This window comes from Streptomyces sp. NPDC040610 (genome assembly GCF_055594065.1).
Window position 1 is genome coordinate 459,695 of sequence record NZ_JBVIXA010000002.1, and the last position, 230,686, is coordinate 690,380.

The window sequence follows — 230,686 nt, forward strand, 5'->3', positions numbered from 1 at the left end:
CTCGCCGCAGACTCTCTCCCCCCCCCCCCACCCCCCCCCCCATCCCCCTCCCCCCCCCCCCCCCCCCCCCCCCCCCCCCCCCCCCCCCCCCCCCCCCCCCCCCGGGCCCGGTGGCTCCTGTCAGGGGGTGACGGCCCCGTCAGTTGGTGATCGTCACGCAGGGCAGGCCCACGCTCGACCCACCCCGGAAGCCCTCCGCGCAGAGCCGGGTGCCCGCCGGGAAGTGGCGCTGGGGGTAGGCCTGGTCGCGGTACGTCCTGAACTTGGCGACGTCCTCCACCTTGGTGCGCGCGGACCAGCCGTTGGTGGTCCACACGCGCGCCGAGATGCGGTTGGGCTGGTTGGTGTTGGTGACCGACACCTCGACCCGGCCGAGGTAGGTGCCCGAGTCGTACGTCTCGATGCAGACGGAGTGGTTGCACCACTTGCCGTCGGCCACGGCCGAGGGCCCCGCGACGATGACGCAGCCGAGCGCGGCGACCACGGCGGCGACCCCGGCGGCGACCTTCTTGGTGAGCTTGTACATGCTGAGCACTCCTTCGAGCGTTTCCCTCACGGCCCCGCGACGAGGCACTGGGAGCTGACGATGCGGATCCTCCGGACGGGCCATGACCGGTCCGATGTCGCCGGACAGGGACGGCCCAGGCGGACCAACGCGGGGCAAGATCATGAGTTACGCCGGTGACCCCCTCCCGGAAACGCGGCGGAGCCCGGTCGACCGAGGTCGACCGGGCTCCGCTTCATGTCGTCAGGAGGTCAGGGGCCGTGCCCCGGCCCTCCCTCGGCTCGAGGTCTAGCGACCCCAGGTGCCCTGGTTCACCGCGCAGTTCCAGCCGTTGCCGCGGACGCTGAACTTCACCTTGTAGGACCTGGTGTTCAGGAGCCGCGTGCGCACCTGGACGCCGAGGCTGGCCTTCTTCTTCAGGGTCTTGGTGTGGACGGAAACGGTCCGCGACGTCTTGCGGGTGACCTTGCCGCCCTTCGCCTTGGCGCTGCCGAAGCGAATGTTCTTCACGTTGGTCACCGTGAAGGTGACCTTCTTGAAGCTCTTGGTGCTCTTGTTCTTCAGGCCGAAGTACAGGCCGTTGCCGGTGACCCAGCCGTTCGAGTTGGTGTAGAACCTCGACGTGTAGACGATGTCGATCGGGCAGCCGGCGCTCCGCGGCGCGACCTTGGACGCGGTCGGAGCGGCCTTCGGCCCCTCGGACGCGGACGCGGCACCGGCCAGACCGAGCTGAGCGGCGGTGATGGCCCCGGCGGTGGCCAGGACGGCGGCGGACGTGCGCATGCGGTTCACTACGGAATTACCTCTTCCCCCTGTGGCCCCTTGTGGGACCAACTGACAGCACAATGCAATGTGTTCGCGCCGGACGATTCACGTCCCTGCGGCGCGCCCCGTATTCCTAGCACGAGGACGCCACAGGAGAACAAGTCAGCCGACGTCTCACCACGGCACCGTGACAGAAGCCGGACAATCGTAAGGCATTCCGAGGTGTACTCCGGAACGGGTTCCGAAGGGGCCCTTTCCGGGGTGATTCCGGTGAACTTCCGAAGTCGACTTCCTTGGGCCTTTCACTGCCCGGTCCTGCCGTTCCCCGTTCGGACGCGTTCGCAGAATGCGATTGCAGTGGCTAATTCTCGCCCCTCCCGTGGGCGTCGGGCGTGGCTTGACTGCGTCGTCACGGGGGCCATGGCGGCGGGTGCAATGGACGGTGCACGGGAACGGACCTGTCCGCGCGGGCCCCCGCGGCCCGCACCTGTCCGGAGGAGACCGCCTTGGCAACGAACCCGACCACGAACACACCCGGCGCGACCGGCGCTTCGCACCCCACCCCCGACGACGTCGGGGCGATGTACGACCAGTTCGGCGACCTGCTCGCCATGACGCTCGGGTCGACGGCCGTGCACATCGGCATGTTCGTGCCGCACGGCGAGCCCGCACCCGTCACCTCGCTCGTCGGCCTCGCCGACCTCGCGCAGGACCGGCAGACCGAGTTCCTCATCGACACGCTCCACGGCGCCGTCGGCCGCGTACCGGACCCGCACTTCCTGGACATCGGCTGCGGCACCGGCGGCCCCGCCCTGCGACTCGCCGAGCGCACCAGCGGCCGGGTCTCCGGCATCACCGTCAGCAAGACCCAGCTGGCCCGGTGCGAGGACCGGCGCCGGGGGCACCGCGCGGGCGAGCGCGTCGACTTCGCGTACGGCAACGCCATGGAGCTCAGCCACCCCGACGCCTCCTTCGACGGCGCCTGGTCGATCGACTGCGTGCCCCATCTGTCCGACCGGCCCGCCGCCCTGCGCGAGGCGCTGCGCGTGCTCAGGCCCGGCGGGCACCTGCTCTTCACGGAGTTCGCACTGCGCGGCACCCCCACCGAGGAGCAGTCGTCGGCGTACACGCGCCTGTGGACCTGTCCGCCGCTGCGCCCCTTCTCCACCCTCGTCGGCGAGATCGAGGCGACCGGCTTCCGGGTCGTGCGGGCGCAGGACATGACGGCCAACGCCGTGCTGTGCTCCGAGCTGATGTCGACCCTGTACCAGGACCGGCGTACGGAGATCGAGGAGCGCTTCGGCAAGGAGGCCCTGACCCACACCGACCCGCTGATGGCGCCCTACCGTTCCTTCTGCCGGAACCATTTGGACTACTACTTGATGCTGCTGCGCAAGCCGCAGGCGTAGCGGGTCACAGGGCTGGGGACTCACGTCGTCCACGGCGTACGGCACCCGGGCTACCCGCAGGCGTCCACCACCTCGTCGAACGTCTCCAGGAGGCCGAGGAACGCTTCCCTCCCCCAGGCGCCCACCGCCAGCGCGGCCGCCAGGACCGCGGCGCCGTGCGCGCACGCCGCGCCGTCCCGCCCCCGGTCCCGCAGCCCGGTGTCGTCGCCGTCGGCCCAGGCCCGCACCGCCTGGGACACGGCGAGTTCGTGGTGGGGCGGCCCGGCGGCGGCGATGGCGTCGGCCGCGCGGACGACGTCCGACGGGGTGAGGGTGCGCGGGGCCGACAGGACGATGCCGACGACCAGGCGCAGGATGTCCCCGGTGACGGAGGGCAGTTGGCGGACCGCGGCGGGGTCCGCTCCGTCGAGGGCGGCGGCGACCCCGGCGGGGTCCTCGCGCGCGTAGGCCCGGACGAGCGCGAGCCCGCGCCGCGCGGCCTCCCGGCCGGACGGGGCACCGGGCAGGGCCGCCGCCTCGCCCGTGCCCTCCGGATCTGCTGCCGACAGCGCCCCGTGCGGGTCCAGCTGTGAGCGGTACGACGCCATGCCCAATCCCCTTCCACAGGACGTACTCCGATCCTGCAACCTCAAGTGCGCTCCAGGTCAAATCGGCCGACCGGGGCATGCGAAGCCGCTTGAGTCTCCTCCAGGGGGAGACTGCAAGGTGGGCCCATGAGCGACGAAGTGCTGTATTCGATCGGTGAGCTGGCCGGGCGCACCGGGCTGACCGTCAAGACGATCCGGTTCTACTCGGACCGGGGTGTCGTCGAGCCGACGGACCGCAGTCCGGGTGGCTATCGCCGCTACGGCGCCGAGGCCGTCGCCCGGCTCGAACTCGTGCGGACCCTGCGGGATCTGGGGCTGGATCTCGACACGATCCGCAAAGTGGTCGAGCGGGAGCTGTCGCTCGCCGAGGTCACGGCGGCGCACGCCGAGGCGCTGGACGTGCAGATCCGCGGCCTTCGGCTGCGGCGGGCCGTGCTGGCGGCGGTGGCACGGCGCGGCTCCACGCCCGAGGAGCTGGACCTCGTGCACCGGCTGGCGAAGCTCTCCGAGGCCGAACGGCGGCGTCTCATCGACGACTTCCTCTCCGCCGTCTTCGACGGCCTTGACGGGCATCCGGAGTTCGTCGGCGTCAAGCGGTCGATGACGCCCGAGCTGCCCGCGGACCCGGAGGTCGAACAGATCGAGGCGTGGGTGGAGTTGGCCGGGCTGTTCCAGGACCCCGGCTGCCGCGCCGGTATGCACGGCATGGCCCACGACATGGCGGCCGACCGGGCCCCGGACGACACCAGGGGCCTCCCCCGCGTCCTCGCCGAGGCCCTCCGCGCCCGGGTCGCCCCCGCCCTGGCCGCGGGCATCGCCCCGGACGCCCCCGAGGCCGGTCCGGTCGTCGCCGACCTCACCGCCCACTACGCGCGCATCATCGGCGGCCACCTCGACCCCGCCGCCCTGCGCCGACGGCTGCTGTCCCGCCTGGAGTCCATGAACGACCCGCAGCGGGACCGCTACTTGGAGCTGCTCGCCGTCGTCAACGGCTGGCCGCCCCCGGACAGCCTGGCGCCGGTACTCGACTGGTCCGTCGCCGCACTCCGCGCGCGGTGACCACAGCCTCCGACAAGCTGACCGAACCCACCGCACACCGGCCGCCGTCCGGCTACCGTGCACTCCGCGCGGTGCCCGGCTTCTGGCGGATCGCGGCGACCGGCATGCTGTCGAAGCTGCCCAGCGGCATGGCCCATGCCGACGCCGGACGCACGAGGGCGCCCCACCCGCCGAGCGGATGGGGCGCCCACATCACAGAGTTCGCGTCACCACGGGCGCGCGGGCCCAGGACCTCCGGCCCTCACTCGTGGGCCTCCGCCTCCACCGGCTTGGGGATGAGGAAGGACGTCACGAACGCCGCCGCGATGAGGGCGACTCCGGCGATCATGGCGGCCGAGTAGCCCGCGGTCGACGTCTTGTCGGCCGGTTCGGCGGCGGTCTGGACGGCGTACAGGAGGGCGAAGCTCAGGCCCGCGCCGAGGTTGAAGGCGCCGGCGTTCAGGCCGGGCAGGAAGCCCGGGTTCTCCTTCGGGGAGAGGACGATGCCGAGGCCGTTGAGGACGATGTTGCCGACTCCGGCGTAGGTGACGCCGATGAGGACCGACGAGACCAGCAGGAGCGCGCGGGAGTCCGCCTGGAGGGTCACGAGCATCAGGGCGACGGTCGCGGCCGAGCCGACGAGGCCGAGACGCAGGATCCTGCCGTAGCCGTGGGTGGCGGCGAGGCGTCCGGCGAGGGGGCCCATGGCCAGGCCCGCGAGGGCGTACGGAGTGAGGGTCCACCAGGCTGACGCCTCGGCGCTCATCCCGAATCCGGCGTCCGCGTTCTGGGCGAAGGCGGGGATCATGCCGTTCATGACGGCGAAGACACCGGTCATCGTCAGGACGGTGGTCAGGAGCAGCGCCCACGTGGAGCGCCGGCGCAGGTGCCGGGTCGCGACGAGGGGGTGCTTGCTGCGGTCCTCGGCGCGCCAGAACGCGGCGAAGGCGAGCGCCGCGACGACGGCGAGCCCGGCGACGAGCGGCCAGTTGGCCTTGCCGAGCTTCCCGGCCTCGTTGAGGGCGATGAGGGCCGCACCGACGGAGACGACGAGGAGTGCCACGCCGGGCCAGTCCATGCGGTTGTCGGAGCCGGCGGCGCGCGCCGTGGACTCCGGGGTGAGCGTGGCGACGAGGACCATGGCGAGTCCGGCGACGACGGCCATGACCCAGAAGACGGACTGGAAGCCGTAGTGGTCGGCGAGGGAGCCGCCCGCGATGGAGTCGACGCCCGCGATGCCGCCGTTGACGGCGGTGATGACGCCGAGGAGCGTGCCGTACCGCTTCGGCTCGTGCACCTCGTTGCGCAGCATGATCAGGCAGAGCGGCACGGTCGGCCCGGACACGCCCTGGACGACACGGCCGACGAACAGCATGGGCACGCTCTGCGCGAGGGCGGCCACGACGCAGCCGACGGCCATGAGCGCCATCATCGCGGCGAGGACGCGGCGGCGGCCGACGAGGTCGCCGAGGCGCGGCAGGAAGAGCGAGAACAGCGCGGCGGACGTGAAGAACGCCGTCTGGGTCAGGCCGACCTCGGCGGAGGTCGCGTCGAGGGAGTCCTCGACGCTCTTCAGGGCGGGGCTGAGCATGCTCGCGTTCAGCTGGAAGGCGAAGCAGGCCGCGAGCAGCGCGGTGACAAGGACCCAGACGCGCACGGGGCGGCCGCCGGGAGAGGCGGCGGGCGGTGCGGGGTCGGTGAGGGAGGCGTTCACGCGGGCACGTCACCGATCCGCTCGAGGGCGTCCACGACCAGGTCCCAGAACCGCTCGTGGTCCAGGTCGACGGCGACCTGGGTGCGGCAGTCGGCGGGGGCGGGCGCGCGGAAGTCCGCGACGGTCATGCCGAGGGTGAGGGTGCCGGTCAGCTCGATGTCCACGGGGGCCTTGCGTACGGTCATGACGCTCGGGTCGATGACGTACGCGACCGCGCACGGGTCGTGCACGGGCGGGGCCTCGAAGCCCTGGTTCTTCAGGTACATGGCGCCGAAGAAGTCCAGGAGCTCGTTGACGAAGACGGCGGGCTTCGTGCCGACGTTCGCGATGCGCTCGACGACCTCGGGGGTCGCGAGGGCCTGGTGCGTCAGGTCGAGGCCGACCATGGTGACGGGCCAGCCCGCGTTGAAGACGATGTGCGCGGCCTCGGGGTCGATCTTGATGTTGAACTCGGCGACGGCGCTCCAGTTGCCCGTGTGGTAGCCGCCGCCCATGAGGACGACCTCGCGGACGCGCTCGGCGATGCGGGGCTCCTTGCGCACGGCGAGGGCGATGTTCGTCAGGCCCGCGGTGGGCACGATGGTGATCTCGCCGGGCTCGTGCGCCATGACCGTGTCGATGATGAGGTCGACGGCGTGGCGGGGGTCGAGGTCCAGGGTGGGCTCGGGCAGGACGGGGCCGTCGATGCCGCTCTCGCCGTGGATCTCGGCGGCCGTCTCGACGGTGCGCACCAGGGGGCGGGGGCAGCCTGCCGCGAAGGGCACGCCGGTGATGCCGGCGATGCGGGCGACGGAGAGGGCGTTGCGGGTGACCTTCTCCAGGGTCTGGTTGCCGACGACCGTGGTGACCGCGACCAGTTCGACGTCCGGGTTGCCGTGCGCGAGGAGCATGGCGATCGCGTCGTCATGTCCGGGGTCGCAGTCGAGGATGATCTTTCGGGCCATCGGCGGAACCTCTTTGTTCGGCTGAGCTGCCACGGCGGGGCGGCGCTCGGGAAAACGTTCTCCAAAGACTTTGTGCAGGAGTATGAATTATGTCAATGACCTGCGGCACGTCCCGACCGGCGTGCCGCAGCGCGCCCCTGCTCCACCCCTCCCACCTGGCACCAAGAAACCCTGGTCGCCGACCCCCGCCGTTGATAACGTTTGCCGAAACGCACCGAAGGGGTGGACCGAGGCGTGGCTGACGTAACACTGCGGGACGTGGCCCGGGCCTCCGGCTGCTCCGTCGCCACGGTCTCCCGGGTCCTCGCCGGGACGCGCCCCGTCGGCCCGGAGACGGCCCGCCGCGTCCGCGAGGCCGCCGAGGCCCTCGGCTACCGCCCCAACCAGGCCGCCCGCGCCCTGCGCAGCCGCTCCACCGGCACCGTCGGCCTGGTCCTGCCGCAGATCACCAACCCCTTCTACCCCGCCCTGGTGCGCGAGCTGACCCACGCCCTGCACGCCGAGGGCCGCGCCGTACTGCTCGCCGACTGCGACGACGACCCGACGGCCGAGGCCGAGTACATCGACGACCTGCTGAGCCGTCGCGTCGACGCGCTCCTCGTCATCCCGGCCGACGAGCGCCGCAGCCGCGACGCGGTCGCCGCGGCCGCCGCCCGGGTGCCCCTGGTCCTGATGGACCGCGGCTGCGGTCCGGGCATCGCCGACTCCGTGGGGGTCGACAACGCCGCGGGCATGGCCCTCGTCCTCGGGCATCTGGCCGCGACGGGCCGCCGCCGGGTCTGCTACCTGGGCGCCGACGGGACGGCGTCGGCCGCCGCCGAGCGGCGCGCGGCGTACGCGGCCGGGGCCGCCGTCCTCGATCCGGGCGCGCCCGGACGGATCGCGCTCGGCGGCTTCTCCGTGGAGTGGGGCCGGGCCGCCGTCGACCTGGTGTGGGACGCCCGGCCGGACGCGCTGGTGTGCGCCAACGACCTCATCGCGGTCGGCGCGCTGCAGCGCCTCCAGCAGCTCGGCGCGGACGTGCCCGGCGAGGTGGCCGTCACCGGCTTCGACGACATCCCGATGGCCGCGCTCGCCGCCCCCGGCATCACGACCGTCCGCCAGCCGGTCGCCGAACTGGCCGCGGAGGCCACGCAGTTGCTCGGCCGCCGTCTCGCCGGGCGCGGCGAGGGCCCGCAGCGGGCGATACGGCTCGCGCCGGAGCTGGTCGTACGGGAGTCGAGCGCGCCGGGGACGGGTGAGCCGGGGGCGGGCGGGGCGGGCGCCGCTGCCCTTCCGGCGCGGTGAGGTCCGCCCGCCCCTGAACGGGCACCGGTGTCCCCCTCAAGGTCATCGCGACGTACCGTGTGCGGTGAGACAGTTCACACCCCGGTAGAAGACGGACGGTGCCATGACCGACCCCTCGACGACGCCCGGACCGGCCGCGCGCCCGCACATCGACACGTCGGTGCCGCACTCCGCCCGGATCTGGAACTACTGGCTGGGCGGGAAGGACAACTACCCCGTCGACGAGGCGGCCGGTGACGCCTACAGCGCCGTCTACCCCGGCATCGTCACCATCGCCCGCAGCAGCCGTGCCTTCCTGGCCCGCAACATCACGTACCTGGTCGGCGAGGCGGGCATCCGGCAGTTCCTCGACATCGGGACCGGCCTGCCGACCGTGGACAACACCCACGAGGTGGCGCAGCGTCTCGCCCCCGAGACCAGGATCGTCTACGCCGACCACGACCCGATGGTCCTCGCGCACGCCCGCGCCCTGCTCACCTCCACACCGGAGGGCGCGACCGCCTACGTCGACGCCGACATCGCCGACCCCGACCGCATCCTGGCGGCGGCCGCCGAGACGCTGGACCTCACCCGCCCCACCGCCTTGATCCTCAGCAACATCCTGGGCCACGTCGCCGACTACGACCAGGCCCGCGCCATCGTCGCCCGCCTGCTCGACGGACTGCCCTCCGGCAGCCACCTCTCCATCAACGACGGCTCGCGCGGCATCGACGCCGCCTACGAACAGGCCCAGGACGCCTACAACGAAACCGGCGCCGTCCCCTACTTCCTGCGCCCCGTCGACCAGATCGAGGCCTTCTTCGACGGCCTGGAACTCCTCGACCCCGGCGTCGTGTCGGTCCCCTTCTGGCGCCCGGACCCCAAGTCCCCCGCCCCGGTGGCGATCGGTGAGCACGGGGGTCTCGCGCTCAAGCGATGACGCCCGACGCCGGTCGCACCGACGTGCACCCGGCCGCCAAGGCACCTCACAGCCACCCGGCGTCGCTCACCGATCCCAGGCTGGTGCCCGACAGACGGCGGTGCAGGGTCGTGGCCTGGTCCTCGGTCAGGGACGCGACGTGGTCGGCGGCGGCCCGCAGGGGGTCGCCGTGCAGTTCGAGTTCCTCGGCGCGGTCGGTGGGCAGGAGCCCGGGGGACTCATGGGTCCAGCGGAGCAGCTCGGAGACGACGCGTCGCTTTCCGTGCTGCTGGGTGGCCAGAGCCGGGCGGTCGATGACGTAGCACCAGACCAGTTCCTTGAGGAGGTCGCAGGCGGCCCGGCGCTCGGCGGGGACGACGAGGCGCGCGCCGTGGCGGATCGCCGCCGGGCCGCCGACCTCCAGCTCGATGTCCCGGGTGAAGTGGTCGATCAGCTTGGCGGTCCGGGCGTTGACGGCGACATCGTCCGCGTGCCGCCCGGCGTAGGGCCCCGGCACCGAGAGCGCCTTGGCGATGTCGGCGAGGAGCCGTACCGCCTCGTCCCGGTCGAAGGCGGCACCGGCGCGGCGGCGCTTGGCCGCCACATAGTCGAGGAAACGCCGTGTCTCCCGCTCGGTGTCGCCGCCCCCGGCTCCCGGGGCCGGGAAGAGCGCGGCCAGCGGGATCAGGCCGGTGCGGTAGAAGTCCTCCACGTCGTGACAGGCGTACGTGACGTCGTCGGCCCAGTCCATCACCTGCTCCTCGACCGGCACCGCGTCGTCGCCGCGGCCCGCCCGCACCCATGCGAACGCCTGCCGGTCGACGGCGTAGACACCCCACTTGGAGTGCCGCGCGGGGTCGACGTCGCGCGGGACGCGTTCCCAGGGGTACTTGGTGGCGGCGTCCAGGCAGGCCCGGGTGAGGTGCAGGCCGCGGTGGCCGGGGTACTTGTGCGCTGCCAGGAAGGTCAGGATGTGCAGGGTCTGGGCGTTGCCCTCGAAGCTGTCGAGCACCCCGTCGGCGGCGCGCACCTCGTCCATCGTCGCCCGCAGCGCGGTCTCACCGGCGTGACCGAAGGGCGGGTGGCCGATGTCGTGCGCCATGCAGGCCGCCTCGACCAGGGCCGGGTTCGGGCCGCCGTAGCGCCGTTCAAGCCGCTCCGCCATCCGCCGCCCCAGCTGGGCGACCTTCATCGAGTGGGTCAACCTGGTGTGGTACGCGCCGAGTTCGCCGCTCGCGACGACCTGGCTCTTGCCCGCCAGCGCGCGCCACTGCGTGGAGTACAGGATCCGGTCGACGTCGTGCTCGAAGCCCGATCGCTGTCCGTCGTCCGCGACCCTTCGGCGCAGGGAGTGCTGTTCCAGGTCTTCGTCGCTGTACCGGGCCGGTCGCATGACGGGATGGTAGTGCCCCTGCCACCGTCCACGACGGGGGGACGTGCGTCAGCGCCCGCTCCCCCGCCCGTGGTCACCCTCCACCCCGGCCCCCTCCTCCGCCCTCGCGAGGATCCCCTCGACCACCCCCGTCTTGGCGTCGGCGTAGTTCTGCAGGTACTCCCACGTCCGCTCCGCCAGCGTCCTCTTGGTGCGGGCGTACAGGTCACGGTCGTCGTCGTGGGCGCGGAGCCAGTCCCGGAACCGGAGCATGCGGGCGGTCTCCTCGCAGCCCTCCGGGAACACGTGCAGGTTCGCCGAAGCGGCGCCGGGCGCGAGGTCCTGCCGGCGCAGCACGCGGTGCTCGTACCAGTCGGGCTCCCGGATCGCGAGGGTGTAGCCGAGCTGTTCGAGCGCGGGCACGTACGTCGCCTCCTCCCCCGGGTCCGGGACGGTCAGAAGCATGTCGATGACCGGCTTGGCGGGCAGACCGGGCACCGACGTCGAGCCCACGTGCTCGATCGCGTGCCGCACGTCCACGAGCGCGCCGCCGAGCCGTGCGGCCTCGGTGGCGAAGACCTGCGGCCACCGGGGGTCGTACTCCGCCAGCGTGACCCGGCCGTCGAGCTTGGGCACGGCGCCCACGGTGGCTGCGGCGATCTCCTCGGCGGTCATCGGCACTGTGCCGTCGACCGCCGGTGCGTGCGGCTCCTGGGCGTGGGTCTCCTGCTCGGGCACGGTCTGCTCCTGACCTCGGTGTGGCATCGGTTCGCCGCAAGCCAAGGCCAGGAGTCGCGAGAGCGTCAAGGGCGTCGTGACCGGACGACCGCGTCAGTCCCGCAGCACCACCAGCACGAACGCCGCCGACACCGCGCCCAGCACGACGGCCGCGACCCCGCGTGCGAATCGGTGGTCCCGCAGCACGGGCAGGAGTTCGTCGGCGGCGAGGCGGCCGGGCCCGGCCAGGGCAATCGACACCGCGCCCGCCAGGAGCACGATGTCGTACTCGACGCCCTCGGGGCTGAAGAAGCCGCCGCCCCACTTCACGGCCATGGCGTTGAGCATGATGCCGAGGATCCCGGCGCCCGCGAGGGGTGTGAGCAGGCCGATCGCGAGGCCGAGGCCGCACAGGGTCTCGGTGAGCGCGGCGACCCAGGCCATCGTTGTGGCGGCCTTGTAGCCGTCGGAGGCGAAGAAGGCCGCGGTGGCGTCGAGGCCGTTGCCGTCGAACCAGCCGAAGAGCTTCTGCGAGCCGTGGGCGGCCATGGTGAGGCCGACCGCGAGCCGGAGCAGCAACAGGCCGACATCCGCGCCGGGTTGGGGCCCGGAGGCGACCGCGAGGGCGTGTCGGCGCGGTGTGCCCGGCGACGTGGAGGCATAGGGGGACGGGGGTGGGGGTGGGGACGAGGAGTCGGTGGAGTGCGGGGAGTCAGTGGAGTGGAGGGAGTCGGCGGAGTGAGGGGGACGGGACGGTGAGGACATGCGTGATCTCTCCTTGTGCCGAGGGGGGAAGGACGGGGACAGGGAGGAGAGGTCCCTCTGCGTGCTGAACGGCTGCGTGCTCAACGGCTACGTGGTGAACGGCTGCGTGCTCAACGGCTGCGTGCTGAACAGTTGTGTACTGAGCGGCTGCTTGCTGAATGGTGCACGGCGTGGCTCCCGCAAGCGGGACGTCCTGTCGGAGCCGAGGCGCCCGCCCCGGCCCGAGGGCGTACGCTCGCCCGCTCATGTCGACCGATGATAGGTCCAGACCAAGTCGGTATGAAGCCCTCCGACCGTCACAGAACCCGGCCCGGCTCACTGCGGCCGGATTTCACCCCTCGCCGCTCCCCTCCCCCCTGCCTACCGGACCGCATCGGCGGACGGAGGCACGGGCCGCCGCATGCACACCCGAGGCCAGCGGTCCAGGCCGTGCGCGGCCTCGTTCTCCCGGACGGCCCGCAGCCCGGGGCCCAGTTCGGCGTCGTCGAGGAGTACGAAGCCGCAGCGCGCGTAGTACGGGGCGTTCCACGGCACATCCCTGAAGGTCGTGAGCGTCAGCGCGGGGACCGCCTCGGCCGCGGCGCGGTCGGCGAGGTGGTCGAGGAGGGAGCGGCCGATGCCGTGGCGGGCGTGGTCGGGGTGCACGGACACCTGCTCGACGTGCAGGTCGCCGTCGACGCGGTCGGCGAGGAGGTAGGCCACCGGTACGTCGTCCGGGTCGGCGGCCACCCAGGCGAGCCCGGCGCGCTGGTAGCCCGCGAGTTCGTCCAGGGCGGGCGGCTCGTCGTCGGCGATCTCCGGCATGCCGACGTCCCGGAAACAGCGGCCGGCCGCCCGCTCGATGTCCTGAAGGCGGGTCAACTCACCGTGGCGCAGGGATCGGATACGCATCGCGCCATTGTTCCAGGTCAGTGGGGCGGCCTGGCCTCGGGCCCCGGGGCGCGGCACGGCGGTCGGCGACGAGGCGGAACCGCCCTGCCGACCCCGGTCGGACTTCGAGGTCGGCAGGGCGGCTGCGGCGAGACCGCGCCGCCGCTCAGGCCTCGCTGTGCCGGGGCTCGGCCTGGAACGTCTCCGTGTGCAAGGTGATCGCCCGCACCGGGCAGGCCCGTGCCGCCTCCCGCAGCATGGGGTCGCCCACCTCCTCCTCGCTCCCGGGCAGCAGCTCGCTGAAGCCGTCGTCGTCCTGCGTGAAGACCTTCGGTGCCGTCAGGACGCACTGGCCGGCGCCGATGCACACGTCCGTGTCGATGGTGACGCGCATCAGCCGCGCCCCCAGGTGACGGGCAGGTCGACCAGGCCCTGAATCGTGTCACCGGGCTTCATCCGGATCTCGTCCGCGGGGACGGCGAGCCGCAGGTCGGGGAGGCGGGCGAGCAGGGACCGCAGGGCGATCTCCAGCTCGGCGCGGGCGAGGTTCTGGCCGAGGCACTGGTGGATGCCGAAGCCGAACGCGAGGTGGTGCCGGGCACTGCGGCGCACGTCGAGGTCGTCGGGGTCGGGGTAGACGGCGGTGTCGCGGTTGATGGTGGAGGCGGCGAGGACCACGCCCTCGTCGGCGCGGATGAGCTGCCCGGCCACCTCGATGTCCTCGGTGGCGACGCGCACGAGTCCGTCGGCGATGGACAGGAAGCGCAGCAGTTCCTCGACGGCGTCGCGGGTCAGGTCCGGGTCGGCGCGCAGGGCCGCGAGCTGGTCGGGGTGTTCGAGCAGGGTGAAGGTGCCGAGCGAAATCATGTTGGCCGTGGTCTCGTGCCCGGCGACGAGCAGGATGAGGGCGATGCGGACGAGTTCGTCGCGGTCCAGGCTGCCGCCGTTCAGCCGTTCGCGTACCAGCTCGTCGAGTACGCCCTCGGGGGTGGCGTCGGCCGCGGCTCCCCGCCCGGCGCCGGAGTCGGCCGTCTTGGTCTTGCGGTCGACCAAGTCGCCCAGGTAGTCGAGCAGTTCGACGCGGCCCGCCTCCGACTCCTCGGCCGTGGCGCCGCGCAGGATGCGGCGTGCGGCGTCCTCGAAGAACTCGTGGTCGGCGTACGGGACACCGAGGAGTTCGCAGATCACGATGGACGGCACGGGCAGGGCGAAGGCGGTGACCAGTTCGACGGGCGGTCCCTGGGCGATGACGGCGTCGAGGAGTCCGTCGACGATGTGCTGGATGCGGGGGCGCATCGCCGCCACCTGTTTCACCCCGAACGTGGGGATGAGCATGCGGCGTTGCTTGTTGTGCAGCGGGTCGTCGACGCCGAGCAGGGCGAGCGGCTCCCGGCGGGAGAGCTCGAAGCGCGGGGCGATCATCGGGAAGGCGGGATGCTGCCGGTCGGTGGAGAGGCGGCGGTCGGTGAGCAGGGCCTGGGCCTCGGCGTGGCCGGTGACCAGCCAGGCCTCACTGTTGTCGTAGAGGGTGACCCGATTGACCGGGCCTTGCGTGCTCGACGGCCGGTATCCGGCGGGCGGGTGATAGGGGCAGGTTCGGTCCTGGGGGAAGGGGGCGGCTTGCGCCATGGGGGCCTCCGATGTGCTCGGACGGGTTGTGCGGTGTCCCGACCCCCACTTCATGCCCCATGCAAGCATCTGGAACATGCCCGGTTCGGCCAACTTCGCGCCGGACGCCCCTGAGTTCGGCATCGCGGCCGATTTGTGCTGCTCCCCCGATGCCGCCGCGCCTCATGACCTCGCAGGGGCCGCAGCTCTCCCCGGGATTTTTCGCGACAGCCGCTGACACGAATGGCGTGATCACGCCGGTCTCCCCCGCCGGCCGCGGCGCCCGCACCGGCCGCGTCACCCAAGCCGCCCACGCCGCCCACGCCGCCCACGAGCACGTACCCACCACGCCACAAGCCCCGGCCGCACGAAGAGCTAGAGCACCGACGCCAGACGTTCGGCGCCCGCCCCGGACACGCCCGCGAGTCCGGCGGGGCGACCGGTCGCCAGAAGCAGCAGGTCCCCCGCCGGACCGCGGACCTCGTCCGTGCCGTCGCCCGTCGACCAGTCCGCGTCGGTGGCGATCAGGCGCAGGCCTCGCAGGCGCTTGCGGGCGCCGTAGAACGGGCTGCCCACGACGTGATCGAGGGCCGTCGCCGTCGGCTCCGGGGGCATGGCCCGCGTGCGTCCGAGCGGGCGCGCGATGTCCTGCCCGTGGACGAGGAAGTCGACCAGGGGGTCGGCGGGGGCGGCCATGGGTGCCCGGCGGGGCGACCCCGCCGTCTCCCGGATCTGGGCGATCAGTTCGGCGGGCGGGAACGCGGCCGCCCGCCGCACGGCGAACTCGGCCTCCATGCGGTTCCAGTCGCCGCGGGCGCGCAGGGCGCCGCCGAGCACCATCCGCCATGTCGTGCGCGTCGACAGCGTCAGATGGGCGGCGACGTCCCGTACCGTCCAGCCCTCACAGAGCGAGGGTGCCTCCCATTCGGCGTCGTCGAGATCCGCCAGGAGGTCGGCGACGCCGAGGCGCTCCGTCTCCACCCAGCCGAGCATCCGCTCCGCGTTCGTCTTCGTACCCATGGCTACGCCTCTCACCTCGAAGGCAGCAGGACTCCGGCGGCACCGGGCCGCCGGAACCTCTGCGCGGGAAGTGCAGGTATGACCACCCGCCCGCCGAGAAGTGAGCGATCCATGAGCGTGACCTGGGTCACGACATGCTGCGGAAGGCGGGTCGCGGTCGGCGACCCGCCTCCGTGGCACCGGTCAGGAACCGACGTACTCCCGAAGATGACGGGCCGTCAAGGTGTCGCTCGCGGTGACCAGTTCGGCGGGCGTGCCGGTGAAGACGATCTCGCCGCCATCGTGGCCGCCACCCGGGCCGAGGTCGATGATCCAGTCGGCGTGGGCCATGACGGCCTGGTGGTGCTCGATGACGATGACCGAGTTGCCGTCGTCGACGAGCCGGTCCAGGAGCGCGAGGAGCTTGTCCACGTCGGCCAGGTGCAGACCGGTGGTCGGCTCGTCGAGGATGTACGTGGAGGACTTCTCCGCCATGTGGATGGCGAGCTTCAAACGCTGGCGCTCGCCGCCGGAGAGGGTGTTCAGGGGCTGGCCGAGGCGCAGATAGCCGAGGCCGACGTCGGCGAGGCGGCCGAGGATGGTGTGCGGCTGGCCGGAGGGGAAGAAGTCGTACGCCTCGGCGATCGACATGCCGAGGACCTCGCTGATGTTCTTGCCGTTGAGGCGGTAGGTGAGCACCTCCGGCGTGAAGCGCTCGCCCCGGCACTCCTCGCAGACGGAGGCGACGCCCTGCATCATGGCCAGGTCGGTGTAGACGAGCCCGAGGCCGTTGCACTTCGGGCAGGCGCCCTCCGAGTTGGCGCTGAACAAGGCCGCCTTGACGCCGTTGGCCTTGGCGAAGGCGTTGCGGATCGGCGTGAGCAGGTTCGTGTACGTCGCCGGGTTCGAGCGGCGCGAGCCACGGATCGGGGACTGGTCGGCGACCACCACACCGTCCTGCCCGGACAGATAGCCGTGGATCAGCGAGCTCTTGCCGGACCCCGCCACGCCGGTGACGACGGTCAGGACGCCGAGGGGCACGTCGACCGAGACATCCTTGAGGTTGTGCGCGTCGGCGCCCTTGACGGCCAGGTGGCCCTTGGGGGTGCGAACGGTGTCGCGGAGCCGGGCGCGGTGGTCGAGGTGGCGGCCGGTGAGGGTGCCCGAGGCGCGCAGGCCCGCCACGTCGCCGGTGTAGCAGATCTCGCCGCCCGCCGTGCCCGCGCCCGGGCCGATGTCCACGACGTGGTCGGCGATCGCGACGACCTCCGGCTTGTGCTCGACGACGAGCACGGTGTTGCCCTTGTCGCGCAGCCGCAGCAGCAGGTCGTTCATGCGCTGGATGTCGTGCGGGTGCAGGCCGATCGTCGGCTCGTCGAAGACGTACGTGACGTCGGTGATGCTGGAGCCCAGGTGGCGGACCATCTTCACGCGCTGGGCCTCACCGCCGGAGAGGGTGCCCGAGGGGCGGTCGAGGCTGAGGTAGCCGAGGCCGATCTCGGTGAGCGAGTCGAGGAGGTCCAGGAGGTTGGCGAGGAGCGGGGCGGTGCCCGCGTCCTCGATGGAGCGGACGAAGTCGGCGAGGTCGTTGATCTGCATCGCGGAGCACTCCGCGATGTTCACGCCGTCGATCCGCGAGGAGAGCGCCTCCCGGGTGAGGCGGGTGCCCTCGCAGAGCGGGCACTGCCGGAACACCACGGCGCGGTCGACGAAGGCCCTGATGTGCGGCTGGAGTCCGTCGCGGTCCTTGGCGAGCCAGGTGCGCTGCATCTTGGAGACGAGGCCCTCGTACGTGAAGCCGTTGGAGCCGACCTTCACCTTGACCGGGTCCTTGTGCAGGAGGTCCGCCCACTCCTGCTCGGTGAAGTCCTTGAGCTTCTTGTCGGGGTCGTAGAAGCCGGAGTTGGCCATGACCTGCCAGCTCCAGGAGTCCACCGCGTAGTACGGGAGGGTCAGGGCACCCTCGTTGAGGGACTTCTCGCGGTCCAGGAGCTGGTCCACGTCGACGGTCGAGACCTCGCCGGCGCCCTCGCACTCGGGGCACATGCCGTCGGGCAGATTGAAGCTGAAGGCCCCGGACGTGCCGATGTTCGGCACGCCGAGGCGGCTGAAGATGATCCGCAGCATCGTGTACGCGTCCGTGGCGGTGCCGACCGTGGAGCGGGAGTTGGCGCCCATCCGCTCCTGGTCGACGACGATCGCCGCGCTGAGGTTGCGCAGCTCGTCGACGTCGGGGCGGCCCACGCTCGGCATGAACGACTGGATGAAGGCGGTGTACGTCTCGTTGATCAGGCGCTGGGACTCGGCGGCGATGGTGGCGAAGACGAGCGAGGACTTGCCGGATCCCGAGACTCCGGTGAACACGGTGAGACGCCGCTTGGGCAGGTCGAGGGAGACGTCCTTGAGGTTGTTCTCCCGCGCTCCGCGGACCTGGATCAGGGTGTGGCTGTCGGCGGGGGTGACCTTCACGGGGGCTCCTTGTACGGCTCGCACAGCTGTCCGGCATGAATAGCGTACAGCGTACTCAGTCACGGAGCACGGCGCCTCTGTTTTTCGTGAGCCTCCCTTGCTGCGGCTTTCCGTGAGCCTCCCGTGCGACGGTCCCCCGGCCGCCGCACACCCCGTGTGTCGTGGGTCCGTCGATCACGTCACCGGACACAGGACGCCGCGGCTCTCCGCTATCTCGACCTTCCCGGTCGCGACGTGCAGGGCGAACTGAAGGTCGCGCAGGCCGCTCAGCGACCCGAGGTCCCGGGACATGTGCGCCTCCAGGGCGCGCAGATGGGAGCGCACGGTGGCCTCCGACAGGCCGAGGGCCCGCGCGGCCGCCTCCAGGTGCGCCTCGTGAGTGAGCCACACCGTGGCCGTCGTGATCAGGTCCCTGCGGTCGCCCCGGGCCGACCGCAGGAGGGTGTCCGCCCACGCCGTCACCTGCGGCGAGGCGAGGAGGGAGTGGAGGGTCGGCGCGTACGCTCCCTGCGTCATGGACTGCGCGGGCGGCTCCCGGTGGGTGACCAGCTCCAGCGCGAGGCCGACGGCTATCCGGTCGGCGACGGAGGCGAAGTCCACGCGCAGCGCCTCGGCGGCCCGGGCCACGCGGCGCGTGACGGTGTTGCGGTGCAGGTTCAGCCGTCGTGCGGCGACGGTGTAGGGGTGGGCGAGGGCCATCGACAGGGTCTCGCGCATCTGTTCCCACTGGGCGTCGTGGCGCATCAGCGGGTCGAGCAGGTTTCTCGCCCACACTTGCGCGTCGCGCGGCGGGAGCAGGCCTATCAGGTCCGTGTTCGGGGCGGACAGCGCGGCCGCGTCCGGCTGGAGCAGGGCGAACCCCTGGGCGGCGCCCGCCTCCCGGAGCGCGTCCGCGAGCAGGGACATGGAGTAGACGCCGCTGCCGCCGACGGAGGCCTCGGCGCCCAGGGCGGCGACGAGCCGGGTCAGGTCGGCGCCCACGCCGTCGTCGGCGCGGCCGGGACGGACCGGCTGGACGACGATGATCCGGCGGTCGGCGCGCGGGTCGGCGATCACCAGGGCGCGGCCCTCCGTGACGACCTCGCACCGGCGCACCGCGACGTCCCGGTGGGCGCACGGGACGTCGACCACGAAGACCCTGACCGTGTCGGCGTCGAGGAGACCGGGCGCCTGGGCGGCGAGCACCCGGCGCGCCTTGTCCACCTCGCCGTCGAGGAGCAGCTCCACCGCCGCCCTGCGGGCCGCGCGGGAGGTCTCGGCGGCGGCGCGGTACTCGCGGCGCGCCTGGTCGAGCAGGCCGAGGAGTTTCGCGGCGTGCCCGAGGAGGCGTACCTCGGCGTCGTCGAAGGGGGCCGTGCCGCGGGCGATGGCGAGGACCGTGCCCGCCCCGCGCGCCGGGCCGAGGGAGATGAGCCGGGTGTGCGGGCCCGAAGGGCGGCCGGACGCCGTGCCGTCGACGGAGCTGTGGATGATCGCCGGGGCGAGGGCCTCGGCGGCCGTGGCGGGCGAGGCGGCGAGCACCCGGTGCGGGTCGCTGACGAGGACCTGTACCTGGAGGGCGCGGGCGAGCCAGTCCGCGATGCGCTGCATCGCGCGGGGGTCGGCGAGCTCGGACGGCACCTGCTGCACCAGCGTGGTGAGCTGGCTCGCGCGCAGCTCGGCCCCGGCGAGGCGGCTCTCCTGGAGGCGGTGGCGCGTCTTGGCCCACTCCCGCAGGGGCGCGGTGGTGACGAGCACGGGCACGGAGAGCGCGTGGGACAGGTCGCGGATCGCCTGGGGCAGCGGCTGGTGCGCGCCGGGCTCCAGGCTCACCACGAGGCCGGCGCACTTGTCCAGGGCCAGTTGCTCCATGAGCGTCTCCAGGGCGACCTCCGCGCGGCCCCGGGCGCGGAACTGCAGCCCGGTGACCAGGACGAGGCATCCGGCGTCGAGGCGCCGCTGGGGCTCGCCCTCCAGCAGCTGCGACACGGTCAGGGCCGTGAGTCCGGCCACGCCGACAGCCCCGAACCGGGCAGCGTCGACACCTCCGGCGAAGGCGAGCTCCAGCTCCGCCCTGCCGACCAGCACGCCCAGTGTCAGCACGTCATCTCCCCCTTCTGCCCGAGGAGTTGGTGATGTCCCTCGACGGGGCTCACAGCCGCATGGTGTGCCGACGCGCTCTCTCTCGGGCTCGCCGACACGTCAACTCCAGCCGAAGCAAGCTCAGGCAGTGCACGGCGACTTGACCGGTTTCCCGTCGGCTGTCGCCATGGACATACTCAAAGGGTTGCGCACACAGATTGCAAGCGACAAGGTGTGCACTGTCCGCAAGTTGTGGAGAGTGCCGGAAGGAGCGTTCGTGGCCCGCGAAAGGTCCGGTCCGACCCTCGCGCATCTCGTTCTGGCCACCCGGCTCAAGATCCTGCGCGAGGCGGCGGGACTGTCGCGCAAACAGGCCGCCGACGCCCTCGGCGCCCACCCGGTCACCGTCCGCCGGATCGAGCACGCGCAGACGTCCCTGGACGAGGGTCAGGTCCGCTCGCTCCTCGGGGCGTACGGGGCACCGGACGCGGAGATCGAGGAGTTCCTCGGTAAGCTCGCGACCGCCAACCTGCCCGGCTGGTGGCATCCCTGGCGCACTGTCATGGACCCCTGGCAACTCGACCTGATGAGCGTGGAATCCGCGACCAGCATCATCCGCACCTGGGAACCGGCCCTCGTCCCCGCCCTCTTACGCACCCGGGACTACGCCCGCGCCGTCGACGACGCCCTGCGGCCCGATCTGACGGCAGCCGCCAAGGAGGCCCGCACCGAACTGCTCATGGTGCGCCAGGAGCGGCTGCGCACCCAGCAGACCCGGATCTGGGCGCTGATGTCGGCCGTGGCCCTGCACACCCGGGTCGGCAACGACAGCGTCATGGCGGAGCAGCTCACCGCGCTGCGGGCCGCCGCCGAGCGGGCGGACGTGACCTTGCAGATCCATCCGCTGGACGGACCCCCGCACGCCCTGACCGGCAAACCGGCCATCACCGTCTACCGCGTCGAGGCACCGGAGATCCCCGACCGGGTGGTCCGCGAGGGCGGCCCGGTCGGCGCCGCCGACATCTGGGACGCGCCCACCACCGTGACCGACTACCGCCTGCTCCTTGACTACTCCTGCGCCACCGCCTTCCATCCCGACAAGTCGAAAGAGGCACTGTCATGACCGAGCCGACAGACCCCCTGCAGATCGACACCTCCGTCGCCCACAGCGCCCGGGTCTGGAACTACTGGCTGGGCGGAAAGGACTGGTTCCCCGCCGACCAGGCCGCCGGTGACGCCTATCGCGACAAGTACCCGATGATCGAGCCGATGGCCCGGGAGTCCCGCGGCTTCCTCATACGCAGCGTCAACTGGCTGGCGCGGGAGGCGGGCATCAGGCAGTTCCTGGACGTCGGCGCCGGGCTGCCCACGGCCAACAACACCCATGAGGTCGCCCAGCGCATCGCGCCCGACTGCCGGGTGGTGTACGTCGACCACGACCCGCTCGTCCTGCTGCACGTCCACGCGATGCGCAAGAGCACGCCCGAGGGCGCGATGGACTACGTACTCGCGGACATGCGGGACACCGACGCCGTCCTTCAGGGCGCCGCCAAGACCCTGGACATGACCCGGCCCATCGCCTTAGTGATCAATGACGTGCTCGGCCACATCGTGGACTGGGACGAGACGCTGTCGCTGGTACGCCGGCTCATCGCCCGGCTCCCCTCGGGCAGCTATGTGTCGCTGAGCCACTCCACCGCCGCCGACGAGCGGCACCGTGAGGTCCAGGAGGAGTACAACAACTCCGGCGCGATCCCCTACATCTTCCGGGAGCCGGAGCAGACGATCGCCTTCTTCGACGGCCTCGATCTGGTCGAGCCCGGCTATGTGTCCTGGCCCAACTGGCGGCCCGACGCCACCACCGGACGGCTCACCGAGCGGGCCGGGTGGGGCGGGGTCGCCCGGATCTCATGACGACCGGTGGCGCGGGCCGTCCGCAGCACCTCACGGGGCCCCCGCCCACTCCCGTCGCACCGGACCCCGCGAGCCAGTGGGTGCAGCGGCTGACGCGGGCGGCGGCGCGCTCCGGCGCCGTCCTGATCGCCGAGACCGCCGCGCTCGCCGACGGCTGGGCCGCCCTCGTGGACCCCTCGGTCGGCACCGTGCACAGCACCCCCCGTACGGCGGGGCCCGACGGCGAGCGCGCCGCCGCGCACCCGCAGGCCCATCCGCACCTCACCGTCCGGCACGTGGGCGACGCCTCCGGTTCCGTCCTCGTCGTCGGCCCCGGGCGGGCGCCGTGCGCCCACGTCGCCCTGATCGCGCAGGCCACCGCCGACCTGCTGCGGGTACGGGCCCGGCGGGCTGACGACGTGCGCGGCACCGAGCAGCGGCTGCACGCCGCCGTGCTGAACCTGCTGCTGCACGGCCAGCACGCCCTGGCCGCCTCCGTCCTGGGCGACGGCACCGCGACGCACGCGACCGTGTACCGCCTCACCGGGCGCACCGTGCACGCCGCCTACCAGGCCCTGTGGCGGGCCGCGCAGCCCGGCGCGTTCCTCGGCGGCCCCCGGATGCTGGTCTGTCTGGACGGGACGGAGCTGGTGGCCGTCGCACGCCACGACGCGCACGGAGATCACACCTCCGCGCGCACGCTCATCGCGCGCATCGCCGAACGGCACCAACTGACGGGGGGCGCGGCGGAACCCGCTCCCCTGGACATGTTCGCCACCGCCTGGTCCGAGGCCGGTGCCGCCCGGCACAGCGCCACCCCGGGGCGTCTCGCCGCCGCGAGCGGTCTCGGCGCGGACGGGCTGCTCCGGGTCGTGCCGGGCGACCGCCTCGGCGCCTGGTCCGCGGGCGTCCTGCGGCCCCTGGACCGGGAGCAGCGCCGGACCCTGGAGGCCTGGCTGCGCTCGGGTTCGGCGCAGACGGCCGCGCCCGCGCTCGATGTGTCCGAGGGAACGGTACGCGCACGGCTGCGGGCCGCGGGGAGCCTCCTGGCCGTCGATCTCGACCACCCCACCGTGCAGGCGCAGTTGCTGCTCGCGCTGCGCGCCCCGGCCACTCCCCTGCCCGTGCCCGCGCAGGCCGCCGCCCCGACGACCGCTCCGGTCCTGCCCGTCCCGCCGGTCCGGGCGACCGCCCCGACCAGGCTGCGCACCGACCCGGCGCTGCCCACCGGTCTGCTCGGCCCGCAGGACGCCGCCCGCTGGGCGTCCGGGCTGCTGGAACCGCTGGACACCCGCTTCCGCATCACGCTCCGGTGCTGGCTGCGGCACCGGGGCCGCACCGCGCCCGCGGCAGCCGAGCTGGGGCTGCACCGGTCCACGCTCACGGCCTGGCTCGCCGAGTGCGGCAAACTCCTGGACCTGGAGCTGTCGTCGGCGACGACCAGGAGCGAACTGCACCTGGCCGCCGAGACGATCGCCACCCCCGCCGACACACCGGCGGCCCTGCCGCGCCGCGGGGGCAGGACCTATCGAGGGGCAGGGCGGTAGGCGCACCCCGTCGGGCGGGCGCCACCGCCACCGCCGAACTCCTCAGCCGACTGTGCTCATGACCCGTCGGCAGCGGCCAGGGGCGCGGCGAGTTCGCCAAGGAGCCGGGCCGCCGGGGCCGGGTGGACGAGCCACTTCAGGTGGCTGCCCTCGAGGTCGCGGACGTCGTAGGGGTTGTCCGGGGTCAGCGCGTCGCCCTCGCGGATCAGGCGGTCCTGCAGGGCGAGCGGCAGGCTCGTGTCGTCGGCCAGCCGGACGTAGGTCTTCGGGATGCGGCCCCAGGTCTCGGCCCGCGCCCGGTCGGCGGAGGTGCCGACGTCCAGGTTCTCGTCGGGCTGGAAGGTGTTCAGGAAGGTCAGGAACTCCTCGTCGGTGCCGTCGGCGAGGAAGGCCGCCTTGAACGCCGCCAGGGCGCCGGGGTCCGCGGTGCGGAAGTTGACGCGGAGCAGGCCGAGTTCGGCCGGGTTCCCGGCCATCGCCAGGGCCAGCGACGCGGCGTCGACCGTGGCCATCTCCGGCTCGGCGTAGTAGTCGCCGACGTCGAGGAGGACCGGGCACCAGGCGGAGACGTAGACGATGCGGTCGATGAGGTCCGGTCGCGCGTTGGCCGCGGCGGTCGCGGTGACGCCGCCGCGGCTGTGCGAGACGAGTATGACGGGGCCGTTCCGCTTGGCCCGCTCCAGGATCCCGATCAGGTGCGCGACATTGTCGGCGAGGGTGACGCCCTTGATCGCGCCGGGCGCGGTGGCGAGCCCTTCGAGGTCCTGGGGCGTCTGGTAGGCGCGGGTGTAGGTCGCGGCGAATCCGTGCCCGGGCAGATCGACGGCTACCGAGCGGTGGCCGAGGAGGCCCAGTTCGGCCTGGAGCGGTGCGAAGGAGAAGGAGTTCGCGAAGGCTCCGTGCACCAAGACGAAGGTCGGCTGCATCTGTCTGCTCACTTTCTGGCCCCCACGGCGTCGGCGGCGTGCGCCGCACCGGGAAAACCGGTTTCCGGTTTCCGCTTTCCGATGGCGCACCCTACCTGCGCTTTTCCGTGAGAATCACCCCCTCGAAGAAACATACACACGTGCATGTATGGTTGCTGTCGGAGGAGGGGCAACGAGCCTCCACGCAGCAGGACTTCGGCCATCCGGTGCGACGAACCGAGCGGAGCAGCGATGCGGACCCCGGACACACGAGGCGGGACACGGAGGCAGCCGACCGCGCGGGACGGTGTCGGCCGCCCCCGCCCCACCCAGGCCGACCGCAGCGCGCGCTCGCGCACCGCGCTGCTCGAATCGGCCGCACGGGGCCTGTCCCGCTACGGCTACGGCCATCTCAAGCTGGAGCAGGTGGCCCGTGAGGCCGGGTACACACGCGGTGCGCTCTATCACCAGTTCAAGGACAAGCAGGATCTGGCCCTGGCCGTGTGCGCCTGGTTCCGCGAGACGTACTGGCACGAGGTGGCGCGGTTCGTCGAACAGGAACCGGATCCCGTCACGGCGCTGCTCACCCTCGCCCGCGGCCACGCCGTGTTCTGCCGGCGTGACGTGGCGCGCGTACCGATCGCGCTGCGCCTGGAGTTCAGCGGTCAGGACCATCCCGTCGGGCGCGAGGTCGAGCGGAACTACGACACGCTCCTCACCCGCGTCGCCGGTCTCATCGACGCCGGGCGCGCGGCGGGCGCGATCCCGCCCGGCCGACCGACCGGGACCCTCGCGCTCGCCTTCGTCGGCGCGCTCGAAGGCACCGTGATCGCCCTGGCGGGACAGGCTCCGGACGACGAACTGTTCGCGGCCCGGGCCGTCGCGGGCGTGCTCGGCATCGCTCCCCCGCCGTAGCGCGGCGCCGCAGCGCGATCTCGTACCCCATACGGACTCACTCCCTCGCAGTCATCCGACACCGAGCAGACGGAGGTTCCACGCATGAGGCTCCCCAACACCGCGCACACGTCCCGGCCCTGGCGGATCCACGAGATCACGCCGGACTTCCGTCTCTACGACGTGTGGGCCCTGCCGACGCCGGGCGGCCCCGACGACTTCCCGCACCTGGTGCGGCAGACCACCGGCGGCGACACGTCCGACAACCCGTCCCGGATCGCCCGCGTGCTCTTCGCGATCCGCTGGAAGCTCGGGGAGTGGTTCGGCTGGGACAAGGCCGACGCCGGTGTCGGCTCCCGGGTGGCGACGCTGCGGGACCGGCTGCCCGACGATCTGCGCGACGGCCCCTTCGGGCCGGAGTTCGACCGCCTCCCGTTCCGCTCGGTCTTCCTGACGGACGACGAGTGGGCGTCGGAGATGAGCAACCGGACCGTGCACGGGGTGATGCACCTGAGCTGGGTCCCCGACGGCAAGGGCGGGTATCGCGGCCAGATGGCCGTGCTCGTCAAGCCCAACGGCCTGTTCGGGAAGGCCTACATGGCCGCGATCGCTCCGTTTCGGCACCTGCTCGTCTACCCGCCGCTGATGCGCGGCATCGCCGCCGAGTGGCGGGCCGACCCGCCCCAAGGGGCCGAGCCAGCGGCCTAGTTCGCGTCAGCGGCGCCCCGGCGGACCCCCCGAACGGATGGCCCCCGCCGGGCGACCGCTGGCCGGTACACCTCTCACATCTTGTCATGTCCACACCTACCTTGGTGTGTCGAAGCGGTCGTGCGCAGCGGTCCGCTTCTGGCCGACCCACGGCCGACCCACCAAGGAGGCAACCGTGTTGAGACGCATCATCGTGGCCGCCGCGCTCGTGGCCACGAGCATTCTGATTCCCGTAGCGCCGACGGCGGCGGGCGATGCCGCGCCGCCGCGCGCCGAGGCCGCCCCGATCCCCACCGTCGGCGAGGAGCAGGCGGTGGATCTCAGGCTCGGGTCGTCCGGGAGCCCGGTCCGGCAGGAGATCCGGCACCGCGGAGCGGCGTACGTCAAGGTGCACTTCGCCCGGCTCGCCCTCGCCCCCGGCGACTACGTGACGGTCGCGGACCCGACCGGACGCGAGGTGCACACGTACCACGGCGATCCCACGCGCGGGGCCGCCGCACGCGACGACGCCGGGTTCACCCGGCACGGCCGACCCGGCTTCGCCGCGATGTCGGTCGACGGCGACACCGCCGTGGTCACCCTGCACACCAGCGGGAAGGGTGGGTCGCACGCGGCGATCGACCGCTACTGGCGCGGCTACAGCGAGGCGGAGATCGCCGACAGGAACCCGCGCAGCGTGTGCGGCGCCGACGGCCGCAGGGACGCGGTCTGCTACCGGACCAGCCATCCCGCGCAGTACGCCGCCTCGCGCGGCGTGGCCCGCATGCTGAAGAACGGCGGCGGCTGGTGCACGGCCTGGCGCGTGGGCCGCGGCAACCACATGATGACCAACAACCACTGCGTCAAGAACCAGGCGGAACTCGACACCATGGAGGTGCAGTTCGACTACGACTGCGCCACCTGCGGCGGCAACGACCCGCGCCCCGGAACCAAGGTCGGCGCGAACGCCCTGCTCCGCACCTCGCCTTCCCTCGACTTCTCGCTGTTCAGCGTGGACAACTTCGACCGGATCACCCAGTTCGGCACCTTGTTCCTGGAGACCCGCGCGCCGATCGCCAACGAGCGGGCCTATATCGCCGGGCACGGCGACACCAAGCCGAAGCGCATATCGCTGTACGAGGAGAACGACGGCGGCGCCTACTGCGGGATACGCAACCCCCAGCTCGGCACCGAGGACGTCGGGTACAACTGCGACACCTCGGGCGGCAACTCCGGCTCCCCGGTCCTCGCCGGCTCCTCCCACAAGGTGATCGCCCTGCACTGGGGCGGCTCCTGCCCGCACAACGTGGGCACGCGCATGGACAAGATCTATCCGCAGATCCAGGACCTGGTGGACAACCGCCCCTAGCCGGCGGTGCCGGACCGTGGACGGCCGCGGTCCGGCAACGGGTCGTCCCGCCAGGTGTTGGCGGGAGTTCCGCGAGGGAAGGAAGACGGGCGTGACTGCTTCTGAGCGCGTGTCCGACGTCCGTACGGAGTGCGGGACAGTTCGCGGGCGATGGGAAGGCGGGGTGGCGGTCTTCCGGGGGATTCCGTACGCCCGGCCGCCGATCGGCCCGCTGCGGCTGGCGGCGCCGGTGCCCGCGCCGCCGTGGGAGGGCACGCGGCACGCCGACGCCTTCGGCGAGTCCCCTCCGCAGTCGCGGGCCTTCGGCCCCCTGGGAGGGCCCGAGAGCACGGCGGAGTCCGGGGACTGGCTGTCGGTGAACGTCTGGACACCCGATCCGGGCACGGCGGGGCTGCCCGTGCTCGTGTGGATCTACGGTGGGGTCTATCTGTTCGGCACCAGCGCCGGGCCGACCTACGACGGCACGGGGCTGGCCCGGCGCGACACCGTGGTCGTCACCTTCAACCACCGCGTGGGAGCGGAGGGTTACGGTCACTTCGAGGGAGCGGTGCCCAACCGTGCCCTGCTCGACCAGGTGGCCGCGCTCCAGTGGGTGCGGGACAACATCGCGGCCTTCGGAGGCGACCCGGGCCGGGTGACGGTCTTCGGCGAGTCCGCGGGCGCGGGCGCGACCGCCGCGCTCCTCGCCATGCCCCGCGCGTCCGGGCTCTTCCACCGGGCGGTGGCGCAGAGCGTGCCGGGGCCCTTCTACAGCGCCGCGCTGGCCGCCGACATCGGGGCCGTCGTCGCGGGCGAGCTGGGAGCGGCGCCCACGTCGGCCGAGGTGGCGGCGGCGACCCCCGAGGCACTGCGCGACGCGGTCGACGCCGTCCTGCACAAGTTCGGTCAGTACGAGAGCCGTTGGGGGCGGGCCGCACGCGCGCGCATGCCGTTCGCGCCCGTGGTCGACGGCGAGGTGCTGCCCCGCTCGCCCTGGGAGGCGCTCCGGGCGGGCCAGAGCGCCGATGTGGACCTGATGGTCGGTCATACCCGTGATGAGACGCGGTTGTTCACCGCGATGTCCGGGCAACTCGGCCTGGTGACCCAGGAGGAAGCGGCGGACGCCTTGGCGTGGTTCGCTCCCGGGGATGCCGGCCGGCGCGCCTACCGGGCGGGGCACGCGACGGCCGACCCGACCACGCTGCGGGACCTGGTGATGTCGGACTGGCTGTTCCGCATGCCCAGCCTCCATCTGGCCGAGGCACACGCCGAGGGCGGCGGCACCGCGTACACGTACGAACTCACCTGGGAGGCGACCGGACAGGGAGGCGTCCTCGGCTCCTGCCACGCGCTCGACGTGCCGCTTGTCTTCGGCACGCTGCGCGACGGGATCGCGGCGCTGCTCCTGGGCGAGGAACCGCCGGACGAGGCCGTCGCGCTCTCGGACCGGATGGGGGCCGCGTGGGCGGCGTTCGCCGCGACCGGCGACCCCGGCTGGGCCCCGTACCGGGTGGAGGAGCGGCTGACCCGCGTCTTCGGCGCGGAGCCGCACACGGCTCCCTATCCGGAGGAGGCGTCCCGTCTGATCTGGGCCGACCATGTGTTCACCGTGCTCGATGCGGCCCCGGCGGCGGACTGAGGCGCGCCGCGTACGAGAGGGGCCGGTGACGTCGACCGCGCCGCGCCGTCAGGGCATGTCCTTGGGTGCGGCCTCGGCCTGCCGCGCCCGGGGCAGGCCCTTGAAGAGCGTCAGCTGCGGGACCAGCTCGGAGAGTTGGAGGTGGACGCGGGTGAGCTGTTCGTGGCCGCGGTTGCGCTCCGCGACGACCGTGGCGAGGACCAAGGAGGTCAGGGCAGCGGAGCCGTTCAGGGCCTGCAGGACGAGCATGCGCGTCGCGACGTCGTGCCCGGCGAACGGGCCGGTGCCCGCGGCGGCCCCGGGGACGGCGAGCACGGACACAAGGAGCGCGCAGGCCACACCGCCGACGATCTGGAAGCGGTAGGCGGCCCAGATGAGGAACGGGAAGACCAGGAACGACAGATTCAGGGACGTGCGCGTCGCGAGCAGCGTGGCCGCGGCCGTGGCCGCCGCGAGGGCCGCCGCCTCGGCCCAGCGGGCCACGGGGATCCGCCGCGGCCACGAGGCGCCGAACAGCACCAGAAGCAGCGGGGTGACCAGCAGGACCCCCATCGCGTCCCCCGTCCACCACACCGACCAGGTCGCCCAGACACGGCCCGGGCGCAGCGCACCGGCCGCTGCCAGGACGGCGGTGCCGACGGTGGCGCTGACCAGCATCCCGGTCAGTGCGCCCAGGAAGACCAGGGACAGCGTGTCGCGCAGCGCCATGAGCGTCGGGCTGAAGCGGACCTGGCGCAGCAGCAGGACCGCGCACACCGGGGCCAGCGTGTTGCCCGCGGAAATGCCGACGAGCGCCCAAAGAGAGGGGCCGAAGGGCCAGTTGATGAGGACGGCGCCGAGCGCGATCGCGGGCCACATGCGCAGCCCCCACAGCAGCAGCGCGGCCACGGCGATCCCGGTCGGCGGCCACAAGGGCGTGACCTGCCCGCGCACCACTTCCAGGAGCAGGCCGCAGCGGCCCGCGGCGTAGTAGGCCGCCGCCACAGCGGCCAGGCGCAGGATGCGGTCGGTGTGGTGGCCGGACGGGACGGACGCGCTGCACCGCAGTGCCAACATGGGCTCCGAGGATGTGCTGTCGCCGGGCGGGGACCGAACCGGCGCCATTCGTACGGGATGTAACGATTCCACGCTAGCGCCATCGCGAACCGCGCTGCCCCACAACGGGAGGTCCCGTCCGAACTCCTTTCCCCGTCACACGGGTTCAGGAGGGTTTCGACTCGGCCCAGGGGCCGCGGTAGGCGAGGCGAAGATGGCCGTCCGGAGTGCGGTGCAGGTCCAGGCCGTGGTCGTCTCTGCCTCTGGTCGGGAAGGAGGCCGGGAGTGGATCCACCGTGGCGGGGGCCGGTTCGAGGTGGCCCGCGCGTGACACGTGCAGCCAGGCGGGCGCTCCGGTCGACTGAGGTTCGATGTAGTCGGTGACGGCGAGGCTGACGCCACCCGGGTCCACGGTGATGCGCAGCCGATAGCGGGACAGGGTGCTGTGCCCGACGAGGTAGTGCGCGGCGACGGTCGCCGCGTCGCTCATGCGGCGGGCCAGCGGAGGTGGAGCGCCGATCGCGGCGAGGAGGCTGTGGGCGGCCTCACCGATCAGGGTGTGGGTGCGGTGGCCGCGGTCGGTTTCCACGGTGAGGGACAGGTGCGGTGGTGTCTGCTCCGACGCGTCCGGCGCGCAGGTCTCGTAGGGCGTGTAGGGCGCGTAGGGCGAGGTGGTGCCGCGGTGGACCGTGCTGGGCATCTCGGGCTCCCGCTGCGGGGTGAAGGGTCGGGCCGCGAGAGGCGGGGCCAGTTCAACGCCTCCCACGGCCGTGTCTACAGCAATGGCCGGGGTCCGGGACCAGGCGGAAAACTTAGGCCGTGCGACCACCGATGCCTAGGCACGTACTCAGCCATTCGGAGACGAACTGCGCCAACACGGTCCGTTCTACGTCGAATTGACGAACCGGCAAGTCGGCGCATCACGCGTCGCGTCCCCGCAGTCGCCAGCCGGCGAGACCGAGGAGCAGCGCACTGCAGGCGCTCACCAGTGCCGGCGAGGGCCAGGCGTCCAGGGAGCCCACCGCCTGCGGGCCCGCGTCGGAGGTCTGGGTCGGCTTCTCCGGCACGGCGATCCCGAACAGCGCGGGCCGGGGAGAACAGGGCTCGGGGAGGGCACGTTCCGAACGAGAGGCCGCCGGCCGGCGTCCCGCGTACGTCGTCAGGAGTACGCGTTTCCCGGCACGCTGTCGCAGCCGTACTCGGCGATGACGCCCTCCGCCAGCCAGCAGTACGTCTGGCCCAGGCTCGGCCCGGGGGCGGCGGTGAGGGCCTCCAGATGCTGCCAGTAGCGGCGGAGCAGGGGCACGGTGGTCCGCACGCCCGTGGCCATGAACGCACGGAAGTCGGGGGTGTCGTCCTTGTCGAGGGCGCGGGCACAGGCACGGCAGAAGGCGTCCAGCGCCTCGCACCTGTGCGGTGCGCGCCCGGCGGCGACGGCGGGCGCGGCACTCTCCGAGGCGTCGAGCAGCGCCGCGTACATCGATGCCTTGTCCCGTACGTGGGGCGCGGCCCAGTAGTCCAGGAACGCGGGCTCCGCCACGAGGAGGTGGAGCTCGGCGTAGGCCAGTACGGCGTCGGGGGTGGGAACGAGGGGCAGTTCGGGAACGGCCTGTGCGATGACGGCGGCGGCCAGGCGCGGCGGCAGGCCCTCGGGCAGGGCGCGCTGCCACGCCCGGGTGAGGTCCGCGGTGTCCTGCGGTCGGCGCTGCACCCCGGCCAGCAGGCGCAGGCGGCGCAGGCGCTCCGGGCCGTGGCACTCCTCCAGCGCCCGCAACGCCGCCTCGCGCCACCGAAGTTCCGCCAGTTGTGTCTGCGCCCTCTCCAACTGTCCGGCCACCAGGTCGCCGAGACCGGACTCCCCCTTCGCGACCTCGATGATGGCCGCGATCGGCACATCCAGCGCACGCAGCTGCCGTACCAGCTGAAGTTGTTCCAGGGCCTGCGGCGGGTAGCGGCGATGGCCTCCGTGGCTGCGCGGGGCCGTGGGCACGAGGCCGATGTCGGTGTAGTAGCGGATGGCCTTCACCGAAAGCCCGGCGCGGGTGGCGAGTTCCCCGATCGACCAAGTCCAAGCGACGTGCATCCCAGCCCCTTGAATCTCCCCTGCGGTGGAGGTTCTAGCGTACGAAGTGTCGGACCACGCCCGCCCTCAGACCGAGCCGCACCCCTTGGAGCAGCGACATGGCGCTTCCCCCCGGCCAACGAGCCGTCGTCGGATTCCCGCGCTTCGGCACCCATCTCCACCACCCGCCGCCACCCGTCCCCGCCGACCCGGTGATCGTGATGGTCGGAGCTCTCACCGAGGACATCACCCTGCCCGTGGCCGACCTCGCCAAGCTGCCACGGCAAGAGCTCGCGGCCGACTTCCACTGTGTCGCAGGGTGGTCGGCGACCGGCCTGCTGTGGGAAGGAGTCAAGTTCGGGGCGATTTACCGCACTCAGGTCGAACCTGCGCTCACGCCGGATGCGTCCATCAGCCACGTCGTCTTCGAGGGGCTCGACGGCCACCGGTCGATCGTGTGGCTCGAGGACGCCCTGGCCGACGACGTCCTCATCGCCGACCGGCTCGACGGGCGGCCGCTCGACAGCGACCACGGTGCTCCGGTGCGCCTTGTGAGCCCCAGCCAGTACGGCTTCGTCAGTACGAAGCACCTCTGCCGCATCGAGTTCCACACGTGCCCGCCCCCGGATCCCGACCGGTGGTCGCCCATCGCGGCGCACCGCAGGGCGAGGGTCTGGCAGGAGGAACGGCACCGTCGTCTTTCCGGCCGTGTGGTGCGGCCGGTGTACCGGACGCTGATCGGACCGATCCGCGCGCTCAGCGCGCGAGGCAGCCGCACCGGGGCGCAGGATTGAGGCACCCGCACCGGGTCGCGGGGATGAGGCACCCCCACCGGGCCGCCGCGGGGGTGGTGCTCGCCCCCGCGGCGGCCCCAACGAGCAGGGGCCACAGGGGCTTTCACGGCGCGGCCCGTGCCCGTCTCGTTAGGATTCGATCATCGGGCCCTTCGGCCCGTTGCGCACACGGACCGACTTCGTTCCTGGAGACGACATGAGCAGCGCCCTTCTCGTGATGGACGTCCAGCAGGCCATCGTGGACATCGCCGACGACGGCTCCGGATATCTGCCGCGGCTGCGCAGGGCGATAGCCGGGGCCCGGGCCGCGGACATCCCCGTGATCTACGTGGTCATCGCGCTGCGCCCCGGCTTCCCGGAAGTCGGCACGCGCAACAAGCCGCTCGCCGCCATCGCGCAGGCCGGTCTCTTCGTCGAGGGCGCCCCGGGAACCGAGATCCACCCCGAGGTCGCGCCCCTGCCGGGCGACGTGGTGGTCACCAAGAGGCGGGCGAGCGCGTTCTCGGGCAGCGACCTCGACGTGGTGCTGAGGGCACGCGGGATCGACAGCCTCGTGCTCACCGGCATCGCCACCAGCGCCGTGGTGCTCTCCACCGTGTGCCAGGCCAACGACCTGGACTTCGGCCTCACCATCCTGTCCGACGCCTGCCTGGACACCGACCCGGAGGTGCACCGGGTGCTCGTGGAGCGGCTGTTCCCGCAGTGGGCGGAGGTCGTCAGCGTCGACGACTGGGTCAAGGCGACGGCGCCGACGCTATCGTGATCGCATGTCCTCCGTGCCAGAGAACGTATCGCCACGGGTCACAGAAGTTGACCGTGACTCCGCTGTTCAGCGCCTGCAAGAGGCATTCGCCGAGGGGTTGATCCCGCAGGACGAGATGCACGCGCTGCTCCAGACCGCGCTGACCGCCACGACCCGGGCCGAGTTGGCGTCCGCCCTGGCCTCGCTGCCGGACGAGGACGCGGGTCCGACGGTGGTCGTGAACGCCGCCGGCGGACTGATCCACCGGCGCGGCAGGTGGCACGTGCCGCGGAACTTCAAGGTCACCTCCCGGATGGCCAAGGTGTACCTGGACCTGTCGCGAGCGGTCATCGAATACCCCGTGATCAACATCGAGTTGCATCTGGGGTACGGCTGGGCCCGGATCATCGTGCCGCCCGACGCCACGGTCAACTACGAGGAACTGACCGCCGAATGGAAGCAGCCGAGCTACAGGGCGCCGCAGCACAGCGGCGCGAACGGGCCGCGCGTCCGGATCTTCGGGACCATGGGGCACGGCCGGTTGCGCGTCAAGCACGGCCGCGGCTGAGGGCACGGCCGCCCGGCAACTCGACGCGGCCCACGAGGAGCGCCCCGGCCGATGTGCCGGACCGGGGCGCGGGCGGTGCCGTGGATCTCAGCCGCGCAGGACGCGGCCCTCGGCGTCCGTCTTGCCGTTGCTGACGAGCATGAGGACCCCGTCGAACAGCGACCAGACGCCGAGTCCGCCCAGGGTGACGAGCTGGCACACCGCCATGCGGGTGTGGCCGGTGTAGAAGCGGCCGATGCCGAGCGGGCCCAGGACGATCGAGAGCGCGCCCGCCACGTACTTGGACTTGTCGGAGTAGGGCCGCCCGAACGGGTCGTAGCCGTACGGGGCGTTGGTGTCGGGCGCGCCGCCGGGGGCGCCGACGCCCGGGGCCGCGCCCGGCCGGGGGGCCGGAGCCGCGGCAGGCCGAGGGGCCGGAGTCGCGTCCGGCCGGGGCGCGCCGACGTGGTCGCCACTGGGCTCCGCCTGGCCCAACTGCTTCATTTCCTGGCCGTATTGGTTCTTCGGGACCGGGTGGCTCACGAGTGTGTTCCTCCGAGCGATCGTGGTGGGGGGACTCTACCCATCGCGAGGGGCATCACCCTGGGAACCCCCGTGCCGCAGTGACAGATCCTGACCATGCTGGTCATGCGGAGCTGCCATTGTCCAGTGCGGATTTGGACGCTTGCGGCACAAATTTTGCCTCGCCGGCCAGGCCGCCTCGCACAACCTATGCCGTGACTACTGACACCCCTGCGTCGGTGAACCGTGCGGCCATTTCCTCGGAGACGGCCGTGTCGGTCACGAGCGTGTCCACGCGCCCGGTCTCGCAGATGCGCGCGAACGCGCGGCGGCCGAGCTTCGTCGCGTCGGCCGCGACCACGACCCGCGTGGCGCGCTCGCACAGCAGCCGGTTGATGGCCGCCTCGTCCTCGTCGTGCGCGGTCGCCCCGTGCACCACGTCGAAGGCGCCGACGCCGAGCACCGCGACGTCCAGCGTGATCTGCCCGAGCACCCCGCCGGCGAGCGGGCCCGTGAGCTCGTACGACTGCGGGCGGGCCACCCCGCCCGTCACCACGATCTTGAACTGCGGCCGCACGGCCAGCTCGTTGGCGATGTTGAGGGCATTGGTCACGATGGTCAACGCCGGTGATCCGGCGGCCAGTTCGGTCCGCACGGCGAGCGCCCGCGCCACCTCCGTGGTCGTCGTGCCGCCGGTCAGGCCGACCGCCTCGCCCGGGGCGATCGAATCCGCCACCGCCTTGGCGATCCGCTGCTTCTCCGAGGCCTGCCGGGCGGTCTTGTAGCGCAGCGGCAGCTCGTACGAGACGCCGTGGACGACCGCGCCGCCCCGGGTGCGCACCAGCATCTGCTGCTCGGCGAGCTGATCGAAGTCCCGGCGGATGGTCGCGGCCGAGACACCGAGCTCCGTCGCCGCTTCCTCGACGTCCAGGCGCCCCCGGTCGACGAGCAGTTCAAGCAGCGCCTGCCAGCGGGCATCGCGCGACATCCGCACCCTCCACTCCGTTCCCACTCACTGTCCGTAACGACCTTAACCCACGAGCGAATGCTTGATTGTGCTTGAAACATGGCTATAGATTGCAGAAAAGAGCATCCTGGCGCCCAGGGCGCCCGACTCACAGGGTGGAATCCGGCCATGAGCCATGCCGAGAACGAACTGATCACCCAGCCCGAGTGCTGGATCCGCGCCGCCGACCTCGCGGTGCGCCACAAGGACGCGCTGACCTCGCCCGGCGAGCGCGTCGCCGTGGTGGGCTGCGGGACCTCCTTCTTCATGGCGCAGGCCGTCGCCGCGCTCCGCGAGGGCACGGGACTCGGCGAGACCGACGCCTTCGCCGCCTCCGAGTTCCCCGCGGCGCGCTCGTACGACCGGGTGATCGCCCTGACCCGGTCCGGCACCACGACCGAGGTGCTCGACCTGCTCGCGCGGCTGCGCGGCGCCGTCCGCACCACCGCGATCACCGCCGACCCCGAGACCCCGGTGATGCGCGCGGCGGACGACCTCGTGGTCCTCGACTTCGCCGACGAGCAGTCCGTCGTCCAGACCCGCTTCGCCACCACCGCCCTGACGCTGCTCCGCGCCCATCTCGGCCTGCACACCGAGCAGGCCGTCGCCGACGCCCGCACCGCGCTCGCCGAGCCGCTGCCCGCCGGGCTCGTGGAGTGTTCCCAGTTCACGTTCCTCGGCCAGGGCTGGACCAACGGCCTCGCCCAGGAAGCCGCCCTGAAGATGCGCGAGGCGTCGCTGTCCTGGACCGAGGCGTACCCGGCCATGGAGTACCGGCACGGCCCCATCAGCATCTCCACGGACACCACCGCGACCTGGATGTTCGGGAAGGCCCCGGCGGGGCTCGCCGACGAGGTCCGGGCGACCGGCGCGCTGTGGATCGAGGGCGCCCTGGACCCGCTGGCCGAACTCGTGCGCGCCCAGCGCCTGGCCGTCGCGGTCGCCGCCCACCGGAACCTCGACCCGGACCGGCCGCGCCATCTGCGCCGCTCCATCGTCCTCGACACCCACTGACCGGGACGGGAGGAGACCTGATGCCGCTGGCCCAGACCGGCACCCTCGTCGCCGAGGCCGCCGCCAAGCGCCGCGCCGTCGCGGCCTTCAACATCATCACCCTCGAACACGCCGAGGCCGTCGTCGCCGGAGCCGAGGCCGCCACGTCGCCGGTGGTGCTCCAGATCAGCGAGAACGCGGTCAGCTACCGCTACGGCCGCATCCTGCCGCTGGCCCGCGCCGCGCTCGCGCTCGCCGAGGCGGCGACCGTGCCGGTCGCCCTGCACCTCGACCACGTCACGCAGGACGCCCTGCTGCGGCAGGCCGCCGACGCCGGTTTCAGCTCCGTGATGTACGACGCGTCCCGGCTTCCCTACCACCAGAACCTGACCGCGACCCGCGCCGCCGCCGACTGGGCGCACAGCCAGGGCCTGTGGGTCGAGGCGGAGTTGGGACAGGTCGGCGGCAAGGGCGGCAAACCACCGCTGGACGCGCACGCTCCCGGAGCGCGCACCGGCCCCGAGGAAGCCTGCCAGTTCACGGCCGAGACCGGCGTCGACGCGCTCGCCGTCGCCATCGGCAGCTCGCACGCCATGACCTCGCGCACGGCCGTCCTCGACCACGCCCTGCTCGCCCGCCTCGACGAGGCCCTGCGGGTGCCCCTGGTCCTGCACGGCTCATCCGGCGTCCCGGACGACGAACTGGCCCGGGCGGTCTCGGGCGGCATCGCCAAGGTCAACATCGGCACGGCCCTGAACATCGCCATGACCAACGCGATCCGCGCCTATCTCGCCGAGCACCCCGAGGCAGTGGACACCCGCAGCTATCTGACCGTGGGCCGACAGGCCATGACGACGACGGTCACGCACCTGATCGGGGTGCTGAACGCGGACAGCTAGCGGACACCACCGATGCTCATGGCCGACGCCCGGCGGGTGACCCGCCGGGCGTCGGCCATGTCCGTTCTCGCCACCGGCTCCGGGGTGGCCGGGACGTGTCGACAGGCCTGTGATCGCAGAAGCGTGGATTTTCGAACACCGTACGGGGCATGCTGCTCCGAGGCCGAAGCCTCTCGCGCTCGTCGAGCGAACCGCGAGGGCTCGCGCGCGCCAACGCGCCGACGGCGTACCAACGAGCGTCGGCCGCGGACCGATTCGGCCGCGTGCCCATGACGCGCCGACGAGGCGGCGACGGCCCGTCCCCCACAGCAACGACCCACGAGGGGCGCACGCAGAACGCACTCACCCACGCGAGGAACGGAGACGAAGACCGCATGAGCGCAACCGCACAGGGATCGCAGTGGCTCGCCCAGCAGGTCCGCTGGACTCTCGGACATGCCCTGCCCCGTATCGCCATCGCCGGAGCGGCACGGCGAGACGAGCTCCACAGTCAATTCGTGGCCCAGTCCAGGAACCCCGACCCCACGGGCGCGGGCGACGGGCGGCTCCACCACCTGATGGACCGCATCCGCGACCAGGGCTCCGTGCATCGCGGCCGGTACGGCCTCGTCACGGCCTCCCACGCCGTCGTCAGGGACGTACTCAGCAGCAACGACTTCCGCACGGGAATCATCCCCGACGGAACGAGCCCGCTCGCGCGCCTCGCCGCCTGGTCCGCCGCGAACGCGCCGATGGGGCCCCTGAAACCGCCGTCCCTGCTGGTCACCGAGCCGCCCGAGCACACCCGCTACCGCAAGCTCGTGACCCGCGTCTTCTCCGTCCGGGCCGTACAGCAACTGCGTACCCGCACGGAGAAGATCGCCGATGAGTTGCTGGGCGACCTCCGGCGCCGCGAGCCCGGTGCCGCACCGGTGGACCTGGTCGCCTCGTACTGCAGCCTGCTTCCCATCACCGTGATCGCCGAGATCCTCGGTGTCCCGCAGTCCGAGCGGCACCGGCTGCGGTCCTTCGGCACGTCGCTCGCTCCCAGCCTCGACTACGGGCTGACCTGGCGCCGGTTCCGTGCGCTCGAACGCTCGCTGACCAGCTTCGACCGCTGGCTGGCAGACCACATCGAGCAGGTCCACCGCGAGCCCGGCGACAATCTCCTCAGCCAACTGGTCGCCGCCCGCGACGACGACGGCAGCGGCCTGACGGACATCGAACTCCGGGCCACCGCCGGGCTGGTGCTCGGCGCGGGCTTCGAGACCACGGTGAATCTGCTCAGCAACGGCGTCGGCTTGCTGCACCGCCACCCCGACCAGCGTGCCGCGCTCGCTGACGACCCGGCCCTGTGGCCGAACGCCGTGGACGAGATGCTGCGGTTCGACCCGCCGCTGTTCCGCACCGGAAGGACCGCCGTCCGCGACACCACCGTCGCCGGACGCGCAGTCCCCCAGGGAGCGGCCATCTCCCTGCTGCTCGCCGGAGCGAACCGCGATGCCTCGGTGTTCACCGAGCCGCACCGCTTCGACATCACCAGGACCAACGCCAAGGACCACCTGTCCTTCTCCACCGGCCGCCACTACTGCCTCGGCGCGGCCCTCGCCCGCATGGAGGGGGAGGTCGGGCTGCGCACTCTCTACGAACGCTTTCCGCGGCTCGACCTGACGGCGGGTGCCCGTCGCCGCGGCACCCGCATACTCCGCGGCTATGAACGCCTGCCCGCCCGTCTGGAGCCGACGCCGGCCTAGCCGCTTCTCACCGCCTTCGCAGTCCCGAAACGGGCAAATTTCTGCACACATCTGTCAAGTGAAAGGGGAAGTTCATGTTCCGAAATGCCTCGGAGCTGCAGACTTTCCCTTTCATTTGATGTCACACAAGGAGATCCATTGGATCTCTGGACGCATGAACAAGCCCTGTGACAGACTCGCCGCGTTGCACGTGAATCCTGCACGCAGTTTGACCGACCGCCCATGCATGCCGTCATGACCTGCACTTATATGGCGGATGCGGTAGCGGCCACCGAGAGCTTCGCACCTTTGAGGCCGTCGTGGTGGCCGTCGCGAAAGGAATTGAACGCGGCATGACCAAACAGGCACATTCTTTGCATGATGTTGTGCAAGACGATCTCATTATTGAGTTGCAGAAACACCTTGAGTCGCTCACTGCCTCCCCGATCGAACCGGACGACGACTTCTTCGAACGCGGGCTCATCAATTCCCTGAGAGCGCTGGAAATCGTGGTCCACGTCGAACAGGTCTATGGCGTTTCCGTCGAAGTCGAGGACCTCGATCTCGACAATTTCCGTACCGTCAGCCGCATCGCCGCGTATGTGCGGCGCAAGCGTGGGGAGCAGCCGTCGCCCGCCGCGGAAGCGGTGCCGCGGTGACGGTGACCGACCTCGCCCCCGGTCTCTCGCCCGACCTCGCACCCGGCTTCCCCGCGCTGCTCGCGAGAGCGACGGCCGAGGCGAACGCGTGGGACGCCGGAACCGGCCTGCCCCGGGACGTCATCGGCGAAGCCGCGCGGGCGGGGCTGCTCGGCCTGGACGTACCCGCCGCGTACGGAGGCGGCGGTGCCGGGGCCCGCGCGGTGGGGCACGCGGCCGCCGAACTCGGCGCGGTCTGCTCCTCGTTGCGCGCCCTGCTCACCGTCAGCGGCATGGTCAACGCGGCCGTCCACCGCTGGGGGACGGCCGCGCAGCGGCAGACCTGGCTGCCGCGCCTCGCCTCGGGAGACCTGCTCGCGGGCTTCGCCGCCACCGAGCCCGGCGCGGGGACCGAACTCACGGCCGTCGCCACCCGCGTCGAACCCCGCGCCGGTGAGGTCCGGGTCAGCGGCCACAAGGTGTGGGTCACCTTCGGCCAGGACGCCGACGTCCTGCTGGTCCTCGGCCGCGCGCCGGGCGGGCTGACCACGGTCCTCGTACCGGCCGACGCGCCCGGCGTGAGCCGGCAGCCGGTGACGGACGCGCTCGGGCTGCGCGGCGCCCGCCTCGCCCACATCAGCCTCGACGACGTCCGCGTCCCGGCGGACCACGCCATCGGCCCGCCCGGATTCGGGCTCACCCACACCGTCGGCACCGCCCTCGACCACGGCCGCCACACGGTCGCCTGGGGGTGCGTCGGGATGGCCGAGGGCTGTCTGGCCGAGGCCGCCGGGCACGTCGCCCGGCGCAGGCAGGGCGATGTGCCGCTGTCCGGGCACGCCACCGTGCGCGCCGCCCTCGGCCGTGCCCACGTGCGCGCCGAAGGCGCCCGCGCCCTGTGCGAACGGGCCGCCGCCCTGCGGGAGTCGAAGGACCGCGAGGCCATCACCGCGACCATCATGGCCAAGTACGCGGCCGCCACCGCCGCAGCCGCGGTCAGCCGCGACACCGTCCAGCTCCTCGGCTCGGCGGGCTGCGCCATGGACGGCCGGGCCGCGCGCTTCTTCCGGGACGCCAAGATCATGCAGATCATCGAGGGCACGGACGAGGTCTCGGAGCTCGCGATCGGCGACCGGGTCGTCGCGCGGCACACCCCGCACGTCAGGGACGGGCAGCGGTGACCGCCGCCCCGCCGGTGACCATCGGCCGTGTCGGCACCTGGTTCCCCGACACCGTCCAGACCCTCGACCGCCTGACGGACGGGCTCCCCGCCGCCCAGCGCGGGCACGCCCGCGCCCTCGGCATCGACGAGGTGCGCGCCGCCGACGGCCGCACCGAGTCCGACCTCGCCGTACGGGCCGCCGAGGCGACGCTGCGCGCGACCGGCACCGACGCCGCCGACCTGGACGCGCTGCTGCTCGTCCAGGGGCGCGCGCCGCAGTACCTGATGGCTTCGGAGGCGACCCGGGTCCAGCACGCCATCGGCGCCCACCGGGCGCTGGTCTCCAGCGTCGGCGACCTGGGGTGCGTCTCGGTTTCGGCGGCGTTCAGCCTCGGCACCGGGCTGCTGCGCGGCATGCCCGGCTTCCGCCGCGTCCTGGTCGTCGCCACCTCCAAGGCCGCGGCGCCCGCCCGCTACCGCCCGCCGATGACAATCGTGGGGGACGGCGCCGCCGCCGTGCTCCTGACGACGTCCGACGCGCCGGGCCCCTTCGAGCTGGTCGACCAGTCGTTGCGCACGGACGGGGCCTTCGCCGACCTGTTCCGCATCGACTACCGCGACGTACCGGAACGCGACTGGGCGGAGAAGTGCGCCAACGAGCCGGACTACACGTTCCGGCTCGCGGTGCGCAGCCGCAAGGAGTTCCTCGACCTCAACGCGGATCTGCTCCGCCGCAACGGCCTGACCGGCGACGACATCACGGCCCATCTGATGCAGAACCTCTCCGCGGGCGCCTTCGGCTTCTGGCAGGAGGCCCTCGATGTCCCCATCGACCCGGTCTGCGGGCGCAACCTCGCCCGCTACGGGCACCTGGGCCCCGTGGACGTCCTGCTCAACATGGCCGACGCCGCGCCCGCCCTCGCCCCGGGCGCCCACGCCCTCGTGATGAACAGCAGCCCCGTGGCCGCCTGGAGCAGCTGGCTCGTACGCCGCACCGCACACGCGGCGACCCCGACACCGGGAACGGAGGAACCGCGATGACCTCACCGACCTCGATGACCTCACCGGCCGCACCGGTGAAGTGCCTGGTGTGGGACCTGGACGACACCATGTGGGACGGCGTGATCCTGGAGAACGACTCCGTCACCCCGCGCCCCGAGGCCCTGCGCGCCCTGACCGAGCTGGACCGGCGCGGCATCCTGCACGCCGTCGCAAGCCGCGGCGACCGCGCGACGGCCACGACCCACCTGCGGGCCCACGGCCTCCTCGACCGGTTCGCCGCGGTGTGCGTGGGCTGGGGCGACAAGTCCGAGTCCGTGCGGCGGATCGCGCGGGAGCTGAACATCGGCGTCGACTCGCTCGCCTTCATCGACAACGACCCCCTGGAACGGGCCGAGGTCAAGCACGCCCTGCCGGAGGTCCGCGTCTACGCACCCGAGGACATGGCCGGTCTCCCGGAGCGGCCCGAGTTCACTCCCGCCGTCACCACCGCGGAGTCCGCGGACCGCGCCGCCCTCTACCGCACGGAACGCGCGCGCAAGGAGAGCGAAGACGCGTTCGACGGAACCCGCGAGGAGTTCCTGGCCTGGCTCGGCCTGGAGATGCGCGTCTGGCGGGCCACCCCGGACGACCTGGCGCGGGCCCACGAACTCACCGTACGCACCCACCAGTTGAACAGCACCGGCCTGGTGTACGGGATGGAGGAGCTGCGGGAGCTGATGGCGTCTTGCGACCACGAGATCCTCGTCGCCTCGCTGCGGGACCGCTTCGGCGACTACGGCACCATCGGGCTCTCCGTCTCGCACCGGCGCGGTGGTGACAGCGTGCTGCGGCTGCTGCTCATGTCCTGCCGGGTGATGTCCCGGGGCGTGGGTGCCCTGTTCATCCAGCACGTCAACGCCCGGGCCAGGGCGGCGGGCCTGCGCCCGCTCGCCGAGTTCGTGGCCACGGACGTCAACCGCGTCATGCTCGTGACGCTGCGCTTCTCCGGCTTCCAGGTCCTCGACCCCGGACCGGACCCCGTGGTCCTCGTCGCGCCCGACGCGCAGGGGCCGCCCACGCCGCACGTCACGCTCATCGACGACTCGACGGCGCCCGCTCCGGCCGGCACTCCGCCCGACGTCCTGGACCTGATCTCGCGGCAGTTCCAGCGGGTGCCCGGGCGGACCGCCGCGGCTGTCGGCGCGGAGTCGGTGACGTACCGTCAACTGGACAGGAAGAGCGCGGACTTGGCGCGCCGCCTGCGGGACTCCGGTGTGCGTCCCGGCGATGTCGTGGTGCTCCATGCGCGGCAACGGCTCTCGCTCGCCGTCGGCATGGTCGCGGCCCTGCGCACAGGGGCGGCCTGGTGCGTCGCCGACCCGGGGCATCCCGTGGCGCACTTGCGGGCGGTCGTCGGCGACACCGGCTGTGCGGCGGTCGTCTTCCACGGCGAGGACGCCGCGACGTCGCCGGAGAAGGTACACGCGGCGGTGGCCGTCGGCGGTGCGGCACCCCGGCTCATCGACCTGGACACGGCACCGGGTGGACGGACGCAGGCCGAGAGCACCGGCACGACGTCGCCCCCGTTCGCCTCGTACGCCGTTCCCTCCCCCCACTCCCCCGCGTACCTCATCTCCACCTCCGGCACCACCGGACCGCCCAAGAACGTGATGATCAGCCGCGGCGGGCTCGCCTCCCTGATCGCCTCGCGCCCTTACGAGCCCGGGCTCACGGCCTTCTCCGCGCTGCGTCTCGCCTTCGACGGGTCGCTGATGTTCACGTTCCACGCGCTGTGCACGGGCGGCACCGCCGTGCTCCCCGACGCGGACGAACTCATGTCCGCCGAGCGCGTGGCGGCCCTGCTGCGCGCCCACGAGGCCCAGCAGTGCCTGACCACACCGTCCTTCTACCGGCAGTTGCTGGGGCACCTCGACGGCGCCGACCGGCATCTGCGGCTCCTCGTCCTTGCCGGTGAGGCCACCGCGCCCGCGCTGGTGCGACGGCACCGTGCCGCACTGCCGGGCACCCGGCTCGGCAACGAGTACGGGCCGACGGAGGCGACGGTGGCGGTCACCGCGCACGACGTCGACGGCACCCCGGACGACGTGGTGCCCATGGGCGCGATCACGGCGGGCTCCACCGCGTACGTCCTGGACGACCGGCTCCGCCCCGTACCGACGGGCGACACAGGCGAGCTGTACCTGGGCGGCCTGCAGCTCGCCCTCGGCTACGCCGCGCGCCCGACGACGACCGCGCTGCGGTTCGTCGCCAACCCCTTCACGCCCGGGGAGCGGCTGTACCGCACCGGCGACCTGGCGCGGCTCAACACCGAGGGGCACTTCGAGTTCCTGGGCCGCAGCGACGGCCAGGTCAAGATCGGCGGGGTCCGGGTCGAACGGCTTGCCGCCACGGCTGTCCTGGAGAGCCACCCCGGGGTCGGGCAGGCCGTCGTGGTCGACACCAGGGCGGCGCTCGCGGGAGTGGACGACGCGGACGTCACCACGCTGACCGCGTACTGGGTGCACACCCCCGAGCCCGGGCAGCAACCTCCGCCCGAGGCAAGGGAGTTGCGGGAGTTCTGCGCGCGCCACCTCGTCCCCCAGGCCGTACCCGGACGGTTCGTGGCGGTGGACTCCATCCCGCTGACCCCCAACGGCAAGGCGGACGAGGAGGCACTGCGCCGACTCCACGCGCCGGTGGCCGGGAGCGTGGCACTCGACACCGACCGGTGGCCAACCGACACGCAACGGGAGGTCGCGACGTGCTGGGCGGGCGTCCTCGGCCACGGCGACTTCGACGCGCGGGACAGCTTCTTCGACCTCGGCGGTACGTCGCTCCAAGTGCTCGCGCTGCACGCGTCGTACGAACTGCGCTGGCCCGGCGCCGTGCAACTGGGCCAGCTCTTCGACAGCCGGACGGTCGCCGCCCACGCCGAGCTCATCGCGAGCACCGCCGCACCGGAGACGGCCGCCGCACGGACGCCGGGCCCGGCCGTGCCCACGGGGAGCGACGTATGAGCCCAGCGGAACGCACGAACCGCAGACGAAACGGAGGGGCCGCATGAGCGGGGGAGCACAGACGCACACCGCGACCCGGCAGGGCGAGGCGCCCGAGTACCGGGAACCGGCCACCGGCCCGGGGGCACACGACCAGGAACCGGCCACGGGCCCGGTCGGCCCGCAGGAAGGGGACGTCCACGCGAGGGGCGTGCTCGACACCGACATCGCCGTCGTGGGCATGGCCGTGCGCTTCCCTGGCGCCGACGACCTGGACGCCTTCCGCGCCAACTTGCGCGCGGGCCACGACGCCGTGCGCACCATGCCCGCGGCGCGGGCGGCGGCCACCGGACTCGACCCGGCGGCGGACTACCTGCCCATGGGCTATCTGGACGACATCCACACCTTCGACCACGCGTTCTTCGGACTCACCCGGCACGAGGCCGGGCTGATCGACCCCCAGCACCGTCTCGCGCTGACCCTGGCCCACCAGGCGATCGAAGACGCGGGCCAGAGCACGGGAGAGCTGCGCGGCCGGTCCACCGCCGTGGTCTTCAGCGCCACGTCCTCCGGCTACGGCAGTCGCATCGACCTCTCCGACGTCGTCGGCTCCCTGGGCAACGCGCCCTTCGGCCTGCCCGCCCGGATCGCGCACACCCTCGGCCTCGACGGCCCCTGCTACTCCCTCGACAGCGGCTGCAACGGTTCACTGCTCGCCGTCCGGCTCGCCTGCCGCGAACTGGCCGCGGGCGACGCCGAGTACGCGCTCGCCGGAGGCGTGAGCGTACGCCCCGACGGTGTCACGCGACAGCAGGTCGGCGGCTTCGCCGAGATCGCGTCGAGCAGCGACCGCTGCCGGTCGTTCGACGCGACGGCCGACGGCACCGTCGCGGGCGAGGGCGGTGCGGCGCTGCTCCTCACGACGGTGGCGCGGGCCCGCGCCGCGCACCTGCCGGTCCATGCCGTGATCCGCGGGATCGCCGCCCGCCACAACGGCGGCGCGGCCGCGACGATCAGCGCGCCCAGCGCGGCGGCGCACGCCACCGTCATCCGGCAGGCGTGGCGGACAGCGGGCGTCGACCCCTTCCGAGCGGGGTTCCTGGAAGCCCATGGCTCGGGCACCAGGCTCGGGGACGCGGTGGAACTGGAAGGTCTCGCCGAGGTGTTCCGGGGCCGTTCGCGACCGCTGCCCGTCGGGGCGGTGAAGTCCGCCATCGGCCACCTCGACGGCGCGGCGGGGGTGGCGGGCCTGGTCAAGGCCGTCCTGAGCGTGCGCGACGCCGAGCTCTACCCCTCGCTGCACTTCACCGAGGCGCCGCCCGGGGTCGATCTGCGGGCCGCCTCACTGGAGATGATCGGCGAGACCCGGCGCTGGGAGGACGACGAGCGCCTCGCGGGGGTCAGCTCCTTCAGCCTCGGCGGCGGCAACGCGCACTGCGTCGTACAGGCTCCGCCCCGGCCACCCGCGCCCGCCACCACCGACACGCGGTCCCCGCGGCTCATCGGCGTGTCGGCCCGCAGCCGCACGGCCCTCGCGCGGCTGTGCGCCGATCTCGCCGTGGCTCTCCACGGCGACACGCGGCACCTCGACGACATCGCCCACACCCTCAACAGGGGCCGCACCCACTACCGGCACCGCGTCGGCGTGACCGCGGATTCGACCGGCGCGCTCGCCCTGAACCTGGCCGCGCAGGCCACCTGGCTCGCCGCGGGCCCCGAAGAGGACACGCCCACCACCCCGTCCCGGGCCGACCGCCCCCGGGTGGTGCTGCTGCTCTCCCCGGACGCCCCGGCGCCCGTCACCACCCCGGCGGACCTGCCGGACCAGCTCCCGGCCGTCGGCGCCACCGCCGAGATCCTGTCCAGCCAACTGGCCGCCGTCGCCGAGCTGAGGCGCTGCGGCATCCGCCCCGACGTGGTCATCGGCGCGGGCGTCTCGCGCTACCTGGCCCGTCATCTGCGCGCCGAACTCACTCCGGCGGACACCGCCGACCTCGCCGCGGGCACCGACCCCGGCCCGCTGGACACCGGCCGCTTCGCCGAGGTGGTCGGGGACCTGCTCGGCCAGGGGCCCGCCGTCTTCGTCGACGTCACCCCCGGCGGGTCTCTGGGCACCCTCGCGCGCGAGCGGTTCGGCACCGATCCGCGTGCCCACTGCCATGTCGTGGGCCCCGACGACCGGGGGCTGCTGGGTGTGCTCGGTGCGCTGTACGAAGCCGGGGTGGACCCGGACTGGTCCGCGGTCGGCCCGGCCACGCCCCGGCACAGCCGCGTCCGGCTTCCCGGGCACCCGTTGCAGCCGACGACGTGCTGGCTGCCGCCGCGGGACGCGAGCGCGGCGCCACCGGCATCGGCTCCGGCGCCGAGAGCCGAGGCCGTCCGCGCCGCGGAGCCGGGCGACGGGCCCGGCACGCTCGACTGGCTGTGCGCGACCCTCGGCGAACTTCTCGGGATATCGGTCCCCGGCCCGGAGAGCGACTTCTTCGAGCTGCGGGGCAACTCGCTGATCGCGCTTCAGGTCATCAACCGCGTCGAGGAACGCTTCGGGGTCCGCCACCGGCTCCTCGACCTCTACGAACACCCGCGGATCGAGGACTTCGCCCGGTTCATCGAGCCCTCCCCGGACGTGCTCGCCCCCGACCCGGCGGCACCCGCCCCCGACCCGGCGGCAACCGCCCCCGACCGGGCAGCAACCGCCGCCGACGCGGAGCCCGCCCGCGCGCCGGAGTCCGCCGCACCGACCGCACCGACCGGGCGGCCCGAGCTGGTCCTCCGCGACGAACTGAACATGTCCTTCGGTCAGGAGCGCATGTGGTTCCACCACCAGATCGACCCCGGCACCACCCTGTACAACCAGCCGACGGTGCGGCGGGTCGACGGTCCGCTGGACGTGGACGCGCTGCGCGGCATGTGGCACGACCTCGCCCTGCGGCACGAGCCGCTGCGGTGCAACTTCGTCGACGTCGACGGTGTACCGCAACTGCGCGTCCGCCCCGACCCCGGCGACTTCTTCACCTTCACCGACGTCTCCGACTCCCCCGACCCGGAGTCGTCCGCCAGGGAACTGGTCCTGCGGGCCGCACAGCACCGCTTCGACGTCGCCGGTGAACCGCTGCTGCGGGTCCTGCTGGTGCGCATCGCGCCCGAACGGCACGTGATGCAGTACACGACGCACCACGCCGTGAGCGACGGCGGCACCCCGCGCATCCTGCGCCGTGAACTGCCCGAGCTGTACGCGGCACGGCGCGAGGGGCGGGCGGCTCGACTGCCCGCCCTGCCCGTGCGGTACCGGGACTACGCGTTCTGGCAGCGCGAGTTGCTCGCCGGCTCCGCCCTGGACCACGAACTCGCGTACTGGAAGAAGACCCTTCAGGACGCACCCCGCGTCGAGCTGCCCCTCGACCTCCCGCGACCGGCGCGCAAGTCGTACACCGGCGACATGGTGCCGTTCACCGTCGAGGCGCCGGTGGTGGAGCGGTTGCGCGCGCTGGCAGCCGAGGAGTCGGTGACGCTGTTCGTGGTGCTCCTGTCCGGGTTCAACCTGCTGCTCGCGCGGCTCACCGGACAGCGGGACCTGGTCGTCGGCACGCCGACCTCCGGCCGCAACCATCCGGCGCTCCAGGACCTGATCGGCTACTTCAACAGCACGGTCGCGCTGCGCTGCGCGGTGCCTCCGCAGGCCGGTCTCGGTGACTTCCTGCGCCGGACACGGGCGACGGTGCTCGACGCCATGGACCACCAGGAGGTCCCCTTCGACCGGGTGGTCAGCGCGCTGGGCGCCCCGCGCGAGGCCGGTCGCGACCCCGTCGTCGACGTGTCGTTCGTCCACCAGGAGGTGCCCGCCTTCACGCTGGCCGACGGCAGCCGCGGCGGCCTCTTCGACGAGCGGGAGAACGTCGTCACCCTCGTCGAGGGGATGCCCGCCCACACCTCCAAGCTCGACCTGACGCTGGTCACCAGCGTCAGGGAGGGCCGGGCGGACGTGACCGCGGGCCTTGAGTACAGCACCGAGCTGTTCACCGCCGACACCGCGGCCGGCTTCATCAGCGCCTACCAGGACGTCCTGCGGGCCCTGGCGTTCACGCACGACACCGCACAGCCGATAGCCGCGCTCCTCGGCCCCTCCGAAACACCGCGCCGCGACGCGGACTCAAGCCTGGAAGGACCACGATGACCGCAGGGAACCGCCCCCAGGACGCTTCGGAACGCGTCGGCGTCGTCGGCGCAGGGACCATGGGCAGCGGAGTCGCCCAGAGTCTCGCCCAGGCCGGGTACGAGGTCGTCGTCGTCGAACCCGACCCCGCCGCGGCCGAACGGGCACGCGCCGCCATCAAGGACGGCGTGCGGCTCGCCGCCCTCCTCGGCCTCGTCGAGCGGGGCGCCGCCGTCGGCGTCCTCGGCCGCGTGCGGTGGGCACAGGACCTGGACGCCCTGGACGACGTCGGCTTCGTCATCGAGTGCGCCACCGAGCGACAGGACCTCAAGGAGAAGCTCTTCGCCGAGCTCGACCGTGTCACCCCGCCGGGCGCCGTCCTCGCGTCCCTCACCTCGGCGATCCCCATCGCCGGGCTCGCCGCCCGCACCGACCGCCCCGACCGGGTGCTCGGTCTGCACATCATGAACCCCGCGCCGCTGAAGGAGACCGTCGAAGTCGTCCGGACGCCGGAGACCAGTGACGACACGCTCGCTGTCGCGGCGCGTCTCCTCGCGCGCATGGGAAAGCGGCAGTTGGTGGTCCTCGACGGCCCCGGCTTCGTCATCAACCGCGTGCTGATGCTGACCATCGTCGAGGCGGCGGCGGCCGTGGGCGAGGGCAAGGCCGACGCGACGACGACGGACGCCCTGTTCGAGCAGTGCCTTGGCCATCAGATGGGCCCCCTGCGCACGGCGGACCTCATCGGCCTGGACAACGTGGACGACACCTTGACCGTGCTGCGGACGTACACCGGGGACAGCCGCTACACGGCCCCGCCCGCCCTGCGGAAGCTGGTGGACGCGGGGCACTTCGGCCGCAAGACCGGAAAGGGTTTCCATGACTACGCATGAGACACGCGGCCCGGAGCGGGAGAGCGGCGGTACGGCGCCGGAGGGCACCGCGGAGCGCCTGCAGGACGCCTTTCGCCAGATGAGCGCCGACGAGCTGCGCGCCCATCTCGACGCGGTCCTGCACGCCACGCCCCGACAGTCCTCCGCACCGCGGCAGCCCGTCCGACCCGTTCCCGGCCATCGGCCCGCGCCCGGCCCCGCCGACCTCGCACAGCGCCCCGCCCCCGTGCACGAGCGCTTCGCCCAGTGGGCCGCACGCACCCCGAACGCGGTCGCCCTGGTCGACCGCGACACCCAGGTCACCTACGCCGAACTCGACGCCCGCGCCAACCGGATCGCGCACCGCCTGCGCGAGCACGGGATCGGGCCCGGCGTCCTCGTCGGCGTCAGCATGGACCGGTCCGCCGACCTGGTCGCGGCTCTCCTCGCCGTCCTCAAGGCCGGAGGCTGCTACGTCCCGCTCGACCCCTCCTACCCCGAGCGACGGCTCCGGTACCTGGCCGAGGACTCCGGGGTGGCCACGGTTCTGGTCAGCCGGGAGATCCCGCGGTGGTGGTCCGGGTTCACGGGCACCGTCCTGGACGTGGCCGACGCCCGGGAGGACGATGCGTACCCGGCCACGCCGGTGGCGCGGAACGCCGGGCCGGACGACCCCGCGTACCTCATCTACACCTCGGGCTCCACGGGCCGCCCCAAGGGCGTCGTGGTGCCGCACCGCAACGTCAGCAGGCTGTTCGACAGCACCGAGCAGTGGTTCCGATTCGGCCCGCAGGACGTGTGGACGCTGTTCCACTCGTACGCTTTCGACTTCTCCGTGTGGGAGCTGTGGGGCGCCCTCGCCCACGGGGGCCGGCTCGTGGTGGTGCCGTACGAGACCAGCCGCGCGCCCGACGCGTTCCTGCGGCTCCTGCGCGAGCAGCGGGTCACCGTCCTGAACCAGACTCCGTCGGCCTTCCACCAGCTCGTCCGCGCCGACGCCAACGCACGGCCGGACGAGGGCGAACTGGCCCTGCGCTATGTGGTCTTCGGCGGTGAGGCGCTCGACCCGCGCGCGCTGGCCGACTGGTGCGCCCGGCACGGCGACGCCACGCCCCAGTTGATCAACATGTACGGAATCACCGAGACGACCGTGCACGTCACCTACCGCCCGATCACGCTGAAGGACGTCACGGCGGGCACCAGCAGCGTGATCGGCCGCCCACTGCCGGATCTGGAGCTGCACGTCCTGGACCCGCGACGACGACCGGTGCCTGCCGGAGAGGCCGGGGAGTTGTACGTCGGCGGAGCGGGCCTTGCCCACGGCTACGCGGGCAAGCCGGGCCTCACCGCCGAACGCTTCGTCCCGCACCCGTTCGCGACGCGCCCCGGGGAGCGGCTGTACCGCACGGGCGACCTGGTGCGCGTGCTGCCCGACGGGGACATCGAATACCGCGGCCGGCTCGACTCCCAGGTCCAGCTCCGGGGTTTCCGGGTGGAACTGGGCGAGATCGAGTCGGTGCTCGCCGAACACCCCGCCGTGCACGAGGCCGTGGTGGTGCCGCGCACCGACGAGGAGGGGCACGTCCGCCTCGCGGCCTACGTCACCGCGCGCGAGGCGGCCCCCGGCCCGGGGACGCTGCGCACCCACGCGGTCAACGGGCTGCCCGCCCACATGGTTCCGTCGACCTTCACCGTGCTGCCCGAACTCCCGCTCTCCGGCCACGGCAAGGTGGACCGCGACCGGCTGCCCGCGCCGGACGCGCACGAGGCCGGGGCCGGGGCCGCCGAACCCTACGTCGCTCCCCGCGACCAGGCGGAGAAGGTCCTCGCCGACGCGTGGTGCCGGGTCCTCGGCCTGGACCGGGTGGGCATCGACGACAACTACTTCAGCCTCGGCGGCGACTCCATCCTCAGCATCCGGATGCTGGCGCTCGCCCGCAAGGCCGGCCTGGAGCTTGCGTTCCAGGACCTGCTGGAGTGCCAGACGGTCCGCACGCTCGCCGCGGTGGCCCGGCACACCGCGCACGAGCCCAGGGCGACTCCGGTGTACGAGGCCTTCTCCCTGCTCACGGCGGCGGACCGGGGCCTGTTGCCGGACGGCATCGCCGACGCGTACCCGATGACGCGGCTGCAGCAGGGCATGCTCTTCCACAGCGATCCGACGGCGCCCGGAGCGGCGTACCACAACGTCTCGACGTACCGGCTGCGCGGCCCCTTCAGCGAGCGTGCCTGGCGCGAGGCCGTCTCCGGCCTCCTGGAGCGGCACGACGTCCTGCGGACCTCTTTCGATCTGGTCCGCTTCAGCGAGCCCTTGCAGCTGGTGCACCGGCGGGCCGAACTGCCCCTGACCTTCGAAGACCTGCGTGGTGGAGATCAGGCCGAGCTGAACGCGGCTGCGGACCGCAGGTTCGGCCGGGAACGGGACGAGCGGTTCGACTGGCGGTCGGCCCCGCTGATCCGCTTCCATGTGCAGCGCCGCACCGACGACACGCACCAGTTGTTCGTGACCGAGCACCACGCGATCCTCGACGGCTGGAGCGAACGCTCGCTCTTCGTCGAGCTGCTACGCCGGTACGCCGACGGGGTCCGTGGCACGAACAGCCCGACGCCGCCCGCGCCCGCCACCCGCTTCGCCTCGTTCGTCGAGCTGGAGCGCGCCTCGGTGGCGAGCGAGGCCGACCGGCGGTTCTGGGCGGAGCAGTTGGCGGGTGCCACGTTCACGCCGCTGCCGCGCGGCGTGCCGGACGCCGAGAAGGCACCGGGACCGGTGATGCGGATCGACGGCCGCTGGGTTTCCCCCCAGGTGTACGAGGGCCTCCGGGCGTTGGCGCGTGAGCTGGGCGTCTCGCTGCGCATCGTGCTGCTCGCGGCCCATCTGCGGGTGATGAGCCTGCTGAGCGGCTCGGACGACGTCGTCACCGGCGTCATCCACAACGGGCGCAGCGAGGAGGAGGACGGCGACCTCACCCTCGGGCTCTTCCTCAACACGCTGCCCGTGCGCGGCCGTCTGACCGGAGGTACCTGGCGCGACCTGGTGCGCCACACGGCGGAACTCGACCGTGCCGTCCAGCCGCACCGCCGCCATCCGCTCGCGGAGATCCTGCACGGCACGCGGACGCCCGAGCTGTTCGAGACGTTCTTCAACTACACGCACTTCCACGTCGAGCGTTCCCTCGCCGACCAGTCGCAGGTGGAAGTCGTCGAGCAGAACGTGGTCGCCGACACGCACTTCCCCTTCGGCGTCGAGTTCCTCCAGCGCAGCACCGAGGACGCGCTGGGCCTCGGACTGCGGTTCGACGCCTCGCTCTTCACCGCCGAGCAGATCGACCTCGTCCACGGCTACTACGTGGCAGCGCTCACCGCCCTCGCCACGGACGGGGACGCGCGCTACGAGAACGCCGACCTGCTGTCGGCAGCCGAGCACCGCAGGATCCAGGGGTGGAACGACACCACCGAGCGGTACGACCGCCCCCACGTCCTGCACACCCTGGTGGCGGAGCAGGCAGCCCGGACCCCCGACGCCACGGCCGTGCGCTTCGACGGCGAGGGGATGACGTACCGCGAACTGGACGAGCGGGCCGACCGGCTCGCCCATCTGCTGCGGGCCGAAGGGGTCCGGCGTGGCAGCCTCGTCGCGGTGGTCCTGGACCGTTCGCCGGAGCTGCCGGTGGCCTTGCTCGCGGTGCTGAAGGCCGGTGGCACCTATGTTCCGCTGGACCCCGAACACCCGCGGCAGCGGCTGCGCGAGATCCTCGCCGACGCGGGCATCACCGTGGCCGTCTCCCGGGCGCCGGGGAGCGAGAAGGTCGCGGCGCCCGGCGTCACGGTCGTCGGACCGGGCGCGGCCGAGGTGCCCGGCTTCAGCTGTCCGCCGGGACCCCCGGAGGGCGGGGCCAGGCCGGACGACGGGGCCTACATGATCTTCACGTCGGGCTCGACCGGGAAGCCGAAGGGCGTCCTCGTCTCCCACGGGGCGATCGCCAACCGGCTGCTGTGGCTGCAGCGGCAGTTCCCGCTGCAGCCCGGCGAACCGGTGCTGCAGAAGACCCCCGCGACCTTCGACGTGTCCGTCTGGGAGTTCTTCTGGCCGCTGTTCACCGGCGGCGTCCTGGTCGTGGCACGGCCCGGCGGCCACCGCGATCCCGCCTACCTCGCCGAGCTGATCGTCGCCGAGTCCGTCACGACGGTGAACTTCGTGCCCTCCATGCTCCGGGCGTTCCTGGAGGATCCGGCCGGTTCCCGGTGCACCGGGCTGACCCGTGTCCTCTGTGCCGGCGAGGCCCTCCCGTACGACCTCCAGCGGCAGTTCCAGGCCACGCTGCCCGCGGAGCTGCACAACATCTACGGTCCCACCGAGGCCGACCTCACCCACTGGAGGTGCGGCGAGGACGGCAGCGGCACCGTGCCCATCGGGTGGCCGATCGCGAACTCCGAGGTGCATGTCCTCGACCGCCACGGGCAGCACGTCCCCCAGGGTGTGACCGGGGAGCTGCACCTCGCCGGCGCCGGACTCGCCGAGGGCTATCACCGGCGGCCCGACCTGACCGCGGACAGCTTCATCCAGCACACCGACCACACGGGCGTGACCCGCAGGATGTACCGCACGGGTGACCTCGTACGCCATCGGCCCGACGGGGCGTTGGAGTTCCGCGGCCGTGCCGACGCACAGCTCAAGCTGCGCGGCCACCGGATCGAGCCGGGCGAGATCGAGGCCGTGCTGCGGAGCCATGACGACGTGCTGGAGTGCGCCGTACTGCTCCGGGAGGGGCAGCTCGCCGCCTGCTTCGTCGCGGACGCGGATGCTCGTCCCGACGCCGCGGACATCACCGCGCACGCGGCGAGGAGGCTTCCCGCGTACATGGTGCCGACGGTCTGGACCCAACTCGACGCGCTGCCGCTGACCGGGAGCGGCAAGGTGGACCGCAAGGCCCTGCCGTCGGTGGCGGGCACCGTGCTGACCGACAGGTCACTGGACACCACGCCGCCGCGCGACGCACGCGAGGCCCGGCTCCTCGAGCTCTGGACCGAGCTGCTCGGCGGGCAACAGCTCGGCGTGCACGCCGACTTCTTCGCCGCGGGGGGCCACTCGCTGCTGGCGACCCGCCTCGTCTCGCGCATCCGTTCCGAGTTCGGCGCGGAGCTCGGCATCGGCACCCTGTTCGAGAACCCCACGGTCGCCGCGCTCGCCGCGGCCCTGGACACACCCGGCCGTCACCGGCCGGCGCTCGTCCCCGGGCCCCGCCGACCGGTGACTCCGCTGTCCTTCGCCCAGGAGTGGTTCCGGGACGAGCTGGACGGCCCCACCCGCCACAACATCACGATGGCGCTGCGGCTCACCGGCTCCCTGGACCGCAAGGCACTGGAGGCGGCGCTCCAGGACGTGGTGGCCCGCCACGAAACGCTGCGGACGATGTTCCCGTTCGTGGAAGGTGAGCCCTGTCAGCGCGTCCTCGACGTGGACGCCGTCTCCTTCGGGCTGCCGGTGCGCGAGGTGACGCACGACGAGGTCGACCGGACCATCGAGCGCGCGGCGCACCACGCGTTCGTCCTGAGCGACGAAATCCCGATGCGGGCCGACCTGCTGGCCGTCGCCGCCGAAGAACACGTCCTGGTGATGGTGGTGCACCACATCGCGTCGGACGGATGGTCGGAGTACGTGCTGGGCCGGGACATCTCGGCCGCCTACGCGGCCCGCGTCGAGGGCGGGGCGCCGCGCTGGGATCAGCCGCCGGTGCGCTACACCGACTACACGTGGTGGCAGCGCGACCTTCTCGGCGACAAGGACGACCCGGACAGTCCGCTGCACCGGCAACTGGCGTACTGGAAGGCCCGGCTGGCCGGGGCCCCGGAGGAGCTGGCGCTGCGCACGGACCGGCCGCGTCCCGCCGTCGCCTCGCGCCGAGGCGGTGACGTGCCGCTGCGGGTTCCGGCCGACACGCACCGGAACCTCGTCGCGCTGGCCGAGGGGCGCGGGGCGAGCGTGTTCATGGTGCTGCAGTCGGCGCTCGCGCTGCTGCTGTGCCGCATGGGGGCGGGCAGGGACATCCCGATCGGTACGGCCGTCGCCGGGCGCACCGACGAGGCGCTGGAAGACCTGGTCGGCTTCTTCGTCAACACCCTCGTCGTCCGGCACGACCTGTCCGGCGACCCGTCCTTCGGCGAACTGCTCGAGCGGACGCGCACACACACGCTGGCCGCCTACGACCACCAGGACCTGCCCTTCGAACGGCTCGTGGAGGAGCTGGTCCCCGACCGGTCGGCGGCCCGCTACCCCCTGTTCCAGGTCAAGCTGGTCCTGCACAACACCCCGGAAGCCGCCCTGGACCTCGCGGGCGTCCAGGCCGCGGCGGTCCCCATGGAGCACACGTTCATCGTCTACGACATCAACATCCACCTGTACGAGCGGTTCGACTCCGCAGGGCACCCGGCCGGTATCGAGGGGAACCTGATCTTCGCCACCGACCTCTTCGACCGGAGCACCGTCGACACCCTGGCCCAAGGGCTGATCCAGGTCCTGACCGCGGCGGCCGCCGATCCCGGACGGCCGGTCAGCGGATTCCCCGCCCCGGTCTGAGATGCCCTCTACGCCCGTGCTGCTGGAGGCCCCGGAGAGGACGCGGGACGATCGCGACTGGCTGCGGCGTCTGGACCGGCATCCGGACGTCGGGATGCTCAAGTACGGGACGGCGCCCGCGGATTGGGAGGTGTCGTTCGACCACGGGCTCTCCGAGCATCTCATCCACCTCGTGGTGGCCGGCCGGTACGAGGGCGTGGCCGGCCACCAGCGGATCCAGGTCGGTCCGGGGACGTTGGTGTGGCTGAAGCCAGGAGTACCGTTCGCGCTGCGCGCCGCGGATTCACGGCCGCTCGCCCTCTACCGGCTCCAGCTGCCGCCGGCGCCCGCGGAGGATCCACCGCTCGGGCCGGTCGTCGTGCTGCCAGGGGCGTGGGAACTGCGGGCGCCCCTCGACCTGTTGATCAACGAGAGGGAGGAGCGGCAGCCGTTCCGCGAGGTCCGGATGCGGGCCGCGCTCGAGTTGCTGTTCAGCTCGGCCCTCCGGCTCGCGGAGCAGCAGCGGACCGTACGTCCGGCGCTGGACGCCGCGCAGCGGCGCCTCCTGGAGGACCACGCCGACGAGCGGGTCGCCGAGCGGGTGCACCCGGCCGAGCTCGCCCGACTCCTTCGGATGTCCCCGGAGCACTTCACCCGCTGCTTCCGCCGGACGTACGGCTGCCCGCCCAAGGTGTGGCTGGTGCGGCGGCGGATCCAGCACGCCGCGCGGCTGCTCGACGAGACGCAGGACACGATCACCCGGATCGCCCGCAGCCTCGGGTACTGCGACGTCTACCTCTTCAGCCGCCAGTTCAAGTCCACGATGGGCGTTTCCCCACGGACCTACCGAGCGCGCTGAGGCATGCGGTTCAGTGCAAACTTTACCCGGCCTCGGGCATGGCAGCCGGGGGCCGCCCGGTGACACCGTGATCTCCATGGACACCACCACTGCCGCGCTGACCAGCGACGAGGTCGCCCGATTCAACGAGCAGGGCTTCCTCGGACCGTACGTCGCCTGCTCGCCCGAGGAGATGGACGTCTTCCGCCGCCGCATCGACGCCGAGGTGCTCACCTCGCCCGGCCCCAACCCGGCGACGCACCTGCACTCCCGTCACCTGGACCACCGTCCGGTCCACGACCTCGCCACCCTGCCCGAGGTGCTCGGCCGGGTGCGGAGCCTGCTCGGCGACGACATCCTGCTGTGGTCCACGTTCCTGTTCAACAAGGAGCCGGGCGGCCTGGAGGTGCCCTGGCACCAGGACATCGACAGCTGGCCGCTCGACCCGCCCGTGAACCTCTCCCTCTGGCTGGCGATCGACGAGGCCACCGCGGAGAATGCGTGCGTACAGATCATCCCCGGCTCGCATCGTGAGCTGCTGCACCACGTGCCCTCACGCCCGGGGATGAGTTTCCCTCAGGAGATCGACCCCGCAGTCGTCGACACCACCACGGCCGTCGACATGGAACTCGCTCCGGGGGAGTTCTTCCTCTTCAGCGAGCAGCTGATGCACCACTCCCACAAGAACACGTCGGACCGGCGCAGGCTCGGGCTGTCCGCCCGCTACACGACCCCCGAGGTCAACATCGTCGACCAGGACTCCTCGCCCCTGTTCCCGGGCCACGCGTGCGTCCTGGTGAGCGGGAGCGACACCGTGGGTCACAACCGGATGACACAGCCCCCGGCCTGACCCCGACGGGCCGGTGCGGTGCGTCCCCTAGCGACCTCCGCGCCGGTTCAGTCGGCCCCCGGGATCCCGCCCGCTCCCAAGGCGGCCACGGTGGTGGTGACGTCGGCCACGATGTCCCGGACCAGTGCCTCGTACCACCGCACATAGCCGGTGGCATCGTCGAGGCCGAACCTCGCGGGGTCGAAGTGCAGCCCGCCCTGCAGAGCACCCTCCATCTCGCCGATCTGCATCCACAGGGGGAACTGGCCGACCTGCTGTCGGATCGGGACCGCCTCGACCTCATGGCCGAACAGCTCGGCCGGTCCCAGGTCGCCGAAGTGCATCCGGGCCCCGTGGGAGAGTCGTTCGGGTTCGAACTGGAAGCTCACCTGATGGATGGCGCGGGCGACTTCGGGGGTGACGTCGCCGAGCACGGCGGGGATCGGTATCGCCTGGTGGCGGACGGCGCCGACAAGTGTCGCGTGGGTGGCGGACAGCAGTGAGTGGAACCCGTCCTCCGCGACGACACCGGTGCGCAGCGGCAGCGAGTTGACGAAGTACCCGACGGTGCGTTTGAAGGGCTTCTTGCGGCCCTCGATGGGGAAGCTGACGACGATGTCGGTTTCACCGGTGAGTTTGTACAGCAGTACGTTGAAGGCCGCGAGCAGGACCGTGGCGGTGGACGTACCACTGGCGTCGGCCGTCCGCCGGACCCCGTCCGCCAAGGGGCGCGGGAGGGTGAACCGGGCAAGTGCCGGGGCGTCCGCGGCCGTGGTGGACCCGGCGGCGCCGGGAACGTCGAGTGCGAAGGCGCAGCCCGCCAGCCGATCCGCCCAGTAGCGGCGCATGGGTTCCGACCTGGCGCTCTCCAGGAAGGTGCGTTCGTGCGCGACGTGGCGGGCGTACGAGTTGTCGGCCTGGACCGGCTCCTCGGCGCCGCCCTCGCGATATCCGGTCAGGAGGTCTTCGCACACGGTGAACAGAGACGTCAGGTCACCCACCATGTGGTGCACCACCATGAGCAGCGTGGAGCGCCCCGCGTGCTGGTAGAGGAAGAGCCGGGCGGGTGCTTCCTTCTTCAGGGCGAAGGCAAGGGAGTAGTCCTGGTTCACCAGTCGCGGCAGGTCATCGGCGTCCGTGCCGGATACCTCACGCTCCGTGAAGGACGGCTCGGCCGCGTACCAGCGTTGTGCGTAACCGCCCGCTCCCGCAAAGACGACTCCCGTGAGCACCGGGTGTCGGGCCCACACCTTCTCCCATGCGCCGCGCAGACGCGCGGAATCGAGTTCCTCGCGCATCGTGATGCCGACAGCCATGTTGTACATGGTCGACTCCGGGGCCAGCTCATGGATGAAGAAGAGCGAGCTCTGCCCGATGGACAGCGGAACTTCCACGCTTCCCCGTCCGGGCCCGTCCTGTCTGTGCTGAGTGTCCTGCGTCAACGTTGTGCACCCCCGTGCCTGCGACGGTCCGGCTGACCGAGATCAAACTCTCCGGCAGAGAAAGGGATTTCGCAACAAGTTCGGTTCCCCTCTGTTCGGTGCGCGGGGCCGTCGCGGTGCGGGCTCTGGCAGCCCAGCCCGCGGGCAGGAGCGCGCCCAGGATGGCGATGAGCAGGCCGCCGAGGACGAGCGGAAGCAGGTCGGCCGCGTCGTAGACGGCGATGACGGAGTCCGGCAGGCGGAGCCCCACGCTGTTACCCATCGCGGGGACGACCCGGCCGTGCAGGGCCACGCCGAGCGGCACGCCCACGGTGCCCGCGACGAGTCCGGTCACGGCGACCGAGGTGACGACCATCCGGGCAGTGGCGCCCAGCGGTGCCAGGTCCCTGTTCAGCGCGTCGACGTAGCCGGTCACTTCGGTGCCGGACGCCACCGCGATGTGATGGCTCGCCTCCGTCAGATCGGGATGTGCGTCCGTGAGGGTCGAGGCGTCGGTGAAGACCTGCATGCCGTCGTTGCGCGTGTCGAGGACCTCGCCGACGATCCGCACCGTGACCGGCTCGGCCAGTCCGCTCAGAGTGACGGTGTCGCCGACGCGGGTGCCGGTGGCGGCGAGGAAGGGGATCGGGACCACGGCCTCGCCGGGCTCGACGATCCAGCGGCCCGAGACCGTCGTGTAGCCACCCCAGGAGGCGTCACCGGTGAGGGCGTTCACCTCGATGGTGCCGCTCAGGCCGGACACGGTCGCGCGTACCTTCGCGGTGCTGTAGTACTTCCCGGTTCCGGCGGCGGCCTTGATGGCCGAGGCGTCCTCGCCAAGCTCGGCCTGCGCGACCGTGTCCAGGCCGTCATCGTCGCGTACGAGTCAGGGCTGGTCAGCGCCGGTGCGTACGAGCCCACCCAGCACCCCACCGGGCGGACGCGGGCCGGAGCCGAGACATGAGCTGAGCGGAATCGGGCCGACAGGCCGCATGGGCCGACACGCACGTGCGCCGTACGTCCGCGGGAGACCGGAACCGGTCCCCGCGGACGTACGGCGCGAGCAGACCCACCGGACGGGCTCAGACAGCGGCCCTCCGGACGACGGACGTCAGCCCAGCTCGCCCGCCGCCTTCTTGATGTCGGCCGCGAAGTGGCTCACCTCGGTGTAGACGCCCGGCTTGGACGGGCGGGCGCAGCCCTCGCCCCAGCTCACGATGCCGACCTGGACGAGCTTGTCGCTGTCGTCCTTGCGGAACATGGGACCGCCGGAGTCGCCCTGACAGGTGTCGACGCCGCCGGTGTCCATCTTCCCGGCGCACAGCTCCTCGTCCTCGACCAGGTTGGAGTACGCGCCCTTGCAGGTCGCGTCGTCCACGAACGGCACCTGGGCCTTGAGGAGGTGGCGCTGCTGGCTGCCGCCCTCCTTGTCGGCGCCCCACCCGGCGATGGTGAAGTCGCCCTTGTCGAACGAGTTGTTCTCGGCTATCGGCAGCGTGGGCTGGTCGATGGCCTTCTCCAGCTTGATGACCGCCCAGTCCTTGCCGGTCCCGTTGTAGCCGGGAGCCTGGATGACCTTGGTGGCCTTGACCGTGACGGCGTCCGGCGACTCCAGGTCGACCACACCGCCGGTGGCGGTGATGTTCGGGTTGTCGCTGCTGCCGTCGACGCAGTGGGCGGCCGTCAGCACGACGTCCTTCTCCAGGAGCGAGCCGCCACAGCCCATCGACAGGCGGACCATGAACGGGAATTCGCCCTGCTCGGCCGGGGTGCCGCCGACGACCCTGGTGCGGGGCCCGTCGCCGCCGGGCCCATCGGCGGGCACAGCCCAGGAGTTGGCCGGGTTCAGGCTGAAGGCGGCGAGGGTGACGGCGCCGACGGCGGCGGCCCTCTTGAGGTACGTGACCGTGTTCTTCAACGGACTTCCTCTCGGTGGGGGGAGAGCACTCTGTTGGGCTCATGCCAACCCCAGGCCGGAGGCGCCCTTCGGAAAAACCGCATGGAGAAGGGCAGTTGACCGCAAGGTGTCCGGGCCCCGTGGGGTGAGCCCGTGAAGTGCTCCCGTGATTATGGAGACCCACCGAACGGCTCGGCAAGACCTCCTCACACACCAGTCACGCACAACCCACGGCGCCCGCACGGCACTTCCGCCCGCCTTCGCTCCGCCCCGGCCGCGGACCGCGCGTGCGGCCGGTCCAAAGATCCGGCGACCACCGCAATGTTCCCGAACCGTTCGATCACGTCGCCGTCGGGGCCCGCGCGGTCCATGCTGGCTTGCAGTTCCTGGGGTGGGGGGCGCCGCAAGCGCGCAGGAGCTGTTCCACGGTCCAGGACGCACGGCGATGACGTAAGTGAAGGAGCCTGATGCACAGGCCGCAGACAAGCCCACAGGCGGACGGTTTACGTACGCCCCCGCCCGGGGCCGACGCCGGGGAGGGCGCTCGGTGAGCGCACAGCCGGCACCGAGAGGCGCCCGCCACCAACGCCCCGGGCGCAAGCTGGGGCCCATCGCCGAGGGCACCAAGCCGGCCCACCGGGCCTGGCTGGAGCACCTGCGCGGCGCCTATCACGACAGTGGCCTGACCTTCATTCAGCTGGAGAAGGAGGCGAACTGGCCGCGCTCCAAGATCTCCGAGCTGTTGCGGGCCATCGGCCGCTATCCCCGCTGGCAGATCACCCGGGACCTGCTGGTCGCCCTGCGCCTGCCCGATCCGGCGCTCGCGGACATCCGGGCCCAGTGGGTCCGCGCCGCCCAGGAGGCCGACAAGCGGCTCAACTGGATACACAAGGCCCTGGCCAAGGAGCGGGAGAACGGTCTGCACGGCCAGCGTCCCCCGCTGGACTTCCTCGCCTTCAGGGACACCCACCGCACGCACTACACCGCCTACGCGGCCACGTTCCAGCGCCGGGCCGGTGAGGCGAAGCGGTCCGTCAGCGATGTGTTCTACCTGCTCCTGATCCTCTGGCCGGACGCCCTGGCCAGCGAGCGGCCCGAGCAGTACGCGTGGCGGCTCCTGCGCCAGACCGTCATGGAGCGCGCCCCGCGCTGCGACGGCCATCCCGCGCTCGCCGAGGCCGCGTTCCACACCCGCGCCCAGCGCGACGCCCCGGACCCGCTCGCCCAGCTCGCCAGCACCTTCGACCTCTTCGACGCGATCCGCCGCCTGCCCGCCCTGCACCTCGACGTCGTCGTGCTGCTGCACCTGCGCGGGCTGCGGGACAGCGATGTCGCCGAGGTCCTGGGCATCCCGTGCGCCACCGTCCGCGCGGCGGACCGTCACGCCAAACGCCATCTGACGGCACATCTCCGCACCACCACCTAGGAGGGACACCCCGGTGACCTCACCGATCGATGAGCTGCTCGAGGGCTCTCTGCTGCTCGACGCACCCCCTACCCCCCACGACCCGGTGCCGACCCGACCCGCTCTGCCCCCGCACCCGACCACTGCCGACGACCTGGGCCATGCCGCCGCTCAGGCGGCCGACGGCGATCTGCGGATCCTCTGCGAGGCCGTCGTGATCACCCGGCCCCTCGCGTCCGTGACCGACTTCCTCACCGAGTCCCTGCCCACCCCCTCGGGCGCCCTCGTCCTCGGCTGCATGCTGCAGCTCAACGACAGCGCGCACACCGCCCGCTTCCTGTGGCAGTACGCCGCCGGAGCCGGGGAGACGGCGGCGGCCTACTGCCTCTACCTCCACCACCTCACCCTCGGCGAGACCAACGAGGCGGCCTGGTGGAAACAGCAGACCCCCGACGCCGCCCTGCCCACTCCCGAAACCGACGATCCGCTCCCGCGCCGCGACCCCCGGCCCGAACGGGGCGCACCCCTGCTGAAACTGGAATGGCCCACGGAGACTCCCCACGTGAGTGTGGCGGCCACCCTGCGCATGCTGGGCATCCTCAGGATGACCAATCGAGCGACATTGCGGTCCTGGCCGCCCGTCGCCCTCTCCGTCATCGAGTACGCCGCCCTGGCGGTGCGGTTCGTCGACGACGACGTCGAACTCCCCTTGCCCGTCGGCGGGTTCCACGACCGCGTCCGCCATCTGACCGCCCTGCCGGTCCGCGCCCTCGACCCCGCGCCGTGCGCAGGCCCCGCCCCCGGCCCCGACGAGCGCGAGGAGCTTCCTCCCCGGCCCGCGCAGCCGGGCCCCTGGCCCCCCGGCCCCTGGCAACGACACCCCACCTACCGCAAGCGAGGGCGCGGCAACCGCGCCTACATCGTCGAGTACAAGCTCAAGTGCGGCGCATGACCGGCGGCCGGGCCCCGGTCCTGCGGCAGGGCCTCCGCCCCGTCACCTGCGGAGCCACGCGCTGGCCCCCTCCCGCCACTCCTCGAACAGCTCCCGCTCCCCGACGATCTCCACCGTGTCGTCCAGGACGGAGTCCCGCTGGTACATGAGCAGCAGGAGCGCCGCCGCCGAACCGCGCAGGCTCACGGCCGCTCCCCCGGGTGCGCCTTCTCCCGGTCCGTGACGCCGTACGGCGGGCGCCTCGCCGGTGAGGTCGATCAGCCAGTCGCCCTGCGCCCCGGGGGCGGTGTCCGTCGCGTGGAAGTGGACGGTCCGGCCGGGGCCGAGCAGGCCGCGCATCGCCTCGACGGACTCGTAGACCTGCGGCAGTTCGAGGAAGCCCAGCCACTCGGCCAGGGCGTCGAGGGCGACGTCGTGGTCCAGGGTGTACGTCCCCTCGACGGCCCCGACCGCGTCCGCGCGGTGCACCACCGTCTCCACCGTCATGCGGCGCGCCCAGAACACGGGGGTGCCGCCCGGCGCCACCGTCCACACCCGCGCGTCCGGTCCCGCCTTCCGCAAGGCGTCCGCGAACAGCGCCGCGCCCTCGCTCAGCCAGGCGCCGAGCGCGGCGCTGTCCGCCCGGTCGTCGCCCGACACGTCGTTCACCTGCTCGTCCGGCACCGGGCCCGTCGCCCGGCTGCGGACGATCTCCTCGGCCCAGCGGTGCGCGCCGCCCAGGTGCCGCAGGAGGTCGCCGAGGCTCCATCCGGCGCAGGTCGGCACCGGGGCGGCGAGGTCCGCGCCCTTGATCGAAGTGGTCAACTGCTCGGTCTGCGCGATGATTTCGGCGGCGTAGCGATCCAAGGTCAAGTCGGTCATGGGGCCACGATAGCGACGGCTCGGTGCTGGGGCCCGCTACTTTTTCCCGGGCGTGGAGGTCCGCATTCCCCGGGCCCGGAGTGCCGAGGGCGGCGGCCGCGTGCACCACGGCCGTCCTCCCCCGCGCCTGTCACGTCCAGCTCGCGCCCCCGCCCAGGACGACACTCCCGCTCAGGACGACGTCGCCAGGAACTGCGTCGCCGCCAGCTCGCCGTACAGCGGATCCCCTTCGACCAGTTCGTCGTGCGTGCCGACCGCGCGGACCCGGCCCGCGTCCATGACGACGATCCGGTCGGCCAGCGTGACCGTCGACAGGCGGTGCGCGACGACGAGGACCGTCACGGTCTTCGACACCTCGGCGACCACGTCGCGCAGCGCCAGCTCGTTGACGGCGTCCAGCTGTGAGGTCGCCTCGTCGAGGAGCAGCAGCCGGGGCTTGCGCAGCAGGGCGCGGGCGATGGCCACGCGCTGGCGCTCGCCGCCGGAGAGCTTGGAGCCGCGGTGGCCCACCACGGTCTCCAGTCCGTCCGGCAGCTTCTCCACGAGGCTGTCCAGGCGTGCCTGTACGAGGACGTCGTGGATCTCGGCGTCGGTGGCGTCCGGCGCGGCGAACAGCAGGTTCTCGCGCAGGGTGCCCGCGAGGACGGGGGCGTCCTGCTCGACGTACCCGATGGTCGCGCGCAGCTCGGCGAGCGGCCAGTCCTGTACGTCCCGGCCGTCGACGAGGACGCGGCCGCCCGTCGCGTCGTAGAAGCGCTCGACGAGCCCGAAGACGGTGGTCTTGCCCGCGCCGGACGGGCCGACGAAGGCCGTCATGCCGGGGCCGGGGACGGCGAAGGTCACTCCGTGGTGGACGTGGGGGAGGTCGGGGCGGTAGCGGAAGGTGACGTCCTGGAAGAGGACGGAGGCGGGCCGCTCCACGGCTGCCCGACGGCTCGCCGCCCGGTCCCCCTGCTCCGTGAGGGTGGCCGCTTCCTCCGTCTCCATCCGCTCCGCCTGCACGATGCGGGCCACGGCGGCGGAGCCCACCTGGTACTGGGTGACGGCGTCGACGAGGCGGCTCACCGGGTCGATCAGGTAGAAGAGCAGCATCAGGAACGCCACGAGGGTCGCGACGGAGATCGCCTCGGAGGCGACGCGGGCGCCGCCGACGCCGAGCACCGCGAGGAACGAGACCTGGATGGCGAAGCCCATCGAACTCCACGCCACCGCCTGCCACTTGGCCGACTTCACGCCGTGCCGCCAGGCCTCGCGCGCCGCCGCCTCGACCTTGGCGACCTCGCGCTCCTCGGCGCCGGATGCCTTCAGCGTGCGGAACGCGCCGAAGGCCCGCTCCAGAGCGGTCGAGATCATGCCGACGGCTTCCTGCGAGCGCTGCGTCGCCTTGGAGATCTTCGGCATGACCAGGCCGGTCGCGGCCCCGATGAGGACGATCACGCCGAGCGTGACGCCGAGGAGCACCGGGTCCATGAAGGCCATCATCACGATGGTCGCGACGACGGTGAGCGCCCCGGAGAACGCGGACACCACGGCCTGCGTGGTGACGGCCTGGAGCAGCGTCGTGTCCGAGGTGACGCGGGACATCAGGTCGCCGGGCTGCACGCGCTCGATCTCCGAGACCTTGAGCCGCAGCAGACGCCCGATGAGGGACCGCCGCGAGTCGAGGACGACGGACTGCGCGGTGCGTTCCAGGATGTAGCTGCCGACGGACTCGACGGCCGTCCCGATCACCAGGAGCCCCGTGAGCAGGGCGAGGATCGAGGTGATCGACTCGTCGTCCTGGAGCCGGCTCACCAACTGCTCGACCGCGACCGGCTGCGCGAGGCCGGTCGCGGCGCCGATCAGGGTGAACAGCGCGCCGAGCGCCACGATGCCGCGGTGCGGCTTGAAGTGGCGGTACAGGACGGTCCAGGTCTCCCGCGCGGGAAGCCGCTCGGGCCCGTCCTTCTCCTCGGCCTTCTCAGCCATCTCAGCCATGTCAGCCATGTCAGCCATGTCAGCCTTCTCGGCCTCGCCGGAGGCACGGGCGCCTCCGGCGTCGGGGGCACCGGCGGACTCGCCCGTGCGCGCGGGCTCCCCGCCGCCCGCCGACTCCTCGACGTGAGGCCGTTTATCGAACGTTGGTTCTGGACTAGTCACACACGACAGGACGCGTCAGGGCGCGTTCCGCCTGACCGGAATTCGCGGTCGATCGCGGGCCGTCGGGCCGACATTCACGGTCAGGGCCCGTGGTGCGAACGAGGCGGGTAGCTTTTCGCCAGCAGGGGTCGCCGCCCGCCTCTGCGTCTGCGTCTGCGTCTGCGTCTGCGTCTGCAGGCGAACTGGCGGTATTTCCGGGGTCGCGAGGGACTCTCTTCCACCAATGCGAAGGCGCAGGTCACAGCCTGCGGTCCCCGCACACGCGGGGGTGCTCCCGTCGAGGAGGGGGAAGACGTCGAGTACAAGGCGTGGTCCCCGCACACGCGGGGTTGCCCCCTCCCCACCCCCACGGCGAAGCCGTCCGCGAGCAAGCCCGCCCCAACCGACCGGCCAGGCGCGGGCCCGCGTCAGAGCGCCGCTCGCGCCGCCGGGCCCAGCAACGGCCCTGCCCCCGGCGCCTCCCCCGGCTCCTCCCGCCGTCGCCCGCCCCGCGCCAGGAAGTCCGCGAGGGGCAGCGTCGCCGCGCCCACCGTCACCGCGTCGGGGCCCAGTTCGCCGAGGGCCACGGTGACGCGGGCCGCGGGATGGCGCAGGGAGTACGCGGCGGCGTGCTCGCGGACGGCAGGGAGGAGGTGCGAGCCGAGGGCGAGGCCGGCCCAGCCGCCGACGAGGACGCGTTCGGGGCCGAAGAGGTTCACCAGGCCGGAGATGCCCGCGCCCAGGTACTCGGCGGTCTCGTCGAGCACGGCCCGCGCCCCGGGGTCGGCGGCACCGCCGTCCTCGGGGTGGGCGGCCGCGAGCAGCGCGGCGACCCCGCTCTCCTCACCGGTCCCGGGCGGCTCGCCCCCCGCCTCGCGCCAGCGGTCGAGCAGCGCCTCCGCCCCCGCGTACGCCTCCAGGCAGCCCAGCGCCCCGCACCGGCAGCGCCGCCCGCGCACATGGACGGTCAGGTGCCCCCACTCGCCGGGCCCGCCGTGGGCCCCGCCGTGGATGACGCCGTCGGTCACGATGCACGCGCCGACGCCGGAGCCGAAGAGGACGATGACCGCGTCCCGCACCCCGCGCCCGCCGCCGAACCACATCTCGGCCTGGCCGAGCGCACGGGCGCCGTTGTCGATGAAGTACGCGGTGTCCGGAGGGAGTTGGACGGCCCCGCGGAGCAGGGACTCCAGGGGCACCGCGTCCCAGCCGATGGCCTGGCCGTGGACGAGGGCGCCGCCGGGGGCGGTCGTCTCGACGATGCCGGGGACGCCGACGCCGACGCCGATCAGGCCCTCGCCCGCGGTGAGCCCGGCGGCGGCGGTGACTTCGGCGATGCCGTCGCGGATGTGGGCGACGACGGCCTCGACGTCATGACCGGTCGGGGTCAAGGGGCGGTCGGTGCGGGCGAGTTCGGTGAGGGCGAGGTCGAAGGCCTCGACGCGGACGCGGGTCTCGCCGACATCCACGCCGATGAGGTGGCCGCTGCCGGGGGCCACCCGAAGCAGGGTGCGGGGGCGCCCGCCGTCGGACTCGACGACCCCGGCCTCCTCCAAGAGGTAGTCGGCGGTGAGTTCGGCGACGACGTTGCTGACGGAGCCGGAGCTGAGCCCGGTCGCGCCGCCGAGCGCCTGACGGCTCATCGGCCCGTGGAAGTACAACCGGCGCAGCACCGAAGCCCGGTTGCCCAGACGCAGGTCACGCACGGTTCGGCTGTTCCGCTCGACCATGTGGCTCCTCTCCCCGTTCGCAACATACCCGTGCCGTACCCCTTGACGCGACTTGCCTTCAGGATTTAACTCACGTCCTAAATTAAGTCGTGAAGCTCGTTCAAGCACTGAACACAGCCGTCACGGGGACCCCTCCCAGCTCCCACCGGGCTCCCCAACACGGCTGTGCTCACAAGGACTTGGGCGCAGCCACCGCCGAGATCCTCCCCGGAAAGGGGCGTATCCGTCATGCGCAGACTCCGAGCCGCAGCCGCGGGCACCGCGCTCACCGCTCTCGCCGCCACCGCGTGCGGCGGCGGCACCGCCACGGGCGGCGGGAGCAACGACTCGCCGAAGACGCTCACGTACTGGGCGTCGAACCAGGGGCCCAACATCGAGGCAGACAAGAAGATCCTCACGCCCCGGCTCAAGAAGTTCGAGGAGCAGACCGGGATCAAGGTCGAGCTGGAGGTGATCCCCTGGTCCGACCTGCTCAACCGCATTCTGGCCGCGACCACTTCGGGCCAGGGCCCGGACGTCCTGAACATCGGCAACACCTGGTCGTCCTCGCTCCAGGCGGGCGGCGCGCTCCTTCCGTGGGACGCGAAGCGGTTCGGGCGGATCGGCGGCAAGGACCGGTTCGTGCCGGCCGCGCTCGGCTCGACGGGCGCGCGGGGCAAGGACCCCGCCGCGGTGCCGCTGTACTCACTGGCGTACGCCCTCTACTACAACAAGAAGATGTTCCAGGACGCGGGCATCGAGAAGCCGCCCGCGACCTGGGAGCAGCTGGTCGCCGACGGCAAGAAGCTCTCCAAGGGCGGCAAGTGGGCGCTGGGGGCGGAGGGTTCGAACCTGGTGAACAACATCCATCAGGCCCATGTCCTCGGCAAGCAGCACGGCGCGGACTTCTTCGACGCTGCCGGGAAGCCGACGTTCACGTCCCCCGGCGCGGTCGCCGCCGTGAAGCAGTACGTCGACTTCATGGCCAAGGACAAGATCATCGCGCCGGGCAACGCCGAGTACGCGCGCAACCAGTCGCTTCAGGACTTCGCCAAGGGCAGGACGGCGATGGTGCTGTGGCAGGCGGCCGCGACGACCTTCGAGGCGCACGGCATGAAGCCCGCCGACTGGGGCGTGGCCCCGGTGCCGGTGCCCTCGGGGGCTCCCGGCACCGGCAAGCAGGTCAACTCGATGGTCGCGGGCATCAATCTGGCCGTCTTCAAGAACACCGACAACCTCGACGGCTCCGTGAAGTTCGTGAAGTTCATGACGAGCGACGCCGAGCAGACCGGGCTCAACAAGGCCTACGGCTCGATCCCTCCGGTGAAGGCAGCCCAGTCGGACCCGGCGTTCGCCCGCCCGGAGACCGCCGTGCTGCGCGACACGCTCGCCAAGAGCGCGGCCCCGCTGCCCCAGGTGCCCCATGAGTCGCAGTTCGAGACGACGGTGGGCACCGCCGTCAAGGAGCTCTTCGCCGACGCCGCCGAGGGCCGTCCCGTGACCACGGACTCGGTCAAGTCGGCGCTGACCAAGGCGCAGCAGCAGATGCCGAAGGGCTGAGCCGCGCCATGACCGCTCTGACCACCGCCCACGACGAGGCGGACGCGGCGCCCGCGCACAAGGAGGGTTCCGGTCCACGGCCGCGCGCCCGCCGTCCGCGCGGACGGCTGCGCCGCCTCGCCCTGCCGTACTTCCTGCTGCTTCCGGCGCTGCTGCTCGAACTGCTCGTCCATCTGATCCCGATGGCCGTCGGCATCGTCATGAGCTTCAAGGAGCTGACGCAGTTCTACATCCGCGACTGGGGCGCCGCGCCCTGGGCGGGGCTGGACAACTACTCCCTGTCGGTCGACTTCGACGCGCCCGTCGGCGAGGCGCTGCTGCACTCGTTCTTCGTCACCTGCGCGTTCACCGTCGTGTCGGTGGGCCTGTGCTGGCTGATCGGCACGGCCGCCGCGCTGTTCCTCCAGGACCACTTCCGGGGCCGGGGCCTGCTCCGCGCGCTGTTCCTCACGCCGTACGCCCTGCCCGTGTACGCCGCCGTGATCACCTGGGCGTTCATGTTCCAGCGCGACAACGGCCTGGTCAATCACGTGCTGCACGACCAGCTCGGGATCACCGACGGCCGGCCGTTCTGGCTGATCGGCGACAACAGCTTCTTCGCGCTCGCCACCGTCTCGGTGTGGAAGCACTGGCCGTTCGTCTTCCTCATCGTCACGGCCGGTCTGCAGAACATCCCCAAGGAGCTGTACGAGGCGGCCGCCATCGACGGCGCCGGGATGTGGCAGCAGATCCGCCGCATCACGCTGCCCTCGCTGCGGCCGGTCAACCAGGTCCTGGTCCTGGTCCTCTTCCTGTGGACCTTCAACGACTTCAACACGCCGTATCTGCTGTTCGGCAAGTCGGCGCCGGAGTCGGCGGACCTCGTCTCGATCCACATCTACCAGTCGTCGTTCGTCACCTGGAACTTCGGCACGGGCTCCGCGATGTCGGTCCTGCTGCTGCTCTTCCTGCTCGTGGTGACGGCCGCGTACCTGCTCCTCACCTCCCGTGGAAGGAGGGCCTTTGATGCCTAGCGCGACCAAGGCCCCGCCGGTGCCCGCCGCCGCGCGACGGCGCTCGCCGATGGCGCCGCCCCGCTCGTTCCTGTGGCTGCGCCGCGTCTTCCTCACCCTCCTCGCCGGGTTCGTCCTGGTCCCGGTGTACGTCATGGTGTCCAGCTCCCTGAAGCCGCTCCAGGACGTCGCGGGGAGTTTCCGCTGGCTGCCGTCCACCGTCACGTTCCGCCCGTACGTCGACATCTGGACGACGGTGCCGCTGGCGGACTACTTCATGAACTCGCTGATCGTGGCGGGCGCGGCGACGGTGTGCTCGGTCGTCGTCGCGGTGTTCGCGGCGTACGCGGTGAGCCGCCACCGCTTCCGCGGCAAGCGCGTGTTCACCGTGACCGTGCTGTCCACGCAGATGTTCCCGGGCATCCTCTTCCTGCTGCCGCTGTTCCTCATCTACGTCAACGTGGGCAACGCGACGGGCATCGCGCTGTTCGGCTCCCGCGCGGGCCTGATCCTCACCTATCTCACGTTCTCGCTGCCGTTCTCCATCTGGATGCTGATCGGGTACTTCGACTCGGTGCCGAAAGAGCTGGACGAGGCCGCGCACGTCGACGGGTGCGGTCCGCTGGGCGCGCTGTTCCGGGTCGTCGTCCCGGCCGCGATTCCCGGCATCGTGGCCGTCGCCGTCTACGCGTTCATGACCGCCTGGGGCGAGGTCCTCTTCGCCTCGGTGATGACCAACGACACCACCCGCACCCTCGCCGTCGGCCTCCAGGGCTACTCCACGCAGAACGACGTGTACTGGAACCAGGTCATGGCCGCCTCCCTGGTCGTCAGCGTGCCGGTGGTCGCCGGTTTCCTGCTCCTCCAGCGCTATCTCGTCGCCGGGCTCACCGCCGGGGCGGTCAAGTGACCGCTCCCCCGCCCGTCCCGCCCCGCACACCCCCCGCCGAAAGGACCTCCGTGACCGACGCCTCCGACCTCGCCGCGCTCCCCCACCCCTTCACCTGGGGGGTCGCCACGTCGGCGTACCAGATCGAGGGAGCCGCCGCGGAAGACGGCCGCTCCCCGTCCATCTGGGACACCTTTTCCCGCACTCCCGGCAAGGTCGCGGGCGGCGACACCGGCGACGTGGCCTGCGACCACTACCACCGCTGGCCCGAGGACATCGCCCTGATGCGGGAGCTCGGCGTCGACTCCTACCGCTTCTCCGTCGCCTGGCCGCGCGTCGTGCCGGGCGGCGACGGGCCGGTCAACGCGGCCGGGCTCGCCTTCTACGACCGGCTCGTCGACGCCCTCCTGGAGGCGGGCATCACCCCGAACGTCACCCTCTACCACTGGGACCTGCCGCAGGCGCTCCAGGACCGCGGCGGCTGGCCCGCGCGCGGGACCGCCGAGCACTTCGCCGCGTACGCCGCCGTGGTGGCCGAGCGCCTCGGCGACCGGGTGCCGCAGTGGGCCACGCTCAACGAACCGCTCTGCTCGGCCTGGATCGGCCACCTGGAGGGCCGCATGGCCCCCGGCCTCACCGACATCCGTGCCGCCGTGCACGCCTCGTACCACCTGCTGCTCGGCCACGGCCTGGCCACCCAGGCCATCCGCGCGGCCTCCCCCGCGGCCGAGGTCGGCATCGTCAACAACCTCTCCCCCGTCGAGCCCGCCACCTCCCGCCCCGAGGACGTCGCTGCGGCCCGGCGCGTGGACGGCCACACCAACCGCTGGTGGCTCGACCCGCTGCACGGCCGGGGCTTCCCCGCCGACATGCTGGAGGTGTACGGCGTCGAACTCCCGGAACGGTACGGCGACTTGGACGTCGTCGCGCAGCCCCTGGACTGGCTGGGCCTCAACTACTACTTCCCCGCCCACGTCACCGACGACCCCACGGGCCCGCCCCCGCACGCCCACCAGGTCCACCGCCCCGGCAGACGGCACACCGGCATGGGCTGGGAGATCGACGCGAACGGCCTGGAGATCCTGCTCCTGCGCCTCACCGAGGACTACGGCGCGCGCAAGCTCTACGTGACCGAGAACGGCTCGTCCTACCCCGACGTGGTCCGCGCCGACGGCTCCGTCGACGACCCCGAGCGCGCCCAGTACCTCCGCGAACACCTCGCGGCCTGCGCCCGCGCGGCCCACCGGGGCGCGCCCCTCGCCGGGTACTACTCCTGGTCCCTCCTGGACAACTTCGAGTGGGCGTACGGCTACGACAAGCGCTTCGGCCTCGTCCACGTGGACTACGCGACGCAGCGGCGCACGGTGAAGGGCAGCGGGCGTCTGTACGCGGACGTGATCCGCCGCCACCGGCTGCGGGCACGGCGGGCGGCCTGAGGGGCGCGCCCGTGCGGCGGCTCACGGGGTGGCAGTTGCTCAGCGGTCGGTCACCGGGGTCCACAGGGGATCGTCGTCTTCGTCGACGTCGCGCAGTTCCCAGTCGGTCGGCACGTCGCCGGGGCCCATGCAGCCCGTGAGCCAGTACGTCGCGTCCGGGCCCCACCCCGCGAGCACGGTGGCGTGGGGCTCGCCGGAGTCCCCCGCGGCCACCGTGCCGCTCACGTTCAACGCCCGGCCCGCCGTGGTCAGATACCCGGTCCCCGTGAGGTGCACCGCGTCGAAGTCGGCGGCGACCGCCTCCCAGTCGGGGATGTACCACTGGGCCGTGCGACCCGTCGCCCGCGACCAGTCGTGCCGCCGCCCCCGCGTGACCCGCAGGGGATACCGCGCGACCAGGTCCGTCCAGGCCCCCGGCCCGGTGATCTCATAGGTCCGGCCGTCCTGCGGCACCCGCGTCGGCCACAGCCGCGCCCGCGTCCAGCCCGCCCCGTCCTCGACGGCCATGAGCTGCGTGGCACCCAGCCGCGGGAGCGCGCGGGAGGTCATGGTGACGCCGGAGGCCGTGGGCGTCGACCACCAGATGCCGCTGTACGAGACCGAGGGGTCCTCGTGGAAGGACGGTGCGTCGTGCTCGTCCTTCACCGTCTGCGCCTTCCACCTCCGCAGGGACTCGGCGGCCGCGCGGGCGGGCGGCGGACGGTCCTTGTCGCCGGGCTTCTCGATCCACTGGACGTACGCCTGCGCGGTCGGCTCCAGAGCCGCCGACCACCAGGTGGTCTCCGGCGCGTCGCCAACGGCTCGGGCGAGCGGGCGCAGGGCCTCGACGAGCTCCGGGTGGCGGAGCAGGGCGTCCTCTTCGTCGGGCTCCTGCCAGTACATCGCGGCGGCCGCGCTGTCGCCCAGTGCCCTCATCAGTCCCAGCTCCCCCGCGGCCGCGACCGTGCGGGCAGGGTCCAAGGCGTCCAGGCGCTGGAGCAGTCGCCTCCGCCACGGCTGGTCGGCGGGGTCGTGCGCCGCGTGGAAGAAGGCCTCCCTCACGTCGTCGGAACGCTCCGCGAGCACCATGCACAGTCGGCGACCGCGCGGGCCGTCAAGTATGTCGAACGCGCCCATCTGTTGGCTCTCCTGGTCTGTGGGGGTCTACCGCTGTCCGTCCAACCCGGAGTCGTACCCGATCAACAGGGTCCGGCGGAGTCGGTCAGCGCGGTCGCGGTCTGGGTGAGGTGCCGGGCCAGGACCTCGGCCGCCGTGTCGGCGTCGCGGGCCAGTGCCGCCTCCTCCAGGCGGCGGTGTTCGCCGAAGCCGTCCCGGTCGGGGTCGCGGTGGGCCGACCAGCGCCGGGCCAGTTCGCTCGCGGTCCACATGCGGTCGAAGGTCTCCAGGAGGACGGGGTTGCCGCAGCCTTCGAGCAGGGTGCGGTGGAAGACGCGGTGGGCCTCGGACCAGGTGCTGCTGTAGTAGGCGCCCTCCCCCGCTTCGTACGCGGGGGTGCGGGCCAGGCGGTGGTGGGCGGCCCGTACGCGGGCCTCCCAGTCGACGTCGCCGCGCTCGATGGACATGCGCAGGACGACCGGTTCGACAGTTCGGCGGGCCTCGGCGATCTCCTGCCAGCGGCGGTCGGAGAAGGCCGGGACGGCGAAGCCGCGGTTGTGCAGACGGTCGGCGAGGCCCTCGCCGACAAGCCGCACGAGCGCCTCGCGCACGACGGCCAGGCTCACGCCCTGGTCCTTGGCCAGGTCCTGCGGCTTGAGGGCGTCTCCCGGGGCGAAGTCCCCGCGCATGATCGCGTCCCGCAGGTGTGCGTGGACCTGCTCGGAGAGCATCTGCTTCCCCGACGGGGGTGAGGTGTGGGCCGTCTGCGTCATGCCGTCAGCATAGACGATCCCTTGGATAATCGATTATCCGTGTTATGGTCGATTCATCGGCGCCGAGAGACATTGCTCCCTCGCCGCCACCCCCAGCACGGCCTGAAAGGAACGACGCGATGAACGCCAACAACCCCTTCGCCCGCCTCCCCGAGGCGGCCTCCTTCACCGTGACGAGCACCGACGTCACCGACGGCGCCGCCTGGTCGCCCGCGCAGCTCTCCGCCGGTGCCCCCGGCGGCAAGGACGTCTCCCCGCAGCTGTCGTGGAGCGGTGCCCCGGACGGCACGAAGAGCTACGCGGTCACGGTCTACGACCCCGACGCCCCCACCGGGTCCGGGTTCTGGCACTGGGCGGTCGCCGACATCCCCGCCACCGTCACCGAGCTGCCGGAGGGCGCGGGCGACGACACCGGCTCGGGCCTGCCCGAGGGCGCCTTCCAACTGCCCAACGACGCCCGCATGGCGCGCTACATCGGCGCCGCCCCGCCCGCCGGGCACGGCCCGCACCGCTACTTCGTCGTGGTGCACGCCCTCGACGTGGAGTCCATCGGAGTCCCCGAGGAGGCCACCCCGGCCTTCCTCGGGTTCACCGTCGCCGGTCACATACTCGGCCGCGCGGTCCTGACCGCCACCGCCGAGACCTCCGCCTGACGCACGGCATGACCCGACTCATCGACGCCACGGAGATGTACCTCCGCACCGTCCTGGAGCTGGAGGAGGAGGGCGTGGCCCCGCTGCGGGCCCGCATCGCCGAGCGCCTGGACCAGAGCGGCCCCACGGTCAGCCAGACCGTGGCCCGCATGGCACGTGACGGACTGCTGCGCGTGGCCGCCGACCGGCAGCTGGAACTGACGGAGGAGGGGCGGCGGATCGCCACGCGCGTGATGCGCAAGCACCGGCTCGCGGAATGTCTCCTCGTCGACGTGATCGGGCTCGAGTGGGAGCAGGTGCATGCCGAGGCCTGCCGCTGGGAGCATGTGATGAGCGAGGCCGTCGAGCGCCGCGTCCTGGAACTGCTGCGGCACCCGACGCAGTCGCCCTACGGCAATCCGATCCCGGGCCTGGAGGAACTCGGCGAGCGGAGCGCCGAGGGGCCGGGCCCCGACGAGGGCATGGTCAGCCTCAGCGACCTCGAACCCGGGCCGAACGGCGCGCGTGCGGTCGTCCGGCGCATCAGGGAACGCGTCCAGACCGACCCGCAATTGATGGACACCCTGTGGCGGGCGGGGGTGCGGCCCGGCGCGGTCGTGAGCGTGACGTCGGCACCCGGCGGCGTCCTGGTCGGCAGCGGCGGGGCGGCCGCCGAACTCCCCGCGCGCACCGCCGCGCACGTCTTCGTCACGGAGCACTGAGCCCGGCGCCCCACCCGGGGACGGCCCTCGACCACCATGGTGGTCGAGGGCCGTCCCCGTTCCTTCAGCGGCCGAGAGCAGTCCGCCCGTGGCCGAGAGCGGTCCGCCGACTCAGCGCAGGACGCGCAGCCGCAGCTCACCGACCTTCAGCAGCCGCGCGAGCAGCACGTATCCGACGATCAGCACGGCGGCGCCCGCCGTGAGCGCGAGGGCCGTCGTCGCCGTGTCCGCGCCGTCCGTCCGGTTCGCGCAGGCGCGGGCCACCAGCCAGGCGAGGGCCCCGGCGGGGGCGGCGGCCAGCGTCAGCCTGCCGTACGTGCGCACCAGACGCCTGCCGTCCATGCGGCCGTCGAGGCGCCTGCGCAGCAGTCGCGCGGTGAGCAGCAGGCCGACGGCGTACGACAGCGTGTACGCGGCGGCCATGCCGACGACCGCCCAGCGGGCGGGCAGGAGTCGGTAGCAGATCGCGGCGAGGGCGATGTTCACGGAGGCGATCCACGCCGCCGTCCAGAACGGGGTGCGGGTGTCCTCGTAGGCGTAGAAGCCGCGCAGCAGCAGGTACTGGGCGGAGAACGGGATCAGGCCGAGGCCGAAGGCCTGGAGCATCTGGCCGAGCGGGCGCGTGGCCGCCGAGTCGGCGGCTCCGTGGCCGAACAGGAGCGCCGCCGTCTCCGGGCCGAGCGCCAGGAAGAAGAATCCGGCGGGCACGATCACGACGCCGGTCAGGCGCAGCGCGCGGGACAGTTCGCCGCGCAGGTCGTCGGTGCGGCCCTGCGCCGCGGCCTTGCTCAGCCGGGGCAGGAGCGCGGTGACCAGCGAGACCGTGACGATGGACTGCGGAAGGAGCCAGATCGTCTGCGCGTACGTGTACGCCGTGTACCCGGCCCCCACGTGCGGGAGCCGCTGGTCGGTGGCGTTGGCGTAGTTCGAGACGACGGTCAGGGCGACCTGGTTGACGAGCACGAACAGCAGGGTCCAGCGGGCGGCCCGGGCGCTCTTGCGCAGGCCCGTGCCGCGCCAGTCGAAGCGGGGCCGGAAGCGGAAGCCCGCCTCGCGCACGTACGGCACCAGTGCGAGGGCCTGCAGCGCGATGCCGCAGGTGGTACCGACGCCGAGGAGCCGGACCTGCTCGGCGGTGATGTCGCCGACGCTGTGCGGCGCCGTCATCAGCGCCAGGTAGGCGCCGAACATGGCGATCAGGACGACGTTGTTGAGGACGGGCGTCCACATCATCGCGCCGAACTTCTCGCGGGCGTTGAGGACTTGGCCGAGCATGCCGAACATGCCGTAGAAGAAGATCTGCGGCAGCAGGAAGCGGGCGAAGACGACGGTGAGTTCGAAGGCCTCGTGGTTCTCCGCCGTGTCGCGCATGTACAGGCCGACGATCTCCGGCGCCGCCCAGACGGCGAGCGCCGTGCCCGCCGCGAGGACGCACAGCACCAGGGTGACCAGCCGCTGCTCGTAGGCCCGGCCGCCGTCTGGCTGCGTGGCGCGGGCCCGTACGAGCTGCGGCACGAGCACGGCGTTGAGCGCGCCGCCGATCAGCAGGGTGTACAGGCCGGTGGGCACGGTGTTCGCGGTGTTGTACGTGCTGGCGAGCAGGCCGGTGCCGAGTGCCGCCGCCTGGAGGACCTGCCGGATGAGGCCGGTCGCCCTGGACACGACGGTACCGACGGCCATGAGCAGCGAGGACCGTGCGAGGCCGCCTCGTTTCGCGCTGTTTCTCTTGTGCTTTGCGATGGTGTTCCCCTCCCCGTCCCGCCACCCTACGCAAGGAAGATCGAGTGGGGGCGGAGGGCGCAGTGCTCTCAGGGCCTGCTGAGCCGGACGGTGTCCCCCGCCCCGCCGCCCCCGGTCACGGTGATCCTCGCTCCGGTCTCGGGGTCGGTGAAGGTCTGGCCGGGGGCGTGGGCGGCCAGGTCCAGGGGCGCGCAGCCCGGGGGCGGGGTGGTGGGCGGCGCGGCGTTCATGACGCGGACGGGGCCCTCGCCGGTCGGGGTGGCGGAGTCGACCTTGTAGATGAGGACGCCGCTGGAGCAGGCGGTCCGGTCATGGCCCTCGGCCCGGCGGGACTCGGCCACGTACGCCGTCGTCCCGCCGGTGCGCAGGACGGCGATGTGGGTGCCGCCCCCGCGCTCCACCGGGGTCAGTCGCACCGTGCGCCGCCCGTGCGCGGGCAGGCAGGCCACCTGGGCGTCGCGGATCCAGCCGAGCTTCCAGGAGTGCCAGCCGAGGTACTGCGGCGCGCGTCCCGCGATGTCGCCCATGACGTCCCAGCCGCCGGTGTAGCGGTGGGTGTCCCCCGTGAACGCGTAGAGGTCGGGCAGGCCGAAGGTGTGGCCGGTCTCGTGGGCGGCGACCTTGTGTCCCCAGCGCCACAGGTCCTGCCCGAAGGTGACCCCCCATTTGAGCCGCCTGCCGTCGGCGCTCACGCCGGACGTGCTCGGGTCGAAGAGGTAGGTCGGGGAGAAGGTGATGGCGGCGGCCGTCCGGGTGGGGACGACATAGACCATGTCGTAGCGGGAGAAGTCCGCGTGCGGGTCGGCGGCGGTGACGGCGTCCCGCACGTACTTCTCGTGCGCCTCGAAGGTCAGACCGCGCTCGAATCCGTACGAGGCGGAGTCCGCGGGCATCCGGATCCAGCGGTGCAGCGAGGTGACGGCGAGCCGGGAGCGGCCGTGGCTTGCCTGCTTCAACCAGCGCGCTGCGGGGGCGAGTTGGTCGGCGTAGCTGCGGGTGGAGTCGGTGGCGGGCGCGTCGGGGAAGTCGACGAAGAGGGTGAGGACCTTGCGGGTGCCGATGGCGCGCTGGAACTGCCGGGGGTCGGTGTCGTGGCCCTCGTCCGTCCAGCCGGTGCGGCCGGGAAGGGCGCAGTCGGATGCGGGGGCGGAGGGCCCGGGCGGGGTGGCCGCGTCGGCCGCCGTGGGGGCGGTGAGGCAGGCGACGAGGGCGAGGGCGGCGGTCAACGGCCGGAGGTGGAGGGGCGGTGCGGGCATGGCTCTCCCGAGGGTGTGGAACGGGCCGGGCGGGCGGAACCGGGGCCTGTCCGACGGGTGCGCGACGCCGCGCCGACCGTCGGACGGGCCCTAGGCTCGGCCAGCGGCCATCGCTGTCAGACGTTCGAGCACACGGCCGCCGGAGGCGGTCACGCCGTCGTGCTCCCATTCGTTGGTGACCCACACGCGGGCGGCGCCGACCTGGCACGCGGTGCGCAGGGAGAGTCCGGCGTCCACGTACATGTCGTCGTGGTAGACGATCGCGGCGAGGGGGACCTCGTTGGCCGCGAGCCGGTCGAGGTCGTACAGCGGGGGCCAGTCGGCGCGGTCGGCGAGCAGGTCGGCGGCGGCCGCGAAGGGGCGCAGGCCCGCGATGTCGCGGAACATCCAGGGGTAGATCATCTCGCCGGTGAGCAGGAGCGGGTCGGCGTCCTCGGCGAACTCGGCGCAGTCCGCGAGGGCGCGGGACGCGGCCCAGGCGGTGCGGGGCGCGCCCTGGCCGTAGAGCGTCTCCTGCATCACGGCGAACAGCGGGTTGTCGGTGAAGCCGGTCACGGCCATCACCTGGCGCAGGAAGGTGTCGGTCAACTCCCCGTCGGCGTCCAGGGATTCGTCGAGCAGCCAGTGGATCCGCTCGAATCCGTCCCCCATGCCGAGGACGAGCCCGAGCGTGCGCAGTCGGCGGACGGTGAGGCGGTCCCCGTCGGGCAGGCGGACGTCGGTGGCCGCGAGGAGGTCCGCGATCTTGCGCAGCCGTGCGGCGTCCTCCGGATAGCGGGCGTAGAGGCCGTGGACGCGGTCGCGCACGCGCGGGTAGGTGCGGGCGTAGACGTCGTCGGCGGTGGCGGTGAGCCCGGGCAGGCCCCCGGTGACGTAGCAGGCCTTGAGGCCTTCGGGCGCGCGGGACAGATAGGTGAGGGTGATGAAGCCTCCGTAGCTCTGGCCGAGGGTCTCCCAGGGCTCGTCGCCGCAGAGTCGACGGCGGATCAGCTCGGCGTCGGCGACGATCGCGTCGGCGCGGAAGTGGCCGAGGTACGCGGCCAGCCGGGCCGGGTCGGTGAAGCGGGCGGCGGCCCTGGCGGTGACGGGGGTGGAACGGCCGGTGCCGCGCTGGTCGAGCAGGAGCACCCGGTGGGTCTTGAGCGCCTCGTCCAGCCAGCCCGGCGAACCGGCGGACGGACGCGGGGACTTGCCGCCCGGCCCGCCCTGGAGATAGAGCAGCCAGGGCAGCCGCTCGCCCGCGCGGCGCGGGTCGACCACCTCGCGGGCGAAGACCTGGAGGGTCGCCCCGCCGGGCGCGGAGTGGTCGAGAGGGACGGTGAAGAAGTGGTCGACGGTCGCGTAAGCGGGGTTCATGAGCCCTCTCCGGGATGACTGACTGAAGCATGACGTGTGACATTGCATGAGAGGGCCACTGCGCCCCGAGGCCGACGACACCGGGCCCCGTAAGGGGCGCGGGGAACTGCGCGATCAACCCCCACCGCCCCGCAGAGACATCACAAAGCTCCCGGCAGGGCCCGCAGAGCCTGCGGAGCCCGCACATCTCCGCGGGCCCTGCCGCCCGGTATCACATCGCGCGCGCGGGCGACAGAGTGTAGGTCCGGGTCGTGGCGTAGAACTCCAGAGCCGCACGCCCCTGTTCCCGGGCCCCCTGGCTGGAAGCCTTCGTGCCGCCGAACGGCAGGTGGAAGTCGACACCGGTGGACGGGGCGTTGATCCGGATCATGCCGGTGTCGAGGTGGTCGAGTCCGCCGAGGGCCGCGTCCAGGTCCGCGGTGTGCAGCGAGGTGACCAGGCCGTGCGGGACGGAGTTGGTGATCCGGACCGCGTGGGCGAGGTTCTCGGCGGGCAGCAGGGCGGCGACGGGCCCGAAGACCTCCTCGCACAGCAGACGATGGCCGGGGGGAACGTCCTCCACCAGGGTCGGGGCCGCGTACCAGCCGGGCCCGACCGGCACGGTGCCGCCCGCGAGGACGCGCAGGCCGCGCACGGCGTCGACGACCTGGTCACGGGCGCGGGCGTCGATGAGCGGACCACAGACGGTGGCCGGGTCGGCCGGGTCGCCGACCGGGACGGCCCGCAGCGCCTCGGCGAGGGCCTCGCGCAGCGGGTCGAAGGCCGCGCCGACGGCGATCACGCGGCTGGTGGCGGTGCACTTCTGGCCCGCGTATCCGGCGATCGCGGCGGCGATGTGCGCGGCCGCCCGCTCGATGTCGGCGTCCGGCAGGACGACGGCCGCGTTCAGGCCGCCCATCTCGGCCTGGACGGGGATGCCGCGGGCGGTGGCGGTGCGCACGACCGCCTGGCCGACGGTGGTGGAGCCGGTGAAGGAGACCACGTCGGAGGCGGAGACGAGCGCGTTGCCCTCGGTGGCGTCGCCGGGCAGCACGGTGAAAACCCCGGTGGGCAGGGCCTGTTGGACGATCTCGGCGAGGCGCTGGGCGCAGGCCGTGGCCTGCGGGGCGGGCTTGAGGACGACGGCGTTGCCGACGGCGAGCGCCGGGGCCGCCTTCCAGCTGGGGATGGCGAAGGGGAAGTTCCACGGGGTGATGAGTCCGGCGACGCCGTGCGGCCGACGGCGGCTGAGCAGCAGTCCGGCTCCGGCGGCGGTCTCGTGGACGGCGCCGACAGGGTCGTAGGGGGTCTGGGCGTAGTACCGCCAGATCGCGGCGGTACGTGCGACCTCGGCCCGGGCCTCGGTGAGCGGCTTGCCCACCTCGCGCACGGCGAGCGCGGCCAGCTCCGCCGCCGCTGCCTCGACGGCGGCGGCGACGGCGCCGAGGGCGGCCGAGCGGGCCGCGGCCCCGGCGAGCAGCCAGCCGGCCTGGGCCGCGCGGGCCCGCTCGACGGTGTCCACGGCGGCGAAGGCGCCGGGGGCGCTGACGCGCACGACCACGTCGTCGGGGTCGGCCGGGTTGACGGAACTGAACGCTGACGCGGACAGCGGGGATACGGCGGCGGTCACAGGAGGAATCCTCCGGGGAAGGGGTCGTCCGGGTCGAGGAAGTACTGGGCGGTGCCGGTGACCCAGGCGCGCCCGGTGATGGTCGGTACGACGGCGGGCACCCCGCCGGCCTCGGCCTCGGCGACGAGCCGGCCGGTGAACCTCGTACCGATGAAGGACTCGTTGACGAAGTCGCGGTCCAGGGGCAGTTCGCCGCGGGCGTGCAGCTGGGCCATGCGGGCCGAGGTGCCCGTGCCGCACGGGGAGCGGTCGAACCAGCCCGGGTGGATGGCCATGGCGTGCCGCGAGTGGTGGGCGTCGGAGCCGGGCGCGGCCAGGTAGACGTGCTTGACCCCGGCGATGTCGGGCCGCTCCGGGTGGACGGGGCGGTCCGGTGAGGCGTTGATGGCGTCCATGAGGCCGAGCCCGGCGGCGAGCAGGTCGTTCTTGCGGGCGCGGTCGAACGGCAGGCCGAGGGCGTCGAGTTCGACGAAGGCGTAGAAGTTGCCGCCGAAGGCGAGGTCGTAGGTGACGGTCCCGAAGCCGGGGACCTCCGCCTTGCGCTCCAGGCCGACGCTGAACGCGGGCACGTTGGTGAACGTGGCGGACCGGGCGACGCCGTCCTCGACCTGCACATCGACCGGGACGAGTCCGGCCGGGGTGTCGAGGCGCACCGTGGTGACGGGTTCGGTGACGGTGACCAGGCCGGTCTCCACCAGGACGGTCGCGACGCCGAGGGTGCCGTGGCCGCACATCGGGAGGAGGCCGGAGACCTCGATGAACAGCACCCCGTGGTCGGCGTCGGGGCGGGTGGGCGGCTGGAGGATCGCCCCGCTCATCGCGGCGTGGCCGCGCGGCTCGTACATCAGCAGCGTGCGGAGGTGGTCCATGTGCTCGATGAAGTGCAGCCTACGCTCGGCCATGGTGGTGCCGGGGATGACCCCGACGCCTCCGGTGATCACGCGCGTGGGCATGCCCTCGGTGTGCGAGTCGACGGCGTGGAAGACGTGACGCGTACGCACAGAAGGTCCTTTCGGAAGCGGGCGGTCGCGGTCAGCGGTGGCCGTGTGCGACGGCCTTCTCGGTGGCCTCCCGCACGCGGCTCGCGATCTCGTCGGAGAGCGGGGAGCGGGGCGGGCGGACGGGGCCGCCGGGTCGGCCGACGATGTCCATGGACAACTTGATGGCCTGCACGAACTCGGTCTTGGAGTCCCAGCGGAGCAGGGAGTGCAGGGAGCGGTAGAGCGGCAGGGCCGTGGCCAGGTCACCGGCGACGGCGGCGTGGAAGAGCTCGGCGCAGGAGGCGGGCAGGGCGTTGGGGTAGCCCGCGATCCAGCCGACCGCCCCGGCCACGGCGAGTTCGAGCAGTACGTCGTCCGCGCCGATCAACAGGTCGAGTTCGGGGGCGAGTTCGGCGATCTCGTAGGCCCGGCGCACATCGCCGGTGAACTCCTTGACGGCGACGATCGCCCCGTCCCGGTGCAGTTCGGCGAGCAGCGCGGGGGTGAGGTCGACCTTGGTGTCGATCGGGTTGTTGTACGCCACGACGGGCACCCCGGCCTTGGCGACCTCGGCGTAGTGGGCGCGCACGGCGTCCTCGTCGGCGCGGTAGGCATTGGGGGGAAGCAGCAGGACCGAGCCGCAGCCGGCCGCGGCGGCCTGCTCGGCCCAGCGCCGGGCCTCGGCGCTGCCGTACGCGGCGACGCCGGGCATGACGCGGGCGGCGTCGCCCGCCGCCTCGACGGCCGTGTGCACCACGCGGGCGCGCTCCTCGTCGGTGAGGGTCTGGTACTCACCGAGCGAGCCGTTGGGGACGACGCCGTCGCAGCCGTTGTCGATCAGCCAGCGGACGTGCTCGGCGTACGCGTCGTAGTCGACGGATCGGTCGTCCCGGAGCGGCAGGGCGGTGGCGACCATGATGCCGCGCCAGGGGCGGGTGGTGTTCCAGGCGGTGTCGGTCATGTCGGACGACCTCTCTATAGTGTGTGACATTTTATTGAGGGAAGTACGGCGCCCACAAGGGGGCGCGGTCAGTGGACGGCGTCGCGTTCGGGTACGGCGGCAGGATCGTCGGCGGGTTCGCCGAGGCCCAGTCAGGTGGCGGACCCCTCGGCGGGTTCGACGGCAGGCCCGTCGGCGGGCCCGTCCAGCGAGGCCAGCGCCCCCAGCGGCACCGGCACCGCGAACGGACGGCGCTCGGCGGGCGCCTCCCCCGGCCCGGCGCCCCCCGCGAGGCAGGCCACGCCCGTCCCGCACATCCGGCCCTGGCACCAGCCCATGCCCGCGCGGGTGAGGAGCTTGACGGTGCGCGCGTCGCGGGCGCCGAGGTCGGCGACCGCCGTCCGGATGCTGCCCGCGGTCACCTCCTCGCACCGGCACACGTCCGTGTCGTCGGTCAGCCAGCGCGACCAGCCGGGTCCGGGGGCGTGCGCGGCGGCCATGGCGTCGGCGAAGGCCCGCATGCGGTCGCGGCGGCGCTGGAGTTCGCGGACGCGACCCCGGTGGGCGGGGCGGCCGCGCAGCCGGGCGGCGATCGCGAGGCCAGCCAGCTCACCTTCCGCACGCGCGAGTTGGGCACCGCCGATGCCCCCGGCCTCCCCCGCCGCCCACAGGTCGGGCACCGATGTCTCCTGCAGGGCGTCCAGGACGAGGGCCGTGGTGCGATCCTGGGTGGCGCGGGTCGCGCAGCCGAGCGTCGTGGCCAGTTCGATCTGCGGTACGAGACCGTGGCCGACGGCGAGCGCGTCGCACGCGATCCGGCGCGACGTCCCCGGAAGCGGCCGCCAGTCGCGGTCGAGCCGGGCGACCGTGACGGCCTCCACCCGGTCGTGGCCGTGCACTTCGGTGACGGCGCTGCGGGTGCGCAGCCGCACCCGGTGCCGCAGCAGGATGCCGCCGTGCAGCGCCGCCTCGGCCAGCTTGTGCGGGTTGGCCGCGAGCACCCGCGGGTGCCGGGCGTACGCCAGGTATCCGGACGCCTCGACCACGGCGGGCACCCGCGCCCCGGCGGCGGCCAGCGAGGACGCGACCGCGAGCAGCAGCGGCCCGCTCCCGGCCACGACGACCCGCTTGCCGGGCAGCACGAGGCCGGACTTGAGCATGGCCTGCGCTCCCCCGGCGCCGACGACCCCCGGCAACGTCCAGCCGGGGAAGGGAAGTTGACGCTCGTACGCACCGGTCGCGAGGAGCACCGCCCGGGCCCGCACCCGCACCGGCCGCTCCTCGCAGCCGTCGGCGCCGGTGACGGCGTGCACGGTCCACGGCCCTTCGCCGTCCGGGGAGCCGCCCTCCCGGGAGACCGTCCACACGTGGTGTCCGCCGAGGCGGGTGACCGCGCTCGCCTCCAGGCGTCGGCGGAGCCCGGCGTAGGCGGACCAGTCGTGGTGCAGGGCCTCGGGGCGCAGAGCTCCGGCGGCCGGGGCCGGGTGCCGGTAGAACTGCCCGCCGGTCCCGGTCGCGGTGTCCAACAGGGCGACGGTCAGGCCGAGTTCGGCGGCGGTGACGGCACCGGCGAGTCCGGCGGAGCCCGCGCCGATCACCGCGAGGTCGTACGGTCCGGACGGCTCGGCGGGTCCTTCGGGCCGGGCCCCTTGCGGGGCTGCCGCCGGTTCAGACGCCGAGGCGCTCATGGCCGTGTCCTTCCTGGGTCGTGATCGCGTCGCCGGGGCGCGCGGGCACCAGGCAGGCCCGGCGGTTGGGCGCGCCGTTGATGGTGGCGAGGCAGTCGTAGCACTGTCCGATGCCGCAGAAGGCACCGCGCGGCCGACCGCCCACACGGGTGGTGCGCCAGGCGAGGATGTCCGCGGCCCACAGCGCGGCGGCGACGGACTGCCCCGGCAGGGCGGGGACGGGGCGGCCGTCGAAGGTGATCTCGAACGACGGGCCGGGCTGCGCGCCGACCAGGTCGGCAGGGGTACGGGCACGGGCCACGGCGGGCCTCCTCTCGTGGTGGTCGATCAGGCCGTGGGCATGAAGCGGCCGGGGTCGAACGGGCTTGTGTCCAGGGGCGGCAGGCCACCGGTCAGGCAGCGTGCCACGATCAGCCCGGTGGCCGGGGCGAGCCCGATGCCCGCGCCTTCGTGCCCGCAGGCGTGCAGCAGCCCGGGGACGCGCGGGTCGGGTCCGATCGCGGGCAGGTGGTCGGGGAGATAGGGCCGGAACCCGGCGTACGTCCGCATCACCCGGACCCCGGCGAGGAGCGGGAACAGGGCGGTCGCCTGGGCCGCGAGACGCCGCAGGACCTCCGTGGACAGGGTGCGGTCGAAGCCGACCCGCTCCCGGCTCGCGCCGATCAGGACCGGGCCCGCCGCGGTGCCCTCGACCACCCCCGAGGTCTGCAGCGCCGCCGAGCCGCTGGCGACGTCGGCGACATAGTCGGCCGCGTACACCTTGCGCCGCACGACGCGCGGCAGCGGTTCGGTGACGAGCACGAAGCCACGGCGGGGCAGGACCGGCAGGTCCACGCCCGCGAGCGCGGCGACCTCGCCGCCCCAGGTGCCCGCGGCGTTCACCACGTACCCGGCGTACAGCTCGCCGGTCGCCGTCGCGACCCCCCGCAGCTCGCCGTGGCCGCCGGTGAGCAGGCCGGTGACCTCCTCGCCGAGCCTGAGGCGCACGCGGTCGCCGCACGCGCGCAGCAGATGGGCGGCGGCGAGGGCGGGCATGACCTGGGCGTCCTGCGGGTAGAGGAAGCCGCCCGCGAGGCCGGGGGCCAGGTGGGGCTCCAGGTCGTGGAGCCGGTCGGGCGCGACCTCCTCCGCCCGCACCCCGGCCTTCTCCTGTCCGGCCGCGAAGTCGCGCAGGGCGCGCATCCCGTCCTCGCCGGAGGCGACGACCAGGCCGCCCTTGGTCTCGTACTCGATCTGCGGCGGGAGCAGTTCGGTCAGCTCCCGCCACAGCTCGGTGGAGAGCAGGGCCAGTTCGAGCTCGGGGCCCGGCTCCTTGTCGGAGACGAGGAGGTTGCCCTCGCCGGAGCCGGTGGTGCCGCCCGAGACCGGGCCGCGGTCGACCACGGTGACGGTGAGGCCGGCCCGCGCGGCGTAGTAGGCGCAGGCCGCGCCGACGACGCCCGCGCCGACGACGATGACGTCCGAGGAGTTTCTCGTGAGCACGTCAGTAATATTTCACATGGCACTGACGATGCCAAGGGTTTCGCACGAGCCGTCCTCGCTCCATCCGTCCGGCCCGCACCGCCGGATCAGCAAGTCCGGCCTCAGCCCTGGTCGGCTCACCCACACCCTGACCCCGGCCCCGGCCGCCGCGGACTCACCCCTCCATCAGCGCCCCCATCCACTCCTCCACGCCCTCAGGCGTCCTCGGCAGCGCGCCGGACATCAGGCGGGCCCCGTCCGCCGTGATGACGAGGTCGTCCTCGATGCGCACGCCGATGCCGCGCAGTTCGCGCGGCAGGGTCTCGTCGTCCGGCTGGAGGTAGAGGCCGGGCTCGACGGTGAGCACCTGCCCCTCCTCCAGCACCCCGTCGAGATACGCCTCGGCCCTGGCCTGGGCGCAGTCGTGCAGGTCGATGCCGAGCATGTGGCCGCTGCTGCACAGGGTGTAGCGCCGGTGGAACTCGCCCTCGGCGTCCTTCAGCACCCCCCATGCGGCGAGCCCTTCGGCTATGACGCGCATCGCGGCCCGGTGGAAGTCGCGGAAGGCGGCGCCGGGCCGCAGCGCGGCGATGCCCGCGTCCTGCGCGGCGAGGACCAGTTCGTACACCTGCCGCTGGACCGGGGAGAAGCGCCCGGACAGCGGCAGGGTGCGCGTGATGTCGGCGGTGTAGAGGGTGTCGGTCTCCACGCCCGCGTCGAGGAGGAGCAACTCCCGTGCGTCCAGGGGGCCGTCGTTGCGTATCCAGTGCAGGACGCAGGCGTGGGCGCCGGACGCGGCGATGGTCTCGTAGCCGGTGCCGTTGCCCTCGGCGCGAGCACGCAGGCCGAAGACCCCCTCGATCCAGCGCTCGCCGCGCGGCTGCGCGAGGGCGCGGGGCAGGGCGCGGACGACGTCCTCGAAGCCGGTCGTGGTGTGGTCGACGGCGAGCTGGAGCTGGGCCACCTCCCAGGGGTCCTTGACGAGCCGCAACTCGCTGAGCACCGTGGCGAGTTCGCCGTCGGCGGCGGCGTTCCTGCCCGGCGGGAGTTCGGCGAGCGCCACGCACCGGACGCCGGTCATCCGCTCGGCCTCCGCGAGGTCGGCGCGTCGGCCCACCCAGAACTCGCCGTAGCGGCGGTCCCGGTAGAAGCCGTTGTCGGTGCGCGGGGACCGGGGGCGCAGGTGCAGCACCGCCTCGTGGCCGTGCGGTCCGTCGGGTTCGAGGACCAGCACATGACCGGCCTGGTCCTCGCCGCAGAGTCCGGTCAGCCAGGCGTAGGCGCTGTGCGGGCGGAAGCGGTGGTCGCAGTCGTTGGTGCGGACCCTCAACTCCCCCGCGGGGACGATCAGCCGCTCGCCGGGGAAGCGGGCCGACAGGCGGGCGCGGCGGGCCGGGGTGAGGTCTGCGGCGGGCAGCCGGATGTCGTCCGGCAGGGGGCTCGGCGCCCAGTCGCGGGCCATGGCGGACGCGAACTCGGGGGATTCGGGGAGGTCGTGGCCGACCGTACGGATGCCGGTCGACGCGGGCTCGTTCACGGGGATCCCTTCGGACACAGGTGCGTAACGGACGGGTCGATGCCTTGCCAGTACAATTTCACATTACTATGTTACCGGTCACATTCCAGCCACCTCGGGGCTGGCCGACTGTTCTCGGAGTGACCACTGATGAACAAGCGCACCCTCACCGCCGTCGCCGCCGTCCTGGCGACGGCCGTCACCCTTGGCACGGCGGGCTGTTCCGGCTCGAGTTCGGGCAAGGGGCGGGGCGGCAAGAACCCCGCGACCCTCAACGCCGGGGCCGTGGTCGGCGGCACTCCGCAGCGCGGCGGCACCCTGACCGTCCTGTCCCACCAGGACTTCACCCACCTCGACCCGGCCCGCAACTGGGTCATGAGCGACATGGACTTCGGCACCCGGCTGCTCTACCGCACCCTCGTCACGTACAAGGCCGCCCCCGGCACCGCGGGCGGCGAGCTGGTCCCCGACCTCGCGGCCGACCTCGGGACCCCCTCGAACGGGGCAAGGACCTGGACCTTCCGCCTCAAGAAGGGCATCAAGTACGAGGACGGCACGCCCGTCACCGCCCAGGACATCAAGTACAACGTCGAGCGGTCCTTCTCCCCCGACCTGCCCGGCGGCGCCGACTACGCGGCCCGCTACCTCGCCGGGGCCAAGGGCTACAAGGGCCCGGCCGAGGGCGAGCACCTGGACTCCGTCAAGACCCCCGACGACCACACGATCGTCTTCGAACTGCGCAAGCCCTTCGCGGAGTTCCGCAATGTCACGGTGATGCCGACGTTCGCGCCGGTGCCCAAGAAGCGGGACAAGGGACCGCGGTACGACAACAGGCCCTTCTCCTCCGGCCCCTACAAGATCGACTCGTATCAGCGCGGGAAGAAGCTGGTGCTCGCGCGCAATCCGCACTGGAAGGCCTCGACCGACACGGTCCGCAAGGCCCACCCGGACAAGCTCGTCATGGTCATGGGCCTCAAGGCCAACCAGATCGACGACCGGCTCATCGCCTCGCAGGGCGCCGACGCCTCCGCCGTCTCCTGGGGAGCGGTGCGGCCGGAGAGCGCCGCCAAGGTGCTGCCGAGCGCCGAGGTCAAGAAGCGGCTGATCGCCGAGTCCACCAACTGCACCGACATGGTCCAAATGCACACCGGGCGCGGCCCGTTCACCGATGTGAAGGTCCGTCAGGCCGTGCAGTACGCCCTGGACCGCGAGTCGGTGCTCACCGCCTCCGGCGGCCCCGCCTTCAACGACCCGTCCACCGCCTACATGCCCGCCTCGCTGTTCGGCGGCAAGCAGCCCGACACCCTCAAGATCCCTGTCGCCGGTGACGTCGACAAGGCCAAGCAGCTCCTCAAGGAGGCGGGCAAGCCGGGCGGCTTCACGACCAAGATGACCGTCTCCACCGGCGACAAGGGCCGGGCCGAGGCGATACAGGAGTCGCTCGGCAAGGCCGGCATCAAGGTCACCATCGAGACCGTCGACCCGTCCGCGTTCTATGCCACGATCGGCGACACCAAGAACCGCACCGACCTGGTCTACACGGGCTGGTGCCCGGACTACCCGTCCGGTTCGACCTTCCTGCCCTTCGTCTTCGACGGCCGCTACATCAAGGAGAAGGGCAACACCGGCAACCACTCCCTCTTCCGCGACAAGCCGACGATGAAGCGCATGGACGAGATCGCCGCCCTGACGGACGCCAGGAAGGCGGGCGCCGCCTGGCGGGAGCTGGACGGCGAGATCCTCGCGAAGGCCCCGACCGTCCCGGTCCTGGTGCGCCGCTGGCCCCTGGTCCTCGGCAGCAACATCGCGGGCGCGTACGGCCAGACGTCCTTCGGCGGCCAGCTCGACTACGCCACGGTCGGCCTCAAGGACCCGTCCAAGAGCAACGGCTGAGGGGCACCACGACCATGACCACCCTCACCCCGAAGACACCCGAGCCGAAACCGGCGCGGGAAGAGGCCCGGCGACCGGCGACGGCCGCCGCAGGCAGCAGCCCCTGGCGTCTCGCCCGCGCCGAACTGCGCCGCCGCACCTCGGCGAAGATCTCCCTCGTCATCGTGGCGCTCTTCGCCGTCATGGCCATCGCCGCGCCGCTGCTGAGCGCGCTCGGCGGCTGGTCGCCCAAGGAGTTCGACAAGACCGCCGTCGACCCCTACCTCGGCGGGCAGCCGATCGGGCCGCTCGGCGGGATCTCCGCCGACCATTGGCTCGGCGTCGAACCCGTCACCGGCCGCGATCTGTTCGCCCGGGTCGTGCACGGCGCACAGGTCTCCCTGCTCATCGCCTTCGCGGCCACGGCGATCGTCGTGATCGCGGGCACGGCGGCCGGGGTCGCGGCCGGCTACTTCGGCGGCCGCGTCGACGCCGTCCTCAGCCGGATCATGGACCTGACCATGTCCTTCCCCTCCCTCATCTTCATGATCGCGATGATGTCGGTGGCCAAGGACGTCAACCGGATCCTCCTGATGACCGCCGTGATCGGCCTGTTCGGCTGGCCCGGCATCGCCCGCGTGGTGCGCGGCCAGACGCTCTCGCTCAAGCACCGCGAGTACGTCGACGCCGCGCGCGTGGGCGGCTCGGGGCCCTGGCGGATCCTCACCCGCGACATCCTTCCCGGCGTCGCCGGTCCCGTCATCGCGTACACGACCCTGATCATCCCGGGCATGATCGCCACCGAGGCGGCGCTGAGCTACCTCGGAGTCGGCGTCCGGCCGCCCACGCCCTCCTGGGGCCAGATGATCGCCGAGAGCGTCGCCTTCTACGACACGGACCCCATGTACTTCGTCATCCCGAGCACCTGTCTCTTCCTGACCGTGCTCGCGTTCACCCTGCTCGGCGACGCGCTGCGGGACATCCTCGACCCGAGGGGCAGCCGCACATGACCCTGTACATCGCCCGCCGCCTCCTCGCCGTGACCGGCGTGCTCATCGCCGTCGCCGCCGTCACCTTCACCATCTTCTACGTCCTGCCGTCCGACCCGGCCGCCGCTGCCTGCGGCAAGTCGTGCAGCGCCGACCGGCTCGCGGCGATCCGCGCCAACATGGGCCTGGACCAGCCCATTTGGCAGCAGTTCTGGGACTTCCTCGCCGGCATCTTCACGGGCCGGACCATCGGCACCGGCCAGTACGCCCTGCGGTGCGACTTCCCGTGCCTCGGCTACTCGTACGAGAACAGCGAAGCCGTGTGGGGCCTGCTCATGGACCGGCTGCCGGTCTCCGCCTCGCTCGCGCTCGGCGCGGCCGTGCTGTGGCTGGCGCTCGGCCTGACCGCGGGGGTGACGGCCGCGCTGCGCAAGGACACCCTCACCGACAGACTCCTGATGGTCGGCGCGGTCGGCGCCGCCTCGCTGCCCGTGTACTTCACGTCGATGATGCTGATCTACGGCCTGATCCGCACGGCCGACCTGCTGCCCTATCCGCAGTACGTCTCCTTCGGCTCCGACCCCCTCGACTGGGCGTCGAACCTGCTCCTCCCCTGGCTCGCGCTGGCCATCCTGTACGCGGCCATGTACGCACGCCAGAGCCGCAGTTCGATGATCGAGACGATGGCGGAGCCGTACATCCGCACGGCCCGCGCCAAGGGTCTGCCGCGCCGCAAGGTCGTCGTCAAGCACGGCCTGCGGGCGGGGATGACGCCGATCCTCACCCTCTTCGGCATGGACCTGGGCGGGCTGCTCGCCGGCGCCGTCATCACCGAGTCCATCTTCGGCCTGCCGGGCATCGGACGGCTCTTCTACGGCGCCCTGTCCACCGGCGACCAGCCGGTCATCCTCGGCGTCACGCTGCTCGCCGCCACCTTCATCGTCGTCGCCAACCTGGCCGTCGACCTGCTGTACGCCGTCGTCGACCCGCGAGTGAGGTTCTGATGACCCTGCTGTCCCACGAGGACCCGCCGGTCCCTGTCGAGCGGGACGAACCCCTGTTGTCCGTACGGGACCTGAGCGTCACGTTCACGACCGGGCGCGGCCGGGTCCGGGCCGTGGACCGGCTCTCCTTCGAGGTGGACCGGGGGCGGACCCTCGGCATCGTGGGCGAGTCGGGCTCCGGCAAGTCCGTCACCTCCCTCGCCGTCCTCGGCCTGAACACCGGCGCCGACGTCACCGGCTCCATCCGGCTGCACGGCCAGGAGCTGATCGGCCTCGACGAGCGCGCCCTCAACCGGCTGCGCGGCCGCCGCATGGCGATGATCTTCCAGGACCCGCTCTCCAGCCTCCACCCGTACTACACGGTCGGCGAGCAGATCGCCGAGCACCACCGCGTGCACTTCAACTCCCGCCGCGCGGCGTCCCGTCGGCGCGCGGTGGAGATGCTCGCCGAGGTCGGCATCCCGGAGCCGGAGCGGCGGGCGGGCGAGTATCCGCACCATTTCTCCGGCGGCATGCGGCAACGCGTGATGATCGCGATGGCCCTCGCCTGCGAGCCCGAGCTGCTCATCGCGGACGAGCCCACCACGGCCCTCGACGTCACGGTGCAGGCGCAGATCCTGGAGCTGATCGCCCGTCTCCAGGAGGACCGGGGCCTCGCCGTCGTCATGATCACCCACGACCTGGGCGTGGTCGCCCGGGTCGCCCACGACGTGCTCGTGATGTACGGGGGCCGGGCCGCCGAACAGGCCCCGGTGGACCCGCTGTTCGCGACCCCGGCCCACCCCTACACCCGAGGCCTGCTCGACTCCCTGCCGCGTCTGGACGACGCCGACGACGAGCCGCTGCGGGCCATCCCCGGCAGCCCGCCCTCCCTGCTCGCCCCGGCCCCCGGCTGCGCCTTCGCACCTCGCTGCCCCCGAGCCGCGGCGGCGGCCGCCGACGAACGGCTGCGGTGCGAGACCGAACGGCCGCTGCTCGGCGGCCCGGCCGACCATCCGGCCGCCTGCCACTTCCCCGCGTACGAAGGCGTCCCCTCATGACCTCAGCGACCCACCCCGCCCCGACGGAACAGCAACCGCTCCTCGCCGTGCGGGACTTGACGACGTCCTTTCCGTCGAAGCGGCGCGGAACGGCTCCCGTGCGGGCCGTCGACGGCATCAGCTTCGACGTCGCCGAGGGTGAGACGCTCGGCCTCGTCGGGGAGTCCGGCTGCGGCAAGTCCACCACCGGGCGCACCATCGTGCGTCTCCTGGAGCCCACCAGCGGCACGGTCACCTATGACGGCCGCGACATCAGCCATCTCTCGCAGCGCGAGCTGCGGCCGCTGCGCCGCGAGCTCCAGATGGTCTTCCAGGACCCGCACTCGTCCCTCAACCCGCGCCAGACCGTGGCCCGGATCATCGCCGACCCCCTGCTCGTCCAAGGGAGTTCGGCCACCGACGCCCGCAAGCGCGCCCTCGAACTGATGGAGCTGGTCGGGCTCATCCCCGAGCACAGCGACCGCTATCCGCACGAGTTCTCCGGCGGCCAGGCCCAGCGCGTCGGCATCGCCCGCGCGCTGGCCACCGGGCCGCGACTCGTCGTCGCCGACGAGCCCGTCTCCGCGCTCGACGTCTCCGTCCAGGCCCAGATCGTCAACCTGATGGAGCGGCTGCAGCGGGAGCTGGGCCTCGCCTACCTCTTCATCGCCCACGACCTGTCGGTGGTCAAGCGCGTCTGCGACCGGGTCGCCGTCATGTACCTCGGCCGCATCGTCGAGATCGGCGCCAAGGAGCGGGTGTACGCGGCCCCCGCGCACCCCTACACCCGGGCGCTCCTCTCCGCCGTACCGCTGCCCGACCCGGCGGCCGAGCGGGCCCGGGAGCGCATCACGCTCCTGGGCGACCCTTCCCCAAGCTCTCAGCTTCGTTCGAGCAGGGGAGGCCCCAATCGCCCGGCCGCTCCCCCGCCCGGCTGCACGTTCCACCCCCGCTGCCCCAAGGCGCAGGACATCTGCAAGGCCGAGGCACCGGTCCTGCGGATCGGGGCGCCGGGCGAGGCGCGGGAGGTGGCCTGCCACTTTCCCGAGACGGCCGTGGCCCCGCCGCCTACGCCCGGAACGTCGCCGGGCGCTCGGGGGACGCCGCCGCGAGCGCGTCGGTGACCGCGGCGACTCCGGCCCGCAGGCCGTAGACGGGGGTGTCGGGCTGCTGGCGCCAGGACTCGTCGATGCCGCCCGCGTCCACCGTGTCGAAGCCCAGCTCGTCGATCAGGTCGCGGACGACCTTCTTGGCGGCCTCGTCGTCACCGGCGACGGGCAGCGCCATGCGCTCCGGGTCGCCCTTGGGCAACGGCTTGTCGAGGATGTCCTCGGCGTACGTGCCGTTGAACGCCTTGATGACCGGGTGGCCGATGTGCTGCTCGGTCCAGCGGCTCTCCGTGACGCCGCCGTCCTCAATGGCGTCGATCCTGCCGTCGCGCTGCGGGTAGTAGTTGCCGGTGTCGAGCACCGCGAGCCCGTCGGCGGCCCCGTCGAACAGGCCGGACGGCAGGTCGGGGACGCTCTTCAGCGGGATGGTCACGACGACGAGCTCGGCACCGCGCGCGGCCTCGGCGACGGTCACGGGCGTGGCGCCGGTCTCCTCGGCGAGGGCGGTGAGGGTCTCGGGTCCCCGGGAGTTCGCCACGGACACCTCGTGCCCGAGCTTCGTGAGGCGCCGGGTGAGATTGCCGCCGATGTTGCCCGCGCCGACGATGCCGATCTTCATGGGGTCCTCCAGAGCCGTGGCGCGACGGGGGTGCCGCTGCCGCATGTGTGCACCCAACCCCGGGGTCACCGGCACTATTTCCGCCGGGCCCCGGGAATATTCGGCGTCCTCGCGCATCCGCGCAGGGCTCGCGCGGGCGGCCTTCGGGGGCTTGGGGACCGTCCCGGATATTCCCTCCCGCCCATCGGATATCCAATCGCTGCCAGTGGCTTTCCTATTGGATTCCTATGGGGCAGGACACCTACGTTCGGCGCATGTCGAAGATTCTTTATGTGATGACCGGCGCCGCCTTCTGGACGCTCGCCGACGGCACCCCGCACCCCACGGGGTTCTGGGCCGAGGAGGCCGTGGCGCCGTACGAGGCGTTCCGGGCGGCGGGCCACGAGATCGTGGTCGCCACGCCGGGCGGCGTCGTGCCGACCGTGGACCGGGGCAGCCTGGCGCCCGAGGTCAACGGCGGCCAGGAGGGCGCCGACCGGATCGCCGCCGGGCTCGCCTCGTTCACCGCGCTCCAGTCGCCGATCCGCCTGGAGGACGTGGACCTGGACGACTACGCGGCGGTGTACTACCCGGGCGGCCACGGCCCCATGGAGGACCTCGCCGTCGACGCGGCCTCCGGGCGGCTCCTGTCCCTGGCCCTGGAGTCGGGCAAGCCGCTCGCCGCCGTCTGCCACGCCTCGGCCGCGCTCCTCGCCGCCACAAAGGCTGACGGCACCAACGCCTTCGCGGGCTACCGCCTCACCGGGTTCACGAACGCCGAGGAGGCCCGGGCCGGCCTCGCCGACCGGGCGAAGTGGCTGCTCCAGGACCGTCTGGTCGCGGTGGGAGCCGACTTCCGGGAGGGCGAGCCGTGGGCCCCGCACGTGGTCGTCGACCGCAATCTGGTCACCGGCCAGAACCCGGCCTCGTCGGCCCCGCTGGCCACGGAACTCCTGAAGCGGCTGGGCTGACACCCGGCCCGCTCCCACCAGCGGCTTCGGCCCTGTCCTGTCCGACGTGACGCCGGGCGGCCGCCTTTCCGACGTCGCGTCGGACGGCTGCCCGTGCACGGCCGAACCCGCTCTTCACGCGTTCTTGCACATAGGTTCGGAGTCACACATCTTGTCGTACGCACGCCGTGAAAGGACCGCTCCCATGAGCACCTCGAACACCTCGCGCCCCGCCGACGCCTCGGGCACCTTCGCCCTCGGCGGCGACCTGCCCGTCAACCGGCTCGGCTACGGCGCGATGCAACTCACCGGACCGGGCGTCTGGGGCGAGCCCAGGGACCGGGACGAGGCCGTTCGCGTGCTGCGGCGCGCCGTGGAGCTCGGTGTGACGTTCATCGACACCGCCGACTCCTACGGCCCCATCGTCAACGAGGTGCTGATCCGCGAGGCCCTGCACCCGTACGCCGACGACCTGGTCATCGCCACCAAGGCCGGTCTGACCCGCTCGGGACCGGACGACTGGCGGGCCGTGGGCCGCCCCGAGTACCTGCGCCAGCAGACGGAGTTGAGCCTGCGTCACCTCGGCGTCGAGCGCATCGACCTGTTCCAGCTGCACCGCATCGACGAGCAGGTGCCGCTCGCCGACCAGCTCGGCGAGCTGGTGCTGCTCCAGAAGGAGGGCAAGATCCGCCACATCGGCGTCTCCGAGGTGACGGTGGATCAGCTCAAGGAGGCCCGCGAGCACGCCGAGATCGTCTCCGTGCAGAACCAGTACAACCTGGTCAACCGCGGCTCCGAGGACGTCCTGGAGTACGCCGAGCGCGAGAACATCGCCTTCATCCCGTGGTTCCCGATGGCCACCGGCGAGCTGGCCCGCCCTGGCGGCCCGCTCGACGCCGCCGCCAAGGAGCACGGCGCCTCTCCGTCCCAGCTCGCGCTGGCCTGGCTGCTGCGCCGCTCGCCGGTGGTCCTGCCCATCCCCGGCACGTCCAAGGTGGCCCACCTGGAGCAGAACACCGCCGCCGCGGACATCACCCTGACCGACGCGCAGTTCGAGGCGCTCGCGGCCGCCGTCTGACGACACCGCGGCACGGGGTGCCCGGGCCCTGGCACCCACCACCGCACGGTGGGCGCCAGGGCCTGTGCTCAGCTCCGTGCGGTGAGCGCCCCCAGGCATCGCCGCACCGTCGGCGTCAACACCCCCGGGTCATCGCCGTACCCCCACCACCGCCACCGCGACCGCCGCCGTCAGCCCGCCCAGCACCATCACCGCCGACGGCGCGGCCCGGTCCACCACGGCCCCACCGGCCAGCGCCCCCAGCGAGATCGTCGCCTGGAACGAGGCGGTGAAGAGCACCGACGCCGCCTCCGGCGAACGCGGCACCGCCGCCGCGAACCACGCCCCCGAGCACACCGGCACGGCGCCGTACGCGACCCCCCACACGACCAGCAGCGCCACCGCCCCGCCCGGCCGGTCCCCGAGCACGGGCAGCAACAGGACCGCGGCCGCGATCAGCCCCGCGGCCACCGCGAACGCGGCGCGCGGCCGACGCGCCACCGCGGAGCCCCCGAGGAAGTTCCCGGCGATCCCCGCGGCCCCGTACGCCAGCAGGAACACGGTGACCACGCCCGGGCCCACGTCCGTGACCTGCCGCAGGAACGGCGTGACGTACGTATAGGCGCCGAAGTGCGCAAGGACGACGAGGAACGTCACGAGCAGCGCCCAGCGGGTGCCCGAGCCACGCAGCGCGGCCCGCAGAACGCTCACGCGCAGGGCTTCTTCCGGTGCCAGCGACGGCAGCACCAGGAGCATGGCGCCGCACACGGCCACGCTCAGAACTCCCATGAGGGTGAACGCCGTTCGCCATCCGGCCTCCTCCCCCACGAACGTCCCGAGCGGCACGCCGAGCACCGACCCGAGCGGCACCGCGGAGAAGATCACCGCCGTGGCCCGGCCCGCGGACTGAGGCGGCACGAGCCGCCCCGCGAGCCCGGCCCCGATCGACCAGAACCCGCCGATGGTCACGCCGACCAGGACCCGGGACACCAGCACGAGCCAGTACGCCGGTGCGACCGCCACGACGAAGTTCGCCAGGGCGAGGAGCGCCATGAAGGCGCACAGCATGGTCCGCCGGTCCACGCGGGCCGTCGCCGTCGTCACCAGCGGCGCGGACAGCGCGGCCAGGAAGCCCGGCATCGTCATCGTCAGTCCGGCCGTGCCGTCCGTGACGTCGAAGCTCCGCCCGATCGCGGGCAGCAGGCCGATCGGCAGGATCTCCACCGTGACGATGGCGAAGAGCCCGGCCGTGACCGAGCAGACGGCGAGCCAACTGATCAGCGGGGAACGGGGAGCAGCCCCGGAGCGCTCGACGGTGGTCGTGAGGGTGTGCGGCATGCGTGGGTCCGTCCTGACGGAGAGTTCCTGGGAGTGCCCGGGGGCACCTGGGAGCACCTGGGAGCACCTGCGGGGGCAACACATCGATGAATCGACACATCGACGCGGGTGTGCTGAGGGCGCGCCTCAGTCCATCAGGGGGCACGGGACCCGGTCTGGCAGGTAACCGACCCCATGGTCGGCCCCGGCACGTACCCGACGGCGGTGCCCGGCTCCACGTACCCGACGGAAAACAACAGGCCCCGCCGCAAGCCCCGCTGCTAGCATCCCCGCATGATCACGCCAGAGTTCCGCGTCGCCATGATGCCCCGCCACCGGGGCTGCTGACAGCGGACGCGAGCGTGTCCGAGGCCCCGAGACGGGGCCTCGTTCTGTCGCACGGCACGGAGCCCCGCCTCTCCCGTCCGGACCCCACCCGGAGATCCTGGAGGCTCCCATGACCCCACCCCGTACGACCTACGTCACCACGACCATTCCGTACGTCAACGCCCGCCCGCACCTGGGCTTCGCCCTCGAACTCGTGCAGGCCGACGTGCTGGCCCGCCACCGCCGCCACCGGGGAGACAGGGTCCGTTTCCTCACCGGCACGGACGACAACTCCCTGAAGAACGTCCTCGCCGCCGAGGCCGACGGCGTGCCCGTGCAGGACTTCGTGGACCGCAACGCGGACGCGTTCGCCGCGCTGCGCGCACCGCTCGCCCTGTCCTTCGACGACTTCATCCGCACCAGCCGCGACCCGCGCCACCGGGTCGGCGTGGAGCGCCTCTGGCGGCGGTGCGCGGCCTCCGGCGACCTGTACCGCAAGCACTACGAAGGCCTGTACTGCGTCGGCTGCGAGCAGTTCTACACGCCCGCCGAACTCGTGGCGGGCCGCTGCGCCGAGCACGGCACGAAGCCCCGGCCCGTCGCCGAGGAGAACTGGTTCTTCCGCCTCTCCCGGTACGCGGACCAGTTGCACGAACTGATCTCGTCCGGCCGCCTGCGCATCGAGCCCGCCGTGCGCCGCAACGAGGTCCTCGCCCTGATCGAGGGCGGTCTGCGCGACTTCTCCGTGTCGCGCTCGCAGGCCCGCGCCCGCGGCTGGGGCATCCCCGTCCCCGACGACCCGGACCAGGTCGTGTACGTGTGGTGGGACGCCCTCGGCAACTATGTGACGAGCCTCGGCTACGGCACCGACGACCCCGCGTACGACCAGTGGTGGACCGGCTCGACCCGCCGCGGCCACCTGCTCGGGAAGGGCGTCGTCCGCTTCCACGCCGTGTACTGGCCCGCCATGCTCCTGTCGGCCGGTCTGCCGCTGCCCACCGACATCCTGGTGCACGACTACCTCACCGTCGACGGCCGCAAGATCAGCAAGTCCGGCGGCACGACGGTCGATCCGACGGAGCTGGCGGCGGAGTTCGGCACGGACGCGGTCCGCTGGTGGCTGCTGCGCGAGGTGCCCCGGGTCGGGGACGCGGACTTCACCCGGGATCGGCTCGTGGCGCGCGCGAACGCCGATCTCGCCGGTGGGCTCGGGAACCTCGTCAACCGGGTCGTGACGATGGTGCACCGCTTCCGCGACGGCCGGGTGCCGGAGCGGAGCACGGCAGCCGAGGGCACGGTGACCGGCCCCGCCGCGTCCGTGGACACGGAGCGGCTGACGACCGTCTGCCGTGACGTGCCGGGACAGGTCGACGACGCCCTCGCGGACTTCGACTTCCGGCGGGCGACGGCCGCCGTGTGGCGGATCGTCCAGGAGGCCGACCGCTGCATCGACGGTACGCGGCCGTGGGAGCTGGCCAAGGCCGAGCGCGCGGGCGAACAGGCCGCGGGCGAACGGCTCGACGGGGTCCTCGCGTCCCTCGTCGGGGCGTGTCGCACGGTCGCCGACCAACTCGGCCCGTTCCTGCCGGAGTCCGCGGCCCGGGTGGCGGCGCAGTGCGCGCCGACGGAGGGCCGACTCCCGGCGGCGCGCCCGCTGTTCGCGCGGGTGGGTGAGGCGTAGAGGACTTACTCCAGGCTCTGTCCCTGCTGTCCCTGGCGATCCTGGCGCTCGATGTCCCGTACGAGGTCGAGGGCCCGGCCCAGAGTGGTGAGGCGGGCGGCGAGGGTGGCACCGGCCGGGTAGAGGCGGACGGTGGTGACTCCCGCCGCCCGCCACACCCGCAGTCGCTCGCGCACCCGGTCCTCGGTGCCGATGAGGGTCGTCGCGAGGACCATGTCGTCGCTGATCAGCGACGCGGCGCCGTCCCGGTCGCCGGCCTGCCAGCGTGCGCGCACGGCCGCGGCGACCTCGCTCCAGCCCTGGCGGCTGTACGCGTCGTTGTAGAAGTTCGTGGCCGCCGTGCCCATGCCGCCCAGGCTGAAGGCGAGTTCCTTCTTGCGCCCGCCGACCAGCGCGCGCAGGGCGTCCTCGTCGTCGGCGAACGCCACTTCGGCGCCCTGGCAGATGTCCAGGTCGGCGCGGCGCCGTCCCGCTTCGGCGAGCCCGGCGTCGAGGTGGTCGAAGTAGGCCTCCTTGGCGCCTTCGGGTACGAAGCTGGTGCCGAGCCAGCCGTCGGCGATGCGGCCGGTGAGGCGGAGCATGCGGGGTGAGAGCGTGGCGAGGTGGACGGGCAGGGCGTGCTCGGCGCGGATCGCCAGGCGCATGGGCCGGGCGTCGCCGCCCGGCAGCGGCAGGGTGAACTCCCGCCCCTCGTAGGCGAGTTTCTCCCCGGCCACCGCCTGCCGGACGATCTCGACGGTCTCCCGCATCCGGACCAGCGGCCGGTCGAAGGGGACCCCGTGCAGCCCCTCGACGACCTGCGGTCCGGACGGGCCGAGGCCCAGCAGGAACCGGCCGTCGGAGATGTTCGACAGGGTGATCGCGGCGCGGGCGATGGCCACGGGGGTGCGGGTGCCGAGCTGGATGACGCCGGAGCCGAGCCGGATGCGGTGGGTACGGGCGGCCAAGTAGCCGAGCGGGGACGGCGCTTCGGCGCCCCAGGCCTCGGCGACCCAGCAGGTGTCGAGGCCGAGCTTCTCGGCCTCGGTGACGTAGGTGACGGTGTCCTGCCAGTCGGCGGACGCCTCGACGGTGGTCGCCGTACGCATCACGCGTCCCCCTCGGCGAGCGCCTTGATGGTGTCGAGGGTGGCGCTCATCCCGCGCTCCAGTTCCCGCAGCCGTACGAAGACGATCTTCTGCTCCTTCTCCGGCGCCCGCTCGATCGCGAGCGAGAGGCCGGACGGCCCGGGCCCCATCCGCATCCAGTGCGTCAGCTCGGTGCCGCCGTCGCGGTCCCGCAGGCTGAACCGCCAGGAGGCGCTGGGGCGCTCGGGGTCGGTGACCGCCCAGCCGAAGACGCGGGGCGCCTCGCACTCGACGACGTGGGACGTGGTGGTCCACGCGCCGAAGGCCTCGTGTTCGTTGTGCCCGGCGAAGCGCGCCCCCGGGGCCGGGGCTGCGGCGCCGTCCAGCCACTCCACGGCCCGCAGTTCGCCGCTGCGGCCGGGCATCAGCGTGATGTCGGCGGCGAGGTCCCACACCCGGTGGGGCGGCGCGTCGATCCAGGTGCGCACCTCGACGGTCGGCTGGTCCACGTAACGTACGCCAGTCCACTCCATGACCAGCAGAGTTGCTCAACAGGACTGACCTGTCAAGAAGTTGCCACGCGCTCCGCGCACCCGGCCATCGGACCACCACGACCGGTCTCCCCGCCGACTGCGCCAAGGAGACCGAGGGTTTGGAGTATCCCGGCGAGCGTCCTGCCGTCCCGGGACGGCGACGCGACGAGCCGGGCGCCCGTGGAAAGCGGGCAAAAAAGAAAGCAAGGAGAGCACCCGCTCCTTGCCACTCTTAACTTATAGCGCACCGGGGGGCTTGCGGCAAGGCCCCGGTCGTACCGCAGAATCGCTCATCTCAGCCGGAGCCCCGGACCTCCGGACCTGCAGAAATGGGAGATTCACCCCGCATGACCCCCCTGAGTACCAGCGCGTTCGACCTGCCCGACCGACTCGATGCCAAGGCCGACCCGGCGTTGATCGCCGACGACGAAAAGCACTTCGCGGCCATCGCGGAGACCCTCGCGCAGACGATCGCCGAGCTGTCCGACCGCCTGGACACGGTGCGCAGGGCGCCCGGCGGCATCGGCCGCCAGGGGCTCGACCGGGACGCGGAGGTCCACCGGCTGACCGCACGGCTGCGCGCCCTGCGCCGCTTCGGCCTCGACCTGTGCCTGGGGCGTGTCGTCGGCGCGGACGACCCCGAGCCCCTGTACGTCGGGCGGCTCGGCCTCACCGACAGCTCGGGGCGGCGCCTCCTGATCGACTGGCGCTCCCCCGCCGCCGAGCCGTTCTTCGCGGCGACCCACGCCAGCCCGATGGGCCTGACCAGCCGCCGCAGGTACCGCTGGACCGGCGGGCGGATCAGTGACTACTGGGACGAGGTGTTCACCGCCGACGGCCTCGAACACCACGCCGCGCTCGACGACCAGTCCGCGTTCATCGCCAGCCTGGGCAGCAACCGGTCGGAGCGGATGCGTGACGTGCTCGGCACCATCCAGGCCGACCAGGACGCGATCATCCGCGCGGGTTCCCGCGGCGCCCTCGTCGTCGACGGCGGCCCCGGCACGGGCAAGACCGTCGTCGCCCTGCACCGCTCCGCGTATCTGCTGTACTCCGACCCCCGTCTCGGGCACCACCGGCGCGGCGGCGGCATCCTGTTCGTCGGCCCGCACGAGCCCTACCTGGGGTACGTCGCCGACGTCCTGCCCAGCCTCGGTGAGGACGGCGTGCAGACCTGCACCCTGCGGGACCTCGTCGCCGAGGGCGCGACGGCGGACCCCGAGACCGACCCGGACGTGGCCCGCCTGAAGGCGTCCGCGGGCATGGTGCGGGCGATCGAGAAGGCCGTCGCGTTCTACGAGGAGCCGCCCACCGAGGCCATGACCGTCTCGACGCCCTGGTGCGAGGTCCGGGTGAGCGCCGAGGACTGGGCCGAGGCGTTCAGGGCGCGGGGCCCCGGCACCCCGCACAACGAGGCGCGGGAGCAGATCTGGGAGGAACTGGCCACGATCCTCATGGACAAGCAGGGGATGGACGAGGACGAGGACGGCGTCTCGCCCGAGCTGTTCCTGCGCTCGCTGCGGCAGGACCGGGACCTCGTCACGGCCCTAGACCGGGCGTGGCCGCTGATCGAGGCCGCCGACCTCGTCTCCGACCTGTGGACGGTCCCCGCCTACCTGCGGATGTGCGCGCCCTGGCTGGACCGCGACGAGGTGCACAGGCTCCAGCGCAAGGACGCGCCGCAGGCCTGGACGGTGTCCGACCTGCCGCTCCTGGACGCGGCACGGCAGCGGCTCGGCGACCCGGAGGCGGCCCGGCTGAAGCGCCGCCGTGAGGCCGCCGTCGCAGCCGAGCGCGAGCGCATGGCCCGCGTCATCGACGAGATCGTCACGACCGCCGACATCGACTCGGCCGGGGACGAGAGCGAGGGCGCGGTGCGGATCCTGCGTGGAAAGGACCTCCAGGACAGTCTGATCGACGAGGACGCCCTGCCCACCGCCGAACCGGACCGCCTCGCGGGGCCGTTCGCGCACATCGTCGTCGACGAGGCGCAGGAGCTGACCGACGCGGAGTGGCAGATGCTGCTCCTTCGCTGCCCGTCCCGCAGCTTCACCATCGCCGGCGACCGCGCCCAGGCCAGGCACGGATTCACGGAGTCGTGGGAGGAGCGCCTGGAGCGGGCCGGACTCGACCGGATCAGGCCGGCCTCCCTGACCGTCAACTACCGCACCCCGGAGGAGATCATGACGGAGGCCGAGCCGGTGATCCGGGCCGCGATCCCGGACGCCAACGTGCCGACGTCCATCCGCAGCAGCGGCCTGCCCGTCGTCCACGGTTCCGTCGCGGACCTCGGCACGGTCCTCGACGACTGGCTGGCCTCGCACGCCGACGGGACGGCCTGCGTCATCACCACGGGCACCACCGAAGTCGGCGCGCTCCCGGCGACGCCCCGGGTCCGGACCCTGACCCCGGAGCTGTCGAAGGGGCTTGAGTTCGACCTGGTCGTCCTCATCGACCCGGAGTCGTACGGCGAGGGCATCGAGGGGGCGGTGGACCGCTATGTCGCGATGACCAGGGCGACGCAGCGGCTCGTGGTGCTCACGAGCGGCTGAGGCCACGGGCACCCGAACGTCGGCCGTGGGTCAGCGGTGGCTCAGTACGTTGACCACACGGCCGTTGGGGTCACGGACGAAGAACCGCCGCACGCCCCACTCCTCGTCCTGGAGCGGGTGGACGATCTCCGCGCCACTGTCCCGCAGCGCCGCGTACACCGCGTCCACGTCGTCGACCTCCACGCTCATGTCGGGCGGGACGGGTGCGGTCTTGTCGGCGGCCGTGTAGAGGCTGATCTGCGCCGTCGGAGCGGTCGGGGAGGCGAGGGTCATGATCCAGCCGTGGTTCATGACCTCCTCGAAGCCCAGGAGGCCGTAGAACTCCCGGCTCTCGCCTGCGGCTTCCGAGGGGATGTTGGGCACGACGCGACGCACGGACATCGGAGGACTCCAAGAGGAAGACGACGCCAACGATGACGCCAATGGGGAACACGTCTGTCACTGGGCGAACCGTCTGCGCACCTCCGCCCGTTCGGCCAGGCGGTCCGGGAAGCCCGGGCCCATCCGGGGGCGGGTGTCCGCGGCCGTCATGGGCTCCTTGCAGTGCGCGCACACGACCTCGGCTGCGCTGTCGTGGCCGCACGGCTCGTGCCGGAAGACGACCGGCGCTCCGTCGTCGCCGCTGAGCCAGCGGTTGCCCCAGCTGTTCATCGCGGCGAGCACGCCGAAGAAGTCCCGGCCCTTCTCGGTGAGTACGTAGTCGTGGCGCACCGGGTCGCTCTGGTACGGGCGCTTCTCCAGCAGGCCCTCGTCGACCAGGCGTCGCAGCCGGTCGGCGAGGGTGTTGCGCGCGATGCCGAGTTCCTGCTGGAACGCGTCGAACCGCGTGACTCCGTAGAAGGCCTCGCGCAGCACCAGCGGCGTCCACCAGTCACCGAGCAGGTCCATGGTGCGCGCGATGGAACAGGGCCAATTCGCAAAGGAGGTCCGCCTCATGGGGTCAGCATAGGAAGGTTCGCGCACGCGTACGCCTTCTGGAGTTCACCGGTTCTCCTCGCGCCCCTGGTGTCCCTGCTTCCTCCGCGCCGGTCGGCGCTCCTTGGCGCGCCGGTGCTCCGCCACCCGTTCGCGGGTCGCGCACCTCGGTGAGCAGTAGCGACGTTCCGCCCCGCTGCCGCCGGTGACGTACACGTTGCCGCAGCGCGGTGAGGCGCACACGCCGCCGGGGGGCCGCTGGCGGTCCCAGACGAGGACGGCGAGGGCCATGCAGGACGAGGCGAGGAACCACTCGGCCCAGGGCGCGGAGTCGTCCCTGTCGAGGTGGATGTGCCACGGCGAGCCGCCGCCGTGCGCGGTGAGGCGGACCGGGCCGCAGCCCTCGGCGAGGAGCCGGTTCAGGAGGGTGGCCGCCGCGTCGACGTCGGGGGCGGCGAAGACCTCCCGCAGCCGCGCGGCGACGGCGCGCATCTCCGCCACGTCCGCGGGGGTCACGTCCAGCGGATCGGCCTCGCCGTACTCGCGCAGGACCGCTTCGAGCGCGGCGGGCGGGTCGGTCGTGGGCTCCGCGGTGCCGTCGGGACCGAGGACGTTGACGAGCGCGGCGGCGCGCTGGGCGGACCGCAGCACGGAGTGGCGGGTGGACCACTCGCTCGTCGCCCCTCGCTGCGGCTCGCTCTTGGGCCCGCGCTTCGACTCGGGCTGCGGCTCGGTCTTCAACGGGTCGGCGGTTGCTGCGTCGTTCGGCCTCGTCACGACCGTCAGCGTAACGCCCTTGGCCGCACCCGCCGTTACCTTGTAACGTGCTGTGAATGTTAAGGCGTTACAGCATGACGCTCTATCTCACCGGCGCCACGGCGGCCCGGACCGGGGACGAGATGTCGGGTCCCGCGCTGCTCCTCGTGGGGCTCTCCGTGACGGGTTCGGCGTCGGCGGCATCGGCACTCCTGTCGGGGATCACCGTGTCGGCGGCCGTGGGCGGCCCTGTCTTCGGTGCGCTGCTCGACCGGTCGGCACGTCCGGGGCGGCTCCTCGCGGGTGCGCTGGCCGCGTACTGCGCGGCGCTGCTCGTCATCCTGCTGAGCCTGGGGCGGCTGCCGCTGCCGGTGGTGCTCGCCACCGCCGTGTGCGGCGGGCTGCTCGGGCCCGCGCTCGCCGGTGGCTGGACCTCGCAACTCCCGCGTGTGACCGCCCCGGAGAGCCTGCCGCGCGCCAACGCTCTGGACGCGCTGACGTTCAACACCGCGAGCCTCGCGGGTCCCGCGCTGGCCGGTGCGGTCGCGATGACGGCGGGTGCCTCGGTGGGTGTCGTCGTGCCCCTGGCCCTGATCGCCCTCGCGCTCCCGGCCGCGTGGACGCTGCCGAGGCGTGCGGCGGCGGCCCGCGCCCAGCCGTCCACGTCCGTCGTCGCCGACCTGGCCGCCGGCTTCGCCGCCATCGGCCGCACCCGGCCCCTCGCCCGCGCCACCCTCACCTCCGTCATCTCCTACGTCGGCGTCGGCATGCTGGTGACCTGCACGCCCCTGCTCGGCGAACGGGCCCTGGGCACGGCCGGTTCGGGCACGTTCCTGCTCGCGGCCCTCGCCGCCGCGTCCCTCCTCGCGAACGCGCTCCTGGCCCGGCGCCCCGAATCGCTCCGTCCCGACGCGACGATCCTGGGCAGCGTCCTCGCCCTCGCCCTTGCCCTGCTCCTCGCCGCGACCCTGTCGCCCCTCGCGCTGTTCGCGGCGATGGCGGTGGCCGGGGCGGGGGCGGGACCGCAGTTGACCGCGCTGTTCGCGGTACGCCACCGGGAGGCCCCCGAGCGGCTGCGCGGCCAGATCTTCACCACCGGCGCCAGCCTGAAGATCACCGGGTTCGCGATCGGCGCGGGCCTCGGCGGCCCGGTCGCCACCTGGTCGCTCTCCGGCTCGCTCCTCGTGGCGGCGGGCGTCGAAGTCCTCGCCGCGCTGGGCTTCGTCCTCCTCACCGTGGTACCCGTACGTCACTCGGACGCGCCGTCGTCACACGCCGCCCAGGCGCGCGTACGGCCGTAACGTCCGCTGCGTCCCGCGCGCGCCGTGCCGGGATCCAGGAGCTCGGACGGGAGCGCCGCCGCTGATGTCTGTCTTAGGGAAGCCCTTCACGCCACCGGCCGCGGTCGTGCTCCAGGACTACGACCGCCACGGGCGGGTGTGGGCGCTGGAGATCGCGACGGGGCTGCTCACACCTGCGGCGGGCCGCTGCCACGGGTTCGTGCGCGTGCGGGAGGAACCCGCGCGGGGCGGGCCTCCGGTCGCGGCCGCCCTGTACGCGGAGGGGGCGGGCGCGGGCACGCTCTGGCTCCAGTACGGGCCGGAGCGCTGGGACTGCTCGGCGGTGGCCGTGCGGCAGGTGTCCGAGCCGGACGGCCACCGGCTGTTCACGGTGTTCGGGGAGCGCGGAGCGGAGCTGGAGCTGCGCTACCCGGCGCCGGATCCGGGGCCGTTCGATCCGGCGTACGGCTGGATCGACACCGTCGCGGACGACTTCTTCCTCTGGGCCGCCGAGCGGCTCACCGACGCCGCCGACGCCGGGGACGACACGGCGGCCGCCGCGGCCGCCCGGCAGGCTCTGACGGAGCACTTCGCGACGGGGTTCCTGTCGGCCTGACGTCACCCCGACCCCGCAAGGAGCGTCCGGGCTACGGCAGGATCGCCCCGAGCAGCGCCCGCGCGCACAGGTCCCGCACCTGTGCGCGCGTCAGCTCCGGCTCCTCCAGCCACTCCAGGCACACGGCGACCATGAAGGCCAGCCAGCCGCGCACCGCGAGGCGCACCGCGGGCAGTTCGGCGGCCAGGGGCGCCGTCTCGGGGTCCGCGGCGAGGGCGGCGAGGATCTGGCGTTCCTGGGCGGCGAGGCCCTGGCGGTAGACCTCGCGGACCGTGGGGTCGCCCGCCGCCTCCGCGCGGTGGAAGGCGCGGAAGCCCTGCGCGTGGCCCTCGACGTACCCCAGGAAGGCGTCGAGACCGGCGCCGAGCTGCTCGCGCACGGGCCGGCCGGGTTCGGCGGCCGTCAGGCGCAGCATGCGCTCGCTCTCGCGCTGCACGACGGCGGCGAAGAAGTCCCGTTTGGTCGGGAAGTAGTGGTAGAGGAGTCCGCGGGAGACGCCCGCGATCTCGGCGACCTGCTCGATCCAGACGTCGTCATAGGGGTTCTGCGCGAACAGCCGCGCGCCCACGGTCAGGAGTTGCTCCCTGCGCTCCTCGGTGCTCAGTCTGCGGCGCGTGCGCTCCTGCGGATTCGCGGCCATCCGATCACCTTACTTGACGTCGGTTCAACAACCGGACCAGACTGCGAACCGCTATTGAATCCACGTACAACAGGCTTGAACGAGCCGCGTGCACAAGGGAGATGGCGGCCATGGCGCAGACGACACAGCCGACGGGAAGTGCCGAGCCGCTGCCCGGGGACCTGCCGAAGGGGTTTCGCGGCGCCGAGGCCGGCTGGCCCGAGCTGCACCGCATCCCGCACCCGCCGCGCCGGGTGCCGCTGGTCGGCGACGTGCTCGGGGCGAACGTCCGCACGCCCGTGCAGGACTCGATGCGCATCGGCCGCGCCCTGGGGCCGATCTTCCGGCGCAAGGCCTTCGGCAAGGAGATCGTGTTCGTCTGGGGCGCGCGGCTCGCGGCGGATCTGGCCGACGAGGCGCGGTTCGCCAAGCACGTGGGGCTAGGGGTGGCCAATCTGCGGCCCGTCGCGGGCGACGGCCTGTTCACGGCGTACAACCACGAGCCGAACTGGCAGCTGGCGCACGACATCCTCGCGCCCGGGTTCAGCCGTGAGGCGATGGCGGGCTATCACCCGCTGATGCTGGACGTGGCCGGGCAGCTCACGGCCCGCTGGGACGGCACGGCCGCCGCGGGACGGGCCGTGGACGTGCCGGGCGACATGACGAAGCTGACCCTGGAGACCATCGCCCGCACGGGGTTCGGGCACGACTTCGGCTCCTTCGAGCGGTCCCGTCCGCACCCCTTCGTGACCGCGATGGTCGGCACGCTCTCCCACGCCCAGCGGCGCAACGTCCTGCCGCCCGCGCTCGCGCCGCTGCTCCTGCGCCGGTCCGAGCGGCGCAACGCCGCCGACATGGCCCATCTGAACCGGACCGTCGACAAGGTCGTCGCGGCCCGCCGCGCGGCGGACACCTCGGGTGCCTCGGGCGACCTGCTCGACCGGATGCTCGACGTCGCCCACCCCGACACCGGCGAGCGCCTGTCGGCGGAGAACATCCGGCGCCAGGTCATCACCTTCCTGGTCGCGGGGCACGAGACGACGTCGGGTGCCCTGTCGTTCGCGCTGCACTATCTGGCGGGCCACCCCGAAGTGTGCGCCCGCGCGCGGGAGGAGGTCGAGCAGGTGTGGGGGCGGACGGAGGTTCCCGCGTACGAGCAGGTGGCCAAGCTCCGTTACGTACGCCGGGTGCTCGACGAGTCGCTGCGGCTGTGGCCGACCGCACCGGCGTTCGCGCGCGAGGCCCTGCACGACACGGTGCTCGACGGAACGCATCCGATGCGGCGGGGCGCGTGGGCGCTGGTCCTGACGATGCTCCTGCACCGGGACGAGTCGGCGTGGGGCGCCCGGCCGGAGGCGTTCGACCCCGACCGGTTCACGCCCGCCGCGGTGCGCGCCCGGCCGCCGCACGTCTTCAAGCCGTTCGGCACGGGCGCGCGGGCCTGCATCGGCCGTCAGTTCGCCCTGCACGAGGCGACCTTGGTGCTCGGGCTGCTGCTGCGGCGCTACGACCTGGTGCCGGAGGCCGACTACCGGCTGCGGGTCGCCGAGCGTCTGACCCTCATGCCGGAGGGGCTGCGGCTGCGGCTCGTACGCCGACAGGGGTGAGCGCGGGGCTTCGTCCGGGGCGCTCGCGGGCACGCGCGCGTGGTGGTTGAAGGGCAATTGTCAGACCCGTGCGCAAGAGTGGGGGTTGCACCTTCAACCTGGTGACCGCGCGCAAAGGAGCCAACCGACATGACCGGCACAACCCATCCCGAACTGGCCGCGGCACAGGCGTGCTTGCGCCTCCTCCACACCGCACGCGCCGCCCTGTCCGGACCCGTGACGGCGCAGACCGCGGCGCTGCTCGCCGTGCCGATCGCGGACGCCGACGAGGCCCTGCGCCGCGCGGGCCTCGCGGGCAACGAGGCCGCGCTCCTGAACAGGATCTACGACCTGTCGCCACCCGCGTCCGAGCCCGCCCCCCGCCCCGAAGGGAGCCTGCGGTGAGCGACGCGGAGCGGGAGCAGGCGGGCGGGGGCGAGGCGAGCGGCGACAGGGCGGGCGGCAACGACACGTACGGCAAGAAGCCGTTCAAGCGTTCGCGCAGCCACTTCGCCGACCGCGTCACGGCCGACGGCCGCGACGGCTGGCCGGTGGAGGCCGGGCGCTATCGCCTGGTGGTGAGCCGCGCTTGCCCCTGGGCGAGCCGCGCGCTGATCTCCCGCAGGCTGCTCGGCCTGGAGGACGCGCTCTCGCTGGCGGTCGCCGACCCGATCCAGGACGACCGCAGCTGGCGCTTCACGCTGGACCCGGACGGCCGCGACCCGGTGCTCGGGATCCGCCTTCTCAGCGAGGCGTACGACGCGCGGGAGACGGGCTATCCGGGCGGCGTGAGCGTCCCGGCGATCGTGGACGTCCCGAGCGGCCGCCTGGTCACGAACGACTACCAGCAACTGACGCTGGACCTCGCCACCGAGTGGACGGCCCTGCACCGCCCCGGAGCGCCCGATCTGTACCCGGAGGCGCTGCGCGACGAGATCGACACGGTGATGGACGGCATCTACCGCGACGTCAACAACGGCGTGTACCGCTCGGGGTTCGCGTCCTCCCAGAGCGAGTACGAGACCGCGTGCCGGGATGTGTTCCGGCGCCTGGAGGAGACGTCCCGGCGCCTCGCCGACCGCCGCTATCTGGTCGGCGACAGCATCACGGAGGCGGACATCCGCCTGTTCACGACGCTGGTGCGCTTCGACGCCGTCTACCACGGCCACTTCAAGTGCAACCGCTGGAAGCTGACCGAGGACCCGGTGCTGTGGGCGTACGCCCGCGACCTGTACCAGACACCGGGCTTCGGCGACACGGTCGACTTCGACCACATCAAGCGGCACTACTACGAAGTGCACACGGGCATCAACCCGACCGGCATCGTGCCGCTCGGGCCCGATCTCGGCGGGTGGCTGACCCCGCATCACCGTCAGCTGCTCGGCGGCAGCCCGTTCGGGAAGGGGACGGCGCCGGGGCCGGTCCCCGAGGGCGAGGAGGTGCCGGAGGCGGGGCGGCCGTGAGGGGGCGGCCATGAGGCGTCGGCAGGCGTGAGGCGGGTGGCGTTGAGGCGGGGCGGCTGTGAGGCGGGGCTGCGGGCACCGGCGCCTCACCTCCGGCCGAGCCGCTCCACGGCCATGAGGACCCGGCCCGCCCCGTCCTCCACCGCCATCGACCGGGAGACGGCCAGGGCGGCGGAGGCCCAGACCGGTTCGTGGACCGCACGGGTGAGCGCGTCGGCCAGACGCGGCGCCGTGAGGGCCCGGAACGGGACGGGAGCGGGAGCAGCGCCCAGCGCGGTCAGGCGCGCCGCCCAGAAGGGCTGGTCGGCGGTGACGGGCACGGGCACGGCCGGGACCCCGGCGCGCAGCCCCGCCGCCGTGGTGCCCGCGCCCGCGTGGTGCACCACGGCGGCCATACGGGGGAAGAGCAGGGCGTGCGGCAGCTCGCCGACGGTGAGGACGTCGTCGCCGGACGCCTCCAGGCCCGCCCGCCCGGACTGCAGGACGCCCCGGAGTCCGGCACGCCGCAGCGCCGCCACGGCGAGTTCGCCGAGGCGCCCGCCCTCGCCCGCCGCCATGCTGCCGAAGCCGACGAAGACGGGTGGCGGACCGGCCGCCAGGAAGTCCTCGACCAGGGGCGGCAGCCGCCCGTCCGGATCGTGGTGCGGCCACCAGTTGCCGACCACGTCGAGCCCGGCACGCCAGTCGGCCGGGTGCGGTACGACCGTCGGGCTGAAGCCGTGCAACACCGGCCCGCCCGCCCGTTCCTGACAGGCGCGGACGGCACCCGAAGGGGCGGCCGGGAGCCCCAGGCGCGACCGCAGGTCCCGCACCGCGTCGGCGTACACGCGATCGACCATGCGCAGGGAGAAGCGCGCCAAGCCGCGGTTGCCCCAGCGCCCGAGGGATCGCGCGCCGCTCACCACCGGGGCGAACTCCCCCGTCGGATGGGTGGGCTGGAGGTAGGCGCCGATCGTCGGCACACCGTGGGCCTCCGCGAGCTGCCAGCCCAGCGGGGCCGTCGTCGTGGACAGGACGAGCAGTTCGTCGCTGTCGTCGACGGCGTCCGCGAGTCCGCCACCGAGGTCGCGTACGAAGGCACCGGCCGCCCGCATCAGCTCACGGCGCCCCGCCGCCGCCCCGGAGGCACGCGCGTCGGCGGGCAGCGGCCGGAACCCCAGACCGGCGCCGCGCACCAGCGGCGCGAAACTCTCGTGCGTGGCGAGCGCGACCTCGTGCCCCGCCGCACGCAGGCGGGCACCCAGGCCGGTGTAAGGGGCGATGTCGCCGTAGGAACCGGCGGCGGTGATCAGTACTCGCACCACACACCCCCACGACTCTTACCCTCAGGTTTAGCTTCACCCTTGAGGTCACCGTCGGCATTGGTGATCACCTCGGCGTCGGCACCGAGGTCGGCGTCGGTGATCGCCACGGCGTCAGCACAGACATCGGCGTCGACGTCCGCACCGGCACCGACACTGACATCGGCGCCGACATCCGCACCGGCATCGGCGTTGGCCCGGACGGCCTCCCACAAGTACCGGGCCAGCCCCGGCCGCTGCTGCGAAGGCGGTACGACCAGCGCGAACGCCCGGGCGTCGGTCAGGAAGTCGTCGGCGATGCGCAGATGCATGGCGGGCGGGCAGTCGGTGAACCAGCGGCCGATATGGCGCCGGTGCTCGTCGGCGAGCGCCCTGGCCCGCTCCCCGTCGGCGGGTTCGTGGGCGTCGAAGGCCACGAGCAGCCGCTCCCGCCAGACCGCAGCCTCGTCCATGATGCGGGCCCAGTCCTCCTGGGAGTGCGCTGCGGCGCGGGCCATGGCCTCCTTGTGTCCGGCGCTGTCCGCCCATTTGATCTCGGCCTCGGTGGCGTAGCTCAGGTCGAAGGTGATCTCACCGAAGACCTCGAAGCGCTCGCGCGGGGTCAGCCTGACGCCCGTCTGCTGGACCTCCATGGCGCGGTCGGCGACCTCGACGAGCCGCTCCAGGCGGTCGATCTGCTCGCGCAGGGTCCGGCGCCGGGCCCGCAGCAGGTCGAGCGCGTCGGCCTCCGGGTCCGTCAGGATCTGGGCGATCTCGTCGAGCGCGAAGCCGAGTTCGCGGTAGAAGAGGATCTGCTGGAGGCGGGCGAGGTCGGTGTCGCCGTAGAGCCGGTAGCCGCCGGCGCTGCGCTCGCTCGGCGTGAGCAGGCCGGTCCTGTCGTAGTGGTGCAGCGTACGGACCGTGACCCCGGCGAAACCGGCGACCTGTCCGACGGTATAGCTCATGATCTTCTCCCTGTCGTCGCCGTACAGCGTGCAGCCTGACGCGACGGGAGAGTCAAACAGCGGCGGTGGTCGTGCGGCCACCGGACGTGCCGTCAGCGCGGCGGCAGCGACCCCGGGGTGCGGCCCAGGAACCCCCGTGCGGTGCGGGCGAGGTGGGCCTGGTCGCAGAATCCGGCAGCGGCGGCCGCGTCGGCGGGGGCCGCGCCGCCGTCGAGGAGCGCGCCCACGGCCGCCCGCAGCCGCCCCCACCGGCGCATCGCCCCGAGCGGCACGCCGACCTCCGCCCGGACCAGCGCCCGCAGCCGCGACGGGGAGAGGCCGACCTCGGCGGCGACCGCGTCGAGGCGCGGCGCCCCGGCGCTGCTCCGTACGGCGTGCGGGACGCGCGGGTCGACGGGCGCGGGCGCCCCGGTGAGGGCGGCGAGTTCGCGGTGCAGCGCGTCGGCGTCCAGGTCCGCCCCGGACGCGGCCGCCAGTCGCCGCACGCTTCCGGCGTCCAGCCAGGTCGGCCCGCCCGGGTCGGCCCGTACGCACCACGGATCCAGGAAGGCGGCGACGAAACCGGCCGGGGTGGCGCAGGCGTGCGCGTACTGCGGCGGGACCAGCACGCCCGCACCGACGACACCGTCCACGCGCACGCCCCCACGGTCGGGCAGGACGACCTTCCACACCGGATGCCGATGCCGCGTCACCTCGTAGCCGCGGGGCTCGGCGAAGAGGGCGACGCCGCTCGTGCCGGAGAGCAACGGAGCGCTCCGCCGCCCGGCGCGATCGTTTCGTCCAATACGGCGGCGGGGCGGCGCCCCGACCATCGGCGCATGTCGAATGTCGCGGCCCTCGCCCTCGCCCTGTTCCTCACCACGACCGCCCTCGCCCACTTCGCCCTCCCCGGCTACTTCACGTCGCTGGTTCCCGCCTGGCTCGGCCGCCCCGGCCTCTTCGTCGTCGGCAGCGCGCTCGCCGAACTCGGCACCGCCGCGCTCCTGATCACACCACACACACGCGCGGCGGGCGGATGGACGGCGTTCGGGCTTCTCCTGGTGTTCCAGGTGTCCCACGTGGACGCCGTACGGAACACCCGCGCACGGTCCGGGATGCTGCACGGCCCGTGGGGTGTCGCGGCGCGCCTGGTGGTGAACGCGGGCTATGTCGCGTGGGCGGCGGCGGTCGCCCTCACCGCCTGAGGCCCACCCCTGCCCGCGCCCCCCATTTGTTAATGGGATCCATTTTCATATAGCCTCTGGCCAGCTCTTCCCACCCGCACGCACCACCCCGGAGGACCCCATGGCCGTACCCAAGCGGAAGATGTCCCGCAGCAACACGCGGCACCGCCGCGCCCAGTGGAAGGCCACCACCCCGCAGCTGGCGCCCGTGACGGTCGACGGCGTCACGCATCTCGTACCGCAGCGCCTGATCAAGGCGTACGAGCGCGGCCTCATCACCCCCGAGGGCTGACCGCCCTGCCACGGCGGCCCGGCACGGGCCCGGTCGGCTCGCCGCGTCGTCAGGCGGTGGCCGCCTGGAGGTAGCCGTGGTCGAGGAGCCACTTGACGTTCAGACGCCGGCCCTCGCCGGGGTCGAGGAAGACGGGGTCGAGCTTGATCTGCTCGCCGCCGCCGGGCTGCTCGAACCAGGGGGCTATCCCGCCCTGCCAGACGAAGAATGGTTTCGCCACCTTGTACACGCGATAGTCGCAGGCGTACGCGGCGTCACGGGTGTTGAGGTTCTGCGGCGGCAGCGAGCGCTCGGCGTAGGAGTCCCCGGCGGGCGCGAGGAACGAGCCGGACTCGGAGCCGAAGCGGTCGAGCAGCTCACCCTTCTCCAACTGCTCCGGGTGCTTGTCGACCTCGCCGTTGACTGTCTCGAAACCGTCGTTGGGCGGGTACTTCCAGCCGCCGGAGTCCGCCGGGCCCTCCCAGTACTTCTTGAAGAAGGCCGACGGCGTGAGCTTGCCCGTTCGCTTCCACTTCTTCAGGAGCGGCCCCACGGGCTTCTGCCCCTTCCTGGGCAGCCACTTGGGGCCGAGGCGGGCGTCGTCGAGGAAGGCGCCCGTGCAGGGCTCGGGCTTCGCCGCCGGAGCGGAGGCCGTCGTGGCGGTGGGTATGCCGGACGGCGCCGCGTGCGCGGCGGGCGCCACGGCAACGGCCGTCACCACGGCGGCCGTCACCCCCATCGCGGCCAGGGTCGTACGGATCCGGGTCACACGGCTCTGCTCCACTCGGCGACTCCTCAGGTCTGCGCTCGCACGGGCGCGGGCATCAAAATTCACTCGCGCACCGTAGCGACGCAGGACCCTTCAGTGGTCAACCTCCGTGCGGGCGTGGCCACTTTGCGACGGCCGGGTCGGAGACACAGCGCGGGCGCGTACGTGCGGCGTACGACCTGGCCGCGAGCAGCAGCCCCCAGCCGAGCCCGCCGAAGGCGAGACCGCCGAACGCCACCATCCAGGCGAGGCCCGAGCCGGTCGTGAACACCCCTTCCGGCTCCGGTTTCGGCAGCACCCCGACGGCCATGAGCAGGGACCCGAACGTGAGCAGCGTCCCGTACAGGGCGAGGGCGAACCCGGTCAGCCAGGCCGGGATCAACGGGAGCAGCCGGGGGACACGCCGACCGGCAAGCGGCAGGGCCCAGCGCGGAAAGACCTGGCCCCAGCGGTGGGTGAGGCCGAGCGTCAGGAAGACCCCGAGCAACGCGGCGAGCACCGTCACGTCCACCCCCACCGAGGCGAGCGCCCGCGCGCCGCCGGTCGCGTCCGCCTCCATCTCGCGCTGCCAGGCCTCCCCGCTCACGCCGATCGCGTCACCGCCGAACAGCCAGACGGTCTTCACGACGGACCACGGAAGCAGTCCGCACAGCAGCACGTACACGGCAAGGCGCGTCCTGCGGGGTGCGACGGACGGGTCGGGGTGGCTCAGCGGCCCCTCGCCGTCGCCCGGGTGCGGCTGCCCGCAGCGGGGGCAACTCCCCCGCAGCCGACGGCGGTACGAGACGGCGACCATGCCGAGCAGAGCCGTCCCGGGCGTGAGCAGCAGGAGGTTGGCGAGGCCGGTGGCGCTCTCCAGGCCCGAACCCGACATGAGGACGACGAAGTACAGGGGGAGGCCGATGACGCCCCAGCCGAGCGCCGGGATCAGCACGGCGAGCGCGACACCGACGGCGCGGCGGGCCCGGCCGGTGAGCGGTCTCGTGGTGGCGAGGCCGACGGCGGCGGCGAGCAGGGCGAGGGCGGCCAGGAGGAGTTGGAGGGCGGCCGGGGTGTGTCTGTCCCCGGCTATCGGTACGACGGTGCCGGTGGCGGCCCACAGCGTCTGGGCCAGGGCGTACGCGACGCCCCAGGCCACGGTGGCGCGGGGCGCCCAGGTGGGCCAGCGCCGCCACCGGGGCGCGGGGCCCCGCGTCGGTGAGGCCGGGACGGAAGCGGAGAGCGAAGGGGGCGGTGGCGGGGCGGGCACGGTCTCCGTGCGGGCGGTGCGGGCGGGGAGCGCCACGGGGTCCTCCGGGATGCGGCTCGGCGAGAAAGGGCCAGGCCACACCGGGCGGCCTGTGTCTGAGACCCTGCCGTCCGGCCACGGCCCGCACATCGCTCCCGTGGACCACCCTCCTCCCCCGCGCGGCGGAAGAGACGCGGGGAATGGCATTGCGCATGCCGCAACCCAGGTTGCGGCTCTTGCCTGTTGGCGGGGTTCGGGGCCACTGTGTCTGCCACGTCTGCCACATCCGTCACCACTGACCCGCAAGGTGGAGTCATGAGTGGAGTCATGAACAGAAGGCGGTTCCTCGGTACGGGACTGGCCGCGGCCACGGCGGTCACGACCGGCGTGATCGCCTCCGGCAGGTCCGGCTCTTCCGACGCCAGGGGCCGATCCGGCGCCACGGGCTCCGCCGGGGCCTCCGCCACGCCGCCGGTCGCCGCACGGGCCGCCTCGTCCGGGTCCGGCCCGCGCGGTCGACGGCCGCTGTTCCTCGGCACGTACACCTCGCAGTCGGGCGGCGGCAAGGGCATCGGGCTCGCCACGTACGACGAGGAGACGGGCGATGTCACCGGCGTCGGCACGCTCGGCGGCGTACCGGATCCGTCGTATCTGGCGGCCCATCCGTCGGGGCGGACGCTGTACGCCGTCAATGAGCGGGAGCAGGGCGGCGTGACCGCGATCGCGCTCTCCCCCGACGGCGACCACCGCGTCCTCGGCACGCGCGGCACCGGCGGCGCCGGGCCCTGCCATGTCTCCGTGCACCCCGGCGGCCGCTGGCTGCTCAGCGCCAACTACACGTCCGGCAGCGTGGCCGTGCACCCGATCGAGGCGTCCGGTGCGCTCGGCGAACGCACCGATCTCGTCACGCACTCCACGCCCCCGCCGGGACCGGGGCAGCAGGGCCCGCACGCGCACCAGATCGTCACCGCTCCGGACGGCCGGTACGTGCTCGCCGTCGATCTGGGCACCGACACGGTGTACACGTACCGGCTCGACACGAAGGCGGGGAAGCTGAGCCGCGTGTCGTACGCGACGGTGCGGCCGGGCGCGGGGCCCCGGCATCTCGCCTTCCATCCGTCGGGGCGGTTCGCGTACGTCGCCGACGAGCTCGACAACACGGTCGCGGTCTGCGGCTACGACCCCGCGACCGGTCGGCTCTCGCCGGGCGAGCCGCAGCCCACGGGCACCAGGCCCGGCGTCACGAGCTACCCGGCACAGCCCGTCGTGACCGCCGACGGCAGCTTCGCCTTCCTGGCCAACCGCGGCGACAACAGTCTCACCCGGTACGCCGTCGAGCGCGACGGGGCCCGCCTCCGGCTGCTCGGCACGGTGCCGGTGGGCGGGGACTTCCCCCGGCACATCGCGCTCGCGCCGTCGGGCCGCCTGCTGTTCGCCGCGAACCAGCGGTCGGGGTCGGTGAGCGTCTTCCGCGTGGACGGGCGCACCGGTGAACTCGCCCTCGTGGGGAAGCCGTTCGGGGCGCCGATGGCGGTGTGCGCGCTGCCGCTGTGAGGCGGGGCGGCGTCGCGGTCGGCGCGGCGTCTCCGGTCAGTCGGGGCGCGTGCCGCCGCGCCTGCGCGCCCGGTACTCCGCCATCTTCACCCGTGCCCCGCAGGCGTCCATCGAGCACCAGCGCCGCGCCCCCGCCCGGCTCTCGTCGACGAACAGCAGGGTGCAGTCGGCGGCGGCGCACTCACGGATCCGTCCGGACAGGGGGCCGCCGAGGAGGTCCGCCGCGTCGCGGGCCAGCAGGCCGAGCAGGCCGGGGGTGTCGAGGGCGGGCGGCAGCGGCCGGGGAGTGCCGTCCCCGTCGAGGGTGAGGCCCGCGCCGGGGAGCGGCCGGGCCGTCCAGTGGTTGAGGAGGTCCAGGTCCGCCTTCTCGGGTGCGGTGGCCTCGCGCACCGCTGCCGCGATCCGGTGCACGGCCTCACGCAGTGCCCGCGCGGCCGCCAACTCGCCCTCGGACACGGCGAGCTGATGCTCCGTCATGCCTGCTTCGCGGAACCAGCGGGACAGGTCCGACGGGTCCCGCAGCCGCTCGACGGCGCCCTGGCCGCGCTTGCCCACGGTCGCGGTGAGGTTCAGCGACGTCCGGCCGCCGTGCCAGCGGAACTCCCGGTCGGCGGCGGACGGTTCGCGGCCTGCCGCCGCGGGGGCGGTGCGCGCCTTGGTCATGACCGCACGCTAGCAGCGTTACCCCATGAGGGAGTAACTCGCTAGGGTGGGGGCCGGGTCGCCGAGCGTGCGGCCCCGCCGGGTGCCGCATTGTGGCCCGGCGTCGGCACACGGGGAGGTTCGCCATGGCGGAGACGGTGCGGGACGCGGGCGGGGCGCTGAGGGTGGCGGTGATCGGCACCGGCGGCGTGGGCGGCTACTTCGGCGGGCGGCTCGCGGAAGCCGGGCACGACGTCGGGTTCGTCGCGCGCGGCGCCCATCTGGAGGCGCTGCGGCGTGACGGCCTGACCGTCGAGAGCCCGGCGGGCGACTTCACCGTCGCCCCGGCGCGCGCGAGCGACGACACGCACGACATCGGCGAGGTCGACGTCGTCCTGCTGTGCGTCAAGACCTGGCAACTGCCGTCCGCCATCGCCGCGTTGAAGCCCCTGGTCGGCCCGGACACGGCGGTGGTCACCCTGCAGAACGGCGTCGAGGCGCCGGAGCAGGTGGCCCAGGAGGTCGGGCGGGACGCGGTCCTGCCCGGCACCGCGAAGATTCTGGCGCAGCTGGACGGGCCCGGCCGGGTGCGGCACATCGGCGGCCCCGGCGCGCTCGCCTTCACGGAGTGGGACAACCGCGCCACACCCCGCGTCGAGCGGCTGCGCGCGGCGCTCGCCGGGGCGGGCGTGAGCGTCACCGTGCCCGACGACATCTGGGCCGAACTGTGGGCCAAGTTCCTGTTCGTGGTGCCCTTCGGCGGCCTCGGCACGGTGACGGACGCCCCGTTCGGGGTGCTGCGCTCGCGCCCGGGCACCCGGCGGCTGCTGGTCGAGGGGATGACGGAGATCGAGCGGGTCGCGCGGGCCCTGGACGTCCGCCTCCCGGACGACATCGTCACCCGCACCCTGGACTTCATCGACCAGCAGCCCGCCGAGGGCACCTCCTCGCTCCACCGCGACATCCGCTCCGGCCGCCCGTCCGAACTGGACGCGTGGAACGGCTCGGTGGTGCGCCTGGGCGGCCGCACGGGGACGCCGACTCCCGTCAACGGCTACTTCTACGAGGTGGCGAGCGTGCTGGCGGCCCGGGCCGGGGAGCAGTCCGGGCGCGCAGAGGGCTGACGCCACCGCTCGCACGACGCGGAACCCGCACGACCCGGCACGCGCACGACCAAGCGCACTCCCGTGGTCCGGCGCCAAGGGCCAAGCCCGGCGCCGGACCACGAGGGAGGCGACCCGACGACTACGCAGCCGTCGACCACGCGATCCGCGGCCGCACGACCAGCGCGGCCGCGCACCCGTCGGCTACGGCGCGACGAAGCTCACGTCGTCCGCACTCGCCACGATCTCGACCTCGTCGCCGAGCGCCCACTCCGCGACCCGCGACACCGTCGCCGCCGGGATGGCGTCACTGATGCCCGGCGCCTCCGGAATGTCGTACGTCCCGTGCGCGTCATGGGCGATGACGAGGCGGAAGTCCAGGTCCAGGGCGGTGCGCGCGGTGGCGCTCACGCACATCTCCGACATGACGCCGCAGACGGTGAGCGAGGTGACGCCCTCCTCCCGCAGCACGTCTTCGAGTTCGGTCTCCTCGAAGCCGTCGTCGACGGTCTTGCGGAACAGCAGTTCACCGCGTTCGGTGTCGACCGGGAAGTGCAGCTCCCACGTGGGCGTGCCCGGTTCGTCCAGGGTGCCGTCCGGGCCGTCGTTCTGCAGCTGGACGACGAGCGCGCCGGCGGCCCGCGCCTTGGCGAGGAGCTGCTCGACGCGCGACAGCAGGTGGCGCGCGCCGGGCACGGCTTCGTCACCGGTGACGAAGCCCGACTGGGTATCGATGATGATCAGGGCCTGAACAGGCTCGACGGGTTCGAATTCTGCGGTGGCGGGACTCATGTGGCCCATCATCCCCGCGCGTTGCGCGCGCCCGACACCGGGGGCCGCTCATACGTGCGAGGCGTCCGCCCGCCGGTCGGGACGACCGCGCCGCCCGCCGTTCAGGGGCGGGCCTCAGGACTCGGGCGGCGCCGGGCGCAGCACGGGCCGACGCAGCAGCCGGGCCTTGGTGAGCAGGGTGTGCATGCGCTCGGTGACTTGGCCCAGATCCTCGACCGGTTCGTGGAACGGCAGCCGTACGTCGGCCTGACTGCTGACGCGTTCCAGGCGCAGGGTCAGGCCGTGGCGGTCGATGGCGAGCGGTTTGACGTCGACGACTCCGGCGAGGCTGTCGGCGGCGACGAGCCGGGTGAGCTGTTCGACGGCCTCGGGGTGGGAGTCGGCCAGGTGCGTGAGGAGCCGGGCCTCGGCGTGCGCCAGCGGATCGGCGTCGGCGAGCGCGAACTCCTCGAGGTCGATGCCGGTGCGGCCGCTTGCGTCGTGCAGCACCGCACAGGCGGGCTCGAAGACGAGGTGGTCGCGGGTCGCCGTGAGGGTCCCCGAGAGCCAGAGCCGGGAGCGCACCCGGTCCCTGACCGGCACCGGCGCGACGTCCGCGAACTCCACGAGCGTGGACGGCTCGCCGCGCGGGGCGCAGATCAGCGCGGCCGCGAGGGCGCTGTCCTCCGGCGGGTGCAGCAGCACCGTGCCCCGCTCGCTGACGGTGTGGGCGCCGACGAGGTCGTCTCTGCCGATCTCCGTGGTCACCGCGCAGGACCAGGCGGTGGCGAGCACGGAGCGGGCGCGCACCGCCGCGCTGGGCATGGTCGTGCTGACGTGTCGGACACCCATCCTCAACCTCCATTAGGTAAGCCTTGCCTAACTTATCGGAGATCGCGGCGTGCTGCCAGCACGCGTGCGGGGTGTCGTGGACGCGTCCGGGATGTCGTGCGCGTACGACGAAGGCCACCCCCGAGCCGTGCTCAGGGGTGGCCCGTGCGCCGTGCCGGGCGCGTCGGAACCGGACGGGCGCGGCCGCCGGAACCGGCTGGCGGGTCAGTGGCCGCGCGCGATCCACTCCTCCAGGTGCGGTGCCTCCGCCCCGACCGTCGTGCTGTCGCCGTGACCGGTGCGCACCACCGTCTCCGGCGGCAGCGTCAGGAGCCGGTCGCGGATGGAGTCCACGATCGTCGGGAAGTCGCTGAAGGACCGGCCGGTCGCGCCGGGACCGCCCGCGAAGAGCGTGTCCCCGGTGAAGACCGTGCCGAGCGCCGGGGCGTACAGGCTCACCGCGCCCCGGCAGTGGCCCGGGGTGTGCAGGACCCGCAGCACCGTCCCGGCGACGGTCAGCTCCTGCCCGTCGGCCAGCTCGCCGTCCGGCGCCCGGTCCGGGTGGGTGAGCTTCCACAGCTCCAGGTCGGCCGGGTGCAGCAGGACGGGCGCGCCGGTGCGGTCGGCGAGCGCGGGCGCCGCGTCGACGTGGTCGTCGTGGGCGTGCGTGCACACGATCGCCACCAGGCGCCGCTCCCCCACGGCGGCCGCGATGGCCTCCGCGTCGTGCGCGGCGTCGATGACGACGGCCTCGTGGTCGTCGCCGACGATCCAGACGTTGTTGTCGACGTCCCAGGTGCCGCCGTCCAGCGAGAACGTGCCGGAGGTGACGAGGTGGTCGACGCGCGCGCCGCCCGGCGCCGCGGCGGCTTCGGAGGCGGCCATCAGAAGACCACCACCGAGCGGAGGACGTCCCCGTGGTGCATCCGCTCGAAGGCCTTCTCGACCTCGTCGAGCGCGATCGTCTCGGTGACGAACGCGTCCAGGTCGAGCCGCCCCTGCCGGTACAGGTCGACGAGCATCGGGAAGTCCCGCGAGGGCAGACAGTCCCCGTACCAGCTGGACTTGAGCGCGCCGCCGCGTCCGAAGACATCGAGCAGCGGCAGGTCGATCCGCATCTCCGGCGTGGGCACGCCGACCAGGACGACCGTGCCCGCGAGGTCCCGGGCGTAGAAGGCCTGCTCGTACGTCTCGGGGCGGCCGACCGCCTCGATGACGACGTCGGCGCCGAAGCCGCCGGTCAGCTCGCGGATGGCCTCGATGGGGTCGTTCTCGCGGGAGTTGACGGTGTCGGTGGCGCCGAGGCCGCGGGCGGTCTCCAGCTTCCGGTCGTCGATGTCCACCGCGATGATCTTCGCGGCGCCGGCGAGCCGGGCGCCGACGACGGCGGCGTTGCCGACGCCACCGCAGCCGATGACGGCCACCGAGTCGCCGCGCCCCACCCCGCCGGTGTTGATCGCGGCGCCGAGCCCGGCCATCACGCCGCAGCCGAGCAGGCCCGCCGCGGCCGGGGACGCGGCCGGGTCCACCTTCGTGCACTGCCCGGCGGCGACCAGCGTCTTCTCCGCGAACGCGCCGATGCCGAGCGCGGGCGCGAGCTCGGTGCCGTCGGTCAGGGTCATCTTCTGCTTCGCGTTGTGGGTGGCGAAGCAGTACTGGGGGCGGCCGCGCTTGCAGGCGCGGCACTGGCCGCACACGGCACGCCAGTTGAGGATCACATAGTCGCCGGGCACGACCTCGGTGACGCCCTCGCCCACCGACTCGACGACGCCCGCCGCCTCGTGCCCGAGCAGGAACGGGAACTCGTCGTTGATGCCGCCTTCGCGGTAGTGCAGGTCGGTGTGACAGACCCCGCACGCCTGGACCTTCACCACGGCTTCGCCGGGGCCGGGGTCCGGCACGACGATGGTCTCGATCCGTACCGGCTCACCCTTCGCGCGTGCGACCACGCCCCGCACTTGCTGCGCCATGACTCTCGCCCTTCTCTCGCCTGTACGTCCCGTCCGGCGCCGCCGCCCCAGGGGCCGGAACGCGCCGGTACGAGGAGCCTACGGCCCCCCGCACCTAGGGTGAGCACGTGCGTGAAATCGCTGCTCAGACCCTGCTGCCCGTCAACGTCACGCTCGCCGTCGTGCTGGTCGTGCTGCTGCTCGCCGCGGCGACGGCGGCCGCCGTGTTCCGGCTCTCGCCGGACGGGTCGCGGGGCCGGGCGCGGGAGATCGTCGTGGCCGGGGTGCGGGCGACGGCCCAACTGGCCGTGGTGTCGCTGCTCATCGGCTGGGTGATCCACCACACGGCGGCCCTCTTCGCCTTCCTGCTGGTGATGTTCGCCGTGGCCACCCGCACGGCCGGGCGGCGCATCACCCCGAACGGCACCTGGTGGTGGGCGGCCGTGCCCATCGCGGCGCCCGTCGTGCCGGTCGTCGCCGCCCTCACCCTGGCGGGCCTCGTCCCCGTCCACGGCATCGCGATGATCCCCGTCACCGGCATCCTCATCGGCGGCGCGCTCACGGCGACGGTCCTCGGGGGCCGCCGCGCCCTGGACGAACTGCGCACCCGGTTCGGCGAGTTCGAGGCGGGCCTCGCCATCGGCCTGCTGCCCCGCGACGCCCGCCTCGAAGTGATCCGCCCGGCCGCGTCCGACGCCCTTCTGCCGGGCCTGGACCAGACCCGCACCGTCGGCCTCGTCACGCTGCCCGGCGCGTTCGTCGGCATGCTGCTCGGCGGCGCGTCGCCGGTGCAGGCGGGCGCCGTGCAGCTCTTCGTCCTCATCGCCCTGATGGCCGTACAGGCGGTGGCCGTGGCCCTCACCGTCGAGCTGGTCGCGCACGGCAAGCTGCACCGTGACCAGCTCCGGGACACCCCGGGGACGCCGCCCGGTGCCGCCGCGTCCGGCCGCGCCGCCGACGCGTAGGCTCCGCCTCATGTCTGTTTACGACGCAGTAGAGATCGACACCCTCCAGGGCGGCCCGGCGAACCTGTCCCAGTACCTGGGCAAGGCCGTCCTCATCGTCAACGTCGCCTCCAAGTGCGGGCTGACCCCGCAGTACGCGGGCCTGGAGCGCCTCCACGAGACGTACGCCGCACGCGGCTTCACCGTCCTCGGCGTGCCCTGCAACCAGTTCATGGGCCAGGAGCCCGGCACGTCCGAGGAGATCGCCGAGTTCTGCTCGGCGACGTACGGCGTGACCTTCCCCATGACGGAGAAGGTCGACGTCAACGGCGACGGACGGCACGCGCTGTACCAGCGTCTGGTGCCGACGGCGGACGCCGAGGGCCACACCGGGGACGTGCGCTGGAACTTCGAGAAGTTCCTGGTAGACGGCTCGGGCAAGGTCGTCGCCCGCTTCTCCCCGAAGACGGAGCCGGACGCCGCGGAGGTCGTCTCCGCGATCGAGGCGCACCTCCCCGCCTGACGCGCCCGCGCCTCCTCAGGGCCGGTACACGCACTCCGTCAGCGGCGTGCTGAGCTGCCAGCCCAGCGTTTCGTACAGCGCGCGCCCGTCGTCGGTCGCGCCCAGGACGCCCACTCTCGCCCCGCGTGCCAGAGCCTCGTCGGCGAGCGTACGCATGACGAAGCCACCGAGGCCGCGGCGGCGGTGGGCCTCCTGGGTCACGACGCGGTCCACGACGCTCGCCTGCCCGAGGACGGCCATCTGGCCCTGGGCCGCGAGGCCGCCGGCGGCGTCGTGCACGCGCACGAAGGTGACGCCGTCGTCCGTCCCGACCGACGCGCTGTAGCCGTCGGGCGCCACCGGCTCCGTGTGCCGGAGCCCGACCGTCATCAGATGGCCCGACTCCTCCTCGTCGACCACCCAGCCCTCGGGGAGCCACGGTTCCGCGTCGCGCGGCTCCCCGGGAAACTTGAGCCAGGTGTGCGGCGCCTCGACCGAGGCGGCCGCCGCGCGCACCGTGGCCGCGCTCGGCTCGGGCAGCACGATGCGGCCCACCTCCTTGGGGTCGTCCACCTCCACTTCCACGTACAGCCCCCAGGCCAGCTCCGTCGGCCGGGGCGTCCGTCGTGACACGGCCCAGCCCGCCACCCAGGTCCTGACCAGTTCCGCGACCATGAGCCCCTCCCCAGGACGGGCGTCACCCGTCTCATCGTGTGCGATAAATTGCACTGTAGTCCAGAATACTGTTCATGACGAGAGGGTCCTGGCCTCCGCCGCGCACCTGCCGCACTCTGGCCGCGCTCCCGTCCGCAGGCAGCGAAAAGCCCCACGGACAGGTGTCCGTGGGGCAGTTGGGCCCTGGCGGGCGCGCGGCCTCAGTAGAGGCTGGAGAACAGCACGACCACCATCTGTGCCGGTTCGTCGCCGTCGTTGCGGAACGTGTGCGGATGGCCCGCCGACCACTGGATGCAGTCCCCGGCGCGCAGCGCGTGGTCCACGCCGTTGTAGCGGGCCACGAGGGTGCCGCGGGTGACCATGACGAGGTCGGTGCCCTCGTGCCGGAGGTCCTCGGTGAGGCCGCAGCCGGGGGCGAAGTCGCCGGTGACGACCTGGTATCCGAGCTCCGGCGAGCGCAGCACGCGGTAGACGACACCGGGCGCCCGGTTCAGCGTCTCCTGTTCCTCCCTGGGGAAGACCGAGGGGGCGGCACGGCCGCGGGAGAACCCGAGGAACGAGCCGACGTCGTGCCCGAAGACCTTCGCGAGCCGCCCGAGCCGCTCCAGGGCGATGTCGGTCTCGCCGCGCTCCAGGGACGCCAGGAAGGAGACGGAGAGGCCGCACTCGGCGGCGACCTGACGCAGTGACATGCCCCGCTGGGTACGCAGCCGGTGCAGCACCTCGCCGGGCGGCGGGAAGCCCAGCTCCGGATCCCGCGCGGAGGGACGGGTCGAGGGGTCCGGATCAGCCATGACGGCATCCTAAGCACCCTCGGCGCCGCCCCGGCCGGGGGCCGTGGTCAGGGGCGGCGGTTGTGGGTGCCGGGCGTGTACCCGAAGGACCTGCGGAAGACGTCGATGAACGCGCTCGGCGACGACCAGCCGCAGCGCCGCGCCACGGTGGTGACGGGTGTGTCGTCCGCGAGCATCCGCAGGGCGTGGTAGAGGCGCGACTGGGTGCGCCACTGCGGGAAGGTCATGCCCAGTTCGGCGCGGAAGAGGCGGCTGAGGGTGCGCTCGCCGACGCCGGTCGCGGCGCCGAGCGCGGCCAGCGTGCGGGGGTCCTCGGGGTGGTCGTGGACGAGGGCGCAGACCGCCGCGAGGCGCGGGTCGGACGGGGTGGGGAGCTGCATCGGCTGCTGCGGGGACGCACACAGCTGGTCGAGCAGGACGGCGCGCAGCCTGCGGCGTTCGGGGCCGGTGTCGGTGGGGACCCGTGTGTATTCGATGATCAGCTCGCGCAGCAGCGGGCTCACGGACAGGACGGTGGGCGCGTCGAGGCCCAGCGGGTTCTCGCCCGCGGGGAAGCCCACGAAGTGCGCGTTCAGGTGGCCGTGGGCGCGATGGGCGTGGACGGTGCCCGCGGGCACCCAGATGGCGCGGGTCCCGGGCGCGAACCACGTACCGGCCTCGGTGGTGACGGCGACGACCCCGTTGCCGGGCAGGACGATCTGGTGGTCGTCGTGCCGGTGGGCGTCGATGCGCTGCCCGGCGGCCAGGGTCCGGACGTGGGTGGGGGCCTTGGGGGTGTGGCGGACGGCTTCCGGCACGGGCGGTGGCACCTCCGGGCGGGGCGGGGCCTCCGTCAGGCGGTCGGCCCGGACCGGGGCGGGCCTTCGGCATACCCCCTGGCGGATCATCGATACAAGCTGGCACTTTATCGGAAGCCCGACAGCGGGTGCCCTCGCGACGATCGACAGGTGCCCACAGACAGGACCACGGTCCCACCCCGCTCGCAGCCCCGCCCCGGCTCCGCGCCACGACGGCGCACCACCCGCGACCGACCGCTGACCCTGATGGCCCTCGGCCACGCCTGCGTGGACGTGTATCAAGGCTCGGTCGCCGCGCTCGTGCCGTACTTCGTGGCCGAGCGGGCCTACTCCTACGCCGCCGCCTCCGGCATCGTCCTGGCCGCCTCGCTCCTCTCGTCGGTGGTGCAGCCGCTGTTCGGGGCGCTCACCGACAAGTGGGCGATGCCGTGGCTGCTGCCGGTGAGCACGCTGGTGGGCGGCGCCGGTGTCGCGCTCAGCGGCGTCGGCGGCTCGTACGCCCTCACCCTGGCGGTCGTCGCCGTCTCCGGGATCGGCGTCGCCGCCTACCACCCCGAGGCGGCCCGGGCGGCGCGCCTCGCGAGCCGGGGCAGCCACACCGCGATGGGGTGGTTCTCCCTGGGCGGCAACATCGGCTTCGCCACGGCCCCGTTGCTGGTCGCCGCCGTCGTCGCCACCGGCGGCCTGGGCGCGTCACCATTGCTCGTCGTCCCCGCCGTCGCGGGCGCGGCGCTGTGCGTGGCGGCGCTGCGGGCCCTGCGGGCGCCCGGCGCGGTGGCCGCGTCGGCGCGCGTCGGCGCCGCCGACGGCAGCGACGACTGGCCGTCGTTCCTGCGCCTGTCCGGTGCCGTGGTGTGCCGCTCGATCGTGTTCGTCGGGCTGAGCGCGTTCATCGCTCTGTACGTGCGCGAGCGCGCCTTCGGCGGGGAGTTCGCGGGTACGGCGGCGCTGTTCGTGCTCTACGTCGGCGGGGCGGTGGGCACGGTGGCCGGGGGGCGACTGGCCACCCGCTACGGACGCGTGCCGGTCGTGCGGTGGTCGTACGCGCTGAGTGTCCTCGCGGTCGCGGGCGTCGTCCTCGTACCGGGCCCGGCCCTCTACCTCTTCGTCGCGCTCACCTCGGCGGGCCTGTACGTGCCCTTCTCGCTGCACATCACGCTCGGCCAGGACTATCTGCCCCGGCGCGTGGGCACCGCCAGCGGCGTCACGCTCGGCCTGACCGTCAGCGTCGGCGGCCTCGCCAGTCCTCTCATCGGCTCCCTCGCCGACAGGACGTCCCTCCAGGTCGCCCTCGCCCCGCTGATCGCCCTGCCCGCCGTGGGCTGGCTCCTGCTGCGCCCGCTGCGCGAGCCCGCGATGCCGGAGGCGGCGCCCGCCACGGCCGAGGTGCCACCCGCCGGGGCCGAGCCGATGTCCGCCGAGGCAGCGCCCGGCGGGGGCGAGGCAGCCGACACACCGACCGCCGAACACCCTTGCTACGATCCGGTGACGCGTGCGCCTTCCGCGCCCGCCCCGGACTGCCGCTCCGACGAAGGAGGTTGATGAATATGGCCTGCCAGGCCCGTCGTCAGCATGCCCTTGTCCGGGCCGCACAGGGACAGTGAGTCGCGGCCCGGTCGTCTGAATCGACCAGGAGTTCCGCATGTCTCCTTCCGCCTCTTCCGCATCTTTCCCCTTCTCCTCCTCCGACCCCGCCGGGGACCTGCTCACGGACCGGCTCGTGCTGCGCCCGTGGTCGCCGGACGAACTGGCCGCCGTCGTCGGGGACTCCCGCCGCGCCGACTGGGCGCCGGACTTCCCCGCCGAGGGCGACCGCGTCATCGCCGGTTTCCTCACCGAGCACCCCGAGGGCCTCGCCCCTCACGGTCACCGGCTCGTGGCCGAGCGCGACGGCGGCCTGGTCGTCGGCTCGATCGGGCTGTTCTGGCCGCCCAGCGACGGGGCGATCGAGATCGGGTACGGCATCATCGCCTCGCGCCGGGGCCGCGGTTACGCCTCCGAAGCCACCCGCGCGCTGGCCGAGTTCGCCCTGGCCGCGCCCGGCGTGGACGCCGTGTACGCCAACGTGGAGCTGGCCAACCCGGCCTCCGTGCGCGTCCTGGAGAAGGCCGGGCTGCGGCGCCTGAGCTCGGACGCGGCCACGGCACGGTTCCGCGCCGTGGCCGCGGACTTCGCCCGGCCGTAGCCGTCCACCGGAGCCGCGGACCCGCGCCGACCCGGCACGGCCCCGCGGCTCCCCCGGCCCGCCACGCCGCACGGCCGCAGCCCACTCTCCGCACGGCCCCAGCCACCCCTCCGTGCTCCTCACCGCCGACTGGTTCGAGTGGATCGGCGTGGTCCTGTGGTTCCTCGTGGCCGTCATCGGAACGCTCGCGGTCGCGCGGTGGCCGCGGCGGCCCGGCTGGGGAGCACCGCATGTGTGCGCGCTCGCGGGCGGCGCGCTCCTGACGTACGTGTGGGCGGCCTCCCCGTACGCCCGGAGGACGGCGGGTCCCTGACGGCGGATCTGGTGAGCAACGCGGTGTGCGCGGTCATCGCCCTGGCCGTGCTCGCGCGGGCCGTGCGGGCCGCCCGGGCGGAGCAGTCCGAAGGCGGCGTACATCCACCCGGGCCAAGCCGATCTGCGCAGTTGGGAGCCCGCTCCTACGGTGGCTGAATGGTCATCAGGTACCTTTCACGCCCGGTCCGGCGCGCCACCGCACTGCGCGCCACAGCCCTCGCCACCGGGGCCCTGGTCTGCCTCGCGGGACCGGCCGTCTGCGCCGAACCCGCGCCCCCGAAGCCGCCGCCCGCGTACTCCTCGTCCCTGCTCGACCGGCCCGGAACCCAGGTGCGTCCGGGACCTCGCACACCGGCACTCCCCCGCGGACTCACCGCCCTGTCCTGGGTGGTCTCCGACGCCCGGACGGGCGAAGTGCTCGCCGCGCACAACGCGCACCGCCGACTGCCGCCCGCCTCCACGCTCAAGTCCCTGTTCGCGCTCACCGCGCTGCCCCGGCTGCACCCCGAGACCCGGCACACCGTCACCGACCGCGAGCTGTCCCGTGTCGGCGGCGGCAGCAGCCTGGTGGGGGTCGCGGCGGGCCGCAGCTACCGGGTCTCCGACCTGTGGCGGGGGGTGTTCCTCAGCTCCGGCAACGACGCCGTGCACGTGCTCGCCGGGATGAACGGCGGCTGGGACCGCACCGTGCGGCAGATGCAGGCCAAGGCCCGCTCGCTCGGCGCCCGCGACACCCACGTGGTCTCGCCCGACGGCTACGACGCGCCGGGGCAGGTGTCGTCCGCGTACGACCTGGCGGTGTTCGGGCGGGCCGGGCTCGCCGATCCGCAGTTCGCCCGCTACTGCTCGACGGCCGTCGCGCGCTTCCCGAGCGGCAACTGGTCCTACCCCATCCAGAACACCAACCGGCTGCTGACCGGCGCCGACGGCGTGGCCCGCTACCCGGGCCTGATCGGTGTCAAGAACGGCTACACCAGCGGGGCCGGGAACACGCTGATCGCCGCCGCGCACCGGGGCGCGCGCACGGTCCTGGTGACGGTGATGAACCCGCAGCGGGGCGGCCACTCCGTGTACGAGGAGGCCAGGTCGCTGCTCGACTGGGGCTTCGCCGCGGCCGGCCGGGCGCGGCCGGTGGGCTCGCTGCTGCCCGCCAAGCCGCGCAAGGCCCCGGACCGGGCGCGCCACACCGCGGCGGCCGCGATCGTGCCGCCCGCCGCGACCGACGACGGCTCCGACTGGCCCGCCCTCGTCCTGGTCGGCGTCGGCTCGACCGCGCTGATCGCCGGGTGCGTGGTGATCGTGCGGCGGCGGGCGGCTACCGTGGCCCGACGCAGAGCGCTGGGAGGGGAGTTCGTGCCGTGAGCGAACCGTTGGGGGTGGCCGTGCTCGGCGCCGGGCACATGGGCGCCGACCATGTGCGGCGCCTCGCCCGCTCCGTGGCCGGGGCCCGCGTCGTGGCCGTCGCGGACCCGGACCGGGCGCGGGGCGAGGCGGCGGCCGCAGGGATCGAGGGCGTGCGCGTGCACGCCGACGCGCTCGCGGCCCTCGCCGAGCCCGGGGTGCGGGCGGTCCTGGTGGCCTCGCCCGACCACGCGCACGAGGAGGCGCTCCTCGCGGCCCTCGCGCGCGGCCTGCCCGTGCTCTGCGAGAAGCCGCTCGCCGTCGACGCCCGGGCCGCGCTTCGCGTGGTCGAGGCGGAGGCACGCGGCGGGCGGCGGCTGATCCAGGTGGGGTTCATGCGCCGGTACGACGCCGAGTACCGCGGGCTCAAGGCGCTCCTGGACAGCGGGAGCATCGGCAGGCCGCTGATGCTGCACTGCCGCCACCGCAATGTGTCCTCGCCCCCGCACTTCACCTCCGCGATGCTGATCAGCAGCTCGGTGTCGCACGAGATCGACGCGGCGCGCTGGCTGCTCGGCGACGAGGTCACCGCGGTGACCGTGCTCCGGCCGCGGCCGTCGGCGTCCGCCCCCGCCGGGCTCCAGGACCCGCAGCTGGTGCTCTTCGAGACCGCGGGCGGCGCCCTCGTGGACGTGGAGGTCTTCGTCAACTGCGGGTTCGGCTACGAGGTCACGTGCGAGGCGGTCGGCGAGCGGGGCAGCGCCCGGATCGGCGACGAGCCCGGCATGGTGGTGCGCTCGGCCGGGCGCGCCCGGCAGGACATCGCGCAGGACTACGTGGTGCGGTTCGCCGACGCCTACGACCGCGAGGTGCGGGAGTGGGTGGCGGGCGTCCGCGAGGGGCGGGTGGCGGGTCCGAGCGCGTGGGACGGGTATGCGGCGGCGGCCGTCGCCGAGGCCGGGGTGCGGGCGCTCGCCGACGGCACGCGGGTCGCGGTCGACCTGGCGGAGCGGCCCGCGCTGTACGGCTGAGCGCCTTTCTTCGAGGCGGCGTCAGGCCGGGCCCGGCCGCCAGTAGCCGAGCGCGTGGATCCGGTGGCGCGGCACGGCAAGCTCCTTGCGGGCGTACGCGGACAGGGCCCGCGTCGTCGTCGTGTCGCAGGTGATCCACACGTACGCGTCCGGCTCCTCCTCGACGGCGGCCGCGAGCCCCGCCCGGGCCTCCCGGTCGACGCCGGTGCCGCGCTCGACCCAGTGGACGTCGTGGCGTGCGGGGTCGACGCGCAGGTCGAGGTCGCGGTCGTCGGCGTGCTGGGTCTCGAACCAGATCGTCGCGGGGGTGTCCGGCATCGCGCCGAGGAGCGAGTTGATCGCGGGCAGCGCCGCCGCGTCGCCGACCATGAGCAGCCGTGACGGCGGCGGGGTCGGCACCTCGAAGCCGGTGCCCTGGACGGTCGCGTCGATGGTGTCGCCCGGTTCCGCCTTGCGCGCCCATTCGCTGGCGGGGCCGTCGTGCAGCGCGAACTCCAGGCTGAACGTGCCGGCCTCCGCGTCCGGGTCGACCAGCGTGTAGGCACGCTGATGCGGCTTGCCCGCGTTGTCGAACCACAGCCGCACCCACATCGTGGGGTGCACGCCGGTCGCCGCGAGCATGCCGCCGTCGGTGAGGTGAAGGCGGCGGTAGTGCTCGGTCACCTCGTCGGCGCCGGTCACCGTGAAACGGAAGTCCTTGCCGCGCAGCAGCTTGAGGACGACGCCTTCCCAACCGTGGCCCACCCTGGTCCCCTCCCTAGAGACACCCGACCACACTTGATCGAGTTAGGGCAGCCTAACCTATCTGGCGACGGTCCGACCCACCGCGTTCGCGCCGCTCACACCCCGCCGAGCAGCCTGGTGAGCCCTTGGTCCAGATCCCGCGCCGCCTCCTCGCTGCCCGAGCCGACGACGGCGTACGAGCGCATCAGGAAGCGGCGCAGCGCCGCCCGGTCGAACTGCACCAGGGCCAGTCCGTGCGGCGCGTGGAACTCCAGGACGGTCCGCTCCCGCCCGCACGGCCAGATGTGCACGTCGCCCGTACCCGCCGGGGCGCCGAGCCCCTCCTCCAGCAGGCCGCGGGCGAAGATCCAGGTGACCTCGGCGCCGTCGAGGGACACCTCGGGCGGGAAGGTGACCTGCACCGCGAGCGGGTCGGACGCGGCATAGCGCAGCGTCACGGGAATCGGCCGCTCGCGGCCCTCGGGGGTGATCAGACGAGCACGGGCGGACTGTTCGAGCGTGACGGCCATGGTCGATCTCCACTTCTGCTGCTTCCTTGCCCTTTCGACCCCCCAGCGGGTGCCCGCATTACGGGAGTGCACAGAGAGATCTCTGTGACCTGCGCCACTCCTCCCTGATAAGTCGGACATTTCTGGCCTAGGCTTCCGAACTCGTCCCCATCCCCGCAGTGGGACAGGAGTGTGTCCTGCCATGTCAGACGTCCCCGCAGACATCCCATCGGACGTCCCGCCCGACGTTCCCGCGGACTCCCGGGCCGGTGTCCCCGCCCAGGCGTCCGGCGCCGCGACCGCCGCGTACTCACGCGTCTACGAGGCCGAGCACCCGCGGCTCGTCGCGTACGCCCGGTCGCTGACCGGCAACGCCTGGATCGCCGACGACCTGGTCGCCGAGGCGCACTTCCGTGTCTGGCGGCGCCTCGCCGCCGGGCACGAGATCGAGAACGTACCGGCGTATCTGATGACGACCGTGCGGCATCTCGCGTCGTCCGCGGGGCGCGCCGCGGCGCGCGAGACCCCGCGCGACCCGCAGGACACGGGCGCGGCCGAGACCGTCGACGTCACCACCGTCCCCGACGGCGGCGGCGACCCGGCCGCCCGTGTCTCCTCCGTCGACCTGCTCACGCGCGTGCTCGGCCAACTGCCCGAGCGCTGGGTGAAGGCGCTGTGGCTCGCGGAGGCGGAGGGCCAGCCGCTGGAGGCGGTCGGGCGCGGCATCGGCGCCGGGAGCGGGGCCACGGCCGTGCTTCTGCACCGGGCGCGCGAGGGCATGCGGCAGGCGTTCCTGCGCGCCCACCCCGGTGCGCCCGAGGACCCGGCGTGCGAGACCCACTGGGACCGGATGCCCGCGCACATCCGCGGCGAGGCGTCCCCGCGCCAGTCCGAGACCCTCGTCGACCACCTCGGCGGCTGCGCCGACTGCCGGGCCCGGCTCGCCCTCCTGACGCGCGCCAACAACCGGCTGCCCGCCCTGGTGGGACCGGCACTGCTGATCTTCGTGCTCGGCGGCGCGGGCAAGTTCCTGGTGCCGCTCGCGGCCGGGGCCGGAGCGGGGGCCGGTGTCGCGGCGTCCGCCGCCGGGTCGGGCTCGCCGGGCCAGGCGGGACTCCTGCACGGGGTACGTCATGTCCTCACCGGGGGCGGGAAGCTGCCCGTCGCCGTGGCCGGGGCGATAGGCACGACGGCGACCGCGGCCGCCGTCGCCGCGGGCCTCGTCCTCAGCGGAGTCGGCACCGGCTCGGCCCCTGCACGGGCCACGGTGGTGGAGAGCGGGAGCGGCCACGCGCCGCGGCCGACGGCGGCGCCCGGCGAGGCCGAGGCGCCCGGGGAGGAGGGCGGGGCTGTGCCGCGGCCCAGGAGCGAGGCGGCTCCGGAGGCTCCGGCGGAGGACGGGGCAGCCCCGGACGCAGAGGCTCCGGCGGCTCCGGCGGCGGACGCGGCAGCCCCCGACGTGGTGGCTCCGCGGCCCCCGGCGGTGGCGCCGCCCGCGCCTGAGCAGCCCGTCCCACCGGCGCCGGTGGCACCCGTTCCGCCGGGTGAGGCGGAGGCGCCCGCGCCGGAGCCCGCGCCCGCCCAGCCGGAGCCCGTCGCCCCGGCACCGGAGCCCACGCAGCCGCCGGAGCCGACGGAACCACCCGAGCCGGAACCGACCCCCACGCCTACACCCACGCCGACTCCGCCCTCCACGCCCACCCCGACACCGACTCCAACCCCCACTCCCACCCCGACACCGACGCCCACACCCACCCCCACACCCACTCCGGTCGACCCCACTCCTACCCCCGTCGACCCCACGCCTACTCCCACCCCGACGCCGACTCCCACGCCGACCCCCACCCCCACGCCGACACCCGTTCCCACCCCCACGCCCACCGACCCGCCGCCCACCACGAACCCCGTCTGCCACTGGGTCGGGCCGATCCTCATCTGCTACCGGGGCCAGTGGGTCCTCGACGAAGCCGGGGCGAACGGGTAGGAGTACGAGGCGTGCCTGATCCCACCTCGAACACCCCGGACTCCCCGACGCCTCCGGACCCCTCGAACGCTCCGAACTCCCCGCACGGCCCGGAATCCCGGCCCCGCGCGCCCGGCCGGGTGTCCGCACGCGAGGCCCTCTCCCTCGTGACGTCGGACTTCGCCGAGCTCCCGTACCCGCACCGGTCCACGGGGCCGGACGGCCCCCTGTCATGGACGGGGTACGACATCGCGCGGGCCGCCGCCACGGAACGTACCGGCGAGTCGGAGTCCGTGGTCTGCGGGACGGCGACGGTCGCGGGCCGCGCGGCCGTGCTCGTCTCCTTCGAGTTCCGCTATCTGGGCGGTTCGCTCGGCGAGCGGACCGGGGACCGCCTGGAGGCGGCCTACGCGGCCGCCCGCGAGCGCGGCCTCCCCCTCGTCTCCCTCATCGCGACCGGCGGCAGCCGCATGCAGGAGGGCATGGTCGCGCTGCGCCAACTCCAGCGCGTGGCCGCCCAGTCGGCGCTGAACCGGGCGGCCGGGCTGCCGCAGCTCGCGGTGGTACGGGACCCGACGACGGGTGGCGGCTGGGCGACCCTCGGCGCGGGTGCCGACGTCGTCCTCGCGCTGCCGGGCGCGCAGGTCGGGTTCGCGGGGTCGCGGGTCCGGCCGCCGGACGCCGACCCGGCCGCGTACACGGCGGAGGGTCAGCTCGCGGCGGGCGCGGTCGACGCCGTCGTGGCGCCGGACCGGCTGTCCGCGCGCCTTGGCCACTGGCTGCGACTGCTCACCACACCCGCCACCGGGGCGCCCGAGCCGCCGCGTGCCCTCGGGGACGAGGCGCCGCCCGCGACCGGCTGGGACGCGGTACGCCGTGCCCGCTCCGGCGAACGGCCGCGCGCCGAGGCCTACTTGGACGCCTACTTCGACTCCCGTGAGCCGATCAGCGGGGACCGCTGCGGCGGCACGGACGACGGGATGCTGTGCGGCGTCGGGCTGCGCGCCGGGCGGGCCATCGCGTACGCGGCCCAGACCGGCACCGCCACCCGCCCCGCGGGATACCGCACCGCGGCCCGCCTCATCCGCCTGGCCGACCGCCTCTCCCTCCCCGTCCTCACCCTCATCGACACACCCGGCGCCGCCAACGACGCGGCGGCGGAGCGCGCGGGCGCGGGCGCGGCGATCGCCGACGTCTTCGCGGCCGTCGCCGCCGCCCGCGTCCCGCTCACGTCCCTCGTCGTGGGCGAGGGCGGCTCGGGCGGCGCGCTCGCGCTCGCCGCGCCCTCCAACACCTGGGCCACACCGGACAGTTACTTCTCGGTGATCGCCCCGGAGGCCGCGGCGTCCATCCTCAAGCGCCCACCCGAGGACGTGCCCGCACTGGCCGGGGAGCTGCGGCTGCGCCCCCAGGACCTGGTGGAGCTGGGTGTCGTCCGCGGTGTCGTACGGACATAGGGCAGGCCCGACCGGCGACAGTGCGGCCGAGGCGGGCCGCACACGCACCCGCACCCCAACCCGCACGGAACCCGACACCACCCACGGCACCCCACCCACACAGAGCAAGCCCGACCACAGGCGGCGCGGCCAGGACAGGCGTCACACGCGCCGCACCCCATGCCGTGCGGGATCGTGTGAGGCATTGCAGGATGGCGGCATGCTGTTCGTCCGGGTCGCCGAGGTGTCCAAGGGGGTCGCCGCGACGTCGGCGCGGTCGCGGAAGGTCGAGCTGCTGGCCGAGCTGTTCCGGGCGGCCGGGCCCGACGACGTGCCGCTCGTCATCCCGTATCTCGCCGGGCGGCTGCCGCAGGGGCGGATCGGGGTGGGCTGGAACGCGCTCAAGGAACCCGTCGCCCCGGCGGCAGAGCCGACGCTCGCGGTCCGGGATGTGGATGCCGCCCTCACCGCGCTCGCCGGGGTGTCGGGCACGGGTGCGCACGCCGAACGGCGGCGGCTGGTGCAGGAGTTGATGGGCCAGGCCACGGCGGACGAGCAGCGCTTCCTCTTCGGCCTGCTGACCGGCGAGGTGCGGCAGGGGGCATTGGACGCCCTGGCCGTGGAGGGGCTGGCCCGGGCGACGGGAGCGCCCGCCGCGCGGGTGCGGCGTGCGGTGATGCTGGCCGGGGCGACGGCCCCCGTGGCGCGGGAGTTGCTGGCGCGCGGGCCGGACTCGCTGGAGGAGTTCCGGCTCACCGTGGGGCGGCCGGTGCAGCCGATGCTGGCGCACGGCGCGGGGTCCGTCAGCGAGGGCATCGACAAGCTCGGCCCGTGCGCGGTCGAGGAGAAGCTGGACGGCATCCGCGTCCAGGTGCACCGCGACGGCGCCCGCGTCCGGGCGTACACGCGCACGCTCGACGACATCACCGAGCGACTCCCCGAACTGACCGCCGCCGTCGGCGAGTTGGACGGCGAGCGCTTCATCCTCGACGGCGAGATGATCGCGCTCGGCGACGACGGGCGGCCGCGGTCCTTCCAGGACATCGCGGGCCGGGTCGGATCCCGCCTCGACGTGGCCGGCGCGGCCACCGAACTGCCCCTGTCCGCCGTCTTCTTCGACGTCCTGTCCGTCGACGGCGAGGACCTGCTGGACCTGCCCCTGCGGGAGCGGCACGCACGGCTCGCGCGGCTGGTGCCCGAGCCGATGCGGGTGCGGCGCACGGTCGTGGCGGATCCCGCCGACGAGGGGGAGCGCCGGGCCGCCGAAGCGTTCTTCACCAAGACCCTGGAGCGCGGCCACGAGGGCGTCGTCCTGAAGGGCCTCGACACCCCCTACAGCGCGGGCCGCCGAGGTGCCGCCTGGCTCAAGGTGAAGCCCGTGCACACCCTGGACCTCGTGGTCCTCGCCGCCGAGTGGGGGCACGGCAGGCGCACCGGGAAGCTGTCCAACCTGCACCTGGGGGCGCGCCGCGACGACGGCACGTACGCGATGCTCGGCAAGACCTTCAAAGGCATGACCGACGTGATGCTGGCCTGGCAGACCGAGCGGCTGCGTGAACTCGCCGTCGAGGACGACGGGTTCACGGTCCGGGTCCGCCCCGAGCTGGTGGTGGAGATCGCCTACGACGGGCTGCAGCGCTCCACGCGCTATCCGGCGGGGGTGACGCTGCGGTTCGCGCGGGTGGTGCGGTACCGCGAGGACAAGTCGGCGGGGGACGCGGACACGGTGGAGACGGTGCTCGGGCGGTACGAGGGGTAGGGCGCGAGCCCGGGGGCGTCAGCCGGTCCGGGGTGCGCCGTCGGCCGGTGCCGGGTGCGCCGTGCCGCGGGGCCCGCGCTTCCGTCCCGCGGGGAACAGCACGCCCACCCCGACGGCCATCAGGGCGAAGCCCGCGACCGTCAGCGGGTTCCAGTCCGGCTCCAGGGCACGCAACTGCGCGGTGCTCAGCACGTCGGAGGTGTCGTCCGCGTGGTGGATCACCTCGATGGGGCTCCCCTCCTTCGTCCGCGGGAGCGACGGCGTGGTGGGCAGGTCGACGGTGACGGGAGCCTTCCCGGTCGGCCGGAAGCGCACGGTGATGCCGCTGGTCCCGCCGCCCCCGTCGGTCCTGACGTCGACGGCCCTGCCCTCGACGGTCACCCCGTTCTGGTACAGCCTGGTCACCCGCGAGTGCCCGCTGTACCCGAACAGCGTGACGACGATCGAACCGCCGACGAACAGCAGCGCCGCGAGCCAGAACAGCTTCACGCCCCGGCTCACCGCCGGGCCCGGAGTCTGCGTGGTCGAGTGGGTCATGCGGCCAGCGTGACCGGCCGTCGTGGCGGTGGCGTGACATCCGTGTCCGGGATGCGCCACAGTCGGCGCGGCCGGGGGCGGCCCGGCGGCGGGCGCGCTACGGCAGCGGGGCCTGCGCGCTCAGGGGCAGCGGCAGTTCGGGCGGCTGCGCGCCCGCGTGGAACCGCAGCATCATGAATCGGGCGTCGATCTCGATGAGCGGGTTGGCGGTGGCGGCGGTCACCCAGCCTGCCCCCTTCACCGCGTGCCGGATCGGGCGTACGACCCCGTCGAGGGGCAGGACCCGCGACTCCGCCATCGCCTCGTAGAGGGGACCCGCGACGGGATCACGCCGGACGTCGGCGGCAAGCTCGCCCAGTTCGGCGTCGTCCGGGCGGTCCGCGACGGCCCGCCCGAGTGTCGGGCAGGCCACGGGCGCCCAGTCCTCGGCCCAGTTGGTCAGCGCGTACCCACGGGCCTCCTCGTCGAGCAGCACCCACCGCATGATGTTGGACGGCACCCGCCCCCGCGGGAAGAGCGCCTCGAACTCGGCGTTGTACGCCATCAGGTTCCAGCGCCCGTCGACGATGTAGGCCATCGAGCCGGTCACCCCCTCGACAACCGTCCGCCACACCGCGTGCATCCCCGTCCACCCCTCCGAGCCCCGCATGATCAACATGCACGTGCGCGTCCCTTCGCGCTCCGCCGCTCCCCCGCGGTCCGACATCGAAGTGACGCACGTGTGTGAAGCAAACCTAGCCAGTGCCGGTGACCGAGTGGCTACCGGACCGGCGTTCCCGCGCAGCGGCTCCGCGGTCCCGGCCCCGCACCCGCTTAGCGCCGCCCCCACCCCCGCACCACCAAGTATCAGTAAAATCTGGACCGATAGGGTGGCATGAGCACGAAGTAACCCATGAGCATCAGGGGAGAGCTGTGTCCGCTCCACGTATGAGCCGAACGCCACTGCCAGGCATCGGTACGCGCTACGACCTCACCACCCGCGAACAGCGGCGCTTGTCCGTCGTGGCACACCGGGACGGGGGCCGGACTCTCAGCGCCTACCGCTCCGACGACCCGGACGCGTGCGCGCTCTCGCTCAGGCTGAGCGCGGGCGAGGCGTCGGCGCTCGTGGACGCGCTGCTGCCGACCCACCAGAGCCCCAACCTGCTGCACACCACCGACCTGGGCCTGCTCGCCGAGCGCATCGAGATCGCGGCGACCTCGCACTGGAACGGGCGTCTGCTCGGCGACACCCGGCTGCGCACCGAGACCGGCACCTCCGTGGTGGCGGTGCTGCGGCGGGCCGACGCCATCCCCTCCCCGACGCCGGACTTCCGGCTCGCGGGCGGCGACACCCTCATCGTGATCGGCACCCGGGAAGGCGTCGAGAGCGCCGCGGCGATACTCGGCCGGGAGTGATCGCGTGCACTCTGCCGTCCTGCTCATAGAGTTCGGCGCGATCATCCTCGCGCTCGGGCTGCTCGGCCGCCTCGCCGGGCGCCTCCAGTTCTCCCCGATTCCGCTGTACCTGCTCGCCGGACTCGCCTTCGGGACGGGCGGGCTGCTGCCGCTCGGCACCAGCGAGGAGTTCGTCGCCATCGGCGCCGAGATCGGCGTCATCCTGCTGCTCCTGATGCTCGGCCTGGAGTACACGGCCAGCGATCTCGTCAGCAACCTCAAGACCCAGTACCCGGCCGGGATCGTGGACTGCGCCCTCAACGCGCTGCCGGGCGCCGCGGCCGCGCTCCTGATGGGGTGGGGCCCGGTGGCCGCCGTCGTCCTCGCCGGTGTCACCTGGATCTCCTCGTCCGGCGTCATCGCCAAGGTCCTCAACGACCTGGGGCGGCTCGGCAACCGCGAGACCCCGGTCATCCTCAGCATCCTCGTCCTCGAAGACCTCGCGATGGCCGTCTATCTGCCCATCATCACCGCGCTCCTCGCGGGCGTCGGCTGGGCTGCGGGCAGTCTCACGCTGGCGATCGCGCTCGGCGCGGCGGGCGCGGTGCTCTTCGTCGCGGTGCGCTACGGGCGGATCATCTCGCGGTTCGTGTCGAGCGACGACCCGGAGAAGCTGCTTCTCGTGGTCCTCGGCCTGACGATCCTGGTCGCGGGCATCGCCCAGCAGCTCCAGGTGTCCGCAGCCGTCGGCGCGTTCCTCGTCGGCATCGCGCTGTCGGGCGAGGCCGCGGAGGGCGCGCACAGTCTGCTCGCGCCGCTGCGGGACCTGTTCGCCGCCATGTTCTTCGTCTTCTTCGGCCTGCACACCGATCCGGCGAGCATCCCGCCGGTGCTCCTGCCCGCGCTGGCGCTCGCCGCGGTCACCGCGTGCACGAAGGTCGCCACCGGGTACTGGGCGGCGCGGCGGGCGGGCATCTCCGTGAAGGGCCGCTGGCGCGCGGGCGGCGCGCTCGTGGCGCGCGGCGAGTTCTCCATCGTGATCGCGGGGCTCGCGGTGACGGCGGGCATCGAGCCCCGCCTCGGCCCGCTGGCCACGGCGTACGTCCTGATCCTGGTCGTGGTGGGACCGCTCACCGCCCGCTACGCGGAGCCCGCCGCGGCGCTGGCCGGACGGCTGTCCCGTCGCCGGGATACCGGCGGGGCCGAGGTGCCGGTGCCCCTGGAGCCCGTACCCGCCACGTCGACGGACCTGACGGGCGCGCAGGACCCTGCACGGGGCCCCGAGGACGCGGCACCGGCGACCGAGGCCGTGCCGTCCGTGCCCGTGGACGAGCCCGGTGGCAGCGGGGCGCGCCGACCCTGACCGCCGGTCACGGCCCCGCGCCCGCGGGGCCGTGATCGCCCAGGTCGCGGGGCCTGGGCCGGGCGCTTAGCGTGTGACAGGGGTGTCTCTTGGCTCGGGGGGTCTGGAGGTCACGATGGACCGCTCGCCCGGCTCCGGCCCCGAGGGCATACCGGAAGGCATTCCGCAGCCGCTGTCCCAGCCGGCGCCAGCCGCCGACGCCCCTCCCCCGCCACCGGCCGCCCACCACACCGGCGGCAAGCACGAGCACCGCTGGCTGATCCTCGCGGTCATCGCCACCGCGCAGCTCATGGTGGTCCTGGACGCGACGATCGTGAACATCGCGCTGCCGTCCGCGCAGCAGGACCTGGGCTTCACCGACGGCAACCGGCAGTGGGTCGTCACCGCGTACGCGCTCGCGTTCGGCAGCCTGCTGCTGCTCGGCGGGCGCATCGCGGACCTGGTGGGCCGCAAGGCGGTCTTCCTGGCGGGGCTCGCCGGGTTCGCGCTGGCGTCCGCGCTCGGCGGCGCCGCGACCAGCTTCGGGATGCTGGTGATCGCCCGCGCGCTGCAGGGCCTGTTCGGCGCGCTCCTCGCACCCGCCGCGCTCTCCCTGCTCAGCACCACGTTCACGGACCCGCGCGAGCGCGCGAAGGCGTTCGGCATCTACGGCGCCGTGGCGGGCTCGGGCGCCGCGGTCGGACTGCTGCTCGGCGGCGTGCTCACGGAGTATCTGGACTGGCGCTGGTGCCTGTACGTGAACCTCGCCTTCGCCGCGGCCGCGATGATCGGCGGCGCCCGCCTGCTGCACCCGGGGGCGCCGGAGGACCGGCCCAAACTCGACGTGCCGGGCACGCTGTTGGTGTCGGCGGGCCTCTTCTGCATCGTCTACGGCTTCTCCAACGCCGAGACCCATGACTGGGGCGACCCGCTGACGTGGGGGTTCCTCGTCATCGGCGTCGTACTCGTGACGGCCTTCGCCTGGTGGCAGACGCGGGCCGCGCATCCGCTGCTTCCGCTGCGGGTGGTCCTCGACCGGGACCGGGGCGCGTCGTTCCTGGCGATGTTCATCTCCGGCGCGGGCATGTTCGGCGTGTTCCTGTTCCTGACGTACTACATGCAGCAGATCCTCGACTACACCCCCATCAAGACGGGGCTCGCCTTCATCCCGATGGTCGTGGTGATGGTCGTGATCTCCGTGCTCACCACCAACGTCCTCGTCCCGCGCTTCGGCGCGAAACCGGTCGTGCCGCTCGGCATGGCGCTCTCGGCGGGCGGGATGGTGTGGCTGACGGCGCTCGACACCACGAGCGGCTACACCCTGCACGTGCTGCCGCCGCTGCTCGTCTTCGGGCTCGGGCTCGGCCTCATCTTCGCCCCGGCGATGAGCATGGCCACGTCGGGCGTCGCCGCGCACGACGCGGGTGTGGCCTCCGCGATGGTCAACACCACCCAGCAGGTGGGCGGTTCCATCGGCACGGCGCTCCTGAACACCCTCGCCACGAGCGCCGCCACCAACTACCTCGTCGGCAAACGGCCGACGCCCGAGGTGCAGGCCCAGGCCCAGGTGCAGAGCTACGAGACGGCGTACTGGTGGTCGGCTCTCTTCTTCGCCGTCGGCTTCCTCGTTACGTTCGTGCTGTACCGCAAGGGTCGGCCCGCCGACAGCCACCTCGGCGAAGGCGCCGTGCACATGTAGGCCGCGCGTCCCGGCACGGAGCCCGCGCACGACGGCCAGGAGGGCGGTGGGTCCATGACGGCGTCCCCCGGCGGCGAACACGCTCCCAGCGGCGACGGCGGAGTCGCCCTCGCGTCGACGCGCGGCCGATGGGTGCTGACCAGCGCGGTCCTCGCCTCCGGCATGGCGATGCTGGACGGCACGGTGGTGAACGTCGCCCTGCCCACCCTCGGCCGTGACCTCGACGCGTCGATCTCCGCGCTCCAGTGGGTGATCAACGCCTACATGCTGACGCTGTCCGCGCTGCTGCTCCTCGGCGGGGCGCTCGGCGACCGGATCGGGCGACGGCGCACGCTCGTCATCGGCGTGGTGTGGTTCGCGCTGGCGTCCGCGCTGTGCGGACTCGCGCAGGACGCGGGCACCCTCATCGCGGCGCGCGCCCTCCAGGGCGTGGGCGGCGCACTGCTCACACCGGGCTCCCTCGCCCTGGTGCGCTCCTCCTTCCGGCCCCGGGACCAGGCCAGGGCGGTGGGCGCGTGGTCGGGGCTCGGCGGGGTCGCGGGGGCGATCGGTCCTTTCCTCGGCGGCTGGCTGATCGACGGTCCCGGCTGGCGGTGGATCTTCCTCATCAATGTGCCGCTGGCCGGGCTGGTGCTCTTCGCGGTGCGGCACGTGCCGGAGAGCCGCGACGACAACGCCGCGGGGCAGCGCTTCGACGTGCCGGGCGCGGTGCTCGCGGCGCTGTTCCTCGCGGGCGTGAGCTTCGCGCTGATCGGCGCGTCCGGCGACTCGTCGTTCGTGGCGGGGGTGCTGCCGGGGCTCGTGGGGCTCGCGGCGGGCGCGGCGTTCCTGCTGGTCGAACACCGGCGGCGGGACCCGATGCTGCCCCTGGAACTCTTCCGCTCCGGCCTGTTCGCCGCGGCCAACGTCATGACGCTGTGCCTGTACGCGGCCATCGGCGGCATCCTGTTCATGCTGCCCGTGCAGTTGCAGACGACGCTCGGCTACGACGCCCTCCAGGCCGGTACGGCGACGCTGCCCATCACCGTCCTGATGCTGCTCCTCTCGGCCCCCGCGGGCGACCTGGCCCGGCGGCTCGGCCCGCGCCTGCCGCTGTGCGCGGGCCCGCTGATCGCCGCCGCGGGCGTCCTGCTGATGCTGCGGATCGGCCCCGGAGCCTCCTACGCCGCCGACGTGCTGCCCGCCGTGGTCGTGCTCGGCCTCGGCATGAGTGTGTTCGTGGCCCCGCTCACGGCGACGGTCCTCGCGTCGGTGGACGCGGGCCGCGCCGGGCTCGCCAGCGGGGTCAACAACACGGCGGCCCGCATCGCCCAGCTCCTGGTGGTCGCCGCGCTGCCGCTCGCGGTCGGCCTGACGGGCACGGCGTACACCGACCCGGACGCCCTCGACTCCGCGTTCGGGAAGGCGGCCTGGGGCTGCGCCGGTCTGTTCGTGCTCGCGGCCGCCGCGGCCTTCGCGTTCATCCGGCCGCGCCCCGCGGACTGGCACGAGGACGAGGGCAACACCCCGCACTGCACGGCCAACATGTCGGTGACGTCGCCCCCGCTGGAGCCGGGCGAGTGCGGCCGGGCCTGACCACGGCGGACGCGGCGGCCGACGGCCGGGGCGGCGCGTGCCCGGCGGAGTATCCCAGCCGCCCGCCGGACACATCAACAGCTCGGTGGAGTAACCCAGTTGGCGCAGGCTCCGATGCGGGGCAGCCGCCGCTCAGGGCCTATGGTGTACGCCATGTCCGCTCCCGAGCTGATCCGCATCGTCTCCCGCTCCTCCCCCATGGCCCTCGCCCAGGTCGAGCGGGTGCGCACCGAACTCGCCGCCCTCCACCCGGGCATCCGCACCGAGGTCCTGCCCGTGACCACCTCCGGGGACCGGTGGATGGGCGATCTGGCCAAGCTCGGCGGGAAGGGCGCGTTCACCAAGGAGGTCGACGCGGCGCTGCTCGCCGGTGAGGCGGACCTCGCGGTGCACTGCGTGAAGGACGTACCGGCGGACCGGCCGCTGCCCGCGGGCACGACGTTCGCGGCGTTCCTCCGGCGCGACGACATCCGGGACGCGCTCATCCACCCCGAGGGCCTGACCCTCGACGAGCTGCCCCCGGGCACCCGCATCGGCACGTCCTCGGTGCGCCGCATCGCGCAGCTCTCCGCGTCCCACCCGCACCTGAACTGCGTACCGATGCGCGGCAACGCGGGCCGCCGTCTGGCGAAGCTCGCCGCCGGGGACGCCGACGCGCTGCTGCTCGCGGTGTCCGGCCTGGAGCGCATCGGCGCGACGGAGCACATCTCCGAGGTGCTTTCCGTCGAGACGATGTGCCCGCCCATCGGCGCCGGGATCCTCGCCCTGCAGTGCCGCGAGGACGACACGACGACGATCGACGCGGTGAGCGGCCTCGGTGACCGCGACGCCTGGCGTGAGGCCACCGCCGAGCGGATGTTCCTGCACGTGCTCCAGGGGCACTGCAACTCGCCGATCGCCGGGTACGCCCGCAGCGAGCCGAGCGGCGACCTGTCCCTGCGTGCCCGGGTGTTCACGCCCGACGGCAAGACGGTCCTCAACGCCCACGAGTGGGCCGGGCCGCTCGACCCGGCGACCCTCGGCACGTCCGTGGCGGTCACGCTGCTGCGCCAGGGTGCGCGCGAGCTGATCGACTCGATCGCCCACTGACGGCGGTCCGCACCGACGCCCCACCGGCCGCGAAGTGACGGCGGCCCTGGGGGAAAACCCCCAGCTCAGTCGGAGGAAAGCCGCGTTACGGCGGTGCCTGTCCCAGACCTAGCGTGAGCGACATGACAACGCCAGGTTCGCGGCAGGAGTGGTGATGATCGAGGTCAAGGGCCTGACCAAGCGGTACGGGCCGAACACCGCCGTCGACGCGCTGAGTTTCGACGTGACACCCGGAGCCGTGACGGGCTTCCTCGGCCCGAACGGCTCGGGCAAGTCGACCACCATGCGCATGATCATGGGCCTCGACCGTCCCGACGCCGGGCAGGCGCTGATCGCGGGCCGTCCCTACGGTGAGCTGCGGCGGCCGCTGCGCGAGGTGGGCGCGCTCCTCGAAGCGCGTACGTTCCACCCGGGGCGCAGCGCGCGGGCCCATCTGTCCGCCCTCGCCGCCGCGGGGGACATCCCGGCCGCCCGGATCGACGAGGTCCTCGCCACCGTCGGCCTGAGCGACGTCTCCGGGCGGCGCGCCGGGACGTACTCGCTCGGCATGGCGCAGCGGCTCGGGATCGCGGCCGCGTTGCTCGGGGACCCCGGGGTGCTGCTGTTCGACGAGCCGGTGAACGGGCTCGACCCCGAGGGCGTGCGCTGGATCCGGGAGCTGATGCGGTCGCTGGCCGCGGAGGGCCGCACGGTGCTCCTGTCCAGCCACCTCATCGGCGAGATGGCGCTCACCGCGGACCACTTGGTGGTGATCGGGCAGGGGCGGCTGCTCGCGGACACGTCCGTGCGGGAGCTGACCGGGCGGGGGCGGTCGCTGGAGGAGGCGTTCTTCGCCCTGACGGAAGCCGCGTCCGCGTACCAGGGCACCGCCCACCGCACCGCCCGCCCCGAGGGCGCGTCCGCCGCGGGTCCTGCCCCCGGCACGGCGCCCGCGTCCGCCATCGCGCCGGAGAGGAACCCCTGATGACCGCCCTCCTGCCCACCGCGCGCTCCGCCCCCTTCGCGCGGGCCGCCCGCATGGAGTGGATCAAGCTCCGCAGCCTGCGCTCCACGACGTGGGCGCTGCTGCTCACCGTCGCGGGCATGGTCGCCATCGGTGTCGTCACGATGGCCAACACCAAGGCGCCGTCGGCCGCCAAGGCCGCCGTGTTCGACCCGACGAACAACGTCCTCGCGGGCGTCGCGCTCGGCCAGTTGGTGGTCGGCGTGCTCGGGGTCCTCGTCGTCACCGGGGAGTACTCCTGCGGCTCCATCCGCTCCACGCTCGCCGCGGTCCCCGACCGGCGCACGATGCTGGCGGCCAAGGCGGCCGTGTACGGCACCGTCACGCTGGCCGTGGGCGAGGCGGTCGCCCTCGTGACGTTCTTCGCGGGCCGCGCGGCCCTGGCCGACGGCGTGCCGCGCCCCGGCATCGGCGACCCGGGCGTCCTGCGGGCGGTGCTGCTCGCCGGCGCCTACCTGAGCCTCGTCGGGCTCCTCGGCGTCGGCATCGGCGCCCTGACCCGGCACACGGCGAGCGCCGTCGCCGCGCTCGTCGGCGTCACCTTCGTGCTGCCCGCGGTCATCGGCGGCCTCTCGGGCCCGACCGTCGCGAAGTTCTTCCCGACCATGATCGTCGGGAATTCCCTGGCCGTCGCCAAACCCGTCGCCGACATGCTCGCGCCCTGGACCGGCTTCGCCGTGCTGTGCCTGTACGTGGCCCTCACCCTCGGCGCGGGCGCCAGGCTGCTGGCCCACCGCGACGCCTGACAGGGAAAATGATCACCATGCACGACTCTCCCCGGCCCACCCCGCGCCCCACCCCGCGCCCCGCACCCGGCGCGCTCCCGGCGCGCGTCGCCACGATCCTGCGCGCCCCGCTCACCCGCCGCGCCTGGGCCGAGGCGGCGTACTGCCTGATCGCGTTCCCGCTGGGCCTGGCGGGCGGTGTCGTGCTGCTCGTGTTCCTCGCCCTGGGCGCGGGTCTGACGGTGTCTCTGGTGGGCGCGGTGCTCGGCGTGCTGGTGCTTGTGGGATGCCTGTGGCTGGCGCGGGGGCTCGGCGGGCTGAGCCGGGGCCTCGCGTCGGGGCTGCTCGGCGAGCGCGTGCCGGGTCCCGTGGCGCCGGAGCCCGGCTCCGGGGTGTTCGGCCGCCTCGACGCGCGGCTGCGGGACGCGGCGAGCTGGCGGGCCGTCTGGTACGTCCTGGTGAAGCTGCCGGTGGGCGCGCTCGGCATGTACGCGGTGCTGTTCTGGGTCACCGGCCTGATCAACCTCACGGCGCCGCTGCGGTGGGGCGTGTTCGGGCAGCAGGCGGCGCCCGGCGACGGGGGCGGCATGCCCGTGCTGACGCCTGTTCCGGTCGGCGGCTTCGACGTGCACACCTTCGCCGGTACGTTCGTGGCGCTCCCGCTCGGCCTCGCGCTGCTGCTGCTCGCGCCCTGGACGACGCGGCTCGTCGTGGAGGCCGACCGGCGGCTGCTGCGCGCCCTGCTCGGGCCGAGCCGCCTGGCGGCCCGCGTCCGGGACCTGGAGGAGACCCGGGCCCTGGCGGTGGACGACTCGGTGGCGCTGCTTCGCCGGGTCGAGCGCGATCTGCACGACGGCGCGCAGGTGCGGCTGGTGGCGGTGGCCATCAGCCTGGACATGATCAAGGAACGCCTCGGTGAGCCGGACGGCGGGGGCCGGGGCGCGCCGGGTCAGGGAGCCCAGAACCAAGGGGCCCAGGAAGACCAGACCACGGCGAGCCCGGCCGACGGCCCCGCACGCCCGCCCATCGACCTCGACCGCGTACGCCAACTCGTCGACGGCGCGCACCGCAACGCCACCGAGGCCCTCACCGAACTGCGCGACCTTGCCCGGGGCATCCACCCGCCGGTCCTCGACGACGGCCTGCCCGACGCCCTCGCCACCCTCGCCGCCCGCAGCACCGTGCCCGTCGACCTGACCACGGACATCCCCCTGCGCCCGACCCCCGCCATCGAGACCATCGCGTACTTCTGCGCGGCCGAGCTCCTCACGAACGTCATCAAGCACAGCGGCGCGTCCCAGGTGGTGATCACGGCGACCCAGGGCGCGGCCGAGGACGGCGGGGGCGGCGCCGACACCGGCGGCGTGCTGCGGCTGAGCGTGACCGACGACGGGCGCGGGGGTGCCGCCGTCGGCGCGGGCAGCGGGCTCGTCGGGCTGACGCAGCGCGTGCGCACGGTCGACGGGAGCCTGCACGTCCACAGCCCCCAGGGCGGGCCGACGACGGTCGTCGTCGAGCTGCCGCCGCACGCGTGAGAGCATGCCGACATGCGCGTCGTGATCGCTGAGGATGCCGCCGTCCTGCGGGAATTGCTGGGCCAGATGCTCGTGGAGCGCGGCCATGAGGTGTGCGCGGCCGTCGGCGACGCGGACGCGCTGCGGGCCGCCGTCGCCGAGCACCGCCCGGACGTCACGGTCGTCGACATCCGGATGCCGCCCTCGCACACCGACGAGGGCCTGCGCGCCGCCATCGACATCCGGCGCGACCACCCGGGCACGGGCGTGCTCCTGTTCTCCCAGTACGTCGAGACGAAGTACGCCACGCGGCTGCTCGCGGCCGGATCGGCGGGCGTCGGCTATCTGCTCAAGGACCGGGTCGCCAACATCGCCGAGTTCACCGACGCGCTGGCCCGGGTCGCCGCCGGCGGCACCGCACTCGACCCGGAGGTCGTCACCCAGCTCGCGGGCGCCAGCCGACGCGCGGCCGAGCTGACGCCGCTCACCGCGCGCGAGCGGCAGGTCCTCTCCCTGATGGCGGAGGGCCGCTCGAACGCCGCCATCGCCCAGGCCCTCGTGGTCTCGGCCGGGACGGTCGAGAAGCATGTGGCCGCGGTCTTCGACAAGTTGGGCCTGCCCGCGTCGCAGGACGCCAACCGGCGGGTGCTCGCGGTGCTGCGTTACCTGCGCGACTGACGGAGCGCCCCGGCGTGCGGAGCGCCCCGCGCCGCGACCGCCGCGCGAGCCCGCCCGCGGGTCCAGACACCACCCCCGTGTGTGTCCCGATCCGCGGGCGGACGTCCGGCTCAGGCAGCGGGCGGGGCGTTCACGGCGGCGTTCTGGCCGACCACGATCTTCCAGCCGTCCTGCTGCCGCGCGATCACGTAGGTCGTCACGCCGTGGGGGCCCTCGACGGGGTTCCCGGAGCTGTCCGTGGGGGTCTGCCGCACGTTCACTCCGATCACCTCGGGTGCTATCGCGAGCAGCTTGACGACGTCGTAGCGGGCGTAGGAGTCGCGCAGGAAGCCCTTCATCGCGGGTCCGCTGAACTCGGCGATGGCCGCGCGGCCGTCGAGGCGCGTGCCCACGGCGTTGGTCCAGGAGGCCTCCTCGGCGAACTGCTCGCTCAGGGCGATGGGGTCATGGGCGTTGAAGGCCTTCTCCAGATCCTTCACCACTGCCGTCACCGCCGCCTGGGTCTGCGCCGGAATGGCCCCCACCACCAGGATCTCGTTCGTCATGACCGCGCCCTTTCGTCACCCGGTCCGCAGACCGGATGCTTGTCACCGGATCCCTCCGGGGCGACGTGTTCGCCGCCAGAAGCAACTCAACAACCTCAAGCGGACTTGAGGTCAACGGGGGTCGATCACGCCCCCAGGCCGGGCAACCGGCCCGCCATGTCAGGTGCTGTCATCGCGAGGACAGCGGCATATGTCAGAAGCACCACCGCATCGGGTGTTGCCAAATCCCTTACGAGCGTGGGCGCGCTGTGCCAGAGTCGTTACCGGTCGAAGAGTTGTCACTGAAGTCAGTACGGAAGTCGGCACGCACGTCACCCCCATCACGCGCGTAACTCACGTACCCGACGCACGAAGGCCAGTACGAACGCCACACCGCTACCGGTCGAGGAGCCATGACCGGCGATCCCCACAGCAACCCCGGTCGCACCGCATCGTCAACGGAGCACCCCATGCCGTCCCATGTGTTCGCGGACCGCCCCGACCGGCCGCAGGAGCACGGCGCGGTCGACGCGCTCATCTCGCAGACGCGCCGACTGCGGGGCGAGGTCGACGCCGTGCGCCGCGAAGCCGTGGCCGACCACAGCGACCCCGCGGGCCGCTGGCAGCGCGCCCTGTGCGAACTGGCGGTCCATCAACTCAACGACCTGCACGGCCACTTGGCCCAGCTGCGGGACGGCCCGCCGCGCACCCACACCCCGGAGACGGGGCCCGCGCGGCCGGAGCCGCAGCACGGCTCCCTGCTCAGCCGGGTCGGCAGCGCCGAGTGGAACCTCCTCACCGACGAGGCCACCTGGTCCGGCGAGCTGTTCCAGATCCTCGGCCGGGACCCGTCCGCGCCGCCGCTCTCCCTCGACGAGCTGCCCTCCCTGGTCCACCCCGACGACCAGCCGATGCTGACGGCGATGGTCACGGACTGCCTCGTCGACGGCAAGCCGATCGACGGCGAGTTCCGCGTCGTCCGCCCCGACGGCGTCGTCCGCCAGGTGCACATGATGGGCGAGCCCGTGCTCGCCCCCGACGGCTCCACCGCCTCCATGTGGGCGGTCCTCCGGGACGTCAGCGAACTGCGCCGCAGCCAGCGCGTGGTGCGCGAGACCCGGGACTCGCTGCAGCACCAGCGGCACATCGCACAGACCGAGCACCGCCTCGCGGTCGAACTCCAGGAGGCCGTGCTGCCGCCCTGGCGCGGCTCCCTGCGCTTCCCGCACGGCGGCTCCGCGAACCTGGACCTCGCCGCCCACTACCTCCCCTCCTCGTCGACCGCCCTGATCGGCGGCGACTGGTACGACGCCCTCGAACTGGCCGACGGCCGCACGCTCCTGAGCGTCGGCGACCTCACCGGCCACGGCGTCACGGTCACCTCCGGCATGGCGATGCTCCTCGGCGCCCTGCGCGGCATGGCCGTCGCCGGCACCGACCCGGGCCGCCTCATGGGCTGGCTGAACCAGTTACTCGACGCGTCCGTGCAGCCCGCGCTCGGCAGCGCCGTCTGCTGTCTGTACGACGCCAAGGAGCACACCCTCACCTGGGCACAGGCGGGACACCCCGCCCCACTGCTGTTCCGCGGTGGGACGGGGCACGCGCTCACACCACCGGACGGCGTGCTCCTCGGTGCGACGTCGGGTGCCGCCTACGAACAGGCCGAGGAGCGACTGCGCCCCGGCGACCTGCTGTTGCTGCACACCGACGGCCTGGTGCCGCGGCGTTCCCGAGAGGCCGCGACCCAGCGACTGCTCGCCCTGGCACCCCGCTTCGCCGAGGCGAAGACGGCGCAGGACTGTGTGCGCGTCGCTGTCGAGGAGTTCGGCGTGGCCCCGCGCGAGGACGACGCCTGCCTGCTGGTGGCCAAGGTCGAGGCCTAGGCCCGCTTGCTCGTGGCCGAGTTCGGAGCGCGGGCCGGGTAAGCGGCCGAAGACGAAGACCTAGCCACGACTTCGTCACCGCCGTAACCACCGGCCCCGCACCGGCCGTGTCCTAAGTCCGGATCCACTTGCCTCCCCCCGGCCGCCCCGCCGCCCTCGGCAGTGCCTGCTTGATCTCCGCACGCAGGTCCTCGATCTTCGGATAGCCCGCGTACTGACCGGTGAGCCGGTACATCTCGCGCAGCCGGTCCCAGGTGCGGTGCGAGGAATTGGCGCCCATCGACACCAGCGCCAGGCGCGCGTACCGGTCGGCCTGCTCGGGGTCGTCGGCGATGAAGCAGGCCGACGCAAGCGAGATGTAGTCGAAGATCGTCGAGCGGTCGCGGCCCTTGGTGCGCAGCTCGATGGCCTCCTTGGCGTGGCGCTGGGCGAGCTGCGCCGCGGCCGGTTCGTGCTCGGCGAGGGTGCGGTACGCCAGGGCCTGCATGCCGTGCAGGTCCGCCTCGTCGAACATCTGCATCCAGCTGGGCGGCGGCACATCGCCCTTGTCGGAGACGAACAGGTCCTCCGCCCGGCCGAGCGTGCGGCGCATCGCCTGGCCCTTGCCCATGGACGCCTGGGCCCAGGCCTCGATGGTGTGCAGCATGGCCTGGGTGCGCGGCAGGGTCTGCTCGCCCGAGCCGGACTTGGCGAGCTTCATCAGGTCGAGCGCCTCGTCGGGCTTGCCCAGATGCACCATCTGGCGCGCGGCGCGGGACAGGGCCTCGCCCGCGCGTGGCCGGTCGCCGCCCTCACGGGCCGCGTGCGCGGCGATCACGAAGTACTTCTGGGCGGTGGGTTCGAGGCCGACGTCGTGGGACATCCAGCCCGCGAGGACGGCGAGGTTGGCGGCGACGCCCCACAGGCGCCGCTGGAGATGGTCGGGGTGGCGGTAGGCGAGCATGCCGCCCACCTCGTTCAGCTGCCCCACCACGGCCTTGCGCTGCAGGCCGCCGCCCCGGGACGCGTCCCAGGCGCGGAACACCTCGACCGAGCGCTCCAGCGCCTCGATCTCCTGGGACCCGATGGGGGCGGCCTCGTAGCGGTCGAATCCGGCGGGGTCGGCGTGCAGGGGGTCGTCGGTGCGGGGGGCGTCGGCCTTCAGGGTCGGATCGGTGTGCAGCCAGTCGTGCATGGCGCTGCTGAGTGCGGAGCCGGCGGCGAGCGCGGCACCCGCGCCCACCAAGCCGCGTCGGTTGAGCATGAGGTCCATTCCCGTGAATTCGGTGAGGACCGCGGCGGTTCGCTCGGGCGCCCACGGCACGCCGTCCGGGTGCTCCACGCCCCCGTCGCCGCGCTGTTTTCCTGCGCGCCCGTGCCGGACCAGACCGAGGTCCTCGATGGTCACGACACGGCCGAGACGCTCAGTGAACAGAACAGCCAGGACCCTGGGCACCGGATCGCGCGGGATCTCTCCCATGTCGATCCAGCGCCGCACCCGCGAGGTGTCGGTGGCCAGCTGCGGATGACCCATCGCGGCCGCCTGCCGGTTCACCATTCTGGCGAGTTCGCCCTTGGACCAGCCCGCCAGGCCGAAGAGGTCCGACAGGCGGGTGTTGGGTTGTCCGTTCACGTCAAGCCCCCAGGTTCTCGGCTGAATTGACAGTAACCGCCTGTCAGTTGCTGAGCGACTATTCGCCAGGGTTCGCCAGGGTGCGCCACATGGTGTGCCACGGGCTCACGGGTGTCAGGTAGGAATGCGCCACCCCGACCCGGCCGCCTCACGGCACTCCCCAGGGTGCACCCACAGCGGCCGGGGCGGGAGGGCGCCGCAACTCGCCGGCACACGAAGGGATCTGTATCGCCCATGTACGCAGCATCGTCCTCCGTGTCCGCCCCGCCTCGGCCGCTGCGCCCGCACCCCTCCTCCCGCGGCCCGGCCCGCGCGGCGGAGGTCCCGCTGACCGGCGGCGGCCCCTATCTGGCCCCGGCGCGCACCGCGGCCGCGCCGCTCGGCACCGGCCGACGGCGGGTACCCGCACCCGGCGCCGGACCGCTCAGCGGGAGACTCGACCTGTCCGGGCCCCAGGGAGCACAACTGCGCACCGCGATCGCCTCGGTGCACCGCATCTGTCCGGAGTTCCAGCCGGTGCAGGTGCTGCGCCGCAGCGGGCGCACCGTGCTCCTGGTCGGCACGACCGGCCGGGCCACCGTCGTCGCCAAGTGCCTGCTCGACCACTCGCCCCTGTGGGCCGAGCGGATCCGGCACGAAATAGCTGCTTACCGCTCGTTCGTCAGGCATCGTCCACCCGTGCGCGCGCCGCGGCTCATCGCGGCCGACCCGGACGACTGCACGCTGGTGATCGAGCGGGTGCCGGGCCGGATGGCCGCCCTGCAGCGCCATCCCGCGGACGGGCCGCCGCGTGCGGACGTCCGGGCGGCCCTGGGAGCCGTGTGCCGCCTGAACCAGTGGCGGCCGCCGCAGGAGATGTTCGGCAGGCCGCTGGACTACGGCCGCCGGATCTCCCGCTGCCACGAGCTGGGACTGCTCACCGACCGCGACATGGGCGACCTGCAGAAGCTGCTGCACGGGATAGCGCACGCCCACCCGTCGGGTCCCCAGCTGACCTGGCAGTTCTGTCACGGCGACGCGCTGCTCTCGAACGTGCTGCTCTCCCCCGCGGGTCCGGTCCTGGTGGACTGGGAGCACGCGGGCTGGTACCTGCCGGGCTATGACCTGGCGACGCTGTGGTCGGTGCTCGGCGACTCGCCCGTGGCGCGGCGCGACATCAGCCAGCTCGCCCAGGCGGCGGGTCCCGCGGCGCGGGACGCGTTCCTGGTCAACCTGATGCTGGTGCTCACGCGGGAGATCAGGATGTGCGAGACGGCCGTGCAGCGCACGCTGCACGAGACGGCCCCGACGGCATCGGGCCAGGCCCACGCCGGTGCCGCGCCGTCCGGCGAGGAACAGCGGCTGCTGCTGCGGCGGCTGCACGACGACTGCCAGATGGCCCGCCGGGCCGTGCGCGCGGCGGTCGGCACTCGCTGACGGGGGTATGAGGACCCGCGGTGCGCTGTTGGACAGGGAGCGCGCCGCGGGTCTTCGTGTGTGCGGGCGCCGTGAGCGGCGCGTCGCGGGGGAGCGTAACCGGCGCACACGCCGGGCGTTGGGGGTCTGTGGGAATCTGGCTGCTGAACAACTTCCGTACGCTCGCGCTCGCCGGACTGCTCGGGGGCGGTGCCGTCCTCGTCGCCGTCGTCGGCGCGCTCCTGGTGCGGCGCACGCACACCCGGGTGACGGAGGGCAAGTACAACGACATGGTCGGCGTCGTGCTCAGCATGTACGCCGCGATCTACGGCATCATCCTCGCCTTCGTCGTCGTGGCCGAGTGGGAGGCCCTGAACGACGCGGAGACGAACGTCGCCGCCGAGGCCAGCAAGACCGCCGAGGTGCTGCGTGACGCCTCCGCGTTCCCGCCCGAGCAGGAGCGCAGGGTGACCGTCGCCGTCGGGGAGTACGTCCACGCGATCGTCGAGAAGCAGTGGCCGCTGATGCGCGAGGGCCGCCCCGACCCGGGCCTGACCAACCCCCAGGTGGTGAAGCTGTACGAGACGTTCCAGACGTACGAGCCGAGGACCGAGTCCGAGAAGGTCTACTACGAGCAGTCCGTGTCCACGCTGGGCGAAGTCGCGGAGGCACGCCGGACGCGGCTCTCCGACTCGCAGCAGTCCTTGCCCTCGCTCCTCAACGTCCTCATCTACGGCGGCGCCCTCGTCATGCTGCCGCTGACCCTCCTCTACGGCATCAAGAGCCTGCGCGCGCAGCTGATGTTCGTCATCTCGGTCGCCGGTCTGATCGGTGTGAGCCTGCTGCTGTGCCTGAGCATGGACCATCCCTACGCGGGCGACCTGGCCGTCTCCCCCGCCCCGTTCAAGGAGGGCGTGCTCGCCCAGTTCTGGCCGTGAGCGCCCTCGGCCCGGCCGCCGGGCGTGCGTCGGCCCCTCCGGATCCGCCCGGAGGGGCCGACGCGTCGACGGGGAGCGTGAGTCAGCCGGTCGAGAAGGCGACGGCGTCCACGTCGAAGGAGTTGTCCTGCGGTGACTTGAAGACCAGGTACAGCTTGTGGGTGCCGGTCAGGGCCTCGACGTCGACGGCCGGGGTGTGCTGGTAGGTGTCCCAGCCCCCGGTGTTGAGCACGGGTGTCGTGGCGAGGAGCTTGCCGTCGGGGGCGTCGGCCCGCAGTTCGATGGACCCCACGCCGTACGGGGACGACATCCGGTACGTGACCTTGCTCGCGCCCTCGACGCTCATCGGCGAGAACGCGATCCAGTCGCCGTCGCTGATGTCGCCGATGCGCTTGCCGTTCTCGGCCCCCTCCTGGGAGACGATCCGGGTCCCCGACTGGTCGTCGTGGTACTCGGCCTGCTTGTGCCGGGGCTGCAGGACCGAGCGGCCGTAGCCGGTCAGGGCGCCGGTGCCCGCGGAACCCTTGTCGGTGTACTTGGCGTTGAGCACGTAGGTGAGGTCGGCGCCCTCGGGGTGGCCGCCCAGGTCACCGGTGTCCACGGTGCCCTCGCAGCCGGGGATGTCGGTGGTCGGGTGCTCGTGGTCGTCATGGCCGAGGGCCGGGTTCACGAACACCTTGGAGCAGTCGATCTCGCCGTCCTCGGGGTCGGTGACCTTCACCTTGTACGGGATCTTGTCGCCGAAGGTGATGAGCTTGCCGTCGACGGGGGTCTCGACGGTCACCTTGGGCGCCGTGTTGCCCGCCGTGATGGGGATGTTGGCGTAGCCGGACTGCCCCGACGGGTCGGTGACCTTCAGCTGGGCGTTGAAGTCGCCCTTGGTGGTGTAGGTGTGCGAGGGGTTGGCCTCGGTGGAGTCATAGGTGCCGTCGCCGTCGAAGTCCCAGGCGTAGGTGAGGGGGTCGCCGTCCGGGTCCTTGCTGCCCTCGCTGGAGAAGTCGGCCTTGAGGGGCACGGGTCCGTTCGTGGCGGACGCCTTGGCCTTGGCGATCGGGATGCGCTGTCCCTGTGCGTAGTCGATCCGGTAGAGGCCCGAGTCGTTGTTGCCGCCGCCGAACTCGCTGCCCCACTCCAGGACGTACAGCGAGCCGTCGGGTCCGAAGGTCATGTCCATGGGCTTGGCGAATTTCGCCGACTTCAGGAAGTCATTGATCTTCAGGAGCTTCCCCGAGTCGTCGAAGCGCATCTCCTTCACGGAGTTCCGCGCCCACTCGTAGAAGAAGTTCGCGCCGTCGAAGTACTGCGGGAACTTCGTCCTGGAGGGGTTCTTGGGGTCGTAGCGGTAGACGGGTCCGCTCATCGGGGCGGAGCCGCCGGTGCCCATCTCGGGGAACTCCTTGGAGGCGCCGTAGCCGTACCAGACCTCGGGGAGCGTCAGCGGCGGCAGGTCCTTCAGGCCGGTGTTGTTGGGCGAGGGGTTCACCGGCTTCGCGCAGTCGAACTTCGGGCCGGGCTTCTGGGTGTCGGGGTCGTAGGGTGCGTACGCCTGGTTGTCGCCGTGGCAGAAGGGCCAGCCGAAGTTGCCGGGCTTCTTGATGACGTTGTACTCGACCAGGCCCTCCGGTCCCCGGTCGGTGGTGGGGGCGCCGCGGTCGGGGCCGTAGTCGGAGACGTGCACGTCGCCGGTCTTGGGGTCGACGGTGAAGCGGAAGGGGTTGCGGAAGCCCATGGCGTAGATCTCGGGGCGGGTCTTCTTCGTGCCGGGCTTGAAGAGGTTGCCCTGGGGGATGGCGTAGCCGCCCTTGTCCTTGGGCTTGACGCGCAGGATCTTGCCGCGCAGGTCGTTGGTGTTGCCCGCGGTGCGGGCGGCGTCGAGCATCTGCTTGCCGGGGCGCCAGTCGAGGGGCGCGTAGCCCTGCCAGTTCGGGTCGAGGTTCGGCGGGACGTCGTCGCCGACGCCCAGGTACAGGGTGCGGTCGGGGCCGAACTCGACGGCGCCGCCGGTGTGGCCGGGCTCGGGGAAGGTGCGGTCGCGGTAGGCGGGGACGTCGAGGATCTTCCGCTCGCTGGCGAGGTCGAGGGTGTTGTCCTGCTTGACCGTGAAGCGCGAGAGGCGGTTCACGTCGTCCTTGGCGCTCGCGGGCGCGTAGTAGAGGTAGATCCAGCGGTTCTTGGCGAACGCCGGGTCCAGCTCCATGCCGACCAGGCCGTCCTCGCCGCCGGTGTAGGTGTCGACCTTGCCCGCGGTGGTCGTGGCGTGCGTCTTCGGGTCGAAGATCTTCACCTCGCCGCTGCGCTGGACGTAGAAGACCTTGCCGTCCTTGGCGACGTCCAGCTCCATCGGGTCGGCGGTGTTCTCGTCGAGCGCGACCTTCTCGTAGCCGGACCAGACGGTGCCGCCGCAGTCGCCGGGCTTGTTCCCGGCCGCCCACTGGATGCCGCCGAGCACGTGGTCGCGGAAGGCGGGTTCGCTGTACGAGGCCTTGTCGTGGCCCATGGCGGTGGCCCAGACCTTGCCGCCCTCGGCGTTGCGGCACCAGGAGATGGGGTGGTCGGCGCCCATCGCGGAGCCGCCGGGGTTGTACGTGGTCTCGTCGGCGGAGACCAGGACGTGCACGTCGCCGCGCGGGCTCTTGTCGAAGTTGTACCACTCCTCGGGGCGCTCCCAGCGCTGCGGGAGGCCCTTGGTGGAGGGGTGCACGTGGTCGGCGACCTTCGCGGTGCCCTTGAGGACGCCCGGGGAGTGGGCGGGCATGTGGGCGCCGCCGTTGACGGTGTCGTCCCACCACGGGAAGGAGTCCTCGATGCCCATGTCGAGGGTGTTGTGGAGGGCGACGATGCCCTTGCCGCTGCGCACGTAACTCTGCACGGCCTCGCGCTGGGCGTCGGTGTCCCAGACCATGCCGGAGTTCTGCAGCATGACGATGACGTCGAAGTCCTTGAGTTTGGCGTCGTCGAAGACGGTCGAGTCGTCGGTCTGGACGACCTCGAAGTTGTGGGCGGCGGCCTGTTCCTTGACCATCTGGATGCCGGCCGGGATGGAGTCGTGGACGTAGCCGACGGCCTTGGTGAACAGCAGCGCGCGGAAGGCCGGTGCCTTGTCGGCGGCGCGCGCTCCGGTGGCGGTGGCTCCGGCGGTCGGCAGGAAGCCGACGGCCAGCAGCAGTGCCGTCAGAACGGCGATGACCGCTCTTCGTACGCCTCTGATGTCACGAGCATGACATCCCATGAGGTGGTCCTCTCTGTGTGGACGGAACGGTGCGGGTGCCGGATGCCGGAAGTGCGGGGGCGCCGTGCCCGGGGTCAGCGGGCGGCGAGGGCGCGGCGCAGGAAGCCCAGGCCGTCGGTGGCGAGCGCGTCCTGGCTGGGGGCGAGCGGACGCCACACGGAGGCGGCGACCGCGATGGAGGCGTTGTGCGCGGTGAACGACTCGATGCACAGGGCGCCTTGATAGCCGATCGCGCGCAGGGCGCCGAGGAACCCGGCCCAGTCGAGGTGGTCGGCGCCGGGCGCACCGCGGTCGTTGGCGCACACCTGGACGTGCACGACCCGGTCGCCCGCCTCGTGCGCGGCCGCGGGCAGGGAGCGTTCCTCGATGTTCTGGTGGTACGTGTCGAGCGCGACGCCGATGCCGTCCTCGGGGAGGCCCGCGAGGGCGTCGAGGGTCTGCGCGACGGTGTTCAGCAGGCTCGTCTCGTACCGGTTGAGGGGTTCGACCGCGATGCGCACGGCGGCGTGCCGCGCGTGCTCGACGACCGGCGCGATGTGCTCGCGCCACTCCTCGTACGCGGCGCCCCGCTCGGCGGGGTCCAGGCGCCAGGTGCGGCCCACGGCGGCGTAGACGGGGCCCGCGACGACGGGGGCGCCGACGGCGTGGGCCGCGTCGACGCAGCGGCGGAGGTAGTCCTGGGTGGTGCGCACGGTCTTCGGGTCGGCGCGCACGAGGTCGCGGCCGGGTGGCATGACGGCGATGACGGCGGCGGGGGCGAGGCCGGTGCTGCCGAGGAGCTTCGCGGTGGCCTCGCGATCCCAGTCGTCGGGCTGCTCCAGGGGCAGCTCGACGCAGTCGAAGCCCCAGGCGGCCAGGCGCGGCAGGACCTCGGCGAGGGCCCGGGCGGTGACGGGCGAGTGCCAGATCCAGGGGTTCGCGCCCACCGGCCAGTCGGCACCCGACGGCCGGGCATCACGGCCCGGCTCCCCCGCGGGCCGCGTCACTTCTTGCCTCCCCAGTCGCCGGGGAACCCGGGCAGCTTCTGGCAGCCGCACATGGCGTAGTGCAGCGGCGGCATGCCGTCCTGGAGGTAGTCGTCGAGGTTGGCCTCGGTGACGGTGGGCTGTGGCAGCTTCCACTCCTTGGGCACCCGCTCGCCCTTGAGGATCCGCAGGGCGGCGATCACCGGGGTGCGCCACTGGAACGTGGGATAGGTGGGGGCGATCGCCGTGAGCTTCTTGTCCTTCCAGGTCTCCAGGAAGTCCTGCTGGTCCTCGCCGGTGATCGGCGGCACGTCGACGCCCGAGTCCTCGAAGGCCTCCACCGCGGCCACCGCCGTGGCACCCGAGTCCATCCATACGCCGTCGATCGAGCCGTGCCGTGCGATCGCGTCGGACACGACGGACTTGGTCTTCGCCGGGTCGCCGTCGGTGAACTTCACGTCCACGACGTCGAGTTCGCTCTTCTCGAAGGCGAGCTTCGCGGCGGACCAACGGGTCTCCAGGACGTCGACGCCGGGCGAGATGCGCAGCGCGAGGATCTTGCCCTTGGGCTTGACCTCGTCCACGAGGAAGTCGGCGGCGACCGCGCCGTAGCCGTAGCCGCCGATGGGGTTGATGAAGGTGACGGCGCAGTCGGTCTCCACACCCCGGTCGAAGACGATGACGGGCAGCTTGCCGCAGGCCTCCTTCACCGCGGGGGTGAGGGTGGCGGTGGTGTTGGGCGAGACGATGAGCGCGTCGCAGTCCTTGTTGCCCGCGAGCTCCTGGATGTCGGAGATCTGTTTGTCGTCCTTGCCCTGGGCGTCGAGGACGGTGAAGTCGTCGATCTCGTCGTGCAGTTCGGCCTCGGCCTTCATGTTCTTCAGGCCGACCTGCCGCCAGGGGTTGAACACCCCGGCGTTGGAGAAGCACAGGTCGACGTCGTCGGCCCCGCCCTTCTTCCGGTACCGGGCGGTGTCGGCCATCTTCGGCTGGAGCATCTGCTCCCACGGCTTGGCGGCGGGGCCCTTCGGGGTCAGCCCGCTGAGCGTCAACTGCCGGTCGTACTCGGCCCGGTCGAAGAACTTGGACGGCTTGTCCCCGCTGTCGTTCCGCTGCTCGGCGTTCTGCCCGGACGCGGCGGGCGCGTCGGCGGGGGCGTCGCTGGAGCAGGCGGTGAGCGCGGCGAGCAGGGTGGCGGCGAGGACGGCGGAGGCCGCGGGGGTGGCGGGGCGGCGGCGAGGTCGCGGGCTACGGATGCGGGTCATGGGGGTGTCCCTCCCGGTGGGTGGGCGATGGGGTGGCCGGTGCGGGTGGGGGCGGGGTGGACTTCGGTGGGCCCGGCGGGGTGCCCGGTGGCCTGCCCCGCGGGTGGTCGCGGCGGCGGCGCAGCCGGGAGAAGTCGGCGGCACCGAGTCCGACGGCGGCGATGACGATGACGCCCTGGACGGTGGACTCCAACGCCCCGGACACGCCTTGGAGGTTGAGGAGCGTGAACAGCGCCTGCAGCGAGAAGGCGCCCGCCATCGCGGCCACGACGCTGCCGCGCCCGCCGCCGAGGGCGACCCCGCCGAGCACGACGGCGGTGATCGCCTCGAACTCGTAGCCGCGGCCCGCCTGCGCGGACACCCCCGAGAAGCCCCCGACGAGCACGGCGGCCAGGGCGGCGGCGACGCCGGACAGCACGAACGCCAGGACGCGGACCCGGCGCACCCGCACCCCGGCGAGGTGGGCGGCGCGTTCGCTGTCCCCGGTGGCGACGAGGGTACGGCCGAAGTCGGAGCGCATGAGGAGCACCACGAGGACGCCCGCGACGACGCAGGCGAGCACGGCCCACGGCAGCCAGCCGAGCGCCGTGTCCCGGCCGAGGCGGCGGAAGTCCTCCGGAAGGCGGCCCTGCGGGGAGCCGCCGGTCCAGTAGAAGACGGCGCCTTCGAGGATCAGCATCATGCCGAGCGTGGTGATGAACGACGGCACCCGGAGCACGGTGGTGATCAGCCCGTTCAGAAGCCCGGCCGCCGCGCCCGCGAGCAGCAGTCCGGCGGTCATCAGCGCCCAGGGGGCGTCCGGGTACGTTCCGTAGACCTCGGCGGCCGCGACCACCCCGGCGGTGACGATCGCGCCGACGGACAGGTCGAACTCGCCGCACACGATGACCAGATACTGCCCGGCGGCGAGGATCACCAGCGGCGCGGCGCGCTTGACGAAGGCGAGGAAGCGGTCGGGTTCGTAGAAGCCGGGGTCGGTCGCGGCGAGCGCCACGAGGAGGACGATCAGGAGGGCGTAGACGGGGGCGCCCGTGCCGAGGGTGCGGGCGAGGGCCCGGTACGTGGCGGTGGCGGCCGTCGAGGTCCGCTCCCGCGCCGCGTCCGTGGCCGTGCCGGTGCTCATGCGGACCTCCTGGCGCCGCGCCGGGCGTAGAGGGCGACGGCGGCGATGATGACGACGCCGCGCACGACGTTCTTGAAGAAGGGGTCGACGCCGAGCTGGTTGAAGACGGAGTCGAGGACGGCGAGCACGAGGACGCCGCCGAGCGTGCCGACCACTCCCCCGCGCCCGCCCGCGAGCACGGTGCCGCCGAGGACGACGGCCGCGATGGACTCCAGGTCGTAGCGGGCCTCGGTGCCGGCCCACGGCGCTCCGGCGCCCAGGCGCGAGGCGAGGAACAGGGCGGCGGCGCCCACGCACAGCGAGCACAGGACGTGGGCGGCGATCACGGTGCGGCGGGTGCGGACGCCGGACAGGCGGGCGGCGTGCTCGTCGCCGCCGGTCGCGTACAGGTGATGGCCGAAGCGGGTGCGCCGGGTGATCAGCCACAGCGCCGCGGTGACGGCGAGGAGCAGGAAGAGGGAGACGGGGACCGGTCCCATGCGGTCGTAGCCGAGGTGCTGGAAGGAGGCGGGGACCTTGCCCGCGGGACCGGTGTAGTTGTCCTCGATCCAGCCGCGCAGGATGAAGGCGGTGCCGAGGGTCGCGATGAACGCGTTGACCTTCAGGCCGGTGACGATCAGCCCGTTGGCGAGCCCGACGGCCGCGGACAGCGCGAGGACCGCGAGGATCCCGGTGACCACGGAGCCGTCCTCCATGGTGGTGGCGGCGACGAGGGTGCCGAGGCTGATGAGGTACGCCACCGACAGGTCGAGGGAGCCGGTGAGGATGACCGCGGTCTGGCCGACGGCGACGAGTCCGAGGGCCACGCTGTTCTGCAGGATGCCGACGACGTTGGTGAGGGTGAGGAAGTCGCCGCCGCGGGCGTCCACGACGATCCAGCCGAGCGCGGTGACGGCAGCGGCGGCGAGCCATACGCCGACGGCGGGGTCGGCGAGGCGGCCGCGGCCGAGCGGGGCGCGGGTCTTCGCGGCGGCCCGAGCGGGCTGCGGGGCGAGGGCGGTGCCGGTCATGCCGCTCCTTCCTGCGGGGTCGGGGCGGACGGGGGCGGAGCGCTGTCCGCGGCGGACGGGGGCGGGGTGGTGCCGTCCGGAGCAGCGGAGTCGCAGGCCCTGCTGTCCGGGACGGTCGTCGCGGCCCCGTCCCGGGTGGTCGTCGCGAGCCGCATCACGGCCTCCTCCGTCGCCCCGGCGGGCAGTTCACCGGCGATGCGCCCCTCGGCCATGACGAGGATCCGGTCGCTCATGCCGATCAGTTCGGGCAGCTCGGAGGAGACGATGAGGACGGCGAGGCCTTCGCGGGCGAGGTCGCGCACCAGCGTGTGGATGGCGGCCTTGGCGCCGACGTCGACGCCCCGGGTCGGTTCGTCGAAGAGCAGCACCCGGGGGCGGGCGGCGAGCCACTTGGCGATGACGACCTTCTGCTGGTTGCCGCCGGACAGGAAGCGGGTCTCCTGGTGCTCGCCGCGCGCCTGGAGGCGGACCTTCTCCAGGAGCGCGGTCAACTCCCTTGCTGCTGGGGGCCGTTCGTGGTCGGGGACGGCGCGGGTGACCAGCAGGGCGTTGTCCCGCACGGACTGGCGCAGGGCGAGCCCCTCCGCCTTGCGGTCCTCCGTGACGAGGGCGACACCGGCGCGGATGGCGTGCCGCGGCGAGGTGGGCCGCAGCACCGCCCCGTCGACGGTCATGGTCCCCGTGGTGAAGGGCGCGGCGCCGAACAGGGCCCGGGCCAGGGCGGTGCGGCCCGCCCCCTGGAGGCCCGCGACGCCGGTGATCTCGCCCGCGCGCAGCGTCAGGTCGATGCCGGTCAGTCGCGCGTTGCCGCCGCCACGTACGGCGAGGCGGGTCCCGCCGGCCTCCTCGGGGCGGGCGCGCGGCGGGTAGTAGGCGCCGAGCTCCCGGCCCACCATGGCCCGTACGATCCGGTCGGTGTCGGTGTCCTCGGTGCGTACCGTCGTCACATGGCGGCCGTCCTTGAGGACGGTGACGCGCTGGGACAGCTCGAAGACCTCGCGCAGCCGGTGCGAGATGTACAGGATGCCGAGTCCGCGCGCGGCCAGGCGGCGCACCAGGGCGTGCAGCAGCCCCGCCTCGTGGTCGGCGAGCGGCGCGGTCGGCTCGTCCATGACGAGGACGCGTACGTCGGAGGCGAGCGCCTTGACGATCTCGACGGTCTGCTGCCGGGCGACGGACAGGTCCCGCACGTACGTCCGCGGCCCGATGCCCGCCTCTCCGAGATCGGCCAGGAGCCGGGCGGTGCGGTCCTCCATGGCGCGGCGGTCGACGAGGCCGTAACGGGTGGGCTCGCGGCCCAGGAAGACGTTCTCGGCGACCGTACGGTGCTCCAGGAGCGCGAACTCCTGGTGGATGATGCCGATCCCGGCGGCCTGCGCCTGGGCGGGATGGCTGAAGTGGTGGCGCCGTCCGTCGAGCGTGATGACGCCTTCGTCCGGTACGTGTTCGCCCGCGAGGACCTTCATGAGCGTCGACTTGCCCGCGCCGTTCTCCCCGACCAGGGCGTGCACCTCGCCCGCGGCGAGGTCGAGCGAGACGCCGTGCAGCACGCGCACGCCGAGGAAGCTCTTGGACACGCCGTGCATCGCCAACATCGTGTGCGTCGCCTGCTTCGCATGCATCGCCTGCACCCTCAGCTCCTTCGGCAGCGGCCTGCAGAGCAATGTGATGAGGACCCTTTGGCCTGTCAAGGGTCCAAGCACGTTTGTTTACAAGGGATGTGACGGTGACTTAGGTCGACGATCAAACATCATCGGCCTTGTGAGCAGCGAAAGTCGTCCCTAGGGTGACTGGCATGCCTGGAGCGCCGGATCTTCCCCCCTCCGCCCCGTCCCCGGACGGCTCACCCGCGCCGGTGGCCTCCTCGCCCGGCGACGTCCTCGCCCTCCTTCGCGCGGGCGCGGCGGCCACCCGGGCGGACCTCGCCCGGCTCACGGGCCTCGCGCGGTCGACGGTCTCGCAGCGTGTGGACGCGCTCATCGCGCACGGCTTCGTGGCGGAGGAGGCCGACGGCAGCTCAACCGGCGGCCGCCCGCCGCGGAAGCTGCGGCTGCGGACGCGTGAACACGCCGTCGCGGGAGTCGACTTGGGCGCCTCGCACTGCCGGGTCCTCCTGATGGACGTCGGCGGCGAGACGCTCGCCCTGCGCGAGGACCCGCTGTCGATCGCGGACGGACCGCAGTCCGTGCTCGGCCACGTGGAGCGCACCCTGCACGCGCTCCTGAAGGAGGCCGGGCGCGAGCCGTCGACCCTCCAGGCCATCGGCGTGGGCGTGCCGGGGCCCGTCGAGTTCTCCACCGGCCGCCCCGTCGACCCGCCGATCATGCCCGGGTGGCACCAGTACCCGATCCCGGAGTTCTTCGCGGACCGGTTCCAGGTGCGCGCGCTCGTCGACAACGACGTGAACGTGATGGCGCTCGCCGAGCAGCGCCGGGCGTTTCCGGACACCCGCTATCTCCTCTACATCAAGGTCGGCACGGGCATCGGCTGCGGGATCGTCGCCGACGGCAGACTGCACCGGGGCGCCCAGGGCAGCGCGGGCGACATCGGCCACATCCGCGTCGGTGAGCTGGACGACCCGTGCCGCTGCGGCAACTCCGGCTGCCTGGAGGCGGTCGCGGGCGGCGCCGCGCTGGCCCGCCGACTGTCGGACCTGGGCCTGGCGGCGGCGTCGGGCAGCGATGTCGTACGCCTGGTGAAATCCGGCCACCGGGACGCGGTCCGCATGGTCCGGGAGGCGGGGCGGGCGGTGGGCGAGGTCCTCGCGGGCCTGGTGAACTTCTTCAACCCCGACACGGTGGTGGTCGGCGGCGCGCTCGCCGCGGTCCACGACCAGCTCCTCGCGGGCGTACGGGAGGCGGTGTACCGCCGCTCGCACCCGCTGGCCACACATGTCCTGCGCATCGAGCCGAGCCGCACCGGCGTGAACGCGGCGGCGATCGGCGCCGGCATCCTCGCGGTGGAGCACGCGCTGTCGCCGCGGGAGGTGGACCGGGTGGTGGCGGGCGGCGGGTACTGAGGGGCGGGCCGGCCGCGCGGACCAGGAAGGTCGTTGTCAGTGGCTCCTCCTACGGTGTGAGCAGTGGGGCCCGCCGGAGAAGCCGCGGGTCCGCCCTGGGGAGGGGTCTGCCATGCCTGCCGCGTCCACGGTGTCGACGACGTATCTGGAGCTGTCGCAAGAGGGCGAGGGCGCGCACAAGTTCTACGAAGTGACCGTCGCCGACCAGTCGGTGACGGTGCGGTACGGGCGCATCGGCGCCGCAGGGCAGACGCAGACGACGTCGTTCGCGTCGGTGGCGAAGGCACGGGCGGCGGCCGCGAAGAAGGTCGCGGAGAAGGTCCGCAAGGGGTACGCCCCGGCTGTTCCCGGGCAGCGGGCTCCGCGCGCGGTGACGCGGCGCCAGGTGGCGTCTGCGCCGTCCACCGCGCGGGCCGTGGCGCCGGTGCTGTGGCGCTTCCGTACCGGCTCGTCGGCGTTCGGCATCCACGTCGACGACGACCACTGCTGGGTGGGCAACCAGGCGGGGGATGTGTACACGCTGGACCACAACGGCGGCGTCCTCGCCCGCTTCCAGCTCCCCGACGGCGTGAAGTGCCTGGTCGCCGACGACTTCTGGATCTACGCGGGCTGCGACGACGGCAGCGTCTACGACCTGTCGTCGAAGCTGCCCTTCGCCGCGTACGACATCGCCGCCGACGTCGACATCTTCTGGCTGGACATCCACGAAGGCATCCTGAACGTCTCGGACCGAGAGGGCCGCCTCACCGTCATCGACCACGAGGACGAGCACCAGTGGGCGCGCCGCAGCCAGGGCGAGCACGCCTGGATGGTCCGCGCAGACGACCGGGCGGTCTACCACGGCCACACCGGGGGCGTCACCGCCTACGCCCCCGACGGCGGCGGCGAGTTGTGGCACACGCCCACTCGCGGCGGCGTCCTGTTCGGCTGGCAGGAGGACGACGCCGTGTACGCGGGCACGGCCCACCGCGCGGTCCAGCGCCTGTCGAAGGCGACGGGCGCGGTCGAGGCCACGTACGCCTGCGACAGCCCGGTGTACTCGTGCGCCACCTCGCCCAGCGGGCGGTTCGTCTTCGCCGGTGACGCCGCGTCGTCCGTGTACTGCTTCGACCGGGACGGCACACGTCTGTGGAAGCTCGGCACGGGTGGCGGCTCGGCCCTCTCCATGCAGTACCGCGACGGGCGGCTGTACTTGGTGACGACGGACGGCTCGCTGGTGTGCGTGGACGCGAGCGAGACGGCCATCTCGGCGGCACAGCAGGGCACGGTGCCGCAGGCGCGGGACGTCAAGCTGGCGGCGGCGCTGCCGACGTACGCACCGGCCACGGCGGCGACCGCGGTGGCCACCGTGACCCGGGTGCCCGCCGGGGCGGTCGTCGTCGAGTGCGTCCAGGACGCGGGGCGCCTGCGCGTGCACGTGGTGTCCGAGGGGTACGACGGCTCCTGGAACGTCCAGTTCCCGCGCGCGATACGACAGCCCGGGGCGCGCTATGTGGTGGACGCGCTGCACGCGGCCGCCGGGGGCTTCTACCGCGTGCGCGGGGACATCCGACGGCTGCGGTGAGCCGCGGCGGCCGGAACCCGGGCAGATGGCGGCAGTCTTGGTCTACACCAACCATCCCGGTCCCAGTATTCTCATGCGTGGCCAGTTGCACACCATCCCCCACCCAGGTTGCGTGCTGGCACGGGCGACACCCCCTCACAACTGCCCCTAGCAGCTGGGTGACTTCCCCCATTCGCCGCCTCCAGGAGGATCACGGTGAAAGTTCGCACCAGAAGCTCGGCGACCGTCGGCGCCCTCTGCCTCGTCGCCTCCCTCGCCCTCACCACGGCGTCCGCCGACGAACCCGCCGCATCGAAGCAGGCGCCGAAGGTGGCGCTCACGAAGGTGACCACGGCCCAGAATCCGATCGCCGGGACCGCCGGTCCCGGCGGCACGGTCTGGATAGCCGAACGCGCGGGCACCGTACGGGTCCTGGACAGCCAGGGAGGACTCGGCAAACCCGTCGTCGACATCACGAAGGAGACCACCACCGACGGCGAGCGCGGACTGCTGGGCATCGCGTTCGACAAGAAGTTCGCGCACTTCTACATCTCGTTCACTAACCTCCAAGGCACCAGCACCATCGACGAGTTCGCCGTGCGGAAGGGCAAGATCCAGCCGCAGACCCGGCGCACCGTCCTCACCCAGACGCAGCCTTACTCCAACCACAACGGCGGCGACATCAAGTTCGGCCCCGACGGCTATCTGTACATCGCCTTCGGCGACGGCGGCTCGGGCGGCGACCCGCACGGCAACGGACAGAACCTCGACACGCTGCTCGGCAAGCTCGTGCGGATCGACCCGAGGGGCGCCAGGCCGTACGCGATCCCGAAGGACAACCCGTTCGTCGGCGACCCGAAGGCGAAGGACGAGATCTGGTCGTACGGGCTGCGCAATCCGTGGAAGTTCTCCTTCGACGCGGGCACCGGCGACGTGGTGATCGGCGACGTCGGCCAGAGCGCCTGGGAGGAGATCGACTGGGCCCCGGCGAAGAGCAAGGGCGGCGAGAACTACGGCTGGTCCCAGATGGAGGGCACCCATCCCTTCCGGGACGGCAAGGAGCCCGCGAACCACGTCCGGCCGGTCTACGAGTACGACCGCACCGGCCTCGGCTGCTCGGTGACCGGTGGATTCGTCTACCGGGGCAAGGCGATCCCCGACCTCAAGGGCCAGTACGTGTACAGCGACTACTGCGACGGCACCCTCCGGTCCCTGAAGATCGAGAACGGCAAGGTGACCGGCACCGGCGACCTCGGGGTCAACGCCGGTGAGGTCGTCTCGTTCATCCAGGGCGGCAACCGCGAGCTGTACGTCCTCGACATCGGCGGCAGCGTCTACCGCATCGACCGGGCGTAACACCCGGGCGTACGGCGCGGCCTGCCGTCCGGTGCCGAACCGGCGGCAGGTCGCGCCCTTCGCGGCGGCCGGACCGGGGTAAGGATGTACGCCATGGCAGACCATGACACGTCCCGTGCCTCCGCCGCCTCCCGTCGCACGATGCTCGGTGCCGGTGCCGCCCTGGGGGCGCTGACCGCCCTCGGGCCGCTCGCCACGGCGGCCCGCGCCGAGCCCGCAGGCACCTCCTGGCCCACGGACTTCTCCCTCCCGAACGGTTTCCAGCCCGAGGGCATCGCCATCGGGCCGGGGCCGACCGCCTGGTTCGGCTCCCGCAACAGCGGCGCCCTGTACCGCGCGAGCCTCGCCACCGGCCGGGGCGAGACCCTCACGACCGACATGGACCCGATGAGCCTCGGCCTGAGGACCGACGGGCGCGGCCGCCTGTTCATCGCGGGCGGCTTCACCCGCCAACTGCGCGTCTTCGACACCCGCACCGGCCGCGTCCTCGCCACGTACGAGGTCGGCAAGCCGAGCACCGTCGTGAACGACGTCGTCCTCACGCCCCGCGCGGCCTGGTTCACCGACTCCACCCAGCAGCAGCTGTACGGCCTGCCGCTCGGCCCCCGCGGCGAGCTGCCCCGGGCCCGGGAGATCGTGACACTGCCCCTGACGGGCGAGTGGGTCTCGGCGCCCGCCGACGGGTTCACCACCAACGGCCTGGAGCGGACGCCGGACGGCCGCGGGCTGCTCGTCATCAACGTCCACGCCCACGGCGGCAGCCTCTACCGCGTCGACCCCCGCACCGGCGACGCCCGCCGCGTCGACCTCGGCGGCAGCAGGCTCCCCGACGGCGACGGCGCCCTCCTCCTCGGCCGCACGCTCTACGTCGTCCAGCAGGTCCAGAACGCCGTGGACGTGTTCCACCTGGACGCCACGGGCCTGCGCGGCACGGCGATCGCGCGGATCACCGACCCCCGCTTCCGTATCCCCACCACCGTCGCCCCGTTCGGCAGACGCCTCTACCTGCCCAACTCCCGCTTCACGGAGGAGACCACACCCGCGACGCCGTACAACGCGGTGGCGGTGCGCCAGGTCCACCGACGCATGCCCTAGTCGGAGGCCGACTCGTCGGCGAGCTGGTTGCTGCGGTCGATCTCCGCCATGTGCGTCTCGGCCCAGACCCGCAGGGCGGCGAGCGGTCCTTCGAGGGAGAGGCCGAGCTCGGTGAGCCGGTAGTGGACGGCGGGCGGCACGGTGGGTTCGACGCGGCGCGCAACCAGGCCGTCGCGGACCAGGCTCCGCAGGGTGACGGACAGCATCTTCTGTGAGATGCCCGGGATACGGCGCCGCAGTTCCGCGAAACGGAGCTCGCCCGGAGCCTCCTCGGCCAGCACCTTGACCGCCATCGACGTCCACTTGGTGCCGATGCGGTCGAGCAACTGGCGGGTCGGGCAGCGCGGATCCAGCAGATCGCCGCGCTCACCGGGCCGCCGACTGGGTTCGCCGGGCCTCGACGTGGTCACCCGGGGCTCACCACCTGAAGGGAAAGTGCCGTCTGGGGCGGCCCAGGATAGTTCCCTATCGTGACCTGGTCACCATCATTCACCGCACACCTGGAGCCCCTCCATGCCCGAGCTTCGACGCATCCCCGTCAACGGTGTGGAACTGAACGTCGCCCTCGCCGGATCGGGCCCGGCAGTCCTGCTGCTGCACGGCTTCCCGCACACCTGGGAACTGTGGACGGACGTCATGGCCGATCTGTCCGGCCGCTACCGCGTCATCGCGCCGGACCTGCGCGGGTTCGGCGCGAGCAGCCGGGCCGCCTCCGGGTACGACGCGGGCACCCTGGCCGAGGACGCCGCGGCGCTTCTCACCACGCTCGGCGTGTCCTCGGCCGCGGTGGTGGGCATCGACGCGGGCACCGCGCCGGCCTTCCTCCTCGCCCTGCGCCGCCCCGGTCTCGTCCGGCGCCTGGTCGTCATGGAGTCCCTGCTGGGCAGGCTGCCCGGCGCCGAGGACTTCCTCGCCGACGGGCCGCCGTGGTGGTTCGGCTTCCATTCCGCCGCGCCCGGCCTCGCCGAGACCGTGCTGGAGGGCCACGAGGCCGCCTACGTCGACTGGTTTCTGCACGCCGGCACGCTCGGCCACGGGGTGCGCCCCGCCCTCCGGGACGCCTTCGTCCGCGCCTACACCGGTCGCCAGGCGTTGAGCTGCGCGTTCTCGTACTACCGGGCCCTGCCCGAGAGCGCGGCACAGATCGAGCAGGCGGTCGCCACCGCCCGCCTGACGGTGCCCACGATGGCGCTGGGCGCCCGCCCTGTCGGTGCCGCGCTGGAACGCCAACTCCGCCCGGTCACCGACGATCTCACCGGACACGTCATCGAAGACTGCGGCCACATCATCCCGCTGCACCGGCCACGCGCCCTGCTCACGCTGCTGCGTCCGTTCCTGGCCGGTGAGGATGCGAAAGCAGCGTGACCGGGGCGGGGGCCGACACTCGATACCCGCCCCAGGCGCGCCGGGTCAGGCCTGGTTGCTTCGGCGTACGCGATAGGCGCGCTGTCGGCACGCGCGCGAGCAGTACTTCCGGGGCCGCCCGCGCGAGCCCCGCGGCAGCGGCCCCCGGCAGCCGAGACAGCCCATCGGACTTTCGTCGCGCGGGGGCCGCTCCACGCTCGGCTTTCCGTCACGGTCCCCCGCCCCTTCCCGCCGCCGCCCGCCGCCACGGGCAGCGCGTGCGGCGCTCACGAGGTCGGCCTCGGCGATGCGTCCTCGTGGAGTGCGCGCGGTCAGCTCGGCCTCCAGGACGGGGCACTCGGCCATGTCGTCGTCCGTGCAGCTCAGCAGATGCCGCAGGTAGTCCCGGGCCGCCGCCAACTCCCCGATCCGTTCCTCCAGTTCTGTGATCTGTGCGCCGACCGTGGCCTGCCAGGCGCGGTGCGGGGACTTGCCCGAGGCGACGACGGCCGCCTGATCCAGCGGCATCGTCCCGACCACGCAGCACAGATAGGCGACGCCGATGCGGCGCAGGTCGGGGTCGCCGTAGCGCCGTTTGCCCCCGTGGCGGGCGGGCGCGTTGAGCACGCCCCGCCGCTCCCACCACCGCACCGTGGACGGCGCGAGGCCGTACAGCGCCGCCGCTTCGCCGATGGAGACCGCACCAGGCATCACAACTCCCGTTGACATCAAGCCGACTTCACGAGGCAAGGTTCAGGTAAGGCAAGCCTAAGTAGCAACATCCTTGCAGCAGAAGGGGTCTGTCATGGCAGCCATCGAATACGCGGAGACCGTCGTCATCGGCGCCGGGCAACAGGGGTGCGGGGCGGCCGCGGCCCTGCGGGAGCTGGGCCGGGAGGCGCTCGTCCTGGAGCGGGCGGAGATCGGTCAGGCCTGGGCGCACGAACGCTGGGACAGCCTGCTCGTGGGCAGCGGGAACCGCTCGGTCCGGTTCCCCGGCTGGGACTACGACGGCGACGACGTCGACGGTTTCATGTCGGGGCGCGAGCTGGCGGAGCACCTGCGCCGGTACGCCAAGGAACGCGATCTGCGCGTACGGGAGCACACGCCCGTGCGGGAGGTCGAGTGCCCGCCGGACGCCCGCGACAGCGACGAGGTGCGGTTCCGGACCCATCTGTCCGAGGGCGGCATCATCGAGTCCCGCAACCTCGTGGCGGCGGTGGGCGGTTACGCGGCGCCCCGCGTGCCCGCGCTGGCGTCCGACGTCGACCCGGCCGTGCGTCAGCTGCACTCGCGCGACTACCGCAACCCCGCGTCCCTGCCGGACGGAGCCGTCCTCGTCGTGGGGGCGGGCATCAGCGGCCAGCAGATCGCCGACGAGCTCGTGGACGCCGGGCGCGCGGTCTTCCTGTCGGTCGGCCGCCACCGCGCGTGGCCGCGGCGCTATCGCGGCCGGGGCCTCCACGAGTGGATGTTCGCCCTCTCCCTGTACGAGGACTTCGTCACGGTGGGCGGCAACGGCACCTCCGTGCTGCCCGGCCTGCCGGTGACCGCGGTGCGGGACAAGAGCGGCGACCTGAATCTCGGCACCCTGGCGGCGAAGGGAGTCGTCCTCGTCGGTTCCGCGCGCGCGGCGGACCGGGGAACCCTCCTCCTGGAGGACAACGTCGTCACCGTCGCGGAGGACTCCGCCCGCTCCTTCCGGGAGGCCACGGACATCATCGACACCCGTATCCGCCTGCGGGGTTTCGTGGCGCCGGAGGAGCGCCCCGCGCCGGTCGTGGACTTGGACCACATCTCCGCTTTCGGCAGGCGCCTCGACCTGGCACGGCACGACATCACGACCATCGTCTGGTGCACCGGATTCGGCCCGGACTACCGCATCCTGCCCGCCCACGTGCTCGACGACCACGGGGCGCCGCTCCAGCAGAAGGGCATCCTCGGCGCGCTCCCCGGCCTGTACTACGCCGGGCTCCCGGACGGGAACTCGCTCGCCCCGGTGGCCATCTCGGCCAACGTCGAGAACGGGCGTTTCATCGCGCGCCAGATCCACATCGACCACGTCATGCGATCCGGCACCTCGGCGTCCGTCATCACACCCTGACGGCCGCCGAGCGGCCCCGTCCGCGTACAGGACACACAATGCGGACATGACGACAAGGCGCTCCCTCGACATCCAGGTCAAACGGATCTACGACGGCACGGCACCGGACGACGGCTCCCGCGTCCTCATCGACCGGCTCTGGCCCCGGGGCGTGTCCAAGGAGCGGGCCGGGCTCGAGGCATGGGAAAAGGAGCTCGCCCCGTCCCACGAGCTGCGACGCTGGTACGGCCATGACCCCGACCGCTACGAGGAGTTCGCCGCACGCTACCGGCGGGAGCTCGCGGACCCGGCCCGCGCGGCGGAGCTCGACCGGCTCCGCGCCCTGGCGCGCGCGGGCCGGCTCACCCTCCTGACGGCCACCAAGGACCTCCCGCACGGCCATGTGCGGGTACTGACGGACGTCCTGACCTCCAGCTGACCAAGGAGACCACCCTTGTCCCGCACACCGCAGCAGATCTTCGAGAGCTACGTGTACGCCGGTGCGATGACCCAGAACGCCGCCGCCCTCGCCGAGAACTTCACCCCGGACGGCGTCTTCGAGCTGCCGCTGATGCCACGCGACGGCGCCTTCCCCCGGAGGATGGTGGGGCGCGAGGAGATCCGCAGCGTGATGGCGGCGTACTACGAGCGGCACGCGAAGGACCAGCGTGCGCCGAACCTGGAGAAGTCCGGATTCGTGCTGCACACCACCGCCGATCCCGACGTGTTCATCGCGGAGATCGACACGGTCTTCGACGGAGAAGGGAGCGGGGACGCAGCCGGGGACGGGCATGCGGGCTCGGGCGGGGAGGACGTGACCGTCTCCCTCGTGCAGATCTTCCGGGTCCGCGACGGGAAGATCGCACGGCTGCGCGACTACTTCGCGCCCGAGCTGATGAGCTGAGAGTCCGCCGACCCGCGTCGACGGACTCCCCAGCCGCGGCCGCCGCGCCGCGGACGCTACGAACCGGCCTCGTCCTCCCACAAGTCGGTGCTGTGGGCCTCGACGAGCGCGCCGACGCGGGCGAGGACGTCGGCCGCGGGGCGCGGGCCGAGGCGGCGGCCGTCCCGCAGGCGCAGGGCGACGTGGTCGTCGGCGGCTTCCTTGGCGCCGACGACCGCTTGGTACGGGACCAGGCGGGCCGCTCGGATCCGGGCGCCCAGGCTGCCCCGCTCGGGCCCGGCGATCTCGGTGCGCAGGCCGAGGTCGGCGCAGCGCCGGGCGAGCGCCTCGGCGTTCGGCAGCTCGCTGTCGGAGATCGGCAGGACGACCAGCTGGGTGGGGGCGAGCCAGGCCGGGAAGGCACCGCCGTGCTGCTCGATGAGGTGGGCCACGGCCCGCTCCACGCTGCCGATGACGCTGCGGTGCACCATGACCGGGCGGTGCTTGGCGCCGTCCGCGCCGATGTAGTGCAGGTCGAACCGCTCGGGCTGGTGGAAGTCGACCTGGACGGTGGACAGGGTGGACTCGCGGCCCGCGCTGTCGGCGACCTGGACGTCGATCTTGGGTCCGTAGAACGCGGCCTCGCCCGGCACGGCCTCGTAGGACAGCCCTGAGCGGTCAAGGACCTCGGTCAGCAGGGCGGTGGCCCGCTGCCACAGCTCGGGCGCGGCGACGTACTTCCCGCCGGGGCCCGGGAGGGAGAGCCGGTAGCGGGTGGGGCTGATGCCCAGCGCCCGGTAGGTGTCACGGATCATGTCGAGTGCGCCCCGCGCCTCCCGCGCGGCCTGATCGAGGGTGCAGAAGATGTGCGCGTCGTTGAGCTGGATGGCCCGCACCCGGGTCAGGCCGCCGAGCACGCCCGACAGCTCCGAGCGGTACATGCCGCCCAACTCGGCCATGCGCAGCGGCAGTTCCCGGTAGCTGTGGGACCGGGAGCGGTAGATCACCGCGTGGTGCGGGCACAGGCTCGGGCGCAGCACGACCTGCTCGCCGCCGAGGTCCAGCGGCGGGAACATGTCGTCGCTGTAGTGCGACCAGTGCCCGGAGATCTCGTACAGCTCGCGTTTGCCGAGCACCGGCGAGTACACGTGCCGGTAGCCCGCCCGGCGTTCGGCGGCGCGGATGTACTCCTCCAGGGTGTGCCGCACGGTCGCGCCGTCGGGCAGCCAGTACGGCAGCCCCGCGCCGATCAACGGGTCGGTGTCGAAGAGGCCGAGCTCGCGGCCGAGTCTGCGGTGGTCGTGCGCGGTGGTCATCGGGGTCTCCTCGCTGGTGGCGGAGCGAGCGACCGGACGTACGACGAAGCCCCGGGGCACTCGCCCCGGGGCTTCGCTTCGGATCAGCTGTCAGCGCGCCGGGACTCTGTCCGGCGTCGTCGTCACTGCGGCGCGCTTCATACCGGTCACCGTAACAGAGCCCCGCCGGTCAGGGCTTGGTGGCGTCCGAGCCGTAGCGGTACTCGGAGACGAGGTTGCCCGCGGTGTCGCGCAGCACGGCGGTGTCGCCCTGGTCGTTCCAGATCGGTCGGCCGCTGCCGTAGGCGAAGCCGCCCCACTCGGGGTGGGCCTCGTTGGTGTAGACGCGGATGCGCTGGCCGGGCATCAGCACGGTGCCCGCCGGGAACGTGATGTTCTGCCCGGTGTCACCGGCGCCGAGGACCCAGCCGGACACGTCGGCCGGCGCGGTGCCCCGGTTGACGACCTCCACGTACTCGTCGGCCTGGGTGCGCTTGACCTGGCCCTTGAACCGCACCGTGGTGATGTGCACGTCGGGCTGTCCGACGCGGGAGAGCACGGCGACGAGTTCGGCGCTGTTGGAGCCGTTCTCCGGGCTGATGAACCGCGTGACGATCTGGCCGCCCTGCTTGAACCCGGTGATCACGACCGCGTAGGGGGTGCCGTTGATGGTGACCGTCTCCGGGGACACCCGGGTGGGCAGGTCGACGATGTCCTCGGGGTTCGGACCGACGTTGGGCGTCTCGTTGTGCTGGAAGCGGAAGCTGAAGTCGTGCGGAACCTGGTCCTCGAACAGGACGCGCACCGCGAGGTCGACCTCGAACTGGTTCTGCGGCATGCCCTGGATCGGATGGTTCTGGTGGGTGATCGTCCCCAGCGTGAACTCCGTGCCGTCGAGCAGCACGTCGATGGTGCCGCCCGCGAACACGTACCCGCTCTTGTCCGCACCCACGGGAATCCCCCAGGTGACGTTCTCGGTGCTGATCCCCGTGAGATTGGGCGGGGTCACGCTGATCCCGGACCACGTGCCTGACGTCTCGACTTTGGACATACGCTCTCATCTCCCCGATGGGCGTCGTCCCGGCGGGACAGCCGGGCCCAGGAACGTAACCCCGGGGGCATCGTCCCGGCACGGTGAAAACCGGCGGTATGAGGCCAGTTGCCATGATTGGCCGATTACTTGCAAGTCGCCGCGTCCGTACGCCGCGCGGGTCCGGCCCCGGCCCGGTGCCGGACCCGCGCGTTCGGCTGCCGCGGCCGCGTCACGCGGTGACGGGCCGGGGCTCCGCCGCGGCGGTCGCCGCGATGCGGTGGCGGCGGGTCGGCATCAGCATCGTCGGGTGGGCGACGCTCCAGGCCGCGCCCGAGCAGATGAGTTCCTTGATGCGGGCACCGGCCCGACCCGTGAACACGCTGGACGTCATCTGGTCGTCGGTGGTGACGCGCTGGAAGATGGCGTCGCGACGGCCGAGGCTGATGCACTGGGCGTTGTAGCCGATCGTGGTCTCGGGGACCTTGCGGCCGGCGAGGCGCGCGGCGAGGGCGTCGGCGGCCTGCCAGGCCATCGGGGTGGCCGTGGCGCAGGACATCCGCAGGTGCTTGCCGCCCGCCCCTTCGGCGAGCGCGGCGTCCCCGACGGCGTACACGTCGGGGTGCGAGACCGAGCGCATGGTGCCGTCGACGACGATCCGCCCCGTGTCGGACACCGCCAGGGTGCTGGCGGCCGCGATCGGGTGGACGGCGAAGCCCGCGGTCCACACCGTCACGTGGGCCGGGATCTCACCGGCCGCGTCGGTGACGACCCTGTCCGCCTCGACGCGGGTGATGTCGGCCCGCTCGTGGACCGTGATGCCGAGCCGGTCGAGTACGACACGGAGGTGGCCCTGGGCCTTGTCGCTGAGCCAGTCGCCGACGCCGCCGCGGGCGGCGATGGTGACCTTGAGGTCGGGGCGGGCCTCGGCGATCTCGGTGGCCGCCTCGATGCCGGTCAGGCCGCCGCCCGCGATCAGTACGGTCGCGCCCGGCTCCAACTCGCCGAGGCGGGCCCGCAGTCGCAGCGCACCCTGCTTCCCGGCGACGCTGTGGGCGTACTCGGCGACGCCGGGGACGCCATGGTCGGCGGCGGTGCTGCCGAGCGCGTACACGAGGGTGTCGTACCCGAGGGTCTCGGCGCCGTGCTCGCCGGTGAGGGCGACGCTCTTGCGGTCGGCGTCGACCGCGGTGACCCATGCCTGCCGGACCTGCACCCCGGTGCCCGCGTAGAGGTCGCGCAGGGGGCGGCTCGGCAGGTCCTGCCCGGTCGCGAGTTGGTGCAGGCGCACCCGCTCGACGAACTCGGCTTCTCCGTTGACGAGGGTGATCTCGACGTCGTCGCGGTGCAGTCGCTTGGCGAGGCGGCCGGCGGTGATGGCTCCGGCGTATCCGGCTCCGAGGACGACGATGCGGTGCTTCATGACTGGCTCCCTATCCGGTTGGACTCACCTCCTGAACCGGACAGCCGCACGATCCCTGACAGGAATCCATTGTGACGTGGGTCACCACAGCTTCATGAGGGGGCGGTGCGGGCCGTCGGCCGCCCACTGGCGCGTGATGCGTTCGAGCTTGTCGGGGTTGACCTGGATGTGGAGCGCCTCGAAGCCCTCGGGGGTCGGCGCGAGGCAGATGACGCCGAGGATCTCCGCGCCGACCACGATCAGCGCGGCGGGGCCGCCGTTGACCACGGCGGCGTACAGGCCGGCGCCGTCGTCGCCGACACGGGCCCGCTTGGCCTCGTTCGGCCGGAACAGGCCACGCAGGTACCGCGCGATGGCGAGCGCGCCGAGGACCGGGGTCCTGCGGGCCGGGACCTTGGCTCCGCCGTCGGCAACACTGACCGCGTCGTCGGTGAGCAGCCGGATCAGCGGCTCGGTGTCGCCGCTGAGGGCCGCGGTGAGGAAGCTCTCGACGGCCCTCCGCGCGGCGTCCGCGTCGACCTCGACGCGGGCCCGGTCGGTGCTGAGGTGCTGCTTGGCACGGCGGTAGATCTGCTGGCAGTTCGACTCGGTGAGGTCGAGGATCTCCGCGATCTCCCGGTGCCCGTACCCGAACGCCTCACGCAGTACGTAGACCACGCGCTCGTTGGGCGAGAGCCGCTCCATGAGCATGAGCATCGCGATCGAGACGGACTCGCGCTGCTCGACGGTGTCGGCGGGGCCGAGCATCCGGTCCCCGGCCAGGACCGGCTCCGGGAGCCACTGCCCGACGTAGGTCTCGCGCCTGACCCGCGCCGAGGTGAGCTGGTTGAGGCAGATGTTGGTGAGCACCTTCGTCAGCCACGCCTCGGGTATCTCGATCCGCTCCCGGTCGGCCGCGTGCCACCGCAGGTACGCCTCCTGCACCGCGTCCTCGGCGTCACCTGCCGACCCCATGAGTCGGTAGGCGATCGCCTCCAGGCGGCCCCGGGAGTTCTCGAACAGATCGGCCTCGTATGTAAGCAGCGACATCAGGCCATGATCGACTATGCCCGCACGCCACGTCCACTGTCCGCCACGGTGCCCCCGGACACGTGACTAGCGCTTCTTGCGCACGAACACGAACACGTCCTCGAAGCCGTTCGTGTCGCCCGCCACGAAGTTCGCGCTGTCGAACCCGGAGAAGACGACGGTCCGCGCGGCGCCGTCCGTCCGCGCGTCGATGGCGTTGCCGGGCCGTCCGTCCCTGTCCGGGGAGACCAGGACGTTCGAGCCGGTGCGCAGGTCACGGACGTACTCGGCGTCGTCGACGGTCAGGATGGGCCAGGTGTCGAGGAGCAGCTTCGAGCCGTCGGCGGACACCCCGTCCACGGACAGCACGCCTTCGGGCCCGGGCAGCACCGCGTCGATCCGCTCGAGGGTGCCGGTGCGCAGGTCGCACACGAACGGGTTGTGGCTGTTGTTCGGGTCGCGGCCCGGGACCAGGTTGGAGGCGCTGGAGTCGAAGGCGAGGGTGTCGCCGTCGGCGCTGAACAGCGGGTTGGTGGCGGCGCCGTCGGCGGGGCTGCCGTCGTGGGCGGTGTCGACCTGGGTCTCGCCGCCGGTGTCGCGGTCGTAGACGTAGAGGTCGGACCAGTCGCCGCGCGGCGGGGTGCCGTGCACGTACTGGTAGGCGACGCGCCGTCCGTCGGCGCTCAGGGCCGGGGCGCGGAAGCCGCGGAAGGCGTCGTCGGAACCGGCGGGGAGGGTGACGCGTTCGGTGCGCTCGGCGCTCAGGTCGCGCAGATAGACCGCCAGGGCGCCGGGGAAGGCCGGGTCGCCGTGGACGGCGAACGCCACGGTGCGGCCGTCGGCGGAGATGGCGGGTGCGTGGCCGTCGGAGTGCTCCATCGAGAGGTCCACGTCGGCGCGTTCGGTGGTGCCCTTCCACAGGTCCCTGACCATGACGGCGGAGCCCTCGGCGCTGGTCGCCGTGTAGGCGAGGTACCGGCCGTTCGCGTTGAGCGTCGGCGAGGTGATCTCTCCGTAGGGGTCGAGGACCCGTCGGATCTCGCCGCCGCGCAGGTCCCGTACGAACAGGTCGGAGCGGTCGTTGGTGTCATCGGCGACGAGGTTGGTGGCCCGCGAGGTGAACGCCGCGACACGGCCGTTGGCGCTGATGACCGGCCGGTCCGAGTGGCCGTCCGCCGGGCCGCCGTCCACGGCGACGCTGAGCAGTTGGGTGGTCCCGGGGGCCACGGCGGGCCCTCGGGGCGTCGGTGCGGAGGCACCGTCGGGTGCCGCGGCGGCCGGGGGCAGGACCCCGGCCGAGAGTAAGACGGCGAGCGCGCCCGCGCTCGCCGCGCGTACGACGAATCTCTTGTGCAGGCCGGCTCCAGCCATGTGGTCCCCCCACGAGGCTCGGGCCCCGGCCCGGTGCCAGGGCCCTCGGTGATGCAAGCGCACACCGGGCGGGCGGTCAATCAGCCCGACGGTCGGGCAGTCGCCTTTTTCGGGCAGTCGCCTTTTCCGGGCCGCCGTCGGCTTTATAGACATGAGCGAAGCCGCGCAACACGCTCGAAACGGTACGGTCCACGAGCTCGGGTGGACCCGGACGAGGGGTGGGCACCCTGTGATACGCCGTGCCCTTCCACACCGGACCGACCTGGACGCCCTGTTCACCGAGACGTACAAGAAGTATCGGCCCGGAGTGCGCTCCGTGATCTACACGGTGGCCGGACCCGGAGCCGACGTCGACGCCATCGCCCACGACACGTTCCTGCGCTACCTCCAGATCCTGCGCGAGGACGGGCCCGTCGAGTCCCCCTGGCCGCTGCTCCGCAGGATCGCGTCCGGCAAGGCCGTCGACGCCGTCCGCGCCGCCCGGCGCAGCCCCTGGGCGCCCGCGGGCGAACTCCCCGAGGACAACGGGGAGTGGACGTCGGTGAGCCGGACCCTGGGCCCGGACCGGGCACTTGAGATCGCCGAAGTGCTCCGGGAGATCAACTCCCTCAACGCCGAACTGCGCTGGGCGCTGCTCCTGCGCGAATACCTGGGGCTGTCCCGTACGGAGACCGCGGAGGTCCTCGGCATCGCCCCTGCCTCTGTCTCCGCCTCCGTGCGGCGCGCGAAGAAGAAGCTCCGCGAGCGCGCCGCCGAGGCCGAACCGTCAAGCCCGCCCCACCGGATGGAGGGAGGATCACAGTGAATTCCCGCGACCGTGACCGTCGAGCCGACAGCGTCGACGCGTTGCACACCGCCCTGGTCCGGCACTACGAGGATCACCCCGGCGACATCGACAGCGAACTGCGGGCGCTGTACGCGGCCGAGGCTGCCGCGGCGGACCCGCCCGAGCCGGACCCCGCGCCCGGAGCGGTGGTCCTGCTCCACCCCATGGGCCAGTCCCCCGCGCCGCCCCGTGCGCAGGTCCGACCCGCGCGCCGCGCCTGGCTCGCGGGCCTGGGGATGGCGGCCGCGATGGCGTGCGCCACCATCGGCTGGCAGGCCCGTGACCTGCACAGTCCGTCCCCGGCCGGATCCGCCGTGCCGGGCGCAGTGCAGCCGCTGTCGAGCCCTCTCAAGGCGCGCTGGATCGCCCAACTGGCCTCCGTGCCACACCAGGAGGGCGAGCAGCACGCCCGCCGGGCCCTCGCGGCGATACGGGAGTCCGTCCCGTACGCGCAACTCCTCGACAGCAGCGACTTCGCCTCGCTCAACCCCGGCTACTGGGTCATCTACGAGCCCGGCCCCTACCGGGACGGAACCCGGGCGCTGCGGTTCTGCGAGTCCGTCGGCCGCACCGGGGCCGACGACTGCGTGGGCCGCTATCTGTCGCACGACCGGCGCGATCGGAACCTGGTGTGCCTGCCGCAGTGGCCCGGCGAGCCGGTGGGCGGCTGCACCAGGGAGAAGGAGCAGGGCAGGTCCACCCCTAGGGCACCTGCCGGGAGGTGACGGACGTACCGGCACAGGCGCCACAGCACTCCCGGTCACCACTCCAGCACCCTGCGTTGCCGACACTCGCCGTCCCTCCCGGCCCGCGTACCCGGGAGGTCCGCGGCCGAGGGACAATGGACGTGTACGCCCGCCGCACGCCAGAGCATCAGGAGCCACCGCCTTGTCCGAGCGCACCTCGCACGCCGCCAAGACCGAACTGCAGGCCGACTGCGGCAACTGCTTCGGGCTGTGCTGTGTGGCGCTGCCGTTCTCGCGTTCGTCGGACTTCCCGGTGAACAAGGCGGCCGGTACGCCGTGCGGCAACCTCCAGGACGACTTCCGCTGCGGGATCCACGAGCGGCTGCGCGACAAGGGCTACAACGGCTGTACGGTCTTCGACTGCTTCGGCGCAGGTCAGAAGGTCTCCCAGGTGACCTTCAAGGGCGTGAGCTGGCGGGAGGAACCCGACACGGCCCGCACGATGTACGAGGTCTTCCCCGTCGTGCGGCAGCTGCAGGAGCTCCTGAAGTACACCGCGCAGGCCCTGGACCTGGCGGCCGCCCGCCCCGTGCACAAGGAGCTGCGCCGGGCGTACTCCCGGATCGACGCGCTGACCCGGGACACCCCCGAGACGCTTCTCGACGTGAACGTGGACGCGCTGCGCGGAGAGGTGAACCCGCTGCTGCTGCGGGCCAGCGAGCTGACCCGGGCGGCCGTCCCGGGCCGTAAGAAGGACCACCGGGGCGCCAACCTCATGGGCAAGCGCCTGCGCGGAGCGAAGCTGCGCGGCGCCAGCCTGCGCGGCGCCCTCCTCATCGCCGCCGACCTGTCGGACGCCGACCTGCGCGACGCCGACCTGATCGGCGCGGACATGCGGGACACCAACCTGTGCGGGGCCGACCTGACGGGCGCCCTGTTCCTCACCCAGCCGCAGCTGAACGCCGCGCGCGGCGACGCCCGGACGAAGGTGTCGAGCCCGCTGGAGCACCCCGCGCACTGGGCGGCGTAGTCACTCCCTCCCCTGCCGGGTACCCTCCTGCTCTCCTCGTGGTCACATACCGCAGGGCCACCCGGCCGCACTACTGTGACCTGCGAACTCTCATCGAATCCGGGCGGGGGATCCCCCCTGCCGGGGCAACAGCAAGGAGTACGAGATGACCGGGGGCGTTCCTCCTCAGGAGCACATACCGCTGTTCAACCCCTTCGCCGAAGGGTTCACCGACAATCCGTACCCGCAGTACGCGATGCTCCGTGAGACCGCGCCGGTCTATCCGCACCCCATGGGGTTCTGGGTGGTCACCCGCTACGCGGACGTGTTCGCGCTGCTGCGCTCCGGCGCCTCGGTCGAACTGCGCAACGTCACCGCGGGCGCGATGGTGAACCTGCGGCAGAAGGACGAGTCCCGCAGGACCCCGCTCATCGACGGCTTCTCGATGATCGACCGGGACGCCCCCGACCACACCCGGCTGCGCCGCCTGGTGCAGAAGGCGTTCACGCCCAAGTCCATCCAGGCGCTCGCGCCCCGCATCGGCGAGCTCGTCGACGGCATGCTCGACCGGATCGCCGCCTCCGGCCGCGCGGACCTGGTGCCCGAGCTGGCCTCGCCGCTGCCGTTCGCGGTGATCGCCGAGATGCTGGGCGCCCCGCCCACCGACCACGAGCGGATCCGTGAGCTCAGCGCCACGATGGTCCGCTCCCTGGAGCCGGTCGCCGACCCCGCCGTCATGCAGGCCATCGAGGCCGCGGACGAGGAGCTGGCGGGCATCACCGCCGAGATGATCGCGTGGAAGCGGAAGAACCCCGCCGACGACCTGATGACGGCCCTGATCGAGGCCGAGGAGGACGGCGACAAGCTCAGCGACGACGAGCTGATCGCCCAGATCACGCTGCTCTACATCGCGGGCCACGAGACGACCGTGAATCTGCTCGCCAACGGCACGCTGGCCCTGCTGCGCCACCCCGACCAGCTGGCCGCGCTCCGGGCGGACGCCGGGCTGCTGCCCAACGCCGTCGACGAGTTGCTGCGCTACGACAGCCCGCTGCAGTCCAGCCGCCGCATCACCGTCGAGCCGACGGTGCTCAGCGGCGTCGAGATCCCCGCGGGCTCGTTCGTGATCGGCGGCCTCGCCTCGGCGAACCGTGACGAGGCGCACTGGGGCCCGGACGCGGACAAGCTGCGCCTGGACCGGGAGGGGGCACGCGGGCACCTGGCGTTCGGCTCCGGCTCGCACCACTGCCTCGGCGCGGCCCTCGCGCGCCTGGAGGCAAGCATCACGTTCGAGCGGATGCTGCCGCGGTTCCCGAAGCTGGCCCTGGACGGCGAGGTGTCCTGGAACGGCCGGATCAACGTCCGCGGCGTGGTGTCGCTGCCGGTGGCGGTCGGCTGATACGGCCGCTGGCCGAAGAGGCATCGGGGGCTCACCGCTGTGCGGTGAGCCCCCTCGCCGTCCCACCCCCTCGACGTCGCACCGGGCGACCTCACACCAGGGCGGGTACTCCCCCGGCGGCCTCGCGCAGTCCCTCGCGCAGCCTCCCCATCGACGCCGCGTTGTTGCCGAACTGGTTGATCGCGAAGGTGCCGCGGTGGTCCGGGCCGTAGCCGTGCTTGAGGAAGTTCACGAAGGAGCCGCTGGCGCTGAGGTCGACGAAGTAGTGCCGCGCCGGGTCGCGGAAGGCGGTGGCCATGAGTTCGTCGAAGCGCACCCGGCCCCGGATCACGTCCCAGGCGTAGTCGTCCCAGCGGTTCAGGGTCTCCCCGTCCAGTTCCCCGGCGTACGCGCACGAGTACACCGGCACCCGGGGCGCGCTCACCCGGACCGCGCGGCCGAGGCTGCGGCACTCGTGGCGGATGTCGTCGACGAGGGCGGAGTGGAAGCCGTAGCGCACCGGGAGGCGGACGGCGACCACTCCTTCCTTGTCGAGCGCGGCGCGGGCCTCGGTGATCCGGTCCGCGTCGCCGCTGACGACGAAGTTGCCGCGGGTGTCGGCGCCGAAGTTGACGCCCGCGAGGGCGAGTCCGGCGAACAGGTCGCGGCGCCGCTGGTGCAGGGCGGGCGGGGCGAGGACGCTGAGCATGCCGCCGGTGCGGCAGCGCAGCTTCAGCAGGTGCGCCTGCTTCATCACCAGGTCGAGGCCGTCCTCGAAGGACATCGCCCCGGCGACGGTGGCCGCGACGTACTCGCCCAGGCTGTGCCCGAGGACCGCGTCCGGCTCGAAGCCCTCCGCGCGCAGGGCCTCGGTGAGGCTCCAGCCGATGCTGTAGAGCGCGGCGTGTGTGTACAGGATGTCGTCGAAGTCCTGGCCCCGGCGCGAGCCGTCGTGCATCGCGGCGACGAGTGACGTGCCCTGGGCCGCCTCGTACAGGGCGCTGCAGCGGTCCATGGCGTCCCGGAACGCCTGCTGGGTGTCGTACAGCTCCTGGCCCATCCGGTAGTACTGGGTGCCCTGGCCGCCGTACATGAAGACGAGCTCGGGGCGCCGCAAGGTCCGCCGCGGGGCGGGGCGGGGCTCGGGCCGCTGGGGCGGGGCGGGCGCCTCGACGCGTGGGGGCGCCTCGATCCGCGGGGGTTCCTCGATCCGCAGGGGTTCCTCGCGGATCTTGCCGGTGAGCTTGGTGAGTACGGTGCCGGGGCCGATCTCGCGGAAGTCCTCGTGGCCGCGCGCCAGCAGCCAGGAGATGGACTCGTACCACTTGACGGGGCTCGATATCTGCCGGGCGAGGAGGTCCGCGTGGCCGGTCGCCGGGTAGGGCCGGGCCGTGCAGTTGGCGATCACGGGGATGCGCGGCGCGCGGAAGTCGACCCCCGCCAGGTGCCGGGCGAACTCCGCCTGCACGTCGGTCATGCACCGCGAGTGGAAGGCGGCGCTCACGTTGAGGGGGATGAAGGAGCCACCGGCCTCCGTGTACGCGGCGCGGACGTCGGGCGCGTGGACCTCGTCGTAGACGCCGGAGAGGATGCACTGGCGGCGGGAGTTGATGTTGGCGATGTCGATGTTGTGGTGCGGCAGGCCCGCGAGGATCTCCGCGACCCGCTCCTGGTCGAGGTTGACGACCGCGGCCATCGCGCCCCTGGGGGCCCGGCTCATCAACTCGCCGCGCCTGCGCACCAGATCGAGGCCGGTGGTGAAGTCGAAGACGCCCGCGGCGAAGAGGGCGCTGTACTCGCCCAGGCTGTGTCCGGCGACGACGGCGGGCGGTGCCTCGCCGGAGTCGATGTGGTCGAGGTACTGCAGGGCGCTGACCGCGTACAGGGCGGGCTGGGTGTACTCGGTGCGGTTGAGGACCCGGTCGGGGTCGTCGAGGCACAACTCGCGCAGGGAGTAGCCGAGGAGCCGGTCGGCCCGCGCGACCAGGTCGGGGTACTTCTCGAACAGCTCCTTGCCCATGCCCTTGCGCTGGGAGCCCTGCCCGGGGAAGACGTACACGGATGTCATGTGATCACTCAGCCGTTGTCGGGAGCGGTGGCTCCGGTGGTCAGGGCGCCGAAGGCGGCGAGGCGCTCCGCGAGCAGGGCCGCGGTCCCGTCCAGCAGTCGCTCGGCGATGACGGCGACCCCGCGGTCGCGCCACGGCTCCAGGTCGGTGCCCCGCACCCAGGAGTTGAAGGCGCCCAGGGCGGGGCCGCAGTGGATCTGGTAGTCGACCCGCCGGTCGGGGGTGCCGTGCAGGGCGAGCCGGGTGGAGTGGACGAAGTACCAGCGGAAGACGTGGGCCATCTTCTGCTTGGGGCTCCGCTCGACCTCGGCGAGCCGGACGGGGTGACGGCGCGCGAGGTGGTCGCGGGTCTCCCGCCACACCTCGTCGAGGGACCGCTTGAAGTACTTGCCCTCCAGGGTGGCCCGGGTCCGCGGGTCGAGGTCGTCGAGGGAGTCGTGCCGCAGATAGAGGTCGTACAGCTTCTGGGCGCGGGCCGGGAAGAAGGTGCCCTTCCTGACGGCCTGCACGCGGGCGCCGACCTCGAACATGTCGCCCGCGGGGGCGTATTCGGTGTCGTGCACGCCGAGGCCCTGCAGGACGTCCTTGACGGCCTCGCTGGTCCCGGCCTCGATCGTGCACTGGTTGATGGAGCCGGTGACGAGGAAGTCGGCGCCCAGGGTCAGGGCCGCGAGGGCCGCCTCGGGGGTGCCGATCCCTCCCGCCGCGCCGACGCGCACGGCGCTCTCGTCGGTGTAGCGCTCCTCGCGCGTGACGCGGTCGCGCAGGGCGCGCATCGCGGGCATCAGGACGTAGGCGTTGCCGCCGTCGGTGTGTCCCGCGGAGTCCGCCTCGACGCACAGGTCCTGGGCCAGCGGCAGCCGGGCGCCGAGTTCGGCCTGTTCGGGGGTGATGAGTCCGTCGTCGAGGAGGCGGCGGACCAGCGGGGCGGGGGCAGGGCGCAGGAAGGGCTCGGCGACCTCGGTGCGCGACACCTTGGCGATGATGTGGTGGTCCTGGGTGAGCCGTCCGTCGGCGTCGGTGCCGAGGCCCGCGAGGCGGTAGTGGACCAGGGGCAGCGTGGGCCGGAGGTAGGCCGACGCCTCCACGGAGCGGACGCCGTGGCGCAGGAACAGCTCGACGGTGCGGGCCTCCTGGTCGGGGTCCTCCGGGTTGCTGAGCAGGTTCATGCCGTAGGCGCGGCCGGGGTCCAGGCCCTTCTTGATGCGGGTGATCGCGTCGTCGACGGCGTCCAGGGCGAGGCCGCCGGTGCCGAAGAATCCGAGCATGCCCGCGTTGCCGAGCGCGGTGACCAGGTCGACGGAGGCGATGCCCTTGTACATCGCCCCGGCGGCGTAGGCGTAGTCGACGCCGTGGGCCTCGCGGAAGCGGGGGTTGCCGAGGGCGCGGGGCGAGACGGCGGGCGGCGGAGCGGGGCGCTGGCCTTGAGGGGGCACGGTCACGGTGTTCTCGATCGGTGAGGGCTCGGGGCGGGGCGCTGCCGCCGGGGCCGGGTCGGTGTCCGCCGTCGGGCTCTCCCACGGGAAGACGCCGTCCTCGGCGTAGCGCCGGATCGCGCGGACGTTGTCGGGGTCGGCGAACACCTCGCGGTTGGTGGCGAGGGCGACGTCCTTGGTGTGCTCGGCCAGCGGGGACAGGGCGCGCAGGTACGCCTTGTAGCGGGCGACGCCCTTCTTCGACAGGCGCCCGAGGCGTTGCAGATGGCGGCGCAGCAGCGCCTCGCTGTCGGGGCCGAGCGCGTCGACGAGCCCCCACGCGTGGGCCTGCCGGGCGTCGACGGTCTGGGTGGTCGCGGCGAGGTAGTGGGCGTGCTGGAAGCCGGTCCTGCGGATCAGGTACGGCAGGACGACGGCCGGGATCAGGCCGAAGAGCAGCTCGGAGAGGCTGAAGGTGGCGCTCTCGTCGGCGATCACGACGTCGCACGCGGCGACGAGGCCGACGCCGCCCGCGTTGGCCTTGCCGCGCACGTGCGCGACGGTGAGCACGTCGGCGTACGCCATCCGCCGGAACAGCTCGAACATGGGCTCCGGGTCGAAGGCCGTGTCCTGGCCGGAGCGGGCCGCGTCGCTGATCACGCCGAAGTCCGCGCCGAAGCAGAAGACTTCGGGCAGCCCTTCGAGGACGACCACGGTGGTGTGCTCCGCGTGCGCCGCCCGCGCGAACACGTCGTCCAGCTCGTGGACGAGGGTCGCGTTGATGGCGTTGTCGGCCTCGGGCCGGTGGATCCGGGCGAAGAGGACGCTGCCCTGCTCGCGGACGCGCAGGGTGGAGTAGGTCAGTCGATCCATGCGTACTCCCGGTGGAACTCCTTGATCGCGCGCAGCACGAGACGGGGCGACGTGCCCGCGGTGCCCGGTGCGGTCCGGTCGACGAAGTCCTGGTTGACGACGGTGTCGCGGGTGCCGACGCGGACGAACGCGCTCTCCCGCAGGAGCCGGTCGTACTCGTCGAGGGACAGCCGGTAGCGCGCGTCGAGGTGGTCCTCGATGCCCATACCCCGCAGCCGGGACGCGCCGTCCGGGGTGACGACGCCGCTGTAGAACTCCGAGCAGCAGCCGGAGCCGTACGAGAACAGCCCGACGCGCCGCGGATCGGGGTAGGCGCCGTTGCAGATGGTGCTCGCGAGGGAGAGGAAGACGGTCGCGCCCATGATGTTGCCGACGCGCCCGCAGTAGCCGAGGCCGGGCAGCACGCGGCGCTCGAAGTCCGCGGCGATCTCGGCGCCCTTGGCCTTGGCGACCTTGCGCATCATCGTGCGGTGGGCGCCCTTGACCATGCCGCCGAAGGGGGTGTGGAAGGCGAGGTACTGGAACGTGTCGCGGTAGTCGGCGCCCTCGACCTTGGCCGCGTAGGCGCGGTAGGCCTGCTCGCAGCAGTCCAGGTACGACATCAGGGACAGGTCGACGTCACCGGCCTCGCTGTCCGGAGCGGGGCGGCAGGTGTCCATCACCTCGTAGCCGTAGGTGCCGCTGGCGCCGACGTCGAGCTGGAAGACGTGCGGGGTGTCGCTGACGAGCAGGGCCACGGCGCCCGCGCCGCCGCTCGGTTCGGCGTACGCCCAGTCCTGCGCGGCGACGTCGTCGCCGTCCTCCAGGATGTAGCGCGAGATGTCGGTGGCGATGACGAGGGCCTTCGCGCCCGGTGAGGTGTTGGCGAGGATGAAGTTGCAGGCCATCTGGAGGCCCGCGGTGCCCGCGTAGCAGGCCTGCTTCAGCTCGAACATCCGCACGTTGCGGCTCAGGCCCAGCTGGTCGTGGAGGTAGGTGCTCGCCGACTTCGAGAAGTCGAAGCCGGACTCGGTGCAGGTGATGAGGAGTTCGATGCGGCCCTTCTCCTCGTCGCTCATGCGGTCGAGGAGCGGCCGGGCCGCGTTGGCCCCGAAGGTGACCGGGTCCTCGAAGGGCAGCGCGACGGTCTTCTCCTTCATCAGCAGGTTGTTCAGGCGCGAGAGGTCGAGCTCGCGGTGGCGCGCCAACTGCATGACGTCGAGCACGGCCGAGCCGCCGAACACGTTCATCGCTTCGATACCGACGCGGGACATGGGGTTCGCTCTTCTGCTCTCTAGGCGTCGCACGCGCTCAGGCACAGTGCGGTGTTGATGCCGCCGAAGCCCATGCTCAGGCTCAGGCAGTGCTGGATGTCGGCCTCGACGGGGGTGTCGCGCACCCAGTGCGGGGCGTCGTCGACGGGGTCGGTGAGGTTGCGGGTGGGGTGCAGCCGGCCCTGCCGCAGTTGCAGCAGGGTCGCGGCCGCCTCGACGGCTCCGGCCGCCGTCAGGCCGTGCCCGGTGATCGACTTCGTGGCGTTGACGGCCGCGTGCGTGAGGCCGCAGGCCTTGAGCGCCGCCACCTCGGTGGTGTCCCCGGTCGGGGACGCGGTGCCGTGCGGGTTGACGTAGTCGATGTCCCGGGCGGTGAGGCCCGCGTGGTCGAGGGCCTGGCGGATCGCCGCGGTCTCGCCGTCCAGGGACGGGTTGGGGTCGCGGTTGCCGTCCAGGCGTACGGACCAGCCACTGAGCCGCGCGTACGGGGCGGGGGCGTCCGGGCGGGCGCCCGCGCGCTCGATGACCAGGGCCGCGCAGGCCTCGCCGTACACGAAGCCGGACCGCCCCCGGTCGAAGGGGCGGCAGGCCTCGGCGGGCGCGTCGGCGTGGCACTCCGCCGCCATGGCGCCCATCGCGTGCAGGCCGAGCAGCTCCCAGTGCGACAGGTCGGCGAGCGCGCCGAGCGCGACGCACACGTCGACGCGGCCGGAGGCGACGGCCTCGGCCGCCTCGATGATTGCGAGCTGTCCGCTGGCCGAGGCGCCGCCCACGGTGTGCGCGAAGCCGCGGATCCCGAAGGCCGTCGTGCACAGCCCGCACAGGTCGCTGTCCAGGTAGGACAGGCCGTAGCTGGGCCGCAGGAAGCGCGGCTTGGCGCGGTGCCGGTCCTGGGCGAGCACGAGTTCGCGCTGCTGGAGGTTGCTGCCGCCGATCACGAGCCCGACGCGGTCGGCGTCGTAGCCGTCGAGGCCGGCCTCGGTCCACGCCTCTTCGAGGGTGGTGAGTGCGACCTGTCCGGTGAGGGAGGCGGTGCGCAGCTCGCGGGCGCCGAGCCGGGTGGTCGGCTTCGGGGTCGGCAGTTCGGCGCCCACGAAGCGGGTGCCGAGCTGCCGTCCGGGCCGCTCCATGACGGCGAAGCGGTGCGCCGCGGCGAACAGTGCGTCGGTGAAGGCGGTCTTGCCCTGGCCCACGGCGGTGGTGACGCCGAGGCCGGTGACGACGAGCCCTGCGGGATGCCTCATGTCACCGGGCCCTGGCCGCTGCCGTGTCGCTGAGGTGCTGGGCCAGCTCGCCCAGGTTCTGCGGGCCGTGGGTCTCGACGAGGGGGATGTCGAGGTCCATTTCCTCCAGGACGGTCATCACGATCTCCGCACGGTCCATGGAGTTGGCGCCGAGCGCGTCCAGGGTGTCGGACTCGCCGAGGTCACGGTCGGCGAGCTCCGGCAGGATCTCCCGGACGGCCTCGGTGATCAGGGTGAACGTCTTGTCCTTGGTCATGTGCGCGCCTTCGCTGGAGGGGTGGGTGGGTGGGTGCCGACGGGTCCGGGGCTCATCCGAGAGCTCCGTCCGCCGCCGCGTCACGCAGCTTCGCGAGGCTCGCGCCCGGCTGCGTCACGATCTTGAGGAGCAGCCGCCGGTAGTCGGCCGCCATCTCCTCGACGGTGCTCCTGGCGTACAGGTCGGTGCTGTACTCCAGGTATCCGTGCAGGCCGTCGGGGGTTTCCCGGACGACGAGGTTGAGGTCGAACTTCGCCGTGCCGCTGTCGGTGGGCAGCGGCAGGAAGCCGAGGGCGCCCGGATCGGCGGCGCCGGGCGGCGCGCCCTCGGCGGCGGGCACCAGGTTGAACATGACCTGGAACAGCGGCGAGTGGGCCGGGTCCGGCTCGGGCACGAGGGCCTGGGCCAGGTCGGCGAACGGGATGTCCTTGTGCTCGTGGGCCGCCGCGGTGACGCGCCGGGTCTGCCCGAGCAGTTCGTCGAAGGCCTGGTCGGGGCGTACGTCGAGGCGCAGCACCAGGACGTTGATGAAGTATCCGACGAGGCGTTCGAGGTCCGGGTGCGGCCGGTTGGTCACGGGCGAGCCGATGGCCAGCTCCCGGTCCTCGGTGTGGGCGCCGAGGAGCGTGGCGAAGGCCGCGAGGAGCGTCATGTAGAGCGTGCCGCCGCTCTCCTGGCTGACGCGCTTGAGCTGCCCGAGCACGTCCGCGGGCACCTTCACCTCGACCGAGGCTCCCTGGTACGACTTCGTCGCGGGCCGCCGGTAGTCGGTGCGCAGGCCCGCGCGTGCGGGCAGCCCAGCGAGCCGGGAACGCCAGTACGCCTCCTGCCGAGCGCGTGCCTCGGCGTCGACGACCTGCCGCTGCCAGTGCGCGAAGTCCGCGTACTGGACGGGCAGTTCGGGCAGGTCCGGCTCCTCGCCCCGGGACAGCGCCTGGTAGGCGGTGTTCAGTTCGGCGACGAAGACGCCGGTCGACCAGCCGTCGAAGATGCCCCAGGGGCGGGTCACGACGGCGACGTGCTCATGCGGCGTGAGCGTCAGGATGTGGACGCGCAGCTGGTACCGGTCCTCGGGCCGGAACGGGCGCGGCCGCTCGGCGCGCAGCAGCTCGGCGACGGCGCTGTCCCCGCCGACGTCCTCGAAGGCGACGGCGAAGCCGGTGGCGTCGTTGACCCGCTGGACGTATCCCTCGTCGGTCCGCAGGTAGCTGGTGCGCAGCACGGCGTGCCGGGCCACGAGCGTCTCGAAGGCGCGGGCGTAGGCGGCACGGTCGAGGCGGCCGATGATCCGGTAGGCCATCTGCACGTTGTCGTACGCCGAACCGAGGTGCTCGCGCGGGTTCAGGAACCACAGTTCGCGCTGCTGGTACGAGAGCGGGGCGTCGCCGCCGGTGCCGGGCAGCAGCGGGACGGTCCCGGCGTCGGTGGGCCGGGCCGCGGCGTCGAGTGCCGCGGCCAGCTCGCCGAGGGTGGCCCCGGCGAGGATCGACTGCAGCGGCAGCTCCTTGCCGGTCTCCTGCTTGACGCGGATGGTGAGCCGGGTGGCGAGCAGCGAGTGCCCGCCGAGGTCGAAGAAGCTGTCGCCAAGCCCGACCCGCTCCAGGCCGAGGACGTCCTGGACGAGGCGGCACAGCACCTGTTCGGTGGCGGTGGCCGGGGCGACGTAGGCCTCCTTGTGGAGGTCGGTCTCGTCCGGCGCGGGCAGGGCGCGCTTGTCGACCTTGCCGTTGGGGGTGAGCGGCAGCTCTTCGAGGGCCACGAAGACGCTGGGCACCATGTACTCGGGGATCCTGCCCGCCAGGTGGTCCTTGAGCGCCCGGGTCAGGGCCTGGCCGGTGCTCGCCACCTGCGGCACGTTCGCCAGGTACGTCGCGCTGTAGGCGGCGCGAGCCCTGGCGCCCGGCCGCTCCCCCTTGGCGAGGATCAGGTCGAGGCCGTCGAGGCGGTCCTGGGACCAGGTCACGGCGACCCGGTAGCCGAGGTCCTCGGCGTGCGCCAGGGCGTCCTCCAGGTCGCGCGCCCGCCGGTCGGCTGCGGCCGTGAGACGGCTCGCGCCGAGCGGCTCCACGTGGCTGTGCGCGGTGGCGCCGCGCAGGCTCTCGGCCACGCGCACGTCGTCGGCGATCCGCGGGTTGTCCAGACCCGTCACACCGAACCGCGCGGGCGCGCCGTCGGCGAGCAGGGCGCGCAGTTCGGCGGGCGTGGTGGCGTGCAGCCAGGGCAGGTCTCCGGTGCGCGGAGCGGTCCCGCCCTTGGTGAGCACGACGTCGTAGCGGTAGCTGAGCATTTCGTTGTCGCCGGTGCCGCGCTTGACGGTGATGTCGACGGCTCCGATGTCCGAGAAGCGCTCGGGGAGTCCGGCGAACCAGCTCGGGCTGACGAGGAGTTCGCCCTCCTGCTGGCGGCGGCGCTGCACCTGGCGGGCCAGCGTCGGCACGGTGACGGGCGCGGCGAGGCGGCTGCGCTCCACGGCCGTCACGTGCGCGGCGAACAGGTCGAGGTTCCTGACGTCGCCGACGAGGATCCGGCCGCCGTCTGCGACCAGCGGCAGCAGCCGCTCGATCACCTCCTCCAGATACAGCCGGTTCGGGAAGTACTGGACCACGGAGTTGATGACGACGGTGTCGAACTTCCGCGGACCGTCGGGGCCTTCGGGCACCGTCACCGACCGGGCGTCGCCCTGCGCGAGGGTGACGTGCGACCAGCCACGGCGGTCCGCGCCGCGCCGCACTCCGGCGAGGGCGGACGCGGAGATGTCGACGGCGTGCACGGCCTCGCAGGCGCCCGCGTAGCGGAACAGGAGCAGGCCCGTGCCGCAGCCGACCTCCAGGAGCCTGCGGGGCCGCAGTGCCTCGATCTGCTCCACGGTGCCGTCGATCCAGGCACGCATCTCGGCCTCGGGGATGGCGTCGCCGGAGTAACTGCTGTTCCAGCCGATCAGGTTGAGGTCGTCGCCGGACTCGGCCGCCTCGGTCGTTTCCCGGGCGTCGGACGCGTCGGTTCCGTACTGGTCCTCGAAGAGTTCCTGCCACTGCTCTAGGTGCTCGGCGTTCTGCTCGCGCGCGGTGTCGTCCAGCCATGCGGTGGTGGGCCGCACGTAGGCGACGAGCTTCTTGGTCTCGCCGGTGGCCTGGGTGGTGACGACGGCGCCGCGGACGCCGGGGTGGGACTGCAGCGCGTTCTCGATCTCGCCGAGTTCCACCCGGAAGCCGCGGACCTTCACCTGGTCGTCGACGCGGCCGATGAACTCCAGGGCCCCGTCGGGCCGTCGGCGCACCAGGTCACCGGTGCGGTAGAGGCGGGCCCCCGCCACCGCGGCGAAGGGGTCGGCGACGAACCGGTCCTTCGTCAGCTCGGGGTTGCCGAGGTACCCGCGGGCCACTCCGGGGCCGCCCACGCACAGCTCGCCGACGACGCCCAGGGGCACGGGGCGCAGATGGGCGTCGAGCACGTGGGCGGTCGACTGGGCGATGGGCCCGCCGATCGGGATGACCGCGTCCTCGGCGAGGTCCCGGGGGATCACGTGGCAGGTGGAGGCGATGCTGTTCTCGGTGGGGCCGTAGGCGTTGACGACGGTCAGGCCGGGGTGGTCCGCGTACAGGCGGCGTACGTCCTTGGCGGAGAACGCCTCGCCGCCGACGCCCAGATAGGTGAGCGGCAGCCGCCGCCCCCGCGCGGCCTCGGCGTAGGCGGGCAGGAAGGCCGCGGACAGGGCCATCATCGTGACGCCGGAGCGCTCGACGCGGTCGAGGAGCGCGCCCACGTCCTTGGAGTCCCCGTCGTGCAGGACGAGCCGGCCGCCGCACAGCAGCGGGCCGAGGACTTCCTGGGAGCCGACGTCGAACGAGATCGACGAGTGGTGCAGGACGACGGTGTCGGGGTCGGTCGGGAAGTAGTCCGGGTTGCGCACCAGGCGGACGACGCCGCGCTGTTCCACGAGGACGCCCTTGGGGACCCCGGTGGAGCCGGAGGTGAAGATGACGTACGCCAGGTGCTCGGGCGTGAGGCCGAGCGCGGCGCGGGACAGGCCGTGCTCCGGGCGGTCGGCGAGCACCTGGGCCTCGTCGGCGGCGCGTTCGCCGGTGTCGAGGTGGACGACTTCGAGGCGCTTGCCCTCGCCCGCCCCGTCGGTGTCGCCGTCGAGGAGCACGGACGACAGGTGGGACTGGCTGAGCACGATCTCCACGCCGGACGTGGCCACCAGGGTGCGGATGCGCTCCTGGGGGTAGTCCGGGTCGATGGGCACGTACGCGCCGCCCGCCTTGAGGATGCCGAGCAGACCGGTCACGAGCTCCGGCGAGCGGCGGGCGCACAGGCCGACCAGCGTGTCGGGGCCGACGCCCTGTTCGCGCAGGTGGTGCGCGACGCGGTTGGCGCGCGCGTCGGTCTCGGCGTAGGTCAGCCGCTGCTGGCCGTACTCGACGGCGATGGCGTCGGGGCGCCGCCGGACGTGCTCTTCGAAGAGTTCGAAGAGGCAGTGGTCGTCGGGGTACGGCTTGTCGGTGTCGTTCCACTCGGTCAGCAGGCGGTGGCGTTCCGCCGCCGGGAGGATGTCGATGTCGAGCGCCCGGGTGCCGGTGCCGTCGGTGGCGGCCAGCGCGTCGACGAGGCCGGACACGGCGGCCTCCAGGTAGCCGAGCACGGCGTCCGGTGACAGGGCCGCGTCGACCTGGGCATTCAGGGACAGTTCGGTGCCGGTGTCGTCGACGGACACGCCCACCGGGTAGTTGGTGCGGTCCAGGGAGCCCAGCCAGCGGATGCCGAGCTCGTCGAGCGTGGCCGCACCCTGGTCGCCGCGGCGCGGTTCGAAGTACCGGTAGTTGATCATCGAGCTGAACAGGGTGGCGTCACTGTCCAGGCCGCTGGAGCGCTGGGCGAGGGTGAGCGCGCTCTGCTCGAAGGAGATCAGCTCCTTGAGCGAGGTGTCCACGGCGGACACCAGCTCCTTGACGCTGCGGCCATCGAGGCGGACCCGCAGCGGCAGGGTGTTGATGAAGTTGCCGAGCATCCGCTCGACGCCGGGGACGCCCTGGAGGCGGCCGGAGAGGACCGTGCCGAACACCACGTCGTCGCGCCCGCTGGTGGCCGCCGTGACCAGGGCCCACCCGGCGTGGAACAGCGCGGCCGGGCTGATCCGCAGCCGCTGCGCCTGCTCGCGCAGCCGTCCGGTGAGGTCGGCGGGCAGCGAGCGGCGCAGGTCGCGTACGCGGCTGCCGTCGCCGTGCACGTCGACGAGCTGGAACGGTGTGGTGGGCTCGGTGAGGTCGCCCAGCTCGCGGCGGAAGTACGCCTCGGCGTCGTTCGTGGCGAGCTGGTGCAGGGTGTGGCCGACGAAGTCCCGGTAGGCCGGGGGCGCGGCGAGGTCGGCGGTGCGGCCCGCCAGGTGGGCGGCGAGCTCTTCGAGGATGAGGCGCAGCGAGGTCGCGTCCTCGATGAGGTGGTGCACGCGCAGCAGCAGGAAGCGCCGCTCGGAGTGCGGGTCGGCGGCGACGGCGAGCCGCAGCAGCGGTGCCCGGTCGAGCGCGATGCTCCCCGGGTCGGCGAGCCAGCCGCGGGCCTGGGCCTCGGCCGCGTCGGAGTCGGCCGCGTCCAGCGTGCGGTGCTCGACGTCGAGGGGCACCGCGCGCAGCACCACCTGCACGGGTTCGCCGAGGCCTTCGGTGACGACGGCCGTGCGCATCACGTCGTGCCGGTCCACGAGCTGCTGCAGGGCGGCCACGAAGGCGTCGCAGACGTCCTCGTCGGGGACGGTCAGCAGGATCGGGATGACGTACGGGTCGTTGCCGGGATCCATCAGGTGATGGAAGAGGATCCCTTCCTGCGACGGTACGAGGGGGTAGACGTCCTGCACATTGGGGGCGCCGCCGGGTACGCGGGACACCACGGCGTCGATGTCGGCCTGGCTCAGCGCGGCCAGCGGCAGCATCTGCGGGGTGATCCGCTCGCAGCCCGCCGGGATCGCCCGGGCGGGCACGGAGTAGCCGGTGACGTCCGGGTCGGCGCTGTCGATCTCGGCGGCGAGGTCGGCGAGCGTGGGGCTCCTGAAGACGCTGCGGACGGCGACGTCGAGCCCCTGCTCCTTCAGGCGGGCGATGAGGACGGTGATGAGCAGCGAGTGCCCGCCGAGCGCGAAGAAGTTGTCGTGCGCGCTGATGCGGTCCTCGTCGAAGCCGAGGAGTTCGGCCCAGGCGGCGGCGAGCGTCCGCTCGGTGGCGGTGCCCGGCGCGGTGTACGCGCGCTGCGCGAAGGCCTCGATGCCGGGGGCGGGCAGCGCCTCGCGGTCGAGTTTGCCGTTGCCGGTGATGGGCAGCCGCGCCAGGTCCACGAAGGCGCCGGGGACCATGTAGTCGGGCAGGGTCCGGCGCAGGTGGCGGGCGAGGTCGGCGCGCAGGTCCGGGTCGGCGGCGCGCTCGCGCAGGACGGTGTAGGCGACGAGTTGCTTGTCGCCGGGGGTGTCCTCGCGGGCGATGACGCGGGCGTCCTGGACGGCGGGGTGTTCGGTGAGGCGGGCCTCGATCTCGCCCAGCTCGATGCGGAAACCGCGGATCTTCACCTGGTCGTCGTTGCGGCCCAGGTATTCCAGCGAGCCGTCCGGCTGCCAGCGGGCCAGGTCACCGGAGCGGTACATCCGCCCGCCCGGCTCACCGCTGAACGGATCGTCCAGGAACCGCTCGGCGGTCAGCTCCGGCCGGTTCAGATACCCACGCGCCACCCCCGCCCCACCGACGTACAACTCCCCCACGACACCGACCGGCACCGGCTGGCCGTGCCCGTCGAGGACGTAGGTGCGCAGGTCGGGGATGCGTTCCCCGATCGGGCTGACCGACCGGTCGGTGTCGGCCTCGGTCAGCAGCCGGTACGTCACGTGCACGGTGGTCTCGGTGATGCCGTACATGTTCACCAGCTCGGTGCCCTTGTTCACCGCGCGCCGCAGCCACGGCTTCAGCGACGCGACCTCCAGGGCCTCGCCGCCGAAGACCACGGCGCGCAGGGCGTGCGGCTCGGGGTCGTCGCCCTGGGCGGCGATCAACTGCCGGAAGGCGCTGGGCGTTTGGTTCAGGACCGTCACACCCGAGGCACAGAGCAGCCGGTAGAAGTCCTGCGGGCTGCGCGTGACGGCCTGCGGTACGACCACGAGGCGGCCGCCGTGCAGCAGCGCACCCCAGATCTCCCACACCGAGAAGTCGAACGCGAAGGAGTGGAACAGCGCCCAGACGTCCCGCTCCCCGAAACGGAACCAGTCGTCGGTCGACGTGAACAGCCGCACCACGTTGCGGTGTTCGACCATGACGCCCTTGGGGACGCCGGTCGACCCCGACGTGTAGATGACGTAGGCGAGAGCGGAGGGCGTCAGGCCCGGCACCGCCACGTCGTCGGCGGCGAGGTCGGCCCACTGGTCGGCATCCGTGCGCACGTCGACGACGGGGACCGACGGAACGGCGAGCCCCTCGGGCAGCGCCCCGTCCGTCACCAGCACCCGCGGCGCGCTGTCCGTCAGGATGTGCGCGAGCCGGTCCGCCGGAGACGCCGGATCCACCGGCACGTACGCGCCACCCGCCTTCAACACCGCGAGCACGGCCACGACCAGCTGCTCACTGCGCGACAGGCACAACGCCACCAGCACATCCGGCCCCACGCCCAGACGGCCCAGATGCCGCGCCAGCCGATTCGCCCGCGCGTTCAACTCCCCGTACGAAAGACGGCAGCCCTCGAACTCCACCGCCACCGCGTCCGGCGTTCCGGCCGCAACCCCCTCGAACCACTCGTGCAGGCACCGCCCCACCGGCTCCACGGCAGGCACCGCGTTCCACTCCGCCACGACCTGACGGCGCTCCGCGGCCTCGAGGGTGCTGAGCCGGGAGATCCGCTCCTCGGGGGCGGCGACGACGGCGCGGAGCAGGGCGGTGTAGTGGCGCACGAAGCGCTGGACAGTCGCGCGGTCGAAGAGGCTGGTGTTGTACTCGAAGGCGCCGATCAGCCCGTCGGGGGTCTCGCGCAGGTCGAGGGTGGCGTCGAACTTCGTGATGTCGAAGTCGAACTCGACGAGGGAGACGTCGAGTTCACCGAGGCGAACCTCGCGGTCGGTGTGGGCCTCCTGGAGGACGAACGCGACCTGGAACAGCGGTGAGTGGCTGAGGCTGCGCTCCAGGCGCAGGGCGTCGACGACCGCTTCGAAGGGCACGTCCTGGTGGCTGAAGGCCTGGAGCGCGACGTCCTTCACCCGGCCGAGGAGATCGGTGAAGGCGGGGTCGCCCGACAGGTCCGTGCGCATCACCAGGGTGTTGGCGAAGAAGCCGATCAGGCCTTCGGACTCGATGCGCTGGCGGTTCGCGACGGGCGTGCCGACGGGGATGTCGGTCTGCTCGCTGTAGCGGTGCAGGAGCAGGGCGTAGACGGACAGCAGCGTCATGTACAGCGTGACGTCGTGCCGGTCGGCGAGCGCCTTCAGCTGCCGCAGCAGTTCCTCGGGGAGGTGAAAGCGCTCGTGCGCGCCCTGGTAGGTCTTGACCGCCGGACGGGTGCGGTCGGCCGGGAGCGGCAGGCGCGCGTCGACGCCGTCGAGCTGCCGGGTCCAGTAGCCGAGCTGGCGGTCCTGCACCTCGTCGACGAGCCACTGGCGCTGCCAGTGCGCGTAGTCCGCGTACTGGATGGGCAGCGGTGCGAGCGGCGACGGGGCGCCCGCCTGGAACGCCTCGTACAGCGTGACCATCTCGCGGAAGAAGACGCCGAGCGACCAGCCGTCGGAGACGCTGTGGTGCATGGTCACGAGCAGGATGTGCTCCTGCTCGGACCGGCGCAGCAGGCGGACCCGGATCAGGGAGTCGCGGGCGAGGTCGAAGGGCGCCACGGCCTCGCGCTCGCAGATCGACGCCAGGTCGGCGGATTCGGTCAGCTCCTCCTGGGAGACGGTGAAGTCCGTGCCGTCGCCGATCTCCTGGTAAGGCACGCCGTCGCGCTCGACGAAGCGGGTGCGCAGCGCCTCGTGCCGCCCGACGATCTCGGCGAGGGCGCGCAGCAGGGCGGGGCGGTCGAGCGGGCCGCGCAGCCGCATCGCCATGGGGATGTTGTAGTACGCGCTGGTGCCGTCCAGCTGCGCCAGGAACCACAGGCGCTGCTGGGCGAAGGACAGCCGGTCCGGCTCGCTGCCGGTGCGCGGGCGCGGGCCGATGGCCTCCAGGGCGGACAGGTCGACGCCCTGCTTCTTGAGCATCGCGATGAGAGCGCGCTGCTTGTTGGCGGGCAGGGACTTGATCTTGCGGATCAGGTCCAGGGACGTGTCGGCGTTCGGGGTGCTCGCCGTCGGCGTCGTGGTCACTTGGTCCGGCCTTCCCACGCGTCGAGCTCTGCTTCGCTCATGTTCTCGATCAAGTCGATGCTCTCCAGGATCGTGGCGACGTCGAGCGCCCCGCCCGCGGGTGTCACGGGTGCGCGCCGCTCCACCTCGGCGGCCATCGCGGCGAGCGCCGGCCCCTCGAAGACGGACTGGACGGTGAGTTCCACGCCGGTCGCCTGGGCGATGCGGTTGACCAGGCGGGTGACGAGCAGCGAGTTGCCACCGAGGGCGAAGAAGTCGCTGTGCACGTCGAGGTCGTCGGCGTCGGTGCGCAGCAGCTCCGCCCAGACGCCCGCGACGGTCCGCTCGGCGTCGGTGCTCGGTGGGGTGCGCCGCTCGGCGGGCCGCATCCGGTCCTCCGGCGCGGGCAGGGCCCGCTGGTCGAGCTTGCCGTTCTGCGTCAGCGGCAGCTCTTCGAGGAGGACGTGTGCGGCCGGGAGCATGTACTCGGGCAGTGCGGTCCGCAGCCGCTCGGTCACGTCGGCGAGCAGGGCGGCCCGGCCGGACCAGCGCGGCCCCGGCACGGTGGCGACGGGGTCGGGCTCGGGCTCGTGCGAGACGTTCTGATGGCCGAGGCGGCGGGCGTAGACGTTGTAGAGCGTCGTGTTGCGCAGCAGCCGGTTGCCCTGTTCGCAGACGACGTCGTACCCGAGGGCCTTCAGGAGGGTCGTGACCTTCTCCAACTGGCCGTCGACGTCGTGGAGTTCGACGACGAGCTGGCGGATCTTCGGCCAGTCCCGCCAGTGGATGCCCTTGAGCACCTCGTACTCGGCGTTCTCCACGTCGATCTTCAGCAGGTCGATCCGGTCGATCGACTCCTCCGCGACGACGGCCGAGAGGGTGCGCAGGCGGCAGGTGAACTGTTCGCTGTCGAGGCGGGCGTCGACGACCGCGTCGACCAGCGCGTCCTCGGCGGCGTCCCGGCCCCCGCCCGGCCCTTCCTTGCCACTCGGCGCACCCTGACCACCGAGCTCCTCCTGGCCGCCCGGCCCCTCCTGGTTGCCGACCTCCTCCTGGTTGCGCAGGTAGGAGCGGACCAGGTCGTGGGCCTGGTCGGCGGTCGTGACGCTGGAGGAGATGACGGTGTTGTGGCGGTAGAAGGTGAAGGTCTCCTCCTTCGCCTCCGCCGCGAGGCCGCAGTCGTACACCTTGGCGTTCAGGCCGTGGAGCGCGACGTTGCGGCGCAGCGAGTCGAACACCGGCGGGATCGGCTCGAAGGCGTAGATCCGGGTGTCCGGGCAGCGGCTGCCCGCGAACAGCGTGAACAGGCCGATGTTGGCGCCCACGTCGACGATGGTGTCGCCGTTCTCGATGGTGATGCCGTTCCGCAGGTATTCGAGGTGCGTGAAGATCTCGTCGTAGACGAAGTCGGTCTCGCTCTTGTTCTGCTGGAACACCGTCAGGCCGTTGGGCAGTTCGTACGTCCGCTCCAGGGCCTCGGGCTCGGTGCGGGCGAGGCTCAGGAGTTCGCGTACGGCCGGGGCGGTGTCCGGCGCCGGGACGAGGTAGGCGACGAGACGCTGGTCCTGGTCGTCGGCGTGGTCGCCGGAGGCATCGGAGTCCCGGTGGTCGCGGTAGTCGCGCACCAGGACCCGGGCGTCCTGGACGGCGGGGTGTTCGGTGAGGCGGGCCTCGATCTCGCCCAGCTCGATGCGGAACCCGCGGATCTTCACCTGGTCGTCATTGCGGCCCAGGTATTCGAGCGAGCCGTCCGGCTGCCAGCGGGCCAGGTCGCCGGAGCGGTACATCCGCCCGCCGGGCTCGCCGCTGAACGGGTCGTCCAGGAACCGCTCGGCGGTCAGCTCCGGCCGGTTCAGATAGCCACGCGCCACCCCGGCGCCGCCGACGTACAGCTCGCCCACGGCGCCGACGGGCGCGGGGCGGCCGTGCGGGTCCAGGACGTAGGTGCGCAGGTCGGGGATGCGGCGGCCGATGGGGCTGACCGCGCGGTCGGCATCGGCGTCGGTCAGCGGGTGGTGGGTGACGTGCACGGTGGTCTCGGTGATGCCGTACATGTTCACCAGCTCGGTGCCCTTGTTCACCGCGCGCCGCAGCCACGGCTTCAGCGACGCGACCTCCAGGGCCTCGCCGCCGAAGACCACGGCGCGCAGGGCGTGCGGCTCGGGGTCGTCGCCCTGGGCGGCGATCAACTGCCGGAAGGCGCTGGGCGTTTGGTTCAGGACCGTCACACCCGAGGCACAGAGCAGCCGGTAGAAGTCCTGCGGGCTGCGCGTGACGGCCTGCGGTACGACCACGAGGCGGCCGCCGTGCAGCAGCGCACCCCAGATCTCCCACACCGAGAAGTCGAACGCGAAGGAGTGGAACAGCGCCCAGACGTCCCGCTCCCCGAAACGGAACCAGTCGTCGGTCGACGTGAACAGCCGCACCACGTTGCGGTGTTCGACCATGACGCCCTTGGGGACGCCGGTCGACCCCGACGTGTAGATGACGTAGGCGAGAGCGGAGGGCGTCAGGCCCGGCACCGCCACGTCGTCGGCGGCGAGGTCGGCCCACTGGTCGGCATCCGTGCGCACGTCGACGACGGGGACCGACGGAACGGCGAGCCCCTCGGGCAGCGCCCCGTCCGTCACCAGCACCCGCGGCGCGCTGTCCGTCAGGATGTGCGCGAGCCGGTCCGCCGGAGACGCCGGATCCACCGGCACGTACGCGCCACCCGCCTTCAACACCGCGAGCACGGCCACGACCAGCTGCTCACTGCGCGACAGGCACAACGCCACCAGCACATCCGGCCCCACACCGAGCCCCCGCAGATGCCGCGCCAGCCGATTCGCCCGCGCGTTCAACTCCCCATACGAAAGACAGCAGCCCTCGAACTCCACCGCCACCGCGTCCGGCGTTCCGGCCGCAACCTCCTCGAACCACTCGTGCAGGCACCGCCCCACCGGCTCCACGGCAGGCACCGCGTTCCACTCCGCCACGACCTGACGGCTCAGGGCGTCGCTCAGGACGGACAGCTCCAGCGCGGGACGCCGCTCCGCGTCCTCGGTGGTGAGGGCGTCGACGAGGCGTGTCATGGCGGTTTCCAGGTAGCCGATGACGAGTGCGGCGTCCTGGGCCTGGTCGATCTGGGCGTCGAGGGAGAAGGAGTGCCCGAGGTCGTCGACCGACAGGGCGATGGGGTAGTTGCTCCTCTCGATGACACCCGCCAGGGACCTCACGCCCGCGCGCTCCAGCTCGCTGTCGTCGACGCGGTCGTCGGACTCCAGGTGCCGGTAGTTGAAGATCGCGTTGAACAGCGGGGTCTCGGGCGGTACAGCGCTGTGGCGGTGGGCGACGGCGAGCGGGGTCTGCTCGTGGCGGACCAGCGCGCGCAGCGCCCGGTCCGTGGCGCGCACCAGGTCGGCCGCACTGGCGCCGGTCAGGTCGACGCGCACGGGGAGGGTGTTGATGAAGTTGCCGAGCATCCGCTCGATGCCCCGCGGCCCCTGGAGGCGCCCGGACATGACGGTGCCGAAGACCACGTCGTCGCGGCCGCTGCACGCCGACGCGACCAGGGCCCAGCCCGCGTGGAACAGGGTGGCGGGACTGACCCGCAGTTCCTTCGCGCAGGCCCGGACGCGTTCCCCGAGGCCGGTGTCCAGGGGGCGGCGCAGGTCCAGGACCCGGCGGCCGTCGCCGTGGACGTCCTGGAGCCCGAACAGCACGGTGGGTTCGGTGACGTCCCCGAGGACGGCCGCGAAGTGCTCCGCCGGGTCCAGCTGCCGGGCGCGGTGCTGGACGTGGGCGATGAAGTCGCGGTACGGCGCGGGCGGGGCCAACTCGGCCTCGCGGCCGGTCATATGGGCGACGATCTCGCGGAACAGCAGGCCGAGGGAGGTGGCGTCGTCGACGAGGTGGTGCAGGTTGAGGGCCGCGAACCAGGTGGCCGTGCCGGGCTGCCGGGTGGCGCGCAGCCGGATCAGCGGGGCCCGGTCCAGGCGCATCGGCTGCGGGCGGGCGAGCAGGTCGCGGATCTCGTCCTCGGTGTCGGTGCCCGCGGGCAGCTCGAACTCCTCCGGCTCCAGCTCGGCGTGGCGCACCACGACCTGGACGGGCCGGGACAGGCCCTGGGTGAGGACGGCGGTGCGCAGCGCGTCGTGCCGGGCGACCGCCGCGCGCAGGGCGCGCACGAAGCCGTCGAGGTGGGAGCGGCTGTCGAAGGAGAACACGCCGGAGAGGACGTAGGGGTCGCGGCCGCCCTCCTTGAGGTGGTGGAAGAGCATGCCTTCCTGGAGGGCCGCCAGCGGGTAGACGTCCTGGATGTTGGGGGCGCCGCCGGGCACGGCCGCGGCGACCGTCGCGAGTTCGTCCTCGGTCAGGGAGACCAGGGGCAGCATGTCGGGGGTGAGGCGGTCGCAGTCGGCGGGGATGCCGTTCGGCGGGACGGTGAACGCGGTGCGCGCCGGGGCGGCGGTTTCGGCGTCCGGGGCACCCGGGTCCGCCGCGTCGTGCGCTGCCGCCGCGTCGATGGTGGCGGCCAGGTCGGCGAGCGTGGCGGCGGCGAAGACGCTGCCCAGGTCGCAGTCGATGCCCTCGTCGAGGAGGCGGGCGGTCAGCTTCGGGATGAGCAGGGAGTGGCCGCCCAGGGCGAAGAAGTTGTCCTGGACGCCGATGCGGTCCTCGTCGAAGCCGAGCAGGGCCGCGCACAGGGCGAGGAGGGTCCGCTCGGTGGCCGTGCCGGGGGCGACGCGCTCGCCGGACACGGCGTAGGCGTCGGCGTCGGGTGCCGGGAGGGCCTTGCGGTCGAGCTTGCCGTTCGCGGTCAGCGGCAGGGCGTCCAGGCGGACCAGGGCGCCGGGGACCATGTGCTCGGGCAGGGACTGTCCGAGGTGACGCAGGAGTACGTCGTGGAGGTCGCCGGTGTGCGCCGGGTCGAGGACGACGTAGCCGACGAGCTTCGGGTCGCCGGGGGTGTCCTCGCGGGCGAGGACCGCGCAGGACCGCACGGCGGGGTGGCGGGAGAGGCGGTCCTCGATCTCGCCGAGCTCGATGCGGAAGCCGCGCAGCTTGACCTGGTTGTCGATGCGGCCGAGGTACTCCAGGGTGCCGTCCGGCAGCCATCGGACGAGGTCGCCCGTGCGGTACATGCGGGCGTCCGGGACGTCCGCGAAGGGGTTCGGGACGAACCGCTCGCGCGTCAGGTCCGGGTTGTTCAGATAGCCGCGGGCCAGGCCGACACCGGCGATGTGCAGTTCACCGGCGCAGCCGACGGCCTGGCGCCGGCCCAGGTCGTCCAGGACGTACAACTGGATGTTCTGGATGGGGCGGCCGATGGGGACGGTGTCCGCCGCCGCGCCGGGCGGGCAGGTCCAGTGGGTGACGTCGATGGCGGCCTCGGTCGGCCCGTACAGGTTGTGCAGGGCCGCGCCGTGCACGGCGTGGTGCCGGGCGGGCAGCTCCGGCGGCAGGGCCTCGCCGCTGCAGAAGACCTGGCGCAGCGACGTGCAGCGGGCCCACCCCTCGTGGTCGAGGAGCAGCCGCAGCATGGGCGGCACGAAGTGCACGGTGGTGATCTGCGCGGCCCGGATCAGCGACACCAGGTAGGCGGGGTCCTTGTGTCCGCCCGGTGCGGCCACGACCAGGCGGGCCCCCGTGACGAGGGGCCAGACGAACTCCCACACGGACACGTCGAAGCTGAACGGCGTCTTCTGCAGCACGGCGTCGTCGGCGCCGAGGGCGTACTCGTGCTGCATCCACTCGATGCGGTTGACGGCCGCGCGGTGCTCGACCATGACGCCCTTGGGGCGGCCGGTGGAGCCGGAGGTGTAGATGACGTACGCGAGGTGGTCGGGGGCGACGCGGGCGGGGCCCGGGTCCGGCGCGGCCGCCTCGTCCGGACGGCCCTCGGGGCCGAGCGGTCCCTCGGACGTCGGCCGCCCCTCGGAGTCCAGGCGCAGCACCGAGAGCGCCCCGCCGAGCGCGGACGCGTCGGTGGCGGTCTGGGCGAGGACGAGGGCCGCACCCGAGTCCTCGATCATGAACTGGATCCGCTCGGCCGGGTAGTCCGGCTCCAGCGGCAGGTAGGCGCCGCCCGCCTTCATGACCGCCCACAGGGCGACGACCATCTCGACGGAACGCTCCATGCAGATGCCGACGACGGTGTCCGCGGTGACGCCGCGGCGGCGCAGCTCGGCGGCCAGCGCGTCCGTGCGGTCGGCGAATTCGGTGTACGTCAGCGAGCGGTCGCCGTACACGAGGGCCGTGCGGTCGCCGTGCCGGGCCACGGCGGTGGCGAGCAGGTCGGGCAGGCCACGGTCGGCGGAGTAGGGGCGGTGGGTGTCGTTCCAGTCGTCGAGCCGGCGGAGTTCGCCGTCCGAGAGGTGCGAGGCGTCCGAGAGGAGTTGTCCGGGGTCCGCGGCCAGGGCGCGCAGCAGGGTCCCGTAGTGGCCGAGGAAGCCCTCGACGTCGGCCGCGGCGAACCGCTCGGCGTCGTACTTGAGGTGCAGCGTGTAGGCGTCGGCGGCGTGCTCGACGACCTCCAGGTGGAGCTTGAACTCCCCCTCCTGGGATATCTCCTCCACGAACCGCAGCGACCGGGCGAGGTCGGAGCCGCGCACGTCGTCGCCGGTCAGGTGCATCATGCGCTGGTTCTGGAAGACGTAGGAGACCTGGAAGACCGGCGAGGTGTCGGGGTCGGTGCGCAGGTTCAGGTCCTGCACCATGCGCGGGAACGGGTACGCGGCGTGGTCGAGGCCGTCGGCCATGACGAGCGTCAGCTCGCGCAGGAAGTCGGTGAACGGCACGTCGCCGCGCACGCCGTGGCGCACGGGCAGCATGTTCACGAAGTAGCCGACGGCGTCGTCGTAGGAGGCGTCCGGCCGGCCCAGGGACGGCACGCCGACGATCAGGTCGCGCTCGCCGCTGTAGCGGTGCAGGAGCAGCTCGTACACGGCGAGGAAGAGCACCGCGGGCTTGACGCCGCGGGCCGCGCACAGGTCGCGTACCCGCGCGGCGAGCTCCGGGGGCAGCGGCAGGGCGACCGTCTCGCCCCGCACGGAGGTGCCCGGCGCGGGCGTGCGCTCGATGTCCAGGCGCAGCGCGGGCAGGTCGCCCGCCAGGGTGTCCTGCCAGAAGGCGCGGTGGCGGGCGCCGTCGGGGCCCGCGAGGAAGTCCGACTCCCAGCGCACGAACGCGTCGTAGGCGTCGTGCCGCGCCGACGCGGGCTCGGGGGTGCCGCCGCGCAGCAGCGTCTCGTAGGTGCGCAGCAGGTCGCGGAGCAGGACGGGCGTGGAGGCGCCGTCGAACACCAGGTGGTGGAAGGCGAGCAGGACGAGGGTCCGGGGCGCGTCGGGCGTGCCCGCCGAGTACACGACGGCCCGCGCGGGGGCGTCCTGGTACAGGTCGAAGGGCGCCTTGGCCTGCTCGCGGGCCAGCGCGACCAGGACGTCGTCGGGCAGGCCCTGGGGCACGGTCTGGTGCCGGAAGGGCAGCTCGGCGTCGGCCGGGCGGCGCACCAGGTACGGGGTGCCCTCGTCCTCGGCGATCACGCTGTGCAGCAGCGTGTGCCGGGACGTCACGTGCCGGAAGGCCTCCTCGAACACCGCGACGTCGAACGGCGCGGACGTGCGGAAGCACACCGGCACGTTGTACACGTCGGCGGTGGGCCGCAGCTTGTGCAGCAGCCACAGGCCCTGCTGCCCCGCGGACAGGGGACGCCGGTCCCCGGTGCCCGCCCCCGCGGAGTCCTGGAGCCGCTCGTAGAACGCGAGCACGTCGTCGGCGGAGTAGAGGCCCGCCTTGAAGCCCGCCAGAATCTGATCCTCGTTCACGCGCCCGGTGCTTCCTTCATGAGTGACTTGAGTTCTTCGAGTCCGACGTGGCCCTGGCGGAACTTCTCCAGGGCCTTGGCCCGCGCTTGGCGTGCGTCCGGTGCGGCTGGTGCCTCGTGCACGGCTGGTGCTTCTGGTTCTTCCGGTACGGCTGGTTCTTCCGGTACGGCTGGTGCGGCTTCGCGTACGTCCGGTCGGCCGGTGTCGGGGGCGCGCTTGGCGGTGAGCCGTTCCGCGATGCGCTCCAGGGTGGCCAGTTCGACGATCTCCCGTGTGGTGAGCGTCAGCCCGAGGTCGGCGTCGACCGCGCGCTGGAGGCGGACCCACAGGATGGAGTCGGCGCCGACGCTGTGCAGGTCCTTGTCCAGCGGGAGTTCGCCCGGGTCGAGGCCGAGGGCCGTGGAGAAGTAGTCCGCGAGGTAGCGCAGGATGTCGGCGCCGTCGGCCTCGGGGCGCACGTCGCTCCCGGCCTCGGGACGCGCCTCGGCCTCGGCCCGTGCGGCCGTGTCGGGTGCGGGCGCCGTGAGCGTGCCCGTGTGGCCGACCCAGTACCGCTTGCGCCGGAACGCGGTCGTGGGCAGCGGCACCAGTCGGCGCGGCCGCCCCGCGTGCAGGTCGCGCCACGGGATCCGGCCGCCGCGCACCCACAGCTCGGCGAGGCGGTCGAGTTCGCCGTCGGCGAGGAGCGCGCGCACGAAGGCCTCGCCGTGGCCGCCTGCGAGCAGGTCGCCGAGCGTGCCCGCCCCGGCGTCGGCGTCGCCCACGTACAGCTGGGCGTACGGCGGGTTTCCGGCCAGGAACTCCGCGAGCGCGCGGAGCAGCCCGGCGCGGGAGTCCGTGACGAACGCGAGGCGCGCGGGCAGGGCTTCCCGGCCCACCTGCAGGGTGTGGGCGATGTCCGCGAGCGCGGCTCCGTCGCCTTCCCCGTCGGCCCGCTCGACGAAGTCGTGCAGCAGCCGGGCCGCGGTGCGCAGCCGGTCGGTGTCACCGGCGGAGAGCACGATCAGGTGCGGCTCGTCGGTTGCGGGGCGCGGGGCCTCGGAGGCCTCGTCGTCCGGCGCCTCCTCCACGACGAGGCTGACGTGGCTGCCGCCCGCGCCGACGGAGTTGAGCAGCGCGCGCCGGGGCCCGCCGTCGCGCGGCTCCCACGGCGTCAGGGTCTCGCACAGCCGCAAGGGCCCCTCGTCCAGGCGGAGTTCGGGGTTGGGGGCACCGACCGCCGTCCGCGGTGCGAGTTCCCGATGGCGCAGCTGCAGCACGACCTTGGTGAGCTGGGCGATGCCGGACGCGGCCTCGGGGTGGCCCAGGTTGGACTTCACCGAGCCGAGCGCGACGGGCTCGGTGACGTCGCCGAACACCTCGCGCAGGGCGCCCGCCTCGACGGCGTCGCCGAGCGCGGACCCGTTGGCCGCGGCCTCCACGTAGCCGATCGACGCGGGGTCGCAGCCCGCCTTCTCCAGGGCCCTGCGGGCCACATTGACCTGCGTCCTGCGGCTCGGCGCCATGAACTGGCCCGCGCGGCCGCCGTGCAGCGAGGCGCTGCCCTTGATGACCGCGTGCACGGTGTCGCCGTCGCGGCGGGCGGCGGCCAGCGGCTTGAGCAGGACGGCGCCCACCGCCTCGGCGGGCAGATAGCCGTCGCCGTCCCGGAAGCTGCGGCTGCCGGGGCCGCTGCCGAGGAGGCCCGCGCGGGACAGCGCCCGGTACTTGTCGGGGTGGACCGTCAGGTTCACGCCTCCGGCGATCGCCAGCTCGCTGTCGCCGCTGAGCAGATCGGCGCAGGCCAGATGGATCGCGGCGGCCGACGACGCGCACATGCCGTCCACGGCAAGGCTCGGTCCTTCGAGTCCGAAGAAGTGCGAGACGCGGTTGGCGATCAGGTTGTACGAGGCCGCCGAGGTCAGGGCGGAGCGCACCACGTCGGCGGGGTCGGCCCGGTACATCTGGTACATCGCGCCGACGTACACGCCGACCCGGCGCCCGTAGCCGTGCTCGATGGCCTCCTGGGTGACGCCGCTCCCCTCCAGGAGCTGCCACACCGTCTCCAGGAACAGCCGCTGCTGCGGGTCCATGGTCTCGGCCTCGCGCGGCGAGATGCCGAAGTGCAGCGGGTCGAACTGCTCGACGCCGTCGAGGAATCCGCCCCACTTGCCGTAGCTCTTGCCGGGCGCGTCCCGGTCCGGGTCGAACAGCGCGTCGTGGTCCCAGCGGTCGGCGGGGACCTCGGTGACGCAGTCGGCGCCGGTGCGCAGCAGGCTCCACAGGGCGTCGGGGTCGGCGGCGCCGGGGTAGCGCCCGGCGAGGCCGATGATCGCGATGCCTTCGTCGCGGGGGTTCCGCGTGGGCGGGGTGGGGCGGGGGGCCGGGGCGGGAGCGGACGTCGGCTCCGGCTCAGGGGTCCGCCGCGACGCCGACGCGGGCGCCGTCCGGGGAGCCCGCTCGGGCACGGGGACGGGCTCGGGCACCGGGACGGCCACCGGCACGCCGAGCAGCGCGCGCAGCGCCTCCTCGTGCTGGGCGACGAAGTAATCGGCCAGCTCGCTGACCGTCTGGACCTCGAAGAACAGCGTCTTGGGCAGCGTGCCGAAGTCCGTCTCCAGCTGCGCGATCAGGTTCATCGCCAGGACGGAGTCCATGCCGTAGCGCTCCAGGGGCACTTCGGCGTCGAGCCGGTCCTGGCCGAGCTTGAGGGCGGCGGCCAGGTGTCGGCGCAGGTGGCGCCGGGTGCGGTCGAGCAGGGCGCGGTCCTCCCCGGCCGCGCTCGTGCGGGGCTCGGCCGGAGCTGGGGGCTCCGCACCCGAGGCCGGGGTCTCGGCCCGCGGAGCCGAGCGGTGCGGGTCCTCCGGTGTCCCGCCGGGGCGCACGGTCAGCCGCGGCAGCAGCGCCTCGCGCCGTCCGGCGACGACGAGCAGCCGGGCGTCGTCCAGGCCGGTGCGCCGGGCCGCGACGCCGGTGCGCAGGGCCCGCAGCCCGCTCTCGGTGTCGAGGGGGGTGAGGTCCATGCGCCGCAGCCGTTCCTCGGTGGCGGCGTCCACGCTCATCCCGCCGTCGGCCCACAGGGGCCAGTTCAGGGAGAGGGTGAGGCCGTGCCGGAGCCCGGCGGTCGCGAGTCGGCCCCGGTGGGTGGCGTAGGCGTCCATGAAGGCGTTGCCCGCCGCGTAGTCGGCCTGGCCCGCGTTGCCGAGGGCGCCGGTCATCGACGAGTAGCAGAGGAACAGTTCGAGGGGCTGGTCCCGGGTCGCCTCGTCCAGGTGCACGAGGCCCGCGACCTTGGGCGCCAGGACGCCGTCGAACTCCTCCGGCGTCTTGTTCACGGCGAAGTTGTCGCGCACCGCGCCCGCGGCGTGCACGACGCCGGTCAACGGCCCGTGGGTGCGGGTGATGTGCGCGACGAGCCGCTCGACGGCCGCGCGGTCGGTGACGTCCGTGCGCTGGTGGTCCACGGTCAGTCCGGCGGCCCGCAGGTCCTCGACGGCTCGCCGCTGTGCGTCGCTGAGCGCCGAGCGTCCGGTGAGGACGACGGTGGCGCCCGGGGTGGCCGCGGCGATGTCCCCGGCCGTGTGCAGGCCGAGGGCTCCGGTGCCGCCCGTGATCAGGTAGACGCCTCGCGCGCGCCACGGCGCGGTGGGCTCCGCGGGCCGCGCGGCGAGTTCCGTCAGCCGCCCGACCTGGCGGCGGCCCGCGCGGTACCGCACCTCGGGGGCGGTCTCGGGGGCCGTCTCCGCGCGCAGTCGCCCGGCGACGACGGCCGGTGCCGCGCCGTCGAGGCAGTCGACGAGTTGGGTACGCAGCTTCGGGTTCTCCAGGGACACGGTCTTCAGCAGCCCGCTCAGGCCGCCGAACACGGTCCGGCCCGCCGGTTCCCGGCCGCCGTCCCCGTTGCCGTCGCCGCTGTCGCCGCTGTCGTCGCTGTCGTCGCCGACGAGCACGACCTGGAGCAGCGCACCGCCGCGCACCCCACCGCCCAGCAGGGCGCGCGCCCGTGCGAACACGGCCCGCGCCGCCGCCGCGTACGCCTCGGCCAAGGGGGCGTCGTCCGCCACCCGCACGGCTTCCAGGTGCACCGCACCCGGCAGCGCGGCCGTCAGGGCCGCCGTCAGCTCGGACTCCTCGTCCCGTGCGAGGCGGCCCACGACGACGACGTGGCGCTCCGCCACCGGCACGGGCGCCGCGTCGGCGGCCTGTTCCGTGCGCTGTCCCGTGCCGGGTATCTCCTCGTGCTCCCACACGGGATACGTCAGGAGCACGTGCTCGGACTCGAAGGGCCGCGCGACCGGATCGGCGGAACCGACGGGCGCGGCGGAGGCACGAGGCGCGGCGGTCGGGACGGCCCCGCCGCCCGTCTCCAGGTCGAGCCAGTGCCGCTCTCGCGCGAAGGGGTAACCGGGCAGACTCAGCCGCCGCGGACGGGCCCCGCCGTCCACCGCGTACAGCCCCTCCCAGTCCACGGCCTCGCCCCGGACCCACCGGCCCGCGCACTCCTCGGGCGCGAGGAGTGCGCCCGCGCCCGTGGCCCGGGCGGGGCCGTGGTCCTGCTGGACGCGACCGCGCACCCAGTCACCGGGCGCGCCGGGGTCGGCCAGGAACGCGTCGAGGGTGCGACGCAGCGACGCCAGGGAGTCTGCGGTGAACGCCAGCCGCTCCTCCAGCGCGACCCGCCCGGTCTGCAGCGTCCAGGCGAGGGAAGCGAGATCACCGTCGGCCAGCTCGTCCGCACGGGAGCGCAACCGCCTTACGACCTCGACCAGTTGGGGCTCGGTCGCGGCCGACAGGGGCACGGTGACGGTACGCGGCCGAGGGGCGGAGGCGGCCTCGTCCTGCGACGGGTACGCGGCCAGGACCACATGGGCGTTGGCGCCGCCCGCGCCGAAGCTGGAGACGCCCGCGACGCGCTGCCCGTGCCACGGCTGCACGCTCCGCTGCACGGTGAAGGGCGTCCCGTCGAAGTCCAGGTTCGGGTTGATCTCCTCCGCGTGCAGGCTGGGCACCAGCTCGCCGTGGCGCATCTGGAGGAGCACCTTGGTGACTCCGGCGATCCCCGCGGCGCTCTCGCAGTGGCCGATGTTGGACTTCACGGAGCCGATGGCGCAGGTCGCCGCGGGCGTCCCGTGCGCACCGGCCGTGCGGCCGAACGCCTTGACCAGACCGGCCAGTTCGATGGGGTCGCCCAGCGAAGTGCCGGTGCCGTGCGCCTCCAGGTAGCTCACCTCGTGCGGCGCGACTCCGGCGCGGCCGAGGGCGCGGGCGATGACGTCGCCCTGGGCGGCCGGGTTCGGCACGGAGAAGCCGTGGGTCCTGCCGCCGTGGTTGAGCGCGGTGCCCTTGACGACCGCGTGGATCCGGTCTCCGTCGGCCAGGGCCCGCTCAAGCGGCTTGAGCAGGACCGCGCCCACGCCCTCACCGGGCACGTAGCCGTCGCCGCCCGCGCCGAAGCTGCGGCAACGGCCGTCGCTGGACGTGAAGTTGCCCTGGCTCAGCATCACGTACTTGTTCGGGTGGACGCTCACGTTGACGCCGCCCGCGACCGCCGCCTCGCATTGGCCGCTCCTGATGGCCTCGCAGGCCAGATGGATCGCCGTGAGCGAGGACGAGCACATCGTGTCCACGGCCATGCTCGGGCCGTGGAAGTCGTAGAAGTACGAGACCCGGTTGGCGATGGACGACGGGCTGCCCGACAGCGCGACGCGGTGGCCCCGCGCCTGCGCCTGGGCACCGTGCAGCTGGTACTCCTCGTACATCACGCCGACGAACACGCCGACCTTGCCCGTGCCGACCAGGCCCCCGGTGGCGCCGGGCTCGGCGGACTGCCGGGCCAGGGACTCGCCGGTGTACCCGGCGTCCTCCAGGGTGTGGTGGACGCACTCCAGGAACAGCCGCTCCTGCGGGTCGAGGAACTCCGCCTCGCGCGGCGACACCCGGAAGAACAGCGGGTCGAAGCGGTCGACGCCGTCGAGGAACCCGCCCCACCGCGAGGTGCCCTCGTGGTCACGGGGGTCCCAGCGGTCCGCAGGGACCTCGGTGACGCAGTCCCGGCCGGAGCGCAGGTTGTCCCAGAACTCGTCCAGGTTCGCCGCCTGCGGGTAGCGCCCGCTGACGCCGACGATCGCGATGTCGTCGGTGCGGGGTGCGGCGGAGGGGACGGAGGGAGCGGAGACGGATGCGGAGCCGACCGTGCTGTTGGCGTCCGACCGCGCCGGAGCGGCCTGCGCGCGATCACCCGCACCGGTGTCCCCGGCCTGGGCGCCGAGCGCGGCCCGCAGCCGCTCGGGGTACTCGACCGCGAAGTGCTCGCTCAGCGCCCGGACCGTACGGACCTCGAAGAACAGCGTCTTCGACAGGGCGCCGAAGGTGTCCTCCAGGTGCCGGGTGAGCTCCATCGCCATCATGGAGTCCATGCCGTAGAACTCCAACGGCGTGTCCGCGTCGAGGCGTTCGGGGGCGACTTCGAGCGCGGCGGCGAGCTGGCCGCGAAGGTAGGGCAGGGCGCGCTCGGCGAGGGGCGCCTCGTCGGTGGGCTCGGCGGGCAGCACCCGGGCGAGCAGGCCGGTCAGCTCCGCGCACACCCGTCCCCCCTCGTCGAGGAGGGTCACGTCGAGCTTGGCGGAGGTGTCGCCGGGACGGCTGCCGTCCTGGTAGCGGATCCAGGCGTACGCGGTCGCCGGGGTGGCGGCCAGGACGTCCAGCTCCTGCAGGGCGAAGGGCAGCGCGGGCCGGGCGGGCGGCTCGCCGGGGCCGGAGCGTGCGCCGAGGCCGAGCCCGATGGTCGCCTGCAGGGCGCCGTCGAGGATGCTCGGGTGCAGGCCGTAGACGCCGATCTCCTCCGCCGCCTCGGGCAGGCGCAGTTCGGCCAGCGCCTGGGGGCGTCCGGCGGTGTCGGTGCCGACGCTCAGCGTCGCGAGAGAGCGCTGCGCCGGGCCGTACTCCATGCCCACGCGGTCGTACAGGTCGTAGATCTCGGCGGCGCCGAAGCCGGCCGTGGCGCAGGCGGCCCGCAGGTCCGCCAGCGGGAGCGCGGGGCGCTCGGCGGGTGCCTCGGCCACGCTCGCGCGGCCCTGACTGGACAGCAGCGGTTCACCGTCGGGTCCGACGGTGTGCAGCGTGTACGCGTACGTGTCCGGCGTGGCCGTCGGCTTCAGGTCGAGCCGCGTCTCCAGGCGCTCGGCGGCGCAGGTGGCGGGCCGCAGCCACACCACGTCGCCGAGCCGGACCCGGCTGTCCGCCCCGGCGGTGCGGGCGACGGCGGCACGCGCCATTTCGAGGTGCGCGGCGCCCGGCAGGACGCGGTGGCCGCGTACCTGATGGTCGTTCAGGAAGGGTTCGCGGCCGTCGAAGACGGTGCGGTACGCCGTCGGCCCGCCGTCGCCCGCGACCTCGGGTGCGGCGTGGTGCAGCATCGGGTGCGGCGCGGACGGCTCGGGCACGGGCGGCGCAGGCGTGGCGGCCGTCTTGGGGGTGGTGTCGCGTCCGGCCCAGTAGCTCTCGTCGGCGAACGGGTACGTCGGCAGGGCGATCCGCGCGGGCCGGGGGCCCGCCGCGTACAGCGCCCGCCAGTCGACGGGGTGGCCCGCGACCCAGTCGGCGAGCACCTGGTCGTACGCCCCGGCGGCAAGACCGCGCCCGGACTCGGCGAGCCGCCCGGCGTCCGGCGCGGCGGCGGCCGTGGAACGGCGGGACACGGTCCCCCGGTGCCAGCCCTCGTGGGCGTCCGGGTCCGCCACGAACGACTCAAGGACGCGCTCCAGTTCGGCGAGCGAGTCGGCCCGGGTCGCGATGCGCTCCTCCATGGCGTCGCGGCCCACCTGGAGCGTGAACGCGAGGTCGGCGAGGCGCTGCGGGCCGACGCGCCCGGCCTGCAGGTGGTCGCGCAACTCGCTCGCCCGCGCGAGGAGTTGTGCGCTGGTACGCGCGGACAGCGTGATCAGCGCCGGGACCGGTGCGGGCGCCTGGGCCGTCCCGCGCCGCGTGCCCGTGTGCGCGTCGGCGTGCGACCCCATGGCCGTGTGCTCCTCGTGCTCGTCGTGCCGCTCGTACGTGCCGGTGTCCGTGTCGGTGGAGTCGTCGGCGTACTCCTCGATGACGACGTGCGCGTTCACGCCGCCGAATCCGAAGGAGCTGACGCCCGCCCGGCGCGGGATCTCCCGGCCCGCGGCGTCGCGCGGACGCTGCCACGGGCGGCGCTCGCGGACGACCTCGAAGGGGCTGTCCGCGAAGTCCAGATAGGGGTTGAGGTCGGCGCAGTGCAGGCTCTCGACCAGGGTGGCGTGCCGCATCTGGAGCAGCACCTTGATGACTCCGGCGACGCCCGCGGCGAGTTCGAGGTGCCCGATGTTGCTCTTGACCGAGCCGAGGCCGCAGCGGGCCGGGGTGTCGAGGCGGTCCGGCGTCCCCGCGGTCTCGGCGTACAGCTCGCCGAACGCGCTCTTCAGGCCGTTGAGTTCGACGGGGTCGCCGAGTTCGGTGCCGGTGCCGTGCGCCTCCACGTAGGTGACGGTGCGCGGGTCGACGCCCGCGTCGCGGTAGGCGTCCTTGAGGAGGTCCGCCTGGGCGCGCGGGTTGGGCGCGGTGAGCGAGTGGGCGCGGCCGCCGTGGTTGACGGCGGTGCCGCGGATGACGCCGAGGACGCGGTCGCCGTCGCGGCGGGCCGCGCGCAGCGGCTTGAGGAGGAGGACGCCGACGCCCTCACCGCGTACGTAGCCGTCGGCACGTGCGGAGAACGTCTTGCAGCGGCCGTCCTCGCACAGCATGCCCGCGCGGCTGTAGCCGATGTGCAGGTCGGGGCTCACGATCGTGTTGACGCCGCCGACGAGCGCGAGGGAGCTGCGGCCGGAGCGCAGCAGCTCGACGCCCCGGTGCAGGGCGACAAGCGAGCTCGAACAGGCCGTCTCTATGGGCTCGCTGGGGCCGTGCAGGTCGAGCAGGTAGCTGACGCGGTTGGGTCCGACGGAGCCGGAGACGCCGGTCGCCGCGTATCCGTCCTCGCCCTCCGGCTCCCGCTGGACGAGGGTGCCGTAGCCGCTGGGCGCGGTGCCGATCAGGACGGCGGTGTCGCTCCCGGCGAGGCCCGACGGCGCGTACCCGGCGTCCTCCAGTGTCTGCCAGGCGTGGGTGAGCAGCAGGCGCTGCTGCGGGTCCATGGTGCGCGCCTCGCGGGGCGAGATGCCGAAGAACAGCGGGTCGAAGCGGTCGACGCCGTCGAGGAACCCGCCCCACCGCACCGGCTTCCTGCCGCGCGACCCGCTCGCGTCCGCCGCCAGGGCACGCCAGTCCCAGCGGTCCTCGGGTATCTCCGTGATGCAGTCCCTGCCCTCGTACAGGTTGTCCCAGAAGGCGGACAGGTCGGGGGCCTGCGGGAAGCTGCCGCTCATGCCGATGACTGCGATGGGTTCGGTGCCGGAGGTGCTGGTGGAGTCGGGGGTGCCGGTGGAGTCGGGGGTGCTGGTGGAGTCGGGGGTGCCGGTGGAGTCGGGGGTGCTGAGGGGGCCGGGCTCCTCGGAAGGGACTTCGGCGGTGGGGACAATGCGGGACGCAGGGGCCGACAGCTCCGGTACGGCCGTCTCCGCCAGGTGCGCCACCACGCTGTCCACGGTCCGGTGCTCGAAGAACACGGTCGGCGCCAGGCGCACCCCGAACCGGTCGCCGAGGCGCTCGGCGAGCCCGGTGAGGCTGATCGAGTCGAAGCCGTACTCCCCGAACTCCCCGTCCCCGTCGATCTCTTCGGCCGGAACCTTCAACTGCTCGGACACGGTGGCGACGACCGCGTGCCGGATCGCGTCGAGCCGGTCCGGATCGGCGACGGCGGCCACCGGGGATGCGGAAGCCGGGGCGGCGACAGGGGCGGGCGCGGCAGGCGCCGGGGCCTGCTCGGCTATGTGGGCGGCGAGCCCGGAGACGGTGGTGTGCTCGAAGAACACGGTGGGCGCGAGGTGCAGACCATGGGTGTCGTTCAGGTGCCGCGCCAGCTCGGTCAGGCTGATCGAGTCGAAGCCGTAGTCCCCGAACTCCCCGTCCCCGTCGATCTCTTCGGCCGGAACCTTCAGCTGGTCCGACACGGCGGCGACCAGGGCGTGTTCCCAGGTGCGCCGGGTGTGGCCCGCGTCGGCCGGGTGGGGCTCGCCGACCGGAGCGTCGACGGGTGTCCGCCGCACCGGCGGGAGCGCCCGCGGGTCCGTGGTGAGCCGCGCGGACAGCCGCGTGCGCAGCAGCGCCGGGTCGCCGCAGAGCAGGAGCGTGTGGCTCCGCCCGCCCGCGACCGCGGCGGACAGGGCGCGCAGGCCGTCCTCGGTGGCCAGCGGCGTGACGCCGATCCGGCGCAGCCCGGCAAGGGCCGCCTCGTCGACGCGCATGCCGCCGTCGGCCCACAGCGGCCAGCCGATCGACAGGGCGCGGCCGGAGCGCAGGCCGCGCGCGGCCAGGTCGGCGCGGTGGTCGACGTAGGCGTCGAGGAACGCGTTGGCGGCGGCGTAGTCGCCCTGTCCCGGGCTGCCGAGGGCGGCGGCCGTGGAGGAGAAGACGATCAGGTGGTCCAGCGGCTGGTGGGCGGTGGCCTCGTCGAGGTTCACCAGGCCGGTGGCCTTGGGGGCGAGGACGGCGCGCAGGTCCGCGTCCGTCTTGGTGGCGAGGTAGCCGTCGTGGAGGACTCCGGCGCAGTGCACGACGCCGCGCAGCGCGCCGTGCCGGGAGACGACGTCCTGGACGAGCGCGTCCACGGCCCGGCGGTCGGTGACGTCCGTCTGCCGGTACTCGACGGTGACGCCCGGGGCCGCGAGGGCTGCCACGCGCTGCCGTGCCGTGTCGGCGGCGGAGCGGCCGACGAGGACGACGGTGCCGGTGCGCAGGGTGCGGCACAGCTCCCCGGCGACGAGCGGGCCGAGCCCGCCGCTGCCGCCCGTGATCAGGTACACGCCGCCGTCGCGCCACGGCGCGGCAGTGGCCCCGGGCGCCGGGTGCGCCGCCGTCTCGGTGAGCCGCCTGGCGTACCGCTGTCCGCCTTGCTGCCGGATGTGGTGCTCGGCGGGGGTACGGGCGCCCGCCTCGACGGCGTCGGTGAGCGCGGCGGCGGACCGGGCGTCGGCGGCGTCGAACGGGTCGTGGTGCTCAAGGAGTTGGGTACGCAGCCACGGGTGCTCCAGGGTCGCCGTGCGCAGCAGTCCGGACACCCCGGTGAGGACCTGGGCGGCCGGTGCGGCGTGCGCCAGGACCACGATCTGGACGAGGCTCCCGCCCGGCCTCCCGCCACCGGCGATGCGGGTGCGCAGCTCCCCCAGCACGTCCTGCGTCAGGCGCGTGTACGCGGCGTCCAGCGGGCCCATCGCGTCGACGTCGAACGTCCGCACCGCCGTGGTGCGGGGCAGCCGGGCGCGCAGCGCGTCCCCGGCCCCGGCGTCCGCTCCGCCGCCGACCAGCCACACGACCCGGTCGGCGGGCTCGGCGGCGGGCTCGGCGGGCGTCGTCAGGGGCGTCCAGCACGGCTCCAGGGACAGCACCGCGCCGGGGTCGGAGACGGGTCCGTCAGACTTCTCAACAGGCCGCGCGACAGTGGCATGTGACGGTCCGTCACTCATAAGCCAGTAGGAGTCCCTCGCGAACGGGTACGTCGGCAGAGTGACGCGGGCCGGTCGCCGGTCGGGGGCGTAGAGCTGCGCGAACGCGACGGCCGCGCCCTGGGCGTACCCCTCGGCGAGGGCCCGCAGCCGCGCCGCGTCGGTCACCTCGTGGCCCGTCCGCGTGTCCTGCCGTGCCGGGCGTTCGGGCTTGCGGTCGCCCGCGTACGCGTCCGGCGCGCTGCCGGTCTCCAGCCAGGTGCGCAGCCGTCGCGCGGTCTCGGCGGTGCTGTCCGCGACGAGCGCGAGGCGGTGCCGGAAGTGCTTGCGGCCCCGGCCGAGGGTGTGGCTGACGTCGCGCAGGCCGAGGTCGGGGTGCGCTTCGAGGTGCGCGGCGAGCTGCTCCGCCCGGTCCCGGAGCTGACCGGCGGTGCGGGCGGACAGCACGACGAGCCGGGTGCCGTCGCGCTCCCCCGTGTCGGCGGTCGACGCGGGGGCCTGGCCCAGCACGATGTGGGCGTTCGTGCCGCTGTACCCGAAGGAGCTGACGGCGGCCAGGCGCGGCCGGTCGCCACCGCGCCAGTCGCGCGCCCGGGTGTTGACGTAGAAGGGCGTGCCGTCCAGGTCGATGTGCTGGTTGAGGCGTTCGTACTGCGCGGTCGGCGGCAGTGTCCCGTGCTCCAGGGCCAGGACGGCCTTCAGGGCACCGGCCGCTCCGGCGGCGCACGCGCTGTGGCCGATGTTGCTCTTCACCGAGCCGATGGCGCAGTGGCCGCGTCGGTCGGTGCGCGCGGTGAAGCTGTCGACGAGGCCGTCGATCTCGACGGGGTCGCCGAGGGCCGTGCCGGTGCCGTGCGCCTCGACCAGCTCGATGTCACCGGGGTCGATGCCGAACTTGTCGTACACGTGCTTCTGCAGCCGAGCCTGCGCCTCGGCGCTGGGCGCGGTGATGCCGTTGGACTTCCCGTCCTGGTTCACGCCCCAGCCCTTGATGACGGCGTGGACGCGGTCTCCGTCCGCCCGGGCGTCGGCGAGCCGCTTCAGGAGCAGGACGCCGACGCCTTCGGCCGGTACGAATCCGTTGGCACGCTCGTCGAAGGCGTAGCAGCGCCCGTCCGGCGACAGGGCTCCCAGCTGACTCATCGCCACGTGGACGCCGGGTCCGGGGATGACCCAGACGCCGCCCGCGAGCGCGGTGTCGCTGTCGCCGAGGCAGAGGCTGTCGCAGGCCTGCGCGAGGGCGACGAGGGACGACGAGCAGGAGGTGTCGATGGAGAGGCAGGGACCCTTGAGGTTCAGGGTGTAGGAGATGCGGCTGGCGAGGATGGCGCTGCTGGTGCCGAGGTTCTGGTGCGCGCTCAGCCCGGTCGCGCCGACCGTGCCGCCGTACCCGTTCACGGAGCAGCCGATGAAGACGCCGCACCGCGTGCCGGAGAGGTCGTCGGGGTCGTACCCGGCCTCCTCGACGCACCGCCAGCTCTCCTGCAGCAGGACGCGCTGCTGCGGGTCCATGTGCTCGGCCTCGCCGGGCGAGATGGAGAAGAACAGCGGGTCGAAGCGGTCGGCGTCCTCCAGGACGCCCATCCACTTGCTGGTGGACTTTCCGGGTACGCCGGGCCGCTCGTCGTAGTACGTCCGCACGGGCCAGCGGGAGGGCGGCACCTCGGACACGCAGTCCCGGCCGTCCAGGATGTTCCGCCAGAACGCGTCCAGGTTCGGGGCCTTGGGGAACGCGCCGGACATGCCGATGACGGCGATGTCGACGAGGCCGGGCGTGCGGGCGGGGGTGCCGGGCGGGGTGGGCTGTGGGGTCTCCTCGGCGGCGGGCTCGGGCTCGGGCTCGGCGGCGGGCTCGGCCGCGACGGTGGGCCGGGGCTCCGGCTCCGCCTCGGCGGCGGGCACGGGCTGCGGTGCGGTCCCCGTGTCCGGGGCCACCGTGCCGTGCTCCGCCGCCAGGTACCGCGCCAGGTCGCTGATCGTCGGGTGGCCGTACACCGTCGTCGCGGACAGCGAGAGCCCCAGTCGGGTGTTCAGATTGCGGGTCCAGGTGACGCCGGAGATCGAGTCGAGGCCGAGCTCCACGAACGGGGCGTCGTCGTCGAGTTCGGACGCGTCGAGCTCCAGCTCCTTGGCGAGGCCGGCGCGCAGCCAGGCGGCGAGGGCGTCCTCCGCTCCGGGGGCGGGCTCCGGCGCGGGGTGCGCCTCGGCGGTGGGCTCGGGCACGGTCCCGGCGGCAGGCTCCGCCACGGCCGCCGCCGGTGCCGTCCCGCCCAGCAGCTCCGCGAGACGCCCCGCGAGTTCGTCGACCGTGGGATGGCTGTAGACCTGGGTGGCGGACAGCGACAGCTGGAAGTGCGTGTTCAGCTTCCGGGTCCAGGTGACCCCGGTGATCGAGTCGAGGCCGAGCTCCACGAACGGCGCGTCGTCGTCGATGTCCGCCGCCACCAGCTCCAGCTCCGCCGCGAGGCTCTCGCGGAGGTACGCGGCGATGTCCGGGTGCCCCGGCGCCGACGCGTCGCGGGCGGCCGAGGACCCAGAGGGTGTGGCACTCATCTGTTCTCCCATGGCGCCCTCGAACAGGGCGGACAACGAACGGAACGTGGGGTGACCGCAGACCTGGGCCACCGTGAGGGAAAGCCCGAGGGTTCGGTTGACCTGGTGCAGCCACTGGGCGCAGCTGAACGAATCGAGACCCAGCTCGACGAGGGACGCGTCGTCACGGCTCGGAGCCACGTCGGTTCCAAGGACGCCGGCCAGGGTGTCGCGCAGGAACCGATGCAGGTCGCTTTTCGCGTGGATCTTAGTACGGGAACCAGCCATCAGGAACCAGCCCCTTCCCCCGCGACGGTGCCGTCGCCATGGCCCTGACCTGCGACGGGAGCAATCCGCTCCAACTGCCGCCACAGTGCCGCGTTGAACACGTCGGGGGCTTCGAGCATCACGAAGTGCCCGACGTCGTCGACCAGCTCCACCTCGACGCCGTAGCGGCGCGCGGCGGTCAGGTTCGTCGGCATCCAGGACGTCGAGTTGATCAGCACCAGCGGTACGTCGAAGTGCTTGGGCAGGTCCTGGAGGTACGTCAGCATCTCGCGGAACGCACCCGAGACGACGTCGGCGCCGGTCGCCTCGCGGGTACGGGCGACCAGGTCGACGAGGTCGTCCGGCGCCCCGTCCAGGAACAGTTCGCGGGGCTCGACGGGCCGGTCCGTGAAGGTCTGCACGAACCGGTCGAGCTGCGCGCCGTCCAGCGCCTTGGGCTCGAAGTTGTGCAGCGTGTCCACGCCGACCAGGCCGCGTACCCTCCCGCCCAGGAGCCGTTCGGCGGCCAGCATCACGGGCCCGCCGAGGGAGTGGCCGACGAGGATCACGTCGTCGAGCCCGGCGTGCTCCACGACGGCCGCGACGTCCTCGGCGAAGGCCTCGACGGTCCACCGCCGCCGGTTCCCGCCCGACCCGCCGTGCCCGGCGAGGTCGAGGGCGACCACGGTGTGGCGGCCCGCGAAGTGCTCAAGCTGACGGTCCCAGTACGAGGCGTCGCAGCCGAGGCCGTGGACGAGGACCAGGGCGGTCGGCCCGCTGCCGCGCAGGCGGTAGCGGATGCGGCTGCCGTCCGCGGAGACGGCCGTGGTCACGGAGTCGGTGACGGGCAGGGACTTCGGCGCGGACTCGGACCCGGCGGTGGGCGCGGCGGCGGCCCCGGCCAGCGGCTTGCGGGCGATGACGCCCACGTGCTCCATGTCGGGAGCGGGCGCCCCGTACGACTCCCGGTCCACGCCCACGGCGCCGAAGAACCCGGCCCGTTCCACGACGAACCCCGCGGCCTCGCACTCCCGGCGGAACACGTCGGGGTCGATGGCGTTGATCCGCGGCGGGCCGCCGATCACATGGGCTTCCTCGAAGTGCGCGGCGACGTCGTCGATGTAGCCGGGCCACGGGTCTCCGGCGCGCTTGCGGGCTTCGTAGTCGGCGGCCTTGGACGCCCAGTAGCCGAAGTACGGCGAGTCCGAGCTGAGGAAGACCTTCCCGCCAGGCACCAGCCAGTCGTACATCTTGCGCAGGGTGACGCCCACGTCGTCGGGTGTGAGGAAGTGCATCACGCGGCTGGCGTGCACGGCCGTGAACCGCCCGGCCTCGAAGTCGACGTCGGGCAGCATGCCCCGGCGCAGCGAGAGCCGTGCGCGCGCCTCGTCGTTGACGCGCTGCTGGAGGATGTCGAGGTGCTTCTGCTCCATGTCGAGCGCCACCACCCGCGCCCCGCGCTCCAGCGCGGCGATGCTCGCCACGCCGTAGGCACAGCCCAGGTCGAGGACTTCGCCGTCGCCCTCCCCTGCGTACTCGGCGAACTCCTCGGAGTACGGGATCAGCCGCTCCACCATCACCCCGGTGCGGTTCAGGGTCGCGACCATGCCGCCGAAGTCGAGGGAGGCCGCCGCCTTGAGGTCCTCCAGGACGTCGTGGTCACGCGTGACGGGGCGTGCCGCCGCCTTCGGGGCCGCGAGTGGTGTCAGCGCGACGCGCGGCCGCACGGGGACGGGCGGGGCGTCGGAGGTGTCGAGCCGGTGCGGTACGTCCGCGAGGTCCCGCAGGACGACGGGCTTGCGCGGCACCGGGGTGGCCTCGGCGGCCGGGGCGGCGACCGGTTGCCGCTCCGGCTGCTCGGCGGCCGGGGCCGGTTGCCGGTCCGCCCGCTCAGTGACCGGTTCCGGCCGCCGTTCAGCCCGCTCGGCGTCGACGGCCGGGCCCGCCACCCAGTACCGGTTCCGCGCGAACGGGTACGCGGGCAGCCGCAGCCGCGCCACGCGCCGTCCGTCGGCCCGCACGACCGGGCTCGGGACGGTGTGCCCCGCCACGTAGCCGCGGGCCAGCTCCACGAGGGCCGCCCGCCGCGACGCCGGGGCGAGCGCGGTGTCCCTGGCGCTGTCGGCGGCCGCCGTCACGCGGGCCTGTTCCTGCGCTGTCGCGGTGAAGCCGCGGGGCACGACGCCCTCGAAGCAGGCGTCGGAGCGGGTCGTCCGGGCGCGGCGCCACTGGGTCCAGAGCGCGGTGGCCTCGTCGAGGGAGCCCACGACGAGGGCGCAGCGGTGCCGGAAGTGGTGGCGTCCGGTGACGAGCGTGGCGCTGAGCCGGGGCAGGTCGCCGTCGGTCAGGGAGCCGCTCGCGACCCGGTCGAGCAGGCCGTCGACGACCGCTTCCAGCGCCGTCCCGGTCTTGGCGGACACCGGCAGGAGGTAGGCGGGCTGCGCGGGGGCGGGCGCCGGGCTCGGGCCGGTGTACTCCCGTACGACGACGTGGGCGTTGGTGCCGCTCATGCCGAACGCGCTGACCGCGCCCGTCCGGTGCCCGTGCCGGGGTGCGGGCCACTCCTTCGTGACCTTGTTGACGTAGAAGGGGCTGTCGTCCCAGTCGATGTACTCGTTGTCGCGTTCGCAGTGCAGGCTCGGCGGGATGGTGCGGTGGCGCAGCGCCTCGGACAGGCAGATCAGGCCGACCAGGCCGGAGGCGGCGAAGGTGTGGCCGATGTTGGGCTTGGTCGAGGTGAGGGCGCAGAACCCGCGCTCGTCGGTGTGCCGGGCGAAAGCCGCGCGCAGCGCGTTGACCTCGACGGGGTCGCCGAGCTTGGTGCCGGTGCCGTGGGTCACGACGTAGCCGACGTCGGCCGGGTCGATGCCGCCGCGTTCGTGGACGGACTCCAGGAGGTCGCGCTGGGCGTCGCCCGAGGGCGCGGTGATGCCGTTGGTCCTGCCGTCGTAGTTGAGGCCGCTGGCCGTGATCACGCTGCGGACGGGGTCACCGTCGGCCTCCGCCGCCGCGAGCGGGCGCAGCACCAGCGCCGTCACCGCCTCGCCGGGCACCATGCCGTCGGCGTCCTGGTCGAACGTGGCGCACCGGCCGGTGGCGGACAGCATCCCGGCGTCGCTCATGGCGGCGAGGGACTGCGGGGTGAGGACGAAGTTGGCCGCCGCGACGACGGCGATGTCGCACTCCCCCGCGCGCAGGCTCGCGCACGCCTGGTGCAGGGCCACCAGGCCCGACGAGCAGGACGTGTTGACCGCGAGGACGGGGCCCTTGAGGTCGAGGAAGTACGACAGGCGCGCGGCGAGCACGCCGTCGTGGTTCGACGTGACGTTGCCGCCCGCCCCGTCGAGGAGCTGGTAGTCGCCCTGCTCCACGCCGACGAACACGCCGACGCGACGGCCCCGCAGCTCCTGGGCGCCGAGGGCGGCGTCCTCCAGCGCCTTCCAGCACTCCTGGAGGAGGTGGCGCTGGCGCGGGTCGAGGGCGCGCGCCTCCTTGGGCGCGATCTCGAAGAAGGCGGCGTCGAACTCGTCCGCCCAGTCGATGGCGCCCAGCCACCGGTAGCGCCCGGTCTCGTCGCCGTCGGCCGTTGCCGTCGCCGCGCCGAAGCGCGTGGGCGGCAGTTCACGGACGAGGTCCTTGCCGTCGGTGAGCGCGCTCCAGAAGGCGTCCACGTCGCGGCAGCCGGGGAAGATGCCGCTCATGCCGATGAGGGCGACGGGGGCGTCGGCACCGGGGGCGGTCGGGGCGACCTCCGGGGCCGGGGCGGGCTCGGCGGTCCGGGCGGTCTTGGCGGCCGGGGCGGGCTCGGCGGCCGGTTGCGGCACGGGTTCGGCCGCCGGTGTCGGGACGCGCTCGGCGCCCCGCTCCCCGGCCGCCGTGCCCGCACCCGTATCCGTATCCGGCACCGTCACGGCCGCGTCGGCCACGAGGTGGTCGATCAGGCGGCGTACGGACGGGTGGTCGTACAGGACGGTGGGCTGGAGCGGGGTGCCGAGGCGTTCGGCGAGCCGGTGTGCGAGCTGGGTGAGGCGGATGGAGTCCAGGCCCAGGTCGTGGAAGCCGCTGTCGTCGTCGAGCTGGTCCACGGGGGACTTCAGGACGTGGGCGACGGTGTCGCGTACGACCTCGGCGAGGGCGGCGCGACGCCGGTCGTGCGCGGCGGACGGCTCCGCAGCGACGGACGCCCCCTTGGTCGCGGGTGCCCCGTGCGACGCGGCGAACTCCTGCGCGGCAGCTGGTTCTTGACGGAGCGTCACGCGTGTGGCGGCGCGCTCGGCCAGGACCCGGGCCCGCTCGGCGGGCGCGTGCAGGACCAGCGGCGCCACCGTGCCGGACCGCGCCGCCAGCAGCCGTTCCAGGACGGCGAGGCCGGTGTCGGCGCGCAACGGCCGCTGGCCGCTGCCCTCCAGGTATGCGGCGACGAAGTCGTGGTCCGCCGCGCGCTGGGCGGCGGCGCCCATGCCGCCGTCCTCCCACAGCGGCCAGGCCACGGCCAGCAGGCGCGCGGGCGCGCCGCGCTCGGCGAGGGCACGGGCGTACGCCGTCTGGAAGCGGTTGGCGACGGCGTAGTCGCAGCTCCCGAAGTCGCCGAGGGTCGCGGAGCTGGACGAGAAGAGGCAGACGAACCCGTCGGGCCGGACGGCCTGGGCGCGGGCAAGGGCCCGTTCGAGGGCGAGCGTCCCGTCGACCTTGGCGGCGAGGACCTGGCGGGCCGCCGTCCGCGTCGAGTCCGTCACGGCCCGTCGCTGTGCCGTGCCCGCGGCGTGCACGACGCCGTCGAAGGCGCGCAGCCCGGACGGCAGGTCGCTCAGCACGGCGACGAGGGCGTCCTCGTCGGTGAGGTCGGCGCGACGGCAGACCACGTCGCCGCCGTGCTCGCCGAGGGCGGCGGCCCAGGCCTCGTCGGCCGCGGTCAGCGGTGAGCGGCCGAGCAGGACGAGACGGGCGCGGTAGGAGCGGGCGAGATGCTCCGCGACGCGTCGGCCGAGTCCGCCGAAGGCGCCGGTGATCAGGTACGTGCCGCCCGCACGCAGGCCGGGTGTGCCGCCCGCACGCAGGCCGTCCGGCCCGTGCGCGGCGGGGCCCGGCTCGGGCACGCCCGTCACGTGGCAGACATGCCGCTCGCCCTCCCGGTACAGGGCGGAGACCTTGTGTTCCTGGTGCTGCTCGGTCAGGAGCAGCTCCGCCCAGCGGCTCGCGGGCGCGGCGCCCTCGTGCAGCACGATGCGCA

General features: G+C 73.0%; 173 protein-coding genes and 2 pseudogenes (1 of these 175 only partly in view). 87 read left to right on the forward strand and 88 right to left on the reverse strand.

What is annotated here, in order from left to right:
- Positions 1–139: 139 nt before the first annotated feature.
- Together ACZ6AA_RS08570 and ACZ6AA_RS08575 are read right to left on the reverse strand one after the other, a co-directional pair.
- The gene (locus tag ACZ6AA_RS08570) at positions 140–526 is read right to left on the reverse strand and encodes a hypothetical protein (protein WP_468458876.1); all 387 of its coding nucleotides are present in this window, start codon (positions 524–526) and stop codon (positions 140–142) included.
- A gap of 267 nt (positions 527–793) precedes the next feature.
- Positions 794–1,288 carry a hypothetical protein gene (locus ACZ6AA_RS08575; protein ID WP_468458878.1) on the reverse strand — a complete coding sequence of 165 codons (495 nt, stop codon included), beginning with the start codon at positions 1,286–1,288 and terminating at the stop codon, positions 794–796.
- A 488-nt stretch (positions 1,289–1,776) separates the two neighbouring features.
- Between ACZ6AA_RS08575 and ACZ6AA_RS08580 the strand changes: the two genes are divergently transcribed.
- Complete coding sequence (locus ACZ6AA_RS08580) at positions 1,777–2,679, forward strand: class I SAM-dependent methyltransferase (protein WP_471456991.1); 903 nt, start codon at positions 1,777–1,779, stop codon at positions 2,677–2,679.
- A gap of 50 nt (positions 2,680–2,729) precedes the next feature.
- Here the strand turns inward: ACZ6AA_RS08580 and ACZ6AA_RS08585 are convergent, their stop codons facing one another.
- Positions 2,730–3,266: a hypothetical protein gene (locus ACZ6AA_RS08585; protein ID WP_471456993.1), complete on the reverse strand. Its 537-nt coding sequence runs from the start codon at positions 3,264–3,266 to the stop codon at positions 2,730–2,732.
- A 126-nt stretch (positions 3,267–3,392) separates the two neighbouring features.
- Between ACZ6AA_RS08585 and ACZ6AA_RS08590 the strand changes: the two genes are divergently transcribed.
- Positions 3,393–4,325: a MerR family transcriptional regulator gene (locus ACZ6AA_RS08590; RefSeq protein WP_471456995.1), complete on the forward strand. Its 933-nt coding sequence runs from the start codon at positions 3,393–3,395 to the stop codon at positions 4,323–4,325.
- Positions 4,326–4,566: 241 nt separating this feature from the next.
- Here ACZ6AA_RS08590 and uriT read toward each other — a convergent pair whose 3' ends face one another.
- Together uriT and uriH are read right to left on the reverse strand one after the other, a co-directional pair.
- Positions 4,567–6,018, reverse strand: a complete 1,452-nt coding sequence (uriT, locus tag ACZ6AA_RS08595; RefSeq protein ID WP_471456997.1) for a uridine transporter UriT — start codon at positions 6,016–6,018, stop codon at positions 4,567–4,569.
- Entirely contained in the window at positions 6,015–6,962 is a 948-nt protein-coding gene (gene uriH, locus ACZ6AA_RS08600; RefSeq protein ID WP_468458889.1) for a uridine-preferring nucleoside hydrolase UriH, read from the reverse strand. The genes uriT and uriH overlap by 4 nt, the downstream gene beginning before the upstream one ends.
- 234 nt (positions 6,963–7,196) lie before the next feature.
- Between uriH and ACZ6AA_RS08605 the strand changes: the two genes are divergently transcribed.
- Both ACZ6AA_RS08605 and ACZ6AA_RS08610 read left to right on the forward strand, forming a co-directional pair.
- Positions 7,197–8,249 carry a LacI family DNA-binding transcriptional regulator gene (locus ACZ6AA_RS08605; RefSeq protein WP_468458891.1) on the forward strand — a complete coding sequence of 351 codons (1,053 nt, stop codon included), beginning with the start codon at positions 7,197–7,199 and terminating at the stop codon, positions 8,247–8,249.
- A 103-nt stretch (positions 8,250–8,352) separates the two neighbouring features.
- On the forward strand, positions 8,353–9,168 hold the full coding sequence (locus tag ACZ6AA_RS08610) for an SAM-dependent methyltransferase (protein ID WP_471456999.1): 816 nt from the start codon (positions 8,353–8,355) through the stop codon (positions 9,166–9,168).
- Positions 9,169–9,214: 46 nt separating this feature from the next.
- Here the strand turns inward: ACZ6AA_RS08610 and ACZ6AA_RS08615 are convergent, their stop codons facing one another.
- The 9 genes from ACZ6AA_RS08615 to ACZ6AA_RS08655 form a co-directional block, all read right to left on the reverse strand.
- A complete protein-coding gene (locus ACZ6AA_RS08615) occupies positions 9,215–10,540 on the reverse strand; it encodes a deoxyguanosinetriphosphate triphosphohydrolase family protein (protein WP_471457001.1) in 1,326 nt (441 codons plus the stop codon).
- A gap of 48 nt (positions 10,541–10,588) precedes the next feature.
- Positions 10,589–11,257 (reverse strand): GrpB family protein, encoded by a 669-nt coding sequence (locus ACZ6AA_RS08620; protein WP_471457003.1) that lies wholly within the window; start codon positions 11,255–11,257, stop codon positions 10,589–10,591.
- 93 nt (positions 11,258–11,350) lie between these two features.
- Positions 11,351–12,001, reverse strand: a complete 651-nt coding sequence (locus tag ACZ6AA_RS08625) for a DoxX family protein (RefSeq protein ID WP_468458899.1) — start codon at positions 11,999–12,001, stop codon at positions 11,351–11,353.
- Positions 12,002–12,361: 360 nt separating this feature from the next.
- On the reverse strand, positions 12,362–12,892 hold the full coding sequence (locus tag ACZ6AA_RS08630) for a GNAT family N-acetyltransferase (protein ID WP_468458901.1): 531 nt from the start codon (positions 12,890–12,892) through the stop codon (positions 12,362–12,364).
- Between the two features lie 145 nt (positions 12,893–13,037).
- Entirely contained in the window at positions 13,038–13,265 is a 228-nt protein-coding gene (locus tag ACZ6AA_RS08635; protein WP_468458903.1) for a ferredoxin, read from the reverse strand.
- Positions 13,265–14,500 carry a cytochrome P450 gene (locus tag ACZ6AA_RS08640; protein ID WP_468458905.1) on the reverse strand — a complete coding sequence of 412 codons (1,236 nt, stop codon included), beginning with the start codon at positions 14,498–14,500 and terminating at the stop codon, positions 13,265–13,267. The genes ACZ6AA_RS08635 and ACZ6AA_RS08640 overlap by 1 nt, the downstream gene beginning before the upstream one ends.
- Positions 14,501–14,854: 354 nt before the next feature.
- Positions 14,855–15,499, reverse strand: coding sequence for a maleylpyruvate isomerase family mycothiol-dependent enzyme (locus ACZ6AA_RS08645; RefSeq protein ID WP_468482168.1), 645 nt, complete (start codon positions 15,497–15,499; stop codon positions 14,855–14,857).
- Between the two features lie 183 nt (positions 15,500–15,682).
- On the reverse strand, positions 15,683–17,947 hold the full coding sequence (locus tag ACZ6AA_RS08650) for an ATP-binding cassette domain-containing protein (RefSeq protein ID WP_471457006.1): 2,265 nt from the start codon (positions 17,945–17,947) through the stop codon (positions 15,683–15,685).
- 174 nt (positions 17,948–18,121) lie between these two features.
- The gene (locus ACZ6AA_RS08655) at positions 18,122–20,029 is read right to left on the reverse strand and encodes a helix-turn-helix domain-containing protein (RefSeq protein ID WP_468458911.1); all 1,908 of its coding nucleotides are present in this window, start codon (positions 20,027–20,029) and stop codon (positions 18,122–18,124) included.
- Between the two features lie 256 nt (positions 20,030–20,285).
- Between ACZ6AA_RS08655 and ACZ6AA_RS08660 the strand changes: the two genes are divergently transcribed.
- The 3 genes from ACZ6AA_RS08660 to ACZ6AA_RS08670 are packed head-to-tail and all read left to right on the forward strand — an operon-like array spanning position 20,286 to position 23,448.
- Entirely contained in the window at positions 20,286–21,131 is an 846-nt protein-coding gene (locus tag ACZ6AA_RS08660) for a helix-turn-helix domain-containing protein (RefSeq protein WP_468458913.1), read from the forward strand.
- Positions 21,128–21,922: an SAM-dependent methyltransferase gene (locus ACZ6AA_RS08665; protein WP_468458915.1), complete on the forward strand. Its 795-nt coding sequence runs from the start codon at positions 21,128–21,130 to the stop codon at positions 21,920–21,922. The genes ACZ6AA_RS08660 and ACZ6AA_RS08665 overlap by 4 nt, the downstream gene beginning before the upstream one ends.
- The gene (locus ACZ6AA_RS08670) at positions 21,919–23,448 is read left to right on the forward strand and encodes a helix-turn-helix domain-containing protein (RefSeq protein WP_471457009.1); all 1,530 of its coding nucleotides are present in this window, start codon (positions 21,919–21,921) and stop codon (positions 23,446–23,448) included. Before ACZ6AA_RS08665 ends, ACZ6AA_RS08670 begins: the two co-directional genes overlap by 4 nt.
- Positions 23,449–23,504: 56 nt before the next feature.
- Here the strand turns inward: ACZ6AA_RS08670 and ACZ6AA_RS08675 are convergent, their stop codons facing one another.
- Positions 23,505–24,374, reverse strand: a complete 870-nt coding sequence (locus tag ACZ6AA_RS08675) for an alpha/beta hydrolase (RefSeq protein ID WP_468459193.1) — start codon at positions 24,372–24,374, stop codon at positions 23,505–23,507.
- 231 nt (positions 24,375–24,605) lie between these two features.
- Here ACZ6AA_RS08675 and ACZ6AA_RS08680 point away from each other — a divergent pair, with 231 nt between their 5' ends.
- The 4 genes from ACZ6AA_RS08680 (at position 24,606) to ACZ6AA_RS08695 (ending at position 28,921) form a co-directional block, all read left to right on the forward strand.
- The gene (locus ACZ6AA_RS08680) at positions 24,606–25,268 is read left to right on the forward strand and encodes a TetR/AcrR family transcriptional regulator (protein ID WP_468458919.1); all 663 of its coding nucleotides are present in this window, start codon (positions 24,606–24,608) and stop codon (positions 25,266–25,268) included.
- Between the two features lie 84 nt (positions 25,269–25,352).
- The gene (locus ACZ6AA_RS08685) at positions 25,353–25,955 is read left to right on the forward strand and encodes a DUF2867 domain-containing protein (protein ID WP_468458921.1); all 603 of its coding nucleotides are present in this window, start codon (positions 25,353–25,355) and stop codon (positions 25,953–25,955) included.
- A 175-nt stretch (positions 25,956–26,130) separates the two neighbouring features.
- Positions 26,131–27,303 (forward strand): trypsin-like serine peptidase, encoded by a 1,173-nt coding sequence (locus ACZ6AA_RS08690; protein WP_471457011.1) that lies wholly within the window; start codon positions 26,131–26,133, stop codon positions 27,301–27,303.
- A 91-nt stretch (positions 27,304–27,394) separates the two neighbouring features.
- Positions 27,395–28,921 (forward strand): carboxylesterase/lipase family protein, encoded by a 1,527-nt coding sequence (locus ACZ6AA_RS08695; protein ID WP_468482165.1) that lies wholly within the window; start codon positions 27,395–27,397, stop codon positions 28,919–28,921.
- 48 nt (positions 28,922–28,969) lie between these two features.
- On the opposite strand, the gene ACZ6AA_RS08700 is transcribed toward ACZ6AA_RS08695, so the two are convergent.
- The 4 genes from ACZ6AA_RS08700 to ACZ6AA_RS08715 all read right to left on the reverse strand — a co-directional run bounded on the left by ACZ6AA_RS08700 (position 28,970) and on the right by ACZ6AA_RS08715 (position 32,039).
- Positions 28,970–29,977, reverse strand: a complete 1,008-nt coding sequence (locus tag ACZ6AA_RS08700) for an MASE1 domain-containing protein (RefSeq protein ID WP_468482164.1) — start codon at positions 29,975–29,977, stop codon at positions 28,970–28,972.
- 145 nt (positions 29,978–30,122) lie between these two features.
- Positions 30,123–30,656: a hypothetical protein gene (locus ACZ6AA_RS08705; RefSeq protein ID WP_468482163.1), complete on the reverse strand. Its 534-nt coding sequence runs from the start codon at positions 30,654–30,656 to the stop codon at positions 30,123–30,125.
- Positions 30,657–30,876: 220 nt separating this feature from the next.
- Positions 30,877–31,023, reverse strand: coding sequence for a hypothetical protein (locus tag ACZ6AA_RS08710; RefSeq protein WP_468458931.1), 147 nt, complete (start codon positions 31,021–31,023; stop codon positions 30,877–30,879).
- Between the two features lie 92 nt (positions 31,024–31,115).
- Entirely contained in the window at positions 31,116–32,039 is a 924-nt protein-coding gene (locus ACZ6AA_RS08715; RefSeq protein ID WP_468458933.1) for a helix-turn-helix domain-containing protein, read from the reverse strand.
- Between the two features lie 98 nt (positions 32,040–32,137).
- On the opposite strand from ACZ6AA_RS08715, the gene ACZ6AA_RS08720 reads away from it, so the two are divergent.
- The 3 genes from ACZ6AA_RS08720 (at position 32,138) to ACZ6AA_RS08730 (ending at position 34,122) form a co-directional block, all read left to right on the forward strand.
- Positions 32,138–32,812, forward strand: coding sequence for a molybdopterin-dependent oxidoreductase (locus tag ACZ6AA_RS08720; RefSeq protein WP_468458935.1), 675 nt, complete (start codon positions 32,138–32,140; stop codon positions 32,810–32,812).
- Between the two features lie 196 nt (positions 32,813–33,008).
- Entirely contained in the window at positions 33,009–33,575 is a 567-nt protein-coding gene (locus ACZ6AA_RS08725) for a cysteine hydrolase family protein (protein WP_468458937.1), read from the forward strand.
- Between the two features lie 4 nt (positions 33,576–33,579).
- Positions 33,580–34,122 carry a DUF1707 SHOCT-like domain-containing protein gene (locus ACZ6AA_RS08730; protein ID WP_468482159.1) on the forward strand — a complete coding sequence of 181 codons (543 nt, stop codon included), beginning with the start codon at positions 33,580–33,582 and terminating at the stop codon, positions 34,120–34,122.
- Positions 34,123–34,209: 87 nt separating this feature from the next.
- Here the strand turns inward: ACZ6AA_RS08730 and ACZ6AA_RS08735 are convergent, their stop codons facing one another.
- A complete protein-coding gene (locus tag ACZ6AA_RS08735; RefSeq protein WP_471457015.1) occupies positions 34,210–34,644 on the reverse strand; it encodes a TM2 domain-containing protein in 435 nt (144 codons plus the stop codon).
- 187 nt (positions 34,645–34,831) lie between these two features.
- The gene (locus ACZ6AA_RS08740; RefSeq protein WP_468458943.1) at positions 34,832–35,611 is read right to left on the reverse strand and encodes a DeoR/GlpR family DNA-binding transcription regulator; all 780 of its coding nucleotides are present in this window, start codon (positions 35,609–35,611) and stop codon (positions 34,832–34,834) included.
- Between the two features lie 147 nt (positions 35,612–35,758).
- Here ACZ6AA_RS08740 and ACZ6AA_RS08745 point away from each other — a divergent pair, with 147 nt between their 5' ends.
- The 12 genes from ACZ6AA_RS08745 (at position 35,759) to ACZ6AA_RS08800 (ending at position 58,276) form a co-directional block, all read left to right on the forward strand.
- Positions 35,759–36,643 carry an SIS domain-containing protein gene (locus tag ACZ6AA_RS08745; protein ID WP_471457017.1) on the forward strand — a complete coding sequence of 295 codons (885 nt, stop codon included), beginning with the start codon at positions 35,759–35,761 and terminating at the stop codon, positions 36,641–36,643.
- 20 nt (positions 36,644–36,663) lie between these two features.
- On the forward strand, positions 36,664–37,521 hold the full coding sequence (locus ACZ6AA_RS08750; RefSeq protein ID WP_468458947.1) for a class II fructose-bisphosphate aldolase: 858 nt from the start codon (positions 36,664–36,666) through the stop codon (positions 37,519–37,521).
- A 374-nt stretch (positions 37,522–37,895) separates the two neighbouring features.
- Entirely contained in the window at positions 37,896–39,254 is a 1,359-nt protein-coding gene (locus tag ACZ6AA_RS08755) for a cytochrome P450 (protein ID WP_471457019.1), read from the forward strand.
- A gap of 332 nt (positions 39,255–39,586) precedes the next feature.
- Positions 39,587–39,892: an acyl carrier protein gene (locus tag ACZ6AA_RS08760; RefSeq protein ID WP_471457021.1), complete on the forward strand. Its 306-nt coding sequence runs from the start codon at positions 39,587–39,589 to the stop codon at positions 39,890–39,892.
- Entirely contained in the window at positions 39,889–41,052 is a 1,164-nt protein-coding gene (locus ACZ6AA_RS08765) for an acyl-CoA dehydrogenase family protein (protein ID WP_471457023.1), read from the forward strand. Before ACZ6AA_RS08760 ends, ACZ6AA_RS08765 begins: the two co-directional genes overlap by 4 nt.
- Positions 41,049–42,074: a 3-oxoacyl-ACP synthase gene (locus tag ACZ6AA_RS08770; RefSeq protein ID WP_471457025.1), complete on the forward strand. Its 1,026-nt coding sequence runs from the start codon at positions 41,049–41,051 to the stop codon at positions 42,072–42,074. Before ACZ6AA_RS08765 ends, ACZ6AA_RS08770 begins: the two co-directional genes overlap by 4 nt.
- Positions 42,071–45,031 carry an amino acid adenylation domain-containing protein gene (locus tag ACZ6AA_RS08775; RefSeq protein ID WP_471457026.1) on the forward strand — a complete coding sequence of 987 codons (2,961 nt, stop codon included), beginning with the start codon at positions 42,071–42,073 and terminating at the stop codon, positions 45,029–45,031. Before ACZ6AA_RS08770 ends, ACZ6AA_RS08775 begins: the two co-directional genes overlap by 4 nt.
- 43 nt (positions 45,032–45,074) lie before the next feature.
- A complete protein-coding gene (locus ACZ6AA_RS08780) occupies positions 45,075–49,184 on the forward strand; it encodes a condensation domain-containing protein (RefSeq protein WP_471457028.1) in 4,110 nt (1,369 codons plus the stop codon).
- A complete protein-coding gene (locus ACZ6AA_RS08785) occupies positions 49,181–50,056 on the forward strand; it encodes a 3-hydroxyacyl-CoA dehydrogenase family protein (protein WP_471457029.1) in 876 nt (291 codons plus the stop codon). The genes ACZ6AA_RS08780 and ACZ6AA_RS08785 overlap by 4 nt, the downstream gene beginning before the upstream one ends.
- Positions 50,043–56,609, forward strand: coding sequence for an amino acid adenylation domain-containing protein (locus tag ACZ6AA_RS08790; protein WP_471457030.1), 6,567 nt, complete (start codon positions 50,043–50,045; stop codon positions 56,607–56,609). Before ACZ6AA_RS08785 ends, ACZ6AA_RS08790 begins: the two co-directional genes overlap by 14 nt.
- A gap of 1 nt (position 56,610) precedes the next feature.
- Positions 56,611–57,447: a helix-turn-helix domain-containing protein gene (locus ACZ6AA_RS08795; RefSeq protein ID WP_468458965.1), complete on the forward strand. Its 837-nt coding sequence runs from the start codon at positions 56,611–56,613 to the stop codon at positions 57,445–57,447.
- A 76-nt stretch (positions 57,448–57,523) separates the two neighbouring features.
- The gene (locus ACZ6AA_RS08800; protein WP_468458967.1) at positions 57,524–58,276 is read left to right on the forward strand and encodes a phytanoyl-CoA dioxygenase family protein; all 753 of its coding nucleotides are present in this window, start codon (positions 57,524–57,526) and stop codon (positions 58,274–58,276) included.
- A gap of 47 nt (positions 58,277–58,323) precedes the next feature.
- Here the strand turns inward: ACZ6AA_RS08800 and ACZ6AA_RS08805 are convergent, their stop codons facing one another.
- On the reverse strand, positions 58,324–59,649 hold the full coding sequence (locus ACZ6AA_RS08805; protein WP_468482148.1) for a condensation domain-containing protein: 1,326 nt from the start codon (positions 59,647–59,649) through the stop codon (positions 58,324–58,326).
- Positions 59,600–60,439, reverse strand: coding sequence for an ABC transporter permease (locus ACZ6AA_RS08810; RefSeq protein ID WP_471457889.1), 840 nt, complete (start codon positions 60,437–60,439; stop codon positions 59,600–59,602). Before ACZ6AA_RS08810 ends, ACZ6AA_RS08805 begins: the two co-directional genes overlap by 50 nt.
- 66 nt (positions 60,440–60,505) lie before the next feature.
- On the opposite strand from ACZ6AA_RS08810, the pseudogene ACZ6AA_RS08815 reads away from it, so the two are divergent.
- A pseudogene (locus ACZ6AA_RS08815) lies at positions 60,506–60,640 on the forward strand (DNA-binding response regulator); the annotation flags it as partial.
- 147 nt (positions 60,641–60,787) lie between these two features.
- Here the strand turns inward: ACZ6AA_RS08815 and ACZ6AA_RS08820 are convergent.
- Complete coding sequence (locus ACZ6AA_RS08820) at positions 60,788–61,594, reverse strand: S1 family peptidase (protein ID WP_380889728.1); 807 nt, start codon at positions 61,592–61,594, stop codon at positions 60,788–60,790.
- A 526-nt stretch (positions 61,595–62,120) separates the two neighbouring features.
- On the opposite strand from ACZ6AA_RS08820, the gene ACZ6AA_RS08825 reads away from it, so the two are divergent.
- The gene (locus ACZ6AA_RS08825) at positions 62,121–62,999 is read left to right on the forward strand and encodes a SigE family RNA polymerase sigma factor (RefSeq protein WP_468458973.1); all 879 of its coding nucleotides are present in this window, start codon (positions 62,121–62,123) and stop codon (positions 62,997–62,999) included.
- A 13-nt stretch (positions 63,000–63,012) separates the two neighbouring features.
- Positions 63,013–63,930 (forward strand): hypothetical protein, encoded by a 918-nt coding sequence (locus tag ACZ6AA_RS08830; protein WP_471457034.1) that lies wholly within the window; start codon positions 63,013–63,015, stop codon positions 63,928–63,930.
- A 42-nt stretch (positions 63,931–63,972) separates the two neighbouring features.
- On the opposite strand, the gene ACZ6AA_RS08835 is transcribed toward ACZ6AA_RS08830, so the two are convergent.
- The 3 genes from ACZ6AA_RS08835 to ACZ6AA_RS08845 form a co-directional block, all read right to left on the reverse strand.
- Entirely contained in the window at positions 63,973–64,791 is an 819-nt protein-coding gene (locus ACZ6AA_RS08835; RefSeq protein ID WP_471457036.1) for a maleylpyruvate isomerase family mycothiol-dependent enzyme, read from the reverse strand.
- Positions 64,792–64,962: 171 nt separating this feature from the next.
- The gene (locus ACZ6AA_RS08840; protein WP_471457038.1) at positions 64,963–66,768 is read right to left on the reverse strand and encodes an ABC transporter ATP-binding protein; all 1,806 of its coding nucleotides are present in this window, start codon (positions 66,766–66,768) and stop codon (positions 64,963–64,965) included.
- 569 nt (positions 66,769–67,337) lie between these two features.
- Positions 67,338–68,639, reverse strand: coding sequence for an ROK family transcriptional regulator (locus tag ACZ6AA_RS08845; protein ID WP_471457040.1), 1,302 nt, complete (start codon positions 68,637–68,639; stop codon positions 67,338–67,340).
- Between the two features lie 228 nt (positions 68,640–68,867).
- Between ACZ6AA_RS08845 and ACZ6AA_RS08850 the strand changes: the two genes are divergently transcribed.
- Genes ACZ6AA_RS08850 through ACZ6AA_RS08865 form a run of 4 tightly spaced genes read left to right on the forward strand, consistent with a single transcriptional unit; the run spans position 68,868 to position 73,495 of the window.
- Complete coding sequence (locus tag ACZ6AA_RS08850) at positions 68,868–70,178, forward strand: ABC transporter substrate-binding protein (RefSeq protein ID WP_471457042.1); 1,311 nt, start codon at positions 68,868–68,870, stop codon at positions 70,176–70,178.
- An 8-nt stretch (positions 70,179–70,186) separates the two neighbouring features.
- Positions 70,187–71,191 carry a carbohydrate ABC transporter permease gene (locus ACZ6AA_RS08855; protein WP_471457044.1) on the forward strand — a complete coding sequence of 335 codons (1,005 nt, stop codon included), beginning with the start codon at positions 70,187–70,189 and terminating at the stop codon, positions 71,189–71,191.
- Positions 71,184–72,080, forward strand: coding sequence for a carbohydrate ABC transporter permease (locus ACZ6AA_RS08860; protein ID WP_468482142.1), 897 nt, complete (start codon positions 71,184–71,186; stop codon positions 72,078–72,080). Before ACZ6AA_RS08855 ends, ACZ6AA_RS08860 begins: the two co-directional genes overlap by 8 nt.
- A gap of 50 nt (positions 72,081–72,130) precedes the next feature.
- A complete protein-coding gene (locus ACZ6AA_RS08865; protein WP_471457046.1) occupies positions 72,131–73,495 on the forward strand; it encodes a GH1 family beta-glucosidase in 1,365 nt (454 codons plus the stop codon).
- Positions 73,496–73,534: 39 nt separating this feature from the next.
- On the opposite strand, the gene ACZ6AA_RS08870 is transcribed toward ACZ6AA_RS08865, so the two are convergent.
- On the reverse strand, positions 73,535–74,611 hold the full coding sequence (locus tag ACZ6AA_RS08870; RefSeq protein WP_471457048.1) for a hypothetical protein: 1,077 nt from the start codon (positions 74,609–74,611) through the stop codon (positions 73,535–73,537).
- Positions 74,612–74,673: 62 nt separating this feature from the next.
- Positions 74,674–75,363, reverse strand: a complete 690-nt coding sequence (locus ACZ6AA_RS08875; RefSeq protein WP_468458993.1) for a GntR family transcriptional regulator — start codon at positions 75,361–75,363, stop codon at positions 74,674–74,676.
- Between the two features lie 119 nt (positions 75,364–75,482).
- On the opposite strand from ACZ6AA_RS08875, the gene ACZ6AA_RS08880 reads away from it, so the two are divergent.
- Both ACZ6AA_RS08880 and ACZ6AA_RS08885 read left to right on the forward strand, forming a co-directional pair.
- Positions 75,483–76,016 (forward strand): YbhB/YbcL family Raf kinase inhibitor-like protein, encoded by a 534-nt coding sequence (locus ACZ6AA_RS08880; protein WP_468458995.1) that lies wholly within the window; start codon positions 75,483–75,485, stop codon positions 76,014–76,016.
- Positions 76,017–76,024: 8 nt separating this feature from the next.
- Complete coding sequence (locus tag ACZ6AA_RS08885; RefSeq protein WP_468458996.1) at positions 76,025–76,717, forward strand: metal-dependent transcriptional regulator; 693 nt, start codon at positions 76,025–76,027, stop codon at positions 76,715–76,717.
- A 111-nt stretch (positions 76,718–76,828) separates the two neighbouring features.
- Here the strand turns inward: ACZ6AA_RS08885 and murJ are convergent, their stop codons facing one another.
- The 10 genes from murJ to ACZ6AA_RS08935 all read right to left on the reverse strand — a co-directional run bounded on the left by murJ (position 76,829) and on the right by ACZ6AA_RS08935 (position 89,284).
- The gene (gene murJ, locus ACZ6AA_RS08890) at positions 76,829–78,397 is read right to left on the reverse strand and encodes a murein biosynthesis integral membrane protein MurJ (protein ID WP_471457051.1); all 1,569 of its coding nucleotides are present in this window, start codon (positions 78,395–78,397) and stop codon (positions 76,829–76,831) included.
- Between the two features lie 128 nt (positions 78,398–78,525).
- On the reverse strand, positions 78,526–79,713 hold the full coding sequence (locus tag ACZ6AA_RS08895) for a M6 family metalloprotease domain-containing protein (protein WP_471457053.1): 1,188 nt from the start codon (positions 79,711–79,713) through the stop codon (positions 78,526–78,528).
- Between the two features lie 90 nt (positions 79,714–79,803).
- Complete coding sequence (locus tag ACZ6AA_RS08900) at positions 79,804–81,069, reverse strand: alpha/beta fold hydrolase (RefSeq protein ID WP_468459002.1); 1,266 nt, start codon at positions 81,067–81,069, stop codon at positions 79,804–79,806.
- A 211-nt stretch (positions 81,070–81,280) separates the two neighbouring features.
- Positions 81,281–82,678 (reverse strand): aldehyde dehydrogenase family protein, encoded by a 1,398-nt coding sequence (locus ACZ6AA_RS08905; RefSeq protein ID WP_471457056.1) that lies wholly within the window; start codon positions 82,676–82,678, stop codon positions 81,281–81,283.
- Positions 82,675–83,679: a proline racemase family protein gene (locus ACZ6AA_RS08910; RefSeq protein WP_471457058.1), complete on the reverse strand. Its 1,005-nt coding sequence runs from the start codon at positions 83,677–83,679 to the stop codon at positions 82,675–82,677. Before ACZ6AA_RS08910 ends, ACZ6AA_RS08905 begins: the two co-directional genes overlap by 4 nt.
- Positions 83,680–83,710: 31 nt before the next feature.
- Positions 83,711–84,619 (reverse strand): dihydrodipicolinate synthase family protein, encoded by a 909-nt coding sequence (locus ACZ6AA_RS08915; RefSeq protein WP_471457060.1) that lies wholly within the window; start codon positions 84,617–84,619, stop codon positions 83,711–83,713.
- Between the two features lie 131 nt (positions 84,620–84,750).
- Positions 84,751–86,286, reverse strand: a complete 1,536-nt coding sequence (locus tag ACZ6AA_RS08920; RefSeq protein WP_471457062.1) for an FAD-dependent oxidoreductase — start codon at positions 86,284–86,286, stop codon at positions 84,751–84,753.
- Positions 86,267–86,587 (reverse strand): (2Fe-2S)-binding protein, encoded by a 321-nt coding sequence (locus tag ACZ6AA_RS08925; protein WP_468459012.1) that lies wholly within the window; start codon positions 86,585–86,587, stop codon positions 86,267–86,269. Before ACZ6AA_RS08925 ends, ACZ6AA_RS08920 begins: the two co-directional genes overlap by 20 nt.
- A 26-nt stretch (positions 86,588–86,613) precedes the next feature.
- Positions 86,614–87,768: an NAD(P)/FAD-dependent oxidoreductase gene (locus ACZ6AA_RS08930; protein ID WP_471457064.1), complete on the reverse strand. Its 1,155-nt coding sequence runs from the start codon at positions 87,766–87,768 to the stop codon at positions 86,614–86,616.
- Positions 87,769–87,922: 154 nt separating this feature from the next.
- Positions 87,923–89,284, reverse strand: coding sequence for an aminopeptidase P family protein (locus tag ACZ6AA_RS08935; RefSeq protein WP_471457066.1), 1,362 nt, complete (start codon positions 89,282–89,284; stop codon positions 87,923–87,925).
- Positions 89,285–89,413: 129 nt separating this feature from the next.
- Here ACZ6AA_RS08935 and ACZ6AA_RS08940 point away from each other — a divergent pair, with 129 nt between their 5' ends.
- The 5 genes from ACZ6AA_RS08940 to ACZ6AA_RS08960 are packed head-to-tail and all read left to right on the forward strand — an operon-like array spanning position 89,414 to position 95,271.
- Complete coding sequence (locus ACZ6AA_RS08940; protein WP_468482130.1) at positions 89,414–91,156, forward strand: ABC transporter substrate-binding protein; 1,743 nt, start codon at positions 89,414–89,416, stop codon at positions 91,154–91,156.
- A 14-nt stretch (positions 91,157–91,170) separates the two neighbouring features.
- Positions 91,171–92,145, forward strand: a complete 975-nt coding sequence (locus tag ACZ6AA_RS08945; RefSeq protein ID WP_471457068.1) for an ABC transporter permease — start codon at positions 91,171–91,173, stop codon at positions 92,143–92,145.
- Positions 92,142–93,128: an ABC transporter permease gene (locus ACZ6AA_RS08950; protein ID WP_468459022.1), complete on the forward strand. Its 987-nt coding sequence runs from the start codon at positions 92,142–92,144 to the stop codon at positions 93,126–93,128. The genes ACZ6AA_RS08945 and ACZ6AA_RS08950 overlap by 4 nt, the downstream gene beginning before the upstream one ends.
- Positions 93,128–94,168, forward strand: coding sequence for an ABC transporter ATP-binding protein (locus ACZ6AA_RS08955; RefSeq protein ID WP_471457070.1), 1,041 nt, complete (start codon positions 93,128–93,130; stop codon positions 94,166–94,168). Before ACZ6AA_RS08950 ends, ACZ6AA_RS08955 begins: the two co-directional genes overlap by 1 nt.
- A complete protein-coding gene (locus tag ACZ6AA_RS08960; RefSeq protein WP_471457072.1) occupies positions 94,165–95,271 on the forward strand; it encodes an ABC transporter ATP-binding protein in 1,107 nt (368 codons plus the stop codon). Before ACZ6AA_RS08955 ends, ACZ6AA_RS08960 begins: the two co-directional genes overlap by 4 nt.
- Here ACZ6AA_RS08960 and ACZ6AA_RS08965 read toward each other — a convergent pair.
- Complete coding sequence (locus ACZ6AA_RS08965) at positions 95,216–95,875, reverse strand: NADPH-dependent F420 reductase (RefSeq protein ID WP_468459028.1); 660 nt, start codon at positions 95,873–95,875, stop codon at positions 95,216–95,218. The two genes, ACZ6AA_RS08960 and ACZ6AA_RS08965, sit on opposite strands and share 56 nt — an antisense overlap.
- 254 nt (positions 95,876–96,129) lie before the next feature.
- Here ACZ6AA_RS08965 and ACZ6AA_RS08970 point away from each other — a divergent pair, with 254 nt between their 5' ends.
- A complete protein-coding gene (locus ACZ6AA_RS08970) occupies positions 96,130–96,825 on the forward strand; it encodes a type 1 glutamine amidotransferase domain-containing protein (protein WP_468459030.1) in 696 nt (231 codons plus the stop codon).
- Between the two features lie 184 nt (positions 96,826–97,009).
- Positions 97,010–97,882: an aldo/keto reductase gene (locus ACZ6AA_RS08975; RefSeq protein WP_468459032.1), complete on the forward strand. Its 873-nt coding sequence runs from the start codon at positions 97,010–97,012 to the stop codon at positions 97,880–97,882.
- Between the two features lie 129 nt (positions 97,883–98,011).
- Here the strand turns inward: ACZ6AA_RS08975 and ACZ6AA_RS08980 are convergent, their stop codons facing one another.
- Entirely contained in the window at positions 98,012–99,199 is a 1,188-nt protein-coding gene (locus tag ACZ6AA_RS08980) for an MFS transporter (protein WP_471457075.1), read from the reverse strand.
- A 436-nt stretch (positions 99,200–99,635) separates the two neighbouring features.
- Between ACZ6AA_RS08980 and ACZ6AA_RS08985 the strand changes: the two genes are divergently transcribed.
- A complete protein-coding gene (locus ACZ6AA_RS08985) occupies positions 99,636–101,186 on the forward strand; it encodes a methionine--tRNA ligase (RefSeq protein WP_471457076.1) in 1,551 nt (516 codons plus the stop codon).
- Positions 101,187–101,191: 5 nt separating this feature from the next.
- Here ACZ6AA_RS08985 and ACZ6AA_RS08990 read toward each other — a convergent pair whose 3' ends face one another.
- The gene (locus ACZ6AA_RS08990; RefSeq protein WP_468482125.1) at positions 101,192–102,274 is read right to left on the reverse strand and encodes an LLM class flavin-dependent oxidoreductase; all 1,083 of its coding nucleotides are present in this window, start codon (positions 102,272–102,274) and stop codon (positions 101,192–101,194) included.
- A complete protein-coding gene (locus tag ACZ6AA_RS08995) occupies positions 102,274–102,786 on the reverse strand; it encodes an SRPBCC family protein (RefSeq protein WP_468459038.1) in 513 nt (170 codons plus the stop codon). The genes ACZ6AA_RS08990 and ACZ6AA_RS08995 overlap by 1 nt, the downstream gene beginning before the upstream one ends.
- 347 nt (positions 102,787–103,133) lie before the next feature.
- On the opposite strand from ACZ6AA_RS08995, the gene helR reads away from it, so the two are divergent.
- Positions 103,134–105,338 (forward strand): RNA polymerase recycling motor ATPase HelR, encoded by a 2,205-nt coding sequence (gene helR / locus ACZ6AA_RS09000; RefSeq protein ID WP_471457078.1) that lies wholly within the window; start codon positions 103,134–103,136, stop codon positions 105,336–105,338.
- A gap of 30 nt (positions 105,339–105,368) precedes the next feature.
- Here helR and ACZ6AA_RS09005 read toward each other — a convergent pair whose 3' ends face one another.
- From ACZ6AA_RS09005 to ACZ6AA_RS09015, 3 genes are read right to left on the reverse strand one after another with little or no spacing between them, the layout of a single operon-like run.
- Positions 105,369–105,719, reverse strand: a complete 351-nt coding sequence (locus ACZ6AA_RS09005; RefSeq protein WP_468459042.1) for a VOC family protein — start codon at positions 105,717–105,719, stop codon at positions 105,369–105,371.
- Positions 105,720–105,776: 57 nt separating this feature from the next.
- A complete protein-coding gene (locus ACZ6AA_RS09010) occupies positions 105,777–106,274 on the reverse strand; it encodes a winged helix-turn-helix transcriptional regulator (protein WP_471457080.1) in 498 nt (165 codons plus the stop codon).
- 45 nt (positions 106,275–106,319) lie between these two features.
- Positions 106,320–106,904 carry a CGNR zinc finger domain-containing protein gene (locus ACZ6AA_RS09015; protein WP_468459195.1) on the reverse strand — a complete coding sequence of 195 codons (585 nt, stop codon included), beginning with the start codon at positions 106,902–106,904 and terminating at the stop codon, positions 106,320–106,322.
- Between the two features lie 200 nt (positions 106,905–107,104).
- On the opposite strand from ACZ6AA_RS09015, the gene ACZ6AA_RS09020 reads away from it, so the two are divergent.
- Both ACZ6AA_RS09020 and ACZ6AA_RS09025 read left to right on the forward strand, forming a co-directional pair.
- On the forward strand, positions 107,105–108,310 hold the full coding sequence (locus tag ACZ6AA_RS09020) for an MFS transporter (RefSeq protein ID WP_471457082.1): 1,206 nt from the start codon (positions 107,105–107,107) through the stop codon (positions 108,308–108,310).
- Positions 108,311–108,374: 64 nt separating this feature from the next.
- Positions 108,375–108,905 (forward strand): hypothetical protein, encoded by a 531-nt coding sequence (locus tag ACZ6AA_RS09025; protein WP_468459047.1) that lies wholly within the window; start codon positions 108,375–108,377, stop codon positions 108,903–108,905.
- A 31-nt stretch (positions 108,906–108,936) separates the two neighbouring features.
- On the opposite strand, the gene ACZ6AA_RS09030 is transcribed toward ACZ6AA_RS09025, so the two are convergent.
- Complete coding sequence (locus tag ACZ6AA_RS09030) at positions 108,937–109,545, reverse strand: TetR/AcrR family transcriptional regulator (protein WP_468459049.1); 609 nt, start codon at positions 109,543–109,545, stop codon at positions 108,937–108,939.
- A gap of 110 nt (positions 109,546–109,655) precedes the next feature.
- Between ACZ6AA_RS09030 and ACZ6AA_RS09035 the strand changes: the two genes are divergently transcribed.
- From ACZ6AA_RS09035 to ACZ6AA_RS09045, 3 genes are all read left to right on the forward strand, one after another.
- Positions 109,656–111,131: a cytochrome P450 gene (locus ACZ6AA_RS09035; RefSeq protein ID WP_471457085.1), complete on the forward strand. Its 1,476-nt coding sequence runs from the start codon at positions 109,656–109,658 to the stop codon at positions 111,129–111,131.
- Positions 111,132–111,260: 129 nt separating this feature from the next.
- The gene (locus ACZ6AA_RS09040) at positions 111,261–111,515 is read left to right on the forward strand and encodes a hypothetical protein (protein ID WP_468459053.1); all 255 of its coding nucleotides are present in this window, start codon (positions 111,261–111,263) and stop codon (positions 111,513–111,515) included.
- Entirely contained in the window at positions 111,512–112,573 is a 1,062-nt protein-coding gene (locus ACZ6AA_RS09045) for a glutathione S-transferase family protein (protein WP_471457087.1), read from the forward strand. The genes ACZ6AA_RS09040 and ACZ6AA_RS09045 overlap by 4 nt, the downstream gene beginning before the upstream one ends.
- 86 nt (positions 112,574–112,659) lie before the next feature.
- On the opposite strand, the gene ACZ6AA_RS09050 is transcribed toward ACZ6AA_RS09045, so the two are convergent.
- From ACZ6AA_RS09050 to ACZ6AA_RS09060, 3 genes and pseudogenes are all read right to left on the reverse strand, one after another.
- Entirely contained in the window at positions 112,660–113,874 is a 1,215-nt protein-coding gene (locus ACZ6AA_RS09050) for a glycosyltransferase (RefSeq protein WP_471457089.1), read from the reverse strand.
- Positions 113,875–114,047: 173 nt separating this feature from the next.
- Positions 114,048–114,818 (reverse strand): annotated as a pseudogene (locus ACZ6AA_RS09055) (MerR family transcriptional regulator); the annotation flags it as partial.
- Positions 114,819–114,910: 92 nt separating this feature from the next.
- On the reverse strand, positions 114,911–115,564 hold the full coding sequence (locus ACZ6AA_RS09060) for a helix-turn-helix domain-containing protein (protein WP_468459059.1): 654 nt from the start codon (positions 115,562–115,564) through the stop codon (positions 114,911–114,913).
- A gap of 72 nt (positions 115,565–115,636) precedes the next feature.
- Here ACZ6AA_RS09060 and ACZ6AA_RS09065 point away from each other — a divergent pair, with 72 nt between their 5' ends.
- Together ACZ6AA_RS09065 and rpmF are read left to right on the forward strand one after the other, a co-directional pair.
- Complete coding sequence (locus tag ACZ6AA_RS09065) at positions 115,637–116,002, forward strand: hypothetical protein (protein ID WP_471457091.1); 366 nt, start codon at positions 115,637–115,639, stop codon at positions 116,000–116,002.
- A 100-nt stretch (positions 116,003–116,102) separates the two neighbouring features.
- Positions 116,103–116,273, forward strand: a complete 171-nt coding sequence (rpmF, locus tag ACZ6AA_RS09070) for a 50S ribosomal protein L32 (RefSeq protein WP_380853219.1) — start codon at positions 116,103–116,105, stop codon at positions 116,271–116,273.
- A gap of 49 nt (positions 116,274–116,322) precedes the next feature.
- Here rpmF and ACZ6AA_RS09075 read toward each other — a convergent pair whose 3' ends face one another.
- Together ACZ6AA_RS09075 and ACZ6AA_RS09080 are read right to left on the reverse strand one after the other, a co-directional pair.
- A complete protein-coding gene (locus tag ACZ6AA_RS09075; RefSeq protein WP_468482179.1) occupies positions 116,323–117,021 on the reverse strand; it encodes a TNT domain-containing protein in 699 nt (232 codons plus the stop codon).
- 100 nt (positions 117,022–117,121) lie between these two features.
- Positions 117,122–118,306: a hypothetical protein gene (locus tag ACZ6AA_RS09080; RefSeq protein ID WP_471457093.1), complete on the reverse strand. Its 1,185-nt coding sequence runs from the start codon at positions 118,304–118,306 to the stop codon at positions 117,122–117,124.
- Positions 118,307–118,576: 270 nt separating this feature from the next.
- On the opposite strand from ACZ6AA_RS09080, the gene ACZ6AA_RS09085 reads away from it, so the two are divergent.
- On the forward strand, positions 118,577–119,803 hold the full coding sequence (locus ACZ6AA_RS09085; RefSeq protein WP_471457095.1) for a lactonase family protein: 1,227 nt from the start codon (positions 118,577–118,579) through the stop codon (positions 119,801–119,803).
- Between the two features lie 36 nt (positions 119,804–119,839).
- On the opposite strand, the gene ACZ6AA_RS09090 is transcribed toward ACZ6AA_RS09085, so the two are convergent.
- Complete coding sequence (locus tag ACZ6AA_RS09090) at positions 119,840–120,466, reverse strand: CGNR zinc finger domain-containing protein (RefSeq protein WP_471457097.1); 627 nt, start codon at positions 120,464–120,466, stop codon at positions 119,840–119,842.
- A 125-nt stretch (positions 120,467–120,591) separates the two neighbouring features.
- On the opposite strand from ACZ6AA_RS09090, the gene ACZ6AA_RS09095 reads away from it, so the two are divergent.
- Positions 120,592–121,569, forward strand: a complete 978-nt coding sequence (locus tag ACZ6AA_RS09095) for a 2-dehydropantoate 2-reductase (protein ID WP_468482114.1) — start codon at positions 120,592–120,594, stop codon at positions 121,567–121,569.
- 183 nt (positions 121,570–121,752) lie between these two features.
- Here the strand turns inward: ACZ6AA_RS09095 and ACZ6AA_RS09100 are convergent, their stop codons facing one another.
- From ACZ6AA_RS09100 to ACZ6AA_RS09115, 4 genes are all read right to left on the reverse strand, one after another.
- Positions 121,753–122,340 (reverse strand): isochorismatase family protein, encoded by a 588-nt coding sequence (locus ACZ6AA_RS09100; RefSeq protein ID WP_468459071.1) that lies wholly within the window; start codon positions 122,338–122,340, stop codon positions 121,753–121,755.
- A 114-nt stretch (positions 122,341–122,454) separates the two neighbouring features.
- The gene (locus tag ACZ6AA_RS09105; protein ID WP_468482112.1) at positions 122,455–123,171 is read right to left on the reverse strand and encodes a DUF2470 domain-containing protein; all 717 of its coding nucleotides are present in this window, start codon (positions 123,169–123,171) and stop codon (positions 122,455–122,457) included.
- Positions 123,172–123,375: 204 nt separating this feature from the next.
- A complete protein-coding gene (locus ACZ6AA_RS09110) occupies positions 123,376–124,035 on the reverse strand; it encodes an MBL fold metallo-hydrolase (protein WP_471457101.1) in 660 nt (219 codons plus the stop codon).
- Entirely contained in the window at positions 124,035–125,120 is a 1,086-nt protein-coding gene (locus ACZ6AA_RS09115; RefSeq protein WP_471457103.1) for an S-(hydroxymethyl)mycothiol dehydrogenase, read from the reverse strand. Before ACZ6AA_RS09115 ends, ACZ6AA_RS09110 begins: the two co-directional genes overlap by 1 nt.
- Before the next feature lie 107 nt (positions 125,121–125,227).
- Here ACZ6AA_RS09115 and ACZ6AA_RS09120 point away from each other — a divergent pair, with 107 nt between their 5' ends.
- Both ACZ6AA_RS09120 and ACZ6AA_RS09125 read left to right on the forward strand, forming a co-directional pair.
- Positions 125,228–126,064: an ABC transporter permease gene (locus tag ACZ6AA_RS09120; RefSeq protein ID WP_468459079.1), complete on the forward strand. Its 837-nt coding sequence runs from the start codon at positions 125,228–125,230 to the stop codon at positions 126,062–126,064.
- Positions 126,065–126,074: 10 nt separating this feature from the next.
- Complete coding sequence (locus ACZ6AA_RS09125; RefSeq protein ID WP_468459081.1) at positions 126,075–126,566, forward strand: glutathione peroxidase; 492 nt, start codon at positions 126,075–126,077, stop codon at positions 126,564–126,566.
- A 15-nt stretch (positions 126,567–126,581) separates the two neighbouring features.
- Here the strand turns inward: ACZ6AA_RS09125 and ACZ6AA_RS09130 are convergent, their stop codons facing one another.
- The 3 genes from ACZ6AA_RS09130 to ACZ6AA_RS09140 all read right to left on the reverse strand — a co-directional run bounded on the left by ACZ6AA_RS09130 (position 126,582) and on the right by ACZ6AA_RS09140 (position 128,811).
- The gene (locus ACZ6AA_RS09130; RefSeq protein ID WP_471457105.1) at positions 126,582–127,220 is read right to left on the reverse strand and encodes a GNAT family N-acetyltransferase; all 639 of its coding nucleotides are present in this window, start codon (positions 127,218–127,220) and stop codon (positions 126,582–126,584) included.
- Positions 127,221–127,420: 200 nt separating this feature from the next.
- Complete coding sequence (locus tag ACZ6AA_RS09135; protein ID WP_471457107.1) at positions 127,421–128,014, reverse strand: cupin domain-containing protein; 594 nt, start codon at positions 128,012–128,014, stop codon at positions 127,421–127,423.
- A 47-nt stretch (positions 128,015–128,061) separates the two neighbouring features.
- The gene (locus ACZ6AA_RS09140; protein ID WP_471457109.1) at positions 128,062–128,811 is read right to left on the reverse strand and encodes an AraC family transcriptional regulator; all 750 of its coding nucleotides are present in this window, start codon (positions 128,809–128,811) and stop codon (positions 128,062–128,064) included.
- A 246-nt stretch (positions 128,812–129,057) separates the two neighbouring features.
- On the opposite strand from ACZ6AA_RS09140, the gene ACZ6AA_RS09145 reads away from it, so the two are divergent.
- The 5 genes from ACZ6AA_RS09145 to ACZ6AA_RS09165 all read left to right on the forward strand — a co-directional run bounded on the left by ACZ6AA_RS09145 (position 129,058) and on the right by ACZ6AA_RS09165 (position 133,683).
- A complete protein-coding gene (locus tag ACZ6AA_RS09145; RefSeq protein ID WP_471457844.1) occupies positions 129,058–130,353 on the forward strand; it encodes an MFS transporter in 1,296 nt (431 codons plus the stop codon).
- Positions 130,354–130,453: 100 nt separating this feature from the next.
- Positions 130,454–130,996, forward strand: a complete 543-nt coding sequence (locus ACZ6AA_RS09150; RefSeq protein ID WP_471457111.1) for a GNAT family N-acetyltransferase — start codon at positions 130,454–130,456, stop codon at positions 130,994–130,996.
- Positions 130,997–131,108: 112 nt separating this feature from the next.
- Positions 131,109–131,309 (forward strand): hypothetical protein, encoded by a 201-nt coding sequence (locus ACZ6AA_RS09155; protein ID WP_468459091.1) that lies wholly within the window; start codon positions 131,109–131,111, stop codon positions 131,307–131,309.
- A 158-nt stretch (positions 131,310–131,467) separates the two neighbouring features.
- Positions 131,468–132,673: a D-alanyl-D-alanine carboxypeptidase family protein gene (locus ACZ6AA_RS09160; RefSeq protein ID WP_471457113.1), complete on the forward strand. Its 1,206-nt coding sequence runs from the start codon at positions 131,468–131,470 to the stop codon at positions 132,671–132,673.
- Positions 132,670–133,683, forward strand: coding sequence for a Gfo/Idh/MocA family protein (locus tag ACZ6AA_RS09165; RefSeq protein ID WP_471457115.1), 1,014 nt, complete (start codon positions 132,670–132,672; stop codon positions 133,681–133,683). The genes ACZ6AA_RS09160 and ACZ6AA_RS09165 overlap by 4 nt, the downstream gene beginning before the upstream one ends.
- Positions 133,684–133,704: 21 nt before the next feature.
- Here ACZ6AA_RS09165 and ACZ6AA_RS09170 read toward each other — a convergent pair whose 3' ends face one another.
- Together ACZ6AA_RS09170 and ACZ6AA_RS09175 are read right to left on the reverse strand one after the other, a co-directional pair.
- A complete protein-coding gene (locus ACZ6AA_RS09170) occupies positions 133,705–134,427 on the reverse strand; it encodes a siderophore-interacting protein (protein ID WP_471457117.1) in 723 nt (240 codons plus the stop codon).
- A 95-nt stretch (positions 134,428–134,522) separates the two neighbouring features.
- Positions 134,523–134,936, reverse strand: a complete 414-nt coding sequence (locus tag ACZ6AA_RS09175; RefSeq protein WP_471457119.1) for an SsgA family sporulation/cell division regulator — start codon at positions 134,934–134,936, stop codon at positions 134,523–134,525.
- Positions 134,937–135,117: 181 nt separating this feature from the next.
- On the opposite strand from ACZ6AA_RS09175, the gene ACZ6AA_RS09180 reads away from it, so the two are divergent.
- From ACZ6AA_RS09180 to ACZ6AA_RS09190, 3 genes are all read left to right on the forward strand, one after another.
- Positions 135,118–136,899 (forward strand): sigma factor, encoded by a 1,782-nt coding sequence (locus tag ACZ6AA_RS09180; RefSeq protein ID WP_471457121.1) that lies wholly within the window; start codon positions 135,118–135,120, stop codon positions 136,897–136,899.
- Between the two features lie 119 nt (positions 136,900–137,018).
- Positions 137,019–138,335 carry a carboxyl transferase domain-containing protein gene (locus tag ACZ6AA_RS09185; RefSeq protein WP_471457846.1) on the forward strand — a complete coding sequence of 439 codons (1,317 nt, stop codon included), beginning with the start codon at positions 137,019–137,021 and terminating at the stop codon, positions 138,333–138,335.
- A gap of 199 nt (positions 138,336–138,534) precedes the next feature.
- Complete coding sequence (locus ACZ6AA_RS09190; protein WP_471457123.1) at positions 138,535–140,073, forward strand: ATP-dependent DNA ligase; 1,539 nt, start codon at positions 138,535–138,537, stop codon at positions 140,071–140,073.
- An 18-nt stretch (positions 140,074–140,091) separates the two neighbouring features.
- On the opposite strand, the gene ACZ6AA_RS09195 is transcribed toward ACZ6AA_RS09190, so the two are convergent.
- On the reverse strand, positions 140,092–140,610 hold the full coding sequence (locus tag ACZ6AA_RS09195; protein ID WP_468482109.1) for a DUF3592 domain-containing protein: 519 nt from the start codon (positions 140,608–140,610) through the stop codon (positions 140,092–140,094).
- Between the two features lie 97 nt (positions 140,611–140,707).
- Complete coding sequence (locus tag ACZ6AA_RS09200; RefSeq protein WP_468459107.1) at positions 140,708–141,268, reverse strand: MmyB family transcriptional regulator; 561 nt, start codon at positions 141,266–141,268, stop codon at positions 140,708–140,710.
- A 269-nt stretch (positions 141,269–141,537) separates the two neighbouring features.
- On the opposite strand from ACZ6AA_RS09200, the gene ACZ6AA_RS09205 reads away from it, so the two are divergent.
- The 9 genes from ACZ6AA_RS09205 to ACZ6AA_RS09245 all read left to right on the forward strand — a co-directional run bounded on the left by ACZ6AA_RS09205 (position 141,538) and on the right by ACZ6AA_RS09245 (position 151,612).
- A complete protein-coding gene (locus tag ACZ6AA_RS09205; protein ID WP_468459109.1) occupies positions 141,538–142,008 on the forward strand; it encodes a cation:proton antiporter regulatory subunit in 471 nt (156 codons plus the stop codon).
- Between the two features lie 4 nt (positions 142,009–142,012).
- A complete protein-coding gene (locus ACZ6AA_RS09210; RefSeq protein ID WP_468459111.1) occupies positions 142,013–143,350 on the forward strand; it encodes a cation:proton antiporter in 1,338 nt (445 codons plus the stop codon).
- A 115-nt stretch (positions 143,351–143,465) separates the two neighbouring features.
- Positions 143,466–145,028, forward strand: coding sequence for an MFS transporter (locus tag ACZ6AA_RS09215; protein ID WP_468459113.1), 1,563 nt, complete (start codon positions 143,466–143,468; stop codon positions 145,026–145,028).
- A gap of 54 nt (positions 145,029–145,082) precedes the next feature.
- A complete protein-coding gene (locus tag ACZ6AA_RS09220) occupies positions 145,083–146,603 on the forward strand; it encodes an MFS transporter (RefSeq protein ID WP_471457126.1) in 1,521 nt (506 codons plus the stop codon).
- A gap of 153 nt (positions 146,604–146,756) precedes the next feature.
- Entirely contained in the window at positions 146,757–147,692 is a 936-nt protein-coding gene (gene hemC / locus ACZ6AA_RS09225; protein ID WP_471457128.1) for a hydroxymethylbilane synthase, read from the forward strand.
- A 154-nt stretch (positions 147,693–147,846) separates the two neighbouring features.
- Positions 147,847–148,656, forward strand: a complete 810-nt coding sequence (locus ACZ6AA_RS09230) for an ABC transporter ATP-binding protein (protein ID WP_471457130.1) — start codon at positions 147,847–147,849, stop codon at positions 148,654–148,656.
- Positions 148,656–149,441, forward strand: coding sequence for an ABC transporter permease (locus ACZ6AA_RS09235; RefSeq protein WP_471457132.1), 786 nt, complete (start codon positions 148,656–148,658; stop codon positions 149,439–149,441). Before ACZ6AA_RS09230 ends, ACZ6AA_RS09235 begins: the two co-directional genes overlap by 1 nt.
- A 17-nt stretch (positions 149,442–149,458) precedes the next feature.
- The gene (locus ACZ6AA_RS09240) at positions 149,459–150,955 is read left to right on the forward strand and encodes a sensor histidine kinase (RefSeq protein WP_471457134.1); all 1,497 of its coding nucleotides are present in this window, start codon (positions 149,459–149,461) and stop codon (positions 150,953–150,955) included.
- A 12-nt stretch (positions 150,956–150,967) separates the two neighbouring features.
- Entirely contained in the window at positions 150,968–151,612 is a 645-nt protein-coding gene (locus ACZ6AA_RS09245; RefSeq protein ID WP_468459125.1) for a LuxR C-terminal-related transcriptional regulator, read from the forward strand.
- A 110-nt stretch (positions 151,613–151,722) separates the two neighbouring features.
- Here the strand turns inward: ACZ6AA_RS09245 and ACZ6AA_RS09250 are convergent, their stop codons facing one another.
- Complete coding sequence (locus ACZ6AA_RS09250) at positions 151,723–152,157, reverse strand: SgcJ/EcaC family oxidoreductase (protein ID WP_468482103.1); 435 nt, start codon at positions 152,155–152,157, stop codon at positions 151,723–151,725.
- A gap of 449 nt (positions 152,158–152,606) precedes the next feature.
- On the opposite strand from ACZ6AA_RS09250, the gene ACZ6AA_RS09255 reads away from it, so the two are divergent.
- Positions 152,607–154,019, forward strand: a complete 1,413-nt coding sequence (locus ACZ6AA_RS09255; protein ID WP_471457137.1) for a PP2C family protein-serine/threonine phosphatase — start codon at positions 152,607–152,609, stop codon at positions 154,017–154,019.
- 112 nt (positions 154,020–154,131) lie between these two features.
- Here the strand turns inward: ACZ6AA_RS09255 and ACZ6AA_RS09260 are convergent, their stop codons facing one another.
- Complete coding sequence (locus ACZ6AA_RS09260) at positions 154,132–155,631, reverse strand: DNA-binding protein NsdB (protein ID WP_468459131.1); 1,500 nt, start codon at positions 155,629–155,631, stop codon at positions 154,132–154,134.
- Between the two features lie 234 nt (positions 155,632–155,865).
- Here ACZ6AA_RS09260 and ACZ6AA_RS09265 point away from each other — a divergent pair, with 234 nt between their 5' ends.
- On the forward strand, positions 155,866–157,047 hold the full coding sequence (locus ACZ6AA_RS09265; protein ID WP_468459133.1) for an aminoglycoside phosphotransferase family protein: 1,182 nt from the start codon (positions 155,866–155,868) through the stop codon (positions 157,045–157,047).
- Positions 157,048–157,175: 128 nt separating this feature from the next.
- Positions 157,176–157,964: a bestrophin-like domain gene (locus tag ACZ6AA_RS09270; RefSeq protein WP_471457140.1), complete on the forward strand. Its 789-nt coding sequence runs from the start codon at positions 157,176–157,178 to the stop codon at positions 157,962–157,964.
- Between the two features lie 82 nt (positions 157,965–158,046).
- On the opposite strand, the gene ACZ6AA_RS09275 is transcribed toward ACZ6AA_RS09270, so the two are convergent.
- The 6 genes from ACZ6AA_RS09275 to ACZ6AA_RS09300 all read right to left on the reverse strand — a co-directional run bounded on the left by ACZ6AA_RS09275 (position 158,047) and on the right by ACZ6AA_RS09300 (position 167,151).
- Positions 158,047–161,193, reverse strand: a complete 3,147-nt coding sequence (locus ACZ6AA_RS09275) for a ThuA domain-containing protein (protein WP_471457142.1) — start codon at positions 161,191–161,193, stop codon at positions 158,047–158,049.
- A gap of 74 nt (positions 161,194–161,267) precedes the next feature.
- Positions 161,268–162,179 (reverse strand): sugar phosphate isomerase/epimerase family protein, encoded by a 912-nt coding sequence (locus tag ACZ6AA_RS09280; RefSeq protein ID WP_471457144.1) that lies wholly within the window; start codon positions 162,177–162,179, stop codon positions 161,268–161,270.
- Positions 162,176–163,423 (reverse strand): substrate-binding domain-containing protein, encoded by a 1,248-nt coding sequence (locus ACZ6AA_RS09285; RefSeq protein ID WP_471457146.1) that lies wholly within the window; start codon positions 163,421–163,423, stop codon positions 162,176–162,178. Before ACZ6AA_RS09285 ends, ACZ6AA_RS09280 begins: the two co-directional genes overlap by 4 nt.
- Positions 163,407–164,546: an ABC transporter permease gene (locus ACZ6AA_RS09290; protein ID WP_471457147.1), complete on the reverse strand. Its 1,140-nt coding sequence runs from the start codon at positions 164,544–164,546 to the stop codon at positions 163,407–163,409. Before ACZ6AA_RS09290 ends, ACZ6AA_RS09285 begins: the two co-directional genes overlap by 17 nt.
- On the reverse strand, positions 164,543–165,556 hold the full coding sequence (locus tag ACZ6AA_RS09295; RefSeq protein ID WP_471457149.1) for an ABC transporter permease: 1,014 nt from the start codon (positions 165,554–165,556) through the stop codon (positions 164,543–164,545). The genes ACZ6AA_RS09290 and ACZ6AA_RS09295 overlap by 4 nt, the downstream gene beginning before the upstream one ends.
- Positions 165,553–167,151 (reverse strand): sugar ABC transporter ATP-binding protein, encoded by a 1,599-nt coding sequence (locus tag ACZ6AA_RS09300; RefSeq protein ID WP_471457848.1) that lies wholly within the window; start codon positions 167,149–167,151, stop codon positions 165,553–165,555. Before ACZ6AA_RS09300 ends, ACZ6AA_RS09295 begins: the two co-directional genes overlap by 4 nt.
- Before the next feature lie 200 nt (positions 167,152–167,351).
- Here ACZ6AA_RS09300 and ACZ6AA_RS09305 point away from each other — a divergent pair, with 200 nt between their 5' ends.
- The 4 genes from ACZ6AA_RS09305 to ACZ6AA_RS09320 all read left to right on the forward strand — a co-directional run bounded on the left by ACZ6AA_RS09305 (position 167,352) and on the right by ACZ6AA_RS09320 (position 172,569).
- The gene (locus ACZ6AA_RS09305; protein ID WP_468459146.1) at positions 167,352–168,575 is read left to right on the forward strand and encodes an ROK family protein; all 1,224 of its coding nucleotides are present in this window, start codon (positions 167,352–167,354) and stop codon (positions 168,573–168,575) included.
- 112 nt (positions 168,576–168,687) lie between these two features.
- The gene (locus ACZ6AA_RS09310; protein ID WP_468459148.1) at positions 168,688–170,139 is read left to right on the forward strand and encodes a WGR domain-containing protein; all 1,452 of its coding nucleotides are present in this window, start codon (positions 168,688–168,690) and stop codon (positions 170,137–170,139) included.
- A gap of 195 nt (positions 170,140–170,334) precedes the next feature.
- Positions 170,335–171,474 (forward strand): PQQ-dependent sugar dehydrogenase, encoded by a 1,140-nt coding sequence (locus tag ACZ6AA_RS09315; RefSeq protein ID WP_468482096.1) that lies wholly within the window; start codon positions 170,335–170,337, stop codon positions 171,472–171,474.
- Between the two features lie 93 nt (positions 171,475–171,567).
- Entirely contained in the window at positions 171,568–172,569 is a 1,002-nt protein-coding gene (locus ACZ6AA_RS09320; protein WP_471457152.1) for an SMP-30/gluconolactonase/LRE family protein, read from the forward strand.
- On the opposite strand, the gene ACZ6AA_RS09325 is transcribed toward ACZ6AA_RS09320, so the two are convergent.
- Positions 172,566–172,979 (reverse strand): winged helix-turn-helix transcriptional regulator, encoded by a 414-nt coding sequence (locus tag ACZ6AA_RS09325; RefSeq protein ID WP_468459154.1) that lies wholly within the window; start codon positions 172,977–172,979, stop codon positions 172,566–172,568. The two genes, ACZ6AA_RS09320 and ACZ6AA_RS09325, sit on opposite strands and share 4 nt — an antisense overlap.
- Before the next feature lie 103 nt (positions 172,980–173,082).
- On the opposite strand from ACZ6AA_RS09325, the gene ACZ6AA_RS09330 reads away from it, so the two are divergent.
- Entirely contained in the window at positions 173,083–173,934 is an 852-nt protein-coding gene (locus ACZ6AA_RS09330; RefSeq protein WP_471457155.1) for an alpha/beta fold hydrolase, read from the forward strand.
- Positions 173,935–173,979: 45 nt separating this feature from the next.
- Here ACZ6AA_RS09330 and ACZ6AA_RS09335 read toward each other — a convergent pair whose 3' ends face one another.
- Positions 173,980–174,624: a MerR family transcriptional regulator gene (locus ACZ6AA_RS09335; protein ID WP_471457157.1), complete on the reverse strand. Its 645-nt coding sequence runs from the start codon at positions 174,622–174,624 to the stop codon at positions 173,980–173,982.
- A gap of 94 nt (positions 174,625–174,718) precedes the next feature.
- On the opposite strand from ACZ6AA_RS09335, the gene ACZ6AA_RS09340 reads away from it, so the two are divergent.
- The 3 genes from ACZ6AA_RS09340 to ACZ6AA_RS09350 are packed head-to-tail and all read left to right on the forward strand — an operon-like array spanning position 174,719 to position 176,900.
- Entirely contained in the window at positions 174,719–176,017 is a 1,299-nt protein-coding gene (locus ACZ6AA_RS09340) for a flavin-containing monooxygenase (RefSeq protein ID WP_471457159.1), read from the forward strand.
- A 46-nt stretch (positions 176,018–176,063) separates the two neighbouring features.
- Positions 176,064–176,435, forward strand: a complete 372-nt coding sequence (locus ACZ6AA_RS09345; RefSeq protein WP_468459162.1) for a DUF488 domain-containing protein — start codon at positions 176,064–176,066, stop codon at positions 176,433–176,435.
- Between the two features lie 15 nt (positions 176,436–176,450).
- Positions 176,451–176,900 carry a nuclear transport factor 2 family protein gene (locus ACZ6AA_RS09350; RefSeq protein WP_468482092.1) on the forward strand — a complete coding sequence of 150 codons (450 nt, stop codon included), beginning with the start codon at positions 176,451–176,453 and terminating at the stop codon, positions 176,898–176,900.
- Between the two features lie 56 nt (positions 176,901–176,956).
- On the opposite strand, the gene thrS is transcribed toward ACZ6AA_RS09350, so the two are convergent.
- The 5 genes from thrS to ACZ6AA_RS09375 form a co-directional block, all read right to left on the reverse strand.
- Positions 176,957–178,195: a threonine--tRNA ligase gene (gene thrS, locus ACZ6AA_RS09355; protein ID WP_468459166.1), complete on the reverse strand. Its 1,239-nt coding sequence runs from the start codon at positions 178,193–178,195 to the stop codon at positions 176,957–176,959.
- A gap of 169 nt (positions 178,196–178,364) precedes the next feature.
- Positions 178,365–179,225 carry a choice-of-anchor K domain-containing protein gene (locus tag ACZ6AA_RS09360; protein ID WP_471457162.1) on the reverse strand — a complete coding sequence of 287 codons (861 nt, stop codon included), beginning with the start codon at positions 179,223–179,225 and terminating at the stop codon, positions 178,365–178,367.
- Between the two features lie 211 nt (positions 179,226–179,436).
- The gene (locus tag ACZ6AA_RS09365; RefSeq protein ID WP_468459168.1) at positions 179,437–180,627 is read right to left on the reverse strand and encodes an NAD(P)/FAD-dependent oxidoreductase; all 1,191 of its coding nucleotides are present in this window, start codon (positions 180,625–180,627) and stop codon (positions 179,437–179,439) included.
- A gap of 81 nt (positions 180,628–180,708) precedes the next feature.
- Entirely contained in the window at positions 180,709–181,656 is a 948-nt protein-coding gene (gene sigJ, locus ACZ6AA_RS09370) for an RNA polymerase sigma factor SigJ (RefSeq protein WP_468459170.1), read from the reverse strand.
- A 66-nt stretch (positions 181,657–181,722) separates the two neighbouring features.
- Positions 181,723–183,006, reverse strand: coding sequence for a TolB family protein (locus ACZ6AA_RS09375; protein ID WP_471457165.1), 1,284 nt, complete (start codon positions 183,004–183,006; stop codon positions 181,723–181,725).
- 229 nt (positions 183,007–183,235) lie between these two features.
- On the opposite strand from ACZ6AA_RS09375, the gene ACZ6AA_RS09380 reads away from it, so the two are divergent.
- The 4 genes from ACZ6AA_RS09380 to ACZ6AA_RS09395 all read left to right on the forward strand — a co-directional run bounded on the left by ACZ6AA_RS09380 (position 183,236) and on the right by ACZ6AA_RS09395 (position 186,926).
- Positions 183,236–183,811, forward strand: a complete 576-nt coding sequence (locus tag ACZ6AA_RS09380; RefSeq protein WP_468459174.1) for an RNA polymerase sigma factor — start codon at positions 183,236–183,238, stop codon at positions 183,809–183,811.
- Complete coding sequence (locus ACZ6AA_RS09385; RefSeq protein ID WP_468482089.1) at positions 183,808–184,557, forward strand: hypothetical protein; 750 nt, start codon at positions 183,808–183,810, stop codon at positions 184,555–184,557. The genes ACZ6AA_RS09380 and ACZ6AA_RS09385 overlap by 4 nt, the downstream gene beginning before the upstream one ends.
- Before the next feature lie 163 nt (positions 184,558–184,720).
- On the forward strand, positions 184,721–185,548 hold the full coding sequence (locus tag ACZ6AA_RS09390) for a pentapeptide repeat-containing protein (RefSeq protein WP_468459177.1): 828 nt from the start codon (positions 184,721–184,723) through the stop codon (positions 185,546–185,548).
- A gap of 145 nt (positions 185,549–185,693) precedes the next feature.
- Positions 185,694–186,926 carry a cytochrome P450 gene (locus ACZ6AA_RS09395; protein WP_471457168.1) on the forward strand — a complete coding sequence of 411 codons (1,233 nt, stop codon included), beginning with the start codon at positions 185,694–185,696 and terminating at the stop codon, positions 186,924–186,926.
- Positions 186,927–187,017: 91 nt separating this feature from the next.
- Here the strand turns inward: ACZ6AA_RS09395 and fabD are convergent, their stop codons facing one another.
- The 9 genes from fabD to ACZ6AA_RS09440 all read right to left on the reverse strand — a co-directional run.
- On the reverse strand, positions 187,018–188,973 hold the full coding sequence (fabD, locus tag ACZ6AA_RS09400; protein WP_471457170.1) for an ACP S-malonyltransferase: 1,956 nt from the start codon (positions 188,971–188,973) through the stop codon (positions 187,018–187,020).
- A gap of 8 nt (positions 188,974–188,981) precedes the next feature.
- Positions 188,982–191,261, reverse strand: coding sequence for an enoyl-CoA hydratase/isomerase (locus ACZ6AA_RS09405; protein ID WP_471457172.1), 2,280 nt, complete (start codon positions 191,259–191,261; stop codon positions 188,982–188,984).
- Positions 191,249–192,514: a hydroxymethylglutaryl-CoA synthase family protein gene (locus tag ACZ6AA_RS09410; RefSeq protein WP_468459185.1), complete on the reverse strand. Its 1,266-nt coding sequence runs from the start codon at positions 192,512–192,514 to the stop codon at positions 191,249–191,251. Before ACZ6AA_RS09410 ends, ACZ6AA_RS09405 begins: the two co-directional genes overlap by 13 nt.
- Positions 192,515–192,534: 20 nt before the next feature.
- The gene (locus tag ACZ6AA_RS09415) at positions 192,535–193,758 is read right to left on the reverse strand and encodes a beta-ketoacyl synthase N-terminal-like domain-containing protein (RefSeq protein ID WP_468482084.1); all 1,224 of its coding nucleotides are present in this window, start codon (positions 193,756–193,758) and stop codon (positions 192,535–192,537) included.
- 1 nt (position 193,759) lies between these two features.
- Positions 193,760–194,014, reverse strand: coding sequence for an acyl carrier protein (locus tag ACZ6AA_RS09420; protein WP_468459189.1), 255 nt, complete (start codon positions 194,012–194,014; stop codon positions 193,760–193,762).
- 52 nt (positions 194,015–194,066) lie between these two features.
- A complete protein-coding gene (locus tag ACZ6AA_RS09425; protein WP_471457174.1) occupies positions 194,067–203,330 on the reverse strand; it encodes an amino acid adenylation domain-containing protein in 9,264 nt (3,087 codons plus the stop codon).
- Positions 203,327–211,117 (reverse strand): amino acid adenylation domain-containing protein, encoded by a 7,791-nt coding sequence (locus tag ACZ6AA_RS09430; protein WP_471457176.1) that lies wholly within the window; start codon positions 211,115–211,117, stop codon positions 203,327–203,329. Before ACZ6AA_RS09430 ends, ACZ6AA_RS09425 begins: the two co-directional genes overlap by 4 nt.
- Positions 211,114–225,390 carry an SDR family NAD(P)-dependent oxidoreductase gene (locus ACZ6AA_RS09435; RefSeq protein WP_471457178.1) on the reverse strand — a complete coding sequence of 4,759 codons (14,277 nt, stop codon included), beginning with the start codon at positions 225,388–225,390 and terminating at the stop codon, positions 211,114–211,116. Before ACZ6AA_RS09435 ends, ACZ6AA_RS09430 begins: the two co-directional genes overlap by 4 nt.
- Before the next feature lie 86 nt (positions 225,391–225,476).
- On the reverse strand, positions 225,477–230,686 hold the end of the coding sequence (locus ACZ6AA_RS09440; RefSeq protein WP_471457180.1) for an amino acid adenylation domain-containing protein. 17,392 nt of this gene lie beyond the right edge of the window; the window shows 5,210 of its 22,602 coding nt (coding positions 17,393–22,602); its start codon lies off the right edge, out of view; it ends in the stop codon at positions 225,477–225,479.

Bases quoted from the DNA above. Each gene is read 5' to 3' on its own strand.
- ACZ6AA_RS08795 (WP_468458965.1), top strand. From the start codon at position 56,611: ATGCCCTCTACGCCCGTGCTGCTGGAGGCCCCGGAGAGGACGCGGGAC.
- ACZ6AA_RS08995 (WP_468459038.1), bottom strand. From the start codon at position 102,786: ATGGAGTGGACTGGCGTACGTTACGTGGACCAGCCGACCGTCGAGGTG.
- ACZ6AA_RS08785 (WP_471457029.1), top strand. From the start codon at position 49,181: ATGACCGCAGGGAACCGCCCCCAGGACGCTTCGGAACGCGTCGGCGTC.
- ACZ6AA_RS09415 (WP_468482084.1), bottom strand. From the start codon at position 193,758: ATGAGGCATCCCGCAGGGCTCGTCGTCACCGGCCTCGGCGTCACCACC.
- ACZ6AA_RS08585 (WP_471456993.1), bottom strand. From the start codon at position 3,266: ATGGCGTCGTACCGCTCACAGCTGGACCCGCACGGGGCGCTGTCGGCA.
- ACZ6AA_RS08575 (WP_468458878.1), bottom strand. From the start codon at position 1,288: ATGCGCACGTCCGCCGCCGTCCTGGCCACCGCCGGGGCCATCACCGCC.
- hemC (WP_471457128.1), top strand. From the start codon at position 146,757: ATGTCCGCTCCCGAGCTGATCCGCATCGTCTCCCGCTCCTCCCCCATG.
- ACZ6AA_RS08790 (WP_471457030.1), top strand. From the start codon at position 50,043: ATGACTACGCATGAGACACGCGGCCCGGAGCGGGAGAGCGGCGGTACG.
- uriH (WP_468458889.1), bottom strand. From the start codon at position 6,962: ATGGCCCGAAAGATCATCCTCGACTGCGACCCCGGACATGACGACGCG.
- ACZ6AA_RS09300 (WP_471457848.1), bottom strand. From the start codon at position 167,151: ATGTTGGCGATGCACGGCGTGTCCAAGAGCTTCCTCGGCGTGCGCGTG.
- fabD (WP_471457170.1), bottom strand. From the start codon at position 188,973: ATGACATCCGTGTACGTCTTCCCCGGGCAGGGCTCCCAGCGCAAGGGC.
- ACZ6AA_RS08975 (WP_468459032.1), top strand. From the start codon at position 97,010: ATGAGCACCTCGAACACCTCGCGCCCCGCCGACGCCTCGGGCACCTTC.
- ACZ6AA_RS08870 (WP_471457048.1), bottom strand. From the start codon at position 74,611: ATGGGCGCGTTCGACATACTTGACGGCCCGCGCGGTCGCCGACTGTGC.
- ACZ6AA_RS09150 (WP_471457111.1), top strand. From the start codon at position 130,454: ATGTCTCCTTCCGCCTCTTCCGCATCTTTCCCCTTCTCCTCCTCCGAC.
- ACZ6AA_RS09265 (WP_468459133.1), top strand. From the start codon at position 155,866: ATGTACGCAGCATCGTCCTCCGTGTCCGCCCCGCCTCGGCCGCTGCGC.
- ACZ6AA_RS09175 (WP_471457119.1), bottom strand. From the start codon at position 134,936: ATGGCCGTCACGCTCGAACAGTCCGCCCGTGCTCGTCTGATCACCCCC.
- ACZ6AA_RS08880 (WP_468458995.1), top strand. From the start codon at position 75,483: ATGAACGCCAACAACCCCTTCGCCCGCCTCCCCGAGGCGGCCTCCTTC.
- ACZ6AA_RS09095 (WP_468482114.1), top strand. From the start codon at position 120,592: ATGGCGGAGACGGTGCGGGACGCGGGCGGGGCGCTGAGGGTGGCGGTG.
- ACZ6AA_RS09250 (WP_468482103.1), bottom strand. From the start codon at position 152,157: ATGACGAACGAGATCCTGGTGGTGGGGGCCATTCCGGCGCAGACCCAG.
- ACZ6AA_RS08635 (WP_468458903.1), bottom strand. From the start codon at position 13,265: ATGCGCGTCACCATCGACACGGACGTGTGCATCGGCGCCGGCCAGTGC.
- ACZ6AA_RS08920 (WP_471457062.1), bottom strand. From the start codon at position 86,286: ATGAGCGCCTCGGCGTCTGAACCGGCGGCAGCCCCGCAAGGGGCCCGG.
- ACZ6AA_RS08680 (WP_468458919.1), top strand. From the start codon at position 24,606: ATGCGGACCCCGGACACACGAGGCGGGACACGGAGGCAGCCGACCGCG.
- ACZ6AA_RS08985 (WP_471457076.1), top strand. From the start codon at position 99,636: ATGACCCCACCCCGTACGACCTACGTCACCACGACCATTCCGTACGTC.
- ACZ6AA_RS08775 (WP_471457026.1), top strand. From the start codon at position 42,071: ATGACCTCACCGACCTCGATGACCTCACCGGCCGCACCGGTGAAGTGC.
- ACZ6AA_RS08700 (WP_468482164.1), bottom strand. From the start codon at position 29,977: ATGTTGGCACTGCGGTGCAGCGCGTCCGTCCCGTCCGGCCACCACACC.
- ACZ6AA_RS09285 (WP_471457146.1), bottom strand. From the start codon at position 163,423: ATGACCCGCATCCGTAGCCCGCGACCTCGCCGCCGCCCCGCCACCCCC.
- ACZ6AA_RS09100 (WP_468459071.1), bottom strand. From the start codon at position 122,340: ATGAGTCCCGCCACCGCAGAATTCGAACCCGTCGAGCCTGTTCAGGCC.
- ACZ6AA_RS09305 (WP_468459146.1), top strand. From the start codon at position 167,352: ATGCCTGGAGCGCCGGATCTTCCCCCCTCCGCCCCGTCCCCGGACGGC.
- ACZ6AA_RS08800 (WP_468458967.1), top strand. From the start codon at position 57,524: ATGGACACCACCACTGCCGCGCTGACCAGCGACGAGGTCGCCCGATTC.
- sigJ (WP_468459170.1), bottom strand. From the start codon at position 181,656: ATGTCGCTGCTTACATACGAGGCCGATCTGTTCGAGAACTCCCGGGGC.
- ACZ6AA_RS09410 (WP_468459185.1), bottom strand. From the start codon at position 192,514: ATGTCCCGCGTCGGTATCGAAGCGATGAACGTGTTCGGCGGCTCGGCC.
- ACZ6AA_RS09360 (WP_471457162.1), bottom strand. From the start codon at position 179,225: ATGTCCAAAGTCGAGACGTCAGGCACGTGGTCCGGGATCAGCGTGACC.
- ACZ6AA_RS08725 (WP_468458937.1), top strand. From the start codon at position 33,009: ATGAGCAGCGCCCTTCTCGTGATGGACGTCCAGCAGGCCATCGTGGAC.
- ACZ6AA_RS09190 (WP_471457123.1), top strand. From the start codon at position 138,535: ATGCTGTTCGTCCGGGTCGCCGAGGTGTCCAAGGGGGTCGCCGCGACG.
- ACZ6AA_RS08685 (WP_468458921.1), top strand. From the start codon at position 25,353: ATGAGGCTCCCCAACACCGCGCACACGTCCCGGCCCTGGCGGATCCAC.
- ACZ6AA_RS08960 (WP_471457072.1), top strand. From the start codon at position 94,165: ATGACCTCAGCGACCCACCCCGCCCCGACGGAACAGCAACCGCTCCTC.
- ACZ6AA_RS09030 (WP_468459049.1), bottom strand. From the start codon at position 109,545: ATGGCCGCGAATCCGCAGGAGCGCACGCGCCGCAGACTGAGCACCGAG.
- ACZ6AA_RS08715 (WP_468458933.1), bottom strand. From the start codon at position 32,039: ATGCACGTCGCTTGGACTTGGTCGATCGGGGAACTCGCCACCCGCGCC.
- ACZ6AA_RS08755 (WP_471457019.1), top strand. From the start codon at position 37,896: ATGAGCGCAACCGCACAGGGATCGCAGTGGCTCGCCCAGCAGGTCCGC.
- ACZ6AA_RS08915 (WP_471457060.1), bottom strand. From the start codon at position 84,619: ATGACCGACACCGCCTGGAACACCACCCGCCCCTGGCGCGGCATCATG.
- thrS (WP_468459166.1), bottom strand. From the start codon at position 178,195: ATGACCACCGCGCACGACCACCGCAGACTCGGCCGCGAGCTCGGCCTC.
- ACZ6AA_RS09145 (WP_471457844.1), top strand. From the start codon at position 129,058: ATGGCCCTCGGCCACGCCTGCGTGGACGTGTATCAAGGCTCGGTCGCC.
- ACZ6AA_RS08965 (WP_468459028.1), bottom strand. From the start codon at position 95,875: ATGAAGATCGGCATCGTCGGCGCGGGCAACATCGGCGGCAATCTCACC.
- ACZ6AA_RS09180 (WP_471457121.1), top strand. From the start codon at position 135,118: ATGTCAGACGTCCCCGCAGACATCCCATCGGACGTCCCGCCCGACGTT.
- ACZ6AA_RS08980 (WP_471457075.1), bottom strand. From the start codon at position 99,199: ATGCCGCACACCCTCACGACCACCGTCGAGCGCTCCGGGGCTGCTCCC.
- ACZ6AA_RS08760 (WP_471457021.1), top strand. From the start codon at position 39,587: ATGACCAAACAGGCACATTCTTTGCATGATGTTGTGCAAGACGATCTC.
- ACZ6AA_RS08645 (WP_468482168.1), bottom strand. From the start codon at position 15,499: ATGGGTACGAAGACGAACGCGGAGCGGATGCTCGGCTGGGTGGAGACG.
- ACZ6AA_RS09245 (WP_468459125.1), top strand. From the start codon at position 150,968: ATGCGCGTCGTGATCGCTGAGGATGCCGCCGTCCTGCGGGAATTGCTG.
- ACZ6AA_RS08670 (WP_471457009.1), top strand. From the start codon at position 21,919: ATGACGACCGGTGGCGCGGGCCGTCCGCAGCACCTCACGGGGCCCCCG.
- ACZ6AA_RS08745 (WP_471457017.1), top strand. From the start codon at position 35,759: ATGAGCCATGCCGAGAACGAACTGATCACCCAGCCCGAGTGCTGGATC.
- ACZ6AA_RS08615 (WP_471457001.1), bottom strand. From the start codon at position 10,540: ATGCGACCGGCCCGGTACAGCGACGAAGACCTGGAACAGCACTCCCTG.
- ACZ6AA_RS08850 (WP_471457042.1), top strand. From the start codon at position 68,868: ATGCGCAGACTCCGAGCCGCAGCCGCGGGCACCGCGCTCACCGCTCTC.
- ACZ6AA_RS09110 (WP_471457101.1), bottom strand. From the start codon at position 124,035: ATGGCCGCCTCCGAAGCCGCCGCGGCGCCGGGCGGCGCGCGCGTCGAC.
- ACZ6AA_RS09105 (WP_468482112.1), bottom strand. From the start codon at position 123,171: ATGGGTGTCCGACACGTCAGCACGACCATGCCCAGCGCGGCGGTGCGC.
- ACZ6AA_RS09205 (WP_468459109.1), top strand. From the start codon at position 141,538: ATGAGCCGAACGCCACTGCCAGGCATCGGTACGCGCTACGACCTCACC.
- ACZ6AA_RS08860 (WP_468482142.1), top strand. From the start codon at position 71,184: ATGCCTAGCGCGACCAAGGCCCCGCCGGTGCCCGCCGCCGCGCGACGG.
- ACZ6AA_RS09200 (WP_468459107.1), bottom strand. From the start codon at position 141,268: ATGTTGATCATGCGGGGCTCGGAGGGGTGGACGGGGATGCACGCGGTG.
- helR (WP_471457078.1), top strand. From the start codon at position 103,134: ATGACCCCCCTGAGTACCAGCGCGTTCGACCTGCCCGACCGACTCGAT.
- ACZ6AA_RS09020 (WP_471457082.1), top strand. From the start codon at position 107,105: ATGACGCTCTATCTCACCGGCGCCACGGCGGCCCGGACCGGGGACGAG.
- ACZ6AA_RS09320 (WP_471457152.1), top strand. From the start codon at position 171,568: ATGGCAGACCATGACACGTCCCGTGCCTCCGCCGCCTCCCGTCGCACG.
- ACZ6AA_RS08590 (WP_471456995.1), top strand. From the start codon at position 3,393: ATGAGCGACGAAGTGCTGTATTCGATCGGTGAGCTGGCCGGGCGCACC.
- ACZ6AA_RS08970 (WP_468459030.1), top strand. From the start codon at position 96,130: ATGTCGAAGATTCTTTATGTGATGACCGGCGCCGCCTTCTGGACGCTC.
- ACZ6AA_RS08730 (WP_468482159.1), top strand. From the start codon at position 33,580: ATGTCCTCCGTGCCAGAGAACGTATCGCCACGGGTCACAGAAGTTGAC.
- ACZ6AA_RS09375 (WP_471457165.1), bottom strand. From the start codon at position 183,006: ATGGCTGGAGCCGGCCTGCACAAGAGATTCGTCGTACGCGCGGCGAGC.
- ACZ6AA_RS09215 (WP_468459113.1), top strand. From the start codon at position 143,466: ATGGACCGCTCGCCCGGCTCCGGCCCCGAGGGCATACCGGAAGGCATT.
- ACZ6AA_RS08780 (WP_471457028.1), top strand. From the start codon at position 45,075: ATGAGCGGGGGAGCACAGACGCACACCGCGACCCGGCAGGGCGAGGCG.
- ACZ6AA_RS09365 (WP_468459168.1), bottom strand. From the start codon at position 180,627: ATGAAGCACCGCATCGTCGTCCTCGGAGCCGGATACGCCGGAGCCATC.
- ACZ6AA_RS08665 (WP_468458915.1), top strand. From the start codon at position 21,128: ATGACCGAGCCGACAGACCCCCTGCAGATCGACACCTCCGTCGCCCAC.
- ACZ6AA_RS08955 (WP_471457070.1), top strand. From the start codon at position 93,128: ATGACCCTGCTGTCCCACGAGGACCCGCCGGTCCCTGTCGAGCGGGAC.
- ACZ6AA_RS09085 (WP_471457095.1), top strand. From the start codon at position 118,577: ATGAACAGAAGGCGGTTCCTCGGTACGGGACTGGCCGCGGCCACGGCG.
- ACZ6AA_RS09275 (WP_471457142.1), bottom strand. From the start codon at position 161,193: ATGGGATGTCATGCTCGTGACATCAGAGGCGTACGAAGAGCGGTCATC.
- ACZ6AA_RS09010 (WP_471457080.1), bottom strand. From the start codon at position 106,274: ATGAGGCGGACCTCCTTTGCGAATTGGCCCTGTTCCATCGCGCGCACC.
- ACZ6AA_RS09420 (WP_468459189.1), bottom strand. From the start codon at position 194,014: ATGACCAAGGACAAGACGTTCACCCTGATCACCGAGGCCGTCCGGGAG.
- ACZ6AA_RS08835 (WP_471457036.1), bottom strand. From the start codon at position 64,791: ATGACCGACTTGACCTTGGATCGCTACGCCGCCGAAATCATCGCGCAG.
- ACZ6AA_RS09035 (WP_471457085.1), top strand. From the start codon at position 109,656: ATGGCGCAGACGACACAGCCGACGGGAAGTGCCGAGCCGCTGCCCGGG.
- ACZ6AA_RS09335 (WP_471457157.1), bottom strand. From the start codon at position 174,624: ATGCCTGGTGCGGTCTCCATCGGCGAAGCGGCGGCGCTGTACGGCCTC.
- ACZ6AA_RS08950 (WP_468459022.1), top strand. From the start codon at position 92,142: ATGACCCTGTACATCGCCCGCCGCCTCCTCGCCGTGACCGGCGTGCTC.
- ACZ6AA_RS09310 (WP_468459148.1), top strand. From the start codon at position 168,688: ATGCCTGCCGCGTCCACGGTGTCGACGACGTATCTGGAGCTGTCGCAA.
- ACZ6AA_RS09340 (WP_471457159.1), top strand. From the start codon at position 174,719: ATGGCAGCCATCGAATACGCGGAGACCGTCGTCATCGGCGCCGGGCAA.
- ACZ6AA_RS08990 (WP_468482125.1), bottom strand. From the start codon at position 102,274: ATGCGTACGGCGACCACCGTCGAGGCGTCCGCCGACTGGCAGGACACC.
- ACZ6AA_RS09230 (WP_471457130.1), top strand. From the start codon at position 147,847: ATGATCGAGGTCAAGGGCCTGACCAAGCGGTACGGGCCGAACACCGCC.
- ACZ6AA_RS08940 (WP_468482130.1), top strand. From the start codon at position 89,414: ATGAACAAGCGCACCCTCACCGCCGTCGCCGCCGTCCTGGCGACGGCC.
- ACZ6AA_RS09240 (WP_471457134.1), top strand. From the start codon at position 149,459: ATGCACGACTCTCCCCGGCCCACCCCGCGCCCCACCCCGCGCCCCGCA.
- ACZ6AA_RS09345 (WP_468459162.1), top strand. From the start codon at position 176,064: ATGACGACAAGGCGCTCCCTCGACATCCAGGTCAAACGGATCTACGAC.
- ACZ6AA_RS09395 (WP_471457168.1), top strand. From the start codon at position 185,694: ATGACCGGGGGCGTTCCTCCTCAGGAGCACATACCGCTGTTCAACCCC.
- ACZ6AA_RS08720 (WP_468458935.1), top strand. From the start codon at position 32,138: ATGGCGCTTCCCCCCGGCCAACGAGCCGTCGTCGGATTCCCGCGCTTC.
- ACZ6AA_RS09255 (WP_471457137.1), top strand. From the start codon at position 152,607: ATGCCGTCCCATGTGTTCGCGGACCGCCCCGACCGGCCGCAGGAGCAC.
- ACZ6AA_RS09065 (WP_471457091.1), top strand. From the start codon at position 115,637: ATGTCGAATGTCGCGGCCCTCGCCCTCGCCCTGTTCCTCACCACGACC.
- ACZ6AA_RS09090 (WP_471457097.1), bottom strand. From the start codon at position 120,466: ATGACCAAGGCGCGCACCGCCCCCGCGGCGGCAGGCCGCGAACCGTCC.
- ACZ6AA_RS08945 (WP_471457068.1), top strand. From the start codon at position 91,171: ATGACCACCCTCACCCCGAAGACACCCGAGCCGAAACCGGCGCGGGAA.
- ACZ6AA_RS09160 (WP_471457113.1), top strand. From the start codon at position 131,468: ATGGTCATCAGGTACCTTTCACGCCCGGTCCGGCGCGCCACCGCACTG.
- ACZ6AA_RS08675 (WP_468459193.1), bottom strand. From the start codon at position 24,374: ATGCAGCCGACCTTCGTCTTGGTGCACGGAGCCTTCGCGAACTCCTTC.
- rpmF (WP_380853219.1), top strand. From the start codon at position 116,103: ATGGCCGTACCCAAGCGGAAGATGTCCCGCAGCAACACGCGGCACCGC.
- ACZ6AA_RS09135 (WP_471457107.1), bottom strand. From the start codon at position 128,014: ATGGCTGATCCGGACCCCTCGACCCGTCCCTCCGCGCGGGATCCGGAG.
- ACZ6AA_RS08875 (WP_468458993.1), bottom strand. From the start codon at position 75,363: ATGACGCAGACGGCCCACACCTCACCCCCGTCGGGGAAGCAGATGCTC.
- ACZ6AA_RS09330 (WP_471457155.1), top strand. From the start codon at position 173,083: ATGCCCGAGCTTCGACGCATCCCCGTCAACGGTGTGGAACTGAACGTC.
- ACZ6AA_RS08855 (WP_471457044.1), top strand. From the start codon at position 70,187: ATGACCGCTCTGACCACCGCCCACGACGAGGCGGACGCGGCGCCCGCG.
- ACZ6AA_RS08885 (WP_468458996.1), top strand. From the start codon at position 76,025: ATGACCCGACTCATCGACGCCACGGAGATGTACCTCCGCACCGTCCTG.
- ACZ6AA_RS09025 (WP_468459047.1), top strand. From the start codon at position 108,375: ATGTCTGTCTTAGGGAAGCCCTTCACGCCACCGGCCGCGGTCGTGCTC.
- ACZ6AA_RS08640 (WP_468458905.1), bottom strand. From the start codon at position 14,500: ATGGCGCAAGCCGCCCCCTTCCCCCAGGACCGAACCTGCCCCTATCAC.
- murJ (WP_471457051.1), bottom strand. From the start codon at position 78,397: ATGGCCGTCGGTACCGTCGTGTCCAGGGCGACCGGCCTCATCCGGCAG.
- ACZ6AA_RS08570 (WP_468458876.1), bottom strand. From the start codon at position 526: ATGTACAAGCTCACCAAGAAGGTCGCCGCCGGGGTCGCCGCCGTGGTC.
- ACZ6AA_RS09235 (WP_471457132.1), top strand. From the start codon at position 148,656: ATGACCGCCCTCCTGCCCACCGCGCGCTCCGCCCCCTTCGCGCGGGCC.
- ACZ6AA_RS09115 (WP_471457103.1), bottom strand. From the start codon at position 125,120: ATGGCGCAGCAAGTGCGGGGCGTGGTCGCACGCGCGAAGGGTGAGCCG.
- ACZ6AA_RS09195 (WP_468482109.1), bottom strand. From the start codon at position 140,610: ATGACCCACTCGACCACGCAGACTCCGGGCCCGGCGGTGAGCCGGGGC.
- ACZ6AA_RS09220 (WP_471457126.1), top strand. From the start codon at position 145,083: ATGACGGCGTCCCCCGGCGGCGAACACGCTCCCAGCGGCGACGGCGGA.
- ACZ6AA_RS09130 (WP_471457105.1), bottom strand. From the start codon at position 127,220: ATGGTCGCGGAACTGGTCAGGACCTGGGTGGCGGGCTGGGCCGTGTCA.
- ACZ6AA_RS09125 (WP_468459081.1), top strand. From the start codon at position 126,075: ATGTCTGTTTACGACGCAGTAGAGATCGACACCCTCCAGGGCGGCCCG.
- ACZ6AA_RS09295 (WP_471457149.1), bottom strand. From the start codon at position 165,556: ATGACCGGCACCGCCCTCGCCCCGCAGCCCGCTCGGGCCGCCGCGAAG.
- ACZ6AA_RS08750 (WP_468458947.1), top strand. From the start codon at position 36,664: ATGCCGCTGGCCCAGACCGGCACCCTCGTCGCCGAGGCCGCCGCCAAG.
- ACZ6AA_RS08625 (WP_468458899.1), bottom strand. From the start codon at position 12,001: ATGTCCTCACCGTCCCGTCCCCCTCACTCCGCCGACTCCCTCCACTCC.
- ACZ6AA_RS08895 (WP_471457053.1), bottom strand. From the start codon at position 79,713: ATGCCCGCACCGCCCCTCCACCTCCGGCCGTTGACCGCCGCCCTCGCC.
- ACZ6AA_RS08740 (WP_468458943.1), bottom strand. From the start codon at position 35,611: ATGTCGCGCGATGCCCGCTGGCAGGCGCTGCTTGAACTGCTCGTCGAC.
- ACZ6AA_RS09040 (WP_468459053.1), top strand. From the start codon at position 111,261: ATGACCGGCACAACCCATCCCGAACTGGCCGCGGCACAGGCGTGCTTG.
- ACZ6AA_RS08610 (WP_471456999.1), top strand. From the start codon at position 8,353: ATGACCGACCCCTCGACGACGCCCGGACCGGCCGCGCGCCCGCACATC.
- ACZ6AA_RS08630 (WP_468458901.1), bottom strand. From the start codon at position 12,892: ATGCGTATCCGATCCCTGCGCCACGGTGAGTTGACCCGCCTTCAGGAC.
- ACZ6AA_RS09005 (WP_468459042.1), bottom strand. From the start codon at position 105,719: ATGTCCGTGCGTCGCGTCGTGCCCAACATCCCCTCGGAAGCCGCAGGC.
- ACZ6AA_RS08845 (WP_471457040.1), bottom strand. From the start codon at position 68,639: ATGGTCGAGCGGAACAGCCGAACCGTGCGTGACCTGCGTCTGGGCAAC.
- ACZ6AA_RS08900 (WP_468459002.1), bottom strand. From the start codon at position 81,069: ATGAACCCCGCTTACGCGACCGTCGACCACTTCTTCACCGTCCCTCTC.
- ACZ6AA_RS08705 (WP_468482163.1), bottom strand. From the start codon at position 30,656: ATGCCCAGCACGGTCCACCGCGGCACCACCTCGCCCTACGCGCCCTAC.
- ACZ6AA_RS09290 (WP_471457147.1), bottom strand. From the start codon at position 164,546: ATGAGCACCGGCACGGCCACGGACGCGGCGCGGGAGCGGACCTCGACG.
- ACZ6AA_RS08840 (WP_471457038.1), bottom strand. From the start codon at position 66,768: ATGGCTGAGATGGCTGAGAAGGCCGAGGAGAAGGACGGGCCCGAGCGG.
- ACZ6AA_RS09405 (WP_471457172.1), bottom strand. From the start codon at position 191,261: ATGGATCGACTGACCTACTCCACCCTGCGCGTCCGCGAGCAGGGCAGC.